The organism is Rhodobacteraceae bacterium Araon29 (assembly GCA_039640505.1).
Classification (GTDB): domain Bacteria; phylum Pseudomonadota; class Alphaproteobacteria; order Rhodobacterales; family Rhodobacteraceae; genus CABZJG01.
Map to the genome: position 1 here is coordinate 804,738 of CP046865.1, position 230,686 is coordinate 1,035,423.

Annotated in this window: 202 protein-coding genes, 1 tRNA gene and 5 pseudogenes (1 of these 208 running past the window's edge); 114 read left to right on the forward strand and 94 right to left on the reverse strand. The window is 48.5% G+C overall.

Annotated features, from left to right (window positions below; genetic code table 11):
* From GN278_03750 to ugpC (GN278_03770), 5 genes are all read right to left on the reverse strand, one after another.
* Positions 1–856, reverse strand: the 5' portion of a protein-coding gene (locus GN278_03750) for a hypothetical protein (protein ID XAT60003.1). It extends 299 nt beyond the left edge of the window; the window shows 856 of its 1,155 coding nt (coding positions 1–856); the start codon lies at positions 854–856; its stop codon lies beyond the left edge, outside the window.
* Positions 857–859: 3 nt separating this feature from the next.
* A complete protein-coding gene (locus GN278_03755; protein XAT60004.1) occupies positions 860–1,789 on the reverse strand; it encodes an ABC transporter permease subunit in 930 nt (309 codons plus the stop codon).
* On the reverse strand, positions 1,789–2,694 hold the full coding sequence (locus tag GN278_03760) for an ABC transporter permease subunit (protein ID XAT60005.1): 906 nt from the start codon (positions 2,692–2,694) through the stop codon (positions 1,789–1,791). Before GN278_03760 ends, GN278_03755 begins: the two co-directional genes overlap by 1 nt.
* 78 nt (positions 2,695–2,772) lie before the next feature.
* A complete protein-coding gene (locus GN278_03765) occupies positions 2,773–4,101 on the reverse strand; it encodes an extracellular solute-binding protein (GenBank protein ID XAT60006.1) in 1,329 nt (442 codons plus the stop codon).
* Between the two features lie 31 nt (positions 4,102–4,132).
* On the reverse strand, positions 4,133–5,218 hold the full coding sequence (gene ugpC / locus GN278_03770; GenBank protein XAT60007.1) for a sn-glycerol-3-phosphate ABC transporter ATP-binding protein UgpC: 1,086 nt from the start codon (positions 5,216–5,218) through the stop codon (positions 4,133–4,135).
* 124 nt (positions 5,219–5,342) lie between these two features.
* Here ugpC (GN278_03770) and GN278_03775 point away from each other — a divergent pair, with 124 nt between their 5' ends.
* The 8 genes from GN278_03775 (at position 5,343) to GN278_03810 (ending at position 14,182) form a co-directional block, all read left to right on the forward strand.
* Complete coding sequence (locus tag GN278_03775; GenBank protein XAT60008.1) at positions 5,343–6,008, forward strand: FCD domain-containing protein; 666 nt, start codon at positions 5,343–5,345, stop codon at positions 6,006–6,008.
* Between the two features lie 85 nt (positions 6,009–6,093).
* Entirely contained in the window at positions 6,094–7,029 is a 936-nt protein-coding gene (locus tag GN278_03780) for an MBL fold metallo-hydrolase (protein XAT60009.1), read from the forward strand.
* Positions 7,030–7,032: 3 nt separating this feature from the next.
* Positions 7,033–7,866: a TIGR01459 family HAD-type hydrolase gene (locus GN278_03785; GenBank protein XAT60010.1), complete on the forward strand. Its 834-nt coding sequence runs from the start codon at positions 7,033–7,035 to the stop codon at positions 7,864–7,866.
* Entirely contained in the window at positions 7,863–8,837 is a 975-nt protein-coding gene (locus GN278_03790; GenBank protein XAT60011.1) for a class II aldolase, read from the forward strand. Before GN278_03785 ends, GN278_03790 begins: the two co-directional genes overlap by 4 nt.
* The gene (locus tag GN278_03795; GenBank protein ID XAT60012.1) at positions 8,834–10,102 is read left to right on the forward strand and encodes a carbohydrate kinase; all 1,269 of its coding nucleotides are present in this window, start codon (positions 8,834–8,836) and stop codon (positions 10,100–10,102) included. Before GN278_03790 ends, GN278_03795 begins: the two co-directional genes overlap by 4 nt.
* Before the next feature lie 1,349 nt (positions 10,103–11,451).
* The gene (locus GN278_03800; GenBank protein XAT62532.1) at positions 11,452–12,240 is read left to right on the forward strand and encodes a TIGR03084 family protein; all 789 of its coding nucleotides are present in this window, start codon (positions 11,452–11,454) and stop codon (positions 12,238–12,240) included.
* Between the two features lie 237 nt (positions 12,241–12,477).
* The gene (locus tag GN278_03805) at positions 12,478–12,651 is read left to right on the forward strand and encodes a hypothetical protein (GenBank protein XAT60013.1); all 174 of its coding nucleotides are present in this window, start codon (positions 12,478–12,480) and stop codon (positions 12,649–12,651) included.
* A 988-nt stretch (positions 12,652–13,639) separates the two neighbouring features.
* Positions 13,640–14,182: a hypothetical protein gene (locus GN278_03810; protein XAT60014.1), complete on the forward strand. Its 543-nt coding sequence runs from the start codon at positions 13,640–13,642 to the stop codon at positions 14,180–14,182.
* 70 nt (positions 14,183–14,252) lie between these two features.
* Here the strand turns inward: GN278_03810 and GN278_03815 are convergent, their stop codons facing one another.
* From GN278_03815 to GN278_03825, 3 genes are all read right to left on the reverse strand, one after another.
* The gene (locus tag GN278_03815) at positions 14,253–15,401 is read right to left on the reverse strand and encodes a glycine cleavage system protein T (GenBank protein XAT60015.1); all 1,149 of its coding nucleotides are present in this window, start codon (positions 15,399–15,401) and stop codon (positions 14,253–14,255) included.
* 382 nt (positions 15,402–15,783) lie between these two features.
* On the reverse strand, positions 15,784–16,902 hold the full coding sequence (locus tag GN278_03820) for an aminotransferase (protein ID XAT60016.1): 1,119 nt from the start codon (positions 16,900–16,902) through the stop codon (positions 15,784–15,786).
* A 636-nt stretch (positions 16,903–17,538) separates the two neighbouring features.
* The gene (locus tag GN278_03825; protein XAT60017.1) at positions 17,539–18,420 is read right to left on the reverse strand and encodes an EamA family transporter; all 882 of its coding nucleotides are present in this window, start codon (positions 18,418–18,420) and stop codon (positions 17,539–17,541) included.
* Positions 18,421–18,728: 308 nt separating this feature from the next.
* On the opposite strand from GN278_03825, the gene GN278_03830 reads away from it, so the two are divergent.
* A complete protein-coding gene (locus GN278_03830; GenBank protein ID XAT60018.1) occupies positions 18,729–20,888 on the forward strand; it encodes a DEAD/DEAH box helicase in 2,160 nt (719 codons plus the stop codon).
* 159 nt (positions 20,889–21,047) lie between these two features.
* Here GN278_03830 and fahA read toward each other — a convergent pair whose 3' ends face one another.
* The 4 genes from fahA to hppD are packed head-to-tail and all read right to left on the reverse strand — an operon-like array spanning position 21,048 to position 25,368.
* Positions 21,048–22,295, reverse strand: coding sequence for a fumarylacetoacetase (fahA, locus tag GN278_03835; protein ID XAT60019.1), 1,248 nt, complete (start codon positions 22,293–22,295; stop codon positions 21,048–21,050).
* 12 nt (positions 22,296–22,307) lie between these two features.
* The gene (maiA, locus tag GN278_03840) at positions 22,308–22,937 is read right to left on the reverse strand and encodes a maleylacetoacetate isomerase (protein XAT60020.1); all 630 of its coding nucleotides are present in this window, start codon (positions 22,935–22,937) and stop codon (positions 22,308–22,310) included.
* Positions 22,934–24,265, reverse strand: coding sequence for a homogentisate 1,2-dioxygenase (locus GN278_03845; GenBank protein XAT60021.1), 1,332 nt, complete (start codon positions 24,263–24,265; stop codon positions 22,934–22,936). The genes maiA and GN278_03845 overlap by 4 nt, the downstream gene beginning before the upstream one ends.
* Positions 24,262–25,368 carry a 4-hydroxyphenylpyruvate dioxygenase gene (gene hppD, locus GN278_03850; protein XAT60022.1) on the reverse strand — a complete coding sequence of 369 codons (1,107 nt, stop codon included), beginning with the start codon at positions 25,366–25,368 and terminating at the stop codon, positions 24,262–24,264. The genes GN278_03845 and hppD overlap by 4 nt, the downstream gene beginning before the upstream one ends.
* Before the next feature lie 118 nt (positions 25,369–25,486).
* On the opposite strand from hppD, the gene GN278_03855 reads away from it, so the two are divergent.
* Together GN278_03855 and GN278_03860 are read left to right on the forward strand one after the other, a co-directional pair.
* Positions 25,487–25,957, forward strand: a complete 471-nt coding sequence (locus tag GN278_03855; protein XAT60023.1) for a winged helix-turn-helix transcriptional regulator — start codon at positions 25,487–25,489, stop codon at positions 25,955–25,957.
* 53 nt (positions 25,958–26,010) lie between these two features.
* Positions 26,011–26,831, forward strand: a pseudogene (locus GN278_03860) (IS3 family transposase).
* A gap of 406 nt (positions 26,832–27,237) precedes the next feature.
* On the opposite strand, the gene GN278_03865 reads toward GN278_03860, so the two are convergent.
* From GN278_03865 to GN278_03880, 4 genes are read right to left on the reverse strand one after another with little or no spacing between them, the layout of a single operon-like run.
* A complete protein-coding gene (locus GN278_03865) occupies positions 27,238–28,308 on the reverse strand; it encodes a DUF1513 domain-containing protein (GenBank protein XAT60024.1) in 1,071 nt (356 codons plus the stop codon).
* A gap of 1 nt (position 28,309) precedes the next feature.
* Entirely contained in the window at positions 28,310–29,326 is a 1,017-nt protein-coding gene (locus GN278_03870; protein ID XAT60025.1) for a peptidase M75, read from the reverse strand.
* Positions 29,323–30,855, reverse strand: a complete 1,533-nt coding sequence (locus GN278_03875) for a thiol oxidoreductase (GenBank protein XAT60026.1) — start codon at positions 30,853–30,855, stop codon at positions 29,323–29,325. The genes GN278_03870 and GN278_03875 overlap by 4 nt, the downstream gene beginning before the upstream one ends.
* A 6-nt stretch (positions 30,856–30,861) precedes the next feature.
* Positions 30,862–32,124: a peptidase gene (locus GN278_03880; protein ID XAT60027.1), complete on the reverse strand. Its 1,263-nt coding sequence runs from the start codon at positions 32,122–32,124 to the stop codon at positions 30,862–30,864.
* A gap of 723 nt (positions 32,125–32,847) precedes the next feature.
* On the opposite strand from GN278_03880, the gene GN278_03885 reads away from it, so the two are divergent.
* The 8 genes from GN278_03885 to phoB all read left to right on the forward strand — a co-directional run bounded on the left by GN278_03885 (position 32,848) and on the right by phoB (position 40,645).
* A complete protein-coding gene (locus GN278_03885) occupies positions 32,848–33,306 on the forward strand; it encodes a tRNA (uridine(34)/cytosine(34)/5-carboxymethylaminomethyluridine(34)-2'-O)-methyltransferase TrmL (protein XAT60028.1) in 459 nt (152 codons plus the stop codon).
* 78 nt (positions 33,307–33,384) lie between these two features.
* Entirely contained in the window at positions 33,385–34,416 is a 1,032-nt protein-coding gene (locus tag GN278_03890) for a two-component sensor histidine kinase (protein XAT60029.1), read from the forward strand.
* Positions 34,417–34,587: 171 nt separating this feature from the next.
* Positions 34,588–35,604: a phosphonate ABC transporter substrate-binding protein gene (locus GN278_03895; GenBank protein ID XAT60030.1), complete on the forward strand. Its 1,017-nt coding sequence runs from the start codon at positions 34,588–34,590 to the stop codon at positions 35,602–35,604.
* Between the two features lie 67 nt (positions 35,605–35,671).
* Positions 35,672–37,126: a phosphate ABC transporter permease subunit PstC gene (gene pstC / locus GN278_03900; GenBank protein ID XAT60031.1), complete on the forward strand. Its 1,455-nt coding sequence runs from the start codon at positions 35,672–35,674 to the stop codon at positions 37,124–37,126.
* The gene (gene pstA / locus GN278_03905) at positions 37,077–38,423 is read left to right on the forward strand and encodes a phosphate ABC transporter permease PstA (GenBank protein XAT60032.1); all 1,347 of its coding nucleotides are present in this window, start codon (positions 37,077–37,079) and stop codon (positions 38,421–38,423) included. Before pstC ends, pstA begins: the two co-directional genes overlap by 50 nt.
* Positions 38,424–38,427: 4 nt before the next feature.
* The gene (locus GN278_03910; protein XAT60033.1) at positions 38,428–39,213 is read left to right on the forward strand and encodes a phosphate ABC transporter ATP-binding protein; all 786 of its coding nucleotides are present in this window, start codon (positions 38,428–38,430) and stop codon (positions 39,211–39,213) included.
* 11 nt (positions 39,214–39,224) lie between these two features.
* Positions 39,225–39,956: a phosphate signaling complex protein PhoU gene (phoU, locus tag GN278_03915; GenBank protein ID XAT60034.1), complete on the forward strand. Its 732-nt coding sequence runs from the start codon at positions 39,225–39,227 to the stop codon at positions 39,954–39,956.
* Positions 39,953–40,645, forward strand: a complete 693-nt coding sequence (gene phoB, locus GN278_03920) for a phosphate regulon transcriptional regulatory protein PhoB (protein ID XAT60035.1) — start codon at positions 39,953–39,955, stop codon at positions 40,643–40,645. The genes phoU and phoB overlap by 4 nt, the downstream gene beginning before the upstream one ends.
* A gap of 215 nt (positions 40,646–40,860) precedes the next feature.
* Here phoB and GN278_03925 read toward each other — a convergent pair whose 3' ends face one another.
* Positions 40,861–42,081, reverse strand: coding sequence for a zinc ABC transporter solute-binding protein (locus GN278_03925; GenBank protein ID XAT60036.1), 1,221 nt, complete (start codon positions 42,079–42,081; stop codon positions 40,861–40,863).
* Between the two features lie 45 nt (positions 42,082–42,126).
* Here GN278_03925 and GN278_03930 point away from each other — a divergent pair, with 45 nt between their 5' ends.
* The 7 genes from GN278_03930 to GN278_03960 all read left to right on the forward strand — a co-directional run bounded on the left by GN278_03930 (position 42,127) and on the right by GN278_03960 (position 50,781).
* A complete protein-coding gene (locus GN278_03930) occupies positions 42,127–42,654 on the forward strand; it encodes a transcriptional repressor (protein ID XAT60037.1) in 528 nt (175 codons plus the stop codon).
* On the forward strand, positions 42,651–43,403 hold the full coding sequence (locus GN278_03935) for an ATP-binding cassette domain-containing protein (GenBank protein XAT60038.1): 753 nt from the start codon (positions 42,651–42,653) through the stop codon (positions 43,401–43,403). Before GN278_03930 ends, GN278_03935 begins: the two co-directional genes overlap by 4 nt.
* A 2-nt stretch (positions 43,404–43,405) precedes the next feature.
* Entirely contained in the window at positions 43,406–44,197 is a 792-nt protein-coding gene (locus GN278_03940) for a hypothetical protein (protein XAT62533.1), read from the forward strand.
* Positions 44,198–44,405: 208 nt separating this feature from the next.
* Positions 44,406–47,069 (forward strand): MMPL family transporter, encoded by a 2,664-nt coding sequence (locus GN278_03945; GenBank protein ID XAT60039.1) that lies wholly within the window; start codon positions 44,406–44,408, stop codon positions 47,067–47,069.
* Positions 47,066–47,953: an outer membrane lipoprotein-sorting protein gene (locus GN278_03950; protein XAT60040.1), complete on the forward strand. Its 888-nt coding sequence runs from the start codon at positions 47,066–47,068 to the stop codon at positions 47,951–47,953. The genes GN278_03945 and GN278_03950 overlap by 4 nt, the downstream gene beginning before the upstream one ends.
* Entirely contained in the window at positions 47,937–49,214 is a 1,278-nt protein-coding gene (locus GN278_03955; GenBank protein ID XAT60041.1) for a hypothetical protein, read from the forward strand. The genes GN278_03950 and GN278_03955 overlap by 17 nt, the downstream gene beginning before the upstream one ends.
* A gap of 178 nt (positions 49,215–49,392) precedes the next feature.
* Entirely contained in the window at positions 49,393–50,781 is a 1,389-nt protein-coding gene (locus GN278_03960) for an aminotransferase (GenBank protein XAT60042.1), read from the forward strand.
* A gap of 11 nt (positions 50,782–50,792) precedes the next feature.
* Here the strand turns inward: GN278_03960 and GN278_03965 are convergent, their stop codons facing one another.
* The 7 genes from GN278_03965 to GN278_03995 all read right to left on the reverse strand — a co-directional run bounded on the left by GN278_03965 (position 50,793) and on the right by GN278_03995 (position 59,808).
* The gene (locus GN278_03965; protein XAT60043.1) at positions 50,793–52,841 is read right to left on the reverse strand and encodes an NAD(P)-binding protein; all 2,049 of its coding nucleotides are present in this window, start codon (positions 52,839–52,841) and stop codon (positions 50,793–50,795) included.
* 114 nt (positions 52,842–52,955) lie between these two features.
* A complete protein-coding gene (locus tag GN278_03970) occupies positions 52,956–53,438 on the reverse strand; it encodes a hypothetical protein (protein ID XAT60044.1) in 483 nt (160 codons plus the stop codon).
* A 29-nt stretch (positions 53,439–53,467) separates the two neighbouring features.
* Positions 53,468–55,540, reverse strand: a complete 2,073-nt coding sequence (locus GN278_03975; protein XAT60045.1) for an NAD(P)-binding protein — start codon at positions 55,538–55,540, stop codon at positions 53,468–53,470.
* Between the two features lie 122 nt (positions 55,541–55,662).
* Positions 55,663–56,502 carry an ABC transporter permease subunit gene (locus tag GN278_03980; GenBank protein ID XAT60046.1) on the reverse strand — a complete coding sequence of 280 codons (840 nt, stop codon included), beginning with the start codon at positions 56,500–56,502 and terminating at the stop codon, positions 55,663–55,665.
* Positions 56,495–57,460 carry an ABC transporter permease subunit gene (locus tag GN278_03985; GenBank protein ID XAT60047.1) on the reverse strand — a complete coding sequence of 322 codons (966 nt, stop codon included), beginning with the start codon at positions 57,458–57,460 and terminating at the stop codon, positions 56,495–56,497. Before GN278_03985 ends, GN278_03980 begins: the two co-directional genes overlap by 8 nt.
* Positions 57,457–58,611, reverse strand: coding sequence for a polyamine ABC transporter ATP-binding protein (potA, locus tag GN278_03990; protein ID XAT60048.1), 1,155 nt, complete (start codon positions 58,609–58,611; stop codon positions 57,457–57,459). The genes GN278_03985 and potA overlap by 4 nt, the downstream gene beginning before the upstream one ends.
* An 87-nt stretch (positions 58,612–58,698) precedes the next feature.
* A complete protein-coding gene (locus GN278_03995; GenBank protein XAT60049.1) occupies positions 58,699–59,808 on the reverse strand; it encodes an extracellular solute-binding protein in 1,110 nt (369 codons plus the stop codon).
* A 348-nt stretch (positions 59,809–60,156) separates the two neighbouring features.
* On the opposite strand from GN278_03995, the gene GN278_04000 reads away from it, so the two are divergent.
* From GN278_04000 to GN278_04010, 3 genes are all read left to right on the forward strand, one after another.
* The gene (locus GN278_04000; protein ID XAT60050.1) at positions 60,157–60,861 is read left to right on the forward strand and encodes a DUF861 domain-containing protein; all 705 of its coding nucleotides are present in this window, start codon (positions 60,157–60,159) and stop codon (positions 60,859–60,861) included.
* Between the two features lie 124 nt (positions 60,862–60,985).
* A complete protein-coding gene (locus GN278_04005; GenBank protein XAT60051.1) occupies positions 60,986–63,073 on the forward strand; it encodes an NAD(P)-binding protein in 2,088 nt (695 codons plus the stop codon).
* Positions 63,070–64,380, forward strand: a complete 1,311-nt coding sequence (locus tag GN278_04010) for an FAD-dependent oxidoreductase (GenBank protein ID XAT60052.1) — start codon at positions 63,070–63,072, stop codon at positions 64,378–64,380. Before GN278_04005 ends, GN278_04010 begins: the two co-directional genes overlap by 4 nt.
* 20 nt (positions 64,381–64,400) lie before the next feature.
* Here the strand turns inward: GN278_04010 and GN278_04015 are convergent, their stop codons facing one another.
* The 14 genes from GN278_04015 to GN278_04080 all read right to left on the reverse strand — a co-directional run bounded on the left by GN278_04015 (position 64,401) and on the right by GN278_04080 (position 80,234).
* Positions 64,401–64,643 (reverse strand): cupin domain-containing protein, encoded by a 243-nt coding sequence (locus GN278_04015; protein ID XAT62534.1) that lies wholly within the window; start codon positions 64,641–64,643, stop codon positions 64,401–64,403.
* 188 nt (positions 64,644–64,831) lie between these two features.
* Positions 64,832–66,034 carry a Rieske 2Fe-2S domain-containing protein gene (locus tag GN278_04020; GenBank protein ID XAT60053.1) on the reverse strand — a complete coding sequence of 401 codons (1,203 nt, stop codon included), beginning with the start codon at positions 66,032–66,034 and terminating at the stop codon, positions 64,832–64,834.
* 761 nt (positions 66,035–66,795) lie between these two features.
* Positions 66,796–67,323, reverse strand: coding sequence for a GNAT family N-acetyltransferase (locus GN278_04025; protein XAT60054.1), 528 nt, complete (start codon positions 67,321–67,323; stop codon positions 66,796–66,798).
* 280 nt (positions 67,324–67,603) lie between these two features.
* Positions 67,604–69,340 carry an adenylate/guanylate cyclase domain-containing protein gene (locus GN278_04030; protein XAT60055.1) on the reverse strand — a complete coding sequence of 579 codons (1,737 nt, stop codon included), beginning with the start codon at positions 69,338–69,340 and terminating at the stop codon, positions 67,604–67,606.
* 147 nt (positions 69,341–69,487) lie between these two features.
* The gene (nagA, locus tag GN278_04035) at positions 69,488–70,600 is read right to left on the reverse strand and encodes an N-acetylglucosamine-6-phosphate deacetylase (protein ID XAT62535.1); all 1,113 of its coding nucleotides are present in this window, start codon (positions 70,598–70,600) and stop codon (positions 69,488–69,490) included.
* Between the two features lie 8 nt (positions 70,601–70,608).
* On the reverse strand, positions 70,609–71,907 hold the full coding sequence (locus GN278_04040; protein XAT60056.1) for a tagatose-6-phosphate kinase: 1,299 nt from the start codon (positions 71,905–71,907) through the stop codon (positions 70,609–70,611).
* Positions 71,900–72,808: an ROK family protein gene (locus GN278_04045; protein ID XAT60057.1), complete on the reverse strand. Its 909-nt coding sequence runs from the start codon at positions 72,806–72,808 to the stop codon at positions 71,900–71,902. Before GN278_04045 ends, GN278_04040 begins: the two co-directional genes overlap by 8 nt.
* Complete coding sequence (locus GN278_04050; GenBank protein ID XAT60058.1) at positions 72,805–73,887, reverse strand: SIS domain-containing protein; 1,083 nt, start codon at positions 73,885–73,887, stop codon at positions 72,805–72,807. Before GN278_04050 ends, GN278_04045 begins: the two co-directional genes overlap by 4 nt.
* On the reverse strand, positions 73,884–74,861 hold the full coding sequence (locus GN278_04055; GenBank protein XAT62536.1) for an SIS domain-containing protein: 978 nt from the start codon (positions 74,859–74,861) through the stop codon (positions 73,884–73,886). The genes GN278_04050 and GN278_04055 overlap by 4 nt, the downstream gene beginning before the upstream one ends.
* Positions 74,862–74,880: 19 nt before the next feature.
* Positions 74,881–76,044: a gfo/Idh/MocA family oxidoreductase gene (locus tag GN278_04060; GenBank protein ID XAT60059.1), complete on the reverse strand. Its 1,164-nt coding sequence runs from the start codon at positions 76,042–76,044 to the stop codon at positions 74,881–74,883.
* A gap of 10 nt (positions 76,045–76,054) precedes the next feature.
* Positions 76,055–77,161, reverse strand: coding sequence for a sn-glycerol-3-phosphate ABC transporter ATP-binding protein UgpC (gene ugpC, locus GN278_04065; protein ID XAT60060.1), 1,107 nt, complete (start codon positions 77,159–77,161; stop codon positions 76,055–76,057).
* A 60-nt stretch (positions 77,162–77,221) separates the two neighbouring features.
* Positions 77,222–78,433 (reverse strand): extracellular solute-binding protein, encoded by a 1,212-nt coding sequence (locus GN278_04070; GenBank protein XAT60061.1) that lies wholly within the window; start codon positions 78,431–78,433, stop codon positions 77,222–77,224.
* A 24-nt stretch (positions 78,434–78,457) separates the two neighbouring features.
* Positions 78,458–79,300, reverse strand: coding sequence for an ABC transporter permease subunit (locus tag GN278_04075; protein ID XAT60062.1), 843 nt, complete (start codon positions 79,298–79,300; stop codon positions 78,458–78,460).
* A 1-nt stretch (position 79,301) separates the two neighbouring features.
* On the reverse strand, positions 79,302–80,234 hold the full coding sequence (locus GN278_04080; GenBank protein XAT62537.1) for an ABC transporter permease subunit: 933 nt from the start codon (positions 80,232–80,234) through the stop codon (positions 79,302–79,304).
* Positions 80,235–80,490: 256 nt separating this feature from the next.
* On the opposite strand from GN278_04080, the gene GN278_04085 reads away from it, so the two are divergent.
* Both GN278_04085 and GN278_04090 read left to right on the forward strand, forming a co-directional pair.
* On the forward strand, positions 80,491–81,240 hold the full coding sequence (locus GN278_04085) for a UTRA domain-containing protein (protein ID XAT60063.1): 750 nt from the start codon (positions 80,491–80,493) through the stop codon (positions 81,238–81,240).
* Between the two features lies 1 nt (position 81,241).
* A complete protein-coding gene (locus GN278_04090) occupies positions 81,242–83,071 on the forward strand; it encodes a family 20 glycosylhydrolase (GenBank protein ID XAT60064.1) in 1,830 nt (609 codons plus the stop codon).
* 54 nt (positions 83,072–83,125) lie between these two features.
* Here GN278_04090 and GN278_04095 read toward each other — a convergent pair whose 3' ends face one another.
* A complete protein-coding gene (locus GN278_04095; GenBank protein ID XAT60065.1) occupies positions 83,126–84,682 on the reverse strand; it encodes a histidine kinase in 1,557 nt (518 codons plus the stop codon).
* Between the two features lie 2 nt (positions 84,683–84,684).
* Positions 84,685–85,371, reverse strand: coding sequence for a response regulator (locus tag GN278_04100; protein ID XAT60066.1), 687 nt, complete (start codon positions 85,369–85,371; stop codon positions 84,685–84,687).
* 650 nt (positions 85,372–86,021) lie between these two features.
* Here GN278_04100 and GN278_04105 point away from each other — a divergent pair.
* Both GN278_04105 and GN278_04110 read left to right on the forward strand, forming a co-directional pair.
* Positions 86,022–86,264, forward strand: a complete 243-nt coding sequence (locus tag GN278_04105) for a hypothetical protein (protein XAT60067.1) — start codon at positions 86,022–86,024, stop codon at positions 86,262–86,264.
* Between the two features lie 178 nt (positions 86,265–86,442).
* Complete coding sequence (locus tag GN278_04110; protein ID XAT60068.1) at positions 86,443–86,931, forward strand: hypothetical protein; 489 nt, start codon at positions 86,443–86,445, stop codon at positions 86,929–86,931.
* Between the two features lie 59 nt (positions 86,932–86,990).
* Here GN278_04110 and htpG read toward each other — a convergent pair whose 3' ends face one another.
* From htpG to GN278_04140, 6 genes are all read right to left on the reverse strand, one after another.
* Positions 86,991–88,850: a molecular chaperone HtpG gene (gene htpG / locus GN278_04115; protein ID XAT60069.1), complete on the reverse strand. Its 1,860-nt coding sequence runs from the start codon at positions 88,848–88,850 to the stop codon at positions 86,991–86,993.
* 134 nt (positions 88,851–88,984) lie between these two features.
* Positions 88,985–89,857, reverse strand: coding sequence for an MBL fold metallo-hydrolase (locus GN278_04120; GenBank protein ID XAT60070.1), 873 nt, complete (start codon positions 89,855–89,857; stop codon positions 88,985–88,987).
* 2 nt (positions 89,858–89,859) lie between these two features.
* On the reverse strand, positions 89,860–90,972 hold the full coding sequence (locus GN278_04125) for an S-(hydroxymethyl)glutathione dehydrogenase/class III alcohol dehydrogenase (GenBank protein ID XAT60071.1): 1,113 nt from the start codon (positions 90,970–90,972) through the stop codon (positions 89,860–89,862).
* A 222-nt stretch (positions 90,973–91,194) separates the two neighbouring features.
* On the reverse strand, positions 91,195–92,838 hold the full coding sequence (gene fliD / locus GN278_04130; GenBank protein ID XAT60072.1) for a flagellar filament capping protein FliD: 1,644 nt from the start codon (positions 92,836–92,838) through the stop codon (positions 91,195–91,197).
* 55 nt (positions 92,839–92,893) lie between these two features.
* Positions 92,894–93,247, reverse strand: coding sequence for a hypothetical protein (locus GN278_04135; GenBank protein ID XAT60073.1), 354 nt, complete (start codon positions 93,245–93,247; stop codon positions 92,894–92,896).
* Between the two features lie 13 nt (positions 93,248–93,260).
* Positions 93,261–93,815: a hypothetical protein gene (locus tag GN278_04140; GenBank protein ID XAT60074.1), complete on the reverse strand. Its 555-nt coding sequence runs from the start codon at positions 93,813–93,815 to the stop codon at positions 93,261–93,263.
* Positions 93,816–93,893: 78 nt separating this feature from the next.
* Here GN278_04140 and flgB point away from each other — a divergent pair, with 78 nt between their 5' ends.
* The 15 genes from flgB to GN278_04215 all read left to right on the forward strand — a co-directional run bounded on the left by flgB (position 93,894) and on the right by GN278_04215 (position 112,181).
* The gene (gene flgB, locus GN278_04145) at positions 93,894–94,280 is read left to right on the forward strand and encodes a flagellar basal body rod protein FlgB (GenBank protein ID XAT60075.1); all 387 of its coding nucleotides are present in this window, start codon (positions 93,894–93,896) and stop codon (positions 94,278–94,280) included.
* Positions 94,280–94,696 (forward strand): flagellar basal body rod protein FlgC, encoded by a 417-nt coding sequence (gene flgC, locus GN278_04150; GenBank protein ID XAT60076.1) that lies wholly within the window; start codon positions 94,280–94,282, stop codon positions 94,694–94,696. The genes flgB and flgC overlap by 1 nt, the downstream gene beginning before the upstream one ends.
* Positions 94,697–94,711: 15 nt before the next feature.
* Positions 94,712–95,410: a flagellar biosynthesis protein FlgJ gene (locus GN278_04155; GenBank protein ID XAT60077.1), complete on the forward strand. Its 699-nt coding sequence runs from the start codon at positions 94,712–94,714 to the stop codon at positions 95,408–95,410.
* Between the two features lie 32 nt (positions 95,411–95,442).
* Positions 95,443–99,513: a flagellar hook-basal body complex protein gene (locus GN278_04160; protein XAT60078.1), complete on the forward strand. Its 4,071-nt coding sequence runs from the start codon at positions 95,443–95,445 to the stop codon at positions 99,511–99,513.
* A 31-nt stretch (positions 99,514–99,544) separates the two neighbouring features.
* Positions 99,545–100,306 (forward strand): flagellar biosynthesis protein FlgF, encoded by a 762-nt coding sequence (locus GN278_04165; protein XAT60079.1) that lies wholly within the window; start codon positions 99,545–99,547, stop codon positions 100,304–100,306.
* A gap of 142 nt (positions 100,307–100,448) precedes the next feature.
* Positions 100,449–101,237 carry a flagellar basal-body rod protein FlgG gene (flgG, locus tag GN278_04170; GenBank protein XAT60080.1) on the forward strand — a complete coding sequence of 263 codons (789 nt, stop codon included), beginning with the start codon at positions 100,449–100,451 and terminating at the stop codon, positions 101,235–101,237.
* Positions 101,238–101,254: 17 nt separating this feature from the next.
* Entirely contained in the window at positions 101,255–101,917 is a 663-nt protein-coding gene (locus tag GN278_04175; protein ID XAT60081.1) for a flagellar basal body L-ring protein FlgH, read from the forward strand.
* Positions 101,918–101,928: 11 nt separating this feature from the next.
* On the forward strand, positions 101,929–103,056 hold the full coding sequence (gene flgI, locus GN278_04180; protein ID XAT60082.1) for a flagellar basal body P-ring protein FlgI: 1,128 nt from the start codon (positions 101,929–101,931) through the stop codon (positions 103,054–103,056).
* 9 nt (positions 103,057–103,065) lie between these two features.
* The gene (locus GN278_04185; protein XAT60083.1) at positions 103,066–103,359 is read left to right on the forward strand and encodes a flagellar basal body rod protein; all 294 of its coding nucleotides are present in this window, start codon (positions 103,066–103,068) and stop codon (positions 103,357–103,359) included.
* 12 nt (positions 103,360–103,371) lie between these two features.
* Positions 103,372–107,661, forward strand: a complete 4,290-nt coding sequence (gene flgK, locus GN278_04190) for a flagellar hook-associated protein FlgK (GenBank protein XAT60084.1) — start codon at positions 103,372–103,374, stop codon at positions 107,659–107,661.
* A gap of 7 nt (positions 107,662–107,668) precedes the next feature.
* Complete coding sequence (gene flgL / locus GN278_04195) at positions 107,669–108,952, forward strand: flagellar hook-associated protein 3 (protein ID XAT60085.1); 1,284 nt, start codon at positions 107,669–107,671, stop codon at positions 108,950–108,952.
* Positions 108,953–109,012: 60 nt separating this feature from the next.
* The gene (locus tag GN278_04200) at positions 109,013–109,747 is read left to right on the forward strand and encodes a transglycosylase SLT domain-containing protein (protein XAT60086.1); all 735 of its coding nucleotides are present in this window, start codon (positions 109,013–109,015) and stop codon (positions 109,745–109,747) included.
* Positions 109,748–109,838: 91 nt separating this feature from the next.
* A complete protein-coding gene (locus tag GN278_04205; protein ID XAT60087.1) occupies positions 109,839–110,603 on the forward strand; it encodes a flagellar hook-basal body complex protein in 765 nt (254 codons plus the stop codon).
* 85 nt (positions 110,604–110,688) lie between these two features.
* A complete protein-coding gene (locus GN278_04210; protein XAT60088.1) occupies positions 110,689–111,465 on the forward strand; it encodes a hypothetical protein in 777 nt (258 codons plus the stop codon).
* Entirely contained in the window at positions 111,462–112,181 is a 720-nt protein-coding gene (locus GN278_04215; GenBank protein ID XAT60089.1) for a sigma-70 family RNA polymerase sigma factor, read from the forward strand. Before GN278_04210 ends, GN278_04215 begins: the two co-directional genes overlap by 4 nt.
* A gap of 177 nt (positions 112,182–112,358) precedes the next feature.
* Here the strand turns inward: GN278_04215 and GN278_04220 are convergent, their stop codons facing one another.
* The 3 genes from GN278_04220 to GN278_04230 all read right to left on the reverse strand — a co-directional run bounded on the left by GN278_04220 (position 112,359) and on the right by GN278_04230 (position 115,247).
* Positions 112,359–113,231: a sugar kinase gene (locus GN278_04220; GenBank protein ID XAT60090.1), complete on the reverse strand. Its 873-nt coding sequence runs from the start codon at positions 113,229–113,231 to the stop codon at positions 112,359–112,361.
* A gap of 157 nt (positions 113,232–113,388) precedes the next feature.
* The gene (locus GN278_04225; GenBank protein XAT60091.1) at positions 113,389–114,363 is read right to left on the reverse strand and encodes an NAD-dependent epimerase/dehydratase family protein; all 975 of its coding nucleotides are present in this window, start codon (positions 114,361–114,363) and stop codon (positions 113,389–113,391) included.
* Positions 114,360–115,247: an NAD-binding protein gene (locus GN278_04230; protein XAT60092.1), complete on the reverse strand. Its 888-nt coding sequence runs from the start codon at positions 115,245–115,247 to the stop codon at positions 114,360–114,362. Before GN278_04230 ends, GN278_04225 begins: the two co-directional genes overlap by 4 nt.
* Positions 115,248–115,852: 605 nt before the next feature.
* On the opposite strand from GN278_04230, the gene GN278_04235 reads away from it, so the two are divergent.
* A complete protein-coding gene (locus GN278_04235; GenBank protein XAT60093.1) occupies positions 115,853–116,095 on the forward strand; it encodes a hypothetical protein in 243 nt (80 codons plus the stop codon).
* Between the two features lie 106 nt (positions 116,096–116,201).
* Here GN278_04235 and GN278_04240 read toward each other — a convergent pair whose 3' ends face one another.
* Positions 116,202–116,510 carry an H-NS histone family protein gene (locus GN278_04240; GenBank protein ID XAT60094.1) on the reverse strand — a complete coding sequence of 103 codons (309 nt, stop codon included), beginning with the start codon at positions 116,508–116,510 and terminating at the stop codon, positions 116,202–116,204.
* A gap of 506 nt (positions 116,511–117,016) precedes the next feature.
* Between GN278_04240 and GN278_04245 the strand changes: the two genes are divergently transcribed.
* Positions 117,017–117,958: a DUF2219 family protein gene (locus GN278_04245; protein ID XAT60095.1), complete on the forward strand. Its 942-nt coding sequence runs from the start codon at positions 117,017–117,019 to the stop codon at positions 117,956–117,958.
* Between the two features lie 40 nt (positions 117,959–117,998).
* Here the strand turns inward: GN278_04245 and GN278_04250 are convergent, their stop codons facing one another.
* The gene (locus GN278_04250; GenBank protein ID XAT60096.1) at positions 117,999–118,565 is read right to left on the reverse strand and encodes a redoxin domain-containing protein; all 567 of its coding nucleotides are present in this window, start codon (positions 118,563–118,565) and stop codon (positions 117,999–118,001) included.
* A gap of 22 nt (positions 118,566–118,587) precedes the next feature.
* Here GN278_04250 and argH point away from each other — a divergent pair, with 22 nt between their 5' ends.
* The 3 genes from argH (at position 118,588) to lysA (ending at position 122,830) form a co-directional block, all read left to right on the forward strand.
* Complete coding sequence (argH, locus tag GN278_04255) at positions 118,588–119,982, forward strand: argininosuccinate lyase (protein ID XAT60097.1); 1,395 nt, start codon at positions 118,588–118,590, stop codon at positions 119,980–119,982.
* Between the two features lie 274 nt (positions 119,983–120,256).
* Complete coding sequence (locus tag GN278_04260) at positions 120,257–121,429, forward strand: aminotransferase class I/II-fold pyridoxal phosphate-dependent enzyme (GenBank protein XAT60098.1); 1,173 nt, start codon at positions 120,257–120,259, stop codon at positions 121,427–121,429.
* 135 nt (positions 121,430–121,564) lie between these two features.
* Positions 121,565–122,830: a diaminopimelate decarboxylase gene (gene lysA, locus GN278_04265; GenBank protein XAT60099.1), complete on the forward strand. Its 1,266-nt coding sequence runs from the start codon at positions 121,565–121,567 to the stop codon at positions 122,828–122,830.
* 106 nt (positions 122,831–122,936) lie between these two features.
* Here lysA and GN278_04270 read toward each other — a convergent pair whose 3' ends face one another.
* Positions 122,937–123,752, reverse strand: a complete 816-nt coding sequence (locus GN278_04270) for a hypothetical protein (protein ID XAT60100.1) — start codon at positions 123,750–123,752, stop codon at positions 122,937–122,939.
* A gap of 168 nt (positions 123,753–123,920) precedes the next feature.
* On the opposite strand from GN278_04270, the gene GN278_04275 reads away from it, so the two are divergent.
* The 6 genes from GN278_04275 to folD all read left to right on the forward strand — a co-directional run bounded on the left by GN278_04275 (position 123,921) and on the right by folD (position 129,751).
* Positions 123,921–124,598, forward strand: a complete 678-nt coding sequence (locus GN278_04275) for an ATP-binding cassette domain-containing protein (GenBank protein ID XAT62538.1) — start codon at positions 123,921–123,923, stop codon at positions 124,596–124,598.
* A 110-nt stretch (positions 124,599–124,708) separates the two neighbouring features.
* Complete coding sequence (locus tag GN278_04280) at positions 124,709–125,500, forward strand: FtsX-like permease family protein (protein XAT62539.1); 792 nt, start codon at positions 124,709–124,711, stop codon at positions 125,498–125,500.
* The gene (locus tag GN278_04285; protein XAT60101.1) at positions 125,500–126,246 is read left to right on the forward strand and encodes a 1-acyl-sn-glycerol-3-phosphate acyltransferase; all 747 of its coding nucleotides are present in this window, start codon (positions 125,500–125,502) and stop codon (positions 126,244–126,246) included. The genes GN278_04280 and GN278_04285 overlap by 1 nt, the downstream gene beginning before the upstream one ends.
* Positions 126,221–126,823, forward strand: coding sequence for a pyridoxamine 5'-phosphate oxidase family protein (locus GN278_04290; protein ID XAT60102.1), 603 nt, complete (start codon positions 126,221–126,223; stop codon positions 126,821–126,823). The genes GN278_04285 and GN278_04290 overlap by 26 nt, the downstream gene beginning before the upstream one ends.
* A 240-nt stretch (positions 126,824–127,063) precedes the next feature.
* Positions 127,064–128,740 (forward strand): formate--tetrahydrofolate ligase, encoded by a 1,677-nt coding sequence (locus GN278_04295; protein XAT60103.1) that lies wholly within the window; start codon positions 127,064–127,066, stop codon positions 128,738–128,740.
* A 117-nt stretch (positions 128,741–128,857) separates the two neighbouring features.
* Positions 128,858–129,751, forward strand: coding sequence for a bifunctional methylenetetrahydrofolate dehydrogenase/methenyltetrahydrofolate cyclohydrolase FolD (gene folD, locus GN278_04300; protein XAT60104.1), 894 nt, complete (start codon positions 128,858–128,860; stop codon positions 129,749–129,751).
* On the opposite strand, the gene pdeM is transcribed toward folD, so the two are convergent.
* The 8 genes from pdeM to tldD all read right to left on the reverse strand — a co-directional run bounded on the left by pdeM (position 129,748) and on the right by tldD (position 141,036).
* Positions 129,748–130,413 (reverse strand): ligase-associated DNA damage response endonuclease PdeM, encoded by a 666-nt coding sequence (gene pdeM, locus GN278_04305; GenBank protein XAT60105.1) that lies wholly within the window; start codon positions 130,411–130,413, stop codon positions 129,748–129,750. The two genes, folD and pdeM, sit on opposite strands and share 4 nt — an antisense overlap.
* A gap of 37 nt (positions 130,414–130,450) precedes the next feature.
* Entirely contained in the window at positions 130,451–132,859 is a 2,409-nt protein-coding gene (locus GN278_04310) for a ligase-associated DNA damage response DEXH box helicase (GenBank protein ID XAT60106.1), read from the reverse strand.
* 87 nt (positions 132,860–132,946) lie between these two features.
* On the reverse strand, positions 132,947–134,083 hold the full coding sequence (locus GN278_04315; protein ID XAT60107.1) for a hypothetical protein: 1,137 nt from the start codon (positions 134,081–134,083) through the stop codon (positions 132,947–132,949).
* Between the two features lie 147 nt (positions 134,084–134,230).
* On the reverse strand, positions 134,231–134,860 hold the full coding sequence (locus GN278_04320; protein XAT62540.1) for a 3-oxoacid CoA-transferase subunit B: 630 nt from the start codon (positions 134,858–134,860) through the stop codon (positions 134,231–134,233).
* Positions 134,861–134,870: 10 nt separating this feature from the next.
* Positions 134,871–135,569, reverse strand: a complete 699-nt coding sequence (locus GN278_04325) for a 3-oxoacid CoA-transferase subunit A (GenBank protein XAT60108.1) — start codon at positions 135,567–135,569, stop codon at positions 134,871–134,873.
* 155 nt (positions 135,570–135,724) lie between these two features.
* Positions 135,725–138,238, reverse strand: coding sequence for a type I DNA topoisomerase (gene topA / locus GN278_04330; GenBank protein XAT60109.1), 2,514 nt, complete (start codon positions 138,236–138,238; stop codon positions 135,725–135,727).
* A gap of 159 nt (positions 138,239–138,397) precedes the next feature.
* Positions 138,398–139,546 (reverse strand): DNA-protecting protein DprA, encoded by a 1,149-nt coding sequence (gene dprA, locus GN278_04335; GenBank protein ID XAT60110.1) that lies wholly within the window; start codon positions 139,544–139,546, stop codon positions 138,398–138,400.
* Between the two features lie 68 nt (positions 139,547–139,614).
* On the reverse strand, positions 139,615–141,036 hold the full coding sequence (gene tldD / locus GN278_04340; GenBank protein XAT60111.1) for a metalloprotease TldD: 1,422 nt from the start codon (positions 141,034–141,036) through the stop codon (positions 139,615–139,617).
* 188 nt (positions 141,037–141,224) lie between these two features.
* Here tldD and coxB point away from each other — a divergent pair, with 188 nt between their 5' ends.
* The 9 genes from coxB (at position 141,225) to GN278_04385 (ending at position 150,106) form a co-directional block, all read left to right on the forward strand.
* A complete protein-coding gene (gene coxB / locus GN278_04345) occupies positions 141,225–142,094 on the forward strand; it encodes a cytochrome c oxidase subunit II (GenBank protein XAT60112.1) in 870 nt (289 codons plus the stop codon).
* Positions 142,095–142,141: 47 nt separating this feature from the next.
* Positions 142,142–143,080 (forward strand): protoheme IX farnesyltransferase, encoded by a 939-nt coding sequence (locus tag GN278_04350; GenBank protein ID XAT60113.1) that lies wholly within the window; start codon positions 142,142–142,144, stop codon positions 143,078–143,080.
* 169 nt (positions 143,081–143,249) lie between these two features.
* Positions 143,250–143,825, forward strand: coding sequence for a cytochrome c oxidase assembly protein (locus GN278_04355; protein XAT62541.1), 576 nt, complete (start codon positions 143,250–143,252; stop codon positions 143,823–143,825).
* 21 nt (positions 143,826–143,846) lie between these two features.
* Positions 143,847–144,647, forward strand: a complete 801-nt coding sequence (locus GN278_04360; protein ID XAT60114.1) for a cytochrome c oxidase subunit 3 — start codon at positions 143,847–143,849, stop codon at positions 144,645–144,647.
* Between the two features lie 96 nt (positions 144,648–144,743).
* A complete protein-coding gene (locus tag GN278_04365) occupies positions 144,744–145,418 on the forward strand; it encodes an SURF1 family protein (protein XAT60115.1) in 675 nt (224 codons plus the stop codon).
* 4 nt (positions 145,419–145,422) lie between these two features.
* Positions 145,423–146,814, forward strand: a complete 1,392-nt coding sequence (locus tag GN278_04370; GenBank protein ID XAT60116.1) for a threonine synthase — start codon at positions 145,423–145,425, stop codon at positions 146,812–146,814.
* Positions 146,811–148,076 carry an insulinase family protein gene (locus GN278_04375; GenBank protein XAT60117.1) on the forward strand — a complete coding sequence of 422 codons (1,266 nt, stop codon included), beginning with the start codon at positions 146,811–146,813 and terminating at the stop codon, positions 148,074–148,076. The genes GN278_04370 and GN278_04375 overlap by 4 nt, the downstream gene beginning before the upstream one ends.
* The gene (locus GN278_04380; GenBank protein XAT60118.1) at positions 148,076–148,660 is read left to right on the forward strand and encodes a GNAT family N-acetyltransferase; all 585 of its coding nucleotides are present in this window, start codon (positions 148,076–148,078) and stop codon (positions 148,658–148,660) included. Before GN278_04375 ends, GN278_04380 begins: the two co-directional genes overlap by 1 nt.
* Before the next feature lie 21 nt (positions 148,661–148,681).
* Positions 148,682–150,106 carry an FAD-binding protein gene (locus GN278_04385; GenBank protein ID XAT60119.1) on the forward strand — a complete coding sequence of 475 codons (1,425 nt, stop codon included), beginning with the start codon at positions 148,682–148,684 and terminating at the stop codon, positions 150,104–150,106.
* Positions 150,107–150,174: 68 nt separating this feature from the next.
* Here GN278_04385 and GN278_04390 read toward each other — a convergent pair whose 3' ends face one another.
* The gene (locus tag GN278_04390) at positions 150,175–151,377 is read right to left on the reverse strand and encodes an MFS transporter (protein XAT60120.1); all 1,203 of its coding nucleotides are present in this window, start codon (positions 151,375–151,377) and stop codon (positions 150,175–150,177) included.
* Positions 151,378–151,597: 220 nt separating this feature from the next.
* Between GN278_04390 and GN278_04395 the strand changes: the two genes are divergently transcribed.
* Entirely contained in the window at positions 151,598–151,927 is a 330-nt protein-coding gene (locus tag GN278_04395) for a hypothetical protein (protein ID XAT60121.1), read from the forward strand.
* 159 nt (positions 151,928–152,086) lie between these two features.
* Here the strand turns inward: GN278_04395 and GN278_04400 are convergent, their stop codons facing one another.
* Complete coding sequence (locus tag GN278_04400; protein XAT60122.1) at positions 152,087–153,709, reverse strand: STAS domain-containing protein; 1,623 nt, start codon at positions 153,707–153,709, stop codon at positions 152,087–152,089.
* A 331-nt stretch (positions 153,710–154,040) separates the two neighbouring features.
* Here GN278_04400 and GN278_04405 point away from each other — a divergent pair, with 331 nt between their 5' ends.
* From GN278_04405 to GN278_04415, 3 genes and pseudogenes are all read left to right on the forward strand, one after another.
* Complete coding sequence (locus tag GN278_04405) at positions 154,041–154,922, forward strand: S-methyl-5'-thioadenosine phosphorylase (GenBank protein ID XAT60123.1); 882 nt, start codon at positions 154,041–154,043, stop codon at positions 154,920–154,922.
* A 144-nt stretch (positions 154,923–155,066) separates the two neighbouring features.
* Positions 155,067–155,597, forward strand: a pseudogene (locus GN278_04410) (adenine phosphoribosyltransferase).
* Between the two features lie 52 nt (positions 155,598–155,649).
* A complete protein-coding gene (locus GN278_04415) occupies positions 155,650–156,030 on the forward strand; it encodes a DUF393 domain-containing protein (GenBank protein XAT60124.1) in 381 nt (126 codons plus the stop codon).
* Positions 156,031–156,040: 10 nt separating this feature from the next.
* Here GN278_04415 and argF read toward each other — a convergent pair whose 3' ends face one another.
* The 3 genes from argF to GN278_04430 all read right to left on the reverse strand — a co-directional run bounded on the left by argF (position 156,041) and on the right by GN278_04430 (position 159,002).
* On the reverse strand, positions 156,041–156,967 hold the full coding sequence (gene argF / locus GN278_04420) for an ornithine carbamoyltransferase (GenBank protein XAT60125.1): 927 nt from the start codon (positions 156,965–156,967) through the stop codon (positions 156,041–156,043).
* A 58-nt stretch (positions 156,968–157,025) separates the two neighbouring features.
* Complete coding sequence (locus GN278_04425; protein XAT60126.1) at positions 157,026–158,204, reverse strand: acetylornithine/succinylornithine family transaminase; 1,179 nt, start codon at positions 158,202–158,204, stop codon at positions 157,026–157,028.
* 192 nt (positions 158,205–158,396) lie between these two features.
* Positions 158,397–159,002, reverse strand: coding sequence for a flavin reductase family protein (locus GN278_04430; protein ID XAT60127.1), 606 nt, complete (start codon positions 159,000–159,002; stop codon positions 158,397–158,399).
* A 35-nt stretch (positions 159,003–159,037) separates the two neighbouring features.
* Between GN278_04430 and GN278_04435 the strand changes: the two genes are divergently transcribed.
* Positions 159,038–159,568 carry a GNAT family N-acetyltransferase gene (locus GN278_04435; GenBank protein XAT60128.1) on the forward strand — a complete coding sequence of 177 codons (531 nt, stop codon included), beginning with the start codon at positions 159,038–159,040 and terminating at the stop codon, positions 159,566–159,568.
* A 2-nt stretch (positions 159,569–159,570) separates the two neighbouring features.
* Here GN278_04435 and GN278_04440 read toward each other — a convergent pair whose 3' ends face one another.
* The 3 genes from GN278_04440 to GN278_04450 are packed head-to-tail and all read right to left on the reverse strand — an operon-like array spanning position 159,571 to position 162,379.
* Entirely contained in the window at positions 159,571–160,563 is a 993-nt protein-coding gene (locus GN278_04440) for a TIGR01620 family protein (GenBank protein XAT60129.1), read from the reverse strand.
* Entirely contained in the window at positions 160,560–160,979 is a 420-nt protein-coding gene (locus GN278_04445; protein ID XAT62542.1) for a GNAT family N-acetyltransferase, read from the reverse strand. Before GN278_04445 ends, GN278_04440 begins: the two co-directional genes overlap by 4 nt.
* A gap of 11 nt (positions 160,980–160,990) precedes the next feature.
* Entirely contained in the window at positions 160,991–162,379 is a 1,389-nt protein-coding gene (locus tag GN278_04450; protein ID XAT62543.1) for a YcjX family protein, read from the reverse strand.
* Between the two features lie 149 nt (positions 162,380–162,528).
* Here GN278_04450 and truA point away from each other — a divergent pair, with 149 nt between their 5' ends.
* Positions 162,529–163,317 carry a tRNA pseudouridine(38-40) synthase TruA gene (gene truA, locus GN278_04455; GenBank protein XAT60130.1) on the forward strand — a complete coding sequence of 263 codons (789 nt, stop codon included), beginning with the start codon at positions 162,529–162,531 and terminating at the stop codon, positions 163,315–163,317.
* Positions 163,318–163,392: 75 nt separating this feature from the next.
* On the opposite strand, the gene hrpB is transcribed toward truA, so the two are convergent.
* On the reverse strand, positions 163,393–165,834 hold the full coding sequence (hrpB, locus tag GN278_04460; protein XAT60131.1) for an ATP-dependent helicase HrpB: 2,442 nt from the start codon (positions 165,832–165,834) through the stop codon (positions 163,393–163,395).
* A gap of 7 nt (positions 165,835–165,841) precedes the next feature.
* Positions 165,842–166,651: a DUF3108 domain-containing protein gene (locus GN278_04465; protein ID XAT60132.1), complete on the reverse strand. Its 810-nt coding sequence runs from the start codon at positions 166,649–166,651 to the stop codon at positions 165,842–165,844.
* Positions 166,652–166,673: 22 nt separating this feature from the next.
* On the opposite strand from GN278_04465, the gene meaB reads away from it, so the two are divergent.
* The 8 genes from meaB (at position 166,674) to GN278_04505 (ending at position 170,994) form a co-directional block, all read left to right on the forward strand.
* Positions 166,674–167,654 carry a methylmalonyl Co-A mutase-associated GTPase MeaB gene (gene meaB, locus GN278_04470; protein ID XAT60133.1) on the forward strand — a complete coding sequence of 327 codons (981 nt, stop codon included), beginning with the start codon at positions 166,674–166,676 and terminating at the stop codon, positions 167,652–167,654.
* A 236-nt stretch (positions 167,655–167,890) separates the two neighbouring features.
* Positions 167,891–168,181: a 50S ribosomal protein L28 gene (gene rpmB, locus GN278_04475; protein XAT60134.1), complete on the forward strand. Its 291-nt coding sequence runs from the start codon at positions 167,891–167,893 to the stop codon at positions 168,179–168,181.
* Between the two features lie 184 nt (positions 168,182–168,365).
* The gene (locus GN278_04480; GenBank protein ID XAT60135.1) at positions 168,366–168,647 is read left to right on the forward strand and encodes a hypothetical protein; all 282 of its coding nucleotides are present in this window, start codon (positions 168,366–168,368) and stop codon (positions 168,645–168,647) included.
* Positions 168,648–168,680: 33 nt separating this feature from the next.
* The gene (locus GN278_04485) at positions 168,681–169,133 is read left to right on the forward strand and encodes a copper chaperone PCu(A)C (protein ID XAT60136.1); all 453 of its coding nucleotides are present in this window, start codon (positions 168,681–168,683) and stop codon (positions 169,131–169,133) included.
* Positions 169,134–169,178: 45 nt separating this feature from the next.
* Positions 169,179–169,295: a hypothetical protein gene (locus GN278_04490; GenBank protein ID XAT62544.1), complete on the forward strand. Its 117-nt coding sequence runs from the start codon at positions 169,179–169,181 to the stop codon at positions 169,293–169,295.
* Positions 169,252–169,623, forward strand: a complete 372-nt coding sequence (locus tag GN278_04495; GenBank protein ID XAT60137.1) for a low molecular weight phosphotyrosine protein phosphatase — start codon at positions 169,252–169,254, stop codon at positions 169,621–169,623. Before GN278_04490 ends, GN278_04495 begins: the two co-directional genes overlap by 44 nt.
* A 93-nt stretch (positions 169,624–169,716) precedes the next feature.
* The gene (locus GN278_04500) at positions 169,717–170,118 is read left to right on the forward strand and encodes a DUF2177 family protein (GenBank protein XAT60138.1); all 402 of its coding nucleotides are present in this window, start codon (positions 169,717–169,719) and stop codon (positions 170,116–170,118) included.
* An 87-nt stretch (positions 170,119–170,205) separates the two neighbouring features.
* Positions 170,206–170,994, forward strand: a complete 789-nt coding sequence (locus GN278_04505; protein XAT60139.1) for an inositol monophosphatase — start codon at positions 170,206–170,208, stop codon at positions 170,992–170,994.
* Here GN278_04505 and GN278_04510 read toward each other — a convergent pair.
* A pseudogene (locus GN278_04510) lies at positions 170,986–171,183 on the reverse strand (GFA family protein). The gene GN278_04505 and the pseudogene GN278_04510 sit on opposite strands and share 9 nt — an antisense overlap.
* An 84-nt stretch (positions 171,184–171,267) precedes the next feature.
* Here GN278_04510 and GN278_04515 point away from each other — a divergent pair.
* On the forward strand, positions 171,268–171,813 hold the full coding sequence (locus tag GN278_04515; protein XAT60140.1) for a hypothetical protein: 546 nt from the start codon (positions 171,268–171,270) through the stop codon (positions 171,811–171,813).
* Between the two features lie 213 nt (positions 171,814–172,026).
* On the opposite strand, the gene GN278_04520 is transcribed toward GN278_04515, so the two are convergent.
* Together GN278_04520 and putA are read right to left on the reverse strand one after the other, a co-directional pair.
* Positions 172,027–172,776 (reverse strand): rhomboid family intramembrane serine protease, encoded by a 750-nt coding sequence (locus GN278_04520; GenBank protein ID XAT60141.1) that lies wholly within the window; start codon positions 172,774–172,776, stop codon positions 172,027–172,029.
* A gap of 31 nt (positions 172,777–172,807) precedes the next feature.
* The gene (putA, locus tag GN278_04525; protein ID XAT60142.1) at positions 172,808–176,242 is read right to left on the reverse strand and encodes a bifunctional proline dehydrogenase/L-glutamate gamma-semialdehyde dehydrogenase PutA; all 3,435 of its coding nucleotides are present in this window, start codon (positions 176,240–176,242) and stop codon (positions 172,808–172,810) included.
* An 88-nt stretch (positions 176,243–176,330) separates the two neighbouring features.
* On the opposite strand from putA, the gene GN278_04530 reads away from it, so the two are divergent.
* The 3 genes and pseudogenes from GN278_04530 (at position 176,331) to GN278_04540 (ending at position 177,362) form a co-directional block, all read left to right on the forward strand.
* Positions 176,331–176,822, forward strand: coding sequence for a winged helix-turn-helix transcriptional regulator (locus GN278_04530; GenBank protein XAT60143.1), 492 nt, complete (start codon positions 176,331–176,333; stop codon positions 176,820–176,822).
* Between the two features lie 151 nt (positions 176,823–176,973).
* A tRNA-Leu gene (locus tag GN278_04535) sits at positions 176,974–177,060 on the forward strand.
* Between the two features lie 170 nt (positions 177,061–177,230).
* A pseudogene (locus GN278_04540) lies at positions 177,231–177,362 on the forward strand (integrase).
* A gap of 3 nt (positions 177,363–177,365) precedes the next feature.
* Here the strand turns inward: GN278_04540 and GN278_04545 are convergent.
* The 5 genes from GN278_04545 to ugpB form a co-directional block, all read right to left on the reverse strand.
* Complete coding sequence (locus tag GN278_04545) at positions 177,366–178,289, reverse strand: glycerophosphodiester phosphodiesterase (protein ID XAT60144.1); 924 nt, start codon at positions 178,287–178,289, stop codon at positions 177,366–177,368.
* Positions 178,286–179,341: a sn-glycerol-3-phosphate ABC transporter ATP-binding protein UgpC gene (ugpC, locus tag GN278_04550; protein ID XAT60145.1), complete on the reverse strand. Its 1,056-nt coding sequence runs from the start codon at positions 179,339–179,341 to the stop codon at positions 178,286–178,288. The genes GN278_04545 and ugpC (GN278_04550) overlap by 4 nt, the downstream gene beginning before the upstream one ends.
* 13 nt (positions 179,342–179,354) lie before the next feature.
* Complete coding sequence (gene ugpE, locus GN278_04555; GenBank protein ID XAT60146.1) at positions 179,355–180,206, reverse strand: sn-glycerol-3-phosphate ABC transporter permease UgpE; 852 nt, start codon at positions 180,204–180,206, stop codon at positions 179,355–179,357.
* Entirely contained in the window at positions 180,206–181,087 is an 882-nt protein-coding gene (gene ugpA / locus GN278_04560) for a sn-glycerol-3-phosphate ABC transporter permease UgpA (protein ID XAT60147.1), read from the reverse strand. The genes ugpE and ugpA overlap by 1 nt, the downstream gene beginning before the upstream one ends.
* Positions 181,088–181,158: 71 nt before the next feature.
* Positions 181,159–182,463, reverse strand: coding sequence for a sn-glycerol-3-phosphate ABC transporter substrate-binding protein UgpB (ugpB, locus tag GN278_04565; GenBank protein XAT60148.1), 1,305 nt, complete (start codon positions 182,461–182,463; stop codon positions 181,159–181,161).
* A 178-nt stretch (positions 182,464–182,641) separates the two neighbouring features.
* Here ugpB and GN278_04570 point away from each other — a divergent pair, with 178 nt between their 5' ends.
* Together GN278_04570 and GN278_04575 are read left to right on the forward strand one after the other, a co-directional pair.
* Positions 182,642–183,541: a LysR family transcriptional regulator gene (locus GN278_04570; protein ID XAT60149.1), complete on the forward strand. Its 900-nt coding sequence runs from the start codon at positions 182,642–182,644 to the stop codon at positions 183,539–183,541.
* Between the two features lie 355 nt (positions 183,542–183,896).
* The gene (locus GN278_04575; protein XAT60150.1) at positions 183,897–184,307 is read left to right on the forward strand and encodes a hypothetical protein; all 411 of its coding nucleotides are present in this window, start codon (positions 183,897–183,899) and stop codon (positions 184,305–184,307) included.
* 297 nt (positions 184,308–184,604) lie between these two features.
* Here GN278_04575 and GN278_04580 read toward each other — a convergent pair whose 3' ends face one another.
* Positions 184,605–185,846, reverse strand: a complete 1,242-nt coding sequence (locus GN278_04580) for an L-rhamnose isomerase (GenBank protein XAT60151.1) — start codon at positions 185,844–185,846, stop codon at positions 184,605–184,607.
* A 23-nt stretch (positions 185,847–185,869) separates the two neighbouring features.
* The gene (locus tag GN278_04585) at positions 185,870–187,972 is read right to left on the reverse strand and encodes a bifunctional rhamnulose-1-phosphate aldolase/short-chain dehydrogenase (protein XAT60152.1); all 2,103 of its coding nucleotides are present in this window, start codon (positions 187,970–187,972) and stop codon (positions 185,870–185,872) included.
* A gap of 188 nt (positions 187,973–188,160) precedes the next feature.
* Between GN278_04585 and GN278_04590 the strand changes: the two genes are divergently transcribed.
* The 9 genes from GN278_04590 to GN278_04630 all read left to right on the forward strand — a co-directional run bounded on the left by GN278_04590 (position 188,161) and on the right by GN278_04630 (position 196,810).
* Positions 188,161–188,967: a DeoR family transcriptional regulator gene (locus GN278_04590; GenBank protein ID XAT60153.1), complete on the forward strand. Its 807-nt coding sequence runs from the start codon at positions 188,161–188,163 to the stop codon at positions 188,965–188,967.
* Positions 188,968–189,009: 42 nt separating this feature from the next.
* Entirely contained in the window at positions 189,010–190,005 is a 996-nt protein-coding gene (rhaS, locus tag GN278_04595; GenBank protein XAT60154.1) for a rhamnose ABC transporter substrate-binding protein, read from the forward strand.
* Positions 190,006–190,104: 99 nt separating this feature from the next.
* On the forward strand, positions 190,105–191,613 hold the full coding sequence (locus GN278_04600; protein ID XAT60155.1) for an ATP-binding cassette domain-containing protein: 1,509 nt from the start codon (positions 190,105–190,107) through the stop codon (positions 191,611–191,613).
* 4 nt (positions 191,614–191,617) lie between these two features.
* Positions 191,618–192,601: an ABC transporter permease gene (locus tag GN278_04605; GenBank protein ID XAT60156.1), complete on the forward strand. Its 984-nt coding sequence runs from the start codon at positions 191,618–191,620 to the stop codon at positions 192,599–192,601.
* The gene (locus GN278_04610; protein ID XAT60157.1) at positions 192,598–193,584 is read left to right on the forward strand and encodes an ABC transporter permease; all 987 of its coding nucleotides are present in this window, start codon (positions 192,598–192,600) and stop codon (positions 193,582–193,584) included. Before GN278_04605 ends, GN278_04610 begins: the two co-directional genes overlap by 4 nt.
* Positions 193,584–193,898, forward strand: coding sequence for an L-rhamnose mutarotase (rhaM, locus tag GN278_04615; GenBank protein ID XAT60158.1), 315 nt, complete (start codon positions 193,584–193,586; stop codon positions 193,896–193,898). The genes GN278_04610 and rhaM overlap by 1 nt, the downstream gene beginning before the upstream one ends.
* Positions 193,895–195,271 carry a carbohydrate kinase gene (locus tag GN278_04620; protein ID XAT60159.1) on the forward strand — a complete coding sequence of 459 codons (1,377 nt, stop codon included), beginning with the start codon at positions 193,895–193,897 and terminating at the stop codon, positions 195,269–195,271. The genes rhaM and GN278_04620 overlap by 4 nt, the downstream gene beginning before the upstream one ends.
* 368 nt (positions 195,272–195,639) lie before the next feature.
* Positions 195,640–196,473, forward strand: coding sequence for a hypothetical protein (locus GN278_04625; GenBank protein XAT60160.1), 834 nt, complete (start codon positions 195,640–195,642; stop codon positions 196,471–196,473).
* A gap of 97 nt (positions 196,474–196,570) precedes the next feature.
* Positions 196,571–196,810 (forward strand): hypothetical protein, encoded by a 240-nt coding sequence (locus GN278_04630; protein XAT60161.1) that lies wholly within the window; start codon positions 196,571–196,573, stop codon positions 196,808–196,810.
* A gap of 60 nt (positions 196,811–196,870) precedes the next feature.
* Here the strand turns inward: GN278_04630 and GN278_04635 are convergent, their stop codons facing one another.
* Positions 196,871–198,118 carry an AarF/ABC1/UbiB kinase family protein gene (locus GN278_04635; GenBank protein XAT62545.1) on the reverse strand — a complete coding sequence of 416 codons (1,248 nt, stop codon included), beginning with the start codon at positions 198,116–198,118 and terminating at the stop codon, positions 196,871–196,873.
* 289 nt (positions 198,119–198,407) lie between these two features.
* Positions 198,408–199,403, reverse strand: coding sequence for an acetoin utilization protein AcuC (locus tag GN278_04640; GenBank protein ID XAT60162.1), 996 nt, complete (start codon positions 199,401–199,403; stop codon positions 198,408–198,410).
* Positions 199,404–199,829: 426 nt separating this feature from the next.
* On the opposite strand from GN278_04640, the gene GN278_04645 reads away from it, so the two are divergent.
* From GN278_04645 to GN278_04655, 3 genes are all read left to right on the forward strand, one after another.
* Complete coding sequence (locus tag GN278_04645) at positions 199,830–200,036, forward strand: transposase (protein ID XAT60163.1); 207 nt, start codon at positions 199,830–199,832, stop codon at positions 200,034–200,036.
* A gap of 163 nt (positions 200,037–200,199) precedes the next feature.
* Entirely contained in the window at positions 200,200–200,556 is a 357-nt protein-coding gene (locus GN278_04650; protein XAT60164.1) for a hypothetical protein, read from the forward strand.
* Positions 200,528–201,657, forward strand: a protein-coding gene (locus GN278_04655; GenBank protein ID XAT60165.1) for an IS3 family transposase whose coding sequence is annotated in 2 segments (ribosomal slippage) — positions 200,528–200,762 and positions 200,762–201,657 — 1,131 coding nt in all. Because the reading frame shifts where the segments join, the coding sequence is not laid out codon by codon here. The genes GN278_04650 and GN278_04655 overlap by 29 nt, the downstream gene beginning before the upstream one ends.
* Before the next feature lie 147 nt (positions 201,658–201,804).
* Here the strand turns inward: GN278_04655 and GN278_04660 are convergent.
* Positions 201,805–202,266, reverse strand: coding sequence for a winged helix-turn-helix transcriptional regulator (locus GN278_04660; protein XAT60166.1), 462 nt, complete (start codon positions 202,264–202,266; stop codon positions 201,805–201,807).
* Positions 202,267–202,360: 94 nt separating this feature from the next.
* On the opposite strand from GN278_04660, the gene GN278_04665 reads away from it, so the two are divergent.
* Positions 202,361–203,833, forward strand: coding sequence for an aminotransferase class V-fold PLP-dependent enzyme (locus tag GN278_04665; GenBank protein XAT60167.1), 1,473 nt, complete (start codon positions 202,361–202,363; stop codon positions 203,831–203,833).
* Between the two features lie 11 nt (positions 203,834–203,844).
* Here the strand turns inward: GN278_04665 and tnpA are convergent.
* Positions 203,845–204,105 (reverse strand): annotated as a pseudogene (tnpA, locus tag GN278_04670) (IS200/IS605 family transposase).
* A 208-nt stretch (positions 204,106–204,313) separates the two neighbouring features.
* On the opposite strand from tnpA, the gene GN278_04675 reads away from it, so the two are divergent.
* Genes GN278_04675 through GN278_04695 form a run of 5 tightly spaced genes read left to right on the forward strand, consistent with a single transcriptional unit; the run spans position 204,314 to position 208,786 of the window.
* Entirely contained in the window at positions 204,314–205,324 is a 1,011-nt protein-coding gene (locus GN278_04675; protein ID XAT60168.1) for a C4-dicarboxylate ABC transporter substrate-binding protein, read from the forward strand.
* Positions 205,325–205,333: 9 nt separating this feature from the next.
* A complete protein-coding gene (locus GN278_04680; GenBank protein ID XAT60169.1) occupies positions 205,334–205,870 on the forward strand; it encodes a TRAP transporter small permease subunit in 537 nt (178 codons plus the stop codon).
* A complete protein-coding gene (locus GN278_04685) occupies positions 205,870–207,162 on the forward strand; it encodes a TRAP transporter large permease subunit (protein XAT60170.1) in 1,293 nt (430 codons plus the stop codon). The genes GN278_04680 and GN278_04685 overlap by 1 nt, the downstream gene beginning before the upstream one ends.
* 15 nt (positions 207,163–207,177) lie before the next feature.
* Positions 207,178–207,588: a hypothetical protein gene (locus tag GN278_04690; GenBank protein ID XAT60171.1), complete on the forward strand. Its 411-nt coding sequence runs from the start codon at positions 207,178–207,180 to the stop codon at positions 207,586–207,588.
* On the forward strand, positions 207,581–208,786 hold the full coding sequence (locus GN278_04695) for a cytochrome P450 (protein XAT60172.1): 1,206 nt from the start codon (positions 207,581–207,583) through the stop codon (positions 208,784–208,786). The genes GN278_04690 and GN278_04695 overlap by 8 nt, the downstream gene beginning before the upstream one ends.
* Before the next feature lie 349 nt (positions 208,787–209,135).
* Here GN278_04695 and GN278_04700 read toward each other — a convergent pair whose 3' ends face one another.
* Complete coding sequence (locus GN278_04700) at positions 209,136–209,633, reverse strand: IS110 family transposase (protein ID XAT60173.1); 498 nt, start codon at positions 209,631–209,633, stop codon at positions 209,136–209,138.
* A gap of 46 nt (positions 209,634–209,679) precedes the next feature.
* Between GN278_04700 and GN278_04705 the strand changes: the two genes are divergently transcribed.
* A protein-coding gene (locus GN278_04705; protein XAT60174.1) for an IS3 family transposase occupies positions 209,680–210,809 on the forward strand; the annotation gives its coding sequence in 2 pieces (ribosomal slippage) (positions 209,680–209,914 and positions 209,914–210,809; 1,131 coding nt in all).
* 47 nt (positions 210,810–210,856) lie between these two features.
* Positions 210,857–211,141: a hypothetical protein gene (locus GN278_04710; protein ID XAT60175.1), complete on the forward strand. Its 285-nt coding sequence runs from the start codon at positions 210,857–210,859 to the stop codon at positions 211,139–211,141.
* A gap of 732 nt (positions 211,142–211,873) precedes the next feature.
* On the opposite strand, the gene GN278_04715 is transcribed toward GN278_04710, so the two are convergent.
* The 9 genes from GN278_04715 to GN278_04755 form a co-directional block, all read right to left on the reverse strand.
* Positions 211,874–213,013: a serine hydrolase gene (locus GN278_04715; GenBank protein XAT60176.1), complete on the reverse strand. Its 1,140-nt coding sequence runs from the start codon at positions 213,011–213,013 to the stop codon at positions 211,874–211,876.
* Positions 213,014–213,670: 657 nt separating this feature from the next.
* Positions 213,671–214,657, reverse strand: coding sequence for a putative sulfate exporter family transporter (locus GN278_04720; protein ID XAT60177.1), 987 nt, complete (start codon positions 214,655–214,657; stop codon positions 213,671–213,673).
* On the reverse strand, positions 214,654–215,010 hold the full coding sequence (locus tag GN278_04725) for a hypothetical protein (GenBank protein XAT60178.1): 357 nt from the start codon (positions 215,008–215,010) through the stop codon (positions 214,654–214,656). The genes GN278_04720 and GN278_04725 overlap by 4 nt, the downstream gene beginning before the upstream one ends.
* 153 nt (positions 215,011–215,163) lie before the next feature.
* Positions 215,164–217,956 carry a bifunctional aconitate hydratase 2/2-methylisocitrate dehydratase gene (locus GN278_04730; protein ID XAT60179.1) on the reverse strand — a complete coding sequence of 931 codons (2,793 nt, stop codon included), beginning with the start codon at positions 217,954–217,956 and terminating at the stop codon, positions 215,164–215,166.
* Between the two features lie 265 nt (positions 217,957–218,221).
* On the reverse strand, positions 218,222–218,908 hold the full coding sequence (locus GN278_04735; protein XAT60180.1) for an HAD hydrolase-like protein: 687 nt from the start codon (positions 218,906–218,908) through the stop codon (positions 218,222–218,224).
* 81 nt (positions 218,909–218,989) lie between these two features.
* Positions 218,990–220,186: an extracellular solute-binding protein gene (locus GN278_04740; GenBank protein ID XAT60181.1), complete on the reverse strand. Its 1,197-nt coding sequence runs from the start codon at positions 220,184–220,186 to the stop codon at positions 218,990–218,992.
* A 52-nt stretch (positions 220,187–220,238) separates the two neighbouring features.
* Positions 220,239–221,333: an ATP-binding cassette domain-containing protein gene (locus GN278_04745; GenBank protein ID XAT60182.1), complete on the reverse strand. Its 1,095-nt coding sequence runs from the start codon at positions 221,331–221,333 to the stop codon at positions 220,239–220,241.
* A gap of 12 nt (positions 221,334–221,345) precedes the next feature.
* Positions 221,346–223,115 carry an ABC transporter permease subunit gene (locus tag GN278_04750; protein ID XAT62546.1) on the reverse strand — a complete coding sequence of 590 codons (1,770 nt, stop codon included), beginning with the start codon at positions 223,113–223,115 and terminating at the stop codon, positions 221,346–221,348.
* 50 nt (positions 223,116–223,165) lie between these two features.
* On the reverse strand, positions 223,166–224,032 hold the full coding sequence (locus GN278_04755) for a MurR/RpiR family transcriptional regulator (protein XAT60183.1): 867 nt from the start codon (positions 224,030–224,032) through the stop codon (positions 223,166–223,168).
* A 720-nt stretch (positions 224,033–224,752) separates the two neighbouring features.
* Here GN278_04755 and GN278_04760 point away from each other — a divergent pair.
* The 6 genes from GN278_04760 to GN278_04785 are packed head-to-tail and all read left to right on the forward strand — an operon-like array spanning position 224,753 to position 230,335.
* The gene (locus tag GN278_04760; protein ID XAT60184.1) at positions 224,753–225,856 is read left to right on the forward strand and encodes a substrate-binding domain-containing protein; all 1,104 of its coding nucleotides are present in this window, start codon (positions 224,753–224,755) and stop codon (positions 225,854–225,856) included.
* Positions 225,853–226,848 carry an extracellular solute-binding protein gene (locus tag GN278_04765; protein ID XAT60185.1) on the forward strand — a complete coding sequence of 332 codons (996 nt, stop codon included), beginning with the start codon at positions 225,853–225,855 and terminating at the stop codon, positions 226,846–226,848. The genes GN278_04760 and GN278_04765 overlap by 4 nt, the downstream gene beginning before the upstream one ends.
* Before the next feature lie 50 nt (positions 226,849–226,898).
* The gene (locus GN278_04770; GenBank protein ID XAT60186.1) at positions 226,899–227,702 is read left to right on the forward strand and encodes an ABC transporter permease subunit; all 804 of its coding nucleotides are present in this window, start codon (positions 226,899–226,901) and stop codon (positions 227,700–227,702) included.
* A 1-nt stretch (position 227,703) separates the two neighbouring features.
* Complete coding sequence (locus GN278_04775) at positions 227,704–228,495, forward strand: ABC transporter permease subunit (GenBank protein XAT60187.1); 792 nt, start codon at positions 227,704–227,706, stop codon at positions 228,493–228,495.
* Positions 228,492–229,520, forward strand: a complete 1,029-nt coding sequence (locus GN278_04780) for an ATP-binding cassette domain-containing protein (protein ID XAT60188.1) — start codon at positions 228,492–228,494, stop codon at positions 229,518–229,520. The genes GN278_04775 and GN278_04780 overlap by 4 nt, the downstream gene beginning before the upstream one ends.
* 2 nt (positions 229,521–229,522) lie before the next feature.
* On the forward strand, positions 229,523–230,335 hold the full coding sequence (locus tag GN278_04785; protein XAT60189.1) for a phosphodiesterase: 813 nt from the start codon (positions 229,523–229,525) through the stop codon (positions 230,333–230,335).
* The last annotated feature ends 351 nt before the right edge of the window (positions 230,336–230,686 follow it).

The following is a 230,686-nucleotide window of genomic DNA, read 5'->3' on the forward strand; positions in this document are numbered from 1 at the left end:
TGAAATAGCCAGAGTGTTCATAATGGTCGCGGCTCAAATAGTGCCCGGGCAGGGTCGATTTTTCACCCAAACCGACAAAATTCAAGGCACCTGGCAAAACCACTCTGGGCAGATCACCGCCCGCGCTAAAACGATTTGGCATTGGCGCATGCGCACCTGCGATGTGCAGGCGGGTAAGTTCATGGGGGGTAAGATCTACGATTGCATTAAAAGCGCCTAGATCAATGAAACGGGAAAAGGCAGCGCCGCCAAACCCATTTGCATGAAAGACCGTACTTTCCTGTCCAAGCGCTTTTAGCCTTGCAACAAGGGGACCAACAGCAGCTTCTGTTGCGCCCAGTGACGTGATCCCAACTGAGGTTTTGACCGTATCAGACCCCAGTTCGTGTTGCGCTTTACAAAGGCCAGCAGTAAGGGCTGCCACATTTTCAAGAACTTCCCGCAGTGTTGCGTTCAATCCGCATATATCTGCCAGCGTAGGAACAAGGATAATTGAACTATCTGCCACAGCATTTCTGGGGTCAAAAGGCAGCGTTGTAATCAAGACCTTAGGCAAGGTAATTGGCAAGTCCCGTAGCACCTTCAAAGCAATTTCGCCGCCTGTGCCCCCACCTAGCCCAATGACGGCTTGCACGCCTTCTTTGAGCGCTTTGGAAACCGCTTCACTGGCCCGCAAGCCAGCGGCGTTCATAGCGGAGAGTTTGTCTGGCCCATCAACAATCTTGCCACCTGTGTCAAGCGATAGATCAATTGGTACGCCCGTCACATCATGGTCGTGCAGACAGCGTAAAAAATAATTTGTCTCTTCGGCCTTGGTGATTAGCGTTGCCAGCACAAGAACACGCGCCTGTGCCATAGATTAGCCTTTCACCGCGCCAGCGGTCATTCCTGTAATGATCTGACGGCTCGCAAAGAGGGTAAAAATGATTGGGGGTATGGCCAAAAGCATACCTGTGGCCATGATCACACCCCATTCAATATTGAATTCAGACATATTATTAACAATCAAAATAGGAACCGTTTTGGTGTTTCTGTCTGAAAGGGCAGAGGCTAGCAAATATTCATTCCAAGCGATGCGAAATGTAAAGATAGCGGCCGCAGCAAGACCCGGCTTTATAAGCGGCAGAACCACCTTAAAGAATACTTGAAACGGTCCAGCGCCATCAACCCTAGCGGCCTCTTCCAAGGATCGGGGGACTTGTACGATAAAACTCTGCAATATCCAGATCACAAATGGAAGATTCATGGCCACATAGATCAGGATTATACCCGAATGCGTTCCGGCAAGACAGACATCCCCACGGCCCCCTATAGCATCGCGGATGAGCTCGCCCAGCCAGGTCCTTTTCCCGATGCAGAACTCATTATTCCAAAGACCGAATACAGGCACCAGCAAAACGGCAGGTGGAACCATGCGCACCATCAAAGTAGTCAATGAAACGGTGTCTCTACCCATGAAGCGAAAGCGTACCAATGCATAGGCTGCCATGGTACCGATCACCAGCGTGAGCATTGTCGACACTAATGCGATGATAAGAGAGTTGGTAAATGCACCCCCAAACTTGAGCGCACAAAAGTCTAGATGTTCCGGCTCGTACCAAAGGACATCGCACAGTGCGGTTTCGTAATTCTGTAGTGTCGGCAAGAACAAAAGCCCGGAGGTTCCGGAAATGATATCGACATCCAGCTTGAAACTATTGATGAACATTAAAAGGATGGGCCCGACAGCCATAAATATCAGGGCAACCAAAAGGGCATAAAAGGCAGGGTTTTGGCGATCAGCCTTCATTACTCATCTTCCTGTATCTGGCGGGCCAATCGAGCGGCGCGCACCTCTTGCAATCGCGCTATGATGAACATGACAAGCGTGAGCATCAGCAACAACATTAACAGATAATTCGACATAGCCGCCGCGGTTCCCAGTTCTCGAAACTCAGTGGCTGTACGGCTTATGCGTAAGGCTAAGATTTCGGTGGATAGTCCTGGTCCACCCTCTGTCATCACCAAGATGACTTCGAGCACTTTGAAAGCATCAATCAATCGTAAGAGCGCCGTGACAATGAGGACAGGCATCATCAACGGAAGCTTGATATATACGATTTGCTGCCAGCCCGTTGCTCCGTCGATACGCGCAGCTTCCAGCGCAGAGCGTGGTAATGACTGAAGAGCAGCCAGCGAAAGGATAAAAATAAACGGGGTCCATTGCCAAATATCTGCAATAATTACAGATAATAGTGCGTTTTGGCCAAGCCAATCCACACCCTCTAATCCTAAACTTTTAAGAGCGCGGTTAAAGTTACCGACCGTAGGGTGGTACATATACCGCCACATTAGACCAACAACCACCGGTGCAATCATCATCGGCAAGATAAAAAGCGTGCGCAGTACCGACATGCCTCGGATGTTACGATCCAAAAGCAATGCAAGCCCCACGCCCAACACCAGCTCTGCTGACACAACAGAGGCCGCGAAGATCAATGTCACAGAAAGACTTTCCCGGAAGGCTGGGTCAAACCAAAGAGTGATGTAATTTTTCAGCCCTAAAAAATTGGTTTCACCGATAGCCTGACTTGGATCCCAAGCTCTAAAAGATCCATATATCATGTAGCCCAAAGGGTATAATAGCGCGAGCCCCATGATAATAATTGCAGGCGCAATAAACACATAGGGTGTAAGGCGGTTCATGGATTGCATATGTGTTTTCCAAAGCCTTTTGTTTGGCACGTGTCTTAGGATGCACGGCCCGAAGCCGGGCCGTGCAATGATCATTATTTATTGCCAGGTATAATAACCTGCTTCTTCCATCACTACTTTGGTGCGTTCAGCCACACCATTCAGCGCTTCTTGGATGTCCAGACCTTCTGTCAGTACTTTCGACAGTGTGGTTCCTAGATCAGCGTTGATTTTACCCCAGACAGGGATAATCGGACGCCAGTCTGGGTCAGCGTGCTTGAGCGCCTCACCAAAGGTCGCCATGTGTGGGAATTTGGTGTTTACATCTTCATCTGCATGGGTTGAGAAGCGTGACGGATTTCCACCAGCCAGTGCAACAAGTTTATCCCCGGCTTTTGATGTAAGCCACTGCATCAGCAAGAAGGCTGCTTCTTTGTTCTCGGCATTTTTAGGGATGCCAATACCAAAGCCTCCAGTTTGTGATCCGCGACGGACACCCATGGGGTGCATTGCCCAGTCCACCTTGCCAACAACCTTAGATTTGGACGGGTCGTTTATTTGACCAGCCACAACCGTTGTATCGAGGAACATCGCTGTGTCGCCATTTAGAAATGAACCCAGCGCTTCGCCAAAGCCAAAGGATGCGGCACCTTCTGGGCCACAATCTACGATTTTCTTCAAGGCATTAGCTGCCGCTACGCCTGCGTCATTGTTGACGATCGGGTTCCAGTTGTCGTCAAACACGCGTCCACCAAGTGGCGCAAGGTGCAACAGAAATGCGTGCGATGCATGGTGACCAGATGCCGCCCGCGATGAAAGGCCACCCATACCGGGTTCGAGCTGTGGAATTTTACAGGCGATGTCGAGCATTTCATCATAGGTTTCTGGAACCTCAAGACCGTGCTTTTCAAATATGTCCTTCCGATAGCCAAGAATTGATGTCTCGGATCCATATGGAATACCAAAAAGTGATCCGGTTTTACCTTCAAGGTAGCCCTTGTTACCACCGGCAAAGCCGATATTGTAAACATACCCGTCGATCAGATCATCTGAATCGTAATTGGGGTCGGCCAGCTTGGGATTCATGAAGTAACGCGCTAGATTTTCAAGCTGGTCGGCATAGACATAATCGGCTTTCGAAAAAACCACATATGCTATCAGGTCATAATCACCCTCATCTTGCCCAAGCTCCAAAGTCTGTCGCTCGCGCATTTTTAAATATGGAAGCTGGTCCACCTCAACTTCGATGCCGGTTTCTTTTGTGAACTCTGGCAGGATTTTCATCACTGCATTGTAATGTGGGTGCGCTGGGAAATTTACCACCAAAGTGGTACCAGCATAGTCGTCGTAAGGGTCTGCCATTGCAGCTGTTGCCAGTGCAATCGCGGTCGAGGCCCCGAGGGTTTTCTTGATAATATTCTTTAGCATGAGTTTTCCTCCCTATTGCCAAAGTGGCACGTCAAAGCGCCAGTTCGCTGTTGCGGTCAAACAAATGAATTCCCTCAGGTCTGACCGCAAACCTGAGTGTATTGCCAAGTGCTATGGGGGTCTCGGATTTGAGTTCCACAGTCACAGTGGCAGTGCCGCAAGCGCACATCAGAGCTGATTGTGCGCCGATGTATTCGGAAACTTTTACATGAAGGTCGAGGGATCGCGTGTCTCTTGCATTTGCATCGTAGGATAGGTCCGATGGACGAACTCCAAGAATAATAGACCCTGATGTTCTACCAAGCGATTTTGTCTTTTCTATAGGCAATGCAATTTTAAAATTATCACCACGGGCAAACATACTATCGCCCTCTTGCACCAATTCAGCATTTAGGAAGTTCATTGGGGGCGAGCCGATAAATCCTGCGACAAATTTATTTACGGGGCGTTTGAAAAGATCCTCTGGTGTGCCCTGCTGCTGGATATATCCTCCGTGCATTACCACAATACGGTCGGCAAGCGTCATTGCTTCGATTTGATCATGGGTGACATAAATCATGTTCTTTTGGACGCGCTGAGACATCAAAGCCAGTTCAGCACGCATCTGACCTCGCAATTTAGCATCAAGATTAGACAGTGGTTCATCAAACAAAAATGTGTCGCTATCTTTGGCCAGCGCACGAGCCATCGCAACCCGTTGCCTTTGACCGCCAGAAAGCGCTCCGGGCTTGCGAGTCAGAAATTCTTTTAACCCTACTATGTCGGCGACTTCGCGCACTTTTGCGTCAACTTCAGCTTTTGGGCGCTTTTGAAGCCGTAGGGCAAAAGAGATATTTTTTGCCACATCCATGTGCGGATAAAGAGCATAGTCCTGAAACACCATTGCCAGGTTTCGGTCCTTTGGCTCTAGCGCACTGATTGGACGGTCATCCATGTAGATCTCGCCCTCAGAAACAGTTTCCAATCCCGCTATCATCCGCAGCGTTGTGGATTTTCCGCAGCCCGATGGGCCGACCAGGACGGTAAATTCATTTTCTGCCATTGTTAGATCAATGCCATGCAGAACCTGAACTTCGCCATAACGTTTAATAAGGTTTTCCAACCGAATCTTCGGCATCTGATACCTCCCACCTCTTATTAACAAGATTTTGTATACAGAACCAAATGTAAATATACAAAATTGACTTTTTCAAAATTTTCTTTAAATTTATAGTGTAATTCTAATTCAAAAGGCACAATCAATGACTGATGAGCAGGCAAATCGCATAAAATTTCGGAAAATGTCAACAGCACAGCGAATCGAACAGGCCCTGATTGAGGAAATTAGTGTGGGGGAGCTCGCGCCCGGTGAACGCCTTGATGAGACGGGGCTGGCGGTGCGGTTTGGGGCTTCCCGTACCCCAGTTCGAGAAGCATTATCACGCCTTACCGCGCAGGGCGTTTTGGTTTCTGGTGAAAAACGTGGGGTTTTTGTATCGCAGTATACACGCGAAGAGCTTAGTCAAATATTTGAGGCTATGCACGAAATTGAGGCTGCTTGCGCTCGAATTGCATCTCAAAGGCTTAGTCTACTGGCAAGATCTGAAATTGAAACTGCTCAAGCAGATTGCGTTAAAGCTGCAGAAATTGGTGACAGAGGTGCTTACCTTAGGGCAAATGAGGCTTTCCATCAAACAATCTACAGTGCCACAGGTAATCCATATATTGCAGAAATAGCCTCGGAGTTTCGCCGTAGAACAGGCCCATTTCGCGCTAAAAAATTTGGTACGCGTGAGGACTTAATGGAGTCTGCTGAAAGTCACCGCGCCTTGATTGACGATATCTTCTCAGAAGATTCTGGAACCGCTTCTAAGGGTATGCGGGAGCATATGACTGAAAGCTTTATTCAGGCTTTACAAGCAAATTAAAATAAATTTGCGATTTTCTCTTGAAAATGGATGCAAAATAATATTTTTGTATACATATAGTGATTCAAGAAAGGATTAAGGCATCATGGGCGTTCAAGAAACCAAAATTTACCCAATCAATACAGGGTGGTTGGAAGCAGACCTTGGCACCTATATATTTTGGAAGGGACCAGCTGGGAAAAAATACTGGAATCCAGTGTATTGCCACTATGTTGATACGGGTGAGCACAAAATACTGGTCGACACAGGGCTTTGTGACGAGGCACGCGCCGGCAAGTATCATCACAAATGCGAAAAGCGCGGCTGCCTTGAGGTGCACGAGCATTTGGAGCAGAAGCTTGGGGTTCATCCCGATGAGATTGATGCAATCGTTTTTACGCATTTGCATTGGGACCATGTCCAGAACATGAAACAGTTTAGAAACGCCCGCTACATTGCGCCCAGGGGTGAGATTGAAATGGCTTATAACCCTTTACCGCTCTATTATCGCACTTACGAATGCGGTATCTTAGGCATTGAGCCCCCCTATGCGGGCTGTGTCTTTGAGGCGGTTGAAGATGAATGCGAAGTCTTGCCGGGGATAACCATGTTTCACACACCGGGGCATTCCGTAGGCCATATGGCTGTCACAGTTTCTACATCGATGGGTGATATTGTGATTGCAGGTGACGCCATTTTTCTTGAGCGGAACCTGGAGCCAAATCCTGCCGAGAAATGGCGCTACTGGGTTCCTGCCCGTTTTGTTAATTCTTATGAGGGTTGGAAATCTGTTGAAGAAATTGATAAGCGCGCGGATTACGTTTTACCCTGCCACGACGAAGAAGCAAATGCACGGTCGGATGTATTCCCCTATGAGGGGATGCCGCTCCGCAAACGCCGTCAGGTTATCCCGGGTTTTCAGTTTTACTTTGGAGATATGGCAAATGGTTTAGCTTCAAAATCAGCCCCAGCCATGGGGTCAGAAGAAGTCGAGGCTTTTTTGGCATCCTTGACGGATCCCAGGGATATGGCCGAATATTAAGAAATGACCCAACAAATTAGCTCTCTTGCGGAAATAGCGGCAAACTACGATGCCATTGTGCTAGATCAATGGGGAGTTCTTCACGATGGCAGCGCGCCTTATGGGCATGCTTTGGAAGCACTGACGCAGTTGCATGCAAGCGGGATCAGGCTTGCTGTTCTATCCAATTCGGGCAAACGCGCTGCCCTAAATGTGTCCCGGATTGAAGAAATCGGATTTCCACTCGATATTTTTTCCAATGTTATGACAAGTGGAGAGGCTCTGTGGCAAGATATTGCAAAGGGGCTAATACCTGCTCGACGGTTCTTTGCCATTGAAAGATCGTCTGGCGATGCCAAAGCTTGGGCTTTAGGTCTTGATATAGAGTTTTGTGACCTTCGCAATGCAGAGGCGGTTCTTTTGATGGGGCTACCGGATCGTAGCTTGTTAGAAACTTGGGAACCTATACTTTTTAAAATGCTTGAAGGCGATTTGCCGATTTACTGTTCAAACCCCGACCGTCAATCACCGCGCCGTGAAGGCCTGGTGATATCGCCTGGTGCGCTGGGCTTTGCCTATGCCGATTTAGGTGGCAATGTTTGCTTTTATGGCAAACCCCACCGGCCAGTTTTCCAAGCTTTGGAAAAGGCTTTTGGCTCTGATCAACTTTTAATGGTTGGAGACAGCCTTGAACATGATATCGCGGGAGCCCAAAAAAGTGGGTGGGACAGTGTTCTGGTCTGCGGGGGACTGTACGCTGCTGATTTCAAGCAAGGAGCCTTTGAAAACACCTTGGCGCGACTGGTGACTGAGAAAGAATGCAATCCCCCCACATATACTATTGAGATTTTGAAATGAAAGATACCCAACTAAATCTTTTAACGCCAGAGTTTCGCGATTTTTCTGCGCGGCTTGGAAGTGATTCCCTTCAGGTGCAAGGACCAGGAGGTAATACCTCCATCAAAGGGTCAGATGTGATGTGGATCAAGGCATCAGGGACTGAGTTGGCCAACGCCGTAAAGCAGGAGATTTTCGTGGCCGTTGATCGCCACGCTGCAACAAAAGAAGCTCTCAAAGAAGCAGGCGACGGAAGCTGCAAAGCAACAGTTATTGATCCCTCAGTTACACTGCGCCCCTCTATTGAGACGACGTTCCACGCGGCGCTAGACCATGCGGTTGTTGCACACACCCATTCCATTGCAACCATTGCCCATGCCATTAGCCCAGAGGGCCGTGAAGCAGCGAAAAACAAGCTGTCAGGATTGCCCTTTGCGCTTGTGCCATATGCCAAACCCGGCCTACCGCTGACACAAGAAATTCTTGCAAGGGTCAACTTTGACACACGGGTCATATTACTTCAAAATCATGGCTTGATCTGTTTGGGTGCGACTGTCGGGGAAGTTTCAGATCTTATCGAAGAGGTTGAAAAAAGCCTCACTTTAAATCGCACTGCGCTAAACTACAAAGCCCCACTGGAACCAGCATTAGAGGGTTTTGAATGGGCACCTGAGGGCTGGATTGCCCAAGATATTAAAGCAAGTAAACGCGCCTTGGGTGGCACTTATTATCCAGACCACACTGTGTTTTTGGGACCTGCTTTGCCCACAAAGGAAACAGAAAAATGGCCCGCTGTTTTACAAGCGGGAACGGGCATCATGCTGCGCAAAGATGCAAGTACCAGTCAACGAGCTATGTTGAAATGCCTTTCAGATGTACTGTCGCGGGTTCCTGAAAGTTGGCGTATTGATCCGATTGGACCGGCGGCAGAAGCCGAACTATTGAATTGGGACGCCGAAAAATATCGCCAGGCAATGGATGCGCGGGCGTGACGCTTGCGCTTGGAATAGATATTGGGACATCCGGCGTCCGCACGGCCGTGCTAGATGAAAATGGGACATTGATCTCCACCATGCGTGCAGATCATGCACCACAAAACCCTGACCGGATTGATGCAGATCTGTGGTGGCAGGCTGTTAAAACCTGTCTTAAATTGCAAGTCAACGCACTGAAAAGCACGGACTACGATCAGTCGCTTATCACCCGAATTGCAGTGGATGGAACGTCTGGGTCGATGGTTCTGACTGATGCCCAAATTCGGCCGGTCAGCCGCGCTCTGATGTACAATTCAAAAGGTTTCGATGCGGAAGCAAATTTAATTGCAAGATATGCATCCGAATATCACATTACCCAAGGGGCAAACTCGGCACTGGCACGCGCAATGCGGCTGGAATCGGAAACAGAGGTAAAAGCCAGTTATTTATTGCATCAGGCTGATTTTATTGCTGCCAAACTAACCGGCCAGCCGGGTTTGTCTGATCACAATAATAGTCTTAAAACTGGATATGACCCAGAGACAGGGCGCTGGCCAGACTGGTTTGAGGCCGTGATTAATCCTAAACTCCTGCCCAAGGTGCTTGCAGTTGGAGCGCCAATCGAAAGGCTAGATGATGAGGTTGCCATGGACATTGGTCTGCCGGTAAAACCTATTGTTTGTGCCGGTACAACAGACAGCATCGCTGCATTTCTTGCGGCAGCGCCTTTGGAAATGGGGGTTGCTGTGACATCACTTGGCTCAACCCTTGCGGTCAAAATGCTCAGTCCGCACAGAATAGATGATCAGGAAATTGGACTTTACTCGCATAAGCTTGGTGAGGCATGGTTGGTAGGCGGTGCATCCAACACCGGTGGCGCAGTGCTTTTGAAGCATTTCACACCAGAGGAAATGACCAAATTGAGTACGCAGATTGATCCAAGCACACCCGCAGGCCTTGATTATTACCCGCTCGTGCGGCCAGGAGAGCGGTTTCCCGTTAACGACCCTAACCTTAAGCCGCGCACAGCTCCGCGTCCTGGAAACGATGCTTTATTCCTCCAAGCTCTATTTGAAGGCATCGCCACTATTGAGGCAAAGTGTTATAGCGAGATTGAGGCGCGCGCTGGTGGATATCCAAAAAAGATTTTCACGGCAGGAGGAGGAGCCAGTAATGATGTATGGACTGAAATTCGCGCTAAGGCTCTACAGTGCGTGCCATGTCGGGCAGTATATTCTGAAGCCGCAATAGGAGCGGCAAAAGTTTCGCGTATGCTCTCTTAAAACTAGTTAATTTATTCTTCAAATTTCAATATCTGGAAGCAGTTTGACAGTTTCACGGCTTTACAGCCTCCTATTCATGTACCATTTTTCAGTAAAGTTTCTATAATCGGCGGTTTAATGTTCAGCGCTTGGTTAGGCCAGATATAGTGAGACTGTTTAAGACTTGTTTTGATTGGAAGGTTTACCAGTTGCGTACCTGCAATAGCCTGCAAAGGAATGGTATCACTACAATGAAACAGTCGCCTTGTTTTATGGGGTTAATGCGTTGGGTCATTTCCTGCTGACCGATCCATCACCTCCCCAGTGCGCCACTATCAATCAGGCTTAGGCAATCTACCAATATAACCTACTGATAAAATTACCATAATTTAACTTACCCGAGTATTGGACTGGAGAGAGTATTAATCATATTACTGACCAAAAAAGTCCCTTATACGTTTAACTGTTCTGGGTATTATTAATTCTCAAGACGATTCCCTGCCGATCCTTTGAGCCACTATTCCTACTCTCATATTGTTCAGGGGCTTAAGGTGACGAGGTCTGCTCAGAAGTCTAAGTCGAAGGCACTGGTTACTGCTGCTAAATTCGATGAATACTGTTCACATCTTAGAATGACTGATTCTGATTTTATCGGGCGAAGTTTGTCAAAGCTGGGATATTAGACATATTCTTGAAATACTCAGCTTGTTGGGTCTATTGCCTCTGAGCGCTTTATGCGAAAAGTATGATCATCATGCCCTTGTTGATGCATTCCTTCGAAAAGATGGCCAAGATGCAGAGGCTCTGATGAAAAGCCAGCTTCTTTATATCTTAACGGCCTTGGATCTCAGCGAAGTATCAGAGCCCGCATCCAGACTGCGAAATGTGCTAAAGCCCGAGTAAAAGGATCGCCCTTGAGCAGATTTCCAATACCATAACACTCTTTCCTTCTAGTATTTTTCCGCAATTTAGGAACTGTCAGAGGCTGGGCTTTTGATTTGCTCCAAGCGTAAAGTTTGAATGAGATATTTTTGACCACAAAGGAAGAAACATAGTGGAAAAAGCTTATAATTAAGCGCTGCGAGCTAGAATAACTATTTCAAGCCCAATCGTGCTCTACTTTGGGCTAACAAACAGATCGCAAATGAGACACTGTTTCGTGTACTTATCTTTAAAAGGTGATCCTGAAAGCATAGAATGGGTTACAGCGCGACTCCGCGTAGGTGCCATTCATATACATGCAGTTGTGCTAAACTATGGCTGACCCTTTAAGGGATGCAGGCAATCAGGAAATTGCTCACGATGTGATTGACGATGGTGTTTGCTGGCGGCATTGTTTGCTGGAGTGAATTGGGGGGAATGGCATGACATTGTCGCAAGCCGAAGATTTCAAGGCGGAAAGCGAAACCCTTTATCGTGTAATAGAGGCTCTGGATGATGCAGAGCTGCGACGTGTGACGCAGTTCAAAGGCTGGACCATCGAAGATGTTTTGGTGCATCTGTATTTCTGGAACATCGCTGCGGACCTGAGTGTAAAGGATGAAGTGGCGTTTCATGACATGGTGGGCGGCGCTTTCAAGGCTTTGAACGAAACTGGCAGCCTGCGTGACGTGGAAAATGCCCGAATTGATCGTCGAGGTATTTCTCTGCGTGATGCGTGGATTGAACAAGTGCGTGACATGGCAGGACGCTGGGTTTTTTTAAATCCAAAAACGCGGCTGCCATGGGTTGGGCCGTCTATGTCGGCGCGCTCGTCAATGACAGCGAGACAAATGGAGACCTGGGCACACGGGATGGAAATTTTCGACGCACTTGGCGTAGCGCGCGAGGAACAGGATCGGATCCTGAATATTGTGATCCTTGGTATAAATACCTTTGGCTGGTCGCATAAGGTACATGGTCTGGACGTGCCAGAAACCATGCCCCATTTGTGTCTGACGGCGCCTTCTGGTGAAGTCTGGCAGTTTGGCGAGAAAGGGGCGGGGGGCATCTCGGGTGCAGCTGTGGATTTCGCAGCGGTCGTGACGCAGACGAGAGCACTGGCAGATACCGCGTTAGAAGTCGAAGGAGACGTTGCAATGACATGGATGGCCAATGCGCAGTGCTTTGCCGGCCCACCCGAGACACCCCCGGCCAAAGGGTCACGGGCACGGCAGTAACTTTGACGCTGGTTTTAGATCAGCCCGATCACGATTCGTGTTTGATAAAATTTGGGATGTACAAATACTATTCTCTAAATGATCAAAAATTAGACAAATTAGCACTTTATGATGGTTTGTTAAGCTCTGTGCTGCTTCAACATAACTATTCAGTTTCCTTTACACCAATATTAGCCTATTAACGACATAATAGTGTCGCTTATAGGGCATTAATTGCAATAAAGAGCTGAGGTTTTCATGACAGTATTAGTATCGGGATTACTATCGAATATATGGACGAAGATAGAATCAAGTACCAAAGTAGAAAATTTGATTGCGAAACCCAAAGTAGAAGAAGATCTAATTGAGCCTAAAAAAAACTGGGCAGAATTGAACCCAGATTTTGATGTACCTCATAGAGAGTATGAGTGAGATTTTTAAGATAGTTTGTGCTTGGACTTATATTGCATTGGACAGCTGTCTTCCCATTAAATTTTATATTGATGCCTTGTCCGGATTGCACCCTATGCAAACCAAGAGCGGTTCCGCCTAAAATAATATATCCTGCAGATATCATTAGATTACGTTTTCTCAAATGACTTTTTAGCCAATTAAGTGAAGATGCAGTCCTAAATTCCATCGGCTAAAGGGTTCCTGAATCAAAGGCGGCCACATTTATTATCTAAAGATAAAACGGAAGCTTCCTAATATGCTGCTGGTAAGGTTTGCCAATCTTACTTTGATACGATCACCTCTTACTAAGGCCATTGTTTGCCATTAAGTCCGGCAATGTCTTTTGCACGCAGAAAGATAAAATTACGCAAGTTGACTACAGGACGTACTGAAAAAAACGTGATCGTTTTTGAACCTTAATTGCCATTTCTGCTTTAATAGCGAGATTACAAAATGAGCTGGAGTTTGGTTCGATAAGGCCCTCATGTAATTCCAATTGGAACGAAGCCCCACGAATGGGCCAGTGCATACCAAAAAGCTTTGTTGTCTCAGAGCCGGTAAATCCAACTTTGTAATCAATTATTGTTTCGCTGTTTGCACGGCGTAGACTTTATTAATCTTCAGGCTAATTTTCCCATCTAAAACAAGTGTCTGGATCTAAACTCCGGTAATCTCTTATTTGCCGTATAGCTATTTTATTTATTTTGTTTGTCATCTGTAAGAGACTGCGTATCCGTTGATTTGATGATACACCACGTGAGGTTATTTTATGACCCTGCAATGTATTGGTGAAATAACAGACCTTATCCTTCCTTAAATTATCGATATTGGATTTGAATGAGTCAGATAAGAAATTTGGTTCTCCCATTGACTTGGCAAAAAAGAGCGCCTTTCTTACTCCAAAAGCCCTTAAACAATCAAAGCACACGAGCCTATGCTTAGATACCGAAGCTATTCAGTAGATTTTTTGAAAAAACCAAATGAGTTTTTGAAGGAAGCAGATGTGGTCTCAACAGCTGCCCTTTTAGATTGTAAATTAGAGGATGAAAAAAATAAATTACGCTTTGGATTTTTTCATTCAGCCCTTGAGCAATTAAAGTTGGGTTTAGAAGAAAAACGTTATTTTGAAGTAATTTGCATATGCCAAGCAATTATGACTGAACGAATTGGTTACTTTCTTCAAGAAAAGCAAGGAATAGAGGATAAATTTAAGCTGCTGACAGGCTTGGAGGAAACAGTATCTAATTTACTATCATATATGGCATCACAAGGCGAAATGCTGGATGCCGATTTTATCAAGTTAATGGCGGATATATGTACGGGTCAAAAGGGAACTACTTGGGTTGACCGCCGGGATACGTCTTTGCACGAGTACTTAGTGGTTCTGGACGACAATATGGCATTTACAAAGAAGCTCAGGGATGAATTTAACCGAAGGACAGCTGAAATTGGTACCGAGCTTGCCATCCGAACGATCAAAATGATTGAGGCCCATCTAGGCCAGAGCTAAGAAAAATTTAGTGGTTCTTTAGCATATAAAAACGATTAAAATGTTCTTTTCTTGATGACAAGAATATTATTTAAGCACTAATGGCGATGCTTTTCTTCGGATCAAAAAATGGCTTGGGAACTACGGCGCAGTTTCGAGTTTGCTCAGCAAATTCAACCTCGCATTGGCTGCCCACTTTTGTCCGGTCAAAATCGACCATCGCTAAGGCAATATTTTTGTCTAACCTGGGAGAATATATCGCTGAGGTAACGTAGCCAATTGGCTCACCAGCTGACAAGAGTGGCCACCGTGTATCGTTTGAGCCTACAAGGGGGTCTCCATCAATTTCAATTCCAATGAAATGCTTGGTTACGCCAGTTTTTTTGATGTGCATCAAAGCTTCTTTACCTATAAATTCAACGTCACTATCCAAAGAAACAAAATGCCCCATACCAAGTTCAAAGGGGTTGTCTTCTGTGGTCATATCGGCGTTGTAAGACAACATAGCTGCTTCAATCCTTCTAATGCTTGAGGTGTGCCCAGGATACAGGCCCTTTGGCTTTCCAACTTCCATTAGATAGTCCCACAAATCACCACCTGCGCTCCCTTCACGTAAAAAAATTTCATAGCCAAGCTCACTAGACCAGCCTGTTCGAGAAATAATTAATGGCACGCCATTCCAGTCGTATTCAATGAACCTGTAGTATTTCAAATCAGTTGGTGCGTCTCCAAACGCTGCTCTCAATATATCACGTGATTTAGGTCCTTGAAGTTGAAGGGGTGAAACATCTGGCTCACTTATCTGCACATCCATACCGGAGTGGACTGCAACACCTTTTGCCCAGAGCAATACATCACTGTCCGCAATAGATAGCCAGAAGTGATTTTCTGCTAGTTTTAATAATATTGGATCATTGATTACACCACCTGTTTCATCGGTAATCAAAACATACTTACATTGGCCAACTTCGCAATTTGATATGTCACGGCACGTCAGGTACTGGGTAAAACGTGCAGCATCTGGGCCCTTAATTTCCACCTGGCGCTCGACAGCGACATCGCATAAAATAGCATCATTCACCAAGTTCCAAAAGTTTTGAACTGGATCTCCAAAATCTCGAGGAATGTACATGTGGTTATAAACCGAGAAACCTTTAGCGCCCCACCTTAATGCTGCATCAGAATAGGGTGATTTGCGAACCTGTGTACCAAAGCTAAATTTCTGGAATTGCTGCTTCATTTTGCGATATTCTCCGATTTAGAAATCAAGAATTACTTCTTTTCCGATAGTCTGCTTTTGTATTCTGACAAAAGTAGATCAGAGCAACTGAATGGCAAAAAATTTAAAGGTAAAAATCTTGAATTGTGCGGCAAACACTTTGTAAAACTTAAGTGCTTTAAATATTTCCCGACTGGACCGCTCGTAGTCTGTCGGATTTTCGACATCTTAATATGCCAAAGTGACGTCTATAATACGCTTTTCCAGCGCTGTTGAGCCCTCAAACTATGCACCATTTTTAATAGAGTTTCCAGAGCGCGTTGTTTCATGTTTAGGCGCTTAGTGTTTGACATAAACTCTAGGTTTTTATTGGCCAAGAACTGCCTTCGTTTTTGCACAAGTATCATAGACGTGATAGGAAGTCTGATACGTGCTCTAATCCGGCAGTTAGAATGTCAGGATTATTAGCATAGCCAATCCTGACATACCCTTCCATGCCCAGTGCAGATCCAGGCGTGAACATCACACCTTTCTCCTGCAAAAGCGCAATACAAAAGTCATAAGACGTCATCTCTAAACCAAGCTTCACGAGCGCCGTTGTGCCAGATTCAGGTTTTATCCAAGATAGCTTGGGTTCCTTTGCAATCCAAGTTGCCAGATATGCCAAGTTTCCCCGTGTGATGCGGTGCGAGCGCTGAAGCAACCGATCACAATTTTCCAAAGCGAGAGTAGCAAAATAATCGTCGATCAAGCCGACGCTGATCGTATCATAATCTCGGTGAATCATTACCTCCTCGATCAACTCATTGGGTGCCGCAATCCAACCTAACCTAAGACCTGCAAGACTATATGCCTTGGACATCCCTGCCGTACTGATCCCTTTTTCATAAATATCTGCCATAGATGCTGTCATGCCCTGACCCTTCTGGTCAGTTCCACGGTAAACCTCGTCACACAGGACCCAAGCACCAGCATCGCGGGCGATGTTGGCAATTTCCTCCAACATTTCGCGTGGGATAAGTGCACCTGTTGGATTATTGGGGTTTGTCAGGGCAATTAACTTTGCCCTAGACGCCACCATTTTTTTCAAAGCATCCAGATCGGGTAGCCAGCCCATATCTTCCCGCAAATGCAACAAATCGATCTCAGCACCAATGCTTTTGGGGATAGAATAATGTTGCTGATAGGTTGGCACAATCGAGATCACCCGATCTCCAGGTTCAACCAAAGTTTTATGAACCAACATATTTGCGCCAATTGTCCCATGGGTTACAAGGATATTTTCATCACTTTGCTTATAGTAAAGAGCTGAAATCGCGTTTCGAAGACGATCTGAACCTTTGATTTCTCCATAGGTCATTTTAAGTGGCAGCAGTGTCGACAAATCGGCTTCGTTTCTGCCAGTGATCTCAAGCAGTTCATTTATTGTTAAGCTCTCAACACAGGTTTCAGCCAAGTTGAAAGTGCATTTTGTCTCCCACTCGTTCATCCATATTTCAACGCCAAAAGTATCAATTTTCATACCATTTTCCTTTTTGGACTTAGGAAAGTTGTGAAAATAGCCGACAAGTGGAGCAGCCAATTATACAAGATGATCCTGCCCCGTTTGGTGCCACATATCTCATTGATACTTGGAAAATACAAAATCATGTACTTTTTTTCCACAAAGTTTGCTCCATAGCATTTCCTGTCGCTCTGATCGAAGTACCAATACCACCCTGAGTACGTTCGGTACAGTTCACATTATAAAGAGTTTTATAACCGAAAAAGAAGATCGATATACAGTACCCAAGCATACCCGCATGGCACTGGCCCTCAGTCGATTACTGACCAAAAAAACACCGCATTGTTATGAAATGGGGTATAATGCAGCTAATAATATCGGAGTATTAGAAGTATTTAATCGCAGGTATAGAGCGTATAATCTCCCCACAGCTGGACCATTTTTGGAGACCGATTAGTCAGGTTTAGTCGTAATTTATCAGAATGCATATTGTTTATTTTATTCGTTGAAAGATCTCTGATTCATGGGTCCCATCCAGAAGTAAAATCATCTTTGCTCTCTCAAAAGATGATATCAATATATAACCCCCTGTATCAACTTAGTGCATTTATGCGCTGCGCTGCTTCCACCCACTCTACAAAAATAGTGCTACGTCTATATAGGCTTCTGGCGGTGCTCGCGCCAAAGGATGGTTAAACCAGAAAGTACTATTAGGAAAATTCCGGGGAATAGGGTGTCAATTGGAAATTCACCAAAAATGAACCAACCAAAACAAAACGCAGTTATGATGCCAAAATAATTGAAGGGTGCAAGAACCGCTGCGGGCGCATTACGGAAAGCATACATTAAGAAGATCACTCCAAAACTACCGCATATCGACATGCTAAATATCAATGTGCCGTCTTTAAATGATTGGATCGGGCTAAAATCAATAGTTATTGCCGCTATTGCAATGGCTCCAACTGCCGCAGATGTTGCAGAGTATAAGTAAAGCACAGAGCTTGAAATTGATTTGTCAAAACTCCGTAATGTGACCATAGAAGACGCGTAGAAAAATGCAGCACCGATGGGCATTAACGCCGCCCAAGTAAACACGTCAGAGTTGGGCCGCACAATTAAAAGAGCACCAGTAAAACCAATTGTAATTGCACCCCATCTCCATAAGCCTACGTGCTCTTTGTAAATAATGATCGCAATTAATACGACAAATAATGCATTTGTTTGGCCCAGTGCTGATACAGTCGCCAGTTCTAGATTAGCCAGTGCTGTGTAAAAAAGAAGTTGTGCTAGGGCTACAAAAAAGCCTCTTGCTAACGCTAGTTTCCATCTTTTTATTTTATATGCGTTAAGTTCAAATCTTAACTCTCGGGTGTACGCCAAAAGGCCAACGGTAGGGAGGACCCCTAAAACATTACGGTATACTGATAGCTCCTGAGGCGAATAATATGTAGATAGTATTCGCACATGGACAGCCATCAAATCAAAGCAAAGGTAAGCCAACAAGCAGATAAGAATTGCGCGAACATTAGATGTCATTTGGCTCCAAACCCAAAAGCAATTTAGTTTTATAATTACAAGCAGTCTTCTTCAATCTGAATAAAGTCAAGTATGCGTATATGCTTTGGTGTCCAGCCCCCAAAATAAGTAATACTTTTGGTTAGAGTATCTGGAATTGCTAGCTTCATGTTCCGGGCTTTGTGAGATTGGAAAAACTCAATTTAACAAAAATCAAGCGACTTGAACGCAAAGAGTGTGATCTAGCATCTATACAAAGCGGATCAAACGGCTTAGGCACGCGTCTTGCGAAGATCAAACCGCTCCTTAGCTTAGAAAAGAAGACGCCTGTGAAAAAAACCCTTGCAGATGCCCTGGCACAACGGGGATATGAAACTCTGACGCCTGTTCAAAAGGCTGTGACTGATGCTGAATTGCAAAACGTGGATCTTCTTGTCTCAGCGCAAACTGGATCGGGCAAAACTGTTGGTTTTGGATTAGCATTAGGTGAAACCTTGCTGGGTGAAGAAGACAGTTTTGGCATTGCTGATGCTCCGCTGGCTTTGATTATCGCGCCCACGCGGGAATTGGCATTGCAGGTGAAGCGGGAATTGGCCTGGCTCTACGCGCCTGCAGCGGTTGTTATGGCTTCCTGCGTTGGCGGAATGGATATGCGCGATGAACGTCGTGCCCTAGGGCGTGGGGCGCATATTGTGGTAGCGACACCTGGTCGCCTACGAGATCATATTATGCGCGGCAGTATCGATTTATCCTCTTTGCGCGGGGTGGTATTAGACGAAGCTGATGAAATGTTGGATTTGGGGTTTCGTGAAGATCTTGAATTTATTCTTGGCGAAGCACCCGATGATCGCCGTACGTTAATGTTTTCGGCAACAGTGCCTAAAACGATTGCAAACTTGGCCAAAAGCTATCAACGCGACGCGGTACGCGTCACCACCGTTGCCGAAACAGAACAGCATAATGACATCAAATACAATGCGATGACAGTGGCCAACCATGATGCTGAAAATGCAATTATCAATATATTGCGGTTTTACGAAGCTCCGAATTCTATTGTATTTTGCAACACGCGGGCAATGGTCAACCGGGTCACCACGCGGCTTTCCAATCGTAATTTTTCTGTCGTGGCTTTGTCTGGAGAGTTATCCCAGGCCGAGCGCAGCCATGCGCTGCAAGCGATGAGGGATGGCCGCGCTCGGGTCTGTGTTGCCACGGATGTGGCCGCGCGTGGGATTGACTTGCCGGGTTTGGATTTGGTGGTGCATGCTGAATTGCCCAATAACCATGAAACTCTACTGCATCGTTCGGGTCGCACTGGGCGCGCCGGGCGAAAAGGGGAAAGTTGTTTGATCGTAACGGCCAAGCAGCGACGTAAGGCCGAGCGTATTTTGCAAGGGGCAAAACTTTCTGCTGAATGGAGAGAGGTGCCTTCAGCCGAAGCGGTGCGCCGGCGCGATCAAGAGCGATTGCTTGCCGATCCAATGTGGGCCGAGCCGATTTCCTCGGGTGAATCAGAAATGGTTGAGCAGTTGGCCGCACAATTTGATCATAAGCAGATTGCCGCTGCCTACCTGCGTTTGTATAGTCAACGTGTCTCAGCCCCCGAAGAGCTTTCAACTGCGGCAGACCTCCGCTCTGCAAAACCCGCTGCGCCTTTTGGCCCTTCCAAATGGTTTTCGCTCAATCAGGGCCGCAACCAAGGTACTGAAGTGCGCCGTCTTTTGCCAACTCTATGCAATGCAGGACATATCACCAAAGATGATATTGGTGCGATCCGCATTCAAAATGATGAAACTTTTATAGAGATTTCACAAAAGGCCGTTACTCGTTTCACTCAGGCGCTTGGCAAAGAGATGAAAGTGGAAGGCGGTTTGATCCTTAATGCGCTAAACTACGTGCCGGCAGCTGCAAAAGGGCCGAAACCAGCATTTAAGCCCTCGCAAAAACCGGTAAGAACGCACAAAAGGGAAGTTAGTCACAAAGATGCCCCCACAAAGCAAGACAGGCATCATAGCAAAGCCAAGGACGGACAGATGATGCTGGCATCTACTGCCGAAAGCTCTTCTGCTAAACCTGACCGTTCCAAATCGCATCGCTCCGCAAAACCCACGCGGAAAACCGCTTCGGGGCAACCAAAAGCGGTGGTGAAATCGGGCAGCAAGCCGGGTGCCTCAAACGTGTCTCGCCGTTTTGAAAAGCCTCGCTCGCCCATGCAGCGAGCCTGTGATGATGGCGCTGTCGTCGAGCGCAAATCCCGTGGGGCAAAATACGGCGGGAAAGCTTCTGGCAAATCGGGTGACAAAACTGGTGGGAAATCATCTGGCAAACCATATGCTGCTTATGAAGCCAAGCGATGCGGTGCCGCTGATAAGCCCAAGGGCGGTAAAAATCTGGCGCCGGCGGTGGGCAAACCCAATAGTAAAAAAAATAAAGCGCGCCGTGCGGCTGAAAGTATAGGACGGCAAGCGCCCCGCCGTTCCGGGTCTTGAAGAAATTGTTTGGTGCGTTCACATAACAATTCACGAGCCTGAGGTTCTTTTGTGCACAATTTCTGATTTGTCGCCTTGGACAGCTTTTGGGAGCAATTGTTTAGGTTTGTCTGTAGCTTGCCAAAATAACACATTTTAGAACTGTGCTATTGTCAACTTTTAGATGGCTTCACCTTTAACCAAACGACCTTCACACGAACCAAACCCAACTTTGTAGTCCTCCCCTTTGGCCTCACCTTTGAAAATTACAATATCGTCATCTTTTAGAAAGCGACGTGATGTACCGTCCTTTAAAGTAATTGGCTCTCTTCCACCCCAACAAATTTCCAACATAGAACCGCAATTGAACTGCTCCGGGCCAGAAATTGTCCCAGACCCCAGTAAATCGCCGACACGCATTGGACATCCGGATGATGAATGGTGTGCCAACTGCTGTGCAGATGAATAATACATTTCACTATAATTTGTCTGGCTTACGGTCGTTTTAGAGCCATCCTGCGTTTGAATACTCACAGAGAGCGCAAGGTCATAAAGCATAGGCTTTGTATCCCGTATATGCTCGAGTAACTCATGTTCCCGTTTAGGTGTATTCACCCGAAATGGCTCAAGCGCTTCACTCGTCACAATCCACGGGCTGATTGTTGAAGCTGTTGCTTTTGCCTGAAAAGGACCGAGAGGCTGGTATTCCCAAGCCTGAATATCTCGTGCCGACCAGTCATTTAATAATACATAACCAAATATGTTCTCATCTGCTTGATCTACGGAAATTCGCCCTGAGGAGGGGTGCCCGACAATGGCACCGATCTCTAATTCAAAGTCAAAACGAGACGAAGGCCCAAAAATTGGCCCTTTATCATCTGCATTTTTAATTTGACCATTTGGACGCCTGACGTCAGTGCCAGAAACGACTACCGAGGAAGCACGGGCATTGTAGCCAATTGGAATATGCAGCCAGTTTTCCGGTAATGCATTGTCAGCTCCACGGAACATAGTTCCTACATTTGTTGCATGATGCTTTCCGGCATAAAAATCTGTGAATTCTGTTACACTGAAAGGCATGTGCAACTCTGAGTCTGATTGGGGGATAAGATGATTAGTCAGTTTATCAATGGCATCAGAGTCTTTAGAAAGAAGTACCATTAGCTCAGTGCGAAAAGATAACCATGTTCTTTGTTCTAAGGCCATGAAGTCATTCCAGACCCCTTTACTAAAGACATGTTTTTTTGGCAGATGAAGAATTCCATCCCTCTCAAGCGATGTGAGATCCAAGATGTGGTCCCCAATTGCCGCACCACAATGTTTCGAACGGCCTTTAGTACTAAAAACGCCATAAGGTAAATTGTTCAGTGGAAATTCAGTATCAGGATTATTTGCGCTTTTAACCCAAGAAGTTAGCCGTTTGGACATACAAATCCCCTTTTATTTCTTAGCATCAATTTGTCTATCTGGCTCTGCCAGTTGAAAAGATTCTAACTGTAGACAGTTTTGCTCAATTTCAATTAATCTTCCTAATTCGCTGAGGTCAGCCCCCCAGCGCCTTGCGTTGTAGAGTTGTGGAATTAGGCATATGTCTGCTAAACTCGGATGACTACCAAAGCAAAAAGGGCCGTCGCGCAGCAAAGTTGTAAAGGCAAATAAACCTTCACGCATCCAATGTTTCATCCAGCTCACAACTGCTTCTTGACTATGCCCTAACTCTCTGAATTTATTTGTAACTTTTAAATTATTCACAGGATGAATGTCGGTGGCAATTATAAGAGAAGTTGCCTCAACTTGTGCAGCGTCAAACGGATTTTTCGGTAATAATGGAGGGTCTGGATATATTTTATCAAGGTAGCGCAAGATTGCGAGCGATTGTGTGAGAACAGATCCATCTTCCAGTATTAAAATCGGCACACCTTTTGCCGGATTTATTAACTGACATGTTGCGTTTCTATGTTCACCATTTACCAAATCAACCGGTATAATTTCATGTGCTATGCTTTTCATATGAAGAGCAATACGTACCCTATATGAGGTCGTAGAACGCCAATAGGAATAAAGCTTCATTTCAGACCCGGCGTGCCATCAAATTTCTTTTCCAAGGATGCCCAGCAGTCGATATAATCATCCTGTAATGGGGCTTCCTTTGCAGCATATTTGGTTAAATGTTGTGGAAAACGGGTCTCGAACATGAAGCTCATTGTTCGATCAAGCTTATCTGGCCCTAAATTAGCCTTAGATGCTTTTTCAAAAGCATCCCGATCTGGGCCGTGAGGTAACATCATATTATGTAGGCTCATACTGCCAGGAGCAAAACCTGTGGGCTTAGCGTCATATTCGCCATAAATATTTCCCATTAGTTCTGACATAACATTTTTATGATACCAGGGCGGGCGAAAAGTATTTTCTGCGACCATCCATCTTTCTCGAAATAGAACGAAGTCGATATTAGCCGTTCCAACTTGACTAGAGGGGGCTGTCAATACTGTGAATATCGAAGGATCAGGGTGATCGAATAGAACGGCGCCAACTGGGCAATAATTCTTTAGATCATATTTGTAGGGAGCATAGTTGCCGTGCCAGGCAATGATGTCTAGTGGCGAATGGCCAATCTCAGTTTTGTGGAACTGCCCACACCACTTGACGGTTACTGCCGAGGGGACTTCACGGTCCTCAAAAGCCGCAACGGGCGTTTTGAAATCCCTTGGGTTTGCAAGGCAATTCGCCCCAATTGGCCCTCGGTCAGGTAAGTCAAAAACCTGCCCATAATTTTCACAAACAAACCCACGGCACGGACCCTGTAGAACCTCAACACGGTACACTAGGCCGCGCGGTAACACTGCAATTTCTTGCGGAGCAATGTCTATAACCCCCAATTCTGTTGCAAAGCGTAGCTTGCCTTGCTGCGGCACAACAAGCAGCTCTGAATCGGCGGAATAAAAATATTCATTCACCATACTTTCGGTCACTAGGTATATATGGGAGGCCATACCCGTATGCGTATTTACATCACCAGCTGTAGTCACCGTGCGCATGCCCGTGATCCAATTCAATCCATCAGTACTCGGAATTGGATCCCAACGATATTGGCCTAGCGAGATTATATCAGGGTCTATTTGCGGGGCAGACAGCCAATAAGGGACCTGTATCTTTTCAAATCTATGTGTGTGTTTCACTGAAGGCCTGATACGATAGCACCAGGTTCGCTCGGGGTGTGATTTCGTGAAAGCCGATCCAGATAACTGTTCTGCATATAGGCCGTATTCAAGGCGCTGCGGGCTATTCATGCCCGTGGGTAACGCTCCCGGTAGAGCCTCGGTTTCGAAGTCATTCCCAAAACCGGGCATGTACCCTTTGGAAGGACCTGCAAGTGAGGGTGCGTAGGTCAAGCTCATACTGCATCAACTCCATCACCGTAATCGCCCTTGGCAATTTCTTCGGCCTCGATGCTTTCGAACAAAGCCTTGAAGTTGCCTTCTCCAAACCCATCGTCCCCTTTGCGCTGGATGAATTCGAAAAAAATGGGGCCAATGACCGTCTTGGAGAAAATTTGTAGTAAGATTTTTGTTTCACCACCGTCTAATACACCTTCGCCATCAATCAAGATACCGTGCTTTTTCATACGATTGGTTGGTTCACTGTGACTTCTCACCCGGTCAAAGGATAAATCGTAATAGATGTCAGGTGGCCCTGGCATAAAATGCATGCCCTTATCTGCAATAGCATCAACCGAAGTGAAGATATCCTGTGTCCCCACAGCGATATGTTGGATGCCTTCGCCGTTGTACTTTTTCAGGTAGTTGACAATTTGTCCTGTCTCGCCCCGGTCTTCATTGATTGGGATACGAATACGCCCGCAAGGTGATGTCAAAGCACGACTATAAAGACCAGTATACTTGCCTTGAATGTCGAAGAAACGGATTTCTTTGAAATTGAATAGCTTATTGTAGAACTGGAACCATTTATCCATGTTTCCCTTGAACACGTTATGCGTAAGGTGATCTAGGTAGTAAAACCCAACACCTTGTGGATGCGCATTCGTGATCCAGTCGAATTCCTCGTTGTAAACACTTTGGTCGAAATATTTTTCAAAAAAATAAATTAATGATCCGCCAATGCCCAAAATCACAGGTACATCCATAACTTTACCGACGCCATCGTAAGGAACTGCACCATTTTTCACAGCATGATTAAAGGCATGCTCTGCATCGACAACTCGCCACCCCATTGAGGATGCGCAGGGGCCGTGTTTTGCAATAAAATCGGCAGCATGGGTGTTGGATTCTGCATTTATCAAGTAAGAAATATCACCTTGCTGCCAAAGCTCGACCCTTTTGTTCTTGTGATTGGCTACGTGGTTATAACCCATCTTCATAAAGCTATCGCGTAAAGATTGCGGATCAGGGTGAGCAAATTCAACAAACTCAAAACCATCTGTTCCAGCTGGATTGTCTAATGTAATTTTTGCGCAGGGCGCGTCATGGGGGAATGGACCCATGATGTTCTCCTTTTTTATTTATTTAATTGAATGATATATGCATATTATTGTTATAAATTTGCAAATTGACGCAAAAATAATTACGTTTCTCACGTAAAGTGTAGTTAAGGGCATAAATATGCATGAATCTATTGATCAGTATGATCAAGCCATATTGAGAGCTTTGAAGAAAGACGGAGCTTTAACAAACGCACAACTTAGTGAGGTGGTTAACTTATCACCGTCGCAATGTTCGCGCAGGCGTTTAAGATTGGAAAAAGAGGGGATCATAGCTGGTTATCACGCACGGCTTAATGATGAGGCCATGGGTCTAGGTCTGCGGGCGGTGATCAGGGTCAATCTTAATTCGCACAGTGAAAAAAATGCAAAAGAATTTTCTGGTTTATTAAACAGTCATGATGAAATCATTGAAGCTTTCTCTGTTTCAGGAGATGCTGATTATATTCTTATTGTGCAATGTAAAGATTTGGCAACTTTTTCGGATTTTATACATACCGTTCTGTTACCGCAGCCAATTATAGGACAGGTCAAATCCGAAATTGCATTAAAGGAAATCAAACAACCCCACTCATTGCATCTCCCAAAATGAGCCTCCTGATCTGAATTGGTCCACTGTTATATTGAGGGAACGTAGGACCGAGAATGACAAACAAACGACTAAGGCCAGAAGAGATTGTCTAGAGGTTACGGCAAGTTGAGGTGTTGATGGGGCAAGGAATGTCCCGTCTTGATGCGATCAGGCAGATAGGAGTTGTTAATCAAACTTATTACCGCTGGCTCGCCAGTTTGGCAGATATGGCTATCGTAGGATTGCTGCCTTGCTGAGAGACGCTGGTTGGTCCGTAAGTGATGGCCGTATCGAGAGGCTGTGGCGATAAGAGGGGCTTAAGGTTCTACAAAAGCAACCAAAGAAAGGGCCGCTATAGCTCAATGACGGCTCATGCGTTCGGTTGCGTCCTGAGTATCGCAATCATGTCTGGAGTTATGACTTTGTTCATTGCCGCACCGATGACGGGAAGGCGTTTCGAACGCTGAACCTTATCGACGAGTTCAGCCAGGAATGCTTGGCCATCAAGGTAGATCGAAAACTGAACTCTACGAACGTGATTAATGCTCTGACAGATCAATTTATCTTGCAAGGCTTTCCAGCATTCATACGGTCAGACAATGGCCCCGAGTTCGTTGCTCAGGCTGTCAGAGACTGGATTGCAGCTGTGGGTGCAAAGACTGCCTACATCGAGCCAGGTTCTCCTTTGGAGAATGGATATTGTGAAAGCTTCAATGGCAGGTTCAGAGATGAACTGCTTAACGCAGAGAGCTTTTACACCTAAAGGGAAGCACAAATTATCATTGAACAATGGAGATGTCACTACAATACTAAGAGACCACAAAGTGCACTGGGCTATCGTCCACCAGCACCCGAAACCATCATACCGATGGACCAAAGGCCTATCATGCACTAACAATCGTCTTGGACCAATCAGACCGAGCTAGGCACACAGTTCACTACAAAAGTCAAACGAGCGGTGTAATACATTGCGATAGGTTTATCTCCTGCTGGCGGAGTAATCACCTCCCTGCCGTGCCATTTTTTCCCAGGGTTTCTTATAAATTCAATGGCCTCATTAGGTTGGACCAATCTTTTTAAGGCCGCTTTTGGCACCACTTAGTCAGATTTGGCTGTAGTTTGCAAAAAAATTGGGTGGTCAAAGAGGCTTTAACAGTCTGGAGGTTAGATTCAAAAATGTGAACTTGAAACTTAAGGTTCCGAAACTGTCCGCCGATGTCTTTCGCGGCCTGACTGGGTAGCGCCGCTGTAAAAAGAATATAACTAATAAGCTCAGATCGCGTTGGTAACTAATCCGAATTTCATATCCGTATCATATGGTTATCCCAACGTAAATTAGTTGAACGGTTTAACTGGTGCGATGTGGTCGATAGGCTTGCTAACACACCTGCTCCAGATGAAATTATAACGCCCTTCTGATAGGCCGCAACGCCACTTGCATCCATAAGTTCTATGCTAGATATCAATCCCTGTCCTGCGGCGTCATAAATTTGCACGGTTCCTCCTCTTGGAGAAGTAGCAACGATGCCATGCTCATCGCCTGTGAAAGCAATACTGCCAACATAGCCGTCCATTTGCCTTAGAAGCAGGGGCGGTACATCAATTGTCTTTGGCACCGAGCCCCGCCTATGCAGAGCTACCGCTGGCGGCAGATCTGCGCCACCTTGCCATTGCATTCCAAAGGCAACATTACCCGCAGCAGAAACGGCCAAGTGGCGTATCGAGTTTTTATGCCATTCCGAACCGAGCGTGGCGACCTCAACAACCAATCCATTTTCAATATAGGAAAGATTGGGTGCCATATCCGGGATGTTTAGCTTTGTCCTTCCGGTGTCTGGATGCGTATCTATGCCCCCGTTTGCAACAACCAAAATATCTGTCTCTGGCAGTCGTTTTATGTCATGCGGACCGATGCCACCACTGTTGAATTCAGTGATCCGTTTATACCCGTTTCGCGCATCCCAGACACCGACAATACCTTTGCCTGCTTCATAATCATTCTCTGTCGTAAACAGCCAGTCGCCATTTCGGCTGAACACTCCATGACCGTAGAAATGTCGCCCCTTCGGCGAAGTTAACTTTGCCTTCGGCCGCCTTATCAAACAGTCAACAACCAAAGCGAATGTACCGGGGCGGCGGGCAAAGGCAACGGCTTCAGGCCTGAGTGGATGTGCTGCAGCGGCATGCCCTCGGGCCGGCAGCGGAATTTGAAATAGGGTTTTGAGGTTTACCCCAATACCGCAGAGTAGATAAGAGCCGTCCGTTTGAGCTGCAGAAGACAGATAAGCAGGTGATCCTATTTCAGCCCAAGTCGGGTTGGGCGATAGACCTGTAGCCAGTAATCCTGCCAGAAACTGCCGCCGGGTATTCATATCAGTCACCATCCATCGCGTTAAATCCTGCAATAACACCCAGTTCAGGACCAAGTTCGTCGCGAACAATTTTACGTATAGCGTCAACAGATTGTTGGACGATTTCCACTTTAATCCGTGTCTGCGTTTCGGCCACACTTGCAAATATCGGATCATCTAAATTTGCAAGTTGCAATAGGGCGCGCTCAAATGCCAACCCCAAACGGTGCTCTAACGGACTGCCCGTTGGGGCAAGTTTGATGGCAATATCCCGTAGAGCTGACAGAGAAATGGCAATATGGTGACTAGATCGACCCGAGCGCCACGCCTCTGCCCGCCGTGGCCTTGGGCGGTCAAATGTGCCCAATGGGCGGCCCAGTCGTGTATCAGATGTGAACTGAAGGCCGGTTGACAACGCTTTGAAAAGCTCCTGAATAGCCTCTTCTTCAGATCTATAGCGGCCTTTAAGTGTGGGCATAAGCATGCTCACCGCATATTCATTTTTCCAGTCCGTATAGATGCTATCTGCAAGAAATTGGATATCTTTAGCTATGATTTTAATAAGATCGCAGCGATAGTGTTCTTCACCTTCAACGCTCAAAACTGGATCGTAAATCAAAAATTCCAACGCATAGAATCCACGCGCAGAGATTGACACTTCAGCATAGTCTTCAACCGCTTCGATAATTGGATCTTTGCTGTGTATCAATGCTTTGAGAGCTTTGGGGGTATACCCGCGAGGGTCTGGCCAAAATGCCAAGGCATATGCACGATCATCAATTTCTGAGGGACCAAACCGAAGGTGCGAAACTGCTATCCAGGCATCAAAGGCATTTGCGTAGGCAGCGTGTAAAGGCGCCGAGCCTGCGGTGCAATTTTTCTGAGCAATTTGAGCTAAATTTGCCGACTGATTTGCAAGTATTTCAAAACCGGGAAGAATATGGTCACCCACAATGCCCTTTGTGCGCTCGGCCTCTTTTTGTCCAAAGGCTAAGGTGGCACAAGAAGCGCAAATGATTGCAAAGATGACTTTTTTCATAGGCTTTCCAGAAATGTAATTAAGGCATCACGATCCACTTTCGGCATTTCAATCACCGCATCGCGTTGATCTTGAGCTTCTCCTCCATGCCATAAAACTGCTTCTAACAAGGACCGTGCCCGACCGTCATGCAAGAAATAACTGTGCCCGCTTACCTGCTTGGTTAACCCAATCCCCCACAGTGGCGCCGTGCGCCATTCGCGCCCCGTTGCTCTGGCTTCGGGACGGTTGTCCGCCAACCCCTCTCCTAGATCATGCAGCAGCATGTCTGAATAGGGCCAAATCAATTGAAAGCTCTGCGCGGGGCGATCTTTCAGTCTATGAGTAACAAAGCTCGGTTGATGACAGGCTGTGCAACCCGTCGTATAGAATACCTTTTTGCCGTTAAGCACTTTGGGATCATCTACATCTCGGCGCGCCGGAACAGCGAGATTGCGGCTGTAAAAGGTCACAAGATCAAGCCCCTTATCGTCAATTTCAGTGCCTTGTCCCCCTTGATCCCCGTGCAATGCATTTTGGCAGTCTACTTGCAGCTTGGTACACTCCCCTGCCGCTTTTGGAAAAAGAGTAGATGAGATGCCAATATCCCCTGAAAAGGCCACGGCGGCTTGTTCACGAAGGGTCGGCGATCCCGCCTTTAGGCCAAACCGCCCCACCATCGGCTGGTCGTATTCCACTGACCACACAATATTGGCACGCCCCGAGATACCATCGCCATCAGCGTCCTTTGGATCAGTGAGCGCCAAAATATCTGCTGCAGGAACAGCCTCAAGCAATCCCAACCCGATCATTTGTGGCGCAACGCGGGGGCTAAACATGGCATCAGGGTGCATTGGACCATATCCAAGATTGGTAGCCTGATAGGTTGGGTGCCGCAGTGAGGCCATCTCTCCTTCTGAAAGTGCGATGGGCTCTTCTTTATAATGCACGGCAAGTTTATATTCAGCCGGATGCCCCTGAACAGAAAAATCCTGCATTTGCAATCCATAGGTGGGTTCAGGAAGGCTGGCCAGATACCCTTCAATTTCTATGCTCATATCCGCATTGTTGTCGGGTATTGAAACCCTCAATAACATGGATATTGCATTTTGGTCGTCAAGTTCGGGTGGGTGGCCACGGCCGTCTTTGATATGGCAGCGCTGGCAGGACCGTGCATTAAACAATGGGCCCAGCCCATCAGATGCAAGAGTTGACGCAGGCGATGACACCCAAAGCTTTCGAAATAATCCATTGCCAACTTTAAAAGTAAGCTGATCTTCAAAACGAAGGTTGCGCGATGATTGGGAAAACGCATCTGCATTGCGGCGCACTCGAACCGTCGCAGCACCAGCAGAGGAGGCTTCAAACTTGCTGGGCGCGGAAAAGTCTGTGGCCAGCGCTGTGACCTTTGAAATACGCTCGACTTCATCTTTGGTGCGCGGAATGATATTTAAATGTGGATCGTCAAAAGGGTCAGCCGTTAAGGCTGACCCTAAAGATGTGATCACGCCGGTAATGGTGATCAAAAGTGCTTTAACGTATGACTTCACAACCCGTTATTGAAACACAGCTTCCGGATCATCAAGACTATCTGAACCTTCAAACGCGATTTCGTCTAAGCCAAGTGCAGCGACAATGCGTTCAATTGACCGGGTTTGATCTATCAACCCGTTCACTCCGCCCATTACCAAAGATTCGCCTGCTGCATTGCCACGCTCGAGCATTTGATCATAACTAAAACCAGCTTCCGCCGTGGTTTTGATCAGGCCAAGTGCCATCATTGTTGCCGAAAGTTTGCTGCGCATCTCTGCATCTAGTGATGCATCTTTGGCTGCAACCATATCGGCCAAGGATGGACCAGTAACCACGGTGCCATCAATACGCACGTAAGAACCAAGGTAGACGTTCTGAACGCCTAAGCCATCAAAGTAGTGGCTGTTATGAGTATTATCTGAAAAACAATCGTGCTCTTCTTCAGGATCGTTCAGCATAAGGCCAAGACGCATCCGTTCGCCAGCCTGTTCACCATAAGAAAGCGACCCCATACCGGTCAGAATTGCAGAAAGGCCTACGTCTTGATTTACCACCAACTCGGCGCGGCCCGCTCCGCCTTCTGTCCATTGTGCGGCCATCCATTCAAGATCAGATACCAAAAGATCAGTAGCAGCTTTAAGATATTCCCCGCGGCGATCACAATTGTCGTTTGTGCAAGCATCTCCAGCAGCAAAATCCGTCCAAGGGCGCGCACCTGCGCCATTGCCGTGACCATTCAGATCCTGTCCCCACAATAGAAACTCTACCGCGTGATAGCCCGTAGCCACGTTGGATTCGACGCCATCAGCTTCATGCAGAGTTTCAGACAGCAGAGTTGGAGTAATCGTTGTTGCATCAATTTGAGAACCGGAAAGTGTGAATTTAGGGCTCGCAACGACATTTAGGGCCGCATATTCGTTCTCGTCTGATGGGCCTCCATAAGAGGCATCGACATAATCAATCAAGCCTTCATCTAAAGGCCATGCGTTTACCTTTCCCTCCCAATCGTCAACAATTGCATTGCCGAAACGATATACTTCGGTTTGCTGGTACGGAATTCTTGATTTCAACCAGGCCTCTTTCGCAGCCTGCAATGCCTCAGCAGACGGATTATCCAGCAGAGCATTTACCGATGCTTGCAGAGACTGAGCTGTAATTAGACTATCGTGATACTTGGCTGCAGCGATATCAGCATATGTTTCTAAAACATCGGACTTATCAATCGCAAGGGCTGAAGTGGCCATGGGTATAACCATCGCCGTAGCGATTAGGTGTGCAGATTTCATGAGTGTATTCCTTTAAATGTATGAGGTAAAAAAGGGATGGGTTTAAATTTTGGCCCTCGCCAAGATCATATATAATAACTTGCAGAAAGTTGTTTACTAATTTTGTCAGGAATGGCAAGTATTAATTTTTTTGAACGCCCTTGCATGTCTGACGTCAAAGCCATCCGACATAGACAATAAAAATCTTTTGATCTGCCCAAAAAAAACAGGGGTCTGCAGAACTCTAATTACTTATGCTCTCATTCAAGTTCTTTATGGTGTTTTTTTAATCATAAAGCATATAAAAAGCGATTGGAGCAAAGACTGGTTTATTCTCTCGATAATTGTGGACATAGAGATACTGGATGTAAGTAATAACTTCGATGAACCAGAAACCCTCGCTTGTTTAACCTTTGTCTCTTTCCGTTAGGCCCAAACTTTAGACGCAGTCAACAAATAGGATTCTCTAGAAAGGTAAGCCCTTCAAGCGGATCCCCGTAGTGAATATTTAACTTTTCCCAAAACTTTTACGTCGATTAATTTGGTTTTAATCTGTATAGGGCGACGATTACCAACTTCTCGGTTCAGATAGCGGCTCTTGTTAGGCGTGGTGCAGAATTTGAGCTCATAAGGGGTTGCAAATTTACTTGGCCTGATAAAGATGCGATCTTCGAGGCCCGCAGCCGGGCCTAAAGCTTGGCGAGCCGAAGTGCATAAGCCTCAACAATTATTTACGAGAGATGAATGAAGATAGTTTTGGTCGAACCAGAGATTCCGTTCAATACCGGTGCCATTGGTCGAACCTGTGTTGCGCTCGATCTTGAACTTATTTTGATAAAGCCATACGGGTTTTCGATTGATGAGAAAACAGTTGCTAGGGCTGGCACACGATATTGGGAGCACGTGAAGCTTCTCGAGTATTCGAACTGGCAAAGCTTTCTGAAACACGAAAGACCATCAACTAACCGTTTGTATTTTTTTGAAGAGGACGGAGGTCAAAGTTTTTATGCCCCGGAATATAAGAAAGATTCTTATCTCGTTTTTGGCTGCGAGTCCAAAGGACTGCCAAAAGAAATTTTAAATGGGATGGAAGACCGCGTATTCAAATTGCCCATGCGAAATCCAGTGGTAAAGTCACTCAACCTCGCAAATGTCGCAACAGCTGTTGCTTACCAAGCTTTGCGCACGCAACTGGGGGGCTAATTTGCGGTTTCAGTCTTTGCGACATAGAACTGACATATAAATAGTATATAAACCCGTGCGATGATGGATAAATTAAATATGTCAGTGACTGATGCTGCGCCCTATCTAGCAGGCCTACCTATTGCAGCCATTGCCATCGATGCATCCGAAAGGGTTGTGGCGATGAACCCAGTGGCGATAAACCTATTAGGTGAGGGACTTATCAACCGCCATTACATCAGCGTGCTGCGGCAGCCTGCTATCCTTGAGGCGGTGGAAGCAACAATTCAAGACAGAGCGATACGAAATAGCCGCTTCTTAAGCAGTGAAAGCGGTCGCGACACTGCCTTTAACGTAACATGTTATGCCATTTTGGATAACTACGTCATCGTTTGTTTTGAAGATCAAACAGATATTGAACAGGTTGTTCAAATGCGGCGGGACTTTGTGGCAAATGTAAGCCATGAGTTGAAAACTCCCCTGACCGCAATGATGGGCTTTATCGAGACCTTGCAAACCACTGCGCGCGATGACGCGCAAGCGCGCGAGCGGTTTTTAACCATTATGACCTTGGAAACACAGCGCATGAATCGGCTGGTTGGCGACCTTTTATCCTTGTCACGTGTTGAAGCCGATGAGCGCATGCGCCCGACCACATCACTTGAGGTTAAAGATCTTATTCAGGCGGCCTTAAACGCGCTTGCGCCGCTGGCCCAAGACCATAACGCACAGGTGAACTTTGACGTTCCAGAAGACCCCATAGAAATTTTTGCAGATAAAGATCAATTACAACAAGTTTTCACAAATCTTATTGAAAATGCGATCAAGTATTCTGGAAAAAGCGCTCAAGTTGGTATTGAGCTTGGCGCGCCCGAGTACGACCAAAGGTTGGGGGAAACTGCGGTTACGATTACAATTACTGATAATGGACCAGGAATAGACCCTATTCACCTTCCCAGATTAACAGAGCGATTTTATAGAATTGATAATCACAGATCTCGTGAACTGGGCGGCACAGGCCTAGGTCTGGCGATTGTTAAACACATTCTTAATCGCCATCGTGGCCGTTTAGAAATTGACAGTTCTTTGGGACAAGGCAGCCAGTTTTCTGTAATTTTGCCCAGCGCTTAAAAAAGGCCTGCTGATCAGTTTTAGGATGACGCAGAAATTTTTCATCCCAGGGTTGGATGTCATAAATCTGTTACAAAACTGTCGCAAAAGCATTGCAAGTTCACAATAGACAGCGAGTCGTTAGCTCGACGGCCGTCGGGCGGTCGTGATAACCTAATTTGGAGTCATCCTATGTCTTTTGTAAAATACTCTATTGGCGCTGTTGCAGCTGTTGCCGTTTCAACAGGTTTTGCTTCGGCCCGTGATAATGTACATGCTGCCGGGTCATCAACAGTGCTACCTTATGCGACTATCGTTGCCGAAGCTTTTGGCGAAAACTTTGATTTCCCGACACCATTGATCGAGTCTGGCGGATCAGGTGCAGGCCGTAAAAAACTATGTGAAGGTGTCGGCGCAAACACAACAGATATCGCAAACTCATCTAGCCGTATCAAACAAAGTGATATTGATAACTGTGCTGCCAATGGCGTAACAGAAATCATGGAAGTGCGTATTGGCTACGACGGGATCGTTTTTGCCAGTCGCCTTGAAACCAAAGGTTTCGAAGATTTGACGCCAATGCACATCTATTTGGCTGCAAGTGACAAGTCGAGTGCGACAAACTGGAAAGACGTCGATCCAAATATGCCAGATCGTGAAATCATGTTGTTCATTCCTGGAACCAAGCACGGTACACGCGAAGTTTTTGAGAAAAAAGTGATGCTTGAGGGGTGTAAAGCTGCGGGCTCATATGATCTCTTCTTCGATCAAAATGGCGGCGATAAGAAAAAAGCGCAGAAAGAGTGCTATAAAGTGCGTACCGATGGCCGCTCGGTTGATATTGACGGTGATTATACCGAAACTTTGGCCCGCTTGGCTTCAAATCCAAATGGTATCGGCGTATTCGGGTTAAGCTTTTTGCTAAACAACACTGGCACAATCTACGCTGCCAAAATCAACAGTATCGTAGCATCAACTGAAACCATTGCCTCAGGTGTTTATCCGGTTTCTCGTCCGCTGTACTTCTATGTAAAGAACGCACATTTGGACGTGATCCCGGGCCTGCAAGAATATATCGAGTTTTTTGTAAGCGACGATATTGCTGGCCAAGACGGACCTTTGTCTGAATATGGTTTGGTCTCTGATCCGGAACTTGCTGCAACTCAGGACATGGTTGCAAACCGAGTTCCAATGGGGCCTTTGGATTGATCGCCAAAAATAGACAAAATCAGGGAGCGCTTGTACCTCGGGCGCTGCTTTTACTTAAGGGCAAACTATGAATTCTTTAATTGTCTTTAATCTTATCGTTTCAGTCTTTGCGTTTTTTGTCTGCAGAGAAAAGGCATCCCGACTTAGGGAAAAACACGCGCTTCTAGTTGCTTCAAACACCCATTGGGGGTGGTACGGATTTTTAAGTGTTTCCATCCCAACTTTAGTTCTTGGAGTGTTGATCCATTATGCTGGTATATATTTTATAAACAGCGGAATAAGGTCGTCTTCGGCGTTGGAATTTGCATCGCACGCGGAGTATTTACTGGTAAAGGAAAATGTCACCGCATCCATTGGGCTATTCCTTAATGAGATTTCTCAAACCCGCTTTCTGAGCTCTTTTATTATTATCATTTCATATTTTGTGAGCGGAATTGAAACGACAATTGTACTCGTTCAGTCAGATACTACAATTGAGCATCTCGATTTAGTTGTCGGTGCAATAAAAACTAAAATATTGGCTTTAACAGCGACTATTGTACTGGGGGTTATATTTGCTCTGATACTGGCCCAAAGATCAATTAATACAGTGAGTGTAAGTTATAATGCCCGTGAGAAAGTCGAGTTTGTAATTGTCTCATTGCTTGCGTTGTCTTCATTAATTGCAGTTTTGACGACCGTTGGCATCGTGATCTCGCTTTTGTCTGAGACCGTAAACTTCGCCATGATGCATTCAATTATTGATTTTCTATTTGGAACTGTTTGGAATCCTCAGTTCACATCAGGGGAAGTAGAAGGCTATGGATCGGACTTGGGCATTCTTCCGCTTTTATGGGGTACACTCTATATCTCGTTTATTGCCTTGGCATTTTCGGTGCCAATCGGGCTGTATTCAGCCATTTATCTATCTGAATACGCCTCGGATAGGTTTCGCTCGCTTGCAAAGCCAGTGCTGGAATTGTTGGCAGGCATTCCGACAATTGTGTATGGCTTGTTTGCCCTGTTAACTGTGGGCCCGCTACTGCGCGACTCTTTTACCCAGCCCTTGGGTCTTGGATCAAATTCCGATTCTGTACTCGCTGCAGGGCTTGTGATGGGCATCATGTTGATCCCATTTGTGTCATCCTTATCAGACGATATTATTAATGCGGTTCCACAAACACTTCGAGACGGCTCATACGGGTTGGGAGCAACCCAGTCTGAAACTGTAAAGAACGTGATCATTCCCGCGGCATTACCGGGAATTATTGGCGCTGTTCTCTTGGCTGCCAGTAGGGCAATTGGCGAAACTATGATTGTCGTGTTGGGGGCAGGGGCAGCTGCGAAGCTAAGCCTTAATCCGTTAGAAGGAATGGCCACAATAACCGCAAAAATAGTGAACCAACTCACCGGCGATACAGAGTTTGAATCCCCCGAAACATTGGTCGCTTTTGCTCTGGGTCTATCGCTATTTGTAATCACTTTGTGCCTAAATGTTCTGGCTCTTTATATTGTGCGCAAGTATCGCGAAGAATACGAATAGGGATTTCAGTATGAGTTTAAAAGCCAGACAATCTAAAGAGAAACGGTTTCAATTCGCCGGCTTGGCTGCAATTTCCATCGGTTTGTTGTGCCTTGTGATGCTGTTTGCTTCGGTTCTCAGCGCAGGTCTGCCGGCGTTTCAGCAAACGTTTATAAAACTAACTTTCGATCTGCCAGCTGACAAACTTGATAAGTCCGGAAATAGAAATCCGCAAGAAATGAAAAAAGTGTCCACAATTGGATATGCCAAGGTCATTACCGAGCAATTAAAGCTCAACCTGACTAGGGCCGGTCTCGAATTTGACCAACTTAGCAAAAAAGAGCTGAAAAATATGATATCCAAAGAGGCGCCAGCGCAAGTCAGATATGCCGTTTTGGAAGATCCGTCTTTGCTAGATCGTGAATTCGAAATGGTACTGCTCGCAAACGGAAGAATTGACGGATATTACAAAGGACGGGTTAGTAAAAAAAGCGCCAAACTTGATGTGATGGTCTCTCCCAAACAGTTGGATCTGGCGGATCAAATGAAACGTATGGATATTTTGGAGACCCGCTTTAATGGGCGGTTTTTCTATTGGCCTGATGCATCCGATTTACGGCCCGAAGCGGCCGGTTTAGGTGTCGCTCTTTTAGGCTCATTTTACATGATTTTGATTGTTTTGGTGCTGGCAGTTCCGCTCTCAGTTTGCACCGCCGTATTCTTGGAAGAGTTCGCTCCGAAAAACTGGTTTACGGATTTGATTGAAATAAACATTTCAAATCTTGCGGCGGTGCCTTCAATTGTATTCGGTATTTTGGGGCTGTCACTGTTTATTAATTTCATGGACCTACCGCAGTCAGCCCCCATCGTGGGGGGGTTATGCTTGACACTGATGACCTTGCCAACGGTGATCATTGCCGCGCGAGCGTCCATAAAGGCCGTCCCCCCGTCCATAAAGGCAGCGGCTTTGGGCCTTGGTGCATCCAAAGTTCAGGCCGTCTTTCATCATGTTTTGCCTTCTGCGGCCCCAGGTATTTTAACCGGGACGATTATCGGATTGGCTCAAGCCTTGGGTGAAACAGCCCCGTTATTGCTCATTGGGATGGTGGCTTTTGTCCGAGAATACCCGGCTTTATCGCCAGAAGGTATTTTCGAGCCTGCCACTGCGCTGCCTGTTCAGGTGTTTAACTGGACAGTGCGCGGCGACCCGGCTTTTGTAGAACGCGCGTCGGGGGCAATCATTGTGCTTTTGTGTTTCATGATTACCATGAACCTCTTGGCGATTGTATTGAGAAAACGCTTTGAAAGGCGATGGTAGAAATATGCTGGATACGACAGTGGACAATATGATCGAAGAAAAGCCGAAAATAATCGCCCGCGATGTTAAGGTGGTTTACGGCGATAAAGAAGCCTTACGAGATGTCTCTTTGGATGTGATGGATAAAACTGTTACAGCTTTTATTGGTCCGTCTGGATGTGGAAAATCAACGTTTCTGCGTTGCTTTAATCGGATGAATGACACAATTGCAAATTGCCGTGTTTCAGGAAGTTTGGTTTATGATGGGCAGGAAATTAGCACCCATGACCCCGTAACCCTCCGTGCAAGTATCGGAATGGTTTTCCAAAAACCAAATCCATTTCCCAAGTCCATATACGACAATGTTGCCTATGGCCCTAAGATCCATGGATTGTCAAAAAACAAAGCTGATCTGGACGACATTGTTGAAAAGGCCCTGCGGCGCGGCGCGCTTTGGGATGAAGTGAAAGATCGGTTGCACGAGACGGGCACAGGCCTGTCTGGAGGGCAACAGCAACGTCTTTGCATCGCCCGGGCCATTGCAACAGAGCCTGAAGTTCTATTGATGGATGAGCCATGCTCGGCGCTCGATCCAATTGCGACAGCACAAATTGAAGAACTCATTAATGAATTAAAGCAAAGCTATTCGGTCGTTATTGTAACGCATTCAATGCAACAAGCCGCCCGGATTAGCCAAAAGACAGCCTTTTTCCATCTTGGGAATTTAGTCGAATATAATGACACAGGCGATATTTTCACAAAACCTTCGGACTCGCGAACCGAAAGCTATATCACCGGACGAATTGGTTAGGGAGCAAGCTGATGCAAGATAAACATATTGTCACATCCTTCGACAATGATTTGGAACGAATTCAAGCCTATATCATGAAAATGGGGGGGCTTGTTGAAGCATCAATTTCAGATGCAGCTGACTCGTTTTTGCTCCGCGATGTTGAGCTTGCAGACAAGGTAAGAGCGCGGGATGCAAATATCGACGAGCTTGAGGCATTGATAAATGACGATGCTGCACGTGTATTGGCATTAAGAGCGCCAACCGCAATTGACCTGCGCTTAATATTGTCTGTGATAAAGGTGAGCGCAAACCTTGAGCGCATCGGCGACTATTCTAAAAACATGGCAAAACGCACCAGTGTTTTGCTTCAAATGCGCGAAATTGATAACGCGTCAAGCTCACTGCGGCGCTTGGCCAAAGAAGTTGAACTAATGTTGAAAGACGCCTTGGATGCGTATATTCAAAGAGACCCTGAGCGGGCCCTAGAAGTCATCAACAAAGACAAAGATGTAGATCAAATGTACAATGGGCTATTCCGCCAGTTTTTGACATTTATGATGGAAGACCCTCGCAATATTACAGCCTGCATGCATTTACATTTTATTGCAAAAAATATCGAACGTATGGGCGATCATGTTACATCTATTGCAGAACAGGTGGTATTTTTGACCACTGGCGAACGTCCATCAGAGCCGCGGGAAAAAGAAGATCGTACTTCGCATGATGCGAAGATGAGTTTAGATATAAAAAATGGGCCATAAACATGTCTCAGCCTACTGTTTTAATTGTGGAAGACGAGCCTGCACAGGTTGAGGTCTTGGCCTATAATTTAAAGGCAGAAGGCTTTCATGTGATCACTGCAGATAATGGTGAAGATGCCCTGAGTTTGGTCCATGAATACATGCCAGATTTGATTGTTCTAGATTGGATGATGCCGCATATTTCGGGCATTGAAGTATGCCGCCGCCTGAAAACAAGGCCTGAAACCCGCTCTATTCCGATTATTATGCTGTCAGCCAGATCAGAGGAAATTGATCGGGTGCGGGGGCTTGAGATTGGGGCAGACGATTATGTGACTAAACCCTATTCAATTATGGAGCTTTTGGCGCGTGTACGTGCGCAATTACGCCGTATGCGCGCTGCCGCTGTTGGTCAGATCTTAAACTATGAAGATATCATTTTGAATGCCGAAACGCATAAAGTGTCTCGCGGCGAAAAAACTATAAGGCTTGGGCCCACTGAGTTTCGCCTGTTGAGCACATTTATGGAAAAACCTGGGCGAGTTTGGAGCCGTGACCAACTCTTAGATCGAGTTTGGGGTCGAGATATCTATGTTGATACGAGAACAGTGGATGTGCATATTGGCCGCTTGCGTAAAGCCCTTTGTCAATACGGCGGCACAGACCCGGTGAGAACAGTGCGAGGAGTAGGTTACGCTTTAGGGTCGTAACTTGTTTCTCAGTAATTGCTTTCCAAGGAAGTAAGAGTTTATCAGCCAAGTAATTGATCACGAACGATAACTTTCCCACGAGCTACTACTTGGGTCAAACTGTGTGTATGTTAACTTTGCACAGATTATTAAGTTATTTGTTTTGGGAAATTTAGCTGTGGAAGGAACCGCGGTCAGACTTGAGCGCGGTTCCTCATTAATTGCTGATCAGATATCTACAGACAACCTGAAAGAGCTGTTGCAATGTTCTGGAGCGTTTGGAAGTAGTGTGTTTTACCCAATTCTAGACCCACTCCTAGTGGATCAAGGATGCCCATTTTTACATTGGATCCGTTCGCAACGGTAGCAACGATGTTTGGATTGTATTGTGGCTCTGAAAGAATGCATGCAATACTTTGCTCGTTGATCCGGTTCTGAATCTCCGCAACCCGCGCTGGGCTAGGATCTCTTGCATCTGAAAGCGATATTGCCCCAGCAGCATAAAAATTGAAGGACTCTTCAAAATACTGATACGCATCATGAAAAACAATGAAATTGCGTCCTTTAAATGGGGAGAGTATTTCATCAATTTCAGTTGAGAGGTCACGTAGTTCTTTCTGCCCTTCGGCTGCATTCAATTTGTATTGATCTGCATTTTCCGGATCTACATTGGATAGCGCCTGCGCAATAGTGTTCAACCATACCGCTGCGTTGTCTGGTGATAGCCATACATGAGGATCATCTCCATCATGGTCATGTCCGTCGTGGTCATCATGTCCTTCGTGGTCATCATGTCCGTCGTGGTCATCATGTCCTTCGTGATCGTCATGTTCGTCGTGATCATCATGTCCTTCGTGATCGTCATGTTCGTCGTGATCATCATGTCCTTCGTGATCATCATGTCCTTCGTGGTCATCATGTCCGTCGTGATCGTCATGTTCGTCGTGATCATCATGTCCTTCGTGATCGTCATGTTCGTCGTGATCGTCATGTTCGTCGTGGTCATCATGTCCGTCGTGATCGTCATGTTCGTCGTGATCATCATGTCCGTCGTGGTCATCATGTCCTTCGTGGTCATCGTGGTCGGCATGCTCCTCGAACAAAGCTCCCTGCCGGAAAGGTAATTTTAGGATGCCCTCTGCCTCAAAAAGCTCAGTTACAACGGCATCTTTCGCCAATGTCTCTATTGCGCTTTCCATCCACGGCGTTAGGCTTTCACCTATCCAAAACACAAAGTCAGCGTTTTGTAGAGATGCGGCCTGTGAGGGACGAAGACTGTATTCATGCGGGCTAGCTCCTGCAGGAATAATGAGATCAGGTGTGCCAACCCCGTCCATCACGCGGGCCACCAGGGAATGTACTGGTGCAATATCAACAGCCACCTTGGGCGCTTCAGCTAAACTTATCCCTGCTGTGAGGGCAATAATTGAAGAAAGGGCAAACGTTTTTCTGGACATTTTTAAACTCATGTGATTGTATAACATTACATCTATTAGTAAGGGTTGGTTGATTTGGCAAGACCTAATGATGCGGGAACCAACAAATCATCTAGTGTAGTTGGTTTTGAGGCGCATGACCATACGGCATGCGTGCAAACTGCGCTGCGTATCGCGGACGAGCACTGCGCTGCTAAGGGGCTGCGCTTCACTTCTGTTCGAAGAAAGGCATTAGAAATTCTGTTGCAAGAGCATCGCGCACTCGGTGCCTATGATGTGCTTGAAAGTCTTCACGCAGCAGGGTTTGGATCTCAGCCCCCAGTGGCCTATCGGGCAATTGATTTTCTCGTTGACAACGGGTTTGCCCATAAGATCGAAAAACTGAATGCATTTGTCGCATGTAGCAAGCCGGGTGCAGCCCATTCACCAGCATTCATGATTTGCCGTACCTGTGATTTGGTGGTTGAAGGAATGTCTGGTCCGGCACGAAGTGTGCTCGGCAAGGCCGCAAATGAAGTCGGATTTACGATTGAAAAAAGCATTATAGAGGTTGAAGGCATCTGCTGCTCTTGTGCAGAGCAAGCAAGCGCGTGAGCCTTATTGAATTAAAAAATCTAAGTGTTGCATACGGCTCTAATGTAGTCTTGCAAGATGTTTCTCTGACCATAAATCAGGGGGAAATTCTAACGATTGTAGGACCCAACGGATCGGGGAAAACCACACTTTTTCGCGCATTGATTGGGTCAGTAAATCCTATGTCTGGACAGATTATCCGCGAAAGTGGTTTGGAAATTGGATATGTGCCTCAAAGGCTTCACATCGGAACCACCTTACCGATTACAGTAGAGCGTTTTTTGCGCATTCAAAGAAATAGCTCTCCGCTATCTTGCCAACAAGCTTTGGAAAAAGCTGGAATTCAGGAGCTTGCACAAAAACAGGTGTCTGACTTATCCGGGGGGCAGTTTCAACGAGTGATGTTAGCAAGCGCGTTGTTAACGCAGCCCAACCTTTTGCTGCTGGATGAGGCAACCCAAGGGCTCGATCAACCTGGCTCGGCAGATTTTTATCGCCAAATAGAAAAAGTTCGCAAAGAAACCAACTGCGCGGTTGTTATGATCAGTCACGAATTACATGTGGTGATGAGTGCGTCAGATCGAGTTATCTGCCTTAATGGACATATCTGCTGCCAAGGCACGCCTGAAATCGTTACCTCAGACCCTGAGTATCGCGCGCTTTTCGGAACGGGGACAGGCGGCCAACTTGCGTTATATCGGCACCATCATGATCATGTGCATGATGAAAAATGCGACCATGATCACTCCAAAATATTGGAGCAAAAATGAGCTTGCTTGATGATTTTATGGTGCGAGCCATATTGGCGGGCGTAGGTGTGGCCATTGCCGCTGCCCCGTTGGGCAGCTTTGTCGTCTGGCGGCGTATGGTCTATTTTGGCGATGCAACGTCCCATGCGTCCATTCTTGGCGTTGCCTTGTCTCTTGCTCTTGAGCTGTCAGTGTTTTTGGGTGTTGTGACGGTGGCTTTAGTCATGGCGATCGCTGTCACGCTGCTGTCTCGGCGAGAATACGCAATGGAAATATTATTGGGCGTCCTATCCTACAGTGCATTGGCCTTTGGGTTAGTGGCCGTTTCCTTTATTTCGGGCGTAAGGATCGATCTGATGGCATATTTGTTCGGCGATATTCTGGCAGTGTCGCGGGCGGATCTTGCGGTTATATGGCTCGGCGCACTGGCAGTTGTTGGGCTTATCGCCTACCGGTGGAAAGCACTGCTAATTTCTACGCTCAGTGAAGAGTTGGCCCACGCAAATAAGATTGACCCCAAACGCGAACAACTGATCCTAACACTTACGCTTGCAATCACAGTGGCGTTGGCCATCAAGGTTGTCGGCGCATTACTGATTGCTGCAATGTTAATCATTCCAGCTGCTGCGGCCCGCCCAATTTCACGGACGCCGGAAATGATGGCTGTTACAGCTGCAGTGATCGGCAGTGGCTCGGTCCTTATCGGGCTTTGTCTGGCTTATGTCATGGACACGCCAGCTGGGCCATCTATTGTATGCGTATCAGCACTTAGCTTCGCGGCAACCAACCTTTTAAGCCTAGCTATTAAAAGTTGATAACAGCTTTTTAATCTTTACTGCCCAGTCGAGTTTTAAGATCCGAGTAAAGTTATTCGATCCAGAGATAAGGTGCACAAAACCGCCACAAAAAATACGCGGATTATGGGACGACTTATTGCGGTTATACATAACGTTGGGGAATGCCATCTATGGTTATTGCCTTCTTTGAAATGTATATTATGGTCTTCCAAAAAGAGGAAATCATATGAACCGTTTGCTCAATGCTTTGGCTTTATGGTTTGCCAGAGTGCCGAATTTTTCTCGTCCCTACCGCTACTATATTTTGATCGTTGCTCTAATTGGCACCATTGGCTTGGGGTCGGGCATTCGGCACCTAGAGGTGGACCAAAGTATTGATGCCTGGCTGTCGGATGATAATATTGCAGTGCAAGCTTTGGATGATTTTCGCGCCCAGTTTGGTTCTGATGATGGATTATTTTTGGTTTATCGCGCAAAAGATGGAGATGTTTTTTCCCAAAATTCACTGTCTTTGCTCCGCAGCTTAACAGACCAAATAGACAACTGGGATAATCTAGATCCCGCTGCCTTGGGCGTGCAACAAGAGGTTTGGCAAGACCTTGATCATATCCTGCGCGTTCAATCCCTGGCGAATTTACGCTATCAGGAAAATACGCCAGAGGCGTTGGTTTCCCGAAGGCTACTTCCCAAAGATATTGAAGTTAGCAAAGAGGTGGCCGAGGCAACCCGCGCCCGCGCATTGGACCAAGATAATATTGCGTTGCAGATGTTTTCGAAAAATCAAGAATTTGGCGCTTTGGTGATTACTACAGATTTTGGAGCTGAGCCTGTGCTTGCAACAGTACAAGGCGACTTTGATTCAGAGGCCGAAGATGAATTTGAACTGGCCTTTGATGATTTTGCGCTGGAAGTCGACGAAACGGCTATTGTCCAAGAGGTCGAATTTATTGAGGTGCAACCGCAAACCTATCTCGCCTTTATCACTGCGTTGAAGGCAATTTACAATCAAGACCAGTTTGCAGACCAATTCGAGTTCTACCCAATAGGAATGGCTGGGATGATGGAAAGTTCTATGGACATCATGATCCAGTCAGGTGTTTTGCTTGGGATTGGCGTTGTTTTACTTGTGGTTCTTTTGTGGACTTTATTTCAGACTGCGGCCGCGGTGATTTGGCCTGTCTTATGTATTGTTGCGAGCATGGTTTGGGTGGTCGGTTGCATGACCTGGTTGGGCATACCAACCTCACAGTTATTGGCTTTATCTGCGATGCTGGTTCTGGCTGTTGGAGTGGCCGATTGTGTGCACGTCATGAGCGAATATCTATATTATCGGCGTGCAGAAATGAACCATGAGGACGCCATAAGTAAGTCTTATGAGAAAACTGGCGTTCCCATTTTATTGACCACTTTAACCACAATGGCAGGGATGGCCGCCATTGCATTTAGTGGAATTGGCCAATTTATGGTGTTTGGAATATCTTCTGCTGCTGGGGTATTTTCTGCCTTTGTTTTCACCGTAGTGGTGCTTCCATCTCTTTTGGAGCTTTGGCACCCAAACCCAGGTAAAGAAACCGCTGCCCCCACATCATTGGTGGGAAAAATCTGGCATCTCGCGACCTTACCGGTTCGATTGCTTTTTACTGTGTTCGGAAAAATTGGCTTGATCTGGTTGTTTACGGCGGCATGGCTACCGCCACTCTTGGCCCGTATCCCCAAATTTTCCTTTCAGTTTAGAGGCCTGATTATCATCGTATTTACCCTTATTTTCGGGATATGCCTTTATGGGGCCAGCAAGGTAAAAATTGACTCCAACCTTGTCGATCTCTTTCGGGAAGGGACGCCGTTGCGGATTACCTATGAAATTGTAGACACCCATATGGCAGGCACCTCATCAATGGAAATCATGATGGACTTCCATGAAGCAGATGCACTGAGTGACCCGACGGTGTTGCAGACGATTGATCGGTTGCAAGAAGAGATTGAAAACAAATATAGCCACCTTGTGACTCGTACCAATTCCATCGCGGATTTGGTAAAGTCGATGCATAAAACCATGCAGGACGGAGATCAGAGTTTCTATACGATACCGGATGACCAACAGGCGGTATCCCAACTATTGTATCTGTTTAACAGCAGCGCGCCAGAAGATCGGCAAGCGCTGGTATCGGATGATTATTCAAGGTCCCATATATCTATTCAGATGCGAAATGCGGGCTCGGTTGAATATGCGGAATTATTGGAGCGCATGCAGCAGGATATAGATGCTGCATTTTCTAAGCTCAGCACAAAGTATGAACAGCAAAAAATTACCGTCACAGGAAGCGTGGCGCTTTTGATGCAACTGGCTGATGTCATATCAAACCTTCAAGTGAAGTCGTTGACCATTGCCATTGTGATTATTTCTGCCTTTTTAATGCTTGCGCTTGGTTCATTCTACGGCGGTATGCTGGCGATTATTCCCAATATGCTGCCCTCAGTGTTTGCCTTTGGATTAATGGGGTTATTTGGCATTCCCCTTGATACGGATACGCTTATGATTGCCCCCCTCATCATCGGTATAGCAGTGGATGACACTATTCATTTTGTCACCCATTACCGTATGGCTCTGGCCAAACATGGCGATCTTTCGCGCGCGATAAAGGAAGCGGTGCTTCAAGTGGGACAGGCTGTAACATTCACAACTTTGGTGCTCGGTATTTGTTTTTTCATGCTAACGTTTTCCGATTATTTGGGCCTTGCAAAAGTTGGGTTTTTTGGTGCCCTTGCAATCTTTGTGGCGTTGCTTTGCGACCTTCTGTTTTTGCCAGCGCTGATTTATGTTTTCAAACCGAAATTCGGGGTTAAGGATGCAATAACGGACACCACCCCGGTTGCAGGAGCTTCTTCATGATGTCATTTTTAAAGAATATCGCCCTTGGCCTTTTCATTGCGCTTATGTCCATGGCGGCTGCGCAGGCGCAGTCGGCAAAAGACATCATGATCATGGTGGACGAAAGGACGCGTCAGCAAAATGATTCCTCTTTTACCATCCTTAGAATTTCCACCTGTAAATATGGGCTCAAAGGCTCAAAGGTAAAATGTACCAAAAAGCCGGTGGTTAAAAAATTGGAAAGTGCGTCCATTACCGTGGGTCAGAACGGTAAGGATATCCAGTCTATCTTGTTTGTCCGCGAGCCTAAATCTGAGCGCGGTGTCGGTATGCTTAGCCATACCTATGACGATCCGAACAAGGATAATGAAACCTGGCTTTACCTTTCTGCGCTAGGCAAGGTAAAGCGCATGGTGGCCTCAAATTCTGATGATGACAGTGAACCTGTTTCCTTGTTTGGGTCAGAATTTACCACAGAAGATCAGGAAACTGGCAAAATCGATGAATATGAATACACGCTGCTGGATACGGTCAATTATAAGGGGCGAAAAGCCTATGTTATCGAACAGGTTCCAAATGCAAACCGCGCGCAGAAGAGCCGGTATTCAAAATCGGTTATGTGGATTGATCAAGAACGGTTTTTGATGCTGAAAGCTGCTCTTTATGATCGAAAAGGGAGAGAAACCCGCCGTATATTTGCCAATAAAATAGAGAAAATTAATGGAATTTACTTGGCTCGGTCGGTGACCTTGATGAACCTCGTCGAAAGCCGCTTGTCCAACATGGCTCTACTATCGATTGATTTTGGGGTTGATATTAATCCTGCTTTACTCACCAAAAGGGCTCTCACTGATACCGCCTTTCGGGAAAAGCATTTGAAAAGCCTTCGTGCGCAAGCCAATTAAATTGATGCGGGTCAGGATGCTTTTACTTTTGGCGGGAATTGCCAACCCCGTTTTTGCTCAAGACTTTGAGTTTGATGAAACGGAGCTGGTATTTGAAATTGATGAAGCTGATGCGTTTAGTGAAATTGATGAATTTGATGAAGATCTTGAATTTGATGACGCAAGTTTTGAAGCTGAAACGACGACAAGTTTAGCATTGACGGCGCGCTATCACTTTTCAAGATCATACACATCCCAAACAACAACAGACATATCGCGTTTTGAGTTTGATCTTGAAGATACCGCAGACTGGGGCAGCTTAGGAAATATCGAGTGGAAAACGCAACTCGCTGCCCAAGATGAAAATGGAACAAACACATTAGAAGCAACCCTCACTAAATTTACTTTGCAAAACTCTTATAAGGATGTGAGCTGGAAGCTGGGCAAGATGCGCATTGGCTGGGGAGAATTAGAAGGGATTTCAATTTTAGATATTGTTAACCCTGTTGCAGCGTCTAACGGCAGTGCAAGTGCCGACAGCGATACCGGTCAATGGGCTCTTAGAGCAGATTATTTCATCGGCGAGGATACTTTGAGCGGGTTTTCAATTGTGCACCCTGTCATCTCTTCTGAGATCATTTCTCTGGCAAGTGATGACACCCAAGCCGAATTCGGTCTTAAGTACCAACGCCCCTCTGGAAATGGCCAGCTTAGTCTTTATGCCGCGCAATTGCTGCCGCAATCGGCCGCCATAGATTTGGGCGCTGGAACAAGCTCGGCGCAGCCCTATAACCTTGTGGGGCTTAGTTATAACTATGCTCGCAGCGGAGTACTGTGGGAGTTTGATCTTGCCTATAAATCGGGTCAAGAACGCTCTGACTTAACCGGTTTATCGGCGCATGACCGGTTAGACATTGGGGTTGGTTTTGAATATGCCCTAAACTCTACAACGCAAGTAAATATGGCTGCCTATGGCCAATTTTGGCTGAACCAAGAAGAAAAATATTACTTTCCCGGTGGTTTTGAAGATAAAGAAACAAACGCAGGTTATCAGCTTTATGTTACAAAAGACTTATCTAATGATACATGGAGCTCTGCGGTAGTGTTTTCTGGCGCACTAGATGCCTCGCTTTCCAATCAAGCGATTTCGGTTGAGTATAAAGGCCTTGAAGAACTTAAGCTCTTGGCTAGCGCCTATTGGATTCAGGCGAATTCAGAAAGCCTGTTTTACGCATACGACGGTGCGAACGGGGTTTCTTTTTCTGTTCAGAGAAGTTTTTAAATTTGAGCCAGAGAAAGTCCCCTTTTTATCGGATACTTCTGCAAAAAATGGAAAAAGTCAGCGCAATACATCTGTTTTAAGTAATTTGAATATCAAAATCCTAGATGGGGTAAAATAGCTTTACCTTTTGAATGGCTTTCCCATATGCTTTGTTTGTAAAAAACTGGAGCAGACAGAGATGGAAGCCAATCGTTTGATTGATCAAAGAGCAAATGAGCCCTCGGCGGACATGGTGCATGAGTGGGATAGAAACCACCAACTTCACCCATGGGCAGCAATGCATGAATGGCGTGGCTATGACCATATGCTGGTTCAAAACTCAAGCGGCATATATCTTTGGGATGAGAACGGTAAGCGATTTATTGACGGGCCTGGTGGAATGTGGTGCGTGCAAATCGGATACGGGCGTAAGGAAATGGCCGACGCTATAGCTCAGCAGGTGATGAAACTTCCCTATACCTCGCCTTGGACATCAACAACTGAACCCTCGGCTCTTCTTGCAAAGAAAATTGCCACAATGGCGCCGGGTGATTTGAACAACGTGTTCTTTACGACTGGGGGATCAACGGCCGTTGATACCGCACTACGAACGGTTCATTTCCTAAACAACCGTTTGGGACGCCCGGAAAAGAAAATCGTTCTTGCGCGCGAAAAAGGATACCATGGATCTACCTATCTTGCGTCTACGGTAACCGGTAAAGAACGGGATAAATCGCGCTTTGATATTGAACAGCGGCTGGTGCATTTCCTGCCCGACGTTAATCCTTACCGTAGGCCTGCTGGCATGAGTGAAGCCAACTGGTGCGATGCCAAGGTTTTAGATCTTGAACAGGCTATTGCAGAAATTGGCGCAGATAAAATAGGCGCTTTCATTGCCGAACCGATCTTATGCTCTGGTGGTGTAATTGTGCCGCCAGAAGGCTATCATAAACGCACTTTAGAGCTCTGCCGAAAGCATGACATACTCTATATCTCGGATGAGGTTGTAACTGCTTTTGGCCGCCTTGGGCATTGGTTCGCATCAAAGGATGTTTTTGGCATAGAGCCCGATATCATCACCTGTGCAAAAGGTTTGACTTCTGGCTATTTACCGCTTGGCGCCTGTATCATTTCCGACCGTATTATGAACCAGATGCAAAGCCCAAATGATCCGGTTTTATTTTCGGCTGGCTATACCTATTCAGCGCATCCCGTTTGTTGTGTTGCGGCGCTAAAGAACATCGAAATATTTGAGTCCGAAGGCCTGCTTGAGCACGTGCGTCAGATTACACCCTATTTTCAAGAAAGGCTTGCAGCACTATCATCGCATCCCATTGTTGGAAATGTGCGGGGTATGGGGCTTTTGGGCTGCATCGAGGGAGCGCCGGATAAAGACGGCTCAACGTTAGATGATGAGCGAAAGCTTGGCGCATTGCTGGATGCGGCCTGTGAAGAAATGGGGCTTCTTGTCCGCCCATTGATTAACATGGCTGTATTTTCACCGCCGCTGATTATCACCCGAGATGAGATCGACATCATGTTTGATATTTTGGACAAGGCATTGAAAAAAGTTGCCAGCGATATGTAATTAATCAACGCCTAGCAGGTCGTTGCCGAATGTTCCCGCCGGCCATAGCGTTGCGCAAGATCAATGTCTTGGCCAAGATCAATAGCTGCCCGGTATCCGCTATGAATGGCCGCAGCAATGATGGATGGTGCTTCGGCGTCTCCGATACGGGTTATAGATTGAATGCCAGCCCCGGTGTATCTATTTTTGTTATAAATCAAATCATCATAAAGCTCCGTTACAGGAATTTTTCGGGTTAATGGAACTACGGCATCGCAGGCAATTGTGCTGGGGTTGTTGGAAAAAACACAAGAGAGTTCTGCGCGGCCGGATGCCACCGTGTCGATGGTTTTATTGGTGATAATTTCAACACCTGCCTTAATCAAAGCATGGGTTGATGCCTCTTGCTCATCCGTGTACGCCCCCCAACCGCATACACGGCCAGCTGGTGTAATCAGAACCACCTCATGTCCCCTTTTGCGCAGCTCAAGCGCGCAGACCGAACCAAAATAATAATGGTCATCATCATAGATCACTATTTTTTTGCCGTTGATCTTCGAGCCATCTAGGATTTTATCGCCCGTCACTATCATTGTGGGATCAGTTTGGGTAAAGCCGATATCGCTATGACGGCCCACCGCGTCCTTGGCCCATTTTGCCCCTGTTGCGATAAGCACATGCGAAACACCAAGTTCTAGAACGCTGTCAGCGGTCATAGGGCTTTGTGGAAAAACCTCTACTGTGGTGAGCTTATCAATTTGGGTCAGCCGCCAATCCCGCACTCTTGCCCATTCTGCAAGACCGGGCAATTTAGCCTCTTTTGTGACCCGCCCGCCTAGAGTGCGATCGGCCTCTGCCAGCAGCACGCTATGTCCCATTTGGCCCAGAACGCGTGTTGCTTCAAGTCCGGCGGGCCCCGCGCCAACCACCAGTACCTTTTCTGCCTTTGGCGTCCGTTTGACCTTTTCTGGGTGCCAGCCAAGACGCCATTCTTCGCCCATGGTAGGATTTTGCGTACAGCGAATAGGCACGCCGAGCGAGTCATGTGCATAACAGACATTACAGCCAATACACTCGCGAATATCCTCAATCTGGCCCGCATCAATTTTATTTGGAATAAAGGGATCGGCTATAGAAGGTCTTGCCGCACCGATCATATCCTGAACGCCCTCTTTCAGCAGCCGCGCCATGGTGTCTGGTGATGTGAACCGGCCCACTGCAACCACGGGTTTACTGGTCATTGCTCTGGCTTTTTCAACGCTGTTTGTAAGGGCGGCTTCCTTTATAAAACGGGAATTTCCCATCTCAACGTTATAGTCTGGAACTGTCAGGTCCCATACATCTGGCAAATCAGATAAAAGGCCAAAAGCATCATAACTTTCTGCATCCTCTAATCCAACACTAAAGCGCGTTGCGACCGCAGCTTTGCCATCAACGATCTCTTTGGTTTCCTCAATCAGCTCCCGGATTAAACGGACCCTATTTTCCAGTGATCCACCATATTCATCACTGCGGGTGTTTGTTTCAGGATTTAAAAATTCAGACAAAAGATACCCATGGGTTGCATAGACGTAAACGATATCAAACTCGGCCTCTAAAGCCCGTTTTGCTGCATTTCGGTGCCACTCACGGATATTGCGGATATCTTGTTTGTCAATCTGTCGGTTCTGGCCCGGGTTGAGAACGGTGAAATCAGTTTGTGGCCGGTTGCGCAGCCCCAGCGCAGGAATCCGAGTTCCTAAATTAACGACCATCCCGCCGCCGATCCATAACTCGACACCCGCGAGCGCCCCATGGTTATGAACCGCTGACGTCATAAGGTGGTGTGCAGCAATGTCTTCTTGATCCCATAGGGCGCAAAAGGGAAAGGCGTCATTGTCTGAGGTTGGATGAATTGAGCAGTACTCGGTGTTTACAACCCCCCAACCGCCTTCGGCCTTCACCTCTCGCATTGCGGCCAAAGTTTTTGGCCGGCGCCACCCCATCCCAGTGCAATGGGGCACCTGATAAAAACGATTTTTCGCAGTTACCGGTCCAAGCTGGATAGGTTCGAAGAGAATATCATGTCTCGGATCGCGCATCTGTGAAACCTTAATGAGTATTGTCAAGTATTTGGGGTCGCTCTGATGCCAAGTGTCAAGTTATTTTATGGGGTGTCGAATTGGGGCTTGTACGCACTGGTATCAACGCTTCTGCTATTCGTTGGCAATATAAACCAGCAGCGGTCTTAGACTGTCCTTATCCCCGGCTTGTTCAAGGGTTGCAAATTCAATCGCAGCAAACTCATGGGCCGTAAGGCGCTTGAGATAGGCGATATCTTCACTTGGAGCCATCGCTTCCAGCGCTTTGAACTCGGGCATATAATTTGGATAGCTTTCAACCATATGGTCGATCAAACCAATCCAACCCAGTGAGAAAGATTGCTCAATATCTTTTTCGGCAGACTTGAAAAGCTCTGTATCAAGGCGCGGCTTAAGGCCGTATTTTTGAAGTAAGGGTCTAACGCGCTCTGCCGCGCAGCGCTCCACTTTAGCCAGATACGTCATCTTTTCGCACCGGTCTTGATCTGGAAATCTTTTCGCCAAACCTAAAAAATAGCCTTCGCCAATAATTTCTTCTTCAAAGTAAAGAAGTAAAATGTCCAAATATTCTTGTGTTGCTGTTTTTTCTTCTAGCATAAATCGCTCGGTTTTGAACTTCTGTGAGACTAGGTATCGTGAAAGAAAACGCGATCATGTTTTAGCGGATTATCTGGATCAATACTTTCTTCCAGATTGCGCGCATAACGATGCCCAGAGTAAACTGCTGCGGCGATAATGGCCGGTGCCTCACAGTCGCCTATGCGTTTCAAGGTTTTTGGGGCTTTATCCAGATTGCTATCGGTCAATGTGGACAGCTCTGTGTAAATAGTGTCATTTGGTTTGCGAGAGGTGACCATTACGACAGATGCACAATCAAGCGAGGTGTCCGCACCGGTATACGTACAGGACAGCTTTGCTCGGCCACCACCAAAGTCCTTGAGCGTTTTGGAAACAATTAATTTTACACCCATTTCCATCAATCTGCTTTGGGCGCGCCAGCGATCATAGGTGTAATACCCCCAAGCGGAAATGGTATCTTGCGGTGTTACCAAAGTGACCTTTTGACCTGATTTGGCAATACGCTCGGCAATGACTGATCCCATATAATAGTGGTCATCGTCATAAACGACGACGGAGCCTTTAGGCATGTTTCCCGACATAATATCATCAGGTGTATAAACGCAGGCTTGCGGCGAAAGATTTGGTAATTTGCCTAATGCATGGGCGCCGTATCCATCCCGGCGCCAGGTAGCCCCCGTGGCCACTGCAATATGATCTGCGCCCACGTCCAGAGCCTCTTGCGCCGTTAATTTACTTTCGCGAAAAATTTCGACGCAATCCATCTTTTCAATCTGCTGAAGCCGATAATCACGCACTCTGATCCACTGATTTAATCCGGGTAGATTTGCTTCTTTTAAAACGCGGCCACCAAGCTCGCGCGTTGCTTCGGCAAGCATGACCTCATAGCCTCGCTTGCCCAGCGCATGTGCGGCCTCTAAACCTGCAGGGCCGGCCCCAAGAATTAAAACTCGGCTATTTGATTTTTGCGATTGTATGATTTCCGGATGCCAACCGCGCCGCCATTCTTCGCTCATGGTTGGGTTTTGTGTGCAGCGAATGGGAACGCCCTTTCCATCGCCCATGTAACAAATGTTACAGCCTATACATTCGCGAATATCTTCAAACCGGCCCTCTTCAATTTTCTTTGGCAGAAAGGGATCTGCAATAGAGGGGCGCGCTGCCCCGATTAAATCGAGTATACCCTGATTGATCTGGCCCACCATAGTATCTGGTGAGGTAAATCTGCCGACACTGACCACCGGTTTGGACGTCATAGATTTAAGGGTCCGTACATAAGGTTCCAGCGCGCCTTCTTGCACAAAACGTGACAGACCCATTTCGATGGAATAGTCGTTGATATTAATATCCCAAAGGTCTGGCAATTCACCCAAGACACCAAATATTTCTTCGGTTTCACCGGGCATTGGATTGCCATCACCGCCATCATACCCGCCGTTGGTTTCTGCGGAAAACCGAACTGCAACGGCCATTTTATCCCCAACGGCGTCTTTGGTATCTTCAATGATTTCGCGTACCAGCCGGATGCGGTTTTCTAGCGACCCGCCATAGGCATCCGCCCGCGTGTTCATCTCAGGCGACATAAACTGCGAGAGCAAATACCCATGTGTTGCATAGATATAAACAAGGTCAAAATCGGCTTCTTTCGCGCGCAGGGCAGCGTTTCTATGCCATCGCCGAACTTCTCGGATATCGGCCAGATCCATGGCGCGCGTTTGAAAAGGGTTGCCTGCCAAATTCGGCATGCTGACGGCGCTCATCGCAACTTCACGGGTTTCCAGGTTTGCCATCCTTGCCCCGCCCAGACAGAGCTCAACACCTGCGAGCGCACCATGGGCGTGTACTTTTTCGGTCATCAAGGCATGGGCTTTGATGTCTCTTTGGTCCCAAAGCGATGCCGAGGGGTGCGGAGGATCATCAGAAGAGGGGTGCACCGAGCAATATTCAGTATTGACGACACCCCAGCCGCCCTCTGCTTTGACTTCGCGCAGCCCGGCAAGAATACGCGGACGCTGCGAGCCACTGCCAGTACAATGGGGCACTTGGTAAAATCGGTTTTTTGCAGTAACAGGGCCGATTTTTATCGGCTCAAACAAGATATCGTAACGAGGATCACGCATGGCTTAACTATACAAATTTTCGCTTTGTGTTCGGTTTGAATTTTAAAGGCAGTTGCAATTAGTCTCCATCAGGTTGGGCGCATTCCAAAGCATTGAGGACTGCGCCCTTTTTGGCTAGCTCGCTAACCTTCTCGGGCAGCGATTTGTTGGTCCATTTCTTCACGGCGTTGCTGGCGGAACATGATCAAAGCGGCAATCGCAACGCAGACAGCCACGAATAAAATGATGATTGTTGCAAGCGCATTAATATCTGGCCGCAGGCCCAGCCGGATGCGCGAGAAAATCAAAATTGGAAGTGTGTTTGCCCCTGGACCTGTTACAAAACTTGCGATCACGAGATCATCGAGCGACAGGGTGAAGGCCAGCAACCATCCTGAGAGCATGCCGGGTGCCAAACGCGGAAGCGTTATTGCTGTAAGTACCTTAAATGGCTTAGCGCCAAGATCCGCTGCGGCCTCTTCTAGGCTTTGCCCCATGCCGGTCAACCGCGCCTGAATGATCACGGCAACATAAGCCAGTGAAAAGGTGATATGCGCAATGGTAATTGTGGTAAAACCGCGTTCTACTGGCCAGCCGATCAACTGTTTGAATGAGATGAAAAATACCAATAAGGACAGGCCAGTGATCACCTCAGGCATCACAAGTGGGGCCACCAGCATGCCGCCAAATAACGTTCGTCCCCGAAACCTGCCAAAGCGCACCATTGCAAGGCCGGCAAGGGTGCCAAGAATGGTTGCAAAAGTGGCATTAATCACTGCAATTTTTAGACTGAGCGATACTGCATCCCAGACGTCTTGAGATTCGAATAAAACATAGTACCAGCGGGTAGACCAGCCGCCCCATACCGGGACCAGCTTTGAATAATTAAAGGAATAGATCACCAGTAAGATCATTGGCACATAAAGAAAAGTAAGCCCGGTTATGAGCATTATGCTCAAGAATCTTGATCGTTTATTATTCACCTGTTGCACCCTCCGAAGCTTTGCCTTGGTAGTGCTGATAGATCGCCATGGGCAAAACCAAGAGCATTAGCAAAACAATGGCCACCGCACAGGCAACAGGCCAGTCGATATTTCGGGCAAATTCGTTATACAGCAGCCGGCCAATCATCTGCACATTGCCGCCGCCTAGCAAATCAGGAATGACATATTCACCCGTCGCTGGGATAAACACCAGCAAAGAGCCCGCAATGACGCCGGGCATTGTCAGGGGCAGTGTAATTTTGAAAAACGTATTAATCGGACCTGAACCCAGATCCGCGGCAGCCTCATTTAAGGTCGCATCCAATTTTTCCATATTGGCATAAAGTGGCAGGATCATAAACGGCAGGTAGGTATAGACGATACCGATATAAACTGCGAATTCGGTATAGAGCATGCGGATAGGCTCATCGATGATACCCATAGAAATTAAGAAACCATTGATCGTTCCCTGATCTGCAAGTAGCCCCATCCATGCATAAACCCGTAAAAGAAACGAAGTCCAGAAGGGCAAGATGATCGAGAACAGCAATAGCCTTTTGGCAACGGGACCAGAGCGCACAATTCCGTAGGCCATCGGGTAGCCAATCAACAAACAGAAAAACGTCGATACAATCGAAATTTTCAAAGAGTTTATATAGGTGCGCGCATAAAGTGGATCATCAAAAATATACGCAAAATTATCAAACACCACGCGAATGGTCATGATAGTGCCGTCAGTCCATTCGATCATCTTACTGAAGGGCGGGCTTGCGATGGCAAGTTCAGCAAGACTTATCTTGGCGACAATAAAAAACGGTGCCAGAAAGAAAATAAAGAGCCATACAAAAGGAACTGCGATTACAATGCTGCGCCATCCTGATTGCACCTGGCGCAATGTGCGGCTTACAATCCCGTCAGGAATAACCCCCGATGGTTTTGGCAAGGTTTCCATGCTCATTTGTTAAGCAACATGACGCTAGAGGATTCCCAGGTTAGATAAACCGTATCTTCCCAAGTGATCCCATGGCTGCGGCTTTTGGGTCTAACCTGATTGGGCGCGGTGATATCAATGATGCGGCCGCTTTCCAAACGGACTTTATAAATCGAAGAATTCCCAAGGTATCCGATATCGTCGACAATACCTTTTGACTGGTTCGGCTGTGGCTTATTGGGCGCCTCAGCACTCAAGTGAATTTTTTCAGGACGCAGCGCAATCCAAACCTGAGTGCCTTTTGGGACCGGTTGGTTATGTTCGACACTTAACTCGCCGATATCCGTTGAGACACGCAGATGGTCAGCGCTATCTTCGATAATCTGACCTTCAAGAATATTTGCCGACCCGATAAAATCAGCTACAAACCGGTTCTCAGGAAATTCGTAGATTTCGGTTGGAGAGCCAATTTGTATAAACTCGCCTTTGTCCATCACCGCTATCCTCGTTGATAGGGTCATAGCCTCTTCCTGATCGTGGGTGACAACAACAAAAGTAATTCCAACTTGGTCTTGGATATTCGCCAACTCAAACTGGGTTTGTTCGCGCAGTTTTTTATCCAATGCTCCAAGCGGTTCATCCAAAAGCAAAAGCTTGGGTTCTTTTACCAAGGCACGCGCCAGCGCCACCCTTTGTCGTTGGCCGCCTGAAAGCTGTTGAGGTTTTCGTTTCTTGTAATCTTGAAGTTCAACCAGCTTCAAAATGGCATGGATACGGTCTTCTATTTCATCTTTGGGCAGTTTGTCCTGCTGTAAACCAAACGCTATATTTTTCTCAACGGTCATATGCGGGAAAAGTGCATAGTTTTGAAACATCATATTGGTCGGGCGCTCATAGGGCGGCACATCCGACATGTCATTTCCATCAATCAGGATCTGACCGGATGTGGGAACTTCAAACCCGGCCAACATCCTTAGCAATGTGGTTTTTCCGCATCCTGAACCGCCAAGTAAACAAAACAGCTCGCCTTGGTAAATATCTAGATCGACATTGTTTACGGCAACAAACTCGCCAAATTTTTTGGTAACTCCACGAATTCTAATCAGTGGCTCTGCGTCTGCATTCAGCCATGGTCTGTCAGTGGCATTTTGATCAGTGGAAAGTTGTTCACCGAGCATTGCGAGCCTTTCATTAATGTCAGGGGAGTTTGAAATAAATTTTAGTGGCGGGGCCTATTCAAAGACCCCGCCTCCTATGTGTTTTACTTAGTTACCAGCTTTGAAGTTGGTCCAAGCTCTGGTTTCCATGCGGTCAACCTTTGGTCCCAAAACTGCAGATGTATACATATTGTCGATCTGAGCGCTTGTTGGGAAGGCCGCTGGGCTAGAGGTAACTTCCTCATCCACCATTGGCTTTGCGGCCAAGTTAGCAGTCGCATACCATGTATAATTACTGTCAGCGGCCCCAACTTCGGGACGCATCATGTAATTTAGAAACAAATGCGCATCTTCCACATTGCTTGCGTCCGCTGGAATTAGCCAGCCATCGATCCACAATTGTGCTGCATTTTCACCCTCTGGAAGGAAGAAATCGAGAACCACACCAGTGTTTGCCTCGGCTGCACCTGCCATTGCCAAAAGGCCATCTGGACCCCAAGTCACGGCGACACAGAATTCTTTCTGAGGCATTCTTTGGTAGGCATAGTTATCAAAAGTTTTGACGTAAGGACGGATTGCTGCCAGCATTTCACCAGCTTTATCATAGTCAGCTTTGTCTTTGGTGTTCGGATCTAGCCCAAGATAGCCTAGTGCCATTGGGACAACATCACCTGGCGAGTCGAGGAATGAAACGCCACATTTGGCCAGTTCTTTCATATGTGTCGGATCAAAAATCATATCCATCGAACCGATAGGAGCATCGGGATATGTTTCCAGCACCAGTTCTTTGTTGTAAGTCACACCATGTGAACCCCACATATAGGGCACAAAATGCTGGTTGCCCGGATCCCACTCGCTGGCGAGTTGTTCCATTATTGCCGGATCCATATTTTTCACATTGTCCAGCTTTGACATATCTAGCGGAGCAACGATACCGGCTGCGATAAGGCGCGCGGTCATGCTGCCCGAATGGCTTACAACGTCATAGCCGCTGTTACCAGCCAGCAATTTTGCATCAATGGTTTCGGCGGAATCATAGGTATCATAAATGACTTTGATCCCGTATTCGGCTTCAAAGTTGGCGATGGTTTCCTCGCCAATATATTCCGCCCAGTTAGTAACCTTGAGAACGCGCTCTTCTGAAATTGCCTGTCCGCTGGTAAGTACACCAATCGCGGCAAGGCATGCCAGCATTTTTGAGTGGCTAATATTTTTCATACTTTACTTCCTCTCTGTTGATCTACGATACCCAGTTTATGAGATCGCACACTTAATCCGCGCTTTTTTAACCACATCAAAAGTGAATGATATAGTTTTGAGCGGGCGTGAAATGTTCTTTCCTTAAAGCTTGACTAATTGAACACTCCCTAAGAGGCTATTCTGGTTAAAGTAAATGTGTCAAGCTGCTAAGGGCATAGCTGCAATCAATTCTGTCGAGGGAAACTTCTTCTATAGGGTATTGTTACGATCGGCAGCCGAAGTCGCAAGTTAGAAAGGACTGTCGCAATCGAAAGCTGTAAAATTATTCCACTCGAACGTGATGGCCCTGCTGGTAAAGGTTTGTCGATGCTAGACCTTGATGCTGATGACTTTCAATCGGATTTGCCAGAACAACACTGGCATCTTTATCATGAAAATATGTTGCTCAATCTAATCGTTGGTGTTTGGACCACAACAAGTATGCAAGAAAAGTTTGGCCCCTATCCCGGAGATGAATTTATGTGCATCCTAGAGGGTCAGGTCGAAATGATTGATCGAGAGGGTGGAAAGACCCTGATTAAAGAGGGCCAAGCATTTTGTGTTCGAAACGGGGTTCCAGTATCTTGGAAACAAAATGGGTTCTTAAGGAAATTTTTCATAACCTACAGTCCACAAACTCAAGAGGGCAATAGCCTGTCTTCAGATGAAAAGGGCGTATTTGTCCTAATCCAAGAGGAACTGAACGCGAAGTTGCAAAATCTTGATGGCCCGTTTCCTTATGAGATTGTTGGCACACACCCGATGCAAAAAGATGCAACCTTGTTTGTCAACGATACTGGAAACATGCGCGTTGGAATGTGGAACAGCACGCCGTTTCAAACTGTGATGCAAGCCTTTCCAGTCAATGAATTCGTGCAGCTGCTTGAGGGCGAAATTTTCATCACTGAGCAGTCAGGAAGAAAACATGAATTTTCACCCGGGGATGTGTTTTTCATCCCTCAAGGGACAATATGTTCCTGGCACTTCAAGGGAGATGTAAGGAAATTCTACTGCCGCGTCGACGGGGATTGACAAGCGGCGGGTCCCTGATGTCTCCTTGCTAAACTGAAAATAAAATATCAACTTCAAGCAAGGCGGGGAAATAGCGACCGCATTTGGCCAGGTCCACGGGGTAATTTTATTAATGAGTACGAATATGTCACCTGATGAAAATCATAAAATCCTCTTTGAACCTGTAAAAATTGGGCCCAAAACTACCAAAAACAGATTTTATCAAGTGCCGCATTGCAATGGGATGGGGCATCGCTGGCCGCGCACAATGGCGGAAATGCGTGGGGTCAAAGCAGAAGGCGGTTGGGCAGTGGTTTGCACCGAAGAATGCTCAGTCCACCCAACCAGTGACCTTACACCAGCAACTTTGATGCGGCTATGGGATGACAGTGATCTTCCGGTTCATGAACTGATGGTCAATAAGGTCCACGAGCATGATGCCCTTGCGGGCATTCAACTGGTGCATAATGGGCTTTCGGTTAGTAATTATTTATCGCGCATGCCGGCTCTTGCCCCCTCTGCAGCTCCAACCGAAACATCCAATTCGACCCAAGCCAGAGGGATGGACAAGTCCGATATCAAAGCATTGCGGGGCTGGTTTAGGGATGCAGCCCTGCGCTCGCGGCGGGCTGGCTATGACATCATTTACGTCTATGCCGCGCATGGCATTATGACACTACTATTCCAGTTTTTGTTGAAACGCTTCAATCAGCGGACGGACGAATATGGCGGCAATCTGACCAATCGGGTGCGATTATTGCGCGAGGTTTTAGAAGATACAAAAGATGCTGTTGGGCATGACTGTGCAATCGCCCTCAGGTTTGCGGTGGATGAATTGCTTGGCGAAGACGGTATGAATAAAGCCGAAGCGCAGGATATTGTGGGGTCTTTGGCCGAACTGCCTGATTTATGGGATGTGAATGTGGCCGATTGGGGGAATGACTCACTGCCATCACGGTTTGGCACTGAAGGATCGCAAGAAGAATACATCAAATTTGTCAAGCAAACCACAAGCAAGCCGGTTGTGGGGGTCGGGCGCTTTACTTCGCCGGACACAATGGTATCGCAGATTAAGCGCGGTGTTCTGGATCTTATCGGGGCCGCACGGCCGTCGATTGCAGATCCCTTTTTGCCAAATAAAATTCAACAAGGCAGATCCGATGAAATCAGAGAGTGCATTGGCTGCAATATGTGCACTTCGGGCGACTTTGTGGCCTATCCCATGCGATGTACTCAAAATCCGACAATGGGTGAAGAGTGGCGCAAAGGCTGGCACCCCGAGAAAATATCTAAAGCAGCCTCAAACGATAGTGTTTTGGTGGTTGGTGGTGGGCCTTCGGGCCTTGAAGCTGCGTTGGCGCTGTCGAACCGGGGCTATGATGTCACTCTATCAGAGGCCGCATCCGAACTTGGTGGCCGCGTTCTTCAAGAGACATCTTTAAAGCCTTTGGCTGAGTGGAAGCGGGTTTCAGATCATAGAACTTATATGCTTTCAACGCGCAGCAATGTTGAAACATATGTGGATAGCGCCTTAACTGCCGAGCAAGTGCTTGAGTTGGGGTGCACCCACGTTGCCATTGCAACAGGGGCACGCTGGCAGACCAATTTTATTGGCGCGCACCACCGACAACCCATTCTGGGCGCCCCTCCTGAAATGGTTCTGGCCCCCGAAACAATTTTATCTGGCTCGGCGGTTTCTGGAAAAGTGATGGTGTATGATGATGATCATTACTATCTGGCAAGTGCAATTGCCGAGCACCTTGCAGAAGCTGGTCATGAGGTGGTGCTGGTGACACCAGACGCGGATATCGCAAGTTGGACCCACAACACGCTTGAGAACGCACATATTCAAACCAGGCTTCGCGAACTGGGCGTGGCCATTATCTGCAATCACGCTGTGAAATCAGTCAACCAGAAATCGGTGACATTAGCGTGCGTTTATATTGGTGCTGAAACAGCAGTAGACGTTGATGCAATCGTGCCAGTTACTTCGCGTAAAAGCACAGATGGTTTACACAGCGAGCTCATGGAAATTCCACAGCAGTGGTCAGATCATGGGGTTCAATCAGTAACCAGAATTGGCGATAGCTTTGCACCGGGCACAATCGCCATGGCGGTATACTCGGGGCACGCATACGCGCGCAATTTGAATACACCAACCGATTACCACGCCCTTTTCAAAAGGGAAAATGACTTTGATACTCACAAATTTTTGGAAAGCCCGCGCATATGACCGACACTGATGCTTGGTATAATTCCTCTTGCCATATTGATACGTCGCTTTGGGGTGTGACCTCAAAAAGAACAGCTGATTATGAGGTATTGCAAGAAGATGTAACAGCCGATGTTGCGGTTATCGGGGCGGGCTTTTGTGGGCTTTCAACCGCCTTGCATTTGTCTGAGCGCGGCAAAAAAGTAACCGTTATAGATGCCCATGAGCCCGGTTGGGGCGCGTCTGGAAGGAACGGCGGTCAGGTTATCCCAGGCTTAAAAATCATGCCCGATGAAATACTCGCGCGGTTTGGCCCAGAAAGAGGGAAGCAGATTATAAAAACGGTGGGGCAGGCACCGGCAGTTCTTTATGATGTCGTGGACAAATATAAGATTGAGTGTGATCTGCAAAAGACAGGTTGGATACAGCTTGCCAAAGGCCCCAAGGGCGCAGAAACAATCAAAGCTCACTTGACGCAATGGGGTGCAAGGGATGTTGACGTGCGCCAGCTTGATCGGGATCAAATTCCGGCACTGGTTGGAACCAGTTCATATTATATGGGCCTGCTGGATAAAAGAGGCGGCACTCTTCATCCGCTAAAATATGCAAGAGGACTTGCGAAAGCCTGTGTCTCGAATGGTGTTCATATATATAAGGACAGCCCGGCTTTATCGCTTGAACGGGTCGATAAAGCTTGGGTGGTTCATAGCACGCAAGGACGGGTTAAAGCAGAAACCATAGTGGTCTGTACCAACGGCTATACCGGCAATATGTGGCCGGGCCTTTCAAAATCATTGGTGCCGGTGCTGACAGGGGTGGTTGCAACCAACCCATTGCCAAATGAGCTTTGCGATAAAATTTTACCAAACCGCCAAGGGGTTGCGGATACCCAAAGACTGTTATCTTGGTTTGGGCTTGATGCGCAAAACCGCCTTATCTTTGGCAGCCGCACCAATGCACAAATCGAGTCAATTGACCAAAATAAATTCTCATTTGGTATTCGGCGTCTATATGAAATTTTTCCTGATATCAAAGGCGTTGAGTTACAGCATTTGTGGACCGGACGAGTTGCCTTAACCCTTGATCACGTTCCCCATATTCACAAATTGGCCGGCGGTATATTCTGTGGGCTTGGCTTTAATGGTCGCGGGGTTGCCATGACAACCACATTTGGGAAAATTCTTGCCAAACACTGTTTGGGCGAAATTGAGGACAATGAGTTTCTGCCTATTTCACCAGTAAAAAAAGTTCCTCTAAATCAGTTTAGAGGCAGCGGCATAACCATTGCGCTGACGTGGAAGCGAATGATGGATACGTTGCAACCCTAACCAAAAAGGGGGCTGGTACCCTAATCAGGTGGCTCTTCTGAGTGCTCAGAAAATACAGCAACAGTGCAGCCTTTTTCCGAGTATGAGTTATGCTCGCTTCCCGGGGCAAGCCAAACCACATCGCCGGCCTTGTAGATTGATCCATCATGATCTTTAAGCTCGCCTTCGATGACATAAAATTCTTCCGCGCCCCCATGGCGATGCGGCGCAGAGCTTGCACCGGGTTCCATTTTATAAATGTAGAAACCTAAATTTGGTGGCATGTCAGGATTGAGTTTTAGAAAAGAAGTACCCTTTTCCCCGGTTTCTTCGGGATCATAGGGGGTGAACTTGGCGTCTTTGATGTTGACGACACGGCGATCTTTCGCTGCTACTGGTTTCATTTCCCGTTCACCTCAATGTTCCCTTTCATTTATTGGTTGGTTATCACTTTTCTCAACTCTGGCCTAATTTATGGATTACTGGCAAGCAAATCCTTATTCATTTCTTCAAGCTTTCCTTGAGGGGGTTCTGGTGCGTCCAAAATAGGAAAATAGACCCGCAGTGCATCATGGTAACTGCGCACCCCGTATTCTAAATCTGACAGAATGATACCGTCATATCCACTTGAGAAGGCGGCCTCCCAAGTCCATTCTATCAATTGCTCATCTTCCTTTGAGGTATACCGATCGATGCGCATGCTCAGATACCGAGAAAGCCGTTTTTGTCTGTCTTCGTTTGGAAATTTATATGATGCACCACGTTGAATGGTTTTGCCGTTTTCAACGGGGAATTCTTGATAAAAAATGACCGAGTCTGGGTAGAGTCCGAAGACAAGATTTGGAAATACTCCAATATACAGCCAGCAATTTTGATGCTCTTTATCAAGCCCTTCCTTGTGGCTTAGGATTTTCTTATAGTTTTGCACGCTCCATAACCGGCCTTTTCCTTCGCGAAAGGCGCCCACAGATCGTGCGGTTCCGTTGGTAAAGGGCTCGTCGTGATAGTTTGACCCAAAAAGGTCATGCAACCCCGGATGTGCCAAAGGGACATGATAGCCTTCGTTATCGACATCGCGCACGCACTTCCAGTTAGCAGCAACATCTTCTGTCCAGTAATCATCGCCAGATGGCAATAGATCGGAGAGTTCATATTGCTCAATCTCGGCATCAAATGGCGCAAGAATTTCACGAATGGAAGGCTGTGGCCCCGGTTGAAACCTCACAAAGATAAACCCGTTCCAATTTTCCATCTCAATTGGTTTCAAACCGTATTTTATAGGATCTAAATCAGGCAGAGACGCGGGCTGCGCTGCGCCTCGCAATGTCCCGTCAAGATTATAAGCCCAGCCGTGGAAAGGGCATATAATTGCTGATCTGCAGCTGCCTTTTTCGTCGGCAACAACCCGCGATCCGCGATGCCGGCACAAATTATGAAAGGCGCGTATCTGATCGTCTTTGCCGCGTATGATTAATGCGCGTTCATCGACGAAATCGCATGTTATGAAGTTGCCCGGTTCCGGAATATCACTTTGGTGACAAATCAACTGCCAATGGCGGCGAAAAAGAAGCTCTTTTTCCTGTTCCAGCATTTCTTTGTTAAAAAAACTCCACGCTGGAAGCCCGCTGCGATCCCAGGTATTTGGAGATGACGTGGATTTATTTCTGGAATTCATCCTATTTCCCCTTTGCCAATTACAAATCTATAGCAAGTGTTATTTAAGCGCTCAAACATAAATCCTCTGTCGTTGCGTAAATGCAGTTAAGCTTGGCAATTTATTAGATGTAATGGGTGATCAGAATGTAATCGCACACAGTGATTCGGGAAAAAATGGATTAAAACAGATCCAAAATGATCTCTGCCTGTGGAGAACCTATGGATAAGATAAACAATTCTGTGGATAAGCCCGAGAAACTCAAGAAATATGATTTTTTATCTTGATTTAAACATGTTTCGTGACACGATGATCTTAGGATTTCAACTGGGGGGTAATCAAAGATTAAAGCAAGGAGGCCGAGTAACATCAGCTAAATTGTCGAGATTAGAGGTTAACCGTTTTCCGAGTTGCTGCTTGTATGAGGTTCGTCCTACCAGAAGATTAGAGTTCGCTCTGAAAAGCTGGTGAACAGTGTATAGGTAGATTAACGGCTCAGAAGCAGTAGTTTTCCTAGGGCGTTCTATAACCTTTCAGGTGGTAGGACGCCCTTTTAATTTGAACGGGCGCCGAGGCAATCTGGGGGGTATCCTAGATACATGCCCCGGCGCGGGTTCGTCCTGAGTATCGGATAATTTACCTTGACCGTTTTATCAACGGCTCAAACGCATATTATAGCGGCGTTTGGATGGTTGTTGCATTTCTGCTGCAGGGCAAAACTGGGGTAAAGACGCTGCTGCTATGCTTGGCTTAAACCCTAACCTTTGAGTTTATCGGCAAATCTAAAACGCGTGACCTACTAGATCGATCACTGTGGCCTCATCCCAAAGAATTGATCCAAGGGGCATCACCATCAATTCGCTATCGCTTAATTCAATAACTTCACCGGTTTTTACACCGATCAAAGAAGTACACCTGACTTTATTGGGTACTGATTTAAAACCGGATGCTGTATAAAGAGGCCGGTTGCCAAAGAGCAAGAAAAACGCGCATTGAGAGGATTTAACCTCTTTAATAGCGCGATGCAGAAGCTGCGTTGCAATACCTTGCCCCCGATAGCTTATATCTGTTGCCACATCACCCAGACCCGCAATGGTTAAAAGTTTGCCGCCCATTCTTATGGCTCTGATGGTAATGCCCATATGGCCAATGACAGCCGCTTTTTGACGCATCAAAAGACGAATGTGGTGGCGTTGCTGAAAAAAACTGCGTGTGCCGTAATCCACGCCAAAGGATCCGTCAAGCAAGCTCCCAATTGCCTTGTCGTCGCGTTTTGACAGCCGCATTTCTTCGATACGTTCGATTTTCATTTGATCTACCCAAATCTTGAATTTCAGATGGCCGTTTCTGATGCGGTCATCGGGTGACACACGCTATTTATGTAGGTATAGCCAAAGCGATCCAAGCTAAATTTAAGTGGATTAAAATTTTGGCCTTCTTGTAAACTCGGCTTAAAAGGAGGTTTTGATTGATACGCGCTTCAAACGCTTTTCTATTAATAGAAACATGTGGTGCAAATTATCCTGTATTTTCTGCAAATGCGCAAAGGTGATTGTCTTTACAATTTAGCTTATGTGGCTGTTATCTGCTTCACACCAAGGCGCTGGATTTAAGAATTGGCTCGAGCATGGATTTCATTTCATCTTTTCGATAAGGCTCGTCTCGGATCAACCGTTCGACAGAAAGCCCATAATCTGTTTCAATTTCCGCCACTTTTCCCGCCGCTAGGTCAACATGACCCAAATGGTAATTATTGGCGGATTCAAATACAGATATAATTGGATCTGGAAACTTTATTCTTTTGAAAATATCATCGCTGGCTTGATGGTCATGTTGCCAGAATTTCAATACACCTTCTATTTCGTAAAGCAGATCAGACGCCGTTGGATTTATTTTTTTCGCCCGATCCAATTCGTTCTGAGCTTCGTCCAATCGGCCGTCATACATTAGTACTTTGCAGTGCTTGGCAGCAATATATAGATCAGAGGGGCAAAGACTACAGGCATGGCGGTGATGCGCCAATGAAGATTCGTAGTTTCCATTTGACAACTGCATAGCGCCCATGATCCTGTTCGCCTCAGCGTCGTCAGGGTCAAGTTGAAGGGCTTTCTCAATGCTTTTTAATGCCTCTTGCATCCAGTTAGGGCCTAAAATCTCGGGTTCCCAAGATGATAGGTTGGCCGTCGAGCAAACTTTCCATGCCAGCGCTCTTGGATAGTTTGGATCAATATCCACGGCTCTGCTGAAAAGGTCATAGGCCTTGCGCGCATCTTCGCGCGAAATAATCGAATTTCTGTGATGCTTCAGGCCCTGAAGAACAAGATCATACGCACGTGCATCCTCTGGCGGTTTATTGGCCGATGAGCGCACCTCATCTTTTTCAACTTGACCGACAAGTTTTGATGCAACGGTCGATGCCAAGGTTTCTTCTAATTCCCAAATCCCCTCTTTGGTGGTTTCAAATTTCTCTGACCAAATGGTTTGACTGTTTTCCGAGTTATCTAATTTGATGTTAACACGAACACGGTTGCCCATGCTGCGAACAGCGCCTGACAATATATATTTGGCAGACAAGGCTTGCCCGATTTCCTTTAGTGACTTTTCACCTGCAAGAAAAGCAAAGCTGGCATTGCTTGAAGTTACACGCAGAGATTTATAACGGGACAAAGCACTAATTAGATCTTCTGAAACGCCCTCGCAGAAATATTGCTGCTCTTCATCAGAACTGAGGTTCTTTAAAAGTAATACCGCAATTGAACCGGGCAGGGTTTCGACATTGACAACTTTTTCAGTGTTTGAGGCCCCATAACGCCCCATTTGATACCCTGATTTCCACATATAAACAGCTGTCGGGTTTGAAATGTTCTTTAGGCTTAATTCACCCAAATAGGCAAAGGAACTTTGGGTTTCTGACAGCAGCTTATCAAAAGCACTTTTGCTTACATAAACCCCTTCGGGAGACGAGGCGGCTTCAAGCCGCGCCGCGACATTAACAGTGTCCCCGAACACATTGTCATCTGCATCCATGACTGCGCCATAGTTGATACCTGCACGAAACATCATCCGCCGTTCTGTGGGTGATCCGGCATTTAGACGGGCCATTTCTTCTTGAATGGCCACTGCGCAAAGTGCGGCTTTATCCGCTTCTGCAAATTCTGAAACAATGCTATCGCCGGCCTCATTAAAAACACGCCCACTCATGGAAAGGACAAGACTGTGGATGCGTTTTCTTCGGGCAGACAATACATCGATGGTCACCGTGGGGTTTTCAGCAACTTGTTTTGAAAACCCAACCACATCTAACGCCAAAACTGTTGTTTCTCGCATAGTGAAGCCCCGAATAAAAATGAGAACTAAATAAGTTAATCCGTATATTAAATTATTACATATTTATTATGTGGGAGTCACAAAAAAACTGAAAAGATATTTAGATAAAAATTCATTTGCAAATAAAACAGTTTTGGCGTGAAACTTTTAAAAGGCAAATCTGTCAAATTCAAAATTGTCTTTTAGTATTATTAAATCTCCAATAGGGCGGTTTAATAATAGGCCGAGTTCAGGTTTTCCGATAACTGCAGCGGGCACTGAGATCGCCATCTTTAGGGCCTCAGAGGGGGAGAGGCCGATGTTTTCAATGAGCCTTTTGACACTTTGCGACATAGTGATATGCGCACCGGCCAGATTGCCTTGGCTATTTATCAACCGCCCACCTTTTATTTTCACCTCTGCATTATAAAGCTTGAAATGCTCAGGGCCGCTGATTGTTGGCATCGCGTCTGAAATGACGAACATGCGATCGGGGCAGGGCCGCGCACGTAAGGCCATTTTTATAAGGTCGTCAGACACATGATACCCATCGCAAATAATCCCCGCATAGGCATCGGAATTTATGGCGGCGGCGACTACGCCCGGGTCTCGGTTGATCATGGGCGGCATGGCGTTAAACAAATGGGTAAAGCACCGCGCCCCCTCTGCAAGCGCCATCCGGCCTTCTTCTGCGGTGGCATTTGTGTGGCCGATGGACACAACCGCCCCCAGTTCGGCGAGATCTGAAATCACTGTCTTACCCACAATTTCGGGCGCTACGGTGATCATGACAGGAATGTCAGAGTCGCGCAGTTTTTTCACCAAGCCAAGGGTTTCGGAATCAAAGGGGCGAATATGCTCTTTTGCATGGGTGCCGCGGCGGCTTATGGCGAGGTGGGGGCCTTCGATATGCAGCCCAATGATGCCAGCTTCCCCTTTTGCCTCTAGGGCGGCGTCAACCGCGGCGTGCAATACCTCGTGGGTATCGGTGATGACGGTCGGCAAAACGGCGACTGTGCCATAGCGCCGATGAGCGCGAAGAATTTGACGCATTGTTTGGTGGCTGGGCTGATTGTTAAGCAAGACGCCGCCGCCACCGTTGACTTGCAAATCCACAAAACCGGGTGTCAAAATACCGCTCAAGTCAACCGCCGAAGCGGTGTTGGGCATTTCATCCACAGGCATTATCTGAACCAAATTCCCGTCTTCAATTCGCACTGCGTGACCTGATAGAAGATCATTACCGTCAAAGATGCACGTAGGTTTTATCCATCCATTCATCTGCGTCATCACTCTGACCTCTCTTGTGCAGGTGTCGCCCGGCGTTCTGTGGTGAAAAAGTAAGGCTTTAAACTCTGCTCTACATTGGCGGCGATCAATGTCGCAGCGTTCAAAGCCCTGCCCAGTTCGGCGCGGTTGATTGTAGGGGTGGGGAAAAATTGCTCGACTAAAGCACGGCTTAAATCTCGGCTTTCCAGCGCCGCTAACAATGCGCTCACAGCGGCCTGTGCGTCAGGGTGTGGCCAGTAATAGCGAATACGATCCGCCAAGGCCAAATGCCGCTGTGCGAACTGGGCATCTGGATCGCCATGGTAATGCGATTGCCATGCGCCCCTGTCTTTAAGCATGATACGCTCCATTACCGGGCTGACAATCGGCGCTGATCCGTCTCGAAACGACAGCATTTGATCCAAGGCATAAACGGCTTGCCGCCAAGCAAACGTTAAGGCGGGTCCAACTTTTTGATAGGCAAAACCCAGTTCGGCAAGACGCGGGTATGCCGCGGGCTTTTGATAGTCGGTTGAATGGGCTTCAAGTGCCAAATTAGGCCAGCGCATCATGACCGAGCGCAAATCAAAGGAGCGCTCTAGGGGGAGATGATAGACCGTCATAGGTCCGAACTCGACACCCGGCTGCACCACAAGACCCGAAACCAAAGCCCGCACGTCCCCAAGCCCGGCATCCAAAAAAGCGCTCTCATGGGCCTGCAGTGTCGATGCTGCACTTTCTGGGGTGGTGGCCGCGATATCGCCGTGGCTGTCCACTTTGGCACCGCCAGGAGGCGGGACCTCTGTGCCGATGACAAAGGTTAAACCCTCAGGGTTTTCACTGACGCTTAATGCAACAGACATCAAACGCGCTGCGCGCTGGGCGGCGGTTTGCTCATCCACTTGCGTAGGTTCGCCCGCGCAGCCTTCTGAGCAGTCTAAATGGATTTTACAAAAGCCGGCCTTAACATATTCACGGATCATCACATCTGCTTTGGCCATTGCCTCTTCGGCGGGCAAATTGCGCCAGGCCTGCGGCCCCAAATGATCGCCGCCAAAAATAATGGCGGTTGGATCAGCGCCAGCATTGAGCGCCAAGCGCGACACGAAAGCGACAAACTGGCTGGGTGTCATGCCGGTATAACCGCCCTCTTGGTTGACCTGATTTGAGGTGGCTTCTATGACAACCGGCTGGTTTTCGGCGGCGGCAAATTTTAAGACAATGCACAAAACACCCGGGTGGGCCGTGCAAACCGAAGGGATCGCAATGCTTTCACCGGCGCGGTTCCGATGGACAATATCCAACAGCGCATTAACCATTTTGCGCCTCCTGCCAGGCGGCATAGGCTGCCCCGCGCACTCCGCTGACATCGCCGCCCTGCGCCAAAAGTAATTTGGGGATGGGAAAGTCTTTAAACTGGGCGTTTTGCAGAGCTGCGCTTAGGTCATTACAGATCCCGGATATATTTGAAAGCCCACCCCCCAAAACAATAACGTCTGGGTTCAAAATGTAATCAAAGGCTAGAAATTGCTCAGCAACGATTTCGCACCAGACCTTCCAGACCTTTTCCATTTGCGGATCATTGTGCCGCGCGGTTGCGATATCAGCAGGTGGCACAGAGCGGCCGGTGAGCGCTTGTGCAAGCCTTGACATGCCTTGGCCTGAGACAAGCGTTTCAATGCACCCCATACGGCCACAGCCACATTGAACGATCGGCAGGTCATAGGCTTTTACAAGATGGGCGGGGGCATAAATATGGCCGAATTCACCGCTGACGCCCAAGCTTGGGGACAAAAGTTGCCCATCCACGACAACCCCGCCGCCATTGCCCGTGCCAAACACAATCCCGACCATTGTGCGAAAGGGCCGACCAGCTCCGAAAATCGCCTCAGAAAGAGCAAAAGCGCGGCAATCGTTTAGATAGGTTATCGCCCGACCGCATGCGCGCGCCAGATCTTTGGGGAATGGTTTGCCCGAAGCAGGCAGATTGGCCGTAAGAGCAAGCCCGGTGCGTGGCGCGATTAAGCCGGCCGCGCCAACGCCAATGGGCAATCCCGGATAGCTCTTTTCTATCCAACTCACTTGCGCGGCCACGGCTGTCAACAGACCGGCATAGGTTTGCGGTGTTGCACTGCGTTGTTTTTCGGCGCAGTTCCAGTCCGCATCAAACACCTGTGCTTCGATTTTCGTGCCGCCTAAATCAATGCCTGCTGCAATCATTGCGCCACCTCATGGATACGCACGTTTGACACCACGCGGCTAAGGGTGCCTTGTCCGGCAAAGGGATCGTCGACGTTCAAGCCAAGTTGATGCGACCAATGAATTGAAACAACCTGAGCCAATCCAACGGCCAGCGGAACGGTCCATAAATCGCGCTGGTAAGATGGGGTGTCGATATCACCGCTGGGGCCGAGTGAAACAATTGGGTTATTAGGAAATTGTTCGCGCAATTCTTCGACTAGATCGGCATCATAAAGCTTCGCTTGCGGGTGCGATCCAAGAAAAACCATGATTTGAGTGTCCGGCTGCACGAAAGACTTTGGACCATGACGAAACCCCAATGTGCTATCCCAGATCGCTGGTATTTGGCCTGCGGACAGCTCAAGCGTTTTAAGCGCAGCTTCGCGGGCGGCAAAGGCTAGGGGCCCCGAACCGACATAGACAATACGCTGTGGCTTGGCGCGCGCAAGGTCGCAAAACGCGGGCAGTAACCGATCAAATTCCTGCGCCAGAGCGGGCAGCAGTTCTTCCAAAACCGCGCCATCATCAAATATCCCAACCGCTGTCAAAAGCATTGTGGAAAAGCTTGCCGTCATTGCGAACCCACTGTCGTGCGTTTCCTGCGGCAGCAGAACGAGGCGGTGATTGGCATGATTGCCGCGCAAGGCCAAAGCCCCTTTGGGATTGCAGGTGATATTAAGCTGCGGCGCGTTGGGGGCCAATTTGTCTAAAGCATCGAGGATGCCCAAAGTTTCGGCACTGTTCCCCGACCGACCAAAATTCACCACAAGTGGTGTTTTACGGCCGCTCAAATAGTCTTTTGGCCGGGCCACAATATCAGTTGTGGGCACTGCCCGAAGGGGTGGTGTTGCCCGTCCTTCCAACCCGGCAACCAGAATATCCCCGATGAACGCCGAAGTTCCAGCACCGCAAAACCAAATTTCATCGAAGCGCTGCTTTGTAATCCAGTTGCGCAGCTCTTGGAAAGGACATTCTGTTGCCCATTGGCGCCAGATATCCGGCTGTGAAAGAGTTTCACGCCAGGTTGCCCAAGGCAGGATATCAGTATGAGCTGTCATAATGTGCTGGTCACTTTGGAAAGCGTTTGGGGTGTGTCGGGGTCAAGGCTAAGAGCCAGTGCAACTTGTCTTACAATCGGATAGACCAAGTAAAGTAGTATTGCGGCGGATGCGGCGGGTGATAAAATCGGTACGTCAACATCTATAGGCGAGATGCGAAACACTTTAGCGCCTGACGCTCGAAACCTTTCCTCTGCTCGATCCAAACTTTGTTGGGTGCTTGTTAGTCCGGTATCCAAAAGTAGCACTGTCAATGGTTTCGTGACCAGTTGCAACGGCCCATGCAAGACCTCAGATGCCGAATAGGCTTCTGCATGTAACGCGCAGCATTCTTTAAGTTTCAATGCAACTTCTTGCGCGGCCCCAAAGCCGGTGTCTCGTCCAATTACATATATATGTTGCGATCTTATGAGCCCATGAATAATGGTTTCGCAATCGGGGTGCTGCTGGCCTGCTACTTTGGTGACCTCGGCTGCGTCTCTTTTGCAGATGGCGGCGTAGTCTGGGCTATGTGAGGCAAGAATGGCCATGCCGGCAGCAATAGAGCCAATCACTGTTTTGGTTGCAGGAACGGCAAATTCGGGGCCTGCATCGAGCGGCACACAGATATCGGCTGCCTGTTCGACAGCTGATCCGGGTTGATTGGTTAAGGCCACAACTTTCGCGCCGCGCGCCCGCGCGCCGCGGGCAGATTTAACCAGATCTTCACTGGCGCCCGATTGGGAAATAAGCAAACACGCGCTGCGATCTAGACGGACGCCGGTGCCCAAGGAAAATACTGACGGAGGAAGCGATGTGACCGGTAATTGCAGCTCGCGCATCCATTCATAAGAGAGTATATTTGCCGCTGCATCAGAAGACCCTCTTGCGACCGTATAAATGGCCTGCAGATCATCAAATTGGCTGTCCAGATCAACTGAGCGGGACACGCGTTTGGAAAAAACACTAGGGATTTGTGCGATTTCTGCGGCCATTTGCTGGCCCAATTCAATCTTATCCAACATCTTGGTCCTTTCTCGCGGGCAGATTGTATCTGTCAAACTCTGCCCAAATGGAAGATAAATTTACGATTTGCCCACTTTCGCGCGCTTGATCAATTGCAAGCGCCCCGATGCCGGCCTCTAGTGCATCTACAATGCTGACCGGTAAGGCGTCTTTTTCTTGGCGAAGGAACGCAACAATGTCTTGGACCATTAAATGGTCAGCCCCGTAGTGGGCGCTCGTCTCTGCGAGCATGCCGTTTGAGTAATCGTGATTGGCAAAAATGCTTCCGTCGCGGCGGGTTATTTTGAGATAGCCGCGGACAAAATCGCCCTCTGCCATCCCCTTAGCGCCGATAATGCAAAACCGGCGATGTTCGTCAGGCACATTGGTGTTCGTATGAAAGCTCATAGAGGCCCCAGATTCAAATTCAACCACTGCGGTTTGGCAATCCACGATGTCTCCATCACTTTGAAAGGGATCATCCACTGAATTCCAAACTGACTTTTTAACATGAAAAGTGTCATTTTCCGAATTGCTGGCGGGCGCATGGGCCGGGAGGAACGACCGGCGCCCGCCAAAGCTTGCCACCCGTTTTGGCCGCGAGCCTGTAATCATGTTGTAGAGGTCTAAATCATGGCAGCATTTTTCCAGCATGAAGCCCCCGGAATGGCCGTGCATACGGCGCCAGTCGCGCATGAAAAACGCACCATGGTAGGGCGCGATATGCTCATTTGCTTCCAGCGATGCAATCGGGCCAAGAACACCGGCATCAAGGGCTATGCGTAAGTCTTTCATATGTTGTGAATGCCGCAGAACAAGCCCAACCATCACACGCGCTGACCCGTATTCGGCTAACAGCTCTGCTAGCTGCATGGTTTGCTGCAAAGACACAACGACCGGCTTTTCCGTGAAAATCCGTACGCCGGCCTTTAACCCAAGAGCAATTTGTTCAAGATGAAATTCATTCGGCGATCCAATGAAAAACAAATCAGGATTGGCATCGCTGAGCATGTCTTCAATCGATGGGTAGCGCGGGGTTTCAAGTCCGATCATGTCAAGATGCGATGGTTGAGGATCGTAATAGCCGACGATCTTTGCCTCGGGCATTGTTTTGCGCAGGATCGACAAAACATGCCCGGAGCGCAGACCAATTCCAGCTGTTACGATCCGCATATCTGGCCCCTCAATCTACCAAACTGGGGGCGTTGGTGCGACGTAAAACCCGACCGCCGGCATCAAAAACATGGCAATCATTAGGGTCTACGGAAAGTGATATGACCTCGCCTTCTTTGATCGGAGCATCACCTGCAAGTGCGGCGCAGAATTTAATTTGGCTATTTGGCAATTGGCCGTATGTTATCGATGTGCCCCCGAGACGTTCGAGAACATTCACTGTGACTTTAAGCCCGTCATCCTTATTCATGTGAACATCTTCGGGCCGCATACCTATTTCAACATGATCACCGGGTTGAGAGGCATCTGTTGCAACAGGCAAACATAATTGCGTGCCCTCGCTTAGCTCGACATGAAGACCCTTTGGGCTCACTCTTGCAACACTGGCCGGCACGAGGTTCATATTCGGTTGGCCAATAAAGCCCGCCACAAATTTGGTCGCCGGATGATGGTATAGCTCCATGGGCGTGCCGAATTGCTCAATGCGGCCTTCGTTCAAAACCACAATCCGGTCGGCCATTGTCATGGCTTCGACCTGATCATGCGTCACATAGACCATCGTGGCATCCAATTCGCGATGAAGCTGGCTAAGTTCAACCCGCATATCCCCGCGCAATGCGGCGTCCAAGTTGGACAATGGCTCGTCAAACAGAAACACTTTTGGGTTTCGCACAATTGAGCGGCCAATGGCCACCCGTTGTCGTTGCCCCCCCGAAAGCTGTCCGGGTTTTAGGGTTAATTTTTCGGTCAGTTGCAGGATTTCAGCAGCGCGATTTACGCGCTCGCGCACATCTGAGTTCGACAGTTTCTGAACCCGCAGTGGAAAGGCAATATTTTCAAATACAGATAAATGTGGATAGAGCGCATAAGATTGAAAGACCATTGAAATGCCGCGATCCACAGGCGCGGCGTTGCTGACGTCTTCACTGCCGATAAGCACTTTGCCTTCGGTGGCCTCTTCCAGACCAGCAATAATCCGCAGCAAAGTGGATTTGCCGCATCCAGACGGGCCGACAAAGACAACAAATTCTTTATCCTTGATTGCCAGAGAGACATCCTTAAGCACCTCTGCCGTGCCAAAAGATTTTGAAATTGAGTGTAAATCCAGCGTTGCCACTAAAACATTCCTTTAAGTCTATGGGTCAGGGCGGCGGTAACCGCCGCCCTGAAAATCAGCTCAAAGAGCTTCGTCCAGTTCTTCACCGGCAATTGTTACAAGGTTGTCTACTGTATCATCCTTTAGCACGATGCCTTGGATCATATTGGTAAAGACGGCTTGTAGTGATTTGAAATCCTCAACAAGCGGCTCAGGACCACCTGCGCCAATGCCATTTACAAAGACCTGCCAGTAGGCATCACCTTTGTAGTAAGGACTTTCAAATCCAAGTTTTTCATAGTCGAAGATTGGTGTCAGACCCCATTCGGTATCCAGTGCATACTGGCTTTCACCTGTTGTCAGCATACCGGCGAGCTCATGTGCAAGATCTTCATGACCTGAGCCTTTAAATACCGCAATTGAATCGGTGATAAGCAAGGTGCCATTGTCCCCGTTTGGTCCGGCTGGAATAGGAACAGTGATTTCCTTAATACCTGCGTTATGCTGACCGCGGCCCCATGGACCATCGATGTACATCCCGATTTTGCCGTCGTTATAAAGGTCCTTCAACTGGCTACGTTCCCAAGCGGTTGGGCCATCTTGCGCCACATCAACCAATTTTCCGAAGAAGGCCAAAGTTTCGCGTGTTGCGTCACTATCAAGCATATTTTCCCCGGTTGTCGGGTCGATCACAATGCCGCCATTTGAATAAAGATAGTTCAAGAACTGGTGCATCGTGTTGTCAAAGTCTTTTGCCGCAAGGCCAACACCAGCTGCTTCGGTATTGTCATTAATGGCTTTCGCAAGGTTGTACATGCCTGCCCATGTGTGCGGTGCCACGCATTGCTCGCCGGCTGCTTCAACCAGTCCGCAGTTGATGAAAAGAGCTTTGGTTGAAAACGCGCGTGGATATCCCCAATGTGTCCCCTTGACAGTGACTGTATTGAGAATGCCTGGCTGATATGCGCCCATGGTATCATCAGAGATCTCTGCTGGTACAATCAGGCCATTGTTTGCCAATTGGCGTAAGGTCCGTGATCCCATGTATGCGATAGATGGCGGATCTCCGGCTGCGGCAAGTGTCAGGGATTTATCCTGACAGGTGCCCCATGGCACTGCTTCTAAATTAACCGAGACACCGTCATGCTTGGCAACAAAGGCGTCAACAACCGTTTGGTCTGCTTGGCGGATCTCACCGCCGCACATGATGAAATGCAATTCTGTCGCTTGCGCAGAGATCGCACTTCCAGCAAGCATTGCGGCGCCCACTGTCAGTAGTTTTAGATTTTTCATTTTTTTCTCCCATGTTTTGCGTGGTTATTCCTTGACAGCGCCAGCCGTAAGCCCTGCAACAAGGTATTTTTGCAGGAACAAAAAGATGACCATGACAGGCAAAACGCCCACCAAGGCTGCGGCCATCATTTCGTTCCAAGTCACCGACTGATAGCCGATGAATTCATAAAGGCCCGCAGGTAGTGGTTGATATTCGCGGGTCTGGTTGAATGTGATAGCGAAGAGGAACTGCTGGGCATATGCGCCGATAAAGACGGCGACGCCCACAACAATGAGGCCCGGCACAGCCAGCGGCAGCACCACCCGGCGCAGTGTATAAAGCCGACTGGCGCCATCGACAAAGGCCGCCTCTTCCAATTCGCGTGGTATTTTTTCTAGATAAGAGCGCAGCAGCCAAATCCCAGTTGGAATTAAAAAGGCCACTCCCGGGACGATCATCGCCCAATAGGTATTGAGTAGTCCTAACGTCCGCAGCACCCGATAAAGCGGGATCAGCAGCACTGCGCCGGTAAACATATTGACGCCAAGAAACATGGAAAGCGTGGCGTTCTTGAACGGAAAATCAAGCCGCGCAAAGGCATATGCTGCGGGGATGACCAAGATCATGGTCAGCAATGTCACCATCGAAGAGATATAAATCGAATTCCAGATATAGCGGCCCAGAAGCGGCACGGTTTCCCACATTTGGCTGTAGGCATCAAAGCTAAAGTCATCTGACCAAAACTGATAGGGCGCACGAAAAAGATGCTCAAGCGGACGCAAAGATGTCATGAACATTTCGAAAAATGGCAGCAACATAAAGGTTAGGAAAACGGCAACACAGGCATAGATGGCCACCATTTGAACCCGAGAGTAACGATCCATCATCTTATTTACTCCCATACATTTTATTCACCTTGTTCAAAAAGAACATGTAGATAAGCGAAAATGCTGCAAGCAAAGCCACAATCACGACCGCCCGTGCCGCGCCTTCGCCAAATTTATAATTGCCAATGGCTGTTTTATAGGTATCCACGATCAATGTAGTCGTTGCCCCGCGAGGACCGCCCTCGGTTAAAATCCAGATGATTTCAAAGCTGTTGAAGGTCCAAATGGCAGAAAGCAAAGCCATCGAAACAATCACCGGCATAATCTGGGGTATTGTGATGCGGCGAAACCGGTACCAGCGTCCGGCGCCATCAACCCAGGCAGCTTCATAAAGATCGCGGCTAACGCCTTGCATGGCGGCTAGAAAAAACAGCGTCACCATAGGCGTGCCGACCCAGACGTCTGTGATAATGGCCGAGTAAAATGCCGAAGTTTTATAGGCTAGAAACCCAAAAGGCCCGTCGATCAATCCAATTCGCTGGGCAATGCCTGAAATCAAACCAAAATGACCATTGTAAAGCCACAGCCAGCCAATACATCCAATCGCAATGGGGATGACCCATGGCGGCATCACCAAGACCCGAAACAGCGTCCGGCCAGGGATAGCCGCGTTCAAAAGCGTGGCGCCAATAAGCCCAAGGATGATTTTCAAACTTACAGACAGAAACATCCAAAAAAATGTCCGGGTGATGACCTGATGGAATTTTTTCTTTTCCAGCAGCTCTTGGTAGTTTTCCAATCCGACATAATTCTCACCGCCCAAGCGGGCATCGGTCAGGGATAAACGAAATGTTTCGGCCAGCGGCCAGGCAACAATAATAGCAATGTAAATAATTGCAGGGGCCACCAGCAACCAGCCAAAAAGTGGCTCTGAAAGGCTTTTCTTGCGAGCCTGTGGCGCTCCATTTTTGCGAGGAATAGATCCTGCGCTCATCGAATCTTTCAAATTGTCCCCCAAAAGAATTTTCGTGCAATTTAGGCGGAGCAAAAAAAGGAATCTGCTCTTATATACAAATCATACCAAGCGTAAAAAAAATTACTACCTAAGTAATACCAAAAAAATTTATAATTAGATAATTGGGCATTTTCAGTTGTTTCTCATCAATTATTGGATATATTTACCTAAGGTGAATAGGCTTTTGGTATGGTAATTGCAATACCAAAGGCTGAGATAATTAGGGGTATATGGGTTGAAGGTTTCGATTGATCAAAAGGATTGGTACAAGCCCAAACACGGGCCACGCTATCAGCAATTGCATAGATATTTGGCGGATCAAATTTTATCCGGCGGTCTGCAACCCAATGTTCAATTGCCAACCGAGCGGCTTCTTGCAGAAGAAGCGCAGATCAGCCGTGTCACCGTACGGCAGGCCATTTCACAGTTGGTCAGCGATGGCTTGGTTGAGCAGCGCCGTGGGGCGGGGTCGTTTGTTTTGCCGCAAGCGCAAAGGCTCAAGCAATCACTGTCGTCTTTAGTGTCCTTTACCGAAACCATGCAGGCGCGGGGTAAATCTTCGGAGAGCACTGTGCTGTCGCACGGTCTTTTTACGCCAACGCCAGATGAGGTTGTCTCTTTGGGGTTGGGGTCCGGTGTGCGCGTGGCGCGCATTGAACGATTGCGCAGCTCGGATGGGGTTATGATGGCCATTGAAGAAAGTTCGCTGCCGGAAAATATCCTGCATCAGCCAGAAAAAGTAAAAACCTCGCTCTATGCTGTCCTGAGGGCCGAAGGCCGTGCGCCGACCCGGGCGCTGCAACGGGTAACGGCCATAAATCTAACGGCAAAGGAAGCGCGGCTACTAAAAATGGCCGAGGGTGCTGCTGCGTTGAAAATTGTCCGAGTGGGCTATTTGGCCTCTGGGCGACCGATCGAGCTTACGCGAGGAATTTACAGGTCTGACATATATGATTTTGTCACCGAGCTTCGGCTTGAGGCCTGATATGACGTTTTCTTTCGATGCAATTTTAAAAGACGGCGGTATTCGGTGCACGCTGACAAGCGCGCAAAAGCTTCTTGATCCCGTTTTTTGCTTTTCTTTAATGGCGCCCGGTTCGGTGAGTGCAGGGGGCCTTATGATCCGGCGTGTTGGGGGCTTTCACGAGGTGCAGCTTCCAGCGCTTGCAGCTGGCAAGCCCCATTTGATTGAGCTGATCTACGACGATCCCAATATCGGCGTGAAAAACCGGGCTTGGTTGCCCTTGGGCGGCTACCTTAGGGTGGGTGATGCCTGCCATAGTTTGCCGTCCTTGGAATTGGGCGTCAGGGCAGGGCCAGAAAAGTCTTTTGAGGCTTATGATGGACTGCCCCTTGTGCCGGCGCCAACCCACTGGAAGCCCGCGCTCGGAACCGTGCGTGCAGAAGGGTTTTCCTTTTCTGATGATCAGCTGGATAAGGTCAACGCGCTGGCCACGCGCACATCTGCAAAAGGTTTTAAAAACCAAGGCGGATTAGCTGTTATCATGCAGTGGAAAGCCGATATTCCACATGAGGGATACATATTATCAATTACCCCCGAGAAGGTGATCATCACCGCCGCCTCGGATAGTGGCGTTTTTTACGCCGGTATCACCCTTTTCAATCTTTTCATCACCACCAATGGCCTTTTGCCCTGTGGGCGCATTGAGGATCAGCCAAGATTTCCCTGGCGCGGGCAACACTTGGACTGCGCGCGGCATTTTTTTAAACCCGATACCATTACCGGGCTTTTGGATTTGATGGCTCTGCTCAAACTCAACCGGTTTCATTGGCATTTTTCTGATGATGAGGCATTTCGAATTGAAATTCCGAACTTGCCTGAAGTTTGGCAAAATAGCCGGTGCCGTGGTGAGGGGGCGGATATGCCCGGCGTTTTTGGTGGTGGCATGAAGGCCTGCGGCAGCTATTCTGTGAGCGATGTCGAAAGGATCGTGGCGCATGCCAAAGCCCTGCATATCGAAGTATTGCCAGAAATAGAAATCCCGGCGCATAGTTATGTATTGAACCAGATTTTCCCAGAAATGCGCGACCCGGATGACACCGGTGTGGAAGAAAGCGTTCAAGGGTATCGCGGCAATGTCACCAACCCAGCCTGCGCAAAAACATGGGAAGTCATAGGCGCGTTGATTGATGGAATTGCGCCGCTTTTTCCATTTGGCTATTTGCACTTGGGCTGTGATGAACTGCCCCAAATGGCATGGTCAGGCTCGCCCAGAATGGCGCGTTTCAAACAGCAACACGGGTTGAAAACAGCCGATGATGTGGGTGCTTGGGTCATGCGCAAAGCCGCTGGGCTTGCTGGCGCTAAAAATATGCGCCCAGCCGCTTGGGAAGAAGCCGCACGCGGGGCAGGGGGCGGCATTCGCAATGATGCGTTGCTCTTTATTTGGCAGGGCCAAGCCGCCGGTGTTGCGGCCGCACGTGCAGGCTATGACGTGGTCATGTGTCCGGCCCAGAATGTATATTTTGACATGGCCCATACGTCAGATCCGGCAGATTGGGGGGCAAGCTGGGCCGCGATCGTTGCGCTGGAAGCGACCATCAACTGGGATCCCGTGCCGTCAGGCGCGCAGGATATTGCAGATAAGGTGGTGGGCGTTCAAGGCGCTTTTTGGGGCGAATTTACGCAGCAAGACCATCAGATTGAACCAATGTTAGCCCCACGGATTTTAGGTCTTGCCACCAAGGCATGGTCGCAACAAGACGCTTTGACAGGGCCTGATCTGCAGGCGCTTGCGGGGCACTACCGTGCGGTGTTTGACGCCCTTGGCTGGCAGTGGAACACAGCGGCATAATGGACGGCTTCCCCTATTATTTTCTGGTTACAGTCTGGTAGTTTGCTCAGGCTGCTAAAAACGGACAGTAAAAGTCGCGCCAGATAATGGTGATCCATTAGCGTGCGTGATGCTGCCGCCGTGGGCTTCAATCACTTGCTTGCAAATATATAGCCCCAAGCCGGAACTATTTGGTTTTTCAGCTGCCCCACTTCGGGCGCTAAAAAACCGCCCAAATATTTTGTCGTGCAAATCGTCTGGCACACCGGGGCCTGTATCGGAAACAGATATTGAAATGCCCCGGCGCCAAGATTTTTTCAACTCTACATAGACCTCACCATTTGGCTTGGAAAAGCTAATCGCGTTTTCCACTAGATTGATAACCACCTGCGCAATACGGTCAGGAAGGCCCGTTAATTTGACGTTCGACTGCAGATCAGCGACCAGTTTAACGCCTTCGCGCTCGGCCTCGGTTTCGAAATGGCCGGTGAGATCCTGCACCAGTTCGGAAAGATTGAATTTCTCGCGTTTGGTGGCCACCAGATCATGGTCGACGATGGCGGCTTCAGATATTTCCGAGATTAGTTTGTTCATCCGCACTGCTTGGTCATGAATGGCCTCAAAGCCTTTTGCAGATTGCTCTGTATTTGTTGTCTCTGTACGGGCATTTTCAACATGCGCAATGATTGCAGCTAGTGGATTTTTCAGTTCATGCGATACATCGGCTGCAAAGCGCTCTTTATCGGAAAACAGTTTGGACAATTGCCCATTCAGTGTAACCAGATTCCGATAGAGAAAGCCAATTTCGTCCTTACGGTGCTCGAACCGTTTGATCCGAAAATCGTTTAACTGTTCAGACACTGTTTCGGCTTTGAGTTTGCGGTTAAGCCGTTTGGAAAGGCTGCGAATGGGAAAGGCGATTGATAGGGCCAAGAACACTCCCAACACCAAAGTGAGCGCCGAGAGGCCGGCCAATATGGTCAGCCGAGATTTGTTTTTGCCCATATAGCTTTCGCGCAGAAAATAACTGTCGCGAACCTCAAGCGTGGCGACTGTTTTGCGCGCAATTTTAATCGGAGCAAGATATTTAAGCTCATAGGCATCCTGGCCGCTATCAATCAGATGATACTGCATCGAAAACCTTGCCCTGATCGGGACAATCGGGTCCGTGATCAATTGCAGGTCGACAAAGTTTTTATAAAAGGTGAACAAGTATTCAAACGGATCAAACCTGTTTTTTTCCACTTCGAATTCCGCCGCTGGTTCAGGTGCCAGCTCTTGAACTGAAATCGGCACCAGCTTGATTGGTTTCTGACCGTTGAAATATTCAAAACTTTCCGCCAATTTTAGGTCTGAAAATCGTTTCACCACCACTTTGCCAATGCCCGCCAGTTCACTGTCGCGCAGCAAGCCTTCGATGGCCAATTTGCGCTCAAACTCGGAAAGTGACTGATCTTCAAAAAGCGGGGTAATCAGTTTCCGGTACATTACGGCACGTTCATAAAGCCGGTCGCGTTTGTTGGTAATCTCAAGATAGGCGGTGTCTTCTGTGAAAAATATAAAGCTCCAAAGCGCAAGGTTAAACAGCAGCAGTAAACCAATGATTTTGGATAGAATGCCGCGCAACAACATGATCAGATCTTGAGCTTATAGCCAAGCCCATGCACCGTTGCGATCACGTCACATTTGGGATCTGAGGCTTTGAGTTTCTGGCGAATATTGCGGATATGGCTGTCGATGGTTCGGTCACTGACATAAATCGCTTCCTGATAGGCAGCGTCCATCAGCTGTTGGCGGTTTTTGACCGACCCGGGACGGCGGGCCAAGGATAAAAGCAGCAGGCATTCGGTTACAGTGAGATCAATCGGCGCCTCTTTCCACGTGACCAAATGCCGGTCTTCATCAATATGAAGAGGGCCGCAGGTGACAGGTTTAAGCAAGCTGCCGCTGTCGGTTGCAACGTGCCGGCGCAGTACGGCAGCCACCCGAAATAACAAAAGATGTTTGCTAAAGGGCTTGGTGACATAATCATCCGCGCCAAGCGTAAAGCCAATGATCTGATCCTGTTCATCAGCTTTTGATGACAAAAAGATAACTGGAATATTTGGATGTAACTGCCGCACGGATTTGAGCAGCTCATAGCCATCCATTTGGGGCATTTTAATATCAAATATCGCCAAATCTGCGGTTTTAGTTTGAAAATAATCAAGCGCCGCACGCCCCGAAGAAAACGCATCAACATGATGGCTTTCGCTGGTCAACATCTGTTTAAGCGGGGACAGGATGTCTTCTTCATCATCGACAATTACAATATGCGGCATGGTTTGGATCCCGTGGTTGCCAATAGAGTAGCAGTTGGCACAGTAAAATCCAGACCACAAAGGGTTTTCGCACCAGTGCACAAATTCTGCATAACTTATCAACTGATCTGCACAATCTGGGCAAACTATGTGCACATGAGGGGCATAGATTTGGGCTTACAGGTTGAGGCAAAACCTGGAGAGCAGACAGCAGTTTGGTCCATCTCCCCCAGTTATGCCAAATTGCTCAGTTCCTCTGGCGGGGTCACATTTTGCCTCGCCAGAGTAAAAAAGGAAAAAAATATGGAATTTGTTCGAACTCTGACGATTGCTGAAATTCTGGTGTTTGGAGCCTTTCTATACGTCTATCTCTTGCGAAAGTCGAAATAGCCAAGCTGCTGGTTTTGAGTAATATTTTTTACCTGCAAATTAAGGGGTAAGATGCTCATTTTGATAAGGCTTGATACTATAACTCTATGCACTTTTTCCAAAAATGATATGCATGTTTGACAAATTTGTATTGCACCTTAGCTAGTTGCCTAGGCGGTAGGAGTGGCATATGTTGTAATATAGAGACAGTGATACCCAATATTTTGTGATCCAATATGTCAAGACTCTGCGCGAATCACGTAGGTTGCTAGGCTGATCCTGTAGTTAAAAGGTTTGATGTTATGTATTTTCATAGTCTTGATGGTCAGCATTTTTTGGGTCTTCGGACCTCTCTGTCCGGTCAAAAAGAAGTGGTCTACGACGGCAATGACAGCCAACGCGTTGTGCTAAAGATTGCCGAGGCCAATATTGCAAAAGCCAACATTGATGCGGCTTTACGTTCTGCGGTTAATGGCCGTAATGTTCTGGCATCGTTAAGGGCCGAATTCAGTGCGCGAAATATTGTGGTGACTGAGACAGTTTGAATACCAATGAACCGTCACGATTTTGTGAATGTCATACGGTGAAAAGCCTGTTGATTTCAGCCCGGCTATCCTTGATTATTTATCCTGAAACAATTTTTTGACTGAATGGGTTTTGCTGCCCTAAGGTCTTGTTCGCAAAGAAGTTAAAATATATGTTTTTCCCAAAGGGGGACAGTTTATGAAGTACTTTGCAGCATTAGCGGTCATGACGCTCGGCCTCTCCGCCTGTCAGACCGTTGTTACGGAAGGCACCGGTGAAGCCGGTCCAAAGGAAACCATTGGCGTACTCAGCGGTGCCGTAGTGGGCGGAACCTTGGCCAACCAAGCCGCACAAGGGTCTGATAATCAAGCCCTGTTTACCATGGCCGGGTTGCTGGCTGGGGCCATTATTGGTGGAGATATTGGGGCCTCGCTGGATCAGCTTGATCGCCAAATGTTACGCACCACCTATCAAAGAACGATGGAAACGGCGCCGACAAACCAAGCCATGACATGGTCAAACCCAGATAGCGGCAATAGCGGAAGCGTCATGGCGACGCGGACCTATTACACGGAAACAACGGTGTGCCGTGAATACACACAAGAAATTATGGTCGGTGGAACCAAGCAGCAAGGCTATGGTACCGCCTGCCGCATGGCTGATGGCAGCTGGAAAATTCAAGGTTAGACCGATCTAAATGATTGCAGCGCGGGCAAGGGCTTTCTCTGGCCCGCGAAACAAATCAGTTATAACGCGTTGAGCATCACATTTGTCATTTGCTTGGCAAATTCACCCGGATCATCGGGCAATTCACCATCCAGTATCCGCGCCTGCTGCAGCAGTATCTGGGCAGTGTCTGCAACCACATCCACATTTGTTTCCAGTGCGGCGTTCATCTTCTCGATCAAAGGATGAGACGGGTTCAATTCCAGCACTTTCGCAGTGCCTTGATAATCGGGGTTTTGTGCCTTTAAAATCCGCTCAAGATTAAAGTCCAAACCGCCTTCGCCGGCAACCAAGCGCGCTGGGCTACTGGTAAGTGTTGAGGACATCCTTATATCTGAAACAGCCTCGCCCAAGATATCTTTGGTTTTTTGCACCAAATCGCTATAGGTTTCTTCGGATGCTTTGCTTTCCGGGGTTTGCTCGCTTTCAGAAAACTCTGACAGATCGACTTTTTCCCGTGAAATTGATGTCAGCGGTTTGTCGGAAAAATTTGGCACCATAGAGACCCAAAATTCGTCGATCGGGTCGGTCAGCAGCAGCACGTCTATGCCATTTTCGGCAAAGCCCTCAAGATGCGGGCTGCGTTTGGCAGATGTTAGATTTTCCGAGGCCAAATAGTAAATCGATTTTTGGTTTTCAGCCATCTGATCCACGTATTCTTGCAGCGTGACAAACTTATCCTGCTTATGTGAATACAGCCGGCTGATTTTCAACAGTCGATCACGGTTGTCGTGATCTTCATAGAGGCCTTCTTTTATAACCCGGCCAAAGGTTTGCCAGAAGGCGTCGAAGCTTTCGGGGTCTTTTTTGAGTTTCTTTTCAAGCTCGCTCATCACCTTTTTAGTGATTGCTTTTTTGATCTTGGCCAACGTTGGGCTATGCTGCAAAATTTCGCGGCTGACATTCAGATCAAGACTGGGTGTATCAATGATCCCGCGTACAAAGCGCAACCACTGGGGCAATAAATCACCTAGATCACTGGTGATGAAAACCCGGTTGATATAAAGCTGCAATTTGGTTTTGCGTTCAGGTTCAAAAAGATCAAATGGCGCCTGATTGGGGATAAACAGCAGGTTGGTAAACTCTAAAGAGCCTTCGGATTTATTATGAATGGTGATAAATGGGGTGTCGAAGTTACCGCTGTTTGATTGGTAAAACTGCGTATAGTCTTCGGCACTGATATCTTTGGGGCTTTTGGTCCATATTGCTTCGGCCGAATTAACCACGGCGCTTTCACCATCCGTTCCGGTCAGGGTAATGGGATGGGGTATATGGTCCGAGTATTTTTTGATCAGCGTTTTAATACGGGCGTCTTCAATGTACTCTTTTGCATCTTTTTTCAGGTGCAAGATCACCGTCGTTCCGGCGGTCTCACGGCTGGTTTCAGACGCGATACTATAGCCCGATTGGCCGTCACTGGACCAAAGGAAACTTTGCTCTGTTCCCGCCTTACGGCTGATTACCTCAACCTTGTCTGCCACCATAAAGGACGAATAAAACCCTACCCCAAATTGGCCGATTAGGTTTAGCTTTTCATCCTTTTTGTCTTTGGCCTCTTCAAGGCGTTCGATAAAGGCTTTGGTTCCGGAACGTGCAATGGTCCCCAAGGCTTCGGTAAGATCACTGTCGTCTAGGCCAATGCCGGTATCACTAATTTCTATAGTTTTGGCTTTTTTATTTATTTTAATGCCAATTCCACTGTCACCGCTGTGTAGCAAAGCGCCATCGACTTGACCTAAATACTGTCTTTTGTTGATCGCGTCGGATGCATTGGAAAGCAATTCGCGCAGAAAAATTTCTTTGTTTGAATACAGAGAATTAATAACGATATTGAGAATTTTACCGGTATCTGCTTCGAATTCTCTTGTCTGAACAGTCATGAGTAGGTCCCTTTTCTAAGAGCGGTCTAAAGTCGTTTGTGATGTAAGTGTTTTGGCGTCAGGTTCAATATGCGGGATGCAAAAGTTTTAGCGTGCCAAGGCACGCTCACCTAAGCTGGCGCTAGACCGATATACTATAACCTGTTGATCGGCACTTTGAGATAGACCTCACCATCCTCTTCTGCCGGTGGCAGCTGTCCTGCCCGCATATTAACTTGGATCGAGGGAATGATCAGCTTTGGCATCGACAACTGGGCATCACGTGCGGTCCTAAAGGACACAAACTCTTCTTCCGTTTTTCCCCCGCCCACATGCACATTATTGGCTTTTTGCTCTGCAACAGTGGTCTGCCAGCAAAATTCATCGCGCCCGGGGGCCTTATAGTCATGGCAAAGATACAATGTCGTATCATCGGGCAGCGCCAGTATTTTTTGAATTGAATGATATAAGTCTGTTGCCGAGCCGCCGGGAAAATCGGCGCGAGCCGTGCCAAAATCAGGCATGAACAAAGTATCACCGATGAAGGCGCTATTGCCTATCACATAGGTAACACAGGCCGGTGTGTGGCCTGGCGTGTGCATCACCTCAACATCCATATTGCCGATTTTAAAATAGGTTCTGTCGTCAAAAAGTTTATCAAACTGACTGCCGTCCATTTGAAATTCAGTACCCGCGTTGAACACTTTGCCAAAGACTTTTTGTACGGTGTCAATATTGGACCCAATAGCGATCTTACCGCCCATTTGCTGCACAAGGTAGGGCGCAGCAGATAGGTGATCTGCGTGGACATGGGTTTCGATGACCCAGTCTAGTCGCCAGCCATTTTTGCTAATCTCATCAATCAGCATATCAGCATGCGCAGTATGAGTGCGCCCCGATGCCATATCAAAATCCCAGATCGAGTCGATCACCGCGCAGGCCGCCGAACTTGGATCTTTCACAATATAGCAGGCGGCATTGGTGGCTTCATCGAAATAGCTGTGAATTTCTGGATTAAGCTTTGGCATGGTTAGAACTCCACAACTGCACGGATTGATTTGCCCTCATGCATTAGGTCAAACCCATGGTTGATTTGATCAAGAGTTAATTTATGGGTGATCATTGGATCAATTTCGATTTTGCCGTCCATGTACCAATCGACGATTTTTGGCACATCGGTACGCCCCGAAGCGCCGCCAAAGGCCGTACCGCGCCAGACCCGTCCGGTCACGAGCTGAAATGGTCTGGTGCTAATCTCGGCGCCTGCCGGGGCCACGCCAATGATGATGCTTTCGCCCCAGCCTTTATGAGCTGATTCAAGCGCTGCGCGCATGACTTTGACATTTCCGGTTGCATCAAAAGTATAATCGGCCCCACCGCTGGTTAACTCGACAAGATGGGCCACCAAGTCGCCCTCGATTTTTTCAGGATTGACAAAATCGGTCATCCCGAAATGCCGCGCCATGTCGGTCTTGCCCTCGTTTAAATCCACTCCGACAATCTGGTCGGCTCCGGCCAATCGCAACCCTTGGATGACATTGAGACCAATGCCGCCCAAGCCAAAAACAATTGCCCGGCTGCCGATCTCGACCTTGGCAGTATTGATCACAGCGCCGATGCCCGTTGTTACGCCGCAGCCGATATAGCAAATCTTGTCAAACGGGGCGTCTTTGCGCACTTTGGCAAGCGCAATTTCCGGAACCACCGTGTGATTGGCAAAGGTTGAGCATCCCATATAGTGATGGATGGGGGTGCCATCGAGCATCGAAAACCGGGTGGAGCCATCGGGCAGAAGCCCTTGGCCCTGGGTCGAGCGGATAGACTGACACAGGTTGGTTTTTGGGTTGAGGCAGTATTCGCATTCACGGCATTCCGGCGTATAAAGCGGAATTACATGATCGCCTACTTCAAGACTGGTGACACCTTCGCCAACCTCGATCACAACGCCAGCGCCTTCATGTCCTAGAATTGCGGGAAAAATACCCTCTGGGTCATCGCCGGATCGGGTAAATTCATCGGTATGGCACAGACCAGTGGCTTTCACTTCGATCAAGACTTCGCCAGCGCGTGGTCCATCAAGTTCGACCTCCATCACTTCCAATGGCTTGCCGGCTTCGAGTGCTACAGCGGCTCTTGTTCGCATCTGGTGTCCCTTCCCTGTTTAAAGTGGTGGTCTTGTGTCCAACTCACGTAATGGCCAGATTATGACAGCCAAGACGTGACGAAAACCGTTACACCTTGTTGGACATATTGCAATATCTGAAGTTAGCTGATTTGGCAAAAATATTTCCCACAAATGACTTATGATATATGGATGCCGTTCCGATCAGGCGTCATTTTCAGGAATTTGTTTTCGGCACAGCGCCTAGTCTTTCTTGTTCCAGGCATCCATCATCGAAGTTAAATACTCACCGGTTTTATTCAACTGGGTGACCAATGCCTCCATCGAGCCAAATTTTACATTGTAAGCTGTGGTCAGGCTTTCAATTTTCGTGTCTAAATCCGCTTGCTCATCTGTAAAGTTACTCAGTTCTTCGTTGAGCGAATTTGTGCGGGTAATAATAGAGCCCGAAGAAGAGGTAATATTGGCGATATAATCCTGCAGACGGTCAATAACGCTTTGGCCAAAGCGAACGGTGGCATTGGTGGCTGTGTCAGTGAGCAGCGTTACTGAAATATTTTTCGCATCACCGCTTGCAGCGTTAAATACTTTCTGGCCGTTTGAATTATCGACCTTGGTGATGGTTTCGCTATTTATCGTGGCAGTATTTCCACTCGAGTAAGCAAAGCTATACGACCCCGCCTTGGGTGGGAAAGTTGTCGACCCAGTGACAGTGGCATTTGAGCTTGTGCTGGAGTATTTTGAGGCAAATACAATATCTGCCAAACTTGGATCTGCTGTAATAGCTGCGTCAAATTTGGTTGTATCCAGCGATAAAGAGCCATCACGCTCGGTTTTTACGCCAAGACTGGCAAGGTACACAGAAGATGCGCCATACCCTGCTATAGGGTCTGTTGTTAGACCTGATATTTCTCTCAAAATTGATTGGGCTGTGATATCTCCCACCAAACTTCCGTTGGCCGCTCCGTTAAGACCTCGTTTTGTTTCTGTCGTCAGATAGCTTTTGACCGAGTTGATATTATCGATAAATGATTGCATCCGGTCACGCGCGTCGGTGGCCACTATGGTTGAACTTACATTTGTTGCGCTTGAGTTCACAGAATTCAGGTCTAGCTGAAATCCATCAAACACGTCGGCAATCGAATTAGTCGAGCGGGTTACAGCAAGCCCGTCGACAGTAAAGCTTGCATCGGCAGCTGCAACGCTTAGCGTGATTTGCGCGCTGGTGTTGCTGGCAGCTGGCGATCCGGTGTTGAATTCCGTTAGCGTGTCCGAACTGGTCATCGTGAACGCATTGGCCGTGCCCGTATCCGATTTGATGACGAGCGCCAGACCTCCACTGCCGCTGGTGTCGACCAAATTGGCCTGCATGCCCGAAATGGCATTAATCGCGTCCACCAACCCCTGAACTGTGTTGTTTGTCGAGTTGATCGTGATCGTTGTGTTGGTTCCGCCTTTGGTAAAGGTCAGAGTGCCTTGGTCAATTGCACTGGCTGCCGTTACAGTTGAGTTGTTGAGCAAATTGGCATGGGTCAGATCATAGGTGACAACCTGACCCTTTGCCAATGCACTGACCACGATATTGGCGTTTGTATCCTGTGCTTTGGTTTCGTCGGTAACGGTCAGGCTCACGGCAGTTCCAGAACTGGTGGTTGTCCGTGCATTGGTATTTTCAAGCGTGGTCAAATTGGTCGACAGATCACTCATTTTTGAGCTGAGTTGACCAAAAGAGGAAATGCTAAGGTTGGTGGCGTCGACTTTTTTGGTCAGGGCGGATTGCAAAGGCGATGTTTCGGCTTCGACCAGACTGGTCACCAAAGACGACAAATCTATCCCACTGCCAGATTGGTTGACCTTGGAAATGATGTTGTTGCCGGAATCCGCCACTTATATACCCTCTCTACGCTGTACAATTTACGGAAATCTTGCCCGTTTGTTTAATTCACATCGTGAAACTGTTAATTTCACACCGAAAAATTGATAGCAGATCGTTTATTTCCTGATAGAGTCTATTTGTGTTGCGGTCCAGTTTAAGGCTTAGATCATCAGCCTCAAGCGAAACAACGTCATCCAGAATTTTGGTGATACGCAGGGTTTTCACATCATTAGCTTGCTTTAATTCGGCCATCTGCCCAGTTTTGATTTCATTGAACCGGAGTTCTATGCTCGGCAAGCTGGCACTTTTGCAGGTGTATATATCGTAACTGTAGCGTTGAAGCACATTTGATGAGATCACAGCAAAAATCAGCAGCCCAAAAAATCCAAAGACCAAAATGAGTTTTACAAGAACGTTCATTTTTTAGTCGCAGTTACTCGACGGTTTCCTCGGACGTATTTTCATCTGCTTCTTCCTTTGTCTGCTCTGCCTCATTCAAAGACGCGTACCCGTCTTCCACTAGCTTTTTTGAGGACTGCTCCTCCACGGATACAACTGTTCCTTCGGAAAGTTTTACATTGTTTATTTCAGTTTCTTTTAGCAAGGTAAGCTCAACCCATTTAGGCTCGGCATTGGATGAGGTCTCGGCTTTATCAGACGCTGCACCACCAACAGCGGCAACGGCATCTGTAAGTTTGCGCAAATCGCCGATGCCACTTAACATTGTGTCTAAGGTCGTGAAATCACCCCGCTTGAATGCAGCAGTGCGCTGCCGAAGGATTTCAATCCGGCAAATTAGAATTTCAAGCCGGTCAGCAACATCATCCAATTCTTGGTAAATGCTGTCTAGCGCCGACAGCGACTTACCCAACGGCTGAGAGCGAAGTTTCTCGATAACCACTTGGTTTAAAGCTTTTCTCTCTGCTTTCGGGGCGGCACTTTTAGTTTTAGTTTTTGCCTTTTTTTTCGATTGTCCTGCTTTAGCCATCTTCAGCCTCTTGGTTTTGGCACAATACTTGCAAGCTACCTTGAAGAATTAAAACTTAACAGGAAACTACAGTAGCCGATGCAAGTTCTCAAGGAATATCTTGGATTTAGCGCCACCGCTCTTAACCTAAGAGAGCGGAGAAATAACATTATTGGCTCTAATATCGCGAATGCTGCAACGCCAAATTATAAGGCGCGGGATATCAATTTTGAACAAATTCTTAAGGCAAAAGAGGGCGAAGGCAATCTTAGAAATTCCAGCCAGCGCCACTTTTCATTTGCCGGTGCGGGTACCAGTGAAAAGTTACAATTCCGCCAATCCATGAACCCTTCTTTGGACGGAAACACAGTTGAGTTGTCTGTTGAGCAGATGGAATTTTCGGAAAATTCACTTCGATATGTATCCTCACTGAATTTTCTAAATTCCCGCATCAGCGGCCTTATGTCAGCGATCCGAGGTGAATAATGAACGGTGTTAAGAATATTTTCGATGTTGTAGGACGCTCAATGGGCGCACAGATGGTGCGATTGAATACCATTGCTTCCAACATCGCAAATATGGAAAGCAAAGCGTCCAGCCCCGAAGAAGCGTACAAGCCGATCCGCCCGGTGTTCAAAACCGTTTTTGGTGACAACTATGAAAAAATGGGTGTGGCGTCAGTGGATGCAGAAACAATTGTCGCGTTGAATCGCGAGCCTGAAAAAGTCTATGAACCGGGTCATCCAAATGCAGATGCCAGCGGCTTTGTTTATAAAGCCCCGGTAAATTCGGACGAGGAAATGGTCGAAATGCTTGAGGCCAGTCGTCAATACCAAAACAACCTGGAAGTCCTGTCAACTGTTCGCGCGCTAATGATGCGCACGATGAACATGGGCAAATGAGCTGGAGTATAAGTGATGGACATTAATAACAATATGGGGGCTCAGGCCCAAAGAGACCTGCTCGATAAGCTTGGTATTAAAAGTGCAGAAGAAGTGCGGAACAGTTCGCGCGATACATTGGGCCAAGAAGAGTTCCTGACTTTAATGACAGCACAGCTTCAGAACCAGGACCCCATGGAGCCAATGGATAATGGTGACTTCATTGCCCAAATGGCACAATTTTCAACCGTGACCGGGATCACCGACATGGCCAATTCGATGAAAGCCATGGCCGATGAGCTTAAACAGTTCCGCGTTGCCTCAATTTCCAACATCATGGGAAATTCAGTGTTGGTGCCGGGTGACGTAACGGTTGCAGACCGCAACGGTGAATTGCATGGGGTTTTCGAATTGGACAAAACCGCCATCGATACTCGGGTCAATTTTGTTGATGCCCAAAGTGGCGAGTTGCTGAAAGCCAAAACCATGGGTCCGCAAGCTTCTGGCTTGATTGGATTTGAATGGCGCGATTTGCCTGCTGCCTACCGTGATGGTGGTAAGGAAATTCGTGTCGAGGTGATGGTCAATCATGGAGAAGGGCTTGAAAATCTTCAGCCAAGCCTGTTCTCGAAAGTGGTTGGTGCAGCACTGAACAAAGATACCGGCTCAACCAGCCTTGAGTTGGAAAATGAACAAACCGTCGACGCGTCAAGCGTTCTTCGGTTCCGTATGTAATCGAATACTTAGAATTAACGGGAGTTAAGTAGATGTCGTTTTATACCGCTCTTACAGGGTTGAATGGGTCGCAGGCTGATATTGCGGCCACATCAAACAACATTGCCAACGTTGGAACCACAGGGTTTAAGCGAAGCCGGGCTGAATTTGGTGACATCTTCGCCACCTCGCCATTGCAGAACTCATCCTCATCGATTGGTTCGGGTTCGATCCTGAAAGGTGTTAAGCAGCAGTTTACCCAGGGTAACATCGCCGCCTCCCTCAACGCGCTCGACCTTGCGATTTCAGGGCAGGGCTTTTTTGCTTTGAAACCCTCGCTGACGTCGAGCCAGGTGGTCTACACCCGAAACGGTTCTTTTAACGTTGATAACAACCGGAACGTGGTTGATTCAACCGGTCAGTTCTTGCTCACTTACCCAGTGAACGAAGATGGTTCTGTGACATCGAAAACCATCAACGACGCGGTGCCATTGCAATTGCCAGTGACATCTGGTGATCCGAAAGCTACAAGTAACATTGACCTTGCGATCAACCTTCCTGCGGATGCGCCGGTGATTACCGACAATCCAAAATTTGCCGATGGCTATCAATTTAGCACCAGCGACCCTGAATCATTCACAAACTCAACCTCGCTGACAATCTTTGATGACCTTGGTAACCCGACCATTGCGACGGTTTATTTCATCAAAACACAGGCGGCGACGGCAGAAGATCCCACCAACAAATATGACACCCGCCTGGTGATTGATGAAACCATCATTAATCCCGATCTTGTGGCCTCGGTGAACGATAACGGCGAGCAGATTTATATTGACCGATTCGGCAATGAAACCACGACCGCCAACATCCCTGACGATAACTACTTTTCGGAAGGAAAAGGCGCTGCGCTCTACCGCAAGGATGATCTGAACCAGACCATTCCATCGCAGCCTGCGAAACTCACCGGGTCCCAAAGTAGCTTCGATTTTGGCGAGGAAGGCAACAAGCTGATCGAAATTACCAATGATCCAATGAAGTTCAACGCCACCCGTGAAGCTGGCAATTCCGATAGCTCGATTTTCTGGGGCAAGGACTTTTTGCTGGTCAACGTGGATGACGGCGACGTTCCGGTTAGCATTGATCTGCGGCCCGGGTTCTACAATGCGACACAGCTGGCCTCAGAAGTACAGCGCGCCATTAATGATGCTTATGGCGATGATAACAAGCTGCAAGTTCGCTCGAACGTGGATGATACACTCACCATCGATTTTTATTCCCTAAACACCGCTGACGGGACTCTAAGTGGTCTGTCTACGCCGGTGTCTGTGGATTTACTACAATCTTCTTATGTCACAACCCAAGTTGGAATTGATGTCACCGGCTCGTCGCCCGACTTTACCCGCGAAGAGTTTCTAGCCCATGCGCAGGCACGCATCATTGACACTATGAACGACTATGTGATCACAGATGGTAAAACTCTGGGCGTCGAAGGCAATCTGTTTACCCGCTCAAGCGGTTCGCAAATGTCGTCGGTTTACGGTGAGACCGACATTATCTCATTTGACTATAAAAAACTTTCGGCAGCAGAAGCTGGGACCACTACGACTGCGGCGCGCCATCTGGCGTATTCCTACTACGACAAAGTGCCAACTCTGGATGTCTATGATACGAAACTGGCTGTGGCTTCATCGGGAACGATTTCCTATGACGCACCAAACAACGTGTTAACTATCCAATTGTCCAATTTTGCTGACGGAGATTACACCGTGGGCGAAGTGGTTCGCTTGGCTGGAAATTTTGACAATCAAAATTCAATCATAAATGGTCGGGAAATGACCATCTTGGAAGTTGATCACACAAATAATCTGATCAAGATCAATACCACCGGAGAAGGGTTTCCGGACGCAACCTTCACTTTAACGGATGGGTCAGCAACCTCAGGGGATACCTTTAAGGAAGCATATATACTAAGCAATAAGTCCACTGATGTTGAGGCGTTTTTTGAAGGCGAAAACCTTAAGCCGAACGGGGCTGTGAACAGCTATAACAACAAGAAAATCGTGTTGCGCGAAACAGCGGATTCGACGCATAGTTATAAGCATAATGATGATGACTTTGGCTCAATTGCAGCCACGAGTTTAAGTGCGGCAGAATATTACATTACCTCAGTGGGAACCACAGATTTTTCCACTGGCAATACAGCGGATAATGTGGCCAATACTGCCGGGACAGTTTTCACCTATGAGAATTCAGATGGGGCTCTTACCGGCACGGGCAGGGTTAAGCCTACATTGGCAGAAAATGCAATCTCTGCTGGCACGAGATATAAGGTCGTTAGTGGCACCTTTACGGATGCAGCAGGCACCGCTCATGCTGTCGGTACAGAATTTTTAGCAGTGAATGCGGTGCATACAGGCCGTTCTGGATCTGCTAAGCTAATTGTCGTCGATGAAGTCTTCTCGGGTCTCACATCCGCATCATTGGGCGGCGGCACATCGTCTTTGACAAGCCTTGGCCTAGACAATGGTAACTTTGCCAATGCTACGGTTTGGGTGGATGAGAAAAACCCACCGATCAAAATCAGCTATGATGCGGTTAACCAAAGGTTCCAGTTCGGTGTGAACCACACCGCGATTGGGCCGGGAACGGATTCAAACTTCCGTGCCTTTAAAATCTATGGCGCCGCCGGCGCAGATGGAACCAACAACTTGGGTATTCCGGCCTCGGATTCATCACCGCAAACCGAGATCAGCTCGACAGCTGTGATCAGCGCAGACTCGTTTGTTGCTGATGGCTCTGAAATGCAGATTAACGCCAAAAGGTTCGGCGCGAAGGTGGGCTATAACAGTGATACCAAAAGCTTTACCTTTTCCAGCGGATCAACCGGTGAAGACATTTCTGCAGATGGCGCATTGGGCGTTGATGTCGATCAGAATGCATCGAACATTCAGGTTGGCCGCTATGCCATCAATACTGCTGATGGTTCGGTGATTAACGCCACCTTTGATACGGCCACGCGCTATATGGGAACCGGCGACAATGGTTTGATGGGCGTTGGCCAAAGTAAGAACGATACGGTCTTTGACGCAGCGCGCGGTTTGGCATCTGAGCCCGCCCGCGCGGTAGGCGCCCCGGCGACCGAGCCTTTGAACGAAATCTTTAACCTCTCAAGTGCCGGCGGCGCTAACGTCTTTAACGTGTCGGTGAATGGTATTAGCGGTATTATCGAAGTGCCATCGGGCAACTATGTTGGATCCACACTGGCCGCTGAATTGCAAACCCGGATCAACCAGATTTCTGATGGTAACACCGGCGATGTGGTTGGTGGCGTGACGGTGCAATATCAACCAGATACCAACAATTTTGTCTTTACCACCGGCACCACCGGTGATCAGTCAACAATTAAGGTAAAAGGCGCCGCCAAACTAGGCCTTGATGATGTTCCGCTTGGTGTTGGTTCTATTCCGACGATTGTGAACCTGGTGCAAGCCACCAATGATGCAGGGGTGCCGCTTTATGTGAACGCCGCTGGTGAAATCGTTGAAACACCCCCCGATAACCTGGTGACGGATTACTATCCGCTTTACATTGATGAAGGTGAGCTCACCTTTGATAAAACCGGTACAATCATCAGCCCGCTAAACCGTGTACACTACGAGCAGCAGGCCTCTGGTTTCTCGATCTCACTTGATGTTGATTATAGCCAATCAACCCAGCTATCGCAGCCGTTCTCGGTGAATAACTTGGAACAGGATGGTTTCACATCCGGCCGTTTGGATGGTTTGGATATCGATGCAACCGGTTTGTTGCGCGCCAACTATACGAACGGTGAAAACAGACCGCTGGGTAAGATCGTTTTGGCGAACTTCAACAACCAAAACGGTTTGAAGCAGATCGGTAACGCAACCTTTGTTGAAACAGCCACCTCTGGTACGCCGACCTTTGGCGAAGCGGGCGCAGAGGGCTTTGGTTCTATTCAGTCGGGTTCTCTGGAACGCTCAAACGTGGATATTACCGAAGAGCTGGTGAACTTGATCACTGCGCAGCGGAACTTCCAAGCGTCGTCAAAAGCGATCGAAACCTCGACCCAGCTGACCCAGGCGATCATTAATATCCGCTCGTAAGTCTAAAGCGGCTCGTTAGGAGTATATCACTATGGATCGCATGATACATGTGGCCCTGAACTCGCTACAGAATTTGCGCCTTGATCAACGGATTAACGCGCAAAATCTGGCCAATATGAATGTTGCCGGCTTTCGAAAGGATTTGCCGGCAAGCCGTTCCAGTACCTTTTTGGGAAATATGGAGCAATTCGAAAGCCGGTATTTTGTAACATCCTCTGAGAAGATGGAATTTTCCAGCGAAGAAGGGTTGGTGCGACGTACCGAAGGAAAACTGGATTTCGCCCTGCGCGGCAAGGGTTATTTTTTCATCGAGCCAAAAACAGATATGCCGCCGGCATTATCCCGCAGGGGCGACTTTTCGATCTCAAACAAGGGTGAATTGGTTGATGGTGCTGGCAATTTCATGCTGGACAACAATCAAAACCGGATAAAACTGCCCGATAGCCGCGCAGTGATGATAGACGAGTCTGGTACGATTTTTGTTGAACCGCTAGGATCACCGGAAGGCACGCGGCAGCAGGCTGGGATTTTAGGCACAACGCTGGCGGAAAATATCGAACTTTTAAAAGGGATTGATGGAAATATCCGCGGCGCGGATGGAACCCTGCCTATTGCCGATCAGCAGGCCCAGATTGTCCAAGGTTCGCTTGAAGGCAGTAATGTGGACTCGCTTGAGGCCTTGTTGAAAAACATCGAAGGTCAGCGCACATTTGAGTTGAACGTTAAGTTTATCTCGCAAGCTAAAGACCTTGATGAGGCAACAACCCGCATTATGCGCCTTCCAGGGTCATAAATAACCTAAAAACTGCATGTTTTAGGTCTTTTTGGTCCATCATTTTACCACCAAATCGCTCCTGCGAACGCCCGTTGGTCAAACCTCGCCGCAAGTTGGCACATGATTTGCATTAATATGTGTAAACGCGAGGTATTTATATATGTCTTCTTCTTCTATGCACGTGGCAAAAACCGGTTTGACAGCACAGCAAACTCGGATGCAGGTGATCGCAAACAACCTGGCAAACGTAAATACGGTCGGCTTTAAAAGCGATCGGGTTAACTTTGAAAGCCTGCTCTATCAGATCACAAAAGTTGCCGGAGATCAGACCTCGGAAGGCACGGCGATGACCTCGTCATTGGCGCTGGGCACCGGGGTGCGCGCCATCAATACCGAAAAGAAATTCTCGCAAGGTAGTATGATCACCACAGATAATGCGCTTGATCTTGCAGTAGACGGTGATGGATTTTTCCAAGTTCTCCTGCCAGATGGCACTATGGGATACACCCGCAACGGCACATTTTCCAGAAATGCAGAAGGCTCTATGACTACCGCGAGCGGTTATGTGATGCAGCCCCAGATTACGATCCCATCGGGTGCTGCACAAATTGCCATCGCACAGGATGGTATCATAACCGCAATGCTGGCAGGCGAGGCTGAGCCAACCGAGCTGGGTCAATTGACCACTGCGACATTCGCCAACCCACGCGGGCTAAAGCCTCTGGGAGAAAACTTTTTTGCTGAAACCAGCGCCAGCGGCGGCGCCTCTGTGGGCGTGCCCTTTTCCGAAGGTCGGGGAAAGCTGGTCCAAGGATCGCTGGAAAGCTCGAATGTGAACGTGGTTCAGCAATTGGTGGAAATGATCGAAACCCAGCGTGCCTATGAGGTGAGCTCAAAGTCGATCACCGCAGCAGATGAAATGATGCGCTATATCTCAAACAATCTTTAATCTGAGCTGGATATAAAATGCGTCTAATCACACCTTTATTATTGATCTTTTGCAGCGGCCTTATGGCGTGCTCTAGCTATACCGAAGATCTGGCCAGCGAAGCGTTTGAACCAATCATTCCTGATGAAGAGGTCAGCCAAGCTGTGGTCGATGGGGCAATTTACGACAGCAGCTCGCAAGGATTATTTGCCACAGAACGCAAAGCCTCTAATGTCGGTGATATTGTCACTGTATCTTTAAGCGAGTCCTTCCAAGCATCGAAGTCACAATCTACGGCGAGTGGAAAAGACGATAGTCTTGAGTTCACGCTGCCGACCACAGGGGCCCTAAGCGGCGTGCTGGCATCCGATGTCAATCTTGGCACCAAGCAAAGCTTTGCCGGCACGGGTACTGCCTCGCAGTCCAATGCCATCACTGGTTTGGTTTCTGCTTCAGTTGTTCGGGTTTATGCGAACGGAAACCTTGAAATTTTAGGCCAGAAAAAGCTGACCCTGAATAACGGTGACGAATATGTTAGGGTAAAGGGAATTGTTCGCCCGCAAGACATCGGCAATGGCAACATTGTCAATTCCAACCGATTGGCCAATGCCGAGATTACCTATATCGGGGCCGGCGAGTTGGCTGATACATCAAGACGCGGCTGGCTTTCAAAGCTGTTCGGCGTCGTCTCCCCGATTTAGGGGGTCCGCTGATGGCGCAAAAACTTTTCCATACGATTTTGATTGTCATCTTTGCGCTGTTTTCGACGGCAGTTTCGGCAGACCGCATTAAAGATTTGGCAAGCCTAGCAGGCGTGCGTGCAAACCAGCTGGTAGGATATGGTTTGGTAGTCGGGCTGTCCGGGTCTGGCGATAAAAACCTTGGCATCACCCTGCAGTCGATGCAGGCGATGTTGTCACGTTTTGGCATGTCGACCGATGTTGCCGGGTTAAACGGATCCAATGCAGCCGCCGTTATGGTTACTGCGGAGCTTGGCCCATTTTTAAAGCCGGGACAAACCTTGGACGTTACTGTTTCGGCATTAGGCGCTGCGGAATCTTTGCGCGGCGGCACACTGTTAATGACGCCTTTGCTGGGTGCAGATGGCCAAACCTATGCCATCGCTCAGGGCAATTTGGCGGTTGGCGGATTGGGCGTACAGGGCGAAGATGCTTCCTCGCTTACCGTGAATATTCCGACAGTCGGCAGAGTGCCGCAGGGTGCGACTGTTGAAAAAATGGTTGAAACCCCGTTTTTGGAAAATGAATTTCTAATCCTCAATCTACATCGCAGTGATTTTTCGACTGCGGCCGCAGTGGCCGAAGGAATTGATAAAATCTTTGGCGAAGGCATCGCCGTGGCCATTGATGGATCATCAATCCGAGTGCGCGCGCCGGTTGATCCAAGCCAGCGGGTAGCCTTTGTCGGATTGTTGGAAAGTGTGGAGGTAGAGCCCGCCGCACCGCCAGCACAAGTGATCGTCAATTCCAGAACCGGAACCATTATCATCAACGGCAATGTACGCGTTACCCCTGCGGCGATCACCCATGGCAGTCTGACAGTGCGGGTGAGGGAAGACCCAAAAACCGAAACCCAAAATACCGTAGTGGCAGATGGCGATAACGTTATCGTAGCTCCGACCGATCCTTTGGTCACTCCGGATACCGAAATAACGGCCGAAGAAGAAACTGCCAAAGCCTTTATGTTTGATCCCGGTGTCGATCTGACCGATATAGTCGATGCGATCAATGCTGTTGGCGCAACCCCTTCCGATCTGGTTGCAATCCTTGAGGCGCTAAAAGTGTCAGGCGCACTTAGAGCGCAACTGATTATAATTTAGGGGGCTGGTATGGATGATGCATCAGCAAAATTTAGCTCACTGACCACATCGGCGACGTCCCCTATGTCGCGGATATCGCCGGCTCAAACCACAATAGAAGAGGTTGCAGAGCAATTTGAGGCGCTTTTGGTCAATGAGCTTATGAAATCCAGCCGCGCTGCAAAACTGTCGGATGATCTCCTAAATAATTCCGGATCTAAACCGTTTTTACAAATGATGGATCAGGAAATTGCACAGACGGTGTCCCAACACAACAATCTTGGAATTGCCGAAGCGCTTATTCGACAATTTGAGCGGAAGTAGCGGGGCAATACTATGGCAAGCTTGTTCGAAATAGGCAAAAGCGCAGTTAACGCTCAGCGGCAGGCTCTTAACGTCACGGGCCAGAACATTGCCAATGTGAATACCGATGGCTATCGCAAGCGTGATGCCAGCCTTAAAGAGGTCTCAGGCTCTCAGAGTGAATTGACATCTATTGCGGCGCAAGTCGGCCTGGGTGTCAGCTTGGGCACAGTCCGCCGTGCCTACAACAGCTTTCTTGCCAGCAGCACCAATACGGCGGAAAGCCGGTTTCAAGCGGCCACTGAATTTTCTGCTGCGATGGAACGATTGGAGAATTTAATTCTACCGGGCGAAGGTGATCTGTCGCAACAGCTTTCAGATTTCTTTACCAAAATGTCTGATATCGCTGCAAACCCTGGGGATTTGGCGCCTCGTGCGGCCGCGCTTGAACAGGGCAATTCACTGGCGAATGCGTTTAACGTCACTGCGCAAGTTCTGAGCGATTTAGAATATCAATTTTCTGGAACAATCGATCAAGAGGCTGATGAAGTAAACCGATTGATCGACTCTTTGGGCGTGGTTAACGGGCGCTTGCGGTCGTCAAATATTGGCTCTGCGCCACCTAATGCTTTGCTTGACGAGCGTGATCGATTGATCACAGAAATTTCAAAAAAAGTTAGAATTACAACGACTTTCGGCCCACGCTACGATGTGGATGTCAGACTTGGATCGCATACGAGCGGCCCACAGATTTTGGATGGAGAGACCTCTTACACTTTAAAACCCATTCACAGTGAAACTGATGGGGTGGTCTATCGGCTTGGCTCTAAAACCATTGTTAAAAGCCTTGATGACGGTTCCATGAAGGGACTGTCAAATGCTTTATTGGTGATCCAGGGAACGCAAACCCAGTTGGATGCCCTAACCAACCGGTTTGTCTCTGAGATTAATACAGCGCATACATCAGGCATCGATTTTGATGGGGACCTGGGCAAAGAGCTATTTACAGCGCGCGCCTTCAGCCTTGAGCAAGCTAAAACCAACAGCCAACCCTTGGATATTAATATTCTAGAGGTGCCGGGTAAAATCGACCAAGTGCCGAATGCAACCTTTCGGTATAGTGCAGCCACCGCATCGTGGAATGCGTATGATCTAAACAACAAACTGCTGGCGTCAGGTCGGTCGCAAATTGATATGGGTGGGATCATTGTGCAAGTGAACTCCCGCGCAAATGATGGGGATAGTTTCGCGATGCAGGCGGCGAGTGGCGAAGCCTCTCGGATGCAGTTTTTGCTAAAAAATGGCCGCGAAATTGCGGCGGCATCAAATTATATTGTTACCCCCAATAGTGCAAATACTGGATCCTCTGTTCTGGTGGCCAATCCGCAGGAAATGAAACCCTTAACCATTGATCCAATGGTTGACTTAACGATCAATTCAATCTCGCCGGTGTCCTATACCGAGTTTTTGAAGGGTGGAGCAGTGGGATATATCCCAGCGGGGACTGAGCAATTCCAACTGGCATCCTTTGGCCAAGACTCGGTGGTTAATTTGAATTTCAATTCAATCGAGGGTCTTAGCGGATTTGAATTTACGGTTGGCGGTAACACCTACAATTTTCCCGAAAGTGCTCAAAGCGCGGTTGTCGGAAGATTGGGCGATACCCAAGAGCTTGCCGAATATCTCAACGTCGGCTCTTTGACAGCAACGCGGACAGGGGCTTCGGGATCTGCTACTGGAATTAGCCTAAACGATCTTGGCCTGTTCGCATCGGGTTTTGATGGTGGCATCAAAATTGTTGGGCAGACCGCATTTACCTCTGGTTCAGTCACTGTCACCTCAGGTGCATCTGCGGATACAACAGCAGCGACGATCACCCAAAAACAAGCCGCTTCAGGATTTCGTGTCTTTACGCGCGAGGGCCGGCAAATTGCGGGCTTGCCACTCAGCAGCGGTGAAGCCAACGCGCTTATTACCGAAGAAAACGGATTTAACCGCCACGCGAGCTATCGCGCCGATTACCTGAATGCGATCGGTGGGGTCGGGTATCGCGGCGCCCAGATCAATAATTTGATTCCCGGTGGTTACGCAGCGATTGAAACAGCGGCCTCGCAATTGATGGCCAATGACCCAACAAAACTAGTGACGCAAAACCCGGCATTGAATGGAATGCTGGCCCAAACCCTGACATTTGAAACAACAGATGGGTTGATGACCCAAAATGTTGCGGTGCAGTCTGGTCTGAGCATGAAATCGGTTGCAGCGGCGGTGAATACTGAATTGGCGCAATACGGCATTGTTGCAGCTGCCAAAACAATGGCTTCTGTGGAATTGGCAAGCAGCGCTGCCGCCTCCGGTACGGTTTCATTTTCGCTGGTCACGCCTGACAGTGTCGAGATTGGTTTTTCCGCTACATATCAATCCAGTAATCTATCCCCACTGGTCACTCAGATAAATCAAAGGCAGGCGCAAACCGGTGTTTCTGCAGAAGTTTCATCCGATGGCACGCGCCTAATACTCACGCAGGCAGAAGGTTTGGACATTAGTATCAAAAATGGCTCTGGCAACGCGTTGGAGGTCAATTCACTTGATCATAATTACAATAAGCTTCTGACATCGGATGTATCGCTTGATAAGGCCACAAAAGTAATTGGCAGCCTTAGCTTTCAATCGCCACGTGGATTCAAGGTCACGTCCAGCAATGGTCAAGCGCAAAGCTCGGGCAACCTTGCTACGCGCGGTGGCGGGGCTTCAAAAAGCTATGGGGCAGCGGGTACAATTACTGACTATGCGATGGAAATCGCACCAGAGCATTTGACCCCCCAGGCCAGCCCAAATGGCATGCGGTTGAATGCGTCAAATACAACATTCAAGCTCACGGTGCCGGTCAATAATGGCGAAACATCGGCACTGTCTGAAGAGCTGAAAAGCAAAGAACTTGAAGATTTCAGCATTGCCAGCATTTCCAAACAATTGGTCGGATTGGTTCGCGATAAGGCGGCCAAGCCAACGCTGAACGGCGCTGCGATGAGCCAGAAACCAACTGATGGTAGCTCGATGTCGGTCAAAGTGGGCAGTTCGACCTACACGGTGACCTATACCGGTGGTGAAATGGTTGTTTCGGGGCCTGAACAACAGCGTTTGATTGCCAGTTTGACCGAAAATACAGGATCACCGACCACGTATACGGTGTCTCTGGCAGCGCCGGGCGGTGTGATGAGCGGCCGGAGCATTGAGGTGCTTGATAATACCGATGCAGCAGAATTTGGTCTTGCCAGTACCAGCAGTGGCGCGACGGCTTTGTTGCAGGGGAAAGCCTTTAGTTTGGCAGATGGGGCAAGTGACAGCTTTAATGTGATGGTCGGAACGACCACCGTCGCAGTTAGCGTTAGCCGAAGTGGTAACAATTACGCGCTATCATCCAACAATTCCTCCAAATTGAAATTTGTCTCGCCTGTTTCAGGAGCAGCAGTAAACTCTTTGACCATCAACTCAACTGCAAATACGCCGCTGCTATCCTTGTCTGCAGCGCTGTCGGATGGCGCCATCAAGGTTGTTGCAAGCGACAATGCGGCAAACCTTGGGATGCAAGCAGCCGATTTGGATTTTGAAGTCAGCGAAACCGGGTTTCGCACCATATCCACGGGCAACAATCCTGCAAATGTCAGCTTAGAGATTGATGACTTGCCCGGGCAAGTTTTGTCGATGAGTGGCTTGCCTGATGAAGATTTTATTATTCTTCTCGAAGATAGCGGGGCAAAAAGGCTGGCTTCAAGTTATGATATGCCGTCTGCAGAGGCAAATCAGACGCGCGAAGACCTAAAAGAGTTTCGGGTGAAAGTCGTTGATGCCAATCTGGGTAAAATCGAGCTTTTTGATCATTTGACTGGAGATTCAATCGCCACCAGATATTCAAGCGGCGTCGCCGAATTTGAAGTTGATAACTTCCGTTTCGAATTGGCGGGCTTTGGCGACGACGGGGATTATTTCGATGTCAGCTTAAACCGTTCAAGCGCTGGAGATGGCCGCAATATGGAAGCGATGATCGAACTGGCCACGCGCACACCGTCCCGCGCAAGTTTTCAAGATGACTTTCGCGCAATTGCTTTGGCCGTCGGCTCACAGTTGGAATCTGCGCGTCTTATTGAAAAATCCGCAACCTCGCTACGAGATGCGGCCGTGGCCACAGAAGATGAACTTTCAGGGGTCAATCTCGACGAAGAGGCAGGAAAGCTTTTAGAGCAGCAGCAAGCCTATAAGGCTGCAGCGCAAATTCTACAATCAGCGCGCGAAATGTTCGATACGCTGGTCAATATAATGTGAGGATAAGATGACGATTTCTAGCAAATTATTCGCGACACAAATGCTTGACCAGTTCAAGGTGATTGAAGAGCGCTTGCAAAACCTGCAAACGCAAATATCAACGGGTTCGCGTATTCCCCAAGCCTCTGACCAACCGCTCGATGCGGTTAAGCTTTCGGCGCGTAAGGAAATTGAAACCAGAATAAACCAATATCAGGGCAATATTGTCAAAGCCACCGATCGGCTTACGCTCGTGGATTCGACATTGGAAACTGCCGGTAATCTGGCTACCCGCCTGTCGGAACTCTCTGTGGCTATGAATACCGATACAATTACCGACAGCGAACGCTCCGCCGCAGTGATCGAAGTAGATCAAATGAGGGAAACACTCCTTGGATTGGCTAATTCTACGGATAGTTCGGGCGATGCGTTGTTCGGCGGGTTCTCGACCGAGCAAAACCCATTTCTCCAAAGGAATGATGGCACTGTCATGTATCGCGGAGATGGCGGTGAGCATTCGCTCAGCGCGTCGGAAAATATTAAACTGCCGACCAGCATTAATGGCGCGAACGTATTTATGCAGATTGAGGACGGCGCAGATATCAAAAGCATCTTTGAAATCATGAGTAGCTTTTCAAATGCTTTGGGAACCAAAAATTCATTTACCCAAGAGTATAGTACCACAAATGTAAGCACCGGGATAAAGTTGAAGCTCCATGCAAACCGTGAGCCTCAAAACTGGTCGTTTAAGCTGACTGGACCGGACGGGGTGGCAACTATATCCGCATCTATCAACTCAGACTCGGTGAGCGAGTTGGCAACGGCAATTACCAATAGTGGTGTCGGGGTGACGGCAACTGCCTCTAACACTGGCGTACTGTCCCTTGCCGCAACATCAAATAATGCCAGTGGTGAAATAAAATTATCGGATATATCCATTGAAGGCTATTTGATTGCGCAACGTGATCCTAAAAACTATATTGATGTTCTTGCCGCTGATGGAACAACGGTTGTAGCCAAGCTGAGCGACACTATTCAGGGTCTTGGTGCGCAAGGAACTGGGCTTGAGGCATTGGTCAGTTCGATAGGGTTATCCCGCACAACAGCAGGTGCGCGCTTGAATAACGCAGAAAGCCAACAAGAGGTTTTGGTGCAACGAAGTATTTCGATCAAATCGGAAATTGGCAAGCTACGTGACGCTGATATTGAAACCTTGATCACCGAGTTGCAATCCATTTTGGTGACCCGTGATGCGGCACGACAGACCTATTCTACAGTAAACAATCAAACTCTTTTTGATTTCCTGCGGTAAAATTTGCACAGCAGCTGAACATGGTCTGGTTCTTGCAATTCAAGGTCTAAAGGGGCCTTTATGCAACGGATTTTCTCAACTCTATATTTGATATTTGCGCTGACGGTATTCGGCGGTGCAGCCTTGGCGCAAAGCCTTGATATGCGGCTCTGCGATCAAAGCATTAAAGCAGTTGCAAAATCGACGTTTGTTCCCAAGTCGGTTCTGTTGAAAATTGCGCGACTGGAGTCTGGCCGTCGGGTCCAAGATCAAATGGTGAGCTGGCCGTGGACTTTGAATAATTCTGGCGCTGGATACTTTTTTGCATCCAAATCAGACGCATCGGTAAAGCTGCAAAAGTTAATGGCTGCGGGCAAGAAAAATATTGATGTGGGCTGTATGCAGCTCAATATCCGTTGGCATGGCCGGTATTTCAATACCACGAGCGCAATGCTTTCACCGTTTGAAAATGTTTCTTACGCAGCCAAATATCTCGAGCAATTGTACCGCGAAACCGGATCATGGGAAAAAACGGTAAAATATTATCATTCAAGAAATCCAAAATTCAACTTGGTTTATTATGCGAAGTTTCTTGATATGGCGGAACCTGACCTGCGCCAACTCAGCGCGCCGTTGCTGGCCTCTACTGATCAGGGGGTGTTTAGCATTCTGCCTGCCGCTGCGGGTGATAAAAACTCATTGATCTGGGTTGTCCCGCAAGGATCAATGTTGTTCGCTGGCAATGTCATCAGCGCACCAGCTTTTACAGATATCCGGGAATTTCGTGTTTCACCCTTGGTGCCCAGCCTGCAGTAATTTTTTTGCCAGAATGGCTTCACGCCGACCCGCTTGGCTGATTTTGGCACGAAACCTGCAAACTACTTTATAGAAAATAAATAGGTTTAGCATGATCAACACTGTCAAATCAGCGCTTAATGTGTCCTCACATAAAATTAGTGTCTTATCGAATAATATCGCCAACGCAGGCACCACAGCGTTCAAACGCAGCGAAGCCACATTTCGCGATGTGTATTTGACTGGCGGCGGGATGGCAAAAGTATCTGTTGGTCAGGGCTCTCTGGTTCAAACCAATCGGTCTTCGCATAACCCGGCTGAATTGGAAAAAACTGGCATGTCTTCGGATGTGGCGGTCAATGGTCATGGTATGTTTATTTTAGGAAGCATCAACGGTGATGGATCACTTCGCTATAGCCGCAACGGGTCCTTTCAAATTGATCGTAACGGGCTTTTGACGGCAAACGATGGCAGTCCAGTTCTGACCAAAGAGCTGCAACCGATTACGGTACCTTTTGAAGTCAACGGCAGCCGTTTGACCGAGTTCAATATCAGCCAGGAAGGCGATGTGCGCGGAACCTATGGTCTTAAAATGCCGATTGACCTTGGCCGGATCGGATTGGCAAGCTTTGATAACCCCAGTGAATTGAACCAGATCGGTGACGGGTATTATCTGTCCAATGCCGAGGCGGGTCTTTATGGGCTATTTGATGCCAAAGATGGTGGAACAGGAACCATTTTGTCAGGCCACCTAGAAGTTGCCAATGTTGATATCTCAGAAGAGTTGATCGGACTAATCAGCGCCCAGCAATCCTTTTCCGCTGCGTCCAAAGCACTTCAAGCCGATAGTGATATGGTGGCCCGTTTTACCCGCTAGCGTGCTTTTCGCGAGCGCTCATTTGGGGCGCATTAAATTGAACACATCACCAAAAATAACTGACGGGCCGAAAAGGACAAATCAGATGGTCAAAACCATTGCCTTCTGCAGCGATAAGAACCAAACGCATAAAAACCCGATCGCGCGGTCTTTTGCAGCGCATTTGCAGACCTATTTCGGGTCAACCAAACTTGTTGATCACGCTGCTAAAAGCCACTTTAGCAATGTGCTCTGCACTGCGAATACTGCTGGTCAAGGGCCCTTTGCCCACCATAAGCGTTTATCAGAACGTGAGCTTTATCTTGAGAGAGTATTCTATAACCAAGATGCATTTTGCGCGGATTTAAGGCGATCAGAATTGCGCATTTCTCGCGGCGCTGAGCGCACAGGAACGGCTTTTGGTCTCACTGCCCACGCGAATGGCAGTGATGGCTATGCCGCCGATTTCACAGTACTGGACGCCGGGTTCGGATCCACTGGCTTTGATATGGCCAATGAAGCGAAACTAGACGAGTTGGTGGTGGTACTAGAAGATACAGTATCACGGTATTCTGAGGCCTATCAATTTATCAAAAATGGTCTCAATCAAATAGATGGCCGCAGGTTTAATATTGTGGTCAACCATGGATTTTGTGGCAACCAAGCTGCAGATATATATGATCGGCTTGACGATATGTTGGACGGTATTGGCGGACTGAGCTACCGTTTCGTTGGGTTCGTCCCAAGCTTCAAAAATGATCCTAAATTCAGAACCTTAGAAACAATGTCACTGCAGAGCATTGCTCATGAATTGCTGAATTTAACATATGATGATAATGTCAACACCATACCAAGAGCAATGTTTGAAGGTGCGCTTAATTGAAAAGCCCAAGTTATACGGAAAAAGACCTTGATGTCACCAACATCGTGCGCAAGCACGAAGGTCTGGTGCGCAGAATTGCATTTCGGATGCATGCCAAGGTCTCCAGTTTCGTAGAACTAGATGATTTGCTGCAGTCTGGTCTTGAGGGACTGGTAGATGCCGCACAAAAATATACCTCGGTCGAGGGGGCCTCTTTTGAAAACTATGCCAGTATTCGGATCAAGGGATCGATCCTTGATTTAATCCGGCGCTCGGGAAATTTGAACCGTTCGACGGTTCAAGCCAAGCAAATGATCGAATCCAAAAAGGCTGAACTTTCCAAAGAGCTTGGGCGAAGCCCGACGGATGAGGAAATTGCCAAAGGTTTGAACTTTTCGATGGAAGAATACTTTAGCTGGACAAAACTGTTCGAAGCCAATGTGTCGGAAAGTTTGAGCCAAGTTTATGACGAGTTTTCCATGGTGTTTGCCGCGCCGACGATTGAACCTGAAAGGCTGATCGACAGTAAGGCCCTGCGCGGCACTTTGGTTGAGGCGCTGAAATCACTACCGATCCAACAAAGCCGAGTACTGCAACTTTATTACGTCGAAGAGCTGAATGTTTATGAAATTGCCCAAGTGCTGGACTTATCCCCGGGTCGGGTATCGCAGGTCAAATCCGAAGCCTTTAAAACCCTAAAGTCTACGCTTGGTGCATTTACAACAATGGGTGATTAGCCACGCTGCGATCAGAAAAAAGTGTTATTCAAAAAGCGCATCCCTTCCCTGAACCTGCTGGAACAGCAGGGTCTAACTATTCCGCCCATCTGGTCAAAAACCGCACCACCGCGATACTGCCGCGATACCGACGCGATACAGAGGGTCAAAATCCAAGGTTTTGAAGGTTGAAACGGGTCACACCAAAGGAGCGATTGCGCCGTGATGCTGCACTACATTACGCGCGCATTCATGGCCTTTTACCAGCGCGTCGGCCTGTGATGCGCCGCTAAATTTGGCCGCCAGATAGGCACCGTTAAAACTGTCACCAGCAGCAGTCGTATCCACCACCTTTTGTGCTGGCAGATAGGTTTGATCCACCGACTCACCAAGAGAAACAGGCCCTTGGGCACCGCGTTTCAAGGCCCCTGAAAGACCGTTTTTGATAAACCGATCCGTGACTTTCTCGGCGCTTTCTTGCATCAATAACATTTCATCATCAATCGACGGAAGCGCCAAATCAGTGCGCTTCCAAAACTCTGTAATTAAACGCTTTGCCGTGTTTTGATCAGGCCAAAGTGCGGGTCTGTAATTGCTGTCAAAGGCCAAAATATGTGCTGACTGGTTCAGGTATTCAAGCAGTGCTAAGCCCACAGATGGCGGCAGAATGGCCAGTGTTATGCCCGACAGATATACGGCGTCATAGTCTTTAAGGCTCTGAAAAGAACAAGAATTACCTAACTGGAATAAGCGCCGCGCCGCAGATTGATCCCGCCAATAGAAAAAGGACCGCTCGCCGTGATGATCGGTTGTAATAGCATATAGCCCCGGCCCACGATCCTCGTCGGTTTCAATGTCGCTGGTGCCTAATGACTGATCCGTAATAAAGCTTTTGATACGCTTGGAAAACCCGTCCCGGCCAAGTCTGGTGATATAGTCAACATCAATTTGGGGGGCCGCACGTTTGAGATAGATCGCCGTATTCAGCGTATCGCCCGCCACACCCAACTGGGCCTGATCCCCGGTGATGGACATTTCGATCATCGCTTCACCGATGGCGGCTATTTTCATTGTCGTACTCCACGGAATAAACCGCATTATCAGGGGGTTAGATTTGGGCGCATAGCTCGTGCCCCAAGGCAAGGTTACAGCAATTGCAAGCGTAGCGTAGCGCAAAAGCGCGTTCAACAGGAAGATAGATTATTGGTGCAGCAGCGTAAGCGGGGGCTTAGGGTTCAAAATCATCCGCAAGATAGATTTCAATGAGCTGATCAAAACTTTGCTCTGCGCTGAAGCCCAAAGAGAGCGCAAGCTGTGGATCAAATGCCTTGGGCCAAGTGTCGACAATTTTGATAATCTCTGGATCGGGTTGGGGAACGATCAAATCAACAGCGGCTTGCCCGGCGGCCCGTCTAAGGGCTTCGATTTGATCGCCCACCGTGCAGCTCACACCGGGCAGGTTCAAAGCGCGCCGAGCCCCGATGTCTGCGCCTTGCAGGCTTGCAGCATGGCGCAGAAACCCTGCGGCAGCGCGCGGGGATGCATGCGTATGGCGCACGCTGTCTGCAACGGGCAAGACTGCCTGTTGGCCATTTAACGGCTCGCGAATTATTCCGGAAAAAAACGAAGAGGCCGCCAGATTGGGTTTGCCGGGCCGGACACAAATGGTCGGCAAGCGCAGCGACATCCCATCGACAAATCCTTTGCGGCTAAAATCGGAAAGCATGAGCTCACAAGCCGCCTTTTGCGCACCATAGCTGGTTTGCGGAGCAGTGAGAAAATCATCGCTGATATACTCTGGAAACGGTCCGCCAAAAACGGCGACTGAAGAGGTGAAAATAACTTTTGGGCAATAAGTCCCGTCGCTGGCGATGTTTTCTTGCCGAAGCAGCTCTAGCAACTGCCACATATGAAACATATTGACCTGCCAGCCCTTGTCAAAGTCCCGTTCTGCTTCGCCCGAAACAACCGCGGCCAAGTGGTAAACAATATCGGGGCGCTGGGCGACAAGTTTTGCCAGTTTTGACTTGTCTGACAGATTACCAACAACCTCTTTGACCTCGGCAATGCTATTTTTGGGAAAGCCTAGGTCTAGGGCCGTAATATCGTCTATAGATGTTCCCGATAATCCATCTGACTTTAGCTGGCCGGCAAGCTTCTGGCCAACCATACCGCCGCCACCCAAAATAAGTACCTTTGTCATTCGTTTAAACCATTTTGTGCTTTTAGCTCCAAAAACAAACCAGAGTGGTCTAGATTTTCGCCCTGCATCTGATCAACAAAATACTTGAACCGGTCACGTATGTGTTCTGTGACCGGCAGCGTTAAGCCAAGATCTTTTGCCTCTGAAAGTACATTGTTAAGGTCTTTGAGCTGCAATTTTGAAGGCCCGCCCGGCGTAAAGTTCCCATCGGTCATACGCGCGCCATGTTGCTGCAAAATCGTCCCATCAGCGAACCCGCCGCGCAGAGCATCGCGAACCGATGCAGGGTTTGCACCGCCTGCTTCCAGCATGAGCATTGCCTCGGCCACCGCACCAATGGTCACGCCAACAATCGCTTGATTGGCCAGTTTTGCCAATTGCCCGGCTCCGGAAGGGCCAACATGAACCGGCCGTCCCATTGCGCACAGGACAGTGTTTACACTCTTAAATACAGTAGCTTGACCACCAACCATGATCGCAAGTCTTGCGCTTTCGGCGCCCTTGGTGCCCCCCGATACCGGTGCATCCAGATGGTCAATGCCATGTGGTTTGAGGATTAAGGCCTGAGTGCGGGCATCCGCGGGTTTTGCGCTCGACATGTCGATCCAAATAGAATTCCGCACCAGAGATGCCTTTAGTTTGTCACGCTCTAATATCTCTTGCACAGCCGCACCATCGGACAGCATCGTGATAATAACCTGAGCGCCTTCTATCGCCTCAGTTGGGGTCGCGGCAATTTTCGCTCCAAATTCAATTAGCGGTCCGGCTTTGCCAGAGCTGCGGTTCCAGACCGTAACGTTATGGCCGCTTTTCAATATATTTTTTGCCATGGGAAAGCCCATCAAGCCGGTTCCGAGAAAGGCAATATTTTTGGGTTCTTGCATCTCTGTCCTCATAGAGTAGCCGAGGTTTGGCGCAGCATAGCCAAAGTTAATTCTTGAACGAGGGTGTCAAAAAGTATCAGTTTTGATTTTGTCGTTTCAATATAGGCTTTCAGCAGTGTCTTTGACACAAGCATAGAAATGGTGATTTGGCCACAGGTCAACATTTATATTCGGCTTTGGTCCATAGTGAGATGAGCTGAAACACGAACTTTATAAGAAATGCGTTTAGTTTATCGGTCCGGATCAGAAAAGTGGTTGGCTTGGATGTGTTTCTGCAAGCTATCGCTGTTTTCAACCCATCAAGAAGTTTGTGAAGCTAATTTGAAAACTTGATCGACTGCGGGTTAGAATTAAGCCAATTTAGGGGGCGCTATGTGTGTAATAAAACATGTCAAAGCTGGCCTTTTCAAAGTGCCGCTGAAAGAGGTTTTGGTTGATGCTGTTAAAGATCAAATTATTCATTGGTTCAAGAGCCTAATATAGCCTATGGCTATCTAGGTTATACTTGCATTGCCAAAGCTACAGGACTGGCGGTGACGCAGTCGCCATTAAGTTTGGTATAGTCTGACCTATCAATTTGTGGCGTTATATCAGGCTGGCGTCTAGTGGCAGATAAAATCCTAGAAGCCCACATCTTGATCTGTAGCCTTGGCATGCAGGAATTGCATCTTAGAGTGGTTAGCTCTTACCTACATCGCGGTTGGCTAGACGTTCATAGTTTTCCAAGTGACCGGTATACTCACTGGCCCCTGCAGCTCGACTGCCATAATGCATTTGCGCCAGATACTGCAGGTATCGGGATCATGTTTGATTGGCCACTATCGGCCGTTTTTGAAATTGCGGCATGACACAGCGTTTTAATGGCCGAAGCAAATTAAAACACTGCGCCACCCCACTCTGTTAACCATTTGCAGAGGCTGAAAGGCCGAAACCGCACTTTAGGGGCAAAGACAATTAGATTTTAAGATCTTCTAGCGCTTTTCCATTCTCAAGTGCGTATTCAACCCACTTGGGTGTGCGGCCCCGACCTGTCCAAGTTTGCCCAGGTTCGTCTGAATTACGATATTTTGGCGCAACTTTAGCACGTGGCTTGCGCATTTCGATGATTTCATCAAGTTTGTAGCCCATTGACTTTGCAGTTTTTTCTAATTCTTGACGGGCATGTGCCAAAGCGCGCGCATTAAACGAATTTATGGCAGCTTCGACATCTTTTTTTAAGGAGGTTAGTTCTTGTAAAGTGTATGTTTCCAAGTCAGGTTTCATAATGTTATCCATATTTTAAAAGTATTGAATTGTTCGGGTTTCTTTTTGAAACTATTTTTCAAATTTACTTTTGCTTTGTTTATTTTCTTACTGTTTTCTTTTAAAGATGAGATTAGGTTAACTCGCCTAATAGTAGATTAGGTGATTTGCATGAAAATATCAATCCAATTTTATTTATTAAAAATGGTAAAAGGTCCAGTTGACTATTTTTTCTCAAATTTAGCGAATTATAATCGCATCTAGATATCTATTTTCGAAAAAGCAATGTGTTGTGATCGTTTCAAGGGGCGGATTTGCAACAACCAACCAATATAAGGATAGGACGTGGGCTTAGATGATGACAATTTGGGTGAGCAATAACCTTAGTTTGTGAATGTTTTTTGTGTTTTTTGGTTGTTATTTTCCAAGGAACTACTTATAGGCTCGAGGCATGCTGCAATCAGATTTGGTAGCTAATTGATTTATTTGTTTCGTTTGTTTTTAATTTTTTTTAAGGCGACAACTTTATGAAATTATTATTTGTTCTAGCTTTGGGGCTTTCACTCCTGTTGGGTTTTTCTACTGAGCAATTAGCCGCAGAGGACTTGACCGAAGACAAACAGAAAAAGCACTATATTGGTTATGGCCGGTTGATTACAAACGATGTGTTCGGGGATGGCAAAGACCGATGGCGAACCGGGTCATTTAGCTCAAGCCGTATTTGGGGGCCAAAATGGCTTGGTCAACTGCCTCACGAATTTACTGAGGTAATTGAAGTCCGATTTCTGGGCGAGATAATAGCGCCCTCAGACTTAAGTGGAAAAGGTGGTATCGATAGACCTTTTGTTGGTCATTTGGGCTTCGGCCTGCACAGTCATTTTCAACGCAAAGGGCTAGAGTATAGCGTTGGCGTTGGGGCGTCTGTTTTGGGTAAGCAAACCGGGCTAGATAAATTCCAAAGCGATTTTCACAAAGCTTTGAATGAGAAAGTAGCATCGGAGTTAGTGCTATCGAGCCAGATCGGCGATCAGGTGCTATTTGGGCCGCTTGTGGAAGTTGCCAAAACTGTCCCTGGGGGCGATGAGGTACATATTAGGCCCTTCTTTGAAGCTTATTCAACAGCGGAAACGCTTGCACGCCTGGGAGCGGATATTTATTTTGGAAATGGATTTTCAAACTCATTATATATACGAGATCAAGTGACTGGTCAGCGATATAGAACCATTGGGGCGAGTGAAGAAAAATTTGGTTTTTCTATTGGTGGCGATATTGGCCACGTCTCAAAAAGCGCATTTTTTGATGGTGCAGAATCGACTATGCTTCATCGTCGATTGAGGTTTCGCACTGGTTTGCATTGGGGTCAGAATTCCAAACAGGGCTTTGCAGGGCTAACTTGGCTCAGCAAAGAGTTTTCCGGACAACCCAAAGGCCAAATACTGGGTTCGGTTCGGTTTATTTTAAAGTTTTAAGTGCAAACCAAAAATACAAATTATGGCAGGGTTGGGCTTGTTACTTCTGTTTAGTCCAATTCGACAGAAGAGTAAGCGCGGCAGCATCTGACCAATTAGCATCCCCAAGCAGTCGACCAATTTCATGCCCATCAGGTGAAATTAAAATACTCGCGGGCAGTCCAAGCACTGCCATGTCGCGCGCCAATTTTTGTTTTGGGTCGCGGTACGTTGGCAGGTTTTGAACCTCAATTTCTGCAAAGAACTTATTCATTGCCGCTGGCGTATTACGGCCGGTAGCAATGGTCAGAACCTTAAAATTATCTGTGCCAAGGCGCGATTGCAATGCAGAAAGGCTTGGCATTTCAGCGCGGCAGGGTGCGCACCAAGTAGCCCAGAAATTCACCAAAACATAACGTCCACTGTAATCATCCAGCGATTTTTTCGCACCGCTCTCGGTCAAAAACGAAATATCAGAAACTCGTTTGGGCGCAGCATGAAGCACCAGCTTTTGCATGTCGCCCTTACGCAGTTCATTGAGCGCGAAAACGTTAGTGTTTTCTGCCAAAGTGCCGTTTGCACCTGCAATCAGAGCAGTATAAAGAATGATTAAAGAAATAGCGCGCATGCGTCCTCCGAAAGGCACCAATATGTCAAACAAGTCCTCGAACCAGATGTGGGGTGGCCGTTTCGCCGCTGGTCCGGATGCCATTATGGAAGCAATTAATGCGTCCATTGGATTTGACCAGCGTCTGGCGGCACAAGATATTGCCGGATCGCAGGCCCACGCCGCAATGCTTGCAGCACAGGATATCATCTCAGATAGCGATGCCGAAGCAATAAGGAAAGGCCTGTTCACGGTCTTGTCAGAAATCCAAAGCGGTGAATTTCAGTTTTCCACCGCGCTTGAGGACATTCATATGAACGTCGAAGCGCGGTTGAAAGAAATTATAGGCGACCCGGCAGGGAGGCTACATACAGCGCGCTCGCGCAATGATCAGGTGGCCACTGATTTCCGGCTGTGGGTGCGCGATCAACTCGATGCTGCTGATCAGGCACTTACCTCCCTGATTTCGGCGCTATTGACCCAAGCCGAAGCCGGCGCGGACTGGGTGATGCCCGGGTTTACCCACCTGCAAACGGCCCAACCCGTGACTTGGGGGCATCACATGATGGCCTATGTCGAAATGTTTGCCCGGGATCTTGGGCGGGTTCGCGATGCGCGTGCGCGGATGAATGAGTGCCCGCTCGGGGCGGCCGCGCTTGCAGGAACGTCGTTTCCAATTGACCGGAACCATACTGCAAAGGCGCTTGGTTTTGACCGGCCCTCAGCCAATTCTCTGGATGCGGTCAGCGACCGCGACTTTGCGCTGGAATTTCTCAGTGTTGCATCTATTTGCGCGATGCATCTTAGTCGGTTTGCAGAAGAGTTGGTGATTTGGTCCTCGGCGCAATTTCGTTTCGTTTCTTTGTCGGACAGGTTTTCGACAGGGTCCTCGATCATGCCGCAAAAGAAAAACCCCGATGCAGCAGAGTTAATTCGCGCCAAAGTTGGGCGGATTTTCGGGGCCCATGTTGCGTTGATGATGGTGATGAAAGGCTTGCCGCTTGCCTATTCCAAGGACATGCAAGAGGACAAAGAACAGGTGTTTGATGCGGCCGACCATTTGATTTTGGCTCTTGCCGCAATGGACGGCATGGTGCGCGATATGCAGGCTAATCAAGAGGCTTTGGCCGCAGCTGCCGGATCTGGGTTTTCCACCGCCACCGACCTTGCAGATTGGTTGGTGCGAACCTTGAATATGCCGTTTCGCGATGCCCATCATGTGACCGGCGCATTGGTGGCTTTGGCTGAAAAACGCGGCTGTGATCTGCCAGAGCTTAGCATTGCAGATATGCAATCGGTTCACAGCGCAATAACCGAAGATGTATTTTCGGTACTTGGTGTTGAAAACTCGGTTGCATCGCGGGTATCTTTCGGTGGCACCGCACCAGAGCAGGTGCGCGCCCAAGTTTCAAAGTGGAAAGGTAGGCTTGCGATATGAACATTTTCAAAGTGCTATTAGTGACGGCTCTGCTAGGTTTGACAGCAGGCTGCGGCGTTGATGGATTACCAGTTCCGCCAAGCTCACAGGATACAGAATAGCCCTGTTTAAAATTTAATACCTTGTTGAAATTGAAAGTAAATTTTCGCCCTTCGTCATTGACAGCAGCCGCTGATTTAGACAAGTTTCAAAGGGCAGCTAAGGCCGTTTAAAACACACTAGATTTGGCTTTGAGCGGCAAGTCTAGCGATGGTCAGTAAAATTTGGGGTCGTGATGTCAGAGCTAAGGTTTTCCAAAGGTATTGCCCGTCTGGGCACTGAGTCTGCCTTTATCGTTCTGGCGCGCGCCCAGAAATTGGCCGCAGAGGGCAAGGACATTATCAATCTGGGGATTGGCCAGCCGGATTTTCGCACCCCTGACCATATTGTGCAGGCTGGCATCAAAGCGCTGCAGGACGGTCATCATGGCTATACGCCGGCCAATGGATTGCCCCAACTCAGAACTGCGGTGGCCGAAGATCTTGCGGTGCGGCATGGCGCGGATGTCAACCCAGACAATGTTATTGTGGTGCCCGGCGGAAAGCCGACGATGTTTTTCGCTGTTTTGATGTTTGGCGAACCGGGCGCGGAAATTATCTATCCCAATCCAGGCTTTCCTATTTATGAATCCGTTATCCGTTACAGCGGCGCCAAAGCTGTTCCAATGGCCTTGAGCGAGCAAAATGGGTTTGCATTCGATGCAGATACGGTGCTGTCGCAAATAAATGAACGGACCCGGTTAATCATTATTAACAGCCCTGCCAACCCAACGGGCGGCGTGACGCCAAAGGAACAGATCGATAAATTGGTGGCCGGTTTGCGCCAGCATCCGCATGTGGCCATTCTGTCGGATGAAATTTATAGCGAAATGCTATATGATGGGCGTACGCATGTGAGCCTGCTGAATTATCCCGAAATACGCGACCGGTTGATTGTGCTGGATGGATGGTCAAAAACCTATGCGATGACCGGTTGGCGGATGGGTTATGCGGTCTGGCCTGATGTCATGGTCGATCCGGTAACGCGTCTGTGTATTAATGACCATTCATGCGTTAATGCCTCGGCGCAATTTGCCGGCCTTGCGGCGTTGACCGGACCTAAGGATGCCGTGCATCAAATGGTTGCCGAGTTTGACAGCCGGCGGCGGATTATTGTGGACGCTCTGAATGATTTGCCGGGGGTTCGCTGCACTGATGCCGCTGGTGCGTTTTATGCTTTCCCCAATATCACTGGCACTGGGTTAAGCGCCAAAGACGCGCAGGATCTGTTTTTGGAACAGGCTGGTGTGGCCGTAATTGCCGGCACCAGCTTTGGGGTTCATGGAGAGGGATTTATCCGGTTTTCCTATGCGAACAGCATAGAAAATATCGAACGTGCAATTGACCGTATTCGACCACTTTTGGGCTAAAACCAGGCAAAAACATTTCTTTCTGGGACAAGATGTAGCTAAACAAGTGCTCTTGTGTCAGTTGAAGGGTTTTCTTAATATGCTGAATAGTCTAGGTGATCTTCACTTCTGATCTATACAACCGGGGCAAGGATCATGGATCATTTTCTTTATCGCGATGGCATGCTGCATGCAGAAGATGTAGCAATTCAGGACATTGCCGCGCAGGTGGGCACACCGTTTTATGTCTATTCAACCGCCACGCTGACCCGCCATTTCAAACTTTTTGATGAGGCCCTTGATGGCTTGGATCATCTGGTTTGTTTTGCGATGAAAGCGGCCTCAAATCAGGCCATCCTGAAAACCTTGGCGAATCTTGGTGCTGGCATGGATGTGGTCTCGGGGGGCGAGTATTTGCGCGCCCGCGCTGCCGGTGTGTCGGGTGAGCGGATTGTCTTTTCCGGCGTTGGTAAAACACGGGGCGAAATGCTTCAGGCTTTGCAGGGTGGAGTGCGCCAGTTCAACGTTGAAAGCGAGCCGGAATTACAGATATTAAACGAGGTCGCTTTATCAGTGGGTCAGATTGCCCCCATCACGATCCGGGTCAATCCAGATGTTGATCCCAAAACTCATGAAAAAATCGCTACCGGAAAAGCAGAGAACAAATTTGGCATTCCGATCTCAAGAGCACGTGAGATTTATGCCAAAGCGGCGAAATTGAAAGGCTTAGATGTCGTGGGCATTGATGTTCACATCGGCAGCCAGTTGACTGAATTAGAGCCCTTTGTGACTGCATACCGCAAAGTGGCGGAGCTGACAGCCACATTGCGCGCCGACGGGCATGACATCCGTCGGCTTGATTTGGGTGGAGGATTGGGCATCCCTTATACGCAGTCAAATGAACCGCCGCCGTTGCCTACTGATTATGGTGCAATGGTAAAACGCGAACTGGGCCATTTGGGCTGTGAAATTGAAATTGAACCGGGCCGGTTGATTGCTGGCAATGCAGGGCTTTTGGTCAGCTCGGTGGTTTATGTAAAATCGGGTGAAGACCGCCGGTTTTTAATTTTGGATGCGGCCATGAACGATCTTGTGCGCCCGGCGATGTATGATGCATTTCATGATATTATCCCTGTTGTAGAACCTGTCCCGGGCTCAGAACGAGCAGTTTATGATATTGTCGGGCCGGTCTGTGAAAGCGGTGATACATTTGCCAAAGGCCGCAGCCTAGTGGCGCAAAACCAAGATGATCTTGTGGCCTTTCGCTCGGCGGGCGCTTATGGCGCTGTTATGGCCAGCGAATATAATACCAGACCCTTGATACCCGAGGTCTTGGTGAATGGGGATCAATTTGCAGTTATACGAGCCCGTCCAAGCTATGACGAAATCATAAATCGTGATAATTTGCCCTACTGGCTTTAATCAAAGCTGTAAAATCGCCAGACAGCGGATATATTTTTTTTGTCTGGCGCCATGCATCTGTTGCCGCCTATCTGGCTTTTTTGGATGCTGAGCAGGATACTTTAAATTACTGTGCGGTGGGCTGGATCATGGCCCAGCGCGTTTGTAGCCAATCTAGTATTTGACGTATCCATTGGTCCAACACAATACGCATATTATTGATCCATTGCTGGTAAACCTCGAGCGGCTGTTGCAAGCTGGGTATACCATCACCCAATGTGTCGGCAAAATAATACAGCGCTGCTGCGGCAACAATAATAGCAATACCAACTAAGAACCCCAACCTGCGTTGTCCTTTTTGTGCGATTTCTTTTGAGGCGTCACTATCGCTAGGCCATTCTGCGCCGCTGGTACTGAGCGTCGAATTTATCTCATCAATATCCGGTAATAAGGCGCCGCGCGTGCTTTTCGCAGTTTGCTCGCTATTTTGATACAGGGCTTCCAGGGCTTGCATATCCATATCGGCATCGCGGGCCTGATCAGAAGACCCTGATCGGGAAGAGCTACCAGAGGCCTGTGGCCCATTGCTGCCGCGTTCTTCAACTTCGCGCTTGGCTTCTTCGCGCAGCACACCGGCAACAGAGGGATGCAGTGATCTTTTTTGCCGCAAAGGCGGCATTTGCGGGCTGGTGCTTACAGCAGTTGCGTCCGAACTGGCGGCTGGATCATCGGCCGGTGAGGGGTCAAACCTTTCGCTAGGCTGCTTTGCCGACCCAGGGTCATCAGCCTCGTCTTGGAGTGCTGGCTGTAAGTCCTGCGCGGGATGGGTTTGAAACCACGTGTGATTGCAAGCCGAACATTGCACATCGCGACCATATTTTTTTGGAATATGGTCTTCTGGAACTTCATACTGAGCGCCGCAATTCGGACACAGCAGTAGCATTTTAGGCTCTTCTATCACGTTAATTTCCCGATTTCTCCTAACCTTATGGCACAATATATATTCTAGCCAAAAGGGAAAAGTGAATTTCTATGTGCCAAGATGGATTGCAACGCGCGCGATGCTAGGGCACAACACAGATAAGGGTCGCTGTTGCTGAGAGAACTTGGTTTGATAGATTTGGAAAATGTGGCCTACACATATAGTGGAGGCGAGCTGTTATCAGAAATGACGCTGTCGATCGCGTCAGGGGCTTTTTATTTTCTCACGGGTCCATCAGGGTCTGGTAAAACCACCTTTCTTAAAATGTGTTACGGGGCACTGGTTCCCACCGCTGGCAATATCACCATCTTTGGTCAGGACCTGCGGGCTATGACCAGAGATGACATTGCGCTCACGCGTCGCCGCATCGGGGTTGTGCATCAAGATTGCCAGTTTCTAGATCACTTGAATGTGGTGGATAATATCGCCCTGCCATTGGCGGCAGCAGGCCAGGATAGCTTGGCAGACGGCGCCAACCTCAAAGAACTGCTGAACTGGGTCGGTCTTGGTCACCGCGCCGATGCGCTGCCCCCTGAATTATCGGGCGGCGAGCGGCAAAGGGCGGCACTTGCGCGGGCGGTGATTATGTCGCCGGATATTATTCTGGCCGATGAGCCCACCGGAAATGTCGATTGGGAAATGTCACAGCGGCTTTTGCAATTACTAGTCGAACTTAACCGCATGGGAAAAACCGTTGTCATTGCCAGCCATGATCTAAGCCTGATACGCGCCGCCAAAACCGAAGTTCAGGCGCGTATTTTGCGTATTTACAACAAACGTGTGCAATTGGCCGGAGCCAACCTGTGAGTGTGTCCAACGACGATAGCGGGTTGCCGATTTCACATGATGGCAGTCGGGACCGGGTGGTGCCGCCGACTGGTTTTACGGCGGGCCTGACGACCTTTACCTCAGCGGCTATGGCGTTCTTGGTGGTGTTTGCACTGGCCCTCGCGCTGGCAGCAGACCGATTATCAGATCGTTGGAGCGCAGCCCTAGCTGGCGGTGCGACGCTGCGCATCTCAGCCCCAGCTGAGCAGATGGATAGCCAATTGGCGCAGGCGGTGAAAGTTCTCAATACCACACCAGGGATTGCCGAAGTTCGGGTGATTACGCCGGAAGAACAACAGGCGCTGCTTGAGCCATGGTTTGGCCCTGATTTGCCGGTCGACGCGCTTCCTGTTCCGCGCCTTATTGATATCCGCGAAGATGGACGGGGTTATGATCCGCAGGGGCTACGTTTGCGGCTAGCAGCCGAAGTGCCCGGAGCGGTGCTGGACGATCACAGCCGTTGGCAGCGCCCCTTGGTCAAAGCAGCCCAGCGGGTTTGGGCTTTGGGACTGTTTTCTATCGTTTTGATGGGGGCAACCAGTGCGGCCATGATCACCCTTGCGACACGGGCAGCAATGGCGGCCAATGCTCAGGTGGTTGCAGTGCTCCGGTTGATCGGCGCACGCGACAGCTACATTGCAGCGGCTTTCGTGCGCCGCTTTACTCTGCGGGCTTTTTTAGGGGCGGTTATCGGCACAGCCGCCGGTGCTTTGGCCGTCTACCTTTTGCCGTCAAAAAACGATCAAGCCATGATTTTGTCTGGCCTTGGTTTTCAACAACTGCAATGGCTGTGGTTGCTGACTTTGCCACCGGTCATCGCGGTGGTGGCCTTTTTTGCAACCCGGCAGGCGACCCGCCGAGAACTGCGGAGACTTCGATAATGCGATATACGGCGCGCTGGCTACTTTCATTTTTATTTTCCATACAAATGTATCTTATGATGGCTGTTATCGGTGTGGCCTTTGCCCCATTGTCTGCTGTCAGCCACCGCTTTGCCTGTTTTACGGTGCAAACCTATTGCAGATGGGTGCGTTGGACTGCTGGATGGATGATCGGTCTAAAGTCGGAAATTCGCGGTCCGGTTCCAACGGATGGCGTTTTGATCGCCAGTAAACACCAAAGTTTCTTTGATATTATTTTAATAGTTAGCGTTATTCCCAAGCCAAAGTTCATTATGAAGAATATCCTTAGATGGGCGCCGGTTGTTGGCTGGTATGCCTATTTTTTGGATTGCATTCCGGTAAAGCGTGGCCGCCGGGCTGAAGCGATTAAGAAAATGTTAGCCGATATCAGCAACGGCACGGCGCAAGCAGGTCAACTTGTTATTTACCCTCAAGGCACGCGCGTCGCACCGAGAGCAAAACTACCATATAAGGTGGGCGCGGCGGTTCTATACAAAGAAACCGGTCAACCCTGCGTGCCCGCAGCGACCAATGTGGGGATTTTTTGGCCACGGCGGGGTGTTTACCGAAAACCGGGTCTGGCAGTTGTCGAATTTTTACCGACAATTGCACCGGGGCTGAACAAAGAAGATTTTTTAACCCGATTGGAAAATGTGGTTGAGACCCAGTCAGACATATTAATGCAAGAGGCGGAAAACCATGAAGTATATCGAAAATCTGGATGATTTATTGGCGCTTTATGGTCAGCCCAGTACGGCGGCACTTCAAAAAGTATCTCATATTCTGACCCCGCTTTATGCGAAATGGATCGCGGCATCGCAATTTTGTGTTCTAACGACCACTGGGCCCGAAGGTACGGACGGCAGTCCACGCGGAGATGCCGAGCCGGTTGTTAAAATCAGCGATGCGCAAACCCTTTTGATGCCCGACTGGCGCGGCAATAACCGGCTGGATAGCCTGCGCAATATTGTTGTGGACGGGCGGGTGTCTTTGATGTTCATGGTTGCGGGCAGCAATGAGGTGGTTCGTGTAAATGGCAGGGCAAAATTAACCACTGATGCCAACTTAAGGGCTGATTTTGAACGCAAAGGCAGACGCCCGGAAACGGTGATCGTGATCAAAATTACAGAAGTCTATATTCAATGTTCCCGCGCCCTTCTGCGCTCAGGATTATGGGCTGGAAACGAGATACAAGATTTACCAACCATGGGCGAGATTATAGCTGAGGCCAGCAACGGTGAAGCGGGTGGGCAAGAGTTTGATAGAGCCTGGCCAGAGCGGGCGGTTAAGACCTTGTGGTGATGGGCTGTTTATGGGGCATTGTTGATTTTGTTCCGCTTAAAATACCCAAACTGGCCAAATTGTCGGGTTTTTGAAATGACATTCGTGTTTCTTTAAACGCTTTAGGTTTCGGATGCGAAACTGCGATGCCATCAATCGCCGCATGCGACCCAAAAATTGTCGGAATCGCTGTGCTGTTTTTGATCAAGGCACATTATACGCACATATGAGCGACCCCATGCACCCAATAGGGAATGAATTATGAGTTATAAGTCAGATATCGAAATTGCCCGCGAAGCGAATAAAAAACCGATCCAAGAGATCGGCGCAAAATTGGATATTCCGTCCGAGCATCTTTTGCCCTATGGCCATGATAAGGCAAAGGTCAGTCAGGAATTTATCAACTCGGTTCAAAGCAAGCCGGATGGCAAGCTTATCTTGGTGACCGCGATCAACCCGACACCGGCAGGGGAAGGCAAAACCACCACCACCGTTGGATTGGGCGACGGGCTCAACCGCATTGGTAAGCGTGCAGCTATTTGTATCCGCGAAGCCTCGCTTGGACCTTGTTTCGGGATGAAAGGCGGCGCAGCAGGCGGCGGCTATGCCCAAGTGGTTCCGATGGAAGAAATGAACCTTCATTTCACTGGGGATTTCCACGCCATCACTTCAGCGCATAATTTGCTCTCTGCGATGATCGACAATCACATATACTGGGGCAACAAGCTTGAGATTGATCAGCGCCGTGTGGTGTGGCGCCGTGTAATGGATATGAACGATCGAGCGCTGCGTGATATTGTGACCTCGCTTGGTGGCGTGACCAACGGCTATCCGCGTCAAACCGGGTTTGATATTACCGTGGCCTCTGAGGTTATGGCGATCTTGTGTCTGGCAACCTCGCTTGAGGATCTGCAAAAGCGGTTGGGTGATATCATTGTGGCTTACCGCCGGGACAGAACGCCGGTCTATTGCCGTGATATTAAAGCCGATGGCGCGATGACGGTTTTGCTTAAAGATGCGATGCAGCCAAACTTGGTTCAAACGCTGGAAAACAATCCCGCTTTTGTCCACGGTGGCCCTTTTGCCAATATCGCCCATGGCTGTAATTCTGTGATGGCAACCACAACAGCCCTAAAGGTTGCCGATTATGTGGTGACCGAAGCCGGATTTGGCGCCGATCTTGGGGCCGAAAAATTCATGAATATCAAATGCCGCAAAGCTGGTCTTGCGCCTGCCGCTGTGGTGATCGTGGCAACTGTCCGGGCAATGAAGATGAACGGCGGGGTGGCAAAGGCCGACCTTGGTCCGGAAAATGTCGACGCTGTGAAAGCAGGTTGCCCGAACCTTGGCCGCCATATCGAGAATGTAAAATCCTTTGGGGTGCCTGTGGTGGTTGGAATAAACCATTTTGTCACCGATACAGATGCCGAGGTGCAAGCCGTTAAGGACTATGTTGCCGAGCAGGGCGCAGAAGCCATTTTGTGCCAGCACTGGGAAAAAGGGTCCGAAGGCACGGTCGAACTGGCAACTCGCGTGGCTGAAATTGCGGATGCGGATATGGCCAACTTTGCACCGCTTTACAGCGATGATCTAAGCCTGTTTGAGAAAATCGAAACAGTGGCAAAGCGGATTTACCGCGCGGATGAGGTTTTGGCTGATGGCAAAATCCGCAACCAACTTAAAGACTGGGAAGCTGCGGGTTATGGCCATCTTCCGGTTTGTATGGCGAAAACCCAATATAGCTTTACCACCGATCCGAACCGACGCGGCGCGCCATTGGGCCATTCTGTACCGGTGCGTGAGGTGCGCCTAAGCGCGGGAGCCGGATTTATTGTTGTCATCTGCGGTGAGATTATGACGATGCCCGGGCTGCCATCCGTACCAGCCTCGGAATCGATAATGCTCAATTCTGAGGGCCAGATTGAAGGGCTGTTTTAATCCACGATCGGTTGTCCTCACCCAATTGATAGAGTAACTGCTGGTGGTCTTTGCCGTGCGAAATGCACAATTATGCCAAGACCACTACAGCGCTAAATAGACAAAAGGAACGCACCAATGGGCGCCAAGATTATTGATGGAAAAGCTTTTGCCGCAAAAATTCGCGAACAGGTTGCAGTCCATGTTGCTGCTCTTAAAGCCGAGCATCAAATCACACCAGGACTGGCCGTGGTGCTTGTGGGCGAAGATCCCGCAAGTCAGGTTTATGTGCGCTCGAAGGGAAAACAAACCACTGAGGTCGGGATGAACAGTTATGAGCATAAGCTTGATGCCGGCACATCGGAGGCTGATCTATTGGCTTTGATTGATCAGTTGAATGCAGACCCTGCGGTGCATGGTATTTTGGTACAATTGCCGCTGCCCAAACATTTAAACGAAGATCTGGTGATTAACTCAATCGCGCCGGAAAAGGATGTGGACGGTTTTCATATTTCGAACGTCGGATTGCTTGGAACAGGTCAGAAATCAATGGTGCCTTGTACGCCGCTAGGCTGTTTGATGATGCTACGTGATCATCATGGGTCTTTGTCAGGATTGGACGCCGTCGTGATCGGACGTTCAAACATTGTTGGAAAACCCATGGTGCAGCTGCTGCTCAATGATAGCTGCACCGTAACCGTGGCGCACAGCCGAACCAAAAACCTGCCTGATGTAGTGGGCCGCGCTGATATTGTGGTGGCTGCCGTTGGCCGTGCGCAAATGGTGCCCGGTGACTGGATCAAACCGGGCGCTACGGTCATTGATGTCGGCATCAACCGGATTGACAAACCCGAGGGCGGCACGCGCTTGGTAGGGGACGTGGATTATGAAAGCTGCGCAGCTGTGGCCGGTGCCATTACGCCCGTTCCAGGGGGCGTTGGACCAATGACAATCGCCTGTCTTTTGGCCAACACTGTGACCGCCTGCTGCCGCACAAACGGTGTGGCTGAGCCTAAAGGGCTTACGGTTTAATCGCGCGGCATCGGGATCGGCCGGGCCTGTTTTCCGGTTAAAATGGCAACGGCTTCGGGCCGCATTAAGCTGCATAGCGCCTCGGACTGGGTTTTAAGGCCACCTGTAAAGGTACCGTAGGCGGGTAGGATCAACCGGTCACTGTCAAGCAAAAAACAGGGTTTTGAGATTGATTTCCCGCGCAGACTTATTTGGGCTTTGGGGTGATAATGCCCTGAAATTTCGCCATTTTCTCGGCTACTTGAAATATGCCGGAACACCAACGGGGGCTTGGGCAGCGCAGTCATATAAGTGCCGCCTAATTCCATCGGACCAGGATCATGGTTGCCCTCGATCCAAATCCATCGCCGCCCGGCTTGCAAACGCGAAATCCACTGAAGTTCCGCTTCGGGCAAACGGTCCCCAGAGAGCTTGTCATCAAAACTATCGCCCAGACAGACAATCACTTCGGCGCGGGTCAGCGTGATGTCGGCCTCAAGACGATAAAGCGTATCGCGGGTTTCATAGGGCGGCAACATCGGGCCGCCGCGCCGCATAACGCGGTCGGCTTTGCCCAGATGCAGATCAGAAACACAAAGCAGATTTTTTTCTGGCCACCACATGGCACCAGAGCCCAAAGCAACCAAAGATGCGCCTGCCAGTGTAAAGTGATAGCTGCTCATATCCCCTAAAGGCCAGAGTTCGGCGCATTTGGCAAGCCTAGAAATCCAATCCGGCTTCCTCAATAAGGGCTTCTGTATGTTCAGAAATCAATCGCTCTACCGCTTGTCCATCTACTGGCACCCGTCCTGCTTCTAAAAATAAAGGAGCAGAAAAAGGTGACAGATATGGCAGATCGCGGTGTTCGATCCGCCCGTTTATCCGGTCAAGCATTTGCCGAATGCGAGAAAAATCCACCAGCCCACGCATTGCTTCGCCTTTGGTTATTTGCATCATCAGGTGGTCTGGGTCATATTTCAATAAAGTGTCATAGAGAATATCCGAAGAAAAGGTCGCTTGGCGGCCCGATTTTTGCAGCCCCGGCAAGTTTCGTTCGATCAAACCAGCAATGGTAGCGACTGAGCGAAAGCTGCGCTTCATCACTGCGTTGCTGGCCAACCATTCGCCTAAACCGCATTCCAAATCATTAGGATCAAACAGGCTTTTTGGGGTTTTAATTGGCTCTAAGCCCCAAATCAGGGTTGCATAGTCCGTGGCCACGAACCCCAAGGGCGCAAGCCCTCTTGCTTCAAGCTGTTTGGTTAGCAAAAGCCCCAGTGTCTGTTGGGCATTACGTCCGGCAAAACCATACACGCACAAATGATGCAGGTCTTGGCGGGGGAATGTTTCAAGCAAAAGCGTATCAGGCTGAGGTAACGCCGAGATTGCAATTTGCTTTTCCAGCCACTGCACTGTGTGTGCCGGCAGACACGACCAGTTTTTGTTAGAAAAACGGTTTAATATTCGGTCGCACAGTTGGGTTGAGGTGGCAAATTTAGTGCCGCTGTATGTTGCGATCTTTGGTTTTTTCTTTGCGTGACGGGACACCTCGACCGTCATTTCACGCAGGTTTTCAAATCGCACCACTTGGCCACCAATCAAAAACGTATCCCCCGGCGACAGAGTAGCGGCAAAAGCTTCTTCAACTTCGCCCAGCGGCTTGCCGCCGCGCCGACGTTGAAGTCGCACTTTTAGGGTATCATTGTCTTGTATGGTGCCGGCATTCATCCGGATGCGCGGCGCACTTCGCATGTCCCGCAGGCTATACTTACCATCTGGTTGCTGGATTAAACGGTGCCACTGATCATAACGCCTAAGTGCGTAGCCTCCTGTGGTGCAAAAATCCAAACATTGGTCAAACTCAGCCCGGGTCAGTGCGCTATAGCTGCCGGTGGTGCAGACTTCGGCATAAAGTTCGTCTGCGTCAAAAGGGCCGGCACAAGCAACCAACACGATATGCTGGCAGAGCACATCCAATGGTTTTCCGGCACGCTTTTCCCCATCAAGATCATTTGCAATCACGGCTTCAAGTGCGGCCACACATTCAACAATCTCAAACCGGTTGGCCGGAACGATCAGCGCCTTGGACGGGGCATTGTAACGGTGGTTCGCCCGTCCGATGCGCTGCACCAACCGTTTGACATTTTTTGGTGCTCCGATCTGGATCACCAGATCAACGTCCCCCCAGTCAATTCCAAGATCAAGGCTGCCGGTGCACACAATCGCGCGCAGCTCGCCTGCGGTCATGGCAGCTTCGACATTTTGCCTTTGCACCCGATCAAGGCTGCCGTGATGGATTGCAATTGGTAGGTGATCGCTGTTGGCTAGCCAAAGGTGATGGAAAAATATTTCTGCCTGCGCGCGCGTGTTGTGAAAAATAAGCGTCGTTTTATGTTGTTTGATTTGCTCTAGGACCGGCTCAACCGCATAGCGCCCGCCCGCCCCTGACCACGGGGGCGGCATATCTGTTTTTAGCATTGATATATCGGGCGCCGGTCCACCATCGGCAACGCAGACTGGGCAAGCATCTGCTGCGCCCGATAGCAATTCGGTGATTGCATGCGGATCATCGACTGTGGCGGATAGACCAACCCGGCGCAGGGTGGGACAAATTCCATTGAGGCGGCTTAATGCCAAAGCCAGTTGATCGCCGCGCTTGCTTTCGGCCAATGCATGGATTTCATCCACCAATACTCTTTGCAAACCTGCAAAGATTAGTGGGGCTTCTGGATAAGATATAAGCAGCGCGAGGCTTTCTGGTGTTGTCAAAAGAATCTGCGGTGGATCGGCCCGCTGGCGGCGTTTGATATGGGATGATGTATCGCCGGTACGATCCTCGACTTTGATGTCCAAATTCATGTCGCGAATTGGGGTCATCAGGTTGCGCTTGATATCTGCGGTCAAAGCTTTCAGCGGTGAGACATAAATAGTATGAAGGCCTTGGTGTGGATGATTTGCCAAGTCTGCCAGCGTCGGCAAAAACCCGGCCAGAGTTTTTCCTGCACCGGTTGGAGCGATCAACAATTGGGCGGGTAAATCGGCGCTTTGCAGCATGTCGCGCTGATGGGGAAACAGATGCCAGCCTTTGCTTGAAACCCATTTAAGAACTATGTCTGTACTGTCTATCATTGGGTTTTTTTTGCTTAATTAATTAATTGGTTTGGCTAGGCACAGCGCGCGCCACAGACCTTTGCGTTACAAGGCATGTGGGGTAATTTACCCACCTGCTGCGCCATCAAATACTAAGAAATATCTTACATCATTTTGCGGTTTTGCGTTGGGTTGCACCAATGTAGTGACATAAAAATCAAAAATGCTGTACACTCTTTGAAGTGTGTCAGAGGGCCCTCCAATTTCCAACAGCGTGATATACCCCTTGTTCAAAGCCATTTTATGGCTCACGGACTGCCGCTCGATAAGATAGGTGGTAAAGCCCTTTGGCTTGGCGGCTACAGCTTGAGGCGTCGCACTTTCAACTTTTAGCTGTAATTCAACAAGATTATTTGCTTGCGCACTAATTTTACTTGTCACAAACAATCCACTGCGCAACTGTGAAATAATGATGTCTGCGCTCTTGGTCAGGGTGGGGGCATCAAAAGTTTGGCCAAAGAAAGCTGTTTGGGCTTTTGCTGAGCTAACTGTTAACGTTTGCTGGTTGATGGTTGGAATTTGGTTATCGGAAATGAACTTTTGCTTTTGTGATGCACCCATAAGCAGGGTGTATTGACGTAAATGTTGCAATTTGCTCGCGGCAGTTTTTGGTTCTTCCAAAAGTTGGTTTTTGCGCTTTAGACCGGCTATTTGAGACCCGCCCAACTTAATCACATTGAGAGAAAATTTGTGTTTTGCGGCGGCTTGGATCGTAATGGCATTGGACACTTTTCCAGGGAAAAACTGTTCTGCGATTTCCAGTGCCAGTTTTGATTTTTTTGGGCTGGTAACAGATCCGGATACAATGACACCTTGATTGGCAGGCATCACACGAAGGTTATCTTTGGGCAGCACTTCTTTAAGTCTGGCACGCAACTCGCGCACATCTATTTCTACTTTGACCTCGATGGTTTTTAAAAGATCACCGCTATCACTTAGAAAAGTAAGCGAGGTTAGACCCGGTAATTTTCCAATTAAATAAAGCGATGTGTCAGAGACCACTGAAAAATCAGCGATCCGAGGATTGGCAATGGTTACCTCTTGGATACCTTCAGGAACAGTAATGATCAGCGATGTATCGGCATGCAACCGCACCGATGTGTCAATCTCGCTCAGACTGACCGACTGGGCAAAAGCAAGGACTGGGCCCAAGACACTTAGCAGTGCAGCAAATAAAAAGCTGATCGCTTTAAATAGTTTCATTTTTGCCCTTTGGTTGCCCAATGCGTGCCTTTTGATACATATATCTATCTGATAGCAAAAAAAGTACCAAAACCACAACGGTTTAACAAAAGCAGCCGGTCTGCCGCAAAATAATCGCGCAGCCCAGACGTGGATCGTTGCCGTGGCCTAGTCTACGATTGTGGCTTCTGTTGAGGCGCGCATCTCGTCTTCGCTGACGCCCTCGGCGCATTCGACGATTTTCAGACCGCCTTCAACCACATCAAGAACACCCAAGTTGGTGATAATCCGGTCTACGACACCCTTGCCGGTGAGCGGCAGGCTACAGGCTTTCAGCACTTTGCTTTGCCCGTGTTTGTTGGTGTGGTCCATCACCACCACCACACGGCCCACACCGGCCACCAAATCCATCGCGCCGCCCATGCCTTTGACCAGCTTGCCGGGGATCATCCAATTGGCCAGATCGCCGTTTTCCGCCACTTCCATCGCCCCCAAAATCGCCATTGCAATCTTGCCGCCTCGGATCATGCCAAAGCTGGTGGCACTGTCGAAATAGGCGGTCTGCGGCAATTCGGTAATGGTCTGTTTGCCAGCATTGATAAGATCGGGATCTTCCGTGCCTTCGATCGGAAACGGCCCCATACCCAGCATGCCGTTTTCCGATTGCAGCGTCACCTCGATCCCATCAGGGATATAATTGCTGACCAGCGTCGGAATGCCGATACCCAGATTGACGTACCAGCCGTCTTGCAGCTCTTGCGCAGCGCGCGCGGCCATTTGATTGCGGTCCCACATGATCAAATCTCCTTTATGCGGCTGGGCGCGTTGTGCGCTGTTCAATGCGTTTCTCGTGCTCGCCCTGGATCAAGCGGTGCACATAAATCCCTGGAAGGTGAATAGTGTCGGGATCAAGCGATCCGGTTTCGACGATTTCTTCAACCTCGACCACGCAGGTCTTGCCGCACATGGCCGCCGGTGGATTGAAGTTGCGCGCTGTTTTGCGAAACACAAGATTGCCGGTTTCATCAGCTTTCCAAGCTTTCACAATCGCCAGATCGGCAAAAATACCGCGCTCCATGATATAGGTTTCCCCGTCGAAATCTTTATGCTCTTTGCCCTCGGCAATCACAGTCCCCACACCGGTCTTGGTATAAAACCCCGGGATGCCGCAGCCGCCTGCGCGCATCCGCTCGGCCAACGTGCCTTGTGGGTTAAACTCAAGCTCTAGCTCGCCTGAAAGATACTGGCGCATAAATTCGGCGTTTTCCCCCACATAAGAGCTGATCATCTTTTTGACCTGCTTGGTTTGCAGCAGTATCCCGATGCCAAAATCATCAACGCCGGCATTGTTTGAGGCAAAAGTCATATCCTTGGTGCCGGCTTCTTTGATGGCCTGCAAAAGCAGTTCCGGTATCCCGCACAGACCAAAGCCGCCCGATGCAATAAACATCCCGTCAAACAGCAAACCGTCCAACGCCTCCGAAGCTGAGCCGTATATTTTCTTCATCGGAAATCTCTCCCTCATATATCTTAAAAAGATATGTGACCAAAGCCGGGCTTAGAGTCAATTCAGAGCTGGGTTTCAAAAGTTGAAATCACGCAAGAATTCAAAAAAACTTGGTATTAGCACGGCAGATCAAAGCCCGTCTGAGCATCAGATCATTATTTTGCTTTGGCTTTCTTGCGGGCAGCAGGGCGCTTTTTGCCGCTTTTTGCTGCCTTTTCCGCGATTAAAGCCACCGCAATATCCATTGTTACGTCTTCAGGCGCCACATCTTTGGGCAGTGTAGCGTTGATTTTGCCAAATTTGACATAGGGACCATAGCGTCCATCCATCACATTTACCGGTCCGCCTTCGCTTGGATGCTCGCCCAATTCCTTGATCGGCTTGGCCGCCGCCCGCCGTCCGCCGCTGCTGGCTGCTTTTTTGGCAAGCTCTTCAACGGCGCGGTTCATGCCAATGGTGAAGACTTCGTCAACTTCTTTGATGTTGGCATAGAGCGAGCCATGTTTGACGAACGGCCCATAGCGTCCAATGCCAGCCTCGATCATCACCCCGTCTTCGGGGTGTGGGCCTACTTCACGCGGCAAATCAAGCAGCATCAGAGCTTTTTCCAAATCCATATCGGTGGCGGGCCAGCCTTTGGGCAGGCTGGCGCGGGGCGGTTTTGGAATATCTTCACTGACTTCGCCGCGCTGCACATAAGGCCCGAACCGACCCGTGCGAAGATGTATTTCATCGCCCTCATTTTCGCCCAAAAGACGATCACCGCTTTCGGCGTTTTCGCCTGAGATCGGGCGGGTATAGCGGCATTCTGGATAATTTCCACAGCCAACAAAACCGCCCGTGCGGGATGTTTTAAGATGAAGGCGACCAACGCCGCATTGTGGGCAAGCGCGTGGATCGCTGCCATCTTCGCGTGGCGGATACAGCTGGGGCGCGAGGTTTTCGTCAAGAATATCAAGAACCTGTGTGATGCGTAGTTCTGATGTTTCGGCAATTGCCGCCGAGAAATCCCGCCAAAAAGCCCCCAATACCTCTTTGTAGTTTGTTTTTCCAGCGCTGACATGATCAAGCTGATCTTCCAGCCCAGCGGTAAAATCAAACCCGACATAGCGGCGAAAGAAATTCAGCAAAAAGATGGTGACAATGCGCCCCTTGTCTTCTGGGAAGAGACGGTTTTGTTCTTTGCGGACATATTCGCGCTCCTGAATAGTGGTCACGATACTGGCATAAGTTGACGGCCGCCCGATACCCAGCTCTTCCATGCGCTTGACCAACGTTGCTTCGGTAAAGCGCGGCGGAGGCTGGGTGAAATGTTGGGTCGGCGTAATGCTTTGCTTGACCAGCGCATCACCTTGCATCAACTGCGGCAGGCGTTTGTCGTTATCGTCGCTGGCGCTGTCATCACGGCCTTCTTCATAGACCCGCAGAAATCCGTCGAACAGCACCACTTGGCCGGTCGCACGCAGCCCGACCTGCGCATCTGCACTGCCAATATCAACCGTGGTGCGTTCAAGCCGCGCCGCAGCCATCTGGCAAGCAATGGTCCGCTTGTAGATCAGATCGTAAAGCCGCCTCTGGTCTGCATCGGTCAGTTTCAGGCTTGCGGTATCGCGGCGCGCATCTGTGGGGCGGATGCACTCATGGGCTTCTTGGGCGTTTTTGGCTTTATTTTTATACATGCGCGGGCTGCTGGGGACATAGTCATCCCCGTAACGCTCTTTGATCGCATCTCGGGTTTCCATCACTGCTTCGGGTGCCATGTCGATGCCGTCGGTCCGCATATAGGTGATAAGCCCGGCCTCATAAAGCCGCTGCGCGGCATTCATGGTTTGCCGCGCGCCCATGCCAAACTTGCGCGAGGCCTCTTGCTGCAGCGTCGATGTCATAAAAGGTGCTGATGGATTCCGGTTTACAGGTTTGGCTTCAACTGATGTGACCTGTAAATCACGGCTGTTGATTGCTTGGACGGCCAATTCGGCTTGTGTGCCGTTCTCCAGATCGTGTGTATCTAGCTTTTTGCCGGCCAAACTGACCAACCGCGCTTCAAAATCTTGCCCGCGAGGAGAGCCGAGCAACGCTTTCACCGACCAGTATTCCTTGGCCTGAAAAGCTTCGATTTCCATTTCACGCTCGACAATCAGTCGTAGGCAAACCGATTGCACCCGACCAGCGGATTTTGCCCCTGGCAGTTTGCGCCACAGAACAGGCGAAAGATTAAAGCCCACCAGATAATCCAGCGCGCGGCGTGCCAGATACGCCTCGACCAATGGTGCATCGACCTGCCGTGGGTTTTGCATGGCTTCGGTGACAGCGGCTTTGGTGATCGCGTTGAACACCACCCGGCTTACAGGGGTGTCTTTCTTGATCGCTTTGCGTTTGCGCAGCGCTTCTTCAAGGTGCCAGCTAATGGCTTCGCCTTCGCGGTCCGGGTCCGTTGCAAGGATTAGCTCATTGTCATCCTTAAGCGCATCAGCAATGGCTTTGATATGTTTGCGGCTGTCGGCGCCAACCTCCCATTGCATTTCGAAATCGGCGTCTGTGTCGACCGACCCGTCTTTGGCAGGTAGGTCCCGAACGTGCCCGTAAGAGGCCAAAACTGTAAAATCCGAACCAAGATATTTATTGATTGTTTTTGCTTTGGCTGGGGATTCTACCACAACGACCGGCATGCAATTTCCTTTCGACTCGGTTGGGCCTCTTTGGCGGCGGAAGATGCGTTTGAATGAGTGTGTTTGTCAATGAGGCCATTTCAAAACTGTGCAAAAATAACAAAAGTTTGAACTTTAGATAGTCCCAAAGACGTTTTGATGCTTCTGTCATGGACCGTTCTACGGTTGCTCAAGCGCCACCATTCCCCCCGGCTGACGCTGAACTTTGCGGGCAATTTCAAGCTCTATCAACGCTGCAGAAAACTCTGCGGAATTTGCCCGTAGATCGCGGATTAATTGGTCTTCGGCTAGCGGAGAGGGCCCAAGCCGATCTAGGATCAACTGATGAAGTTTGGCGGTTTGCTGCAGGGTGCGGGGTTTGGGCGCGGTTTGGTCAGGTAGTTGGCGTTGGGGCGGCTTTATGGTTTGCAGCGCAACCGGCCCAATGGCGTCGATAACATCTTGGGCAGATCGCACCAGCGTTGCGCCGTCGCGGATCAGCAGATTACAGCCCGAGGCGCGCGCATCAAATGGATGCCCCGGCACCGCAAGCACGTCGCGGCCCTGATCCAAAGCTGTTTTAGCGGTGATTAAACTGCCGGATTTACCCGCTGCTTCAATCACCACAACCTGCTGCGCTAGTCCCGATATCAACCGATTGCGGATTGGAAAATGCCGCGCTTTTGGCGGTAATCCAATCGGTTGCTCGGACAGCAGCAAGCCGGTCTCAGAAATATCTTTCCAGAGCGCAGCATTTTCCGCAGGATATTTAAAATCAACTCCGCCGGCTTGAACCGCCACTGTGCCTGTCGCAAGTGATGCGGTATGGGCTGCTGTATCAATGCCACGGGCGAGGCCAGAAACAACAACAAAGCCTTTAGCGCCCAAATCTGCGGCCATCAATTTGGTCATCCTAAGCCCTAATGACGAGGCATTGCGCGCACCCACGAGGGCAATTTGAGGCCGCTGCAATAGCTCTAGATCGCCGACCGCCCACAAAAACGGGGGCGCGTCCGTAAGGTCATCAAAGGATAAGGGATAATCGGGTGTCCCGCGAAAAACCATCCGAGCCGCGCGTTTTTTGCCCGCTGCCATTTCAGACCGAGCTGCGCTTTCAGAAAATGCGGTGTAGTTTTGCAGGTCCGCATCTGCAGCCACTTGGGGAAGTGCGGCAAGAGCTGCCTGCGCCGAGCCATAGTTGGACATCAATCGGTAAAAGGTGCTCAAGCCAACGCGGTAAGAGCGTAAGAGACGAAGCCATGCTACCCGGTCATCTTCCGTGGTGGGTGGGAGTAGGGGGTGAGAGGAAGAGAATATCTCGTCGGCCATCACAACTCCGTCGCTTACAGAATCATATGTACGGCAGAACAGGTTAATTCAGAGTAAAAGCGCCAAAGTTAGCCTGCCGAGCCGCCCACGGTCAGACCGCCAATCATCACTGTTGGCTGTCCAACCCCGACCGGTACCCATTGGCCGGCTTTGCCGCAGCTGCCCATGCCCGGATCAAGTGCCATATCATTGCCTAAAGCTCGGATTTGTTTCAAAGCCGTGGCCCCATCACCAATCAAGGTGGCGCCTTTGATCGGTTGCCCGACCTTGCCATTCTTAACGCGGTAGGCCTCGGTGCAGGAAAATACAAATTTACCGTTCGTGATATCCACCTGACCGCCGCCAAAGCCAACTGCATAAATACCGTCTTTGAGATCGGATAAAATATCAGAAGGAGTATTGGAACCGCCGAGCATGTAGGTGTTGGTCATGCGCGGCATCGGCGCATGGGCATAGCTTTGCCGGCGCCCATTTCCCGTTGGTTCAACACCCATCAACCGCGCGTTCTGGCGATCCTGCATATAGCCAACCAGTACACCATTTTCGATCAGGGTATTTTTGCCTGAAGGCGTGCCCTCGTCATCAATGCTGATTGATCCACGGCGGTCGGGAATTGTTCCATCGTCAAGAACTGTCACGTCACGAGAGGCTATTTGTTTGCCCATCAGACCAGCAAAGGCGCTGCTGCCTTTGCGGTTAAAATCGCCCTCTAATCCGTGTCCAATAGCCTCATGCAGTAATATCCCCGGCCATCCCGGTCCTAAAACCACATCCATTTCACCGGCTGGGGCAGGTATGGCGTCTAGATTTACCAGAGCAATCCGTAACGCTTCGCGCGCCTTGGGTTGCCAATCTTCTGCGCGCATCAGCCGATCCAGTTCGTAGCGCCCGCCGCCGCCTGCTGATCCAGTTTCGCGGCGGCCGTCATGCTCTACGATGACCGATATATTGACCCGCGTCATTGGCCGGGTATCGCTGTAAATTGTTCCGTCCGGTCGAAGTATCACAACGTCTTGGCATTCGGCAGACACTACAGCACTGACTTGAACGACCCGCGGATCAAGCCCACGCAAAAAGGCATCAATTTCACACAGAAGATCCACTTTGCTGGCAAATGTGGTCTCTGAGGTGGGATCAATTGGGCGATAGAGCGAGCGGTTTGTGCGCACCGGTGCATCGGCCCATGTTCCACCGCCGGACTGCGCCGCCAGTGCCACCGTGCCTTGGGCACGTTTGAGCGCAGCCTCGGATATTTCTGTTGAATGCGCATAGCCGGTGATCTCACCCAAAACTGCCCGCAGACCAAAGCCTTCTTCGGCATTAAAATTTGCTGATTTCAAACGGCCGTCGTCAAACACTAAAGTTTCAGACCGCCTACGCTCTAAAAAAAGCTCGCCATCTTCTGCTTGGTGAACCGTTTTTTGCAATATGGATAGTGCAGTTTTCTGGTCAAGAAGTGTCTCAAAGGGCGCGAAAGCGAGGTCTGTCATAGTGGGGGGTCCGGATCAGGTACGATTTTTAAAGAACTGGTCAGAAGCGTCCGTTTGCCGCAAGCTTCTTTCTTTATCTCTGGAGCAGAATATGTTCTTTAGCAACCAAAGTACAACGGGATTCTATACCAAAGTCAAAAATCTCGTGGAATTAGAAGAAGACACCACTCAAAGGATTGGGGTGAACTATGCGACTGACAACAAAGCTCTTTGGATTTTTGGCTGCCTGTTCAGCTTTTCCTGCCTATGCTCAAGACACATTAGAGATCATCGGCAAACCGAAAGAGCGTGGCATCGACTTTCAACCGGCAGCAACCGATTTGGCCCGTGACATTCAGTCACTTGATGATCTTTTGCTGATCATCATCACACTCATCTCGCTTTTTGTTGTTGGCTTGCTGATTTATGTGATTTTCCGTTTTAACCGCCGCGCAAACCCCAATCCAGCGAGCTTTACCCATAATTCTCCGATTGAGGTGGCCTGGACAGTTCTGCCAATTTTTATACTGGTCTTCATTGGTGTATTTTCTCTTCCTGTCTTGTTCAATCAGCAGGAAATTCCAGAAGGGGACATCAATATTAAAGTCACTGGGTATCAGTGGTATTGGGGCTATGAATACGTAGACCATGATTTCGGTTTTGACAGCTTCATGATTGGCGATGGCAAAGTTTTGAACGATGAAGTAGAGGCCGAATTGATTGCAGCCGGATATAGCCGTGATGAGTTTTTGTTGGCCACAGACACAGCCGTGGTTGTGCCGGTGAATAAGATTGTTGTGATGCAGTTGACCGGCGCGGATGTAATCCATAGCTGGACCATTCCAGCCTTTGGCGTCAAGCAAGATGCTGTTCCAGGCCGGCTTGCGCAGCTTTGGTTTGAAGCCGACAAAGAGGGCGTGTATTTCGGTCAGTGTTCTGAGCTATGCGGGAAAGATCATGCGTATATGCCCATTACCGTCAAAGTGGTCAGCCAAGAGGCGTATGACGCTTGGTTGAACGGTGCGATCGAAGAATACGCCGGTACTCCCATAAGTTACGATGTGGCACAAGCCGACTAAGGCAAACGACCCGCTAATCTAAAAGGGTCTGGCAAAGCGAGTTAGCGATGAGCGATACGACCAGCGTGCATGTAGGAACAACTGAAGCTCAGTTTGGTGATTACTTTGCCTTGCTGAAACCGCGAGTGATGGCGCTTGTTGTGTTTACCGCCTTTGTTGGCTTGCTGGCAGCACCAGTCGGTGTGCATCCGTTTGTCGGATTGGTTTCGGTGCTTTTTATAGCAATTGGTGGCGGGGCTTCGGGCGCCTTAAACATGTGGTGGGACGCAGATATAGACCGAGTGATGAAGCGTACCAGCAAACGACCTATACCAGCCGGTTTGGTTTCGCCAGAAGATGCTAAAGCTCTGGGGTTCGCGCTGTCCGGGTTTTCGGTTGTGATGCTTGGGCTTGCGGCGAACTGGTTTGCAGCAGGGTTTTTGGCCTTTACGATTTTCTTTTATGTGGTGATTTATACCATTTGGCTAAAACGTTCGACACCACAAAACATTGTGATTGGTGGGGCGGCCGGGGCGTTTCCACCCATGATTGGCTGGGCTGTTGCCACCGGTGGGGTATCTGTTGAAGGGCTATTGATGTTTGCCTTGATATTCATGTGGACGCCGCCGCATTTCTGGGCCTTGGCCTTATTTTTGGGCGATGATTACGACAATGCCGATGTGCCGATGTTGACCGTAACGCACGGTCGCCGCACAACTCGGGTATATATTTTGGTCTACACCGTTCTGCTCGCGCTTATTGCTGTTGGCACAGGCTTTAGCGCTATTGGCGGTTTGGTTTACCTAAGCACGGCGATAGTGCTCAATATCTGGTTTGTCATCGGCGCGGTGAAAATTTGGCGGCGCAGTGAAGCGGACAGTGCGGCAGATCAGTTTCTTGTCGAACGCAAATTTTTCAAGCTTTCGCTATTTTATCTTTTTGCGCTCTTTTTGGCGATCTTGTTTGAAGCGGGTTTGGACCGCTATGGGCTCGGGGGCATGCTATGAGCTTTCGCCCTGATCACGAATTGCACAAGCGCCGGTTTAGCCGCAATATGGGTGTCGGTTTGGTGCTGGTGGGTTTGGTCGCGATCGTGTTTGGATTAACGGTTGTTAAGGTCACCAATGGTGATTTTGAACGCGCCACTGCGGAGGCTCAGGGCTGATGTCTGATATTCTGTCAGAACGCGCAAAGCGCAAAACAGCCCTTCAGGCGCTTACGCTTGTGATTGTGATGGGCGCGCTGGCGTGGGCTTCGGTTCCATTTTATGACTGGTTTTGCCGGGTTACAGGCTTTGGCGGCATCACCAATGTTGCTGATGCCGGATCGGATGAGATATTAAGCAAAACCATAAAAGTACGTTTCGATGCGTCGCTTGAGCGTAATATGCCATGGCAGTTTGCCCCTGTTGAGCGCGAAATGGAACTGCGCATCGGGGAAACAGGTCTGGCGTTTTATGAGGCCTACAACCCCACTGATAAACCCATTGCCGGTTCGGCTTCTTATAACGTGACCCCCTATGAGGCGGGCGCATTTTTCACCAAAATAGACTGTTTCTGCTTTGAAGAACAGGTTTTGCAGCCAGGCGAGCGCGTGCAAATGCCGGTAAGCTTTTTTGTTGACCCGGAGCTGGTAGATGACCGCAATGCCAAGTTTACAAAGGTCATCACGCTGTCTTATACTTTTTACGAAATTGATCTGCCAGAGCGTTCAGCAGCGCTCACGCAGCGCTCGATAACATCTGTCAACTAAACCGTCCGGCGAGGGACCATTATGGCGCATGAAAAAAACCACGACTATCACATTCTAAACCCGTCTGCGTATCCATTTATTGCCGCCGTTGCGGCCTTTATAATGCTATTTGGATCGGTTTTGTTTTTCCACGGCAGTGGCCCTTGGATGATGCTTATTGGTCTTTTAGGCGTGCTTTATGTCATGTACGGCTGGTGGGCGGAAACTGTGGCGGAAAACTTTGCGGGTGATCACACGCCCGTGGTGCTTATCGGTCTGCGGTATGGATTTATCCTGTTTATCATGTCCGAAGTGATGTTCTTTGTGGCTTGGTTCTGGAGCTTCTTCAAACATGCGATGTATCCAATGGGCGAAATGAGCCCAATTGAGGATGGTGTTTGGCCCCCTGTTGGGATCGAAACGTTTGACCCTTGGCACTTGCCTTTGATCAACACGCTAATCCTGCTCTGTTCGGGGGCAGCAGCAACTTGGGCGCACCACGCTTTGGTACATGAAGATAACCGTGAAGATATGAAATGGGGTCTGATTATCGCGATTGCGCTTGGGGCTGTGTTCACCGTTTTCCAAGCCTATGAATATACCCATGCGGCCTTTGGCTTCTCAGGGAATATTTACGGCGCTAACTTTTTCATGGCCACTGGGTTTCATGGCTTTCATGTTCTTATTGGAACCATCTTTTTGTTCATCTGTCTGATGCGGGTTCTGCGCGGTCACTTTACGGTCCAATCACACCTGGGATTTGAAGCCGCTGCTTGGTATTGGCACTTTGTGGATGTTGTCTGGCTGTTCTTATTTGCGGCAGTCTACATCTGGGGCGGCTAAGCCGGCAATTACGGTTGCAGCCCAATCCAGCTTATCGCATAACCAAAGCGCACAGGGTCACTGTGCGCTTTTTCTTTAACCAAATAGGAAAATAGCTTGAAACGCGTGCTTTTTGTCATTGTTTTTGGATTGGCTGGCACGGCCGTTCTGTTGTTCTTGGGCAAATGGCAATTGGACCGGCTCGCTTGGAAACAGGCGATCTTGCACGAAATCGACAGTAAAATTGTGGCGCAGCCTGTCGATATTCCGCAGCAGCCAACCATTTTGAATGATCGATATTTACCGGTCCAAGCCAAGGGGCAGTTGTATCCCACCACCATCCGGGTTTTGGTCAGCCGAAAAAGGATTGGTGCAGGCTACCGGCTCATTTCAGCTTTTGAAACGGATGGGCGAAAGGTACTATTGGATCGTGGTTTCATAAAGGTCGCTGCGCCTTTGCCCCCTTTTATTGAGAAAGATGTGTCTGTTCTTGGAAATCTGCATTGGCCGGATGAAATAGACAGTTATACACCGCAGCCAGATAGGGAAAAAAATATCTGGTTTGCCCGGGATGTCGAGGCCTTGTCGAAAGAGCTTGGAACTTTGCCGATTTTGATCGTAGCCTCAAACGTGTCACCATCCGAAAAAGCCGTGTCGCCCTTGCCGATAGACAGCAGTGGAATTCCGAACGATCACTTGCAATATGCCATAACCTGGTTTTCTCTGGCTGCGGTATGGATCACTATGAGTGCGGTTTTCCTGCGCCGCACGCGCACCCGAAAAAAGGCTTAAACGGATGAAGTATATCTCGACCCGCGGCGCAGCGCCCATATTAACATTCGAAGAGGCAATGCTTACGGGGCTGGCGCGCGACGGTGGCCTTTATGTTCCACAAACCATTCCGCACATGAATACGGATGATATCGCGGCGCTGGCTGGACTAAGCTATGAAGAAGTTGCGTTCCGAGTAATGCGGCCATTTGTAGGCGATACATTCAGTGATGCAGAATTTGGCGATATCATCGCCCGGGCTTATGCAGGGTTTGGCCACAGTGCACGCGCACCTTTGGTGGAACTTTCGTCCAACCACTTCCTGCTTGAATTGTTCCACGGCCCAACCTTGGCGTTTAAAGATTTTGCCATGCAACTAATAGGTCAGCTGTTCGAAGTTGCGCTGGCGCGGCGCGGCGAGCGGGTCACCATTGTAGGGGCCACCAGCGGTGATACTGGAAGCGCGGCAATAGAAGCGTTTCGCGGTCTGGATGCGGTGGATGTGTTTATCCTTTACCCGCATGGCCGCGTTTCAGAAGTACAGCGCCGGCAAATGACCACCCCGAGCGAGGCCAATGTGCATGCCATTGCTATTGACGGGCATTTTGACGACTGTCAGGCGCGGCTTAAAGATATGTTTAATGATTTTGAATTCCGTGACGGGGTTCGATTGGCTGGGGTCAACTCAATCAACTGGGCGCGGGTTTTGGCCCAAGTTGTTTACTATTTTTCTTCGGCTGTCGCACTTGGGGCGCCGCACCGCAAAGTAAGCTTTACAGTCCCCACTGGTAACTTCGGTGATATCTTTGCAGGCTATATCGCAAAGCGGATGGGGCTTGGCATTGATCAACTGGTGGTGGCCACCAACCAAAACGATATTTTGCACCGCTGCTTGAGCACAGGGGCCTATCTAACCCAAGAGGTTATTCCATCGATTAGCCCCTCAATGGATATTCAGGTCAGCTCGAATTTTGAGCGTGCACTGTTTGATGCTTATGACCGGGATGGTGTGGCAGTAGCCCAGCTGATGGAGGATCTAAAATCCAAAGGCGGTTTTTCTGTGTCGCAAGGGGTTCAGCAACGCTTGGCTGGTGATTTTGTCTCTGGCCGCGCCTCTGAGTCGCAAACATCTTCGGCGATTGCCCATTGGCATCAGCACTCTGGTGAGCTTTTGTGCCCGCATTCTGCCATTGGAGTTCACGTGGCCGAAGCTATGCGCGACAGCGCAACCCCAATGATCACATTGGCAACTGCTCATCCGGCCAAATTCCCGGCAGCGGTTGAAGCCGCCTCTGGCTTGCACCCACCGCTGCCAGAGCGTATGGCTGATCTTTATGATCGACCCGAACGGGTGTCGCGCGTGGCCAATGATTTGGGCGCATTGAAGGTTTTTATTAAAGAACGGATTACATCTTGAGCGTAGAACATCACACCCTATCGAACGGGTTTCAAATCGTCACTGAACATATGCCGGGCTTAGAATCCGCATCAATCGGTGTGTGGATCAAAGCTGGCGGCCGGCATGAGCTGCCGCAACAAAACGGGATCGCGCATTTTCTCGAACATATGGCCTTTAAAGGCACCACCAGCCGCACTGCGCTGCAAATCGCAGAAGCGATTGAAGATGTTGGCGGGTATATAAATGCCTATACTTCACGCGAGGTAACCGCCTATTACGCGCGGGTGCTCAAAAATGATGTGCCATTGGCCTGTACAATCCTAGCTGATATTCTCCGCAACTCCGTATTGGATGAAAAAGAAATCGAAACAGAGCGTGGTGTAATTTTGCAGGAAATCGGGCAATCATTAGACACCCCCGACGATGTCATTTTTGATTGGCTTCAGGAAACAGCTTATCCAGACCAACCGCTTGGACGAACGATTTTGGGCCCTAGTGAACGGGTGCAAAGCTTTTCGCGCAGCGATCTACAAGGGTTTATTGCCGAACATTATCGCCCTGAGCGCATGATTTTGGCTGCTGCAGGAGGGGTTGATCATCAAGCTCTGGTGAAAATGGCCGAAGAGCATTTTGGCGATCTTGCAGCGGGTGGCCCAGCCGAAAATTTTGGCCTTGCCAACTTTCGCGGCGGCGATTTTCGCAGGGCAAAGTCCTTAGAGCAGGCGCATATGGCCTTGGCGTTTGAAAGCCCAAGCTACCGCGATAAAGATATTTACGCAGCACAGATTTTTTCTATCGCGCTGGGTGGTGGAATGTCATCGCGGCTGTTTCAGGAAATTCGCGAAAAGCGCGGCCTTTGCTATACTATTTTTGCCCAAACCGGCGCGTTTAGCGATACAGGCATGACCACCATCTATGCTGGCACTAGCGGTGAACAGCTTGGCGAGCTGGCCTTGCTCACGCTCGATGAGCTGAAGCGCGCTGCTGGCGACATTACGGTTGCCGAAGTGGATCGGTCGCGGGCACAAATGAAAGCTGGACTTTTGATGGGGTTGGAAAGCGCCTCAAGCCGCGCCGAGCGGCTGGCACGGATGGTTCAGGTTTGGGGCTATGTTCCAACATTGGAAGAAACCGTACAAAAAATTGATGCGGTGACAGTCGAAGACTTGCGCCGCTACGGCGAACATATCGCGATCTCTGCACCGTCGGCCTTGGCGCTCTATGGCCCGGTTGAAAAGGCTCCGGCTTGGACGGAGTTGCAACAAAGACGCGCTGCGTGATGTTTTTGTTCAAGCGCAAAGTCCGGATTGAAACGGAACGGCTGGTTTTGCGCGCTCCGGTGCATTCCGATTATCGCGCTTGGGTAGCATTGCGCTCTTCAAGTCGTGAGTTTCTCACTCCGTGGGAGCCAACATGGGCCAGAGATCACCTTACACGCAAAGCCTTTACCACCCGTGTGCATTGGGCGCAGCGGCTCATCAATGAGGGCACTGGGATGCCGCTGTTTTTAAGCCGCCACAGTGACAACGCTTTAATTGGGGCTATCACCCTGTCCAATATTCGCCGTGGCCCTGTTCAGGCCGGAACGATGGGCTATTGGGTGGGGGTGCAGCATACCCGTCAGGGCTATATGCGCGAAGCGCTGAGCGCCATGGTTAATTATGCCTTTAACTCATTGGATATCAGCCGCATCGAAAGCGCCTGTTTGCCGGAAAATAAAGCTTCACGCGGAGTGTTGGAGAAATGTGGCTATAAATATGAAGGTGTGGCCCAAGCTTATTTGCAGATTAATGGCCGGTGGCGCACCCACGTGCTATATGCAGCATTAAGAAATGATCGCCGCGGTAGAACCTCGGCTGGATAGTTGAATGCATGAGGAGAAAGCATGCGGTTGAACGCAGCTGATGATAGGTTTTTAACAAAGTTAAAACGCGATCTGCCCGAGCGGATTTTTCGCCCGCCAGAGCCGCGCTATCTAGAAGAGCCACGCGGACGTTGGGCTGGGCAGGCGGGCATTTTGGCTTTGCCTGAAACCACTGAACAGGTGGCCTGCCTCATCCGTCATGCACAGAAAGGCGAAGTTGCGGTTGTGCCTTACGGGGGCGGTACCGGTTTGGTGGGCGGCCAGATTTACGCGGGTGGACCGGCGCCTTTGATCATATCGCTTGAGCGGATGACTAAAATTCGTGCTGTTTATCCTTCTGAGAATGTCTTGATTGCCGATGCAGGCGCAATACTGGCAGATATCCAATCCGCCGCTCAAGATCGGGGCCGGCTGTTTCCGCTGTCTCTGGCGGCCGAAGGATCGGCGCGGATTGGTGGTAATCTGGCCACCAATGCTGGCGGTGTGAATGTGCTTCGCTATGGCAATGCGCGCGATTTATGCCTTGGGCTCGAAGCGGTGCTGCCGGATGGCTCCATCTGGAACGGGCTCAGCCGGCTGCGCAAGGATAATACCGGATATGATCTGCGCAATCTGCTAATTGGTTCAGAAGGTACATTGGGGGTAATAACCGCCGCTGCGCTCAAGCTAAGCCCGCAGCCGTCGTCCGTGGGCACTGCGCTTTTGACCGTGCCCTCGCCGCAGGCTGCGCTAAACCTTTTGGATATGGCGCGCGATCATGCAGGCGAGGCGATTAGCGCTTTTGAGCTGATCCACCGGCAAGGCTTTGCATTTCTGTCCGAAAAGCTGCCACAGGTGCGCCAACCGTTTGAGGCACCGCCTGAGTGGTGTGTGCTGATCGAGCTTGGGCTAAATGGTGATATTGCTGCCCAAAGCATTCTTGAAGGTATGTTTGCCAGTGCATTAGAGGCGGGACTGGTCAGTGATGGGCTGTTGGCCGCAACGCAGGCCCAGCGCAATGATTTTTGGGCCATTCGCGAACAAATCCCCGAAGCCAACCGGCTGGTTGGGTCCGTGTCCAGCCATGATATTTCATTACCGCTCTCGATGGTACCGGATTTTATCACCAAAGGCTGCGATGTGGTGGCTGCCATTGGCGAATTTAGGATCAACTGTTTTGGCCACCTTGGCGACGGCAATCTGCACTACAATGTCTTTCCGATGCCCGGTAAAACCCGTGATGATCATTTAAAGGAACGCGACCAAATCAAGCGCGCGCTGCATGATCTGGTGCATCAGATGCACGGTTCGGTCAGCGCAGAACACGGCATTGGACGGCTTAAAACCGATGATTTAGAGCGTTATGGCGATCCAGTGAAACTGGCGGCGATGCGGTCGATCAAAGCCGCCCTTGACCCCAAAGGCATTATGAACCCGGGGGCGGTTTTGAAATCTGTGTCTGGCTGAAGCAAACTACCGAAAGCTGTTTGCGCCTTTGTACCATCTTGTGCAGAGCCCAATAGGCCAGACCAGTATTAGCCTATGTGTTCCGGCTGCGCCTTGTGAGAACCGAGCCATATCCAAACCGTAATGCCCAGACCAATGATTGATACCGAAAGCATCAAGCTGATGAGCGCAAAAGCTGTTGGCTGAGCTTGAATGAATATCCCTGTCATGGTGCTAAAGAGAGCGCCAAAAACCACAATGACGGCCCCGAAAAGCCCGGACGCGCTAGCGGCTAGATCTTTGCGTACAAACAAGATGGCCGAACTGGCACTTGGAATGGTCAGCCCATTGCCGAGACCGGCGCAGATCGCGCCGCCAAAAACTGCCCAAGGTGGCACCATATTGGACCACAGCAAAAGAAAACAGCTGAGCAATCCAAATGTGGCGATGCTTCGGCCCAGTAAAATCACCGTGTTTGCCGCAAGCCTGCTTGCAAGTTGTGAAGATAGAAAACTGCCGGTTAAAAACCCCATGGTCATTGAGCCTATGGCCAAACCTATCTGGCTTTGGCTCATGTCCAACTGTTCAACCGCCACCAAGGGCACCCCGCTGATAAAGACATAAAAGGCCCCGATTGAGAAAGCCATGATAAGGGTATAGGCCCAAAAATGACGACTTTTGACCAGTTCAAAATATGACTTTATGAACGCCGATGCTCCAAGGGCCTGCGGCCCCGATGTTTCCGGCAATCTGATCCAAACCAAAGCCAAAAGCCCGATGCCCGTTGCCGCATAAAGCCAGAAATTTGCCCGCCAGCCCGCTGCGTCTGACAGAAAGCCGCCAAGCGAGGGCGCAAGGATTGGCGCAAGGCTCATGGCCATGCCGATATATCCCAATATAACCGTTGCCTGCTTTGGGGCGGCCACATCACTTACGATAGCGCGCGACAGCACGGATGCGGTGATCACCGCACCCTGCAAAACCCTAAAAAACAGAAAGCTGTTAAAAGTCTCGGCCAGAGCGCATCCAACAGAGGCTGCGGCGAAAAGCCCAAGACTTACCAATAAAACCGGCCGCCGGCCAAACCTATCGGCCACCGGACCTGCCAGAAGTTGAAGCACTGCGGTGAATACAAGATAGCCAGAGACAGCGATGGCCATAGTATCATAGCCAACGTTGAAATCCTGTGCCATGATACCCAAGGATGGCATGAACATATTGAGCGACATTAACGGGACGGCCGTTAACAACGTCAGAGTGATAATAATGTTTGGCGTCGAGGACTGTGTCATTGCCGCATTCAAAAAGTAAACTAGTACCGACACATATATGAAAATAACCTCGGTGATAGGCCTAAAACGTAAAGCTAGAGGGAAAAGCAGAGAAATAGATTGGAGATGATAAATTTAAATTACGGGTCACGGCCACTTACACGGATGCTATAAACAAGGAGCAGCCTGACATGTTATTTTTTCCCAGCTGCAGTTACAAATTCATAGCGGATAAGCGCTGATGAACATCCAGTGCCATTGTGGTCAGGTTTCGGTTTCATTACCTGAACCGCCGCGCAAATTAAACCGCTGCAGTTGCTCGATCTGTAGGCGCAATGGAGCGCTGTGGTCCTATTACCCAGCAAACCGCTTCATCGTATCAGGGACGACAGATACATATATTTGGGGTGATCGGATGATTGTTTTCCACCGCTGCCAAATCTGTGGTGTGCTGACGCATTGGTCGCACAATAGTGATGCATCTGGCGACATTGGTATCAACATGCAGAACGCCGATCCAAACGCCTTGGCTAACATTTTTGAATATGACGGGCATGCGCGCATTGAATAAAGGATCGTAAACCACAAATTTATTTTAAATTTGATGGTAAATTAGGCGCGGGCAGGGCGGTTTTATAGGTAAAATCCGCACCACCGTGATACTGCCGCGATACCGACGGGATACCGATGCGCCGTTTTGGGCAAAAGCGCATCTTTTAACGCAGTGTTGTCAGCTTTCCAGAATACCGGTTCTGACCCCGTAGTTCACCGCCACGCCATAGTCGGGATCATCTTCACTACCGACGACCAAATGCCCCGCCCGAGTGAGCAATTTATGGCAGTCGCGACTGAGATGACGCAGCTGAATTTTCTTGCCAACAGCTTCATACTTGGCCGACAAAGCTTCAATCGCCTGCAGGGCGGACTGATCAACAACCCGGCTTTCGGCAAAATCAATGATCACGGTTTGGGGATCTTGTTCTGGTGAAAAAAGTTCTGCAAAACCCTCGGATGAACCGAAGAACAATGGCCCTTGAATAAGGTAGGATTTGTGACCATCGTCGTGAATGGCCGTGTTTGCACTAATCCGGCGGGCATTATTCCATGCATAGGCCAAGGCCGACACAATCACGCCGACCACAACGGCGACGGCCAGATCCGAGATTACCGTCACCACGGTGACAAGGATGGTCACAAAAGCGTCCGGCAATGGCACCCGCCGCAAAATTCTAAGCGAATTCCACGCAAATGTGCCGATCACTACCATGAACATCACGCCAACAAGTGCGGCCAGTGGAATAACCTCGATAATCGGCGATCCCAAAACGATAAAGATCAATAAAAACAATGCTGCAGCGATACCAGCGAGCCGTGTGCGCCCGCCCGATTTGACGTTGATCATAGACTGTCCGATCATCGCGCAGCCGCCCATTCCACCGAAAAATCCGGTGACTGTGTTGGCAACGCCTTGGGCGATACATTCTTGGCTCGCCCCGCCACGTTTGCCCAGCATTTCACCGACAAGATTGAGGGTAAGCAAACTTTCAATTAGGCCAATTGCCGCCAGTATCACCGCATAGGGAAGGATAATTTCAAGCGTTTCTAGGTTTAGTGGAACTATCGGAATATGAAATGTGGGCAATCCACCACTAATGGATGCCATGTCCCCAACACGCGGCACATCCAGGCCAAAGCCTATGACCACAGCGGCCACGACAGCGATCCCGGCAAGCGGCGCTGGAATGGCTTTGGTCACCCGGGGAAGCAAATAAATGATCGCCATGGTTAAAGCGACCAGCCCCAGCATGGTGACCAAAGGCCCGCCGCTAAGCCAAGCGCCCCCAGTCGCGCCATGGGCTCCGACCGTCACGCTGCCCGGCTGTTTGAACTGGGTCATTTGAGCCAGAAAGATCACAATTGCCAGTCCGTTCACAAAGCCCAGCATCACCGGATGTGGCACTAGCCGAATGAATTTACCCCACTGCATGACACCCGCAAAAATCTGCAACAGCCCCATCAAAACCACGGTTGCAAAAAGATATTCGACCCCATGCTCAGCCACTAACGCGACCATAACCACCGCCAGCGCACCGGTGGCCCCCGAAATCATTCCAGGGCGTCCACCGAAGACCGCCGTGATAAGCCCGACCAGAAACGCGGCATAAAGCCCAACAAGGGGATGAACACCAGCGACAAAGGCAAAGGCTACTGCTTCAGGCACCAAAGCCAAGGCAACTGTCAAACCTGATAAGAGTTCCGTGCCAATGCGTCCAGCATTGAGATTTTTTTCGTTGCTTAAGCCTAGATCAAGCATCGTCAAATTGGCAAAACTGCCAAAGATAGCGCGTTTCATGATTTGGGGTATGTCCTTTGACAGAAAAGTCTTGGCCCTCCTAACGTGTTTTTCAACAAACGAAAACCCCGAAGTCGTACTTAGTTTGGGATAGTTGCCCCGAGTACGAGCTAAATCAGTCGCTTCGATAGCCCCAGCATCATTTAGGTTATTTTTTGTGCAAATTCAGCAAACAAAATTGCTAAGAGGTCACTTTTTAAGAGCAAAAAAAATGATCTGTTTTAATGTTGAAAATAAAAGATTGTGAGGGAACTTTCCAACTGTTCAGCTTGTCTGTATTCATCCTCTTATTGGAAAATGATGATACAATTGCCCAGAAGGGAGAAAGTGCATGAGGTCCAGAGTTCTAGGGGTGATCGGCGGTTCAGGGATTTATGAAATCAATGGCTTGCAGGATGCTAAATGGCAAACTGTCGATACACCATGGGGATCGCCGTCAGACCAGATTTTGACAGGTAATATCAACGGTGTAAAAATGGCTTTTTTGCCTCGCCACGGACGCGGTCACACGCTTAGCCCGAGTACCGTCCCTTACCGTGCAAATATCGATGCTTTGAAGCGATTGGGTGTCAGTGATTTAGTGTCCGTGTCAGCCTGTGGATCATTTCGAGAAGAAATGGCTCCTGGGGATTTTGTCATTGTAGATCAGTTTATTGACCGGACTTTCGCGCGGGAAAAGTCATTTTTTGGAAGTGGCTGTGTGGCCCATGTTTCCATGGCATATCCAACCTGCGCCCGGCTTTCCAAAGCCTGTTTTGATGTTGCAAATGAGGCCGGTATACCCGTTCATTCCGGCGGTACTTATCTGGCGATGGAAGGGCCCCAGTTCTCTACCTTGGCGGAAAGCCGAATGTACCGAGAAAGCTGGAGCGCTGATGTGATCGGTATGACCAATATGCCCGAGGCGAAATTGGCACGCGAAGCTGAGATTTGTTATGCCTCGGTTGCGATGGTTACAGATTACGACAGCTGGCATCCCGAGCATGGAGAGGTTGACGTTACAGAGATCATCAAGGTTTTATCGGGCAATGCAGATAAAGGCCGTGATCTTGTGCGGCGGTTGCCTGAAAAACTGGGCGCGGATCTCGCAGCATGCCCTCATGGCTGCGACCGCGCATTGGATTTTGCGATCCTTACCGCTCCGGAAAAACGCGATCCAGACCTCTTGTCAAAATTAGATGCAATTTTAAAGCGGGTTCTAGAATCTGCCTAAGCGAGCTTATCATTTTGTTGTCAAAGCCACGACTTTCATGAACCTTCGAATGGAGTCTGAGAAACAAGCTCGCAATACTGCAATAGATACATCCATGCACCTTAATGCTAAAGGCTAAACACGGTCGAAAGAGAAAGAAAATTGATGAAAACTGTCCAAGATTATATCCGCACGATTGTTGATTTCCCGCATGAAGGTATTTTGTTTAGGGATGTTACTACATTGTTTTCTGATCCCCGTGGCTTTCGGATGGCGGTGGATTAGATGCTGCATCCCTATGCAGGAGAGCAGATCGACAAGGTGGTGGGTTTAGAAGCGCGCGGCTTCATCCTTGGCGGCGCGATCGCGCATCAGCTGGGTGCGGGGTTTGTGCCGATCCGTAAAAAAGGCAAGCTGCCGGGCGCAACAATTAGTCAAGAATATACACTCGAGTACGGGGCGGCCGTGGTCGAAGTGCATGATGATGCCATCCAAGCGGGTGAGCGCATCTTGCTTGTGGATGATTTGTTAGCTACCGGGGGTACTGCTGAGGCTGGAATAAAGCTTGTTGAGCGATTGGGTGGCGAAATCATGGGTTGTGCCTTTATTGTCAATCTACCCAATCTGGGAGGTGGCGAAAAGCTGAAGGCAATGGGCATGGATGTGCATGTACTTTGTGACTTTGAGGGCCTCTAAGTCGCTTGATTGTGTCTGCAGGCCGCCTATTTGTCTCTAAGAGGTTTGATACATGAGCAAAAGCACTAAGGTTTTATATAACGGCGACTGCCCAGTATGCAGTTTTGAAATTGATCATTACGCGTCGTACAGCCATAAAAATCAACTGCCATTAGAGTTTGAAGATTTAAATCGTTGCGATCTCGCGCCATGGCAGCTTAGTGAAGATCAGGCTGCTCGACGATTATATGTGCTCAACGATAATCAATTGGTTTCCGGTATCCCGGCGTTTTTAATCCTGTGGCAGCAAATGCCGCGTTATCGACCTCTTGCGATTATTGTTGGGCTCCCAATTATTCGACAGCTTGCGTCTTTAATTTACAATTCAATTCTGGCGCCTATGATTTATAGCTGGCACTTACGGCGAAAAGCCAAAGCTCAGAAAGCCAAATGAAACTAAAGATTTAAACTCCCAAACAGTGCCGCATGATTGCCTTTTGAACGTGCAATCTATTTTCAGCCTCATCAAAAATGACAGAATGGGGCCCGTCCATGACCTCTGAGGTTGCTTCGTCATCGCGGTGTGCGGGAAGACAATGCATGAAAAGTGCATCTGGTTTGGCCTTTGACATAAGGTCGGTATTGACCTGATAACCGCGTAGCTGGTTGTGTCGCCGTTCCCGAGCGGATTGTGGGTCATGCATGCTAACCCATGTATCAGTCACCACCAAATCCGCGCCCTGAACTGCTTTGTGTGGATCACGTTCGATTGTGATGCTTATTCCTTTATTACGCGCTTTTTGAAGTAAATTTTGGTCCGGATCTAAGGGTTCCGGACCAGTGAATGTGAGATCAAAGCCGAATTGCCCAGCGGCGTGGGCAAAGCTAGTAAAGACGTTGTTTCCATCACCTGACCACACTATTTTGCGGCCTTTGATTGGGCCTCTATGTTCTTCAAATGTCATAATATCAGCCATAATTTGACAAGGGTGGCTTCGGTTGGTCAATCCGTTGATCACAGGGACAGTGGCATAATCAGCCATTTCCAGAAGAGTTGCCTCTTCGAAGGTTCGGATCATAATGAGATCAACATAGCGACTGAGTACCCGCGCCGTGTCTGCAATAGTTTCTCCGTGGCCCAATTGCATATCTGTGCCTGAAAGCAGCATGGTCTGCCCACCCATCTGGCGAACACCGACATCAAAACTGACCCGGGTGCGAGTCGAAGGCTTTTCGAAGATCAATGCCACCATTTGACCCGAAAGTGGTTGATCCGCATCAAGGCTGCCTTTGGGCAACCCAACCCGCGCCTGCTTCATGTCCAATGCGGTATTTATTATGCTGCGCAGTGCCTCAGGCTTGCTTTTGTCAATATCTAGAAAATGGGTCATTGAAGGGATCTCTTTTTGTTTTCAGACTTAAGAGTTTAGGTGTGTTTGATTGTAGTTTTCATACAAATGTTTCGCAGGCTTTTGCCGCTTGGTCCAATCTTGCAACGGCTTCAGTGATTTCCTGGTTGCTTAGGTTCAAAGGGGGTAATAACCGGATTACATTATCGGCGGCGGGAACCGTGATCAAATGTGCCTCATAGCAAGCTTTTAAAACATCGCTATTAGAGATTTTGCACTTGAGTCCGAGCATCAAACCAGAGCCGCGAACCTCTTCGAAGATGTCCGGGTGAGCCGCAACCAAACTTTCCAACGGTTGGCGTAAAAGCCCCGATTTGCGTCTTACGCCCTCTAAAAACGCGTCGTCAGCAACATGATCAATCACGGCGCATCCCACTGCACAAGCTAAAGGGTTTCCGCCATATGTAGAGCCATGAGTTCCTGCAATCATGCCTGAAGCTGCATTTTCGGTTGCCAGGACCGCTCCTAAAGGAAAGCCTCCACCAATGCCCTTGGCCACCATCATAATATCAGGCTCAATACCAGCCCATTCATGGGCAAAAAGCTTGCCTGTGCGTCCCATTCCGCATTGTACTTCATCCAAGATCAATAGAATACCGTGTTCATAGCAAAGTCTACGCAGTTCTTTTAAACACTCGTCTGGCAGCAGGCGTATCCCACCTTCACCCTGCAGTGGCTCGACGATTATGGCAGCTGTTTTTGAAGTAATTGCAGCCTCAACGGCGTCATGATCGGCCCAATTCAAATGCACAAATCCGGGTAAAAGGGGGCCGAACCCTTTGGTCAGTTTCTCGCTACCAGCAGCTGCTATACCTGCAGAGGAGCGGCCATGAAACGAGCCGGTAAAAGCGATAATTTCAAAGCGATCTTCCGCGCCTTTATCATACCAGTACTTTCGCGCCATTTTAATCGCCAATTCGCAACTTTCCGTACCTGAATTGGTGAAAAAGACTTTATCTGCAAAGGTAAGGTCGACCAATTTATCGGCTAGCTCTTGCTGCTGCGGTATTTCATACAGGTTCGAAACATGCCAAAGGTTTTGTGCCTGTTCATTCAGTGCGCTCACCAGCGCTGGGTGTGCGTGGCCAAGCGCATTGACGGCTATGCCTGCGCCAAAATCCAAAAACCGGCGACCATCTTGCTCGACCAACCAGCTACCTTCGCCTTTGACAAAGGTCAAAGGCGCTCGAGCGTAAGTTGGTAAAATAGAGCTAGTCATCACAATAATCCTTTTAGGTGGGTTTTAGTGCCTGAGAGGGAATCTACTTGTATATATCTGGGAAAGACAAAGCTATCAGGGTTCGGGCCCATGCCGGACCTTACCGTTTATCGGCGTCGCAGCGCCACGTATGCCTGAAAAGTTATCATGGTTGCCACTTCGCATAAAAGTTGAAATTTTGCAATCCAAAATTCAATCATCGGGACGCGACAGAGAAAAAAGTTCTTTGACTGCCGTATAATCACGATAACCCAAGCGGGCCAAGGGCTTGAATTTTGTAATATCAAATATGCCCTCAACGAGACAGTCGTCGCGCATGTGAATGCCGACAACTTCACCAAAGACCGCAAAGTTAGCTTCTCCTTTTAATGGCAAAATTTGAGTGACGCGACACTCAAGTGCGGCGGGCGCATTTGCGACACGGTGACAGTCAATGGTTTGACATTTTTGGCTTTCTATCCCTGCATGGGAAAACTCATCAACGCTATTCGGAAGAGCAGCAGAGCTGGCGTTCATATCATTTATCATGGCGTGCTCAACTATATTCACACAAAATTCCCCTGTTTTGCGAATGTTAGCGACACTGTCTTTTGTGCCTGTCTGATCTGGCTTTACGCCTGTCGATGCAAACATGACCTGCGGCGGCACATAAGCCACTGCGTTAAAAAATGAATAGGGTGCTAGATTATTATGGCCGTTTGCATCACAGCTGGATATCCATCCGATCGGACGAGGTGTCACAATCGCATTAAAAGGGTTGTGTGGCAAATTATGCCCATCTTTTGGTTCGTAAAACATCACCATAAACTCCTATTTGATCCTGACTTAGCCGTATGCTACGTCGCTTTCCAGTCAAAATATGGACCGTAAGTGTTGTGTTGGACTTGATACTTGAGACAAAACAGGACTGGTGGGAAGTCGAAGCACTGTTTGATTTGTGCTTTGCGCCAGGACGTGAAGCGCTGTCTTCTTACCGTTTGCGCGATAATACAGACCCGGTTTTTGAGCTCTGCCATATTGTGCGCGATAGAGAAGGTATCTTGGGCGGAGCAATCCGATTTTGGCCGGTGCAGGTTTCTGGGTATCCCGTTCTACTTCTTGGACCGGTTGCCGTTCATCCTACGCGTCAAGGCGAAGGTTTGGGTGAGGTCTTAATTCGCGAAAGCTTAAAAAGGGCATCAGATTTGGGTTGGACCCATGTTATTTTAGTGGGGGATGCTCCCTATTATCGTCGTTTCGGGTTTTCCCGTTTGCAGCACATTGAAATACCGCCACCTGTGAACCCTACGCGTGTTTTAGGCTTGGCTCTTGATGAAAGAGGGTGGGAAGGTCTGACTGGCCGCGTAGAACAACTACCTCTTTAACTTTAATTCATTGTTCGATCAAAAAGCCCTGTAAGAGCGTCCCTCAACAATTCAGACACCCTTGGTTTCGGTGTGTTATGGAAGGGCATCGGGCGGCAGATATCCATTGCAGCACGGCCAACACGCGCCGTTAGAGCACCGTTTATAATGCCCTCCCCAAACCGGCGGGAAAGCTTGGAAAAAAGACTGCCGCCTAACACAGATCCTAACCAATCATCGCCAATGGCCATCGCGCCAGTAGCAATAAGATGACCGGTCACCTTTCCAAATAATCGCCAACTGCTCAAAAGTCCGCTGCGACCGCCATAAACTTGTGCAATGCGGCGAATCATCCGCAAATTACAGATCAATGCCGCGGCTACATCCACCAAAGCAAGTGGCACCAGGGCGGTTATAGTAGAAACTTGGCGAACTGATCGTTCGATTTCTTTTTGCGCCAGCTTATCTAGGGGAGCCATCAAAATAGTCTCTGCCAGGGCTAATTGACCTTCGGCATCCAATTGATCTTTGGCCTGCTCGTCAAATCGGCTTATCGTCCATCGCATTTCGTCTCGAGACTTATACAGATCGCGCAGTTGCTTGGTAATCGCACGGGCCTTGGCCAAATTGTCTTCACGGCGAATTTCTCTGATCGAAATTTTAAAATTTTCAATTTTCCGCAAGCGATACAGAGCGATAAGCTCGGCGGCAATAAAACCAGTGATGGTTATCCCAAAGATCAATAGAATGAGAGAAAAACTAATGCCAAGAAGTAGGTTTTGTTCCAGTAGGTTTTGGGCGAAGTTCCAAAATCCAATGACAGCGTAAAAGCTGCAAAGCGCAAAAAACAAGCCACCAAGGCGTTTTGCATAGCCTCGGGCAATTCTTGCCTTAGGCCACTCGCCGCCCTGAATAATTTCATCCTCTGTATCAATCACTGGTGGGGCATCGGCTGGATGCGGCATGTCGGTTTCATCTGCCAGAGAAATCACCACGGGTTCGTTTTGAGCGGTCATCCTTTGCTCCTTTGCCACTTAAGATGAATATCGGGCAGCTTTTCATCATTGCCGCGACCATCAGTGCGAGATATTTCAAAAAAACCATGATGAGTATAAAACTGCTGCGCTCTTAGGTTTTTCTGAAAAGTCCATAGTTCTAATGTTTCGTTGTGGCTTTTGGCATGGTTGAGCAAGGTTGTTCCGATGCCGTGGCCTTGTGCCTTAGAGTTTACATAAAGTGCATGGATTTCAGATCCCTGCTGCGCAATAAAAGCCTCTATCTCGGTTCGCTCAAAAACATATACCCAGTTTTGGGCAATTAGCCCATCTGCAAAAGCTATTTCCTCGGCGCGCGTGTGCACTCTCGGCATCCACGCGGTGCTATCAATAAAATTGGATAGTATTGCACCGATCTGACCGGCATCAAGTGGCATAGCGGGTCTAATCAAAGCCGGTCTCCAAACAAAAACTGAGCCGCTTTATCGAGCCGTATATGGGCTATGCCTTGGCCTTGTCGGAGCGCATGCGGCGGCGGCAGAAAGTGCATTGAGCTATAGTCTGCGTTTAACCACTGCTGAGCGCCCTGCCGTGCATGGCTGAGTAAATCCTTTGGATTAATGGGTAATTCTCCCGCAAAAAATGCGGCTTGCCGGCGCGTTTGAAGATCAATACCACGCACACAGTCAATTTTGCGACCTTGATGATCGCGCGTCTCTTCGGTGGTGCTGCGCAGGCTGGCCAATGACAAAGCCTTGGTTTGGGCGCCCCGAAATTGTGCTTGACGTGCTGCATCGTCTGTCAACTCCTGCATAATTGCGGTCAATTGAACGTGTTGGTTATGATGAAGATGATCCGCCTTGGTGGCCGCAAATAAAATCCGCTCAACTCTTATGCCGCGGATTAATCGCCCCAGAGGACTATTCCTTCCCGGCCGAAAAGCTATGAGAATATCGCGCATTGTGTGGCGTAAATCTTCGATGGCTGAGGGTCCTCGATGCAAAGCCTCTAAGACATCAATCAAAACAATTTGGCGATCAATGCGGGCAAAATGGTTTTTAAAAAATGGACGTACAATATGCCGTTTATAGGCCGTATATCGGCGTTGCATTTCATGCCATAAGCTGCCCTTTTTTGAGTTGCTTTCCGGTGGCAATGGCGCAAAAGTCAATACAGGAGAGTCCTCTAAATCACCTGGCAATAAAAACCGCCCAGGGGTCAGGCCGCTATATCCAGTTGCGCGAGCAGCGCTAAGGTAAGAGCAGTAGCAATGTGCTAATTTTCTGGCTTCTGTTTCGTCTAAAGCCACCTTTTCTGGTAGGCCTTTTATCATTTTCGCATAGGTCTGACCGATATCCCTTGAGTTCAGGCGGGCAAGTATTTCCTCGCTCCACTGTGCATATGACTTGTCCAAAAGCGTTAGGTCCAATATCCATTCCCCAGGATAATCTACAATATCAAGATGTTGAATGCGTGAGTTTCTGATCCCAGACATCAAGCCCTGAGGGTTTAATTTCATGGACAGTCGGAGCTGACTGACATTTTTTGTGTTAACTGGCCAAAATGGTTCATGACTACTTATGGCATCAAGGTGCGCTTCAAAATCAAAGCGAGCAAGGGTGTCGTCAGGCTGCGGTTGCAAAAAGGCTGTCTGAATACGGTTTTGGCCAAAAGCAGCGAGTTGCGGCATCCGCCCACCTTCCATGAGATTAGAAATAAGCGAGGTAATGAAAACAGTTTTTCCTGATCGGGCTAATCCGGTAACGCCGAGCCGAATGGGTGCGCCAAGAAGGCCTTCATTGATTTGCGTAGTAAACCCCTGAAACCCGCTGCGCATTCTCTGCGACACAGTGCCTGTTGTCAAAATTGAACCTCCTTTGAACTTATAGGTAGATAGGTATCACACTATGAAAACGCCAGTCTGTTGAAAATATGTAGCGAAAATGAGCTCTTTTCTAACCCTTTAATTTGGTCTACCCAACGAATATGCCACGCTTTGCAATGCAGATCGAATACCACGGAGCACCCTTTGCTGGCTGGCAACGCCAGTCGGACCAGCCTTCAGTGCAAGGTGCCATTGAAGCTGCGTTGGGTAAATTGGAACCCGGCGTGCATTCAATCGCTGCAGCAGGCCGTACGGATGCAGGGGTACACGCTCTTGGACAAGTGGCGCATTGTGATTTAAGCAAAAACTGGGATTCTTTTCGTTTAGGTCAGGCGTTAAATTACCATTTAAAGCCTTTACCGATTTCAGTTGTTGCCTGTGCAGAAGTTGCTGAAGACTGGCATGCACGATTTTCAGCCATGGAGCGCCATTACGTTTTCCGTTTGCTTTGCCGCCGCGCACCAGCCACTCACGATAAAGGATTGGTATGGCAAGTTGGTCATGAGCTAAGGCTCGAACCAATGCAAGAGGCGGCTAATTATTTGATCGGGATGCATGATTTTACCACATTTCGATCTTCAATTTGCCAAGCCAAAAGCCCGATGAAAACCCTTGATTCTATTGAAATCAAACGCCTGCATGGTTGGGGTGGCCTTGAGTTTCAGTTTTCATTACGGGCAAGAAGTTTTCTTCATAATCAGGTGCGCAGCTTTGTTGGCACTTTAGAGCGGGTTGGCGCCGGTGCTTGGCAGCCTAAAGCTGTCAAATCTGCGTTAGAGGCGAAAGATAGATCTGCTTGTGGACCGGTTTGTCCCCCGCAAGGGTTATACCTGTCAGGCGTGCGATATACTCAGGCGCCTTTTGAATTTTTGGCGACGGCAAGTAACTGAACATCAATAAGCTCGGTGTCTTTCTGGAGCCATACCAATCATTTCTGAAAGCTCAAGACAAGACAGATTGAAAGTTCACGACTGGCGTTTTTTTGGCGATAGAGTTGGATTTGCTTCGGCAGGGTTCTCTGGCCAAACATGCTTAGGATAGCGCCCCCGCATATCTTTGCGCACGTCTTGGTAGCTGCTGCGCCAAAAGTTAGGAAGATCAGCTGTGGTTTGCAAGGGCCTTCCGGCTGGTGACAAAAGGGTCACTTTTAAGGGCAGTTCACCTACCATCGGGTGATAAGTTTGACCAAACATTTCCTGTATACGTAAAGTTATTTCTGGTGGGGTGGTAGAATAATCAATTGGAATTTTTCTATTTAACGGCGTAATGAAATGTGCTGGGGCCACTTTGTCTAAGCGTTCAATTTGTGGCCAGGTTAGCAAAGACTGGATAGCTGGAAGTAAATCAAACTTTTTCCAGTCTTCGGCTGTTTGAACACTTCCTAAATGTGGTAGCAACCACTCTTGCAAAGTATTCATGAGGGTGCGCTCGGATACATCTGGCATAGCTGTGCCTCCAAGCCTTACGCGTGCCAGAAACCTTCTTACAGCATCACTCAGTGGCAATCCAATTTCGCGTACGCCTGTCAACATTGCTTGAGAAATTGCGATTGGTGGGGCGTTTTTCCAAATTCTGTCATTGAGTACAATCGCTCCCAACTGCTCTTGGCTACGGGCGAGCACGCGTCCTTCTCTTTTCGACCATGAACAGTTGTTTCGCAAATGAATTTGTGAAGCAAAGAGTTCCCGTAGTTCAGTTTCGGAAATTAATATTGCAGTGCGAATACGCGCTTCTTTTGGGTCGCCGTCTAGGTCTGTGGCAACCAACAACCGTTGCGTTGAAAGAGCATCATCAGAGGCAAGTATAGCGCCTTTCCCGCCTGACAGCAGATATCTTGGAGAAGATCCCTTGCGACGCAATGCAATGCGATCTGGATACGCCATTGCGGCCATTTGAGCTTGGCTAAAATCTGGGTCGATATCCGAGCAAAATGGTTTCAGTCGACGTGCCTCAAACTTTATACGATTAAGTATTGGGTGTACAATCGGGTGAGGGTGCCTTTGCTCAAATCGTTTGGGATCACTTAAAGCTTCTAGACGAAGAGCAAGATCGCTGGGTGCCCCGAATTGTAAGGGGTCGCGGTCTGCAAGCAGTGCAGCAAGCCCTGCAGCCTGCCTACCGCTTTTTATGAGCATATGTGCTAGACGCGGATGCAAGGGCAATTTGCCTATAACCTTCCCGTGATCCGTAATTTTACCCTTCGTATCCAGCGCAGAAAGGCTGCGCAAAAGTGCTGTTGCTTCGTCAAATTGTCCAGAATTAGGCGGTGTGAGAAAAGACAAGTGATCCGGGGACGCCCCCCAGATGGCCAGTTCAAGTGCAAATCCAGCCAAGTCAGCAGTTTCAATCTCGGCGGGCGGATAGCCCTTCATGCCGCCTTCTTCTGGTCTTGACCAAAGCTTGTAACAGGTACCATCGGCAACCCGCCCAGCCCGCCCCATTCGCTGAATTGCTTCAGCTTTTGTCACCCGCTCGGTCACAAGACGAGACATTCCGGTGCCAGGATCAAAACGCATGCGGCGTGCTCGTCCTGCGTCCACCACCACCCGGATATCTTCAATGGTGAGAGATGTTTCTGCAATCGCAGTCGCAAGTACGATCTTACGGCCATTCTTGCTTGGTGCAATCGCCCTTCGCTGGTCGGCAAAAGACATGGCACCGAAAAGCGGATAAAGAGTACAATCATCCGGTAGACTCGTGCGCAAATTATGCATCAAGCGACGAATTTCGGCTTCGCCTGGAAGAAAAATCAAAACTCCCCCAGATGTTTCCAACACAGCCTTGGTTACCAAATCAGTCAACGCTACATCGAAGCGAATTTGTTTGTTAAGAGGTCGTTCCAACCAGATTGGTTTAACAGGATAGGTGCGCCCATCTGAATGGATTACTGGTGCATCACCCAAAAGCTGCGCCAATTTCCCTGCATTTAAAGTTGCGGACATTACCACCAGATGAAGGTCCTCGCGCAGTATAGAAGCCGTCTCAAGGCATAGTGCCAGTCCTAAATCTGCGTTTAAAGATCTCTCGTGAAATTCGTCAAAAATCACCGCCTCGACGCCTTCTAGTGATGGATCTGTCTGCAGCATTCGGGTTAGGATACCCTCTGTTACAACCTCAATTTTTGTGTTCGCCGAACTTTTGTATTCACCTTTGATGCGGTAGCCTACGGTTGCTCCAACAGGTTCAGCTAACGTTTCGGCCATTCGTTCTGCGGCCGCCCGGGCAGCTAGCCGACGGGGCTCAAGCATCAAAATCCGGCCCGAAATTAACCTCGACTGCATCAAAGCAAGAGGAACGCACGTGGTTTTGCCAGCGCCCGGCGGTGCAGTGAGAACCGCCCGTTTGTTTTGCTCCAAAGCGGACAACAATTCAGGTATAACCTGATGTATCGGTAAGGTATGGTTCACAATGGGACTATTGCCGAACAAAGCTCGCGCGTCCACGCAATGTTGTTATGTCAAAGCGTTGGACACGATAAAGGTCGTTTTCAATTTTGTAGTTTAGGATAAATGGGAAATTTTCACCTTCGGCTCGTTCTTTTTCTGTAAAGCCTCCAATTCGTTGGTACACCCCACTGCACTGGGCTCCACTTTCTGTCTTTTCTAAACCCGAAAGAGTGATCTCAACGCGTCGAGCACCGTCAAACATTGGCAAATATAATTTACATAAATCGTTTTTAGATTGGTCAGACAAAAGAGCTGCCATTGCCGTCATCGGGTCAAGCGTACCTTCTTGTGTTGATGGATCAAGCCAATGAGGCTGCCAGGGTTTTTTACTGGTAACTTTAGGAATTCCGTTCTGATATCGGATTATCTTTTCGCTTTTACGTCGGCCTGTATCAGAAACTTCTTTATAATGTTTTGGTTGGTATTGGTTTCCAAAGTGTTTTCCCACGGCCTGGGCATCGAAATGGTATCTGACCAAAAGGCCGACAAGACCTGTTGACTCCAAGATGCCGTGGACGCCGTAACTTGCCCCTTTGGTCTCTATCGCGTAGCGTAGCTGCCCTGCTTTGATGCCGCGGATAAGTACATCAAATTTGTATCTTCGGGTATCTGCCATGGCGGAAGAAAACGCAAAGAAAACCACAAGGAATGCGGCTATTGACCTAAAATGGAACTTTTTTACACCAATTTTGTTCATTGAACCCAAGCCATGCTGGACTTTATCCCATAGATCAAGGCAAGAAATGAAAACAAAGGTCAATACCTTGATAGTGAACATTGCGGAAAGCTGCCGAAACGATATGACAGATATAAAGAAGCTGGCAGAAAAAATTGTGGCCCAAGATCGACGTGCTTTGTCGCGTGCGATAACGCTCGTTGAAAGCAGCCGTGAGGATCATCGTGCAAAGGCCATTGAGTTGGTTCAACGGTTACATCAAAATAGTGGTCAAGCTCTTAGAATTGGTCTTTCGGGCACTCCAGGGGTTGGCAAATCTACCTTCATCGAAGCTTTTGGCAGCTTTCTTACAGAGCAAGACTTACGGGTGGCCGTGCTTGCGGTTGATCCCAGCTCCGCACGATCAGGAGGATCTATTTTAGGAGATAAGACCCGTATGGACCGGCTGGCGCGTGATCCCAACGCATTTATCCGGCCATCGCCAAGTCAGTCGTATTTAGGTGGCGTGGCCCGGCGCACCCGCGAAGCTGTCGCAATTTGTGAGGCTGCTGGTTTTGACATTGTTATTATCGAAACCGTTGGGGTTGGCCAATCTGAAACCATTGTTTCCGAGATGACGGATCTTTTTATCTTGTTACTCGCACCTGCAGGAGGTGATGAGTTGCAAGGTGTCAAGCGTGGGATCATGGAAATGGCCGATATCATTTTGGTCAACAAAGCCGATGGTGATTTGAAACCAGCCGCTGCACGAACCTGTGCGGATTATGCAGGCGCGCTACGATTGTTGAGAAAACGGGATCAAGATCCAGAAAATTTCCCAACGGCAATGTTGGTATCTGCAGTAGCCGAAACGGGTCTTGAACAAGCTTGGCAGTCAATGTGTGACTTAGCAAAATGGAGACAAGAGGCAGGATATTTTCAGATCAAGAGAGCATCTCAGGCACGTTTTTGGTTTGAAGAAGATGTAAAGCAGGGCGTACTGGCAGTACTGGCACAGTCAGATATGCAAAAAGAAATTAAACGTATGGGCGAGCGGGTATTTAAAGGTGACCTTTTCCCAGCGGTGGCTGCAGCGGAGATTTTAGAAAAACTTTCGAAACGTTAACGATTCGCAAAATTATTGAAGTGGATGCGGTTTTGAGAAGTTCAGGCGAATTTGATAATGCTACAAGACATTAAAAATCTAATCAGGATCATATTTCCCGCCTGGATGCGCTTGACGCGGCATCACAGAGGCAATAGAACGCCCATCATCAGATTTTGGCGCAGCCCTTTGCGGCGCCTTTTTATATTGGCCGGTTAAAGCTGCCGTTGCCAAAACAGACAAACGAGGTAACTGACATGTCGCGCCGCTGCGAATTGACCGGAAAAGGCCCGATGACTGGCAACAATGTCAGCCACGCCAATAATAAAACTAAACGTCGTTTTTTGCCAAATTTAAACGATGTGACCTTGCAATCAGAAGTTCTTAAGCGAGGAATAAAGCTGCGGATATCTGCTGCAGCATTGAGGACCGTAGATCATCGTGGTGGGTTAGATGCCTTTTTGGCTAAGGCCAAAGACACTGAACTTTCAGCCAATGCACTAAAGGTGAAAAAAGAAATTTCAAAAGCCCAGGCAGTCGAAGCCTAAATTAGGTTCTGGCTACTCGCAACGATAAGTGAATTTGAAAACCCTGCCCAGATGTGGCAGGTTTTTTTTTAAAGTCTCGTACAGGATTCAAAGCGTGCAGCTAAACCAAATTAGACAGGCTTTTCTTGGTGTACTGATTCTTAGTCTGGCTCTCACCGGTCAGAGTATGGCCCAGGTGCGCTTAATGCCTGCTGCAGTTGGTCAGATGGTGATATGCACCACGGGAGGTGTCAAAACCATTACGATAGACGCCCAGGGGCAACCCACAGGTGGGGATCATATATGCCCTGACTGCGTGTTAGCATTTGTGCATTTAGGAGCAGATGGGGGGCAATTGACCGAACCTTTGAGGGCGCTCTTTGGCCAATCTGTTCATTTTGAACTACTGAAATATATCACACATTCATTTTGGGCCGCCCGTTTGCCGCGCGCGCCGCCAAATTTTTCAGATTTTAAAACTCTGTAATAATTCTGAAAAATAAAGGAGTGGAGTAAATCCATGGTTAAAAAAATCTTAATTGCCGTCACAGCTATCTTTTTCGCGGTACCGGTTTTTGCTGGCGGTATTGAAATCCATGATGCGTATGCGCGTTCCTCGGGCAAGATGGCAAAAGCTGGAGCTGTTTTCATGATGATCCATAATCATACTGGCGCTGAGGACCTTTTGCTTGAAGCCCGTTCCGATGCCGCCAAAATGGTTCAACTGCACACTCACTCAAAGGATGACGACGGGGTCATGAAAATGCGCCATGTGCATGGCGGTTTAGCAATCCCGGCGCATGGTATGCGTGGGTTGGAACGCGGAGGCGATCACCTCATGTTAATGGGTTTGGTTGCCCCTTGGGAACATGGTGGCGCAATCAAGCTGACATTGGTGTTTGAAAATGCTGGCGAAATTATGATTGACGTTCCAATTGATCTTGAACGAAAAGACATGGCGCACAATCATTAGGTGAAAAATGATGAGCGGTAAGATGATTAACAGTGTTTTGTTTGTCTGTTTGGTAATATCTGCCGCTCACCAACTGCCCAAAGGATTTTTCGTGATAAGCACCCGCCGTGGGCTTTGAGTGACTGTAGAAAGAGCTGGAACTGCGGGATGGCATCTAGGTAAATCGCCTTACGAGCTAATACGAACCACCGCAGCTGAATTTGGCTACGACCTGCCACCTTTACGTGCTGGCCAAGTTGTTCGAGAAGATTTTTCAAACTTTGATCTTATCGTTGCTATGGATGAGCAAAATTTTCGCGATCTGCAGGCCTTACCCTCAAGAACTGATACAGCGGAATTGATCGTGATGTGGGCTTATATTCCTTCTGATGCGCCGCCAGATATACAGGACCCATATCATAAGCGCGATTTTGTAGAAGCGCTGAAGCTCGTGCAACGGGTCGTAAACAATATGATATTGGCAAACTGGCCGTATTACTCTAGGAAATAAGCTCAAGACACCTAAGTTTTTCTTCGAAAATTATTGAAAGTTGTCCAAAGGCAGCTATGTCATTGTTACGGAATATTGAAACAAGGGATCGCTATGACCTATCTAACGCTTTATGCAAGCACAGCGCTTGTGTTTTTGATTCTAGATGTGGTGATGCTTCGAAAAGTACTTTATCCAATGTTTTCATCAAATATTGGAGCCATTATGCTTGAGGACCCACGAATGGGTGCTGCCGCCGCGTTCTATCTGGTCTATATCGCTGGAGTGCTCTGGTTTGTTTCAATCCCAGCCTTAGCCGCTGGAGTTCCGTTTCAAGCATTTATAACGGGTTGTATTTTAGGTGTTTTAGCCTACGGCACGTATGAATTTACCAATTTTGCGACCCTACGCGATTGGTCGGTGCAAATGGTTATGGTCGATGTAGTTTGGGGCGCTGTGCTTACAGGAACGTCTGCTTGGGTGGGCGTAATGATTACCAAAACCTTTGCATCATAAAAGATTTACATCCAATCAAAGTTCTTTGCTTGGCTTTCCACTCAAAGCACCCTATAGCGGCGGCTTGAGTAAATTGGGGACCAAAACATGCAAGGCAGCGCAAACCTTAATGTAATGATCAAGGCCGCACGTAAAGCCGGCCGTTCGTTGATCAAAGATTTTCAAGAGGTGGAAAATCTTCAGGTCTCTGCCAAGAGTGCTGGAGATTTTGTATCACGAGCAGATATAGCAGCAGAAAAGATCATCAAAGAAGAGCTCACGGAAGCCCGGCCAACCTATGGCTGGCTAGGTGAGGAAAGCGACCCTGTTGCTGGACAAGATCCAACCCGGCGGTGGATTGTTGACCCACTGGATGGCACTACAAATTTTCTGCACGGATTGCCTCATTGGGCAGTTTCGATCGCTCTGGAACACAAAGGCCAAATTATCGCTGGAGTTGTTTTTGACGCGTGCAAAGACGAGCTCTTTATTACCGAAAAAGGAAAAGGCGCTTGGATGAACGACAGACGGATTAGGGTTTCCGATCGTCACCGAATGACCGAGAGCGTTTATGCTACCGGGCTTCCCTTTGCCGGCCGATCTGATTTACCAGCAACCTTGAGAGATCTTGCGCAGCTTCTACCGGCCTGTGCTGGTGTACGTCGCTGGGGGGCCGCTTCCCTAGATCTAGCCTATGTTGCTGCTGGTCGCTATGATGGATTTTGGGAGCGCGGGCTAAAACTTTGGGATATTGCAGGCGGACTTATTATTGCACGCGAAGCAGGTGCTCTGATCGAGGGCATAGCAAAAGGCACAAAGCCAGAGGATAGCGGCAATGTCATTTGCGCCACTGAAGTTCAATTTGAACAGTTCTCTAAGCTCATTCGCTCATCGTGACGGTTTTGCATCAGAAGGGTGATTAATGCCGTCCACCCAGGGAACTTCGCCCAGTTGACGTGGATTGATACCTTCAAGAATGGCTACATTTACACCAAATTCATTCGGATTCGAGCGCCTTTGATGATGAGTGTAAATCCCGCAGGTTTTGCAGAAATAATGCTTTGCTGTTTTTGTGCCCCATTGATAATGAAGTTGGACTGCATAGTGAGATATTATAAGTGTTTTACATCAGAATGTGCACCAACAAAATGATAGAATGTATTTTATAAAATGAAAGCCTCTAATTTAATGAATTCACAGACACCTGCTTATGAAAGATATTTAATACATAAAATACAAACCGTAGTTCAGTTTGAACGCGTAAAATCAGCAATAGAACAACCTAATACAAATATTGACGATCCTATTGCACCTATTAGGACCGCACTAGCGGAAATCCATCTATTATACATCGCAATGAGAAATACATGGAATATGATTGTAGTGGTGCTTGATGGTATTGATGAGAAAAAGGCAATTGATTTCAAAAAAATAACCAAATGTCAGAGATTTTTTAATGATGTAGATGAAGTAAGGAATTATTTTGAGCATTATGATAAAAGGATACAAGGAGTATCGAAGCAAAAATTCAAACCAGTCAAATCGTCACCCGAGGCTGGAGAAAGACGAATCCACGTAGGTTTAAGTGGGTTTAAATTTAAATTTAGTGATAAAGAATTTGATGTAGGAGATAAAACAAAAAAAACTTACATTGAAATTACTTTAGCATTTGAAAATTTAATAGATGATGAGCCTTTTAAATATCTTATTTTATAAGCTCAGCTGCATTTTTTACCATCTCTTCGTTTGCATCCAAATAGTACAGGGTCAAGTTGTTACTGCCTTCGACAATTTTTACACCGTCTATTGGCGCTGAAACCGCAATTGCACCCCGCCGCGCTCAAAAACTGCAGTCGCATCGGCGAGCTTTTTCAAACCCTGCGGTCAAAGTGATATTCAATTCAGTGGCGCGGCAATGACATATGACTTTCATTTTCGTTTCCTACGAATTTTGGGAATATCTGAAGTTTGAATACGATAGTGGGCTTCTGGATGCGGAGGAAGTCCAAGATTTCTTGACCAAAAACTGGAGCCGCCCAATCTTTTCAGCAGTGGAAGGCATAATGTGATACCCGCTATGAAGCCACCTATATGGGCCCAGTAAGCGACGCCCCCTATGTCCGACGGGGTAGAAACTCCGTTGAAGAATTGCAAAGCAAACCAAATGCTAAGGATGATCCAAGCAGGCAGAGAAAATATTCTAAAAAATACTATGAAAATGAAAAGCACGTCTACTTTTGCCTTTGGGTATAGAAGTAAATATCCCCCCATGACACCTGCAACCGCCCCAGAAGCACCTACTATGGGAATATCTGAGTAGGGGGCTGACATCACCTGAACAAGGCCGGCGGCAACAGCACACAGCAGGTAAAAGCCCAAAAACTTAACATGCCCCATTTCGTCTTCGAGATTGTCACCGTAAATGTGCAAGAATAGCATGTTGCCACCTAGATGCCAAATGCCACCATGCAAAAAAGCGGAACTGAGCAGGGTTTCGTATCCCTCTCCATCACCAAGCCGGGCAGGGATTAGGGCCCAGTTTGAATAAATTTCGGACATAACGCGGTAATTACTTAAATCCCCCCAATAGCCAAAGAAAATAAGGCAATTTAGGACGATCAGTGCATAAGTTACAAAGGGCGTTTTGCCGGACGGATTATGGTCGCGAAATGGAAACATTACTCTTAACTGGGGTTATTGCGCCCCAAGGTCAAGATAGTCCACTTAAAAGTTTGGCATTTCCGCCTGCGGCAGTTGTATCTGTGCAAATGTGCCGCTCGCTGAGGGCATGGGCCGTGTCTGGTTGGCTTGTGATCAGCGGAACAATGGGACCGGCTCGTTTGGCCAGTGCCTGCGAGTAACTGCGTGCCCTTTTGTGATCTCCCCACCAAATTACACCACCAATTGGTGGTGTAATTATTAGGTCAGCCGGCGTAATGCCCCCATCGACTGGTACCGCATGCCCGCCCAGTTTGCGAATCTGAAGCACCTGTTGATCGCAGGCATGTTGGCCAGGCCCAAGGCATAAAATAGGCGGTTTTGGGTGCAAGGACAGTTGGTTGCTTTCACCTGTAGGACCAGGCAACGAAATTGGCGGGTTTGGTTTGGTGGTTTGGATATCTAAAAGGGTCTTAACCAATTTTTCGATAGGCATATCATTGGGCCAGTGACTTTTTACTGTACATGAAGCTGCGTTGCTGAAGCGCGATAGATAGTGCGGGCCGCCTGCCTTTGGACCAGTGCCGGATAGCCCCTCACCGCCAAATGGCTGGCTGCCTACAATAGCGCCAATTTGGTTTCGATTGACATAGATATTTCCAACCTTAATCCTGTCTTTAATATACTGCACACGCTCATCTATTCTTGTTTGCAGACCAAAAGTTAGCCCATAACCCGTCGCATTTATGTTTTCTATAATCTCAGGAAGTTGGTGCTGCGCATAGCGCGCAATATGAAGAACTGGTCCGAATACTTCGTGTGTTAGGTCTTCAATTCCGCCAACTTCAATAAGTGTAGGGGGAATAAAAGTTCCGATCAGTGGTGTCTTTTGTTGATACTTGACGCGCCCGGCTTCTTTGGAGGTATTGATATAGTCTGAAATTGCAACTTGGGCGCCTTGATCAATGACGGGTCCAACATCAGTTTCCAGCAACCAAGGATCGCCAACTTGCAGCTCTTTCATGGCACCGATGAGCATGTGGGTGAAATCATCAGCAATGTCCTCTTGGACATAAAGACACCGCAATGCACTGCATCTTTGCCCTGCAGATTGAAAGGCACTTTCAATCACCGCTGTTACGGCTTGTTCAAGCAAGGCGGTACTGTCGATGATCATCGCATTTAGCCCACCCGTTTCAGCAATCAAAGGTGCACCGGGCGTCAGGTTATGCGCCATGGCGGCACGAATACTTAGCGCTGTTTTGATTGATCCGGTGAAAGCCACGCCACTGATCCTTGGGTCAGAGCAAAGCATTGCTCCTACTGTCCCGTCGCCAGGTAAAAGTTGCAGTGCAGTTTTCGGTACTCCTGCTTGATGCAATAAATCCACCAAGTAGGCTGCGATGAGAGGGGTTTGTTCAGCTGATTTGGCAAGAACTGCATTGCCTGCTGACAATGCAGCTGCGATTTGGCCAGTAAAGATTGCCAGTGGAAAATTCCATGGGGATATACATGTAAATATGCCTAGGGGTGACCCTTTTGGGGTGCGGGAGGCGTAGTATCGCAAAAAATCAATACCTTCGCGTAATTCGGCTAAAGCATCTGCCAATGTCTTTCCAGACTCACGGCATAGGAGAGTAAAAATTTCTCCAAAGTGAACCTCGTAAAGATTGGCGGCTCGGTTTAGAGTAGTTGCTCGATCTGCCGCTGTGGAAGCCCAAGGTTTGGCGGTTTCAATAGCTTGTCTGCACTGCCTCGGAGTGGTATTTTGAACCTGCCCCACGGGGTCATTGACTTTGCTTGGGTTATAAATTAACGTTTTATTATCATTATCTTGTGTCTTTTTTGTAGAGGATTGACCGGCCGTCCAAAAGGTGTCTTTATGCAAGCTTCGTGTCGTTAGAACTTGTGAAAGCTGGGTTTCATCAGTGAGGTCAATTCCAAGCGAGTTTTTGCGTTCAGGAGCAAATAGTTGGGAGCCTGTTTTAATCGTTTTGTTTAACTCTGAGATATTGGCAAAAGGATCACGTGATACAACTTTAGGTGTTATATTTAAGTCGACGATTTGATTGACAAAACTGCTGTTGGCTCCATTTTCAAGAAGTCGTCTGACCAGGTAGGCAAGCAAATCTCGGTGCGCCCCAACCGGAGCGTAAATGCGGCAATCTCTTCTATGGCTTGAATGAACAAATTCGTGTAATGCCTCACCCATTCCATGCAAGCGCTGGAATTCAAAGTTGGAATCTTCATTTGCCAGTTCAAGGACGGTAGCTATCGTATGTGCATTGTGAGTGGCAAATTGCGGGTATATCCGATCCCCCATTGAAAGTAGTTTACGCGCATTCGCAATATAAGAAACATCAGTTGCGGCTTTTTTGGTGAAAATCGGAAAATCTGATAAGCCTGCAACTTGTGCACGTTTGATCTCAGTGTCCCAATAGGCACCTTTCACAAGCCGGACCATGATTTTGCGATCATACCGTTGAGCCATATCGTAAAGAAAATCGACCACAAAGCTGGCACGTTTGCTGTAGGCTTGCACAACCACACCAAACCCATCCCATCCCCTAAGAGCCGGATTTTGTAAAACGGCTTCGATTACATCAAGCGACAAGCTGAGGCGATCGGATTCTTCTGCATCGATTGTAAGAGCCATGTTGGCTGATTTCGCCAGTTGAGCTAAAGCATCTAACCGCGGTACTAATTCGTTCATAACGCGATCGCGTTGGGTTATTTCATATCGCGGATGAAGCGCAGACAGCTTTACTGAGACGCCAGGGTTTTTTCGAATATCTCCATTCACACAGTCGTATGCGATGGATGCGATTGCGTGGGAATAGGTCAAATGATACCGAGTAGCGTCTTCGTTTGTATATGCGGCCTCACCGAGCATATCATAAGAATATGTATAGCCCTTTTCTTGCACGGGTTTGGCACGCTTCATTGCCGCTGTTATGGTTTCCCCCAGTACAAATTGACGGCCCATTTCTTTAATCGCGCGTCCAACAGCCGCGCGGACCACGGGTTCACCCATGCGTTTTAGTAAGCCGCGCAGTTGGCCTACGATACTTGTTTGATCATCCGTAAGAACTTTTCCCGTTAGCATTAGAGCCCAAGTTGAGGCATTGACCAACGGCGATGTTGAGTGCCCCATATGTTTGCTCCAATTAGATGGCGCAATTTTATCTTCAATCAAACTATCAATGGTTGCTGCGTCAGGGACGCGTAGTAAAGCCTCTGCAAGGCACATCAGGGCAACGCCTTCTTTGGTCGAAAGTCCATATTCGGCGAGAAAAACTTCCATTAAGCCCGGTTGGTCAAAGGCTCTTATTTGCTTCACCAACTGGATTGCTAGGTCACTGATCCTATCACGTATGCTTGTATCTAAGTTGGCTACACCAATAAGGTGATTGAGTACTGCCTGTTCAGGGGCATAGCTGTGGGCATCAACCAACTGACGTGGGTTTTGCGAATTAAAATCGGTCATAATCTACTCCGTCTATAAGACTGGTATAATGCTATTTAAACGGGAATTTAGTCTTGAATATGCTTATTTAATGTGTAATTAGGCTTAAATGTATCAAATCGATAGTGAAAATGATCACACAGCAGAAGACCGGTTTGATCGTGCGATCCTGACAGCCCTGGCTGAAGACGGCCGTATGACTGTAACAGATTTAGCCAAGCGGATCGGTCTTTCCAAGTCGCCAACCCAAGCGCGGCTAAAACGGCTTGAGAATAAAGGCGTCATTTTGGGATATAGGGCGTTGATTGATCCCATTCGGATGGGACTAGACCATGTCGCCTTTGTTGAGGTGCGACTAACAGATACTAGAGAAAAGGCTCTAGATGCGTTTAATCAAGCCGTTGCGCGTATTCCTGAAATAGAGCAAGCACATTTAATTGCTGGAAATTTTGACTATCTAATGAAAATCCGTACCAAGAGTATGAAAGATTATCGCCGGGTTTTAGCCGAAAAGATATCAACCTTGCCTCATGTTGCGAGTACTTCGACTTATGTGGCGATGCAGGCGGTTAAAGAAAACGGTTATTTGGACTTGACATAGAGCAAGTAGTTTCTTCGCTCAAGGCGCTAGATAATTGTTGCACTGTGTATTTTTTGCAAGCTTTTAATTTAAACCTAGTTAGCTAAGTTGCAAAATTCGTGTATTAGACGCCTTTACACTTCTGCCAATCTTAGTATGTTCTCGCCACCTGGCCCACGTGGTGGAATGGTAGACACAAGAGACTTAAAATCTCTGGGCTTAGTAGGCCGTGCCGGTTCGAGTCCGGCCGTGGGTACCAGGTTTTGTCTAATTTTCCCTATAAACTAAAGCATACAAGGGTTAGCCTTACAAAAAGGGAACTCAAATTGGGTCAAAAAGGAACTCAATAGGGTCAAAAACAGGCGAACTACCATGCAAGAAGATGACGATGATTTCGGTGTAACCAGCGAGGGCACTGAGATTCTAAATCTACCCCTATATACCGAGCGCAAAGCAGATGGCATCTATTGCTACCGCAGAAGAGTGCCAAAGGCCTTACGTGGCCGGCTTGGTAAAGGATACCTTTACCGCAACCTTGGGCGGACCAAACAAGAGGTTGTTGGCTCAATACCAGCGAAGGGTGCGTGAACTTAATACACGCTGCGCGCGGCCTGGATAGTCGGTGACAATGCTGTCCACCCCTGCATCTATGACCCGCTCCATATCTTCTGTCTCATTGACCGTCCAAGTGGATACAAGCAAACCGAGTTCATGAGCCTCTTTGACAAGATCTGATGTCACATCTTTGAAATATGGACACCACATTTGCCCTCCTTGATCGGCAATGGCTTGTGGTATTGATTTATCAAATGACGAAAAATCAGGGGTAACGGCTTCGGGAGAGTTTTCCAAGGGGTCGTTAGCGTTTTCAGGCATCTGAGATAGATAAGAGCGCGGCATTTCTGGGGCAAGGCGACGGCACTCCTCTAAGATGTCCCAGTCAAAGCTATGTAAAACAGTTCGGTTGGAAAGATCTCTTTGGCGAATTTCTCCGATCACCTTTTCAACTATATCAGTCGTTCTGGAAGAGGGGTCAGACTTAATTTCTAGCAAAAAATATAGACCCTGACCCTTTGGTGAAGTGGCAATTTCGAGTAATTCAGACAATTGTGGTATACGAATGTCTGATAAGAATGCCTGATCAGGAAAACACTTGCCATATGCAGTACGCCCATCCAGTCCCCCAACATCGAAATGTTTCAACTGCGCCAGAGTAAAGTCAGCGACCTTTGGCTCGTCTCCCACCAGCCATTGACCATTGGCATCTCTTGTTGCCGCTCTGGACAGGTGATGGTTATGGGTAATAACCGGCACTGCATCACGCGTAAGCATGACGTCGAATTCTAGCGCAGAAACTCCGATATCCAAGGTGAACTCAAAACCCTGTATCGTGTTCTCGGGCATCAACCCACGGGCTCCACGATGGCCAATCAGGCGCACCACACCAGGCGCGCTGTGGAACCCGTTCAATTGGGGGAAACCGTTCACTTTAAGACCCTTTTACAAGTTTCAGTATCAAATATGTGCATGTTCTTTGCAGATGCAGAAAACGTCATTACCGAGCCAGCATCTGCACTGACATGACCTGGCAAGCTTACAACCACATCAACGTTTGTCTTATCAAGGGTACCATGCATCAATGTGTTTGCACCGAGGTGCTCGAACATTTGAACAACGACCCTGATCGGACCATTTGCGTCAGGTGTGAGGTGCTCTGGACGGAGCCCAAGCGTAACAGATCCATTTGCGTGTGCTCCACCGGGCATTTTTGCGCCATTGCTTAAAGTAATTGTACCGTTCGCACACTCGGCTGGTATGAAATTCATCGAAGGGCTTCCGATAAAGCCAGCAACAAATATCGTTTCGGGGTGGTCATAAAGCTCAATAGGCGTTCCGAATTGCTCTACAACACCGCCATTTAGAACCATAAGCCGATCGCCTAGTGTCATCGCTTCGACTTGATCATGGGTGACATAGATGGATGTGACGTTCAGACGTTTCTGCAATTTGCGGATTTCCAGACGCATTTGTACTCGCAACTTGGCGTCAAGGTTCGAAAGCGGCTCATCAAATAGGAAGACCTGCGGTTTCCGAACAATTGCGCGGCCCATTGCGACCCTCTGCCTTTGTCCACCAGATAGCTGTCTAGGTTTTCGATCTAGGTACTGGCTTATGCCCAATATCTCGGCGGCCTCATTAACGCGCTGCTCAATTTCGTCTTTAGGAATTTTGCGGATTTTCAATCCATAGGCCATATTTTGGCGCACTGACATATGCGGATAAAGAGCATAGTTTTGAAACACCATTGCAATATCGCGGTCTGCTGGTTCGAGATTGTTCACCACCTTTCCGCCAATGCTTATTTCACCTGCCGTAATTTTCTCAAGCCCGGCGATCATCCGCAATAGTGTGGATTTTCCACAGCCAGACGGGCCAACGATGACGATGAGTTCACCCTCCGTGATTTCCCCTTTGACATGATGAAGTACTTCGACTTCGCCATAGCTTTTCACAAGGTTTTCCAAAATAATGGCTGCCATATCAACTTATCCGTTATTTATCCGTTTCGGTAAGGCCCTGCACAAAGAGCCGTTGCATAGCGATGACCACAAAAACGGGTGGTATCATCGCCAGAAGTGCAGTCATCATGATGATGTTCCATTGCGGTGATTGTTCAGCTGCTTGCAGCATTTGTTTAATGCTCATTACGATTGTCGTCATGTCACTGTCAGTGGTGATCAGCAGTGGCCAAAGATATTGATTCCAACCGTAAATGAATAGAATAACGAAGAGTGCTGCGATATTGGTGCGGCTTAGCGGGATCAAAATATCCCAAAAGAACCGTAGGGGACCAGCACCATCGATACGGGCGCTTTCCAACATCTCATCAGGTATTGTTAGAAAAACCTGACGAAACATAAATGTGGCAGTGGCCGAGGCAATCAGAGGTATTGAAAGACCCCAATAGCTGTTGAGCAATCCAAGATTTGCGACAACTTCAAAGGTTGGCAGTATCCGAACTTCGACCGGCAACATGAGGGTGATGAATATTAGCCAAAAGAAACCCATGCGAAACGGGAATTTGAAGTACACGATGGCAAATGCCGACAGCAATGAAATCGTGATTTTCCCGATGGCAATCATCATTGCCATGGTAAGCGAGTTTGCCAACATACGCCACACCGGCACTGTTTCGGTTCCCGAAAGTCCACTTCCAAATAGTGTTTGAACGAAATTTTCCCAGAAATAGCTTCCTGGCAAGATCGGGATCGGCGCCTGTGTCATACGGATGGGATCATGAGTTGCCGCCACAAAGGTGATCCAAATCGGCAGCGCTACGATCGCAATCCCAAAGAGCAGAACCAGGTGGCTAATTACATTGAGTAGAGGACGGTTCTCGATCATCAGTACTCGACCTTTCTTTCGATATAGCGGAATTGGACCACGGTCATGATGATGACAAGGATCATAAGAATGACAGATTGCGCGGCTGATCCACCAAGGTCGAGGCCGACAAAGCCATCGTTATAGACCTTATACACAAGAATAGTGGTTGCGTTGGCTGGACCGCCCTGTGTGACCGCATGAATGATGCCGAACGTATCAAAGAAGGCATAGACTGCGTTAATCACCAATAAGAAAAAGGTGGTTGGGGAAATCATCGGAAAAATATGATCAAAGAACCGACGTATGGGCCCCGCGCCATCCATCGCCGCCGCTTCAATCAGCGACCGCGGGATCGATTGCATCGCGGCTAAGTAGAACAGAAAGTTATAGGCAATTTGTTTCCACGCAGCAGCGAAGATCACCAGCATCATGGCCTGCGAGCCATTAAGATAATGGTTCCAATCGATGCCGATAAATTCCAATAGGTATGGGAAAATTCCAAGCGTAGGGTTGAACATGAAAACCCAAAGTGCACCCGCCAGAACCGGCGCGACCGCATAGGGCCAGATCAGCAATGTTCTGTAAGTTGTCGCACCTTTGATCACCCGATCGGCAAAACCCGCAAGAATAAGGGCCGCTGACATTGATAGCAGTGCTACGCAAATCGAGAAAAAGATTGTGCGGCCAAAGCTATCAAGATATTGCTCATCGGTTGCCAAATAAACAAAGTTTTCGAACCAAACGAATTCAGTTGAAATACCAAATGCATCTTCGATGAGAAAAGACTGATATACGGCCTGACCAGCAGGCCAGATAAAGAACACAAGTGTAATGATAACCTGCGGTGCCACTAAAATGTATGGTAAAAGAGACGTCGGAAAATGAACGCGCTTTAGCATTTAGACATCCCTTTAGATTTTAAAAGCAGTTTTATACCGGCGGCCCTGGCAAGAGCCGCCGGCAGTTGATATTATTTTGCTGAGCGTTCGAATTTGCGCAACAGTTTATTTCCGCGCTCAACCGCTTTATCTAAGGCAGCCTGAGCAGATTGGTCACCTGCCCATAGTGCTTCCAGTTCTTCGTTGATCACGTCTCGGATCTGAACAAAGTTACCAAAGCGCAATCCACGAGAATTTGGAGTGGGCATGTTTAAGCTCAACTGCTTGATCGCAGTGTCTGTACCAGGATTTGCTTCATAAAACCCTTGGCTCTCAGACAGGTCTGCCGCAGCGGTGGTAATCGGCACATAGCCGGTTTCCTGATGCCACCAAGCTTGCACTTCAGCCGAAGACATATAGGTCAGGAACTGAGACAGGCCGCGATATTCATCAGCTTCATGGCCTTGAAGCGCCCAAAGAGTGGCTCCACCGATGATTGAGTTCTGCGGTGCGTCAGCCACACCTGTATCCAGTGGGAGCATGGTCTGACCAAACTCAAACTTTGCCTGCGATACAATCGAGCCGTAGTAGGCCGACGAATTCATCCACATGCCGCACTCACCGTTTGTAAACAACGGCAGAGAGTCGCCCCGGCGACCGCCATAAACGAATAGTTTATCGTCTTGCATGTCTGCGATATCCTGCAAACGGCTAGCAACGTGATCATTATTGAAGGTCATTTCAGTGTCGAACCCTCTAAAGCCGTTTTCTTGGGTGCCTATCTCAAGATCATGCCATGATGAGAAGTTTTCGATCATCACCCAGCTCTGCCAGCCAAATGAGAACCCGCAATCCATGCCATTGTCCACCAAAGCCTGAGCTGTGGTACGCATTTCGTCCCACGTTGTCGGCACCGAGGCACCTGCGGCTTTTAACGCGTCGGCGTTGTACCACAGAACTGGAGTCGAGCTATTGAAAGGCATGGACAAAAGCTGACCTTCAGGTGTTTGATAGTAGGAAACAACAGCCGGTAGATAGGCTGAGCCGTCAAATGGTTCGCCAGAATCTGCCATCATCTGCTCAACTGGATAAATTGCGCCTTTGGCAGCCATCATTGTGGCTGTACCCACTTCAAAGACCTGCACCAGATGCGGCTGCTCGCCTGCGCGGAACGCCGCGATCGCTGCGGTCATAGTTTCGGTGTAGTTGCCCTTATAGGTGGGCACGACCTTATAGGCGCTTTGCGATGCGTTAAAGTCATCGGCAATTTTATTAACTCTTTCGCCATTGGTGCCGCCCATCGCGTGCCACCAATGAACCTCGGTTTCCGCAGCAACGGCTCCTGCCATCATAGCAAGCGCTACGGTTCCTGCAAACATCTTGTTTGGAATCTTCATTTCTCTCTCCCTGCGTAAATGTCAACTTCACATCACCTAGAGTTTGTGAAAATAAAAAATAATGCAAGTTAATTTTTTAATTTAATTTTATAACATTTTATTATATTAATGTCATATGTGTAAAGAGTTTTTAGAAATGACCGCCACCTAATAAAACTGAAAATATGGAGTTAAGCCATTGAAATTTAAGATAAGACAACTCGAAGCTTTTCGCGCGGTTGCAGAAACTGGCAGCATAACAAAGGCCGCCAAACAGTTAGAGGTATCACAACCAGCGGTGAGCCGGCTCGTCGCTGATTTCTCAAATTCAGTCGGGTTCGAGCTCTTTAAACGGCGGCATGGAATTTTAGAACCCACCAGCGATTCGCGCTATCTGCTTGCAGAGGTTAGGCGGGTTATTGACAGTTTGGATCACCTCGAAGATTTGCGCCGCGACCTAACAGAACGCACCGTAGGACATATCCGGATCGCCTGTTTGCCGGGGTTTGCCACCAGTCATTTGCCGGGGGTACTTGTCAGGTTTCTCAAAGACCGGTCGGGTGTGACCGTGTCGCTTGAGCCCGACCGGCCAGAGCGCATAATGGAGTGGATCATAGGGGAGCAATATGACTGCGGCATTACCGATGGCTTTCCAGGTCATCCAGCCACGATTAGCCAAGACTTGTATGTCAAGTCGGCCTGTATTTTACCGAAAGGTCATCCGCTTGCGGGGAAAGACGAAATTACGCCCTCTGATCTGATGCATGAGCGACTTATTCACACACGGCGTGATAGCCGGTTTTTCCAAGACCTCGCGCGCGCCTTTGGTGAGAATGGCGTTCAAATAAACAGCTTTGTGGAAGTCAGGCAATTCACCACCGCGTGCACGATGGTAAGCGAAGGCATGGGGGCATCCGTGGTCAGTGAATTGGATGCAGAAGCGTTCCGTTCAACAGGGATTGTTATCCGCCCCTTTACGCCCCATATTTCGCATCGGCTGTCAATTTTACAACCTGCCTCTGGCCCAAGTTCCCCTGTAGTCTTGGATTTTGTGGATGCCTTTATCGAAAGCCTACAGCCGTTCTTGGTAAAAGACTAAGAACTGCATCAAAGTTAAGGTTTTTAAAATTGCATTCACCGCGCAAAGGATTGCTTTAAAAATTTAACCTAAAATAAGTAATTCATAATCATCAATTACGTTTCAGTTTAATTGCCACTAGACGAATAACTTTAAGAGACATTCTAAAAGGAAAAAGGAACTCAAAAATCTACGAAAAGGCATTCACATATCTGACTCGATATCAAAATAACCACATAAAAACAATGTGGTATGATTCATGTTTGTTCCGGCCGTGGGTATCAGGTTTAGGCTGACTTAAGCAATCTACTGATAGATCACCTACTGATAACATTCTCATAAATAGCATTTCCTTAGTATTGGGCTGGAGAGAGTGTTGACCAGATTACTGACCAAAAAAGTCCCTTATACGTTTAACCGTGCTGGGTATTACTACTTCTCAAGACGAGTACTCGGTGACCTTTTGAGCCATTATTCCTATTCCCGTATTGTTCAGGGGCTTAGGACGAGTTCTGCTCAGACTGCTAAATCAAGGGCTTTGGTGGCTGCGGCTAAATTGGATGAATACTGGTCTCACCACAGAATGACCGACCCTGATCTTATTGGGCGTAGTTTGTTAAAGCCGGGATATGGTTCATTTGCCCGAAATACTCAGCTTGATGTGTCTATTGGTTCTGAGCAGCCTATTACGCTCGCTGAGGCCTTAGAAACCTACGCCACGCAGAAGGGTGCTGGTAATCTAAGACCTTCAAAGCCGCCGCCCAAAGAGCCTGTACTTATCTGGTAGATGCCTGTGGAGCTAAAGGATACGCTCTATCGGCAGCTGGGGGAGAGCTACTCAGAGGCGATGAACGCCCTTCCCAAAGTACACTTGGAAATAGAGCAGCTGTTTGCAGCACAAGAAACCATGCCCGCCAATGAAAGAGCACTGGCATTCATCTTCGCTCCTTAATAGCTGTGATGAACCAGAAATCCTCCTTTGCTTAAACCCCTAAATCTTTCCGGTAGGCGCTGAGGTCAGACAGAAAAGTCCGCCTTGTCGAAAAAACATTGGCAGACACGTACGGTTTCTGAAATCCAACCTCTAACAGCGCCCCGCGACCTTGCTTTGGTAACCATCTAGCTTTTGTAGTAAACTAAGTCCCGTCGGCACATCCAATCGAGCGCAAAACTCGTTCCAAACTGTACCAAACGGCAGGTCTTTGATCTCTTCCGTCATCATGAAACGCGTGGTGAAGTCTAAATTGTTCTCGGCCGATTTCAAATGCTCAAGAGGAAGAAGAAACGCCCTCAGGAGTGCCTTTTGCATGTTGCGGGTCCCGATTACCCAAGCGGCCGTTCTGCTGATTGTTGCATCGAAAAAATCCAAGCCTATATGTGTGCGATCAAGTAGGTTCGACGTAACCAACTCTTGCGCCATCATCAGGATATCATCACTTTGCAGGATCACGTGATCGCTGTCCCATCGCATCGGACGGGACACGTGCAGCAAAAGTTCGTCCACGGAAAGAGCGACAGCACTTAATTTGTCAGCGATGTTCTCGGTCGGATGAAAATGCCCCATGTCGAGGCACAAAACAGTTCCTTTCCGGATCGCGTAGCCCATGTAAAACTCGTGGCTGCCGATGGTCATCGCCTCAACACCGATACCAAAGAGTTTACACTCAACAGCATCCAGCATCTTCGACTTGTCCAGATTGTGGGTGAGCATTTCATCTAGAGAAGCCTCAAGGCGCTGGCGTGGGCTGATGCGGTCAATCGGATAGTCTTTGTAACCATCCGGCACCCAGACGTTGTTAACGCAGGCTGAGCCAAGTGTTTCTCCCATCTTTGCGGCAATCTCTCGGGTGCGCTTGCCGTGTTCGATCCAGAAGTCTCGGATACCCTTGTCTGGGTGGCTGAGCGTCAGATTGTCGTCGGCTTTAGCATGAGCAAAGAAGGTTGGGTTGAAGTCTAGCCCGAGGCCTTGTGACGAGGCCCAATCTACCCAAGCAGCAAAGTGTTTATATTCGATTTCGTCTCGGTCTGGTGTTTCATCTGTATCCATATACATGGCATGAAGATTCAGGCGGTGGTTGCCCGGGATCATCGAATAGGAAAACTCAAGATCAGCCCGTAGCTCGTCTGGTGTGCGGGCGCGTCCAGGATGGTTGCCGGTTGCCTGAATACCGCCTCCGGAGGTGCCTTTTTGCTGTTCAAAGCCTACAACGTCATCGCCTTGCCAGCAGTGCATTGAGATGGGAATGGTTTTTAGTCGCGCGATTGCTGCTTCCGTATCAACGCCCCAGTCTGCAAATTGCACTTTAGCGCTTTCATAGTTGCTCATGATAGCTCCTCCCTTTTGGCCGATCAGCGTGTGAAGGCTTGGATGTTGCCCGCATCTACGTTGATAATATTCCCAGTTGACTTAGCTGAGGCGTCAGCTGCGAAGAAATAGCAGGCTTCGGCGATGTCCTCTGGCAGAACCGATCGCTTCAATAAGGAGCGCTGTCGATACATTTCTTCCAAGCCTTGCTTGTCGGTACCGTAGGTGCCTGCGCGCTGTTCTAGCCATTCGCCTTCCCAGATTTTCGAGCCCCGAAGGACTGCATCTGGATTCACGACATTCACGCGGATACCGGTCTCAGCGCCTTCCAGAGCCAGACAGCGGGCGAGGTGGATTTCTGAGGCTTTCGCTGTGCAATAGGCCGAGGCATTCGGGCTTGCGGCCAGACCGTTCTTTGAGCCTACAAAGACAATCGAGCCACCAATGTTTTGCGCGCGCATCACTTTGAAGGCTTCACGGCTAACAAGGAAGTATCCCGTGCTGAGGATATCCATGTTCTTATTCCACAAAGCCAATGTGGTTTCTTCGACAGGTGCAGACGACGCAATGCCTGCATTTGACACTAAAATATCTATACCGCCGTATTCAACAGCCGTTTCGGCGAAGGCCGCAGCCACTGCATTTTCGCTGGTCACGTTCATGCTCACAGTCCGGACTACATCCTTACCATGACGCTTGCTGAGATTATCCGATGTGGCTTTGAGTGCGTCTTCGTTAATGTCTGCCAACATCACGCAAGCACCCTCTGAGAGGTAACGCTCAGCAGTCGCTGAACCAATACCACCGGCGCCTCCGGTTACCAATGCAACACGTCCCGAGAGTGACTTCGGTTTTGGCATACGCTGTAGTTTTGCTTCTTCTAGCAGCCAGTATTCGATATCGAAGGCTTCCTGTTCTGGAAGCCCTACGTATTCGCTGACCGAGGAAGAACCCCGCATCACATTGATAGCGTTGACGTAGAACTCGCCTGAGATGCGAGCAGTGGCTTTGTCTTTGGCAAATGTAATCATGCCAACGCCTGGGATCAGATAGACGACCGCATTGGGGTCACGCAGGGCCGGGCTGTTGTCGTATTTACAGCGATCATAGTAAGCGGCGTAATCATCGCGATAGGCTGCGATCTGCGCGGGCAGATTTTCCAAAACCTCGTCGATATTGTTTTTCGCTGGATCGAAATTGATCACCAGTGGACGGATCTTTGTGCGCAGGAAGTGGTCCGGGCATGAGGTGCCCAAAGCCGCTAAAGGTTCCATGTTTTGGGCATTCACGAATTCCAACACTTCATCACCGTCGTTAAAATTGCCCACCATGTGATGATTGCCTGACACGAAACCGCGAATGGCCGGCATCAGACGCGCAGCAACGGAGCACCGCTCGTTCTTGGAAAGGCTTTCATACTTCGCTCCACCAAAGGCTGGAAGTCCTTCGGTTTTTTCGGCAAGCCACGCGGTAGCCGCATTGATCACCTCAATTGTCATATCATAGGTTTCTTTGGCAGTATCGCCCCAAGTGAATAGGCCATGACTCTCCAAAACAACGCCGTCGGCTTCCGGGTTTTCCAGGCAAAATTGTTCCAGCCAAAGACCCAACTCGTAGCCGGGCTTTTTCCACGGAAGCCAACCTATCTTGTTTCCGAATATTTCCTGTGTCAATTCTTTAGAATTCTTCGAAGCTGCGATTGCGATGATTGCGTCTGCATGCACATGATCAACGTGTTTGCGAGGGACGTAAGCATGCAAGGGCGTGTCAATAGATGCGGCACGGGGATTCAGTTTAAATGTACAGTGGGGAAGGTAACCCACCATCTCATCTTCAAACTCAACCCCACGATAAAGAGACTTCAGCGCCTGCAACTTATTCATATAAAGCGTGGCAAAACCGTCCATCTTGATTGATCCGATATCTCCGCCGGATCCCTTAACCCACAGAACCTCGATATCCTGTCCGGTCAGTGGATCATTCTCCATCACTTTCGCCGAAGTATTGCCGCCGCCGTAATTGGTCACGCGCTTGTCTGAACCGAGGATGTTCGAGCGATAAAGCAGCAGCTCAGCTTCGCTTAGTCCGTTTGCTTCCTTATCGTTCCAACGGTTTTCAAGAAACTGATTTTCTACTGTTTTCGACATGTATACCTCCCAGACGACGCAGCGCGCCCTGCATAAGTCTCTAACGTCAAACTGGTGAGAATGCGTCAAATTGTCAATCATAATTATTCATAATCAATCAATTTATGAGCTTATATGATTGAAAATTATTTAAAATGATTGACATAATAATCGAATCTGCTCAATGTTCACTCAATTGGGAGAGCTAGATGCACGAAAAAGAGCGCCACAAAATAATTCTATCGGCCGTTCAAGATCGACCGGTCGTTATGGTTGTGGAAATCTGCAATCTCACCGGAGCATCCGAGGCGACGGTTCGTCGGGACATCGCAACTCTGCACATGCAAAAGAAGTTACGCCGCGTGCGTGGGGGTGCTGAGGCTATTACTCCGCCGCAATTCGTAGGATTGGCGGGACGTCCGTTTGCAGTTAACAAAACGATGCGGATCAAAGAGAAGCAAGCGATCGCACGAGCGGCTGTTGAACTGTGTGATGACGGTGACTCGATAATCATTAATGGTGGTACAACGACCTTTCAAATGGTTCACCCAATGGCCACACGCCTTTTGCAGGTGTTCACCAACTCGTTTCCGATTGCAGAGCATCTTCTGAAGCATTCGAAAAACACAATCACGCTCTCGGGCGGCACGATCTATCGCGAACAGAACATCATTTTGTCTCCGTTCGATAATGATGTGACACGCAATTTTTATGCGAAGCGCATGTTCATGGGGGCTCAGGGATTAGGACCGCTGGGTCTGATGGAAGCGGACCCGTTGCTGATCCATGCGGAACAAAAGCTCATCGGACAAGCTGATGAGCTTGTTGTTCTGGCAGACAGCTCGAAATTCGAAAACCGTTCAAGTTTGGTGTTATGCCCGCTTGCTCAGATCACCACCATCATCACCGATGAAAGGATTTCGGATAATGCAGCCTCAATGCTTGAGGCCGCTGATGTAAACGTGATCGTTGCCCAATCGGGTATCGGTCAAAATGAGGACGAGGCGGCCTCTTAACGGGCCTCACATAACCAACGTTGTAAATTCTGGGAGGAATAAATGTTACGTAGAAATTTCACTAAACTCGTTGCTGGTCTTAGCTTTGCCGCCAGCATGATGGGCACCACCGCAATGGCTGAAGACATACGTATTGCGTTGGTCGTTAAAGCCTTGGGTATCGGCTTCTTCGAAGCTGCCGCAAAAGGTGCTGAAGAAGCTGCTGCTGAACTGGGCGGCGTAGAAGTGATCTACACCGGACCGACCAGCACTACTGCTGAAGGTCAGATTGAGGTGATCAACTCGCTGATCGCGCAGGGCGTTGATGCAATCGCAATCTCGGCGAACGACCCTGATGCTCTGGTTCCGGCTCTGAAGAAAGCCATGAGCCGCGGGATCACTGTTATTTCTTGGGACTCGGGTGTTGCCCAGGAAGGGCGTCAAATGCACCTGAACCCATCGTCGACCCCGCTTATTGGTAACACGATCATCAAGCTCGCAGCCGATCACATGCCTGACGGCGGTGATGTTGCGATCCTGTCAGCATCGGCAACAGCGACTAATCAAAACGCTTGGATCGAAGCCGCTAAGGAAGTTCTGCCAAACTATGAAGGTGTAAACCTTGTTTCGACCGTTTACGGCGATGACCTTTCGGACAAGTCATACCGCGAAGCACAGGGCCTGATGGCAACCTATCCTGATCTGAAGGCGATCATCGCGCCGACGACCGTGGGTATCCTTGCCGCTTGTCAAGCCGTTACAGACGCGGACAAAATTGGCGAAATCAACGTGACCGGTCTTGGCCTACCATCTGAAATGGCTGGCTGTGTCGCATCAGGCGCAACCAAGAGCTTCGCGATCTGGAACCCAATCGATCTCGGTTACGCCGCGACAATGCTCGCTCATAGCATCCATAACGGCGCTGCGACTGATGCTGGTTCGGCTGTATCGATGGGGCGCATGGGTGACGCAATGCTTGACGACACCGGCTCGGCTGCGATGTCGGATCCGTTCACCTACGACAGCTCTAACGTAGACGACTTCAAGTCGATCTTCTAAGCTACTTACGATTGATCTCGGCGCTTCGGCGCCGGGATCGTCCTTTTCGCTAATTCTGTTGGCAAGTTTATGCAGCTTCACTCGCAAGATCAGTCCGCTATGCAGGACGAGTTGGCACCGATCCTAGCCTTGGACGGAGTCACCAAAACTTTCCCGGGCGTCAAAGCGCTTTCGGAAGTTTCCCTTAAACTTTACCCGGGTCAGGTAACTGCTCTTGTTGGTGAAAACGGTGCTGGCAAGTCAACGGTGGTTAAGATTCTTACTGGTATTTACCAGCCAGACGGAGGATCGATCCTTGTAGATGGAATGCAGATCCAATTCCCAACACCTCAAACCGCTGCTGATGCCGGCATTACTGCGATCCACCAAGAGACGGTGCTATTTGACGAACTGTCCGTAGCCGAAAATATCTTCATTGGACACGCCCCTCGTGGCAGGTTTGGTTTGATCGACTGGTCGGAGACGGAACGCCGCTCGGCCGAAATTCTCACCGGAATCGGTGCAGAAATTGATCCAAGCACCAAACTCCGCGATTTGGGTATCGCAAATAAGCACCTTGTTGCAATCTCTCGTGCTCTAAGTATCGATGCACGTGTAGTCATCATGGACGAACCCACCGCGGCTCTCTCTCATAAAGAGATCGAAGAGCTTTATGAACTGGTAGAGAAACTGAAAATGCAGGGTAAAGCGATCTTGTTTATCAGTCACAAATTTGATGAAATCTTCCGGATTCCAGATCGCTATACTGTATTTCGTGATGGTCAGCTCATTGGAGACGGCCTGATTAAAGACGTCAGTGAAGCCACGCTAGTCACGATGATGGTTGGCCGCGATGTCAATCAAATTTATCCGAATCGTAATAGTAATATCGGCGAGGATATTTTGACAGTTGAAGGATATAGCCACCCCACTGAGTTTGCTGATATAGGATTTGCCCTGCGTAAAGGTGAAATTCTTGGATTTTACGGTCTTGTCGGTGCCGGGCGCTCTGAATTTATGCAATCACTCTTCGGGATTACCAAACCGTCTTCTGGTGGCGTTCGAGTTGACGGAACAGAAGTAGTTATCAGTTCTCCTGCCGATGCGGTCTCAAATGGCATTGTCTATGTCCCCGAGGATCGCGGCAAACAAGGCGCAATTACCGATCTGCCAATTTTCCAGAATGTGACTCTGCCCTCTTTGGGGCGAACCTCTAAGAATGGTTTTTTGCGCTTGGCCGAAGAATTCAAGCTGGCCCGTGAATATACAGAGAGACTGGAGTTACGCGCTGCATCTCTGGACACCAATACCGGCAAGCTATCAGGCGGCAACCAGCAGAAAGTTGTCATTGCAAAATGGCTTGCAACCCAGCCAAAGGTCATCATTCTCGATGAACCAACTAAAGGCATTGACATTGGCTCGAAAGCAGCTGTTCATGAATTCATGGCAGAGCTTGCCAGTCAAGGCTTGGCCGTCATCATGGTCAGTTCGGAAATTCCGGAAATTCTTGGAATGTCTGACCGGGTTATCGTGATGCGCGAAGGCCGTATGGCAGCCGAATTAACTGGCGATGACCTGACCCCCGAAACACTGGTCCGCCATGCTGCGGGCATCAACGAGAAAGGTTGAGGCCATGCTTAAACGTCTTTTGGCCTCTCGCGAAGCCTTGTTGATGGGGGCAATTGTGGTCCTTCTTGGGCTGGTGGCAACCCGCTTTCCGAGCTTTATCACTCCTTCGAATTTGGCGGGTGTATTTAATGATACTTCGCCTTTGATCCTGCTGGCGATTGGTCAGATGATTGTGATTCTGGCAAAATGTATCGACCTCAGCGTTGCAGCCAATCTTGCTTTGACAGGGATGGTCGTATCGATGATTAACGTCGCTGCTCCGGGTATGCCAATTGCGATAATAATCATCGTCGCGATAAGCCTTGGTACAATTATGGGGATGTTCAACGGCTTACTGGTGTGGAAGTTGGATATCCCACCGATTGTTGTGACCCTTGGCACCATGACCATCTTTCGCGGTATCATCTTTCTGATTTCCGACGGAAAATGGGTTAACAGCCACGAAATGACGGCGGCATTCAAAGCCTTCCCACGTGCTGAGTTCCTTGGCATGTCAATGATGAGCTGGACCGCGGTCCTTGCAGTGTTCATCTTTACCATGGTAATGACACGCACAACCATTGGCCGTTCATTCTATGCGGTTGGTGGTAATCCTCACGCGGCAACATATACAGGGATCAACGTAGGAAAATCACAGTTTTGGGCCTTCACCATTTCTGGCGCTTTGGCGGGTCTAACCGGTTTCCTTTGGGTTTCGCGTTATGCGGTGGCCTACGTGGATATTGCCAGTGGTTTTGAGCTGGATGTTGTGGCGGCATGTGTGATCGGAGGGATATCGATTGCCGGTGGAATCGGATCAGTGGGCGGGGCTGTCCTCGGGGCACTTTTCCTCGGCGTGATCAAGAATGCGCTGCCGGTGATTAATGTGTCTCCCTTCTGGCAATTGGCCATTTCGGGCAGTGCAATTATCATAGCAGTTGCTTTCAATGCACAAGCCAATCGCGAAAAAGGCCGGATCATCCTCAAATCAGCGGAGAACGCGCAATGAGCACGTCCGACCGAATAATCCCCGATCGTTTGCAATCGTCATTGCAACGCCGTGTGAAAAGCTGGGAAACCTTGCTGCTGGCTGTGGCCATCGCAATTTTCGTGGCCAACAGCTTTGCGTCGCCCTACTTCCTGAATGCCTGGAATCTTTCAGACGCGACATTCAACTTCACCGAAAAGGCAATGATTGCATTTGCGATGGCTCTGCTGATCATCGCAGGAGAGATCGACCTTTCGGTTGCGTCGATCATTGCGCTGGCCTCAACCGCTATGGGGGCCGCGCTGCAGGCAGGTGCAGGGACGCCAGTTCTTATTTTGGTGGGACTTGGAACTGGTTTGCTCTGCGGAGCATTTAACGGAGTTTTGGTGACTCGCATGGGATTGCCGTCAATCGTTGTTACAATCGGCACCATGAGCCTATTTCGTGGGATCAGCTATATCGTGCTGGGTGATCAGGCCTATCGCGGCTATCCTTCTGACTTTGCCTTCTTTGGGCAAGGATACGTGTGGTGGGTGATCTCATTCGAATTGGTTTTGTTTGCTATAATCGCAGTGATTTACGGAATAATTCTGCATAAGACGAATTTTGGTCGCGCAGTCTATGCTATTGGCAATAACCCAACGGGTGCCCTTTTTTCAGGTATCAGGGTCCAGCGGGTCAAGTTTATCCTTTTCCTTCTGACCGGTTTGATGTCAGGTATCGCCGCAGTTTGCCTAACCTCGCGACTTGGCTCGACCCGCCCGTCGATTGCTTTCGGCTGGGAGCTCGCAGTCGTGACGATGGTTGTTTTGGGCGGCGTGAACATTCTCGGTGGATCTGGTTCGATCCCCGGTGTTGTGATTGCAGCATTTGTAATGGGGCTCGTGACCTTCGGCCTTGGTCTTTTGAACGTTCCGGGTATCGTAATGTCGATCGTGATTGGTGCGCTACTGATTGGGGTTATCGCCTTACCCCGTATCTGGGCGATGTGGAGATATCATTGATGCAAAAACACGCTTTCAAAATGCGCCTGAATCCGGGCCGCGAGGAAGAGTATAGAAAGCGCCATGATGAAATCTGGCCCGAGCTTGTGATATTGCTGAAAGAGGCCGGCGTTTCGGATTATTCTATCCATTTAGATCATGAGACAAATATACTGTTTGCCGTCCTATGGCGAACCGATAATCACTCTATGGACAGCCTGCCTACCCATGAAATCATGAAAAAATGGTGGGCGCATATGGCCGACATTATGGAGACCCACCCAAACAACGAACCGATTACCACAGATCTTTCAACCGTCTTCAGTATGTCATGACAAAAAAACACGTCGCGGTCATCGATATCGGCAAAACCAATGCCAAGCTAACGCTGGTTGATCTTGATGACCTATCGGAAATCGCTGTTGTTACACGTCAGAACAAGGTTCTGCCTGGGCCGCCTTGGCCACATTTCGATGTGGATGGACATTGGGAATTTCTGCTGAGCGCATTGCGTAATTTTCACGCTGAACATGGAATTGATGCGATTTCAATTACAACTCACGGTGCTTGCGTCGCGTTATTGAACGAAATGGGAAACCTTGCGGCACCCATTCTGGATTATGAATTTACAGGGCCAGATGATGTCGCAGATGAATATGACATGTTCCGTCCCCCGTTCTCGGAAACCGGTTCACCTAGGTTGCCTATGGGCCTCAATGCTGGCGCACAACTGTTCTGGCAATTCCATAAGGATGCGGGATTGAAAGACCGTATCGCCAGCATCGTGACCTATCCTCAATACTGGGGACATCGTCTGACCGGCGTGGCCGCAACCGATGCAACCTCATTGGGCTGTCATACGGATCTATGGAACCCACAGGATCGGAAGCTTTCGTCCCTTCCCGAACGATTAGGAATCACCGACAAGATCGCGCCGACATATATTTCAAATGAGGTGCTTGGAAATATCCTGGCAGAAGTTGCTAACTGCACGGGGCTCCCTTTTGACACCCCGATCCATTGCGGTATCCACGACTCCAACGCCTCTTTGCTGCCCCACATCCTGAGCCACGAGGAGCCCTTCAGCGTGGTTTCGACTGGAACTTGGGTCATTGCCATGTCGATTGGGGGCAAAAAACTTGAACTGAACCCCGCATACGACACTCTAATAAACGTAAATGCCTTTGGTGACCCGGTCCCTTCAGCCCGTTTTATGGGCGGACGTGAGTATGATTTGGCCACTGGTGGTATATCGGTTGAACCCTCGGACGAAGATATTGAAGCGATCTTACGTGATAGTGTTATGCTGTTGCCAACTATCGTCCCCCACACAGGGCCCTTCATGGGTCGACAGACAAGCTGGATAGACAAAGAACCCGCCGTAGGGAGCGGAGCGCGCGCGGCAGCTATTGGGTTTTACCTTGCCCTTGTCACAGCGCGCTGCCTTGAACTGATCGGCCATACTGGCTTGATCATTGTTGAAGGACCGTTTGCGAAAAATCGCTGCTATCACATGATGTTGTCGGCAGTCACAGGTTCTAAGGTTCACGCCATGAACGGAGCGACGGGCACAAGTCAGGGTGCTGCGATTTTGCACTCGGGTGATCTTCCCGTGGATCATGAAAATGTTGTGATTCCACACATCGTTCCGTTGTCTATGAAACACCTTTTAAAAAGATACTCGGAACAATGGCAGAAGGCTTTGTAGGTCCAAATGTAAGCCTATTAGGGTAGTTATAATTCGCAGGATTTTATTTGAATGTATGTAAAATATCCTCAAGGTTCGTGGTATTCCTTCATTAATTCTGCCTACAGTGATGCTTAGGAAAAATACTCATTTTGTCCGCTAGCAGAGCTCTACGTGCACTGAATCAAATGACCGCGACGGTTGGATAACATCCACGACACATCAGTTGTTGTGGACCGCTTTTGGGACCGCTTTTTCAAAATGGCGCCTCACTAAACTATTGAAAATAAACAACCTTATTCAAGTTCGGTCGCATCCACGTGCGCCACCTACTCACATAACGCATTGTAATACCGCACTATTTTGACTTTGATAGTGAACCTTAGACCATGCTGGCAAGCAAATCTAATAGTTACAAATTCCAAAAGAGCGGCGTTTGGTATTTCTCCTGTCGGGTGCGTGCTGATTTACGGCGGCATTACAGAACGACCTGGATCACCTACTCGTTGAGCACCAAAACCATCAGGGATGCCCGTGTCAGCGCAATGAGTGATGCCGCTAAACTGGATCGGCATTGGCATATTATGCGAATGTCGTCAGATGATGTGCCGGGCAAGCATTTATTAGAGGAGGCGGAGCCAAAGGGCGTCGGTCAGGGGTCAAGCCTATCTGATGCAGTGGCATTATACCTCCGTTTAAAAGGGCAGAATAAGCCCACCGCTTTTGAAGCCACTTTGAAGCGAGGCTGCGGCTACTTAATCAATAGTTGCGGGATCAAGGTGCTTGAAGTGTACAGCCGTTCAGATGCTACCCAATTCCGTGATTATTTGTTTGCGAAAGGTCTTAATGGAGCATCTGTGGCGAGGATATTTGGCACTGTGGGAGCCGTTATAAACTTAGCCTTGAGTGAGTTTGGGCTTTCAATCGTCAACCCATTCTCAAACGTCTATTTTGTTCAAAGCCAAGGGGTTAAGAAACGCATTCCCGTAAAGCCTGAAGACATTAAGAAGGTTCAAGAGGAGTGCTATAAGGCCGGTGATGAGAAACGATGGCTGATAGCCCTGATAGCCGACACGGGCATACGCTTGGGTGAAGGCGCTGGGCTGCTGAGATCAGACTTAATTGAGAAGGATGGTATATTGTGTGTGGACATCAGACCGCACCATTGGCGATCCCTGAAGACAGCAAGCTGGGCGATATATAGTTCCGCGCGGCGGGGGTAAAGTATTTTTCACAGGCGCTTCTGCCAATTTGCGGGGCAAATCGGGCTATAGTGCATTTGCGGTCGGGAAAGCGAGGTTGCTTATGCTGGCGCAAAGCATGGCCCGTGAATTGGGCCTGCAAAATATTCACGTTTCGCATCTGATTAGTGATGCCGCCGTTGACACAGAATTCATTCGAGAGCAATTTTTTGCGCAGGGCAAAGATCCAGATAGACTGCCCGAAAACAGTCTGATGAAGCCAAGCTCTGTGGCAGAAGCGTATTGGGGCTTATACCATCAAAGCAAAGATGGCTGGAGCCATGAGTTCGACCTGCGGCCATTCTCCGAAACATGCTAACCTGAGAAAAAGCATCCGCCCTTTACCCGGCTAAGCAAGATTACAATCGACCTTTTCCGGCTAGCCCTGGTCGTAACGATGCAAGTAAGGTTTCAGCAGATTTTGTAAATCAACCTCTGCCTTAAGTCGACGCCCTAATAAATACAGGCCCGCCATTTTACGCTGGATGTACAAAGTCTCAGGCGGCGGCAAATGCATCTCACGCGAGCGCTCGGCCATTTGCAAACCGCGTTGTTGTAAGTCATGCGCCAGTTCATTTTGGTCAAATTGAAAAACCTGATCCTTTGCCAGCTCTGCAAAGGCAAGATGCATCATCTCTACAAATTCATCCTGCATGTTCTGCGGCATGGCTTCATTTAAGAACCCCAACGTCAACGCAGCGCTGCACATGAGGGCTTCTTGCCCTGCCAAACCTGCGTTCAAATAGCGGGCATAGGCTGCGCTCAGCGCCGCATTTACCGAGCGCGTTGCGCCAAAATCCAATAAAACCACCCGTTTTGATTTTGCATCATAGAGGAAGTTTGCGAAATTAGGATCTGTCTGCATAAGCTTGAAATCAAACAGCTCTTTTAAACTTAGATCGATCAAGGCTTCCATAACTGCGCGCCGATCTTCTGTTGGAAATTGAAGCAAATCTTCAATCGGCTGACCCGGCATAAACTCCATCGCCAATATATTTTCGGTACTTAAATCCGCGTGAACTTGCGGTACCGCAAAGCGGGTATCCCCGCTTAAAAGGTCGCCAAAGCACAACAGCTGCTTGGCCTCGCGCGCGTAATCGGTTTCTTCGTGCAACTGTTCTTTCGCCAAGGTCAGAAATGGGCCCAGATCGAGGCCGGGAGGCAACAGCCCCGACCATGCGATTAAGGCGGATACATTTTCAATATCGCTGTCAATGCTGTTGCGCACGCCTGGATATTGAACTTTTATGGCCAGGGCCGCGCCCGCCTTGGTCACTGCATAATGGACCTGCCCGATCGATGCGGCCGCCATCGGGCGCACATCAAAGCGGGAAAATCGTCCCATCCAGCCCAAGCCCCATTCATGGTTCAGCACATCCCGCAATTGCTTCGGGGGCATGAAATCCGCCTCAGCCCGCAAGCGCTGTAAAATCATCGCCAGCTCTGATGGCAGAAAATCGCCGCTATCCATTGAAAGAAGCTGGCCCAGTTTCATCGCCGCGCCGCGCATTTTTGCCAGTTTACGCGCCAATAGAGTTATATTTTGAGGGCTCATTAAAAGCTGTGGAAGCGCCGGCCGCCGGCCAGAACCCAGCTCTTTCAAACCTTGGCCAGCCACATTCCCCATCACGCCCAACGAAAGGCCACCAAGATGAGCAAGGCGCGCCGCGCGGCCGCTTGGAACCCTTGCGGCACGCCCGCTCACAGCCAAAAAACCCCGCCCTGAGCAGTCATCAACGCGCCTCTTAAATATCTATCAAACTTGGCCTTCATAAATCTGGACATAGCTGGGCAGCGCCATAAAGAAAGGCCCATCCCGCGTAGAAGGCAGTTTATTCTCTGCAATCCCATCAGAAGTGGGCCGAACCGATAGAAAATGTTATGATGGCGCGCCAACACCCGGTCATATGTGTTTTTCAAAGCGCGTGAAGATTGCGAATATGTTCTGCTAAAGCTGCGGTTTCCGGCCGAATAATTTGCACCTTTTCGGATGGAGAATCGTAAAGTTGAGTGATTAAAACACGGCTGGGGCGCAGTTTGTGCTGCCAAGACAGGCTTTCAAGACCGCGCTGCGCGCCGCTTGGCAGCTCGATAAAAGGCGAGTGATCGTTTAGTACCAACCAAAACCCAGCCCATAAGCGCGCCACCGTCCAAGGGTTATATCCGCCGCCGCCCGTTAGAATGATTTTGTCGCAGATTTCCTTTAGGCGCTTTACCGCGCTCCACAGCGTGTAATTTGACAGCGCCAACCGCGACAGAGGGTCATCGCAAAGAGCATCAGCCCCGCCTTGGATTATTATCGCTTCAGGCGCAAAGCGGGCCAAAGCAGGCAAAACGCAGCCTTCCATGAAAAGGTTAAATTCTTCATTATTACAATTTTTTAATAGGGGTATATTCATCTGCTGATCAATTATATTTTCAGATAGAGACCCTGTAAAAGGCCATCTTTTCGCCTCATGGGTTGAGATCATTAGAAGGTCACGATCCCCGGAAAATGCTGCCTGAACCCCATCGCAATGATGCGCATCCAAATCAACATAGGCAATGCGTTCTACGCCAAGGCTGCGCAGCCGTAAGATTGCAAATACCAAATCATTCAAAAAGCAAAACCCATTCGCGCGATCGGCCAGCCCGTGGTGCAAACCGCCGCCCATTGCATAAGAAACTCCACCATTTGCGACCAGTTCAGCCGCTAATAACGAGCTTCCAACAGACGTGGCCGGCCTTGCAAACATACCTTTAAAAACTGGGTTTGAGACGGTGCCCAAGTGGTATTTTTTCCGATCATGCTCTGAGGTTTTTTGCGTATATTCAGCCCTTTTAAGCGCCGTAATATACTCTGGCGCGTGGAAGGTTTTCAAAAGCGCAGGCTTTGCCTGGGGCGCCGTGCAGTAGCGATCCAACCTGCGCATATTCAGCGCAGAGATAAGATCAAAAGCCGCCGCGACACGCGGAATAGCGAGCGGGTGACTGCCGCCGTAACTCGAGTTGCGGTAAATCGAAGACGAAATTAAATATGGCCTGCGGGCATTTGTTATTATGTCGTTTTCTTCTAGAATCTTGCAAACCTTTCACCAAGTTAATGAACCTATCATCTAGCTCTTCTACACGGCAAATCTACCACCAGAACCCGCTTTGCAATATCAATAGAAAATTTGACCTTGGGGGCGTTATATCCGCTCATTATCACACATGGGACGCCACAATATATACGTTCTGGCAAGGGTCACGAGTTCACGGCTGAAGTGTTTCAAAAGTGGCTTGCCAAGTTAGGCATAAAACCAATTCGTATTTACCTTGGCTCGCCATGGGAATGAGGAAGATTAGGAAAGGCTCCAGTGGAGCGTTCCCCAGACGAATGCTATAATGAGAGATTTAATGGAACGCTTAGGCGACAAATCTTAGATGCAGAGTGGTTTGTAACAACAAAACAAGCCCAAACAGCCATCAATGTATGGCTGAAACAGTACAATCACACCCGCCCTCACCAAGCCCTGAACATGAGACCGCCAGCTCCAGAAACTCTATTGAAAAATAGTACATAAAATGAGAGGTTGGATAAATTGCATTTGCTAATTAACATACCGCATGGCGCCTTGCTCAAATGTCCTTAAAGCCCTGTAAAGGTATTTCTTAGTCGTTTTCTGAAATCTTTAAAAAGCGATTTCCTCTAAGATTAAAAAATTGCAAATATCCCTATGGAGCCTTATGCACTCTCAAGATCGAACTGGCTTGGCTATCATTTTAAGTCTCATTGCATTGACGCTCTTTGATGGAATGGGGCTGATTATCAAGCATCTCTCAAACGATTACTCCGCCACCGAGCTTGCTGTTTGGCGAAACCTGTTTGGGCTATTTCCAACGGCGATTGCACTTTGGTCATCTAGGACGTGGCGTGCAAGTGGTAAGGCACTAAAAATACGCCAATGGAAGTTAGCTCTTTTACGTGGTGCTATTGTGACGTTTGCTCACCTGGACCTGTCGCGGAATTGTGCCGCTCCTTTAACCGCATATTATGCACTAAAGGAGAATACACATGGGAAACAAACCAACAGCAGAATTTAGACAGGAAGTTGTGCGCGTAGCATTAACAAGTGGGCTTAGCCGTAAGCAGGTCGCATCGGACTTTGGGATTGGTTTTTCGACACTGAGCCGCTGGATCAAAGAAGAACGCGATACAGTTTCTACGCCTGAGCCACAAATTGATTTGATTCACGAAAACGAACGGCTGCGAAAAGAAGTCCGCATGCTTCGTGAGGAGAGGGAAATATTAAAAAAGGCAACACAGTTCTTCGCGAAGCAAAAACCGTGAGGTTTAAGTTTATCGAAGAACACCGTGGCACGCTTCCAATCAATCGTCTGTGTCATATTATGAATGTCAGTGCACGTGGTTACCGCGCCTATCGCACACGACCAATCAACCAAAGTCAGAGAACGGATATGGTTTTATTGGCTCATATTCGGGATCAATTCGCCCTAAGTCACAATAGTTATGGGCGCGTCAGAATGACCGAAGAGCTGAAAGAGTTAGGTCTGCAGGTCGGCCACCGCCGTGTAGGAAGATTGATGCGCCAGAACGCCATATCCGTTATCAGAACCCGTAAACATAAGGTCACAACGGATAGTAATCACAAGTTTAATATTGCGCCAAATCTGCTGGATCGTGATTTTACTACCGATAAGCCTAATCAAAAATGGGTGGTTGATATTAGCTATATATGGACACGTGAAGGATGGCTATACTTGGCTGCTGTACTTGATTTACATTCAAGGCGCATCATCGGTTGGTCGGTCAGTAATCGGATGAAGAAGGATCTGGCAATACGTGCGTTAGACATGGCGGTTGCTTTGCGGCGTCCTCCTAAGGATTGCATCCATCACAGTGATCGTGGAAGCCAATATTGCTCACATGAATACCAGGCTCGGCTTCGCAAACACGGATTTAAAATATCAATGTCAGGAAAGGGTAATTGCTATGACAATGCAGCAATGGAAACATTCTTCAAAACTATCAAGGCTGAACTGATATGGCGAAATACTTGGCACACACGCCGTGCTGCTGAACTGGCTATCTTCAAATATATCAATGGCGTTTATAACCCACGCCGCAGACATTCTGCATTAGGCTGGAAAAGCCCCTTGGCTTTCGAACGGATAGCCGCTTAAGTGAGAACTCGGAGCGGCACTAAAGCGGGACAGGTCCAGCTATAATCAGGTTCGGAGATGTTCCACCAGTAACCGCACCTTACATGCTAGCAACCTGACGCAGGTTCTCATTTATCTCACAGTACTGATTCCTGTCTTGATTTTTGGTTAAGACAGGGACAACGGTTGATTTTCCAGAATGGTCTCCATCGCGAACAGCCCCGTCACTGTCTCTAATTCCAGTTTAGAGGTTAGTTGCTTATAAACTTTGTCATATCCAGACATTGATGATGTAACCACCTTGATCAGGTAATCCCAATCACCGCCTATCCGATGGACATCAACGATCTCTGGGATTGCAGCCACGTGAACTCGGAATTTGCGCTGCCAACATTCGCTATGCCACCGTGTTTTGATCATCATGAAAACCGTCAGATCAAGCCCGACAAGTTTGGCATTCAAACGCGCTCCATAGCCTTCGATTACGCCCAATTCGTTGAGCCGCTTTACCCTCCTCCAGCACGCATTTTGAGAAAGACCCACCTTAGATGCGACGTCCCGTTGTGAGAGCGATCCGTCACGTTGTAGAGTGGTAAGAATTTTGCGATCAATGCTATCAAGTTCTATCATTTAATCGAATTTATTCTACAATCACGCATAATCAAGGGAAATATTTGCACATTGGTGTTGCTATACTACTAAAAATTCAAATTCAGAGGCAAGCATGACCAAATCGCAGAACCTTTTTGAAAAATTTCGCGCGATGATTAAGACTGATAACATCATAGCTGATCTTGCTAACGGACTGATCGGACACCATGCAATCATCAGTGGGCCTCTTGGAGACAGGCCCTTGTTGTATGCTGACTATGTTGCCTCTGGGCGTGCGTTGCGGCAAATTGAAGACTTTGTGTTAACAGAGCTGCTACCGTTTTACGCCAACAGCCACACTGAAGCCTCTTATGTCGGTGGCTTCATGACGCGTTTGCGTCGTGAAGCGCGGGATATCCTACGAGCTGAAGTAAACGCATCAAAAGATCACGCCGTGATATTTACTGGATCGGGCGCAACAGCGGGTATCAACCGAATTGCCCATTTGATCTGCCTCAAGAAAATGGTTTCCAAAAGACTGACACCCGTAGTTTTGATTGGTCCGTATGAGCATCACTCAAACATTCTGCCTTGGCGTGAAAGCGGTGCAGAAGTGATCGAAGTTCTTGAGGCAGAAAGCGGTGGGCCCTGTATGACCTCGCTGTCGCAAACACTAAAGCGCGTGAAAGGCCGACCAATTGTTGGCGCGTTTTCGGCTGCGTCGAATGTATCAGGGATTGTCACAGATGTTGTCGCTGTAACGCGTGTGCTGAAAGCTGCAGGGGCAATAGTGGTATGGGATTATGCAGGTGGCGCACCCTATTTACCGATAGATCTTTGCCCGGCAAATGACGCATTAATTGACGCAGTGGTTGTGTCTCCGCACAAATTTGTCGGAGGCCCACAGGCCAGCGGCGTTCTGATTTTGCGTCATGACATAGTTCAAACTAACACGCCCACATTATCAGGCGGCGGCACCGTGCGGTTCGTTTCACCCACAAGCCACGACTACTCTAATAACGTTGAGGCCCGTGAGGAAGCAGGGACACCTAACGTGATCGGTGATCTGCGCGCCGCACTGTGCTTCATCGTAAAATCGGTCATTACGCAAGATTTCATTACCAAGCGTAACCGCGAGAACCTTGCCAAAGGTTTGACCTCGTGGATGCCGCACCCCAACATTGAGATACTCGGGAATACCCAATGTGACAGGCTGCCAATCTTTTCGTTTCGATTGCGAGATGGCAAAGGCGGCTTTGTACATCAGCAATTGGTGACACGGCTCTTGTCCGATTGCTTTGGCATTCAGACACGGGGCGGTTGTGCATGTGCGGGCCCTTATGTTCACCGTATTCTCGATATTGGCAAAAATGCATCTGATGCGATGCGTGATGAAATCCTGTCTGGGAATGAGATTGAAAAGCCTGGTTTTGTTCGTTTGAACTTCAGCTATCTTGCGAGAGACTCTGAGGTGAACCGTATTATTTCCGCAGTGCTCGAGCTGGCCGATAGTGCCAGAGATCACGTCGAACGCTATTCTTGCGATCCAACCACGGCTATTTTTAAACCTACAAAAAGTTCTAATCAGTGGGCCACTACCGGCTGACTCCTGTAGCATCACTTGGAGAAATGGAATTCTGGATACTGCGTGGTGATATCGTCAGTGCCATTTCCAGAGATGGCGGAAAAATATCCTCTGGCCCAAAATTGTCTGCCCCAATAGCGCTTGCGCAACTCAGGGAACTCTATCTGGATCCGATACGACGAGCGCCCTTTGATATGTTGCATGACATTGTACAGGGACAATTTTGGCGGTGCCGACAAGAACATGTGGACGTGATCGCGGCCCAGAACGCCCTTCAATATGAGCACGCCAATGAAATTGTATTCGAAGAACCGTCGTTTGAACTCGCCTCTGAAACACATGTGGTAAATTTCACGTGTCTCACTATCAAATGACACGCGATACTGCAGCAGTGGCCAATTTTGACCCACTAAAGCCAACTAATTTTTTAAAATGGGGTGTAGAATTCGCATGAATACGTTGTATGGTCATGACCATCCACATGAGCAACAGGGGAACACCATGAACAAACTTATCAGAAATGTCGTAATTGGACTAACCGGCGCTGGCGTCAGCCTTTCAATGGCAACGGCTGAGGAGTGGCGGTTCAATAACTTTCTGCCCGAAACTCGACCCGAAACCGCTCAACTCCAGCAATTCGTAACAGAGGTAAATGAGGCGCTTGGTGGTGAAACTGAACTCAAGCTCTACAGTGGAGGGTCCTTGGGGCTGCCAAATACTGATACGCTACGTTTCCTACCCTCGGGTGCAGTGGAGATGAGCCTGATGTGGGCTAACTATTTGGGCCGAGATGCACCAGCGCTTAGCTCGGTTGTGGTACAAGGCACCATTGGTTCCATCGAGGAATTCGAAAAGGCGATCCCGACCGTGCGTGAGATTTACGAAGAAGAATTTGCCGAATGGGATGTGGCCTCCGTTGGCTACGCTGCTATTCCGATGTTGTCAGTTTCTGTCTTCTGCCGTGATGAGCCTGTGCGCACTATCAAAGATCTCAAGTCCAAAAAACTGCGAGTTTGGGCGCGTGATCAGGTCGAAACCTTTACGCGTCTTGGCGTTTCTGCACAGATCATTCCGCAAGACGAAATGTATGTTGCGATGAAAACAGGCGTGGTAGATTGTGCTTTGTACCCTGCACTTTATGCCCATACGGTGTCCTTGCAGGAAGTCTCAAAATACGCATCATTCCTTTATCCTATGGCATCCGGACCCTATGTGATCGGCGTCGCGCAGGACCGCTGGGATGCGACAGACGACACGATCAAGGCGGCGATCGAGACAGCCGCCGCTGGTCTTTGGGAGCGCACAAATCAGTACGAAGCTGACTTTCAACGCGAACTTGACGCTCGTGGAGCGCTCGTTGATGGCGGCATCGTTTGGGGTGAGGATTTCTCAAATGAGGACCGCGAAGCGTTTGTGAGCGTCGTCACCGAGATTTGGGAAAAACTGGCCGAGGAAGCAGGCGGCAACGCCCCTGCATATCGCGAACGTGTTCTGACTGCGTTAGGTCGTTAAATCGCGACGATGTTAATTAGACTTAAGAAAACTATTTCGCTGGGGCTGGAGTATCTGGCCCTAGCGTTTGCAGCACTTGCCGGTGTTGGCCTTTTGGCCATAGTCGGCACTATCGTGACCAGCGTCATCATGCGCAAATTTGCTAATACACCACTACATATTACCGAAGAAGTTGTTGGACTGCTTCTAAGCGTCGCCCTTTTTCTAGGCCTACCCATGGTCACACTGCTGTCCAAACACGTGCATGTTTCGCTAATGACTGGCTACATGACCGGTAGGCCCAAGGCCCTGCTGCAAATGGCGGCACTGTTTGTGGGCATTGTGTTTTTTGGCTGGCTGATTTGGGAGACGATCCCGTGGTTTGAGTTTGCCTTCAAACGCGGCATAAAAACCGAAACCACACGTATTTTACTTTACCCATGGATGGCACTAATGCCGCTTTCACTGGCTCTGGCCTGCACGATCCTAATTGCGCGTCTGTTTGGTGTCATCGATACGCCGTTGGCCAGCGAAGACCAGACTTTATCACATGATAAGGCGCACTAATGTCCTTCTGGATTACATTAATCAGTGGCGTCATCGTGACCGCAGGCACTGGGGTCGCATTGGGTGCAGCCCTTGGCCTTACTGGGCTATTCATTCTGCAATTCTATTCAAACGGGGCCACATCCGTTGCCATAGACGCGATCTGGAACGTCTTCAATTCATTTACCTTGAGCGCCGTGCCGATGTTTATCCTTCTGGGTGAGATTTTGTTGCGCAGCGGGATCAGTGAGCGGGCCTACTCCGCCTTTGCGCCAGTATTTCGCCGCGTGCCGGGCGGGCTGCTACATACCAACATCGCTGTTTGCACTCTGTTTGGTGCGGTCAGCGGGTCCAGCCTGTCAACCGCTGCTGCTGTTGGATCGGTTGCCTATCCCGAGATGTCCAAACGCGGCTATGACAAAGACACGGTTGTCGGCAGCTTGGCCGGTGGTGGGACGCTTGGCTTGTTGATTCCGCCTAGCCTTTCGTTTTTGATTTACGGCGCTCTTACAGAGACGTCGATCGGCAGGCTATTCGCAGCAGGTATCATTCCCGGGTTACTAGTGGGCGCGATGTTCATGACCTACATTTTGGTGAAATGCATACGCAATCCTGCGATTGCGCCGCGTGATCCAATCAGGTCATCATTGCCCGACATCTTGAAAGGGTTCCGTCACATTTGGCCCCTACTCGCGCTGATCTTAGCGGTTATTGGTTCCATCGTCGGGGGCATCGCCACGCCGACTGAATCTGCAGGCGTCGGCGTCGTGCTGGCCATTGTGATTTGCTCTATTTGGGGCGAACTAACGCTCGCCAGACTTATCGAGGCAATCTACCAGTCAGTCCTCTTGTTCTCCTCTATCGGCTTTTTGGTGCTCGGTGCCACGATCCTTGCGCAATCAGTTAGCATTCTTGGGCTACCCCAACAAATTCTTGAAGGTGTTGCCCAAAGCGGCTTCGGGACCTATAGCGTGCTGCTGATCGTCATCCTGATCTACTTGGTTCTTGGTTGCTTCTTTGACGGTCTGTCGCTGATGATTATGACTCTGCCAGTCGTGTTCCCACTACTAACGGGCCTCGGGTTTGACCCCATTTGGATCGGTGTGATTATCACCATTGTGATTGAGATTGGGCAGATAACACCACCCGTGGGGCTGAATCTTTCCGTACTCACCGCACTTACCAACAACGAGGTTTCTCTGGGCCGAGTTGCCTATGCGACAGTGCCCTATTGGCTTATCCACCTTTGCGCGATTTCGGTCCTCACCCTGTTCCCGATATTGGCACTTTTCTTGCCAAACCTATTGTTCTAAGGAGCGTCTACCGCCATGAAAATCAAACTAAAGCCCAAGACCTTTGGTCCCGTCTTTGCGTTTTTCGATTCTTCAAACGAGGTACAATATGCCACCTCTGAAACAAGCGAGCGCACGCCGTATGCACCGCCAGGATCTCCGGTGGATATGTTGTTGGCGTCATTCGCCTTTTGCATGGTCAAATCGGTCGAATGGGCGGCCAAAGATCAAGGCGAGACGCTGCTTCCTTTCTCGGTCAAGGTCGCAGGTACAAAAGCCCCCGATCTACCCTGGCGGGTCGAAGTGATGGAAGTCACACTCATCGGCGGTCTAGTAGAGGACGCTACCGCCACACCACAGATCGCAAAACTTGCCAAGTCAATCTGTACGGTCAGTAACACCTTAAACTGCAAGATTTCCCTCACTTTAGAGCCTAAGGATGGCTGATAGGCTGCCAGGCGCTAAGATACCGGTAGACACGCAAATCACGACGGAAATGCTTGAGAACACACCTGCGCAAGTCTATGCCCACCTGCGAGACACGCAACCTATTGTGCGACTTCAGGCACTTGGCGGACGCATTGTCTTTACCAAATCCGAGGATGTCACCCGTGTCAAAACTGACGCAGCTCATTTCTGGTCGAGCGATACGACAAGTCCAATGCAGCGCGCCTTTGGCGGGCACACGCTGATGCGTAAAGACGGCTGCCCCCACCTGCGCGAACGCTGCGCAATGATGCCAGCGCTGACACCCGAATACATCCAACACTGGCAACCTGCATTTGAAGAACTGACCAACAAACTGCTTGACCAACTGGCAACGCAAGACACCGTTGATCTATCACCTGCCTTTGCCGTGCCCCTGTCCGCTGGCTATCTCAAAATTGTGCTTGGTCTGGATGAAGATGGCGCGGCCCGATTGTTCGATTGGGCAAGCGCATTGGTCCGCGGCGCAATGAACGCCAGCAATGATCCCAAGGTCTATGCTGCAAGCGATCGCGCAAATGCCGAAATGAATGACTGCTTTGATCGCATGATCAAGCAACACCGCGCCTTACCCGATGGCTCTGTTTTGTCAACAATGACCAATGCGGAGGACCCGATTGAATTGTCGCAGATCAGGACGAACATGAAAATCTGTATCGGCGGGGCTGTTATTGAAACACGCGATGCGCTGCTTTCTACACTTTATGGCTTGCTGAGTAATCCGGACCAGTTGCGCGATTGCATTACGTCAAAGAAATGGGCTGAGGCCTGCGAAGAAGGCCTGCGTTGGGTCGCCCCAATTCAAGCCAGCCCAAGGATCGTGAAAAAGGCGCTAGTGATGCGTGGGCTAAATATTCCACAGGGTGAGACAGTGATGGCTATTCAGGCTTCTGCCAATCACGATGTCCATTACAACACCGCGCCCGATCGCTTTGATATTTGCCGATCTGGACCACCGCACCAGTCCTTTGGGGAAGGTACACATGCCTGCCTTGGTGGCCCCGTGTATCGCCTTTTGGCGGCACAGGTTGCGCTGCCAAAGCTCTTCAAGCGATTTCCGGCTCTCGCTCTGGACACATCCTCTCCCGTTACGTTTCAAGGATTTGCCTTTCGCGGGCCGAAGGCCAATTGTATCAAGTTATACGGTACACAGCTTTAGGCATTCTTTGCGGGATAGGTTGAAGGCTGTACAATGCTCTGCAGACATAACCGATCAAACAGGTGGTTGGACGGCACTGTCATGTGTGGACGGTTCCTTTTTTGCACGGATTAATTTGAGTGACTTTGATGGTTGCAGGTTGCGGTCATGTGTTCGGCCTTTTAATGCGGTTGATGTTACCGCTGGCCTTGATGAAGTCCGCACGTTAGGCTTCAATCAGACTAGCAAGCTTGTGAGCCCAGACAGCGCCTCGGGGTGTCCTAACTTCAGTTCCTTATGATCATCATCACCTACTTATGCCCTTGCATTCGGTTGCGGCGATATTAGGCGCCGGTTGTATCTGCTGCGCTCAAAACTCAGGTGTGGCCCTGTAGCTTTCTCCTTTCGATAGCAATGCCCAAGCGGCGCGCGCAGTCTTATTGGCAATGGCCACGCTCAGAACTCGGGTTGGTTTGCGCTCTAATAGCGAGCGCACCCAAGTGCCCGTTCGGCTGTCAATGGTTGGTGCCCGTCGCGTGACGGAGGTAGCGCCAATAACAAGTAACCGACGCAAATAACCGTTACCCATCTTCGATGTATGTCCAAGTCGATCCTTACCTCCCGAAGGGTTCTGTCGGGGCACAAGGCCGAGATAAGCTGGAAACTGTCGGCCAGATTTGAAGACAGTCGGATCAGGCACGCTCGCGGCCAACGCAGTCGCCATGATAAGGCCAATACCCGAGATGGTCTCAAGCAGCTGGCTCGCGGCGTTTTGTCGATGCCACGCCAAAAGCTGGCGCTCAATTCTACGGATTTCTTGTTCCAAATTGTCAAGTTGAGATGCGAAGGACTGGACCTGTCGCGGAATTGTGCCGCTCCTTTAACCGCATATTATGCACTAAAGGAGAATACACATGGGAAACAAACCAACAGCAGAATTTAGACAGGAAGTTGTGCGCGTAGCATTAACAAGTGGGCTTAGCCGTAAGCAGGTCGCATCGGACTTTGGGATTGGTTTTTCGACACTGAGCCGCTGGATCAAAGAAGAACGCGATACAGTTTCTACGCCTGAGCCACAAATTGATTTGATTCACGAAAACGAACGGCTGCGAAAAGAAGTCCGCATGCTTCGTGAGGAGAGGGAAATATTAAAAAAGGCAACACAGTTCTTCGCGAAGCAAAAACCGTGAGGTTTAAGTTTATCGAAGAACACCGTGGCACGCTTCCAATCAATCGTCTGTGTCATATTATGAATGTCAGTGCACGTGGTTACCGCGCCTATCGCACACGACCAATCAACCAAAGTCAGAGAACGGATATGGTTTTATTGGCTCATATTCGGGATCAATTCGCCCTAAGTCACAATAGTTATGGGCGCGTCAGAATGACCGAAGAGCTGAAAGAGTTAGGTCTGCAGGTCGGCCACCGCCGTGTAGGAAGATTGATGCGCCAGAACGCCATATCCGTTATCAGAACCCGTAAACATAAGGTCACAACGGATAGTAATCACAAGTTTAATATTGCGCCAAATCTGCTGGATCGTGATTTTACTACCGATAAGCCTAATCAAAAATGGGTGGTTGATATTAGCTATATATGGACACGTGAAGGATGGCTATACTTGGCTGCTGTACTTGATTTACATTCAAGGCGCATCATCGGTTGGTCGGTCAGTAATCGGATGAAGAAGGATCTGGCAATACGTGCGTTAGACATGGCGGTTGCTTTGCGGCGTCCTCCTAAGGATTGCATCCATCACAGTGATCGTGGAAGCCAATATTGCTCACATGAATACCAGGCTCGGCTTCGCAAACACGGATTTAAAATATCAATGTCAGGAAAGGGTAATTGCTATGACAATGCAGCAATGGAAACATTCTTCAAAACTATCAAGGCTGAACTGATATGGCGAAATACTTGGCACACACGCCGTGCTGCTGAACTGGCTATCTTCAAATATATCAATGGCGTTTATAACCCACGCCGCAGACATTCTGCATTAGGCTGGAAAAGCCCCTTGGCTTTCGAACGGATAGCCGCTTAAGTGAGAACTCGGAGCGGCACTAAAGCGGGACAGGTCCACTTGATCAATTGCTGGAAAAAAACACCTCAGCAGAAACTCCAGATTATTTAGGTAAATTTAAAGTACTTGATGATGTGATAACGTTCCACACCCGCCGTGATTGGGAGGAAACAGAAAGACGTCTGTCGGTTGTTGATTATGGTGTCGCTAAATGGAGTGATCGGGACGTAGAAGCCAATATCATTCGGGCCATGGTCAACGTAAAGAACAGAACTTTGGGTAAGTATAAAGAAATCCTTTTTGATCTAGGATACATTTGGGACCAAGAATTTGAAATGATCCGTGATCCGTGATCCGTTTGCCATGCCCTGCAGTGATGGCGGCATTGCAAATTGGAAGAACAAACAGACTTTCAAAAGCCGCTGGAATGTTACTTTGCAATAGCATTTGGTCTTAATAATTGAGCTTCATTTCTATGGCCAAAGCTCCCAAAAGTTAATAACTTAGTCTTCCCAGTAGGGAGGCATTTAGCTTCACACTCAAATTTTTGTTAAACCGCACCCGTGTGCACGAATAAATGGGCGAATAGAGCACCTTAACTCTATCAAAAAAGATAAAGAGTTCTTGATCTGAGTGATTTTTCCGCCCTAGGCTTTCAACATTAGGCTTATCTCAACGAAGTTAAATTAGTCTGGAAAGGATATTTTACCCTCAGGGGATATAAGACGACCCTTTAGTCGTTCAAGATACCACATGATAAGGATTGGCCCCAAGGGGGTACAGGCCTACCTTCCCCGCTTCACATATGCGTTCTTGCATCGGTAGAAACTGGTGCGACCTATGCCAAAATATCTGCACGTCTTGACGACAGAACCGTTCGTTTCTGTAGGCTCTAGAACCCGTAGGTTACGACGAATTTCGCGTTGATCAATTTTCATTGGACATATCCCCCTTCTCCAGATCGGAGATTAAAGAAAATGTCTCGCGAGTGCGCGAATATTTACACGAACAATAATTATCTTGGTTCGAAAGCAGCCTACTCATCAATTTTATACGCCTTGCGTGCAAATTTATTGAACTACTCGCTATTGGGTACAAATTTGTCGCAAGGTAGCGGCGACTTCCCCCATATAGATGTCATCATATCCATGTTCGTTTTTTAATACGCTCAAAAACGAGCAAGATGTTTTTGTGATAGTATCGACCAAAAGAAACTGACCTCCATACCCGGCGTGCCCAACAAAACGCCCATCGGTCATAAGGTGGTTGGAATATCTGAGCCACTCTTTTGGTTGGGAAAGGCTTGGTGCATTTCGCGACAAACTTTTTACCAGGAAAGCTGAATTGGCAAAGTTTGCACCGTGGATATCCAAACCTTTTCGTGCAAAAATCAGGCCAAACCTAGCAAGATCCCTCGCACTCAAACAGCTTCCTCCGGAAAAAGCAGGATAGCCATCCGGGCTAAGGCTTATGTGAAAAGCACTCTCGTATCCGACAGCATCAGCAATTTCTTCAATATGTTTGGCCAGACTTTTGGGTGAAACCTTCGCTACAATCCGGGTAAGAACATCAGTGTTGGCTGACTTGTACTGAGCAAGAGTTATGTTTTCTTGATCATAGAATCCTGTGATGCTGTTAGTGAATTCAACCAGCGTAATCTCTTTGTCGCTATTGTTTGTTGGTAGGCGCCACCCAAGCGCGATTTCCTCAGTGTAACAGTCTGATTGAGGGTCGAAATAGTCCTCGGAAAAATTGTTGTTTACTTTCATATCTAAAAGCGCTTGCAAGGGTGCTTCTGCGTAACCACTGCCGATGTCTGGCAAATAATCTTTGACTTTTGCGTCTAAAGACAAAACCCCTTGGATGATTAACTGGCCAATAATGATGTGAATATGGAGTTTTGTAATGGATTGGATGGAATGGGGTTGTGATGCTGAAAAATCATCCGCAGCTGCTTCCATCAAGATTTTGTCATCTCGAATACAGCAAAAGGCCGAGAAAGCAGGGTGACGCATCAGCTTTTTCAAATCCGGATTGTTTAGAATGGAAGTGTTTGGCTCGGACTCTAAAACCAAAACATTTCTTGATCTGATCATAAGCGCACGCCGGAACAGCCTGTGAGCATTATGAAATCCATGGCGTCGGTGGTCGGCTTGGTTCCAACGTTGCTTATTATTTTCTCCAACAGTCAGATCCGGGTTAGATATTATTTTACGCTTTTTCATACTTCCACTTTTATCCGCTTCTACAAAATCTATCCGTTTTCAACTATGTATACCATAGCTGGGTTCTTCCCTTGATTTGCTAGCTTTTGAGCGCTAATTGTGTTTGCCGGTCGGCCCAATAAAATCACTATCTTTACTTTTCCAAAACTCTTGTAATGTAAGAAACAGTCAGATCATCGCGCGGTCGACTAACGATCTTTATACTTGGTGGCTTGCCACTGATGGCCTTGCAAGATGGTACGAAAAACATATAGAGGGATTACTCTGCTGATTAAGCACTTACTCCTTACAATAATTTAATTTATATCTCGATCTACATCGCTTTAGTAAAAAATTTATTTTATCAAAGCATTGATTTTAATAAATATTAATCCCGTTAAGTCGCTTCGCCGATTGGTCACTTACCCAGTAAAATTAAAGGGCTCTACTTGTTCTTAAAGATCTCCTATTTTGTTTTTCTTGGAAGGCCTCGTTGGAGCAAAAAAATACACGCTATTTGAATCTTAAAGGGAACGCTTTTGAGTTCTCTCCCTGAGTATAACGGGAATCCATTCTGTCTTAAAGAAAACTGCTTTTAACACTTTGCGGGGCTCACTGGATATCGGCGTCTAGATCAAAAACCATTCTCAACCGTGTAAGAGGTTTACCCTAGCAGTTCTAAAATAGAAAGATAATTACCAGCATGGCTATGAAGATCGTTTCTGCCACTAGTAGGCCAATGGCAGCACCGCCCACATCAAGCACATCTTTCAATGACGTTTTCAGTCCCACCCCAGCGATAGCAGCAAGCAGCGCCCAACGGCTGACATCGCCTGCAAGGTCTGAAACGGCAGTCGGGATCCATCCCATAGAATTGACTAAAAGCAGCCCGAAAAAGCCAATCACAAAGACTGGAATCAGGGGCTGTCTTTCGACTGGCTCTGGCCCCTCTTGAGGTGCTTGACGCAGAATAAGGGTGGCCACAATGATCACAGGGGCCAACATGGCGACACGCACCAATTTCACAATTGTGGCAACCTCACCTGTTTCTGGCCCTACGGAAAAGCCGGCGCCGACCACTTGCGCCACATCATGGATGGTTGCGCCCAGAAAGATACCAGTTTCGAAATCAGAAAATCCAAGTTGCGCGGCCAAAACTGGATATAGGATCATTGCAATAGTCGACAGGATGGTCACTCCTACGACGGTGAATACCAAACGCTCATCTGTGCGCTCATCCTTGGGCAGAATGGCCGAAATCGCCATAGCGGCAGAGGCCCCGCATATCGCAACCGATCCAGCCGAAAGGAATGCAAACTTTTGACGAAAGCCAAAGAACCGAGCGCACAGCAGGCCAAATAAGATTGTTGCCACAATTACAATCACAATCATTATTAGGACATCTAGGCCCAATGAGAGGGCCAGATCAGTACTGATGCGCAGCCCCAACAAGGCGACCCCAAATCGCAAAATGGATCGCGAGGCCAAGGCAATACCAGGCTTTGGTCGATCCTGTTCCGACACAAAATGCAGCGCGATACCGAACAAAAGCGCCAGCAACATCGCTGGTGCACCATAATGGTCTGAAACAAATTGCGCGGCTAGGACGATCACCGAGACAATCAGCAACCCAGGTGTTAGGGATTTAATGTTGTCCCAAGTCATTCGTTGTCTCGCGCCGTGCGCGCATCGCGGAAGCTTTTAACAAAATAGGCAAGTGCAAAGGCCGCGGTAAACTCCATAATGATAAATCTCGCGATCCGAGCAAAATCATCCGCATTAAGAATGGATGGGAGCCTTAAAAAAAGAGCTACAAATGTAATCACGGTTAAAGTGACAGCGATATGGGCAATGACCTTATTCTCTTTCTTAACCCCTTGGTAACATAACAAAAGGCCGAACCCAATTGCAGCCTGCATAAATCCTGTTAGGCTATTCAAATCTGATGCCAAGTATCCCCATGCCGAGCAAAGGATAAGCGCAATTGCATTCAAAAGGCTTGCCGTGTGTGCTTTCATTTTTCTATCTACACCTTGATGTTTACGATTTCATTTAAAGTTTAGGGCGATGTGTTTGCAAAGCGCAAAGTTCGTTATCCAAACAGCATCCCATTTGAACCGCCGCGCAAGATAGCTTTTGGGATATCGTACGCGTACCAACCGCCTTAGAACTCAATAATGCGCTGACAGGCTTGCAAAGGGCTTCTGCGCCGGTGGCGAAAATTTGGTTAAATCAATGCCCTCGACAGCATTCGTGTATTCTTCCAGAGTAGGTGTTCTGCCAAGGATTGCAGAAAGGACCACGACCGGCGTGGATGCAAGCAATGACTCTCCCTTTTTATCTTTCGAATCGGCCACAACGCGCCCTTGAAACAACCGAGTAGAAGTTGCCAAAACCGTGTCGCCTTTTGCTGCTTTTTCCTGATTTCCCATGCAAAGGTTACAGCCCGGACGTTCTAGGTAAAGAATGTTCTCATATTCCGTCCGCGCAGTCATTTTTGGGGCGAAATCGTCGAATTCAAAACCTGAGTATTTCTGCAGCACTTTCCAATCGCCTTCTGCCTTCAACTCATCAATGATGTTGTAGGTCGGGGCAGCAACAACGAGGGGTGCTTTAAACTCTACCTGACCGTTTTCCTTTTCCAGATTTCGCAACATCTGTGCGACGATTTTTACATCGCCTTTGTGCACCATGCAGGACCCAACAAAGCCCAGATCAACCTTCTTTTCTGCTTTATAAAAAGAGATCGGACGGATGGTGTCATGGGTGTAGCGCTTAGAGACATCGGCGTTGTTTACATCCGGATCCGCGATCATTGGTTCGTTTATCGCCTCAAGATCGACTACAACTTCTGCAAAATACTTTGCGTTTACATCAGGGGCAAGCGCTGGTTTTTGACCTGAACTAATTTGCGCAATACGGTCGTCTGCAATATTTACCAGGCCTTGGAGCATGGCCACACCATTATCCATGCCTTTCTCAATCATTATCTGAATGCGCGCTTTTGCGATCTTCAGGGATTGGATGAGCGTTTCGTCTTCAGAGACGCAGATGGAGCCTTTCGCCTTCATCTCGGCGGTCCAGTCGGTAAAGGTGAAAGCTTGGTCGGCCAGAAGCGTACCGATGTGCACTTCAATGATACGGCCTTGGAATACATTGTCACCAAATTGCTGAAGCATCTGCGCCTGAGTTGCATGCACCACATCACGGAAGTCCATGTGATGGGCCATTTTACCTTTGAAGCTCACTTTGACAGATTCAGGGATCGGCATCGTTGCCTCGCCCGTTGCCAGAGCCAAGGCTACTGTGCCGGAATCCGCACCAAAGGCCACACCTTTGGACATGCGTGTGTGGCTATCACCCCCGATGATGATCGCCCAGTCATCGACTGTGATGTCGTTTAGGACCTTATGAATCACATCCGTCATTGAATGATAAACACCTTTGGGGTCACGCGCAGTGATCAAGCCGAAGTCGTTCATGAACCTCATTAGGCGTGGAGTGTTGGCTTGCGCCTTGGCATCCCAAACCGAAGCTGTGTGACAGCCTGATTGATAGGCCCCGTCCACAGAAGGAGAGATTACAGTCGCTGCCATCGCCTCCAATTCTTGCGATGTCATCAGCCCTGTGGTGTCTTGCGAGCCAACGATGTTGACCTTTACCCGCACGTCAGACCCGGCATGCAAAACCTTGTCAGGCGTTGTGCCACGGGCGTTGGCGTTGAAGATTTTTTCTACCGCTGTCAGGCCTTGCCCTTCGCTTGAGATTTCTTTGGATGGTGCAAAGGCAGACTTCAGCTCAATCCCGAGTGCTTCTGCAGCAAAGGTTTGCAGCTTCTTACCAAAGACAATGGCGTAAGACCCACCAGCCTTCATGAACTCCATCTTTTGCGGAGTAAAGGAAGGTGCCATATCCACCAACTCCTCATCCCCGTTTTCGCAATAGAGCTTTTTCTTTTTGGTGTTGATTATCAGCACTGTTCCGGTTTCTACGGAGTAGCGCTGCTCTAGAATGGGGTTCCCATCATTGTTAAGGATCGGCTTGCCGTCATCGTCCAACTTTTTGACCCAGTTTTTGAGGTCGACCCCAATCCCACCTGTCACTCCGACAGTGGTCAAAAAGATAGGTGAGATGCCGTTAGTGCCCGCCACCACAGGGGCAAAATTCACAAAAGGCACGTAGGGGCTCGCTTGCTTGCCGGTCCAAAGTGCAACGTTGTTCACGCCAGACATTCGGGATGATCCAACGCCCATCGTGCCTTTTTCAGCGATCAACATTACCTGCTTGTCTGGGTGCCGAAGCTTCAGTGCTTCGATCTCTTTTTGTGCTGCCTCCGAGATAAAGCATTTCCCGTGTAATTCTCTGTCCGCGCGCGAGTGCGCCTGGTTACCTGGAGAAAGTAGGTCTGTGGAAATATCGCCTTCAGCAGCGATGTAAGTGACCACTTTTATTTCATTGTCGATATCTGGCAGCTTCGTGAAGAACTCTGCCTTGGCGTAGCTTTCAAGCAAGTTTTTCGCAATTATGTTTCCAGCCATATAAGCTTTTTTGATGCAATCCGTGTCGGCCTCATAAAGGAACACTTGGGTCTTTAATACCTCTGCTGCGTTTTTCGCAATACCTACATCGTCGCCCAACGCAATGTCCAAAAGAGCTCGGACCGAAGGGCCACCCTTCATATGAGACAACAATTTAAACGCAAAGGCGGTGGTAATTTCGGGGACATCCGCTTGCCCTAGAATAATCTCTTTCAAAAACGCCGCCTTCACATCAGCAGAGGCGGTGGTGCCTGGTAGAGTGTTGTAGATGAAGAAGTTCAAAGACGATGCTCGGTGATGGTTGCCCTTGTCTTTGATTTGGGCAATCAGCTCCGCCGTCAACGGACCGTCGTCAATCGGTTTTGGATTCAACCCATCTTGCTTGCGGGTTTCAGTTTCTTTTAGGTAAGCTGTGTAAAGGCTCATGGCAGTCCTGATCGTTTATGGTGTTTAAAGGGCCTAGTGGAAAGTAAATTTGCCGAAAACATTATTTGTATGCTGTAGTATACAAGCTGGTATGTAAAGGCAAGCCCTTCGAGGTTAGGCGGGGCTTAGAGCAAACTGGCAATTTGACTCATTCAATTTAGATATTAGAGTATCGCGCCTAGTGCAGGGTATCTCACTGGCTGCGCATTGAAGGTAAGTTGAAGTGGAGCGAAGCATTTTTCACTCGCTAAACTTAACAAAATTCCTACTCGCCTTTTCCTATAGGTGCTGCTTCACTGCGCAATAGCGCAAGCTCAAGAAGATCGCGAAAGGTGCCCACTTGCAAATCCGAGGTCGTACAATCTGGGTCCGAATTGAACCTAACTGTCGTCATGCCTATTGTTTTGGCACCATCAAGTTCTTTTTGAGAATGTCCAACGAATATCGCATCTTGAGGCTTAACGTTAAGCGGATCAAGCGCCGCCATGTAAATTCCGGGTGCCGGTTTCACAATGCCTAATTCGCAAGAGTCCGCGTAACTGTCCCATACTTGGTCAATACCAACAGACTTAAACCAAACCATTTTTTCTGATGGCGGGTTGAAGGTGTTAGTAACGATCCCAAGCTTGAAACCCCGCCGCTTCAGCTCATGAAGGGTTTCTGGAACGCCTTCAAAAAAGCTGACATCACTTTGCTGAGCCTGCAAGAGTTTGATGCCATCCGCGATATCTTGCTTCTTGGTAACTCCATAGTGCTGCATCAACCATTCCATGAATGCCTCCACGCCAATCTTACCAGCATGAGCTCGCAGGCGCATTTTCTTCGCTATTGGATCGATGGGAGGGGGCACTGGGTGCCCACGATCTTTAAGAAATTTTTCAATCGCTGCTTTGCGGCGGGGCTTATTGTAAAGGATATCACCCGCGTCGAAAAGTACTGCTAAAATTCCCACAATATTATCCTTTTGATCGCTTAGAGCTTCAAAGTCGCTGAAAGTTTGCCCCAGCCAATAGTGATGGCTGAGGCGCTACTATCAACTTAGCTCTAAATATAGAGCCAGAAAGCCATACTTGGTATAGTAGATCTCAGTAGGGTCAATCGGCCAGAGCTTTAAATCATCAAATTTTGGCAGTCCGAATTTTTCGAGTTGCTTTGCTTCGATACTGGCACGAGCAGCATAATCGCCTGGTTCATTCCAAGGAGCAAAACCTTCTTCTTCCATCATGTATCGGATCAAAAGTTTGGCGGCGTTAGGATTTGGGGCCATGTCTGCCATAACCAGAGCAGTTGGATACGAGACGCCAAATATTGGGTCAAGATCAAAAATTGGTCCTGCGGCATATACGCCTTCTTTGTTTTTCCGCATTTTTGAGAATGTAGTAATGCCAAGAGGTGGGTTGTCTTGTTGCACATCTCCCACATTCTTAAAAATCTTGGTGGTTGAGCTTTGGAAAACTGGCTCATTGTTCAAGAAGCGATAGAGCCACTCCATCGCTGCGTCGGGCGCATCAATCGTAGTACTCTCTTCGACAAGCTCAATTACGTCTTCGGAATAAGTGATTGGTTCACCAAATTCTCGCTCATAGGCGGCTGACATTTCATCTGCGTTGTGCAGAATTGTCTGGATGAAATTGGCCGAAAGGCCGTCTTCTAGCGGGCTTGGTAATAGTGTCCGGCCTTTCCACTCCTCGCGTGTTAGGTCCCAGATTGAATTGATGGGGGCACCATCAGGGTTCAAAGCTGTATTGTAATAAATCACTCGGCTACTGTGACGCTGAATCAGAAATGGTTCTATCTCATGCGCATCTAAGTCACCCTCAAGCCCTGTCGGCACGAAATTCCACACCAGATTGTTTGGTAAGGCCTCGTTTAGCAAAAGCGGCGCTTCTGCATTAAATAACACATCGACTGAATGGATGCCCGCTTTGTGCTCCCGGCGGAGTTTTTCGATCTGTAGATCTGAAGGCATATCGAAGCCTACGATTTCAATACCGTATTTTTCTTTGAACCCGTCCACTAGCTTTGCGATACGCGATGAAACAGAATAGATTACAACTTGGCCTTCTTTCTTAGCGGCTGCTTCGATCTCTGCCCAGTTTTGATTTGCTGAAGCGTATTCGCCAACACCGGCAGCTTTTTGCCAGGTCTCATCAGCAAATGCTGTACTGGACAACATTACGGTGGCTAGTGCTAGCGGCGCAAGAAGCCTTTCGTTCAGTCTGTTTGACATTTTATAGTCCTCCCTTGTTTAGTTTTGACGGCCTTTGGCTAGGCCGCAGCGATTATGATCCCTTGTGAGGGATCAATGAATTGGTTTGGGTATCGTAGATGTTGATAGCGTTGACTGCATAATCCAAGAATACTGAGTCGGAAGCTTTGAAAGCCGTATCATGGCCCACTCGTGCCAGTATAGCAGTGTTTCCACGAACGAGTTGAACGATGGTTTCAGGACCATTTGGCAATATCGCAGTGATCTTGTATTGCTCACCTGGCGCGTCTTTATCCCCTGAGAGTATTATGTCTTCTGGTCGTGCGCCAACTATGATTTCGGAGACGCCGGGAGACCATCCCAGATTGATGCTGATGTCACCGTTGCAATAGCGAGTGCTATTTGTGCTCTCGCTGGTGAGTTTGATTAGGTTAATTCGTGGCATCCCAATGAAGTCAGCGACAAAAGTTGTTTTGGGATGGCGGTAGAGTTTTTGAGGGGACGAGACCTGTTCGATTGTGCCATTGTTCATCACAACCACACGCGTTGACATGGTCATCGCCTCAGTCTGATCGTGGGTGACATATACTGTTGTTGCTCCAGTTTCAGCTTGGAAGCGTTTTAACTCAACACGCATGTCCATTCTGAGACGAGCGTCAAGATTCGATAGAGGCTCATCCATCAAAAAGACATGTGGTTGGGTTACTAACAATCTCGCCAAAGCTACGCGTTGCTGCTGGCCGCCCGAGAGCTCAGATGGGTAACGACCCGCTAAATCACTTAACCCAACATCACCCAGCACTTTATCAAGGCGGTCACTGGCCTCGCCTTTGGGGGCCTTCAGGACATCCAGTCCAAATTTGAGGTTGTCACGGACTGTCATATGTGGCCAAAGCGCATAAGATTGAAATACCATCCCCAGCTCTCGTTTACCTGGTGCGATATTGATCTTTTTTGAGCTGTCGAAGACCACATTATCTCCAATGATAATCTCACCTTCATCGGGGGTCTCTAAACCAGCAAGGCAGCGCAAAAGTGTGGTTTTACCACATCCTGAGGGTCCGAGAAGAACTAGGAATTCCCCAGATTCAATCTCGAGAGAAACGTTGTCTAATGCGGTGGCCTCCCCATAGCGCTTGGTCAGGTTGTGAATTATTATCTTGGCCAAGGTTTGTTCTCCTCAAGAATGTTTTTCACGTAACCGCGTGATTTTGCCTTTGCCAAACCATAATAGGATTAGCTCGCCTATGATCGTCAGTACGGCGACAATAAGCACCAAAGCATTCGAAAGCTGGGTTAAACCTTCTTCGGCGTAATTGAAGCCCACAGTCATAAGCACGCGGGTAGAAGGCGTGATCAGCAGAATAATCAGGGAAAGCTCGCGCATTACGCCAACAAAGCTAACCATCATGCCGGATAGAACCCCGGGGCTCGCCAAGGGTATAACAATCTGACGGAACCGCTTTCCCCAAGTTGCGCCGGTCAATTCTGCAGCTTCTTCCAGCTCTTTTCCGATCTGCGTAACGGCCATAATACCGGTTTTGACTGAATAGGGCAGTCGGCTTACCACTGAGATTAGGACTAGGAGTGAGAAGGTGCCATAAAGCGCGGGTATAGGGCCAACCGGTTCGGCAAAGAGTGTTAGATACATGGCGCCAAAGGCAATCGTTGGAAATAGAAAGGGGATAAATGCAACTTGATCTAGAATGCGTGCCAGACGATTACCTTCACGGCGCACGACGATATAAGCAATCGCAAGACCAACGATTGAGGCTATGATAGCTGAGATGAATGCAAGTTTTAGGGTATTCCATGTGGCACCCAGAATAATATTGTTGTGTAGAACGCCAGGTTCACCAAAAGCAATTTCTGGGTTGGACGTACCGAGCCAAAAATGAGACGTCAGGTTATTAAGTTCATAAAATCCGTCAATCAGCATCAGCGACTGATACCCCAGAAGAAGAAGTGGTAGGATACCAGTCAAAAAACCGAAGCTTGAAACGCAAACAAAGACAGGCCAGCGCCACGCCCCAAGCGTAATGACACGGCTGCGAAATCCCTTTCCACTAATTGTTTCAAACCTGCGCGACTTTTTCCCCACAAAGCGATTTGATAGCCAAATCGATACGAGCGAAATTGCTATCAAGATAATCGCCAGTACAAATGCCATGGAATCTAGCCCTAGCGCGAGATTTGCGTAAACCATAGTTGCCAATGTGTGGAACTGGGTTGGTGCACCAAGCAGAAACGGTAGTGCAAACTGCCCAATGGTTTTGCCGAAGGTTAGGATGAAGGCCGCAACAAAAGCTGGGGCAACTACAGGAAACGTGATCCGCCTCAGGATCATCAAACGGCCGGCACCTGTTATCAACGCTCCTTCTTCCATTTGACTGTCGATGGTGGCAAGGGCACCTGCGACCAACAAGTAAGCAAAAGGGAAATAATGGATGGCCAGTGTTATCGAAATTGGAAAGGTGCCGTATGAAAGCCACTCAGGGGGGCTAATGCCAAGCAGAGCTTCGTAAAGACCCGGTTGTCCGCCTACCTTGGGGCTACGGAAGACTGCCTCCCATGACAATGCAATCGCGAAGGAAGGAACAATATAGGGCAAAGTAAGTATTGGTTGCAGCCAAGCCTTGCCTGGCATATCGGAGCGTACAACGCACCAGGCCAGAATTCCACCAGCCAGTAATGCCAGTGTGGTTGCAATAATACCAGTTTTCATAGTATTAACGAGCGGCCCATAAAGCATTTTCCCTGAAATCGGCCCAGTGGTGACTTGCAGCCAATGGAACCAGGTGAATTCACCTGGTACTGCGTCTCGTGAGATGCGCCGATCGCCTTCTCCCCAAGTTAAGGTTTCAATGATAAGTTGAAGAAATGGCCATAGGACAAGATATGTAAGAACGATTAGAAGGATCAGCATAAGAATGCTGACCGGATCGGTCATCCACGCCGGGGTCCTTGGTTTTACGTTAAGCAGAGGGATTGACTTGACCGTCACTGTTTTCCTCCCTCATACTGCCTCTTTTGGCGCAACTCCTCGAGATTACTCAGGCCTTTGAGTGCTTGGTCCGGATTTAATTGGGCGAGTGTCATTGCAATCGCTTCCGTCACCAGAAGTGGTCCAGTTCGCAGTTGCATTCCGCCTTCGTCAGGGCGGCTTACACACAAAAGCTGGTTCGGGCGTGGCCGTAAAGTAGGTCCTGTTGCATCAGAAATGACGATTGTTTTGGCGCCAATCCTATCGGCATGTTGAACCAAAGCTGCGTAGCCAGAAGGCAATGATGCAGGTACTTGAAATGCAAATATTACTAATACATCGCCAGATCGTAGGCCGACCGCGTGCTCGGCTAGATCTCGCCATTGAAGGTTCAAAGCAACTTCAGTTCGAACAGCATTACGTCTTAGGCGCCTTTCTAAATGTGTGGTCAAAGGCGCTGCACTGCCGCGTCCTATTATGTAAACGGTTCCAGCCGCAGCAAGGATCTTGGCAGCAGCATCGATCTGCTCTTGGGTCACGGAATTAATCACTGTTGAAAGCGCCAGAGTTTCACTTTCTATCAGTGTAGTCAGGTTGGAACTGGTTTTAATTTGATCAAGTTTCTGTTGATAGGGAGTTAGAGCCATCGACCGCGCCTGAGCGTCTGTTCGAATATGCGACCGCATAGCCGGAAATCCGCCATATCCCAACTTACGAGCCAAGCGAACAACCGTTGAAGCATGAACCTTTGCTTGTTCAGCTAGTTTGGCACTTGAAAAATAAACAGCTTCCTCTGGGTTGTTAAAAATCCACGAAATCAACGCACGATCAGACTCTGTCAATCGACCTTCAAACCCTTTAACCGTGTCTTCAAATGTTTTCATTATATGTTTTAATTCTTAGCAATTCGGAGAGTGATTCTAAGTATTTGCAATAAAAAATTCAAAGTCAATAATAATTGCAATAAATATTGCATAAATTCTATGATAACGATTAATAGATATGCTGAACAACGTGATACAGTTGTCTTGTTCAGTGTTATCAAAGGGAAAGTTTCAGTACCCAGACTTTTTAAGTGCTGTTATAACTAGCAATCGCAAAATATTCTGCAGACGTTCAAGTTTTTAACAAAGGAATTCAAAAATTACCAAAAAAGCACTCACATATCTGATTGAAGGTTAAAATAAATACATAAAAACAATGCAGTACGATTTATGTTTGTTCCGGCCATTGGTATCAGGTTCTGCTAATTTTACTTTTAACTAAAGCATACAAGGGTTAACCTTGCAAAAGGGGACTCAGATTAGGTCAAAAAGGAACTTAAAAGGGTCGCGTTGACCCTTTGGCCGACCAAGATTGCACCTACGGCAACATAGAATTCTATGTTTTCTGTAAAGTAAATTTTTTCAGTTTTTGAGTTCTGAATAGAATCGTACTGTTGATACTGCGATAAATTTATAGGGTCTAAAAAAGCATTTCCAGACAGAGGTGTATTATTAACTATCTGTTTTAATAGTATATTTTTACACTTATTATAATTTCTTGCATGGTGTTCAATTGGCTGGTAACGTTTTTGGAAACGTTTCCAAAAATTGGGATATAACTTGCGACAACCAGTCACAATAAAAGATGTAGCGATGCGCGCAGGCTGCGGTGTGGCGACTGTAAGTCGGGTTTTAAATAATACGGGTTCCGCAAGCGCGGAAATGCGCGGACGCGTGATTGCAGCTACTGATGCCCTTGGTTTCGAATTTAGTGAGGTCGCCCGCTCTTTGCAAAGCAACACGACCCGTACAATTGGATGTGTCGTACCATCCCTTGCCAACCCTGTTTTTGCGGATGCGGTGCAAGGTGCACAGGAAGCTTTTCAATTAGCCGGTTATCAAACACTTCTTTTATGTACCAACTATGATCCTGAATTTGAGGTGCAAGCGATTAGAACTCTGACAGCGAAAAAAGTTGATGGATTTGTGCTGACAGTTAGTGATGCGCTTAACAGTGAGGGATTGAAGGCAATTCAGAGCGGTGGAGTGCCACACTGTTTGTTGTTTAATCTGGCGCCGGCCAATGATCAAAGTTGGTCGGTTGATGACCATTCAGCTGCCATAAGGGTTGCTGACGCATTTGTCGAAAAGGGCCACGGTCATGTTGGTTTTTTGGCACTAAAGTTTAAAAGTTCAGACCGTGCCCGTCAACGTTACAAGGGATTTGTTGATGGGTGTTCTGATAATGGCATGACGCCACCGGCCCTGCTAGAGATTGATGAAGACAGTCAAGATTTGACCGCTCTATTGAAGACATTTATTTTAAATAACCCAACACTGACTGGGATATTTGCATCCAATGATTTTCTTGCTCTAGCCATAATCCGTAGTGCAAGGGAATTGGGATTACATGTACCCAAAGATCTTTCCATCGTAGGCTTTGACGGTATCGAGGTCGGTACAATGGTTGAGCCTAGTTTGGCAACGATTGTGACTAACCCAAAGCTAATGGGTTCTGGGGCCGCAAGAACCGTATTGTCAGTTATAAACGGAACGTCCGCGCCCGAATTACCTGATCCTAAATTGACATTCAGTTTCCGCGCTGGAGGTAGCCTTGCAACTCCGGCAGCTGAAAGAGTGGACGACAAAAGGGGTGTGGCCCTTTCGTCGTCCAATAACCCAACCCAGAAGAATGATAAAACTCAACAGGAGAGATCAAAATGAGATATAAACTAGCAGCCGCATTTGTGGCAATCACAATTGCTTCTCCGGTATTGGCCGCAGATGCCGTGTGTTATAATTGTCCGCCTCAATGGGCTGATTGGGCGTCAATGCTTGAAGCTATCGACAAAGAAATCGACGTTCAAATGCCCCATGATAACAAAAACTCCGGTCAGACCTTAAGCCAACTTTTGGCTGAAAGAGATAATCCTATCGCTGATGTTGCGTACTATGGCGTCACAACTGGTATTAAATCGGGTAATGAGGGCGTTGCAACCGCCTATAAACCGGCTAAGTTCGATGAAATTCCCGATGGCCTCAAGGACCCAGACGGTAAGTGGTTTGCAATTCACTATGGTACCCTCGGATTCTTTGTGAACGTTGATGCACTTGGAGGTGCAGATGTTCCCCAATGCTTTGCGGACTTAACCAAACCTGAGTATCGCGGTATGGTGGGATACCTTGACCCGTCATCTGCCTTTGTCGGTTATGCTGGCGCCGTTGCTGCAAATATGGCGTTTGGTGGTGATCTCGACAATTTTGATCCCGCAATCAAGTACTTCAATGATCTGGCTAAGAACTCACCAATTGTACCAAAGCAAACGTCTTACGCGCGGGTTGTATCCGGTGAGATTCCAATTCTTTTTGATTATGACTTTAACGCATATCGCGGCAAATACGAGGAGGATGGGAATTTTGAGTTTGTTTTACCGTGCGAAGGATCAGTGCGCGTGCCGTATGTAATGAGCCTTGTGAACAATGGTCCGAACCCAGAATTAGGCAAGCGCGTGCTGGATTTCATTCTTTCGGATAAAGGCCAAGCAATCTGGACGAATGCCTACCTTCAGCCTGCTCGCCCTGTCGAGTTGCCTGCTGATGTAGCGGCTAAATTCTTGCCAGCTAGCGATTATGAGCGTGCTGTCGCAGTGGATTACGCAAAGATGGAAAAAGTGCAGGCCGGTTTCGGCGAGCGCTATCTTTCCGAAGTTAAGTAAAACTTTTCGAAAGGAGGGGCCGGGCGCGTTGCTCGGCTCCTACTAGACCAATGACAAATCGAACCTTCGTTCTTGCGTGTCTGACGCCACTCCTAGTATTTTCTGTCGCTTTTCTTGCTTTACCCCTTATTCGTCTGTTTCTTGTATCGGGGGAAAGTGAAGCGGGATGGGCAATCTACATCGATATTCTTCGTAAACCACGTTATCTCAACACCCTAATCTTAACCGTTCTTGTGTCACTTGCTACCACATTTGCAGCGTTAGCTATCTCAACGACGGCAGGGATGTTTTTATCTCGTAATCGTTTCATGGGGAGAGGAATACTACTATCAATCATGACGCTCCCCCTGGCCTTCCCAGGGGTTGTTATTGGCTTTTTGATTATCCTATTGGGCGGTCGTCAGGGATTGATAAATCAGATAACACCCGGGCACGTCGTATTTGCTTATTCTGTGATTGGTTTATTTTTAGGGTACCTTTACTTTTCAATACCGCGCGTCTTGCTAACTGTAATGGCGGCAGCCGAAAAGTTAGATCCCGCATTAGAAGAAGCTGCGCGCACGTTGGGCGCTAAGCCCTTTCGCGTAGTAGTCGATGTGATCCTACCTGGCCTGATGCCCTCACTTATTGCAGCTGGAGCAATTGCTTTTGCGACCGCTATGGGTGCGTTTGGCACTGCTTTCACTTTGGCAACCGACATCGATGTAATTCCAATGGTGATCTATACAGAATTCACCTTGTCGGCCAACATCGCGATAGCTGCAGCCCTATCGATCGTTTTAGGCATTGTTACATGGGCGCTATTGCTGCTCGCTCGCAGCCTTTCGGGCACAACCGTATCGGCAGGGGGCTAAAATGTTCAATTCAAAAACCAAATTTATCCAATTGATGGTTACTCTGACCGCATGTGCGTTTTTGTTCGTGCCGATGGTTCTTTCTGTTATGGCCGGTGTTACTGCAAACTACTTTCAGGGCATTTCGTCAGGACTAACCTTGAAATGGGTTTTTCGCGTCTGGGAACTTTATGCAGACAGTATCTTTTTATCGCTTTGGTTGGCTATTGCCTGTCTTATCTCAACTTTGATTATCGGATTACCAGCGGCCTATGGATTGGCGCGCCACCCCGGCTGGTTATCCCGTCTTCTGGAAGAGTTCATATCACTACCACTCGCGGTACCGGGGCTTGCGCTGGCATTGGCATTGCTGCAGCTCTACGGCTCTATGAAAGGTTTTCGGATCTCATGGACGTTCATACTTGTTGGCCACATCTTGTATACGCTTCCATTTATGGTGCGCTCTATTTTGGCAGTTCTTGCATCAATGGATCTTAGAACGCTGGAAGAAGGTGCTGCCTCGCTTGGTGCCTCACCCTGGCAAAGGTTTCGAGATATTGTGGTACCCAATGCAATGCCTGGAATTCTAGCAGGTTCGCTGACGGTGGTAACGCTGTCTATCGGTGAATTCAATCTGACTTGGATGTTGCACACGCCATATCTGAAGACACTGCCCGTTGGGCTTGCAGACAGCTATGCTTCGATGCGGCTTGAGGTTGCGTCGGCCTATACCCTCGTTTTCTTCGTACTTATTGTTCCACTTTTGATGGCCATGCAATGGGCCTCTGCACGAGCGCAAAGGATTGCACAATGACACTTCGTCTGACCAATATTGCAAAGACGTTTCCAGATGGTACCCGGGCTTTATTGCCTACTAAATTGACGGTTGAAACTGGAGAAATTGTTTCACTTTTGGGTCCGTCAGGGTGTGGAAAAACCACTCTTTTGCGAATTATTGCTGGGCTCGAAACACCGGATACGGGCAGTACAATCTGGTTTGACAGTGACGATGTCACTTCCTTATCTGTCGAGAAGCGCAAGGTTGGAATGGTCTTTCAGTCCTACGCGCTGTTTCCTAATATGTCTGTGCGAGCGAATATTGGCTATGGGCTAAAAATGCAAAAGCTGAAAAAGCCGGAAATTAACGCTCGCGTCGATGAAGTACTGGAAATGTGCCAACTTAATGACTTCGCAACGCGGGGGGTCAACGCTTTGTCTGGCGGACAGCGGCAACGCGTTGCCTTGGCTCGTGCAATTGCACCGCGCCCGAGAATTTTGTTGTTGGATGAACCTCTCTCTGCGCTGGACGCTTCAATGCGCGAGGCCTTACGCGAAGAGCTGGCAGTTTTATTAAGAAAGTTTCAGATCACGGCAATCTTTGTGACACACGACCAAGACGAAGCCATGGCAATTGCTGACCGCGTTGCGGTGATGTCCAATGGCATAGTTGTTCAAAGTGGGACACCAGAAGAACTATATCGTAATCCAAATTCTGCATTTGTGGCAGGTTTTGTTGGTAGTGCAATGCATCTTGCAGGAAAAGGTGCTGGGAAAACACTTACACTAGAAGGTGGGATCCAAACCCTTCCATCTGAAGGCCTTAGCCAAAATGTATATGTCAGAGCTGAGGATGTCCAGATTGATGAGGCAGGCTCACTCTGTGGCGAGGTTGAGACCGTAACATTCATGGGCACACACTATAGAATCGGGATCAAAGGGATTATACCAAATACTTTGACATCAATTTTTGCGGGACAAAATGCTCCACCTGTTGGCGCGAAAGTCAGAGTATCAATCAAACCCCAGACTTTGATGCTTTTGCCCGAAGGAGCACCATAGGGGTGACAAAAATTATCCAAATATCAGATCCGCATATCGTGCCGAAGGGTCAACTTGCCTATGGGCGTGTAAATACTTTGGACGCTCTTAGCGCTTGTGTTGAAACCATCAACCGTATTTTGCCGGATATAGGACCCGTTGACTTGGCAATTGTTACAGGTGACGTGACCGATTTTGGCACCGCTGAGGAATATCAAATTTTCCGCGATGTTATGGAATCACTTTTGATCCCATATTTTGCAATTCCTGGAAACCATGATGATGTACGTGAAATGCGTGCCTGTTTTTCGGATCAGCAGTGGATGCCTCAATCTGGTCCAATTAACTGGACTGCTGATTTTGCAGACATGGCCTTGGTTGGTCTGGATTCCAGTGTTGCTGGCAAAGCCCATGGGCATCTGACCGACGAAACGCTTGATTATTTACAGGATACATTAAGCTCATTGAGCGATAAGCCCGTTATTGTAGCGATTCACCATCCGCCAATTCTTACGGGCATTGAGAAAATGGATATTCAGAACTTGCGTGAAAGTAGAAAGCTTCGAAAGCTTTTGTCAGATTACCAAGGCGAATTGAAATTAGTTTGTGGGCATATTCACCGAAATATCGTAAGGAATTTTGGGGGTGTTATATGTCAAATAGCGCCCGGAACATCGCATGCTGTGACCCTAGATATGCGTGAGGACGTTCCAAATTGCCTGACTAAAGAACCGGGCGCATTTTTGATGCATGAAATGCGTGGCGGAATTTTGACTCATAGCATTCCTGTTGGACACTTTGATGGTCCCCATATGTTTTATCCAAACAAAAAATGAGCAGCCTAATTTGGAGTCTAATTTGATTTTAATGGTCTGATTGGCCTGATTTTAAAGTTAAAGCTAAAATAAGTTATTTGTCCTCGGGAAATAAACTTTAGTTAAATTCCCCATCTTTGAGCTAATTTGAAAGTTCTTCAAAGAAGAAAAAGAAACTGAGTGGGGTTAAAACAGGCAAGCTTTCATTGAAGAAGATGACGATGATTTCACGGTAACGAATGAGGACATTTAGATTCTAAATTCACGCCTTTACATTGAATTTGACAGAACAATCCGTGGGCACCAAATTACTATAGTCAGAAAGAATTCCCAAACTTTTTGACACTTTTGGGCAAATGATTATTTACAGGA

Bases quoted from the DNA above. Each gene is read 5' to 3' on its own strand.
- putA (XAT60142.1), bottom strand. From the start codon at position 176,242: ATGACCGATTTTAATTCGCAAAACCCACGTCAGTTGGTTGATGCCCAC.
- fahA (XAT60019.1), bottom strand. From the start codon at position 22,295: ATGTCCAAACGGCTAACTTCTTGGGTTAAAAGCGCAAATAATCCTGAT.
- GN278_04160 (XAT60078.1), top strand. From the start codon at position 95,443: ATGTCGTTTTATACCGCTCTTACAGGGTTGAATGGGTCGCAGGCTGAT.
- GN278_04680 (XAT60169.1), top strand. From the start codon at position 205,334: ATGTTAATTAGACTTAAGAAAACTATTTCGCTGGGGCTGGAGTATCTG.
- GN278_03880 (XAT60027.1), bottom strand. From the start codon at position 32,124: ATGAAATCTGCACACCTAATCGCTACGGCGATGGTTATACCCATGGCC.
- GN278_04380 (XAT60118.1), top strand. From the start codon at position 148,076: ATGTTTTTGTTCAAGCGCAAAGTCCGGATTGAAACGGAACGGCTGGTT.
- GN278_03815 (XAT60015.1), bottom strand. From the start codon at position 15,401: ATGAAGCAGCAATTCCAGAAATTTAGCTTTGGTACACAGGTTCGCAAA.
- GN278_04310 (XAT60106.1), bottom strand. From the start codon at position 132,859: ATGATAGACAGTACAGACATAGTTCTTAAATGGGTTTCAAGCAAAGGC.
- ugpE (XAT60146.1), bottom strand. From the start codon at position 180,206: ATGATCGAGAACCGTCCTCTACTCAATGTAATTAGCCACCTGGTTCTG.
- GN278_04070 (XAT60061.1), bottom strand. From the start codon at position 78,433: ATGAAAAATCTAAAACTACTGACAGTGGGCGCCGCAATGCTTGCTGGA.
- GN278_03960 (XAT60042.1), top strand. From the start codon at position 49,393: ATGGAAGCCAATCGTTTGATTGATCAAAGAGCAAATGAGCCCTCGGCG.
- GN278_03975 (XAT60045.1), bottom strand. From the start codon at position 55,540: ATGCGTGATCCTCGTTACGATATCTTGTTTGAGCCGATAAAAATCGGC.
- ugpC (XAT60145.1), bottom strand. From the start codon at position 179,341: ATGGCAGCCATTATTTTGGAAAACCTTGTGAAAAGCTATGGCGAAGTC.
- GN278_04240 (XAT60094.1), bottom strand. From the start codon at position 116,510: ATGAAACCTGACTTGGAAACATACACTTTACAAGAACTAACCTCCTTA.
- dprA (XAT60110.1), bottom strand. From the start codon at position 139,546: ATGGCCGACGAGATATTCTCTTCCTCTCACCCCCTACTCCCACCCACC.
- GN278_04225 (XAT60091.1), bottom strand. From the start codon at position 114,363: ATGACAAAGGTACTTATTTTGGGTGGCGGCGGTATGGTTGGCCAGAAG.
- GN278_04450 (XAT62543.1), bottom strand. From the start codon at position 162,379: ATGCGCAGCGGGTTTCAGGGGTTTACTACGCAAATCAATGAAGGCCTT.
- GN278_04720 (XAT60177.1), bottom strand. From the start codon at position 214,657: ATGACTTGGGACAACATTAAATCCCTAACACCTGGGTTGCTGATTGTC.
- GN278_03925 (XAT60036.1), bottom strand. From the start codon at position 42,081: ATGTCCAGAAAAACGTTTGCCCTTTCTTCAATTATTGCCCTCACAGCA.
- GN278_04080 (XAT62537.1), bottom strand. From the start codon at position 80,234: ATGAGCGCAGGATCTATTCCTCGCAAAAATGGAGCGCCACAGGCTCGC.
- GN278_04740 (XAT60181.1), bottom strand. From the start codon at position 220,186: ATGTCAAACAGACTGAACGAAAGGCTTCTTGCGCCGCTAGCACTAGCC.
- flgI (XAT60082.1), top strand. From the start codon at position 101,929: ATGGCGCAAAAACTTTTCCATACGATTTTGATTGTCATCTTTGCGCTG.
- pstA (XAT60032.1), top strand. From the start codon at position 37,077: ATGTTCTGGCTCTTTATATTGTGCGCAAGTATCGCGAAGAATACGAAT.
- GN278_04210 (XAT60088.1), top strand. From the start codon at position 110,689: ATGGTCAAAACCATTGCCTTCTGCAGCGATAAGAACCAAACGCATAAA.
- GN278_03785 (XAT60010.1), top strand. From the start codon at position 7,033: ATGACCCAACAAATTAGCTCTCTTGCGGAAATAGCGGCAAACTACGAT.
- GN278_04220 (XAT60090.1), bottom strand. From the start codon at position 113,231: ATGAAAATAGCCGCCATCGGTGAAGCGATGATCGAAATGTCCATCACC.
- GN278_04515 (XAT60140.1), top strand. From the start codon at position 171,268: ATGAAAGCCTCTAATTTAATGAATTCACAGACACCTGCTTATGAAAGA.
- GN278_04000 (XAT60050.1), top strand. From the start codon at position 60,157: ATGCTAGACCTTGATGCTGATGACTTTCAATCGGATTTGCCAGAACAA.
- GN278_04015 (XAT62534.1), bottom strand. From the start codon at position 64,643: ATGCCACCAAATTTAGGTTTCTACATTTATAAAATGGAACCCGGTGCA.
- GN278_03870 (XAT60025.1), bottom strand. From the start codon at position 29,326: ATGAAAAAAGTCATCTTTGCAATCATTTGCGCTTCTTGTGCCACCTTA.
- GN278_04135 (XAT60073.1), bottom strand. From the start codon at position 93,247: ATGAACGTTCTTGTAAAACTCATTTTGGTCTTTGGATTTTTTGGGCTG.
- GN278_04435 (XAT60128.1), top strand. From the start codon at position 159,038: ATGCTACGTCGCTTTCCAGTCAAAATATGGACCGTAAGTGTTGTGTTG.
- GN278_04140 (XAT60074.1), bottom strand. From the start codon at position 93,815: ATGGCTAAAGCAGGACAATCGAAAAAAAAGGCAAAAACTAAAACTAAA.
- GN278_03945 (XAT60039.1), top strand. From the start codon at position 44,406: ATGAACCGTTTGCTCAATGCTTTGGCTTTATGGTTTGCCAGAGTGCCG.
- GN278_04585 (XAT60152.1), bottom strand. From the start codon at position 187,972: ATGTCGAAAACAGTAGAAAATCAGTTTCTTGAAAACCGTTGGAACGAT.
- nagA (XAT62535.1), bottom strand. From the start codon at position 70,600: ATGAATGGATGGATAAAACCTACGTGCATCTTTGACGGTAATGATCTT.
- GN278_04350 (XAT60113.1), top strand. From the start codon at position 142,142: ATGAGCGATACGACCAGCGTGCATGTAGGAACAACTGAAGCTCAGTTT.
- GN278_04425 (XAT60126.1), bottom strand. From the start codon at position 158,204: ATGACTAGCTCTATTTTACCAACTTACGCTCGAGCGCCTTTGACCTTT.
- GN278_03950 (XAT60040.1), top strand. From the start codon at position 47,066: ATGATGTCATTTTTAAAGAATATCGCCCTTGGCCTTTTCATTGCGCTT.
- GN278_04600 (XAT60155.1), top strand. From the start codon at position 190,105: ATGCAGGACGAGTTGGCACCGATCCTAGCCTTGGACGGAGTCACCAAA.
- GN278_04620 (XAT60159.1), top strand. From the start codon at position 193,895: ATGACAAAAAAACACGTCGCGGTCATCGATATCGGCAAAACCAATGCC.
- GN278_04465 (XAT60132.1), bottom strand. From the start codon at position 166,651: ATGTTCACTATCAAGGTATTGACCTTTGTTTTCATTTCTTGCCTTGAT.
- GN278_03865 (XAT60024.1), bottom strand. From the start codon at position 28,308: ATGAATACCCGGCGGCAGTTTCTGGCAGGATTACTGGCTACAGGTCTA.
- GN278_03755 (XAT60004.1), bottom strand. From the start codon at position 1,789: ATGAAGGCTGATCGCCAAAACCCTGCCTTTTATGCCCTTTTGGTTGCC.
- GN278_04120 (XAT60070.1), bottom strand. From the start codon at position 89,857: ATGCCAAAGCTTAATCCAGAAATTCACAGCTATTTCGATGAAGCCACC.
- GN278_04370 (XAT60116.1), top strand. From the start codon at position 145,423: ATGAAGTATATCTCGACCCGCGGCGCAGCGCCCATATTAACATTCGAA.
- GN278_04405 (XAT60123.1), top strand. From the start codon at position 154,041: ATGAGGTCCAGAGTTCTAGGGGTGATCGGCGGTTCAGGGATTTATGAA.
- coxB (XAT60112.1), top strand. From the start codon at position 141,225: ATGCGACTGACAACAAAGCTCTTTGGATTTTTGGCTGCCTGTTCAGCT.
- GN278_04125 (XAT60071.1), bottom strand. From the start codon at position 90,972: ATGCGAACAAGAGCCGCTGTAGCACTCGAAGCCGGCAAGCCATTGGAA.
- GN278_03820 (XAT60016.1), bottom strand. From the start codon at position 16,902: ATGAAAATTGATACTTTTGGCGTTGAAATATGGATGAACGAGTGGGAG.
- GN278_04005 (XAT60051.1), top strand. From the start codon at position 60,986: ATGTCACCTGATGAAAATCATAAAATCCTCTTTGAACCTGTAAAAATT.
- GN278_04250 (XAT60096.1), bottom strand. From the start codon at position 118,565: ATGCGCGCTATTTCTTTAATCATTCTTTATACTGCTCTGATTGCAGGT.
- GN278_04185 (XAT60083.1), top strand. From the start codon at position 103,066: ATGGATGATGCATCAGCAAAATTTAGCTCACTGACCACATCGGCGACG.
- tldD (XAT60111.1), bottom strand. From the start codon at position 141,036: ATGACAGACCTCGCTTTCGCGCCCTTTGAGACACTTCTTGACCAGAAA.
- rpmB (XAT60134.1), top strand. From the start codon at position 167,891: ATGTCGCGCCGCTGCGAATTGACCGGAAAAGGCCCGATGACTGGCAAC.
- GN278_04530 (XAT60143.1), top strand. From the start codon at position 176,331: ATGTATCAAATCGATAGTGAAAATGATCACACAGCAGAAGACCGGTTT.
- GN278_03965 (XAT60043.1), bottom strand. From the start codon at position 52,841: ATGCGCGATCCGAGACATGATATTCTCTTCGAACCTATCCAGCTTGGA.
- GN278_04415 (XAT60124.1), top strand. From the start codon at position 155,650: ATGAGCAAAAGCACTAAGGTTTTATATAACGGCGACTGCCCAGTATGC.
- GN278_04590 (XAT60153.1), top strand. From the start codon at position 188,161: ATGCACGAAAAAGAGCGCCACAAAATAATTCTATCGGCCGTTCAAGAT.
- GN278_04155 (XAT60077.1), top strand. From the start codon at position 94,712: ATGGACATTAATAACAATATGGGGGCTCAGGCCCAAAGAGACCTGCTC.
- GN278_03790 (XAT60011.1), top strand. From the start codon at position 7,863: ATGAAAGATACCCAACTAAATCTTTTAACGCCAGAGTTTCGCGATTTT.
- phoU (XAT60034.1), top strand. From the start codon at position 39,225: ATGCAAGATAAACATATTGTCACATCCTTCGACAATGATTTGGAACGA.
- GN278_04725 (XAT60178.1), bottom strand. From the start codon at position 215,010: ATGAAAGCACACACGGCAAGCCTTTTGAATGCAATTGCGCTTATCCTT.
- GN278_04395 (XAT60121.1), top strand. From the start codon at position 151,598: ATGAACATCCAGTGCCATTGTGGTCAGGTTTCGGTTTCATTACCTGAA.
- GN278_04020 (XAT60053.1), bottom strand. From the start codon at position 66,034: ATGAATTCCAGAAATAAATCCACGTCATCTCCAAATACCTGGGATCGC.
- GN278_04605 (XAT60156.1), top strand. From the start codon at position 191,618: ATGCTTAAACGTCTTTTGGCCTCTCGCGAAGCCTTGTTGATGGGGGCA.
- GN278_04500 (XAT60138.1), top strand. From the start codon at position 169,717: ATGACCTATCTAACGCTTTATGCAAGCACAGCGCTTGTGTTTTTGATT.
- GN278_04260 (XAT60098.1), top strand. From the start codon at position 120,257: ATGTCAGAGCTAAGGTTTTCCAAAGGTATTGCCCGTCTGGGCACTGAG.
- GN278_04430 (XAT60127.1), bottom strand. From the start codon at position 159,002: ATGTTTTACGAACCAAAAGATGGGCATAATTTGCCACACAACCCTTTT.
- GN278_04630 (XAT60161.1), top strand. From the start codon at position 196,571: ATGGCCCGTGAATTGGGCCTGCAAAATATTCACGTTTCGCATCTGATT.
- GN278_04750 (XAT62546.1), bottom strand. From the start codon at position 223,115: ATGACCGATCCGGTCAGCATTCTTATGCTGATCCTTCTAATCGTTCTT.
- GN278_04025 (XAT60054.1), bottom strand. From the start codon at position 67,323: ATGAAAATCGAACGTATCGAAGAAATGCGGCTGTCAAAACGCGACGAC.
- GN278_04635 (XAT62545.1), bottom strand. From the start codon at position 198,118: ATGGGGAATGTGGCTGGCCAAGGTTTGAAAGAGCTGGGTTCTGGCCGG.
- GN278_04625 (XAT60160.1), top strand. From the start codon at position 195,640: ATGCTGGCAAGCAAATCTAATAGTTACAAATTCCAAAAGAGCGGCGTT.
- GN278_04755 (XAT60183.1), bottom strand. From the start codon at position 224,032: ATGAAAACATTTGAAGACACGGTTAAAGGGTTTGAAGGTCGATTGACA.
- topA (XAT60109.1), bottom strand. From the start codon at position 138,238: ATGCCGGTCGTTGTGGTAGAATCCCCAGCCAAAGCAAAAACAATCAAT.
- GN278_04640 (XAT60162.1), bottom strand. From the start codon at position 199,403: ATGCGCAGGTTGGATCGCTACTGCACGGCGCCCCAGGCAAAGCCTGCG.
- GN278_04445 (XAT62542.1), bottom strand. From the start codon at position 160,979: ATGCCACTTGATGCCGGTCAGATCGGTGCAATACTATCCAATTTTATT.
- GN278_04010 (XAT60052.1), top strand. From the start codon at position 63,070: ATGACCGACACTGATGCTTGGTATAATTCCTCTTGCCATATTGATACG.
- GN278_04650 (XAT60164.1), top strand. From the start codon at position 200,200: ATGCACTCTCAAGATCGAACTGGCTTGGCTATCATTTTAAGTCTCATT.
- rhaS (XAT60154.1), top strand. From the start codon at position 189,010: ATGTTACGTAGAAATTTCACTAAACTCGTTGCTGGTCTTAGCTTTGCC.
- GN278_03855 (XAT60023.1), top strand. From the start codon at position 25,487: ATGCATGAATCTATTGATCAGTATGATCAAGCCATATTGAGAGCTTTG.
- GN278_04780 (XAT60188.1), top strand. From the start codon at position 228,492: ATGACACTTCGTCTGACCAATATTGCAAAGACGTTTCCAGATGGTACC.
- GN278_03780 (XAT60009.1), top strand. From the start codon at position 6,094: ATGGGCGTTCAAGAAACCAAAATTTACCCAATCAATACAGGGTGGTTG.
- folD (XAT60104.1), top strand. From the start codon at position 128,858: ATGGGCGCCAAGATTATTGATGGAAAAGCTTTTGCCGCAAAAATTCGC.
- ugpC (XAT60007.1), bottom strand. From the start codon at position 5,218: ATGCCGAAGATTCGGTTGGAAAACCTTATTAAACGTTATGGCGAAGTT.
- ugpA (XAT60147.1), bottom strand. From the start codon at position 181,087: ATGCTAAAGCGCGTTCATTTTCCGACGTCTCTTTTACCATACATTTTA.
- GN278_04440 (XAT60129.1), bottom strand. From the start codon at position 160,563: ATGACCGCTCAAAACGAACCCGTGGTGATTTCTCTGGCAGATGAAACC.
- flgG (XAT60080.1), top strand. From the start codon at position 100,449: ATGTCTTCTTCTTCTATGCACGTGGCAAAAACCGGTTTGACAGCACAG.
- GN278_04280 (XAT62539.1), top strand. From the start codon at position 124,709: ATGGCGTTCTTGGTGGTGTTTGCACTGGCCCTCGCGCTGGCAGCAGAC.
- ugpB (XAT60148.1), bottom strand. From the start codon at position 182,463: ATGAAGATTCCAAACAAGATGTTTGCAGGAACCGTAGCGCTTGCTATG.
- GN278_04325 (XAT60108.1), bottom strand. From the start codon at position 135,569: ATGAAGAAAATATACGGCTCAGCTTCGGAGGCGTTGGACGGTTTGCTG.
- GN278_04205 (XAT60087.1), top strand. From the start codon at position 109,839: ATGATCAACACTGTCAAATCAGCGCTTAATGTGTCCTCACATAAAATT.
- GN278_04030 (XAT60055.1), bottom strand. From the start codon at position 69,340: ATGCGAGAAACAACAGTTTTGGCGTTAGATGTGGTTGGGTTTTCAAAA.
- htpG (XAT60069.1), bottom strand. From the start codon at position 88,850: ATGACTGTTCAGACAAGAGAATTCGAAGCAGATACCGGTAAAATTCTC.
- GN278_03970 (XAT60044.1), bottom strand. From the start codon at position 53,438: ATGCTAGAAGAAAAAACAGCAACACAAGAATATTTGGACATTTTACTT.
- GN278_04520 (XAT60141.1), bottom strand. From the start codon at position 172,776: ATGTTTCCATTTCGCGACCATAATCCGTCCGGCAAAACGCCCTTTGTA.
- GN278_04060 (XAT60059.1), bottom strand. From the start codon at position 76,044: ATGCGGATCGTAACAGCTGGAATTGGTCTGCGCTCCGGGCATGTTTTG.
- GN278_04105 (XAT60067.1), top strand. From the start codon at position 86,022: ATGTATTTTCATAGTCTTGATGGTCAGCATTTTTTGGGTCTTCGGACC.
- GN278_04040 (XAT60056.1), bottom strand. From the start codon at position 71,907: ATGGTTAATGCGCTGTTGGATATTGTCCATCGGAACCGCGCCGGTGAA.
- GN278_04675 (XAT60168.1), top strand. From the start codon at position 204,314: ATGAACAAACTTATCAGAAATGTCGTAATTGGACTAACCGGCGCTGGC.
- rhaM (XAT60158.1), top strand. From the start codon at position 193,584: ATGCAAAAACACGCTTTCAAAATGCGCCTGAATCCGGGCCGCGAGGAA.
- GN278_04050 (XAT60058.1), bottom strand. From the start codon at position 73,887: ATGACAGCTCATACTGATATCCTGCCTTGGGCAACCTGGCGTGAAACT.
- GN278_04685 (XAT60170.1), top strand. From the start codon at position 205,870: ATGTCCTTCTGGATTACATTAATCAGTGGCGTCATCGTGACCGCAGGC.
- GN278_03775 (XAT60008.1), top strand. From the start codon at position 5,343: ATGACTGATGAGCAGGCAAATCGCATAAAATTTCGGAAAATGTCAACA.
- GN278_04715 (XAT60176.1), bottom strand. From the start codon at position 213,013: ATGAAAAAGCGTAAAATAATATCTAACCCGGATCTGACTGTTGGAGAA.
- GN278_04200 (XAT60086.1), top strand. From the start codon at position 109,013: ATGCAACGGATTTTCTCAACTCTATATTTGATATTTGCGCTGACGGTA.
- flgL (XAT60085.1), top strand. From the start codon at position 107,669: ATGACGATTTCTAGCAAATTATTCGCGACACAAATGCTTGACCAGTTC.
- GN278_03890 (XAT60029.1), top strand. From the start codon at position 33,385: ATGTCAGTGACTGATGCTGCGCCCTATCTAGCAGGCCTACCTATTGCA.
- GN278_03805 (XAT60013.1), top strand. From the start codon at position 12,478: ATGACAGTATTAGTATCGGGATTACTATCGAATATATGGACGAAGATA.
- GN278_04110 (XAT60068.1), top strand. From the start codon at position 86,443: ATGAAGTACTTTGCAGCATTAGCGGTCATGACGCTCGGCCTCTCCGCC.
- GN278_04245 (XAT60095.1), top strand. From the start codon at position 117,017: ATGAAATTATTATTTGTTCTAGCTTTGGGGCTTTCACTCCTGTTGGGT.
- GN278_04690 (XAT60171.1), top strand. From the start codon at position 207,178: ATGAAAATCAAACTAAAGCCCAAGACCTTTGGTCCCGTCTTTGCGTTT.
- flgB (XAT60075.1), top strand. From the start codon at position 93,894: ATGCAAGTTCTCAAGGAATATCTTGGATTTAGCGCCACCGCTCTTAAC.
- GN278_04100 (XAT60066.1), bottom strand. From the start codon at position 85,371: ATGCCGCATATTGTAATTGTCGATGATGAAGAAGACATCCTGTCCCCG.
- GN278_04390 (XAT60120.1), bottom strand. From the start codon at position 151,377: ATGACACAGTCCTCGACGCCAAACATTATTATCACTCTGACGTTGTTA.
- GN278_04775 (XAT60187.1), top strand. From the start codon at position 227,704: ATGTTCAATTCAAAAACCAAATTTATCCAATTGATGGTTACTCTGACC.
- GN278_04090 (XAT60064.1), top strand. From the start codon at position 81,242: ATGACGTTTTCTTTCGATGCAATTTTAAAAGACGGCGGTATTCGGTGC.
- meaB (XAT60133.1), top strand. From the start codon at position 166,674: ATGACAGATATAAAGAAGCTGGCAGAAAAAATTGTGGCCCAAGATCGA.
- GN278_03895 (XAT60030.1), top strand. From the start codon at position 34,588: ATGTCTTTTGTAAAATACTCTATTGGCGCTGTTGCAGCTGTTGCCGTT.
- GN278_04480 (XAT60135.1), top strand. From the start codon at position 168,366: ATGCCTGCTGCAGTTGGTCAGATGGTGATATGCACCACGGGAGGTGTC.
- GN278_04360 (XAT60114.1), top strand. From the start codon at position 143,847: ATGGCGCATGAAAAAAACCACGACTATCACATTCTAAACCCGTCTGCG.
- GN278_04095 (XAT60065.1), bottom strand. From the start codon at position 84,682: ATGTTGTTGCGCGGCATTCTATCCAAAATCATTGGTTTACTGCTGCTG.
- GN278_04610 (XAT60157.1), top strand. From the start codon at position 192,598: ATGAGCACGTCCGACCGAATAATCCCCGATCGTTTGCAATCGTCATTG.
- GN278_03985 (XAT60047.1), bottom strand. From the start codon at position 57,460: ATGAGCATGGAAACCTTGCCAAAACCATCGGGGGTTATTCCTGACGGG.
- GN278_04730 (XAT60179.1), bottom strand. From the start codon at position 217,956: ATGAGCCTTTACACAGCTTACCTAAAAGAAACTGAAACCCGCAAGCAA.
- pdeM (XAT60105.1), bottom strand. From the start codon at position 130,413: ATGAGCAGCTATCACTTTACACTGGCAGGCGCATCTTTGGTTGCTTTG.
- GN278_04385 (XAT60119.1), top strand. From the start codon at position 148,682: ATGCGGTTGAACGCAGCTGATGATAGGTTTTTAACAAAGTTAAAACGC.
- GN278_04695 (XAT60172.1), top strand. From the start codon at position 207,581: ATGGCTGATAGGCTGCCAGGCGCTAAGATACCGGTAGACACGCAAATC.
- GN278_04230 (XAT60092.1), bottom strand. From the start codon at position 115,247: ATGCAAGAACCCAAAAATATTGCCTTTCTCGGAACCGGCTTGATGGGC.
- GN278_03885 (XAT60028.1), top strand. From the start codon at position 32,848: ATGAAGATAGTTTTGGTCGAACCAGAGATTCCGTTCAATACCGGTGCC.
- GN278_04770 (XAT60186.1), top strand. From the start codon at position 226,899: ATGACAAATCGAACCTTCGTTCTTGCGTGTCTGACGCCACTCCTAGTA.
- GN278_04290 (XAT60102.1), top strand. From the start codon at position 126,221: ATGAAGTATATCGAAAATCTGGATGATTTATTGGCGCTTTATGGTCAG.
- GN278_04295 (XAT60103.1), top strand. From the start codon at position 127,064: ATGAGTTATAAGTCAGATATCGAAATTGCCCGCGAAGCGAATAAAAAA.
- flgC (XAT60076.1), top strand. From the start codon at position 94,280: ATGAACGGTGTTAAGAATATTTTCGATGTTGTAGGACGCTCAATGGGC.
- GN278_03910 (XAT60033.1), top strand. From the start codon at position 38,428: ATGCTGGATACGACAGTGGACAATATGATCGAAGAAAAGCCGAAAATA.
- GN278_04665 (XAT60167.1), top strand. From the start codon at position 202,361: ATGACCAAATCGCAGAACCTTTTTGAAAAATTTCGCGCGATGATTAAG.
- GN278_04075 (XAT60062.1), bottom strand. From the start codon at position 79,300: ATGATGGATCGTTACTCTCGGGTTCAAATGGTGGCCATCTATGCCTGT.
- GN278_04045 (XAT60057.1), bottom strand. From the start codon at position 72,808: ATGATTGCAGCAGGCATTGATTTAGGCGGCACGAAAATCGAAGCACAG.
- GN278_04765 (XAT60185.1), top strand. From the start codon at position 225,853: ATGAGATATAAACTAGCAGCCGCATTTGTGGCAATCACAATTGCTTCT.
- GN278_04660 (XAT60166.1), bottom strand. From the start codon at position 202,266: ATGATAGAACTTGATAGCATTGATCGCAAAATTCTTACCACTCTACAA.
- GN278_03760 (XAT60005.1), bottom strand. From the start codon at position 2,694: ATGCAATCCATGAACCGCCTTACACCCTATGTGTTTATTGCGCCTGCA.
- GN278_03825 (XAT60017.1), bottom strand. From the start codon at position 18,420: ATGACATCTAATGTTCGCGCAATTCTTATCTGCTTGTTGGCTTACCTT.
- GN278_04315 (XAT60107.1), bottom strand. From the start codon at position 134,083: ATGAAACTATTTAAAGCGATCAGCTTTTTATTTGCTGCACTGCTAAGT.
- hppD (XAT60022.1), bottom strand. From the start codon at position 25,368: ATGGGTCCATTCCCCCATGACGCGCCCTGCGCAAAAATTACATTAGAC.
- GN278_04270 (XAT60100.1), bottom strand. From the start codon at position 123,752: ATGCTACTGCTGTGTCCGAATTGCGGCGCTCAGTATGAAGTTCCAGAA.
- lysA (XAT60099.1), top strand. From the start codon at position 121,565: ATGGATCATTTTCTTTATCGCGATGGCATGCTGCATGCAGAAGATGTA.
- flgK (XAT60084.1), top strand. From the start codon at position 103,372: ATGGCAAGCTTGTTCGAAATAGGCAAAAGCGCAGTTAACGCTCAGCGG.
- argF (XAT60125.1), bottom strand. From the start codon at position 156,967: ATGACCCATTTTCTAGATATTGACAAAAGCAAGCCTGAGGCACTGCGC.
- GN278_04400 (XAT60122.1), bottom strand. From the start codon at position 153,709: ATGAAACGCGCTATCTTTGGCAGTTTTGCCAATTTGACGATGCTTGAT.
- GN278_03845 (XAT60021.1), bottom strand. From the start codon at position 24,265: ATGAGCTTGACCTACGCACCCTCACTTGCAGGTCCTTCCAAAGGGTAC.
- GN278_04285 (XAT60101.1), top strand. From the start codon at position 125,500: ATGCGATATACGGCGCGCTGGCTACTTTCATTTTTATTTTCCATACAA.
- maiA (XAT60020.1), bottom strand. From the start codon at position 22,937: ATGAAGCTTTATTCCTATTGGCGTTCTACGACCTCATATAGGGTACGT.
- GN278_03765 (XAT60006.1), bottom strand. From the start codon at position 4,101: ATGCTAAAGAATATTATCAAGAAAACCCTCGGGGCCTCGACCGCGATT.
- pstC (XAT60031.1), top strand. From the start codon at position 35,672: ATGAATTCTTTAATTGTCTTTAATCTTATCGTTTCAGTCTTTGCGTTT.
- GN278_03995 (XAT60049.1), bottom strand. From the start codon at position 59,808: ATGAAAAATATTAGCCACTCAAAAATGCTGGCATGCCTTGCCGCGATT.
- GN278_04505 (XAT60139.1), top strand. From the start codon at position 170,206: ATGCAAGGCAGCGCAAACCTTAATGTAATGATCAAGGCCGCACGTAAA.
- GN278_04165 (XAT60079.1), top strand. From the start codon at position 99,545: ATGGATCGCATGATACATGTGGCCCTGAACTCGCTACAGAATTTGCGC.
- GN278_04580 (XAT60151.1), bottom strand. From the start codon at position 185,846: ATGAGCAACTATGAAAGCGCTAAAGTGCAATTTGCAGACTGGGGCGTT.
- potA (XAT60048.1), bottom strand. From the start codon at position 58,611: ATGCTCGGTGAACAACTTTCCACTGATCAAAATGCCACTGACAGACCA.
- argH (XAT60097.1), top strand. From the start codon at position 118,588: ATGTCAAACAAGTCCTCGAACCAGATGTGGGGTGGCCGTTTCGCCGCT.
- truA (XAT60130.1), top strand. From the start codon at position 162,529: ATGCCACGCTTTGCAATGCAGATCGAATACCACGGAGCACCCTTTGCT.
- GN278_04175 (XAT60081.1), top strand. From the start codon at position 101,255: ATGCGTCTAATCACACCTTTATTATTGATCTTTTGCAGCGGCCTTATG.
- GN278_04485 (XAT60136.1), top strand. From the start codon at position 168,681: ATGGTTAAAAAAATCTTAATTGCCGTCACAGCTATCTTTTTCGCGGTA.
- GN278_04055 (XAT62536.1), bottom strand. From the start codon at position 74,861: ATGGCCGCAGAAATCGCACAAATCCCTAGTGTTTTTTCCAAACGCGTG.